Below are 223,481 nucleotides of genomic sequence, written 5' to 3'. Positions count from 1 at the left end.
TGGCGCTGCTCAAGGGCTCCAGCGCCCATAACCTGTTCCTCAAGAGCCTGTTGCGTGCGGGCTTGCAGTGGAAGGACGTGGACGTGGTGTACCTGTCGCCGTCCGATGGGCGTGCCGCCTTCGAGCAAGGCAAAGTCGACGCCTGGGTTGTGTGGGACCCGTACTACTCGGCCGCCGTGGTCGATGGCTCTGCGCGCGTGCTCGGCGATGGCCAGGGGCTCAACCCGGCGGGCACGTTCTTCGTCGCCAGCAGCGCCTTTATCAAACAACACCCGCAGGCCATCGCCAGCATTATCCAGACCCTCGCCAAGGCCCAACGCCTGTCCCTGGACCAGCCGGACGCGAGCATTGCGCTGATGGCCAAGACCCTGGGCCTGCAACCGGCGGTGGTCAAAAGCTACTTCGAACACCGCTCGTCCGTGCCGATCCGCCCGCTGCAAGCCGCCGACATCGCCACCCAGCAGCGTACCGCCGACCTGTTTTTTGCCAACGGCCTGATCCCGAAAAAGGTCGATGTGCAGCAGGTTGTGTTCAAACCCCAGTAACCGAACCTCGCACAAACACCTGTGGTGAGCGGGCCTTTATGTGGCGAGCGGGCTTGTCGAATCGTCGCACCGCCGCGTTGGGCTGCGAAGCAGCCCCAAAACCCGCCGGCACACCTCCAGCGCGGCGGTGCGACAAGCCCGCTCGCCACAAGTATCCATCCGACTTTAATCAGTGAGCAGACCATGCAACCGATCTACATCGACTTTCTCAACGGCCTCGACATCGACGAACTGGCCCTCAGCAACGATGAAATCCTCACCGCCATCGAAGCCAGCCTGGCGATCCAGGGCCGGGGCGAGGCGGTGATCGAACCACGCACCCACCTGATTCCCGGCGGTGATATCAACGGCCACTTCAACGTGCTGCGTGGCGTACTGGGCGGCGACATCGGTTACGCCGGGGTCAAGGTGGTGGGCGATTTTGTCGACAACTACCGCAAGGGCCTGCCGTCGGAACTGGCGATTCTCAACCTGCTGGACCCGGCCACCGGCATTCCAAAAGCCATCCTCGATGCCTCGGCGATCACGGACATGCGCACCGGCGCCATCACTGCCATCGGTGCCAAATACCTGGCCCGCCCCGACAGCAAAGTGCTCGCGCACATCGGCGCGCGCGGCACGGCGTACTGGAATGTACGGCTGCTGGACCATCTGTTCGACTTCGAGGAAATCCGCGTGCATTCGCGGCGCAGTGAAAGCCGCGAAGCCTTCGCCGAACGCCTGCGCCAGGACCTCGGCAAACCGGTGATTGTCACCGAAGATTGGGAATCCACCGTGCGCGGCGCCGATATCGTGGTCGAGGCCTCGCGCCTGGACCAGCCCGAACCGTTGCTGCGCACCGAGTGGATCAAACCCGGTGCCTTTGTGGTGCCCTACGGCACCATGAGTGCGGTGGAGTTGTCGCTCACCGACATCATGAGCAAGTCGGTGGTGGACGACTGGGGCCAGTGCAAAGGCGGCCTGTTTGGCGCATTGCGCGCCCATGTGGAGGCCGGGAAACTCAGTGCCGAGAGCCTGCACGCCGAGCTGGGGCAGATCGTCGCGGGGTTGAAACCCGGCCGCGAAACCCCCGAGGAAACCATCCTGTTCTGGCACCGTGGCCTCAGCCTCAGCGATATCGCCCTGGGGCACGCGCTGTTGGAAAAAGCCAAGCGCCTGGGGCTTGGCCAGCGGCTGCGCTGGGCATGATCCACCTTGATCCCGAAGGCCTGACACTGGCGGATTTGCTGACGATTGCCCGGCAAGAGGCGCCGGCGGATTTCACCGCCAAGGCCCGCCAACACATCGACGACGGCCACCGCCTGCTGCTGAAACTCGCGGCCGCAGGCACGCCGATCTATGGCGTGACCACCGGCCTCGGTGCGGCGGTGGATACGCCGGTGGCGCCGGTGCAAGCGAACATTCCTCTGGGGCGGGCAGTCGGGGTTGGGCGCCTGGCCAATCGCCAGGAATTGCGCGCGATCACCGCGGCGCGCCTGGCCGGGTTGGCTCAGGGCCGCTCGGGAATTTCACCGACGGCGGCAGACGCATTGCTGGCGTTGCTTAATAGTGGCGTGGAGCCCGAGGTGCCGCTACTGGGCTCGTTGGGTGCAAGCGACCTGGCGCCGCTGGCGCACCTGAGCCTGGCCCTGAACGTGCCGCTCACCGGCAAGGATGGCCTGGCGCTGGTGTCGGCGAATGCGGCGAGTGTCGGGCTGGGTGCGTTGCTGGTGTTCGAGGCACAGCAGGCACTGCACGCCATGCTGGCGGCGCTGGCCTTGTCGTGCGAGGGCTACCGCGCCAACCTCAGCCCGTTCCAGCCGTGGGCCTCACGCCTGCGGCCGGCGCCGGGGCAGGCCGAGCAATCGGCGGCCTTGTTGCAGTTGCTGGCGGGCGGTGAACTGGTGGATCACCCACGCCGCCTGCAAGACCCCTTGAGCTTTCGCTGTGCCGCGGTGGTACAGGGCGCGACGCAACAGGCGTTGGACCAAATGCAGGGGTTGATCGAGTTGGAGTTGCGCAGTGGCGCAGACAACCCGGCGCTGATCAGCGAAGCGGCAATGGTGCTGGCCACGGCCAATTTCGACAGCACGCACTTGGCGCTGGCCGCCGAAGGCTTGGGCCTGGCGCTGAATCGGCTGGCCGCGTGCAGTGCCGAACGCATGGCCAAATTGCTCTCGCCTGAGTCCAGTGACCTGCCGCGTTTTTTGATCACCCAACCGGGGCACGTGGGGATGGCTGCGTTGCAGCGCACCAGCGCGGCGTTGGTCGCGGAGATCGGCCACCTGGCCAACCCGCTGCCGGCGGTGAGCGTGCCGGTGGCCGATCGCGTCGAAGACTATGCCGGCCAAGCCCTGGCCGTGGTCGACAAGACCCGCCGCTTGACCGAGCGGGTGCTGTGGCTGGCCAGTATCGAACTGATCGTCGCCGCGCAAGCAGTGGACCTGCGTGGTGCGTTGCAACTGGGGCAGGGCACCGGGCAGATCCACGCCGCCGTGCGCAGCCAGGTGGCGTATCTGGATCAGGATCGCTCGGGGTCGGTGGATGTGTTGGCCTTGAGCGCTTTTATCTCAAGTCATGGATTCTCGGCCGCCAGCGCTGCAATCACCGCCTGCCGCTCGCCGATGCGTTGCTGAAACGCCTCCAGCGCTGGCCAGTCGTGCAGATCAATCGCGTGAAACGCCGCCCAGCGCAGCACCACAAACAGGTAGGCATCCGCCACCGAATACCCGGTGTCCAGCAGGTAGTCCTGGCGCTCCAGGGTTTGCACCAGCAGCGCAAACCGTTTGAACAGCTTGGCCAGGAACGAGGCTTTCAGCTCGCCCTGGATCGCGCTGTTGAAAAACACCGCCAGCCCGCCATGCACTTCGGTGGCGATAAAGTTCAGCCACTCCTGCAGGCGCACGCGCTCCCAGCTACCATTGGCCGGCGCCAGGTTTGCTGTGGGTTTCAGGTCGGCCAGGTATTGCAGGATCGCGCTGGATTCGGTCAGCACCTGGCCGTCGTCCAGTTGCAGCGCCGCTACATAGCCCTTGGGGTTGAGTGGCAGGAAATCTTCGCCATCGGCGGTGGTCTTGGTCTGGTTATCGACCCGCACCAACTCGAACGGCAGCGCCAATTCGCGCAGCACGATGTGGGGGGCGAGGGAGCAGGCGTGGGGGAAGTAATACAGTTTCATCAAGGGCGACTCCGTGGGATTTGCGCCAGTCTCACGGGCATGGCACCGTGGGTAAAATTAAACGTTCAGACCCCCGCCATAAGGACAGCTACTGTCATGATGAACCTGATGCACTGGCGCCTGCTGGTGGCCGTGGCCGATCACGGCAGCATCACCGCGGCCGCCGAGCGCGTGGGCATGACCCAATCCGCCGCCAGCCAAGCCATGGCCGGCATGGAGGCCACCTTGGGCGCGCAGTTGTTCACCCGTGAACCGCGTAAGACCTCTCCCACCGCCCTGGGGTTGAGTGTGATCGAGCAGGCGCGGGTAATGCTTGGGGCTTTACAGACAATTCGCAGCACTGTGGACGAAGCCCGCCCGATGCTGCGTGGGACGATTCGCATAGCCAGTTTCCCGATGGTGCTGGCGATGTTTCTGACGCCGGTGTTGCAGCGCTTCGCTCAGCTTTATCCGGGAATCGAAGTCACCACCCTGGATGTCACCGACAACGAAGTGCTCACCCTGCTCGACGCCGACCTGGTCGACCTGGGCGTAGTGCTCAACCCCAAGCCCGAGCGCATGGCCACGGTATTGGGCCGCGACCTGTGGCAGGCGGTGCTGCCGGTCGATCACCCGCTCGCGCAACGCGCGGCCGATGCCAGCGTGTCGCTGGGGGAATTGCTCGAGCAACCCTTCGTGCTCGCCACCGGTGGTTGCACCGCCAACGCCCGCAGCCTGGCGGCCGCTGCGGGGCTCACTTTGCGTGATATCCGCGTGGAAGTACGCGAGTGGAGCAGCGCCTACAGCCTGGTGCGTGAAGGTGTCGGCGTGGCGCTGGTGCCGCAATTGGCCTTGCCAGCGCAGCGCAAGGGCCTGCGCGTGATGCCGCTGACGGTGCCGCTGCACCGCGAATTTGCCTTGGTCGGCTCGCCCACTCGTGCGCCCTCTGCCGCCACCAGCGCATTGTTAAAAATGCTGGCTGACTAGTGGCCTTGCATAGCGTCTAGCCCTGTCTATGCTCACTCAGAACCGTTGATGACGCTTGGCATATAAAGCGATTCGGATGGTTATTTCCCCAAGAAGGTTTGCCAGCAGTATCCAACAACGGAATGGAATGCGCCTTCCAGGCGCCGGGAATCAAGGGTGATCTGACCATGTTCAATCTCCACCACAAATCCGACTTGCTTGAAATCCAGCGTTTCTCTTGTGCCCTCACCGAATCCAACGCCAAACTCGCCGCCATCAGCCGTTCCATGGCGATGATCGAGTTCGACCGCGACGGTGTGATCCTCAATGCCAACGACAACTTCTGCAAAGCCATGGGTTATACGCTCGAGGATATTTGCGGCAAACATCACCGTATTTTCTGCGACGAGGCCTACACCCATACCGACGCCTACGCCAAGCTCTGGCGCGACCTGGCACGCGGCGAAGCCCTGAGTGGCACCTTTATGCGCCTGAACAAGCATGGCCAGGAAGTGTGGCTTGAAGCCAGCTACATGCCGGTGCTGGACAGTGACAACCACGTGCAGAGCGTGATCAAAGTAGCGTCGGACATTTCCGCGCGGGTCCACCACGAACACGAAAACCAGAGCCTGATCGACGCCATCAGCCGCTCCATGGCGGTAATCGAGTTCACCCCCCAAGGGCAGATCCTCAACGCCAACGAAAACTTCCTGAAAACCGTGGGGTATTCGCTGGATGAAATCGTCGGCCAGCACCACAGCATGTTCTGCCACCGCAGCGAAGTGGAGTCGCCGGCCTACAAGGCGTTCTGGGCCTCGCTCAACCGTGGCGAATACCACTCGCACCGCTTTGAACGCAAAAACAAATACGGCAAGACGCTGTTCCTGGAGGCGTCCTACAACCCGATCTTCGACGCCAGTGGGCGTCTGTACAAAGTGGTGAAGTTCGCCAGCGACATTACCGACCAGGTCAGTACCCTGCGCACCGCTGCCGACTCGGCCCACGCCACCTCGGTACAAAACGACGCCTGCGCGCGAAAGGGCTCGGAGGTGGTGCAGCAAACCGTGCAGATCATCGAAGAAATTTCCCACGACCTGAACGCGGCGGCGGTGAGTATCGACGCGGTGAGCAAGCAGTCCGACATCATCGGCGCCATCGTGCAGACCATTCGCAGCATCGCCGAACAGACCAATATGCTCGCGCTCAACGCAGCGATTGAAGCGGCGCGGGCCGGTGAGCACGGGCGCGGGTTTGCCGTGGTGGCCGATGAGGTACGTAGCCTCGCCGCACGCACCAGCCAGGCGACGGTGGAAATTGTCGAAGTGGTGCGCAAGAACCACGACCTGTCCCTGAGTGCGGTATCCAGTATGCAGTCGAGCTTGAGCCGCACGGGGCTTGGGGTGGAGCTGGCGAATGAGGCGGGGCAGGTGATCCTGGAGATCCAGGAAGGGTCACGGCATGTGGTGGATGCGATCAGTCAGTTCAATTCGACGTTGCAGTTGCAATAACTGATCTACACCACACCGAAAATCCACTGTGAAAGAAGAGCAAATGTGGGAGGGGGCAAGTCGAACCGCCCCTCCCACAAAGTGATTCCCTGGTGTGGCTTAGATCGCTGCCAGGGTTTCTTTCACACTTTGAGCCGGGTCAGTGGCTTTCGCCGCTACCTGCTGCTCTTGCTGCTGCTTGATGCGATCAGCCACTTGCTTGGAAATGGCGTCCTGCTTTTCCTGCGACATGTTCTGTACATCCGCCTCGGTCAAACCCTGTTCCTTGAGCAATTGCTCACGGATGCGTTCGGCCGGGGATTTGCTCATGTAGTCAGTGAACTCCGACCGCGCGCCGGACGTGGACGTGGTGGCCGGCACCGAATCGGTCGACGGGGTAGCTGCCGCCGTTGAGGCCTGCAACTGTACGCGGGTCTTGGCGAAGGCTTCGTCGATGCGGTCGGCGGCCTTGTCCAGGTTCTTCTGCGCGGCCGGCACGGTCACGCTTTGCGCCGCCGCTTGCACGGCTCCGCTGTACAGCGCACTGGCGGCGGCGTTGGCGGGGTCCATGTCGGGGCGCTTGATGTGCTCAATGGTCGACACAGCTTGGACGTTGTTGTTAACCAGCATGATCGGTCACCTGGGGAAATGTACGGTGCCACAGCTGGAGCAATTAGCGTGCCGGGTGCCAGCCCCCCGGTTTTATTGGCGATTGCCGGGCCGCTGCGGCAAACATTGTCCCGCCGGCGGCCAGGCATTGCCGTCAGTGGGCGATATTTTCCAGGGCCAGGTTCCGCGTGCGTGGGCCGAACCAACTGATGGTGATCATCACGATCAACATGCTGCTGGCAATAAACGCCAACACCCCCGGCGTGCCCAGGTGTTCGAGGATAAAACCGATCAACAGGCTGCTGAACACCGTGGACAAACGGCTGAACGAATAACAGAAGCCCACCGCCCGCGCACGGATATTGGTCGGGAACAGTTCGCTCTGGTACGAGTGATAACTGAAGCTCAGCCACGCATTGCAGAAGGTGATCAACACGCCGCAGATCACCAGCCCCACCGCCGTGGTCTGCAGGGCGAACAGGCTGCCGAAGATCATCGCGCCCATGGCCGAGCCGACGATCTGCCATTTGTTTTCAAAGCGGTTGGCCACCTTCACGAACAGCAACGGCCCCAGCGGGTAGGCGAGGGTGATGATAAACGCGTAGAGCAGGCTGTGCGTCACGCTCACGCCCTGGCCCGAAAGCAGCGCTGGCAGCCAGTTGCCAAAGCCAAAGAACCCGATGGCCTGGAACACATGGAACACAATCAGCATCAACGCCCGGCGGCGGTACGGCGGTTGCCAGATATCGGCAAACCGGCCGCTGCCTTGCACGCTGACGGCTTCCGGTTCTGGCTCATCCAGCGGTTTGCCGTGATCCTTCTGGCAGCGTGCTTCGAGGCTGTCCATGATCTGCCCGGCTTCGTCAAAGCGGCCTTTTTGCGCGAGCCAGCGCGGTGATTCCGGCAGGCGTTTGCGCAATTGCCAGATAAACAGCGCAAACACTGCACTGCTCAACACCACCCAACGCCAGCCAGAGACCCCGAACGGCGCTTGGGGCACCAGCCACCATGACATCAAGGCCACCGCCGGCACCGACAGAAACTGGATAAAAAACGCAAAGGCAAACGCCGAACTGCGCATGCGCTTGGGCACCAGTTCCGAGAGGTAGGCGTCGATGGTCACCAGCTCGATCCCCAGGCCGATACCCACCAGAAAGCGCATGCAGATGATGCCTATCGCGGAGGTCTGGATGCCCATCAACACCGTGGCCACGGTGTACCAGATGAGCGCAAAGGTGAAGATCGCCCGGCGCCCGAAGCGGTCGGCAATCGGGCTGAGCAGGCTGGCGCCGAGGAACAGGCCGAGGAAGGTGGCCGAAGCGAACGCCGCTTGGTCCGAGAAGCCGAACACACCGTCTTTACCGGTGTGGAAAATCCCGTCGCTGATCAGGCCAGGGCTGATGTAGGCGGTCTGGAACAGGTCATACAGCTCGAAAAAACCACCGATCGAGAGCAACGCCACCAGCCGCCAGATAGTGGCAACGGCGGGCAGGCGGTCGATGCGCGCGCTGATGTGGGCGGCACGGATCGGGTCGATGCCATCAGTAGGGGAAAGTGCAGGCATGGCAGAGAAAACTCAGTAGGAAATCGGGATCTCGAAGGTCTGGAATGCATCATCTACCGGATGGTAACCCAACACTCGCGTGGTTTCGCTCAAGTCCAGGCGCTTGAAGCGGTTATTGGAAATGCCATGGGCGATCAGGTGCTTTACGCCTTCGGCCTCGACCGAACGTTGCAGCAGTTGCACGGCGTCACGCGGGCTGAGCCAGGCACTCAGGTCGCGGGCGTTGTTGAGGTCGTGGGTTTCGACGAATTCGAAGGCGCCGATGCGCAGGGCAATGGTCGACAGCGGTGTTTTCGCTGCGTAGTAGCTGCACAGCGCCTCGCCGTAGCATTTGCTCACGCCATACAGGTTGGCGGGCATTACCTGCATCCCGGCGGTGATCTGGCGGTCTACCGGGTAGCCTTCGATGGTTTGCGCGCTGCTGGCGAACACCAGGCGCGTTACCCCCGCCGCCACGGCGGCTTCGAACAGGTAGGTGGTGGCGAGGATATTGTTGGGCAGCAATTCGTCGAACGACGCGCTGGCGTGAGGGATGCCAGAGAGGTGCACGATCACGTCGATGCCGTCGAGCAGGGCGGCCAGGCCTGATGTGTCGCTGAGGTCGGCGTGCACGAAGCGGTGTTCGCCGAGGTCGAAGTCCGGCGTGATGCGGTCGGTGAGGGTGAAGCGGTAGCGGTCTTTCGAGGCTTCGAAAAACGTCTTGCCGATTCTGCCGCAGGCGCCGGTAAGCAGTACGTTGAGTCCTTTCACGGTGGAGTCCTTGGTTTAGTTGTGGCCGTCGAGGGCAAAGGTCTTGAAACCCTGCCGTTGGCTGAGGCGCTGGTAGTACGCGGCAATGGCGGGGTAGGGCGGATGCTCCATGGGGGTCATCTGCCAGCGGTGCACCGAGAGGCCGATGAGGATATCGGCCAGGGTGAATTCATTACCGGTTACGTAGGCAGCGGTTTTTGCCAACTGTTGTTCGAGCAGGCCCATCTTGTCGTTCCAGGCCTGCACACCAGCGGCCAGGCGTTGCGGGTCCTGGTGGTCGGGACTGTTGCGCACCAGCGCCTGGAAGGCGTAGCCCCAGGCGGGGTTGAGTTCGCTGGCCTGCCAGTCCACCCATTGCTCAACCCGCGCGCGCGGCGCCGGTTCGGCGGGGAGCAGGTCGTAGCGTTGGTAGAGGCCGATCAGGTAGCGGCAGATGGTGTTGGACTCCCACAGCACGCCGTGGTCGTCGATCAGCACCGGTATCTGGGCGTTGGGGTTCAAGGCAAGGAACTCGGCGGACTGGGTGGGCTTGAAGCCGATGCCCCAGTCTTCGCGGATGTAGTCGATGCCCAGTTCCTGGCATGTCCACAGCACCTTGCGCACGTTGATGGAGGACGTGCGACCCAAGATTTTCAGTGAGTGTCCCATGATGCTTCCCTGGCATTTGGAGAAGCATCAATCTAGCAGGTGCCAGCAACACGATGAAACGAATTCTCCATCGCAGCCCCTAAGCCTCTGTGCGCTCGCCATGGCTGATCATCCAGCGGAGCATGCTCGCCAAGGGGATTCGATGATGTTGCACCGAGCACCAGGCGCTGTGTTCATCGCCGTACAACTCCACGTAGCGGCTGAGGGTGACGTGACGGCCGTCCTCCTCCACCGACAGTTCGATTTCGCGGCAATGCAGCAACGCCGGGCTGGCCATGCGTGTTCTGCGGTGCAGCACCAGCGCTGGGTTTCTACTCGCCATCTTGCTCACCTTTGACACACACCGAGGGGTAGGCCACGACCCGGCCTGCCTTGCCTTCCAGTACGAAATCAGCCCGTCGCTGGGCGGTGGTGTCGCGCAGTGCCTGGTAATAATCCGGCTGTTGACGCAATTGCTCGGTAAACGGCAACGCCTCCGCGCGGCCATCGACGATGCCGCCAACGGTGCTGACGGTGCCCAGGGTCTCGACGGTATCGCTGTTGCTGCCCAAGGGGCTGATCGCAAAGCTCAACACTTTGCCGGTGGCATCACGCAGGTTGCCGGTGCCCAGCAACGGCAGTTCAACGATAGGTCCGTTGGCGATATTCCACACGCCAAATGTCTGGCCGAAGTCAGCCTTGTGCCGCTCTATGCCCATTTTGCCCGACACATCGATCAACCCGACGACCCCCACCGTGGTGTTGATCACGAAGCGGCCGAAGGTGGTGACGGAGCGCTCACCGTTGCCCTGCAGCAGGTCATTGATAAAGACCTTGGGTTCGCCGAAGTTGGCGACAAAGTTGTGCACGCCCGTTTGCACGAATCCAGGCAAATGCCGGTAACCGCGTGCCACCGGTGCCAGGGCGTAATCATCCACCGTTCGATTGAAGGCGAAGATGCCGCGGTTGACCGGTTCTGCCGGGTCATGAAGCGTATCGCCGAGGCGGTCACAGGGGGAAGGCAGTGGTTCAGGCGCGCTCGCGCAGCCACTGGCGAGTACAACAACAAAACCGATAATGGTGGAGCGTACAACAGGCGTGGCGCGTTTGATGGTTAGCATGCAGGGTCATCTCGGCAAGGATTGGTGGCGATCCTGCCTGGCTTTTTTTGCCTGAAGATTTCCGCTTTATTGCCTGCCTGTCGCTTTATTACCGAGTTGAAATATATGACGCCGCGCCAGGAATGATTTTAGATACGCACTTGCAAACCCTTTGCGCCAGCGAGACCGCCGTGAGCCATCTATTACTGGTCGATGACGATATTGAAGTCCTCGCCCTGCTGCAGAAGTTCCTTGAACAGCACGGCTACAGCGTGGAAGTCGCCACCGACGGCCCGTCGCTGTGGCGCGCGCTGGAGCGGCGATTACCGGACCTGATCATCCTCGACGTCATGCTTCCCGGCGACAGCGGCCTGGTGCTCTGCCAGCAGTTGCGTGCCAGGCATGGCATCGCCGTGATCATGCTCACGGCCATGGGGGAACTGAGCGACCGGGTGGTAGGCCTGGAGCTGGGCGCCGACGATTACCTGACCAAGCCTTTCGATGCACGGGAGTTATTGGCCCGGGTACGCGCAGTGCTCAGGCGTACCGCCGATATTGCCGCGCCCGCGCCGGACTCATCACGCACAATCCTTGAGTTCGCAGACTGGCAGTTGGATATCACCCGCCGTGAATTGCGTTCGCCGGAAAAAGTCATGATTCCCCTGTCTACGGGGGAATTCGAGTTGCTGCTGGTGTTCGCCGAACACCCGCGCCGCATCCTTACCCGCCAGCAGTTGCTTGATCTGGCCCGGGGTGAGTCTTACGACGCCTTTGATCGCAGCATTGATGTGCAAGTCAGCCGACTGCGCCGCAAGCTCGAAACCGACTTACACGCTGAGCCGATGATCCGGACCATCCGCAATGGCGGGTATCTGTTCAGCCCAAGTGTGATGAAACGATGAGCGTGTTATCCAGGCTACGCGCCCGATACCATCGCCCCCACGATACCGTGGCCCGCTGGATCGCCCTGACCACCATGGCGGCGATGTTGACGTCACTCGGGCTCTACAGCGTTTTCAGCCTGGTGGCCGGTGTTTGGGCACGGCCGCCCCTTCTCGAAATCGGCTTGATGGAACGGGTGGCGAGCATCACCCGGATGATCAACGCCGCCCCTGTTGATCAGCGTCACACGCTTACCCGGGCAGCCACCGACAAGGTCTTCAGCGTGCAGTGGTTGGCGCGCCGCGAAGATGCACATTTACCCGAGATCAACGACCCGGGTTTCAACGATGGCCAGCAATTGCTGCGCGATCTGCTGGAGATGCCTGCCGCGTCCATCGAAGCGTACGAGCCGGATGATTGGGCTGCCGAACACGTCGAGCGGCCTTATAGGTTGATGGTCCAGTTAATCGATGGGTCCTGGATGCAGTTTTCGGTAGCCAGTCGCAGATGGGGGCTGGACCCGTTCAAGCGCAATCTGATCGTGATCGTGCTGGCACTGTTGTCGACGGTCGTGGTGGCGCTTATCGCGACCCGCCATCTGGCGACTCCGCTTGAACGCTTTGCCCAAGGGGCGCGGCGCTTCGGCAAGGATTTCCGTGCGCCGCCCATTCCGGTAGTCGGCCCTCACGAAATTCGCCAGGCGATCCTTGCCTTCAATGCCATGCAGGCGCAGATCCAGCATTTTCTGAATGACCGCACGCAAATGCTTGCCGCCATCTCCCACGACTTGCGCGCACCGCTCACTCGCATGCGGCTGCGGGGTGAATTCATTGAGGACGCCGAACAGCAGACGCGATTATTCCGTGATGTCGATGAGATGCAGGCCATGGTCAACAGCGCGCTGGATTTCTTTCGGGATGACGCGAGGCTTGAACCGGCCACAGCATTCGACCTGGCAGAGTTGTTGCTGACGTTGGTCGATGACTTCAAGGATGCAGGCACCGAGGTGACCTACGAAGGCCCCTCCAGGCTGGTGTACGTCGGCCGCCCGATCGGCCTTAAACGTGCGCTGAGCAATCTGCTGGATAACGCCATCAAATACGGTAGCGAAGCGGGTGTTCGCTTGAAAACCGAAGGTGAATACGCCCACATTCAAGTCGTTGATCGCGGGCCGGGCATTGCCAGCGAGTATCAGGAGCAAGTGTTTGCGCCCTTCTTCCGTATCGAAGGGTCGCGCAATAAAAATACTGGCGGCGTGGGCTTGGGGCTCCCCAGTGCTCGGGCGGCGGTGCTTGAACATGGCGGGTCGCTGACGTTACACAACCGCGCCGCGGGTGGGCTGAAGGTTCGAGTGGTTTTGCCGATGAATTGAGCTGATCCGGCGCTCTGCCGAATAGGCGGAACACCGGACCCTTTGGTGCTGCGTCAGCAGCGCGGGGTGTGCTGGTCCATGGCTTTGCCTACCAGCAGCACACTCAGCTCGCTCAATTGATGAATGGCCAGGGCGACATCGCGGTGTTTACCGGTGAGGTCATCGGACAGGTCGAGCAATAAAGTGCTGACCGAACACACGGTTTCGTAGCTGTTGATCAGCAGGGTTTCGGTGGTGGTACCGGGGATGACGGTGAAAAGCGTGGTAGGCGGCGTATCGACTTCTTTGATCATTAACGTGCTCCTGATTTAGGAGGTCCGAAGAGGGGCTTCTAAACCCGATCACCAAGGAATTCAGCGACCGGTAAACCTTAGAGAGCCCACACCAGAAGCACAAGCCAGCGGATTCTGACGTAAACGTAGGCAACGGATTAAAGCGCTTGCCGCAATGTAAGTCGCTTCCTACGTACTCTCGCGCACCTGCAACTCAAACCCCATATCCACCACCGGCTTGGCGATTTTGTTGCCCGCCATGATCGTCAACAGATGCTCGGCTGCACGTCGGCCAATCGCCTCCCGTGGCGTGCTGATGCTACTCAGGCGCGGCACCATGAACGACGATGCCGGCAAGTCGTTAAAGCCCAGCACCGCCACGCGCTCCGGCACGTTGATGCCATGGCGCATGGCTTCGAGCAGCGCGCCTTGGGCCAGGTCGTCGTTGCCGAAGAAGATCGCGTCAACGTCCGGGTGGGCCGCCAACAGTTGCAGAAACAGTTCGCCACCCAAGCCAACGGAGGAGGGGCGCGGCGTCAGCAGTTCCAGCGCCGGGTCGTACCGGCCGGCTTGCTGCAGGGCGCGGCGGAAACCTTCGCCACGCAGCAGCGTGCGTTGGTCCAGTTGCGCGCCGATATAGGCCAGGCGTTTGTAACCACGGGACAGCAGGTGTGCCGCCGCCGTTTCACCCGCCGCCAGTTGCGAGAAACCCACGCAGTTCACCCCGGCGTTGGGGTCCAGATCCATCATGTACACGCAAGGCACATTGCTGGCCTCGACCATCCGTCGGGCGCTTTCGGTCCGATCAAACCCGGTCAGCAGCAAACCCCGTGGCTGGTAGGCCATGTAGTTACGCAGCAGGTTTTCTTCTTCATCGCGGGAATAGTGAAAGTTGCCGATCAACACTTCAAAGCCTTTGGGCCGCAGCACCTGGTGGATGGCTTCGAGGGTTTCGATAAACAGCAGATTGGACAGCGACGGCACCAGCACTACCACTGAATGGCTCTGGGCCGAGGCCAGTGCGCGGGCGGCGGGGTTGACCACGTAGTTGAGTTCGGCAGCGGCGTGTTGGACTTTTTCCACCAGCTCGGTGGCCACGGTGCTGATGCCACGCAAGGCGCGGGAGGCGGTGATCGGGCTGACGCCGGCCAGGCGGGCAACTTCATTCAGGGTGGGGCGACCGGTGGTGCGTAATTTTTTATCGTTCTTGGAGGTCATCAGGCGGCTTGCCAAACAAAAATCGAGGCACTAAGGTAGCGCTGTCTCCAAAAGGCTGCAAATTATTGAACTTAGGGTTGCCTGATCCGGTTCGAATGCTTGGAGCGGATGCACGCGTCACTCCATAAAAAAAGACAAGACGGCGCGGGAAAAGCCTGTTTTTGCACTAGCCTTACAGCGTGCAAAGGTAGCGCTATCTGCGTCCTGAGGTGTTCCATGAGTCAACCTGTTACCGCCCTGGTCATCATGGGTGTTTCCGGCTGTGGCAAGTCCAGCGTCAGCGAGGCCTTGTGCCGCCTGAACGGCGCCACCGCCATTGAAGGCGATAGCTTTCACCCTGCCGCCAACATCGAAAAGATGAGCGCCGGCCACCCCCTCAACGACGACGACCGCGCCGGCTGGCTCGACATCCTCTGCGATGAGCTGCGCCGCTCGCTTAAAGCGGGCGAGCATCCCGTGCTCACCTGTTCAGCCTTGAAGAAAAAATACCGCGACCACCTGCGCGAAGCCGCGCCCGGCCTGGGGTTTGTGTTTCTGGAGCTGACCCGTGCCGTGGCCGCCGACCGCGTGTCCCATCGCCCCGGCCATTTCATGCCGGCCAGCCTGATCGACAGCCAGTTCGCCACCCTCGAATCGCCCAAGGGCGAGCCCCTGACCCTGGCCCTCAACGCCAGCGAAGACAGCGTCGAGGACCTGGCCGAGCAGACCAACGCCTGGTGGCTGCAACACGGTTTTGAACCATCCAAATAATTTTTTGCCGGAAAAGATAGCGCTATCCCCGGCAGGAAGTTCAACACCCGCTTTAATAACAACAACAAACAGGAGAGACCCCCCATGTTTGGCATGTCCCACGAGTCCTACCTGCTGCTAGATGCAGTAGTCACTATCATCGGGTTGATCGTTCTGATCACCAAGTTCAAGGTGCACCCGTTCGTTGCACTGATCATCGCGGCCGGCTTCCTCGGCCTGACCTCGGGCATGCCCGTGGACAAGATCATCAAGGCGTTCCAGGACGGTTTCGGCGGGGTGCTCGGCTTTGTCGGCATCATCCTCGCGCTGGGTACGATGCTCGGCAAGATGATGGCCGAATCCGGCGGTGCCGATCAGATCGCCCAGACCCTGATCCGCGCCTTCGGCAAGGAAAAGGTCCAGTGGGCCATGATGTTCGCCGCGTTCCTGGTGGGCATCCCGCTGTTCTTCGAGATCGGCTTTGTGCTGCTGATCCCGCTGGTGTTTATCGTCGCGCGCCGTACCGGTGTGTCGCTGATCAAGATCGGCATCCCGCTGCTTGCCGGCCTGTCGGCGGTGCACGGCCTGGTGCCACCGCACCCGGGCCCGCTGCTGGCCATCGGCGTATTTGGCGCGGACATCGGCAAGACCATCCTGTATGGCCTGATCGTTGCGCTGCCGACTGCCATCATCGCCGGCCCGATCTTCGGTACGTTCATCGCCAAGTACATCCCGGGCAACCCGTCCCAGGAACTGGTCGATCAACTGGCCCGCGAGCCGGAGAATAAAAACCTGCCGAGCTTCAGCATCACCCTGATCACCGTGCTGCTGCCGGTGTTCCTGATGCTGCTGAAAACCTTCGCCGACATCGCGTTTGCCGAAGGCAACGTGGTGCGTAACTGGATGGACATGATCGGTCACCCGATCACGGCGCTGCTGCTGGCGCTGCTGTTGTCGCTGTACACCTTTGGTACTCGCCAAGGCATCCATTCCAAGCAGATCCTCAAGCTGCTCGACGCCAGCCTTGCGCCGACCGCCGCGATCATCCTGATCATCGGCGCCGGTGGTGGCTTCAAGCAGATGCTGGTGACCAGCGGCGTGGGCGACGTGATCGGCCATATGGCGGTGACCGCGCAGATCAACCCGATTTTGCTGGCGTGGCTGGTGGCGGCGGTGATTCGTGTGGCCACGGGTTCGGCCACCGTGGCGACCATTACCGGCGCGGGCATTGTGGTGCCGGTGGTGGGCATGATCCCGGGGGTCAACCGTGAGCTGCTGGTGCTGGCGACGGGGGCGGGTTCGTTGATCCTGTCGCACGTCAACGATGCGGGGTTCTGGCTGGTGAAGCAGTACTTCAACATGACCGTGGCCGAGACGTTCAAGACCTGGACGGCGATGGAAACCATCCTGTCCGTGGTGGCGTTGATCTTCATCATGTTGCTGTCGTTGGTGGTGTAACAGGTTCACCGCAAAACAAATGTGGGAACCCAATCAAATGTGGGAGGGGGCTTGCCCCCGATGGCAGTGGATCAGTCACCAGATGCAGTGACTGACACTCTGCTATCGGGGGCAAGCCCCCTCCCACATTTTTGATCGCATTCAGGCCGTCAGGCTTTCTGGACCAACCCATCCGCCCGGAACATCCCGCGAATCCCGCGCACGGCCTGGCGAATCCGGTCCTGGTTCTCGATCAGCGCAAAGCGCACATGATCGTCCCCATACTCGCCAAAGCCGATGCCCGGCGACACACACACCTTGGCCTCCAACAGCAACTTCTTGGCAAACTCCAGCGAGCCCATGGCGGCGTACTGCTCGGGGATTTTCGCCCAGACGTACATCGACGCCTTGGGGTTCTCGACCATCCAGCCCAACTCATGCAGGCCCTTGACCAGCACATTGCGGCGCTGGCGGTACTGCTCGGCGATGTCTTTCACGCACTGTTGGTCGCCTTCCAGCGCGGCAATCGCCGCCACCTGCAGCGGCGTGAAGGTGCCGTAGTCGTGGTAGCTCTTGATCCGCGCCAGGGCGTTGACCAGTTCCGGGTTGCCGACCATGAAACCGATGCGCCAGCCGGCCATGTTGTAGCTCTTGGACAGGGTGAAAAACTCCACCGCAATGTCCTTGGCGCCCGGCACCTGCATGATCGACGGGGCTTTCCAGCCGTCGTAGACGATATCGGCGTAGGCCAGGTCATGCACCACCAGCACGTCGTATTGCTTGGCCAGCGCGATTACCCGTTCGAAGAAATCCAGCTCCACGCATTGTGCGGTGGGGTTGGACGGGAAGCCGAGGATCATCATCTTCGGCTTGGGGATCGAACCACGAATCGCCCGTTCCAGCTCGTCGAAAAAGTCCACGCCCGGGATCAGCGGCACCGAGCGCACCTGGGCGCCGGCAATCACCGCGCCGTAGATGTGGATCGGGTAGCTGGGGTTCGGCACCAGTACGGTATCGCCCTGGTCCAGGGTGGCCAGCATCAAGTGCGCCAGGCCTTCCTTGGAACCGATGGTAACGATGGCTTCCGACTCGGGGTCGATGTCCACTTCATAGCGGTCCTTGTACCAGCGCGAAATCGCCCGGCGCAGACGTGGGATGCCTTTGGAAGTGGAGTAGCCGTGGGTGTCTTCACGCTGTGCGACGGTGACCATTTTCTCCACGATATGCGGAGGTGTGGCGCCGTCAGGGTTACCCATGCTCAAGTCGATGATGTCTTCGCCGCGCCGACGCGCAGCCATCTTCAGCTCGGCAGTGATATTGAACACGTAAGGGGGGAGTCGATCTATGCGCGCAAAGCGGCGCGGCGAACCTTGGTCGGCCATTGTTGCCTCGAGAGTACGTAAGCGCCCGGAACCGTCCGAGCGACGTCGGCCACTGCGGTGGCCTGCGGGGCAGACAATACGGTCGATGATGGCCAGTTGTCCAGATGTGTAGGAAAATTTTCTGCATGGAGTACAGCGTAGATATGCCCCTATACTCGATACGGGTTTGTTCCCTCATAAGAAGGAGACTGTTCGTATGGATCAGCAGACAAAACAACCGTTAGAGCCACGCATGGAAGCCGGTAAAGCCCTGGTGATCGCCGGGGTGCAAGGGCGTTATTCGAAGGCCACCGTGGGCGATATCCCCAAGCTGTGGGAGTTGTTCGATACCTGCATCAAAGACATCAAACGGCGCGTGGGCGGCGTGACCTATGGCGTGTGCCACAACCCCAAGCATGGCGAATTCGACTACATGGCCGGGGTCGAAGTCCCTACCAAAGGCGACGTGCCGAGCAACTTCGAGTCCATCGAAATTCCGCCGCTCAACTACGCCGTGTTCCCGCACTACGGGCCGGTGCAGGCGTTGGAGCAGACCTACGAGCGCATCATGTTCGAATGGTTGCCGCACTCGGGCTACAAGGTGATGGGCGCGGATTTCGAGCGCTACAGTGCGGACTTTGATGCGCGCAAGGGCACGGGGTCGGTGGAGATCTGGTTGCCGGTGGGCGAGAAGGGCTGACGACCTGGTGCCGCCAGGCGTTTTGTGGCGACCGCGCTTTTGTGGCAAATGTGCTTTTGTGGCGAGCGGGCTTGTCGAATCGTCGCACCGCCGCCTTGGGGCGCGAAGCGGCCCCCAATGGGGGCGGGGCGTCGCTCACTCGCCTAGTTCGAGCCGCAATCTGCGCTCATACCCAATCCGCCCCTTATACGCCTCCCCGCTGTCCACCCACCCAGCCCTCAGATACAACCCCATCGCGGCCAAATTATCCGCATCCACCGACAATTCCAGGCCCTTTATCTGCGGCCACGCATTCAGCGCCGCCGCCGGCAGGGCCTGCAAACACGCCTTGCCGAATCCGCGCCCTTGTTGATGCCGATCCACCTGCAGTGCGTGCAAGGTCGCGCTGTGTTCATCGGCCCAATGGGGGAGGCACGGTGGGCGCTTTAGCAGCAGGAAGGCCACCGGCAGGTCGTCGGCAAGCAGGGCGAAGCCTTTGATGGCGCCGGGTTTGGGGTTGACCAGCAGGCTGTTCAGCGCACAGTAGATATCACCGGAGTACGCCAGCTGCTCGGGATGCACCTGCAGGGCGTCGAGTTGCTGTTTCTGCACAAGGCTCAGCGTCTCATAGGGGACGAGGCGGGTTTCCATTGGCGGCGTATCCGAAATCCTACAAAGAGGCGTGGATTCTAGCGGGTTTGCCGGGGGCGAAATTATTTTTCAGCGGGCTGTCGATTGGCCGATGGGCCATTCGACTAAGGATGTCTTCCATGATTTTTCCTACCCCCGGAAGCACCCGAGGAGCATCGCCATGAGCACTGCCATCAACACCCTTATCGAACAATGGAAACACGCCGTCAGCGCCAAGGATGTGGCGAAGATTGTCAGCTTTTACGCCGACGATATTGTCGCGTTCGACGCCGTTAACGCCCTGCAATTCAAGGGCAAGGCCGCCTACCAGGCGCACTGGCAGGCGTGCATGGAGTTCTGCCCCGGCCCCGGCGTGTTTGACTTCCATGAACTGCATATCGTCGCCGCCGACAACAGCGCCTTCGCCCATTGGCTGGCGCACTGCGGGGGCACCGGGCCGGACGGCGTGCTCAAGACCTGCTGGATGCGCGTCACCGCCGGTTACCAGCGTATCGATGGCCAATGGAAGGTGGTGCATGAGCATTGGTCGGCGCCCTTCGACATGCAAACCGGCGCCGGTCTGTTCGACCTGAAACCTTGAGCGCCACGAACTATAGTCAGTCATCCGACAGCGGAGAGCACCATGAAATACCTGTGCCTGATCTACAGCAACGAGCAGGTGCTGCACACCTCGCCCGATAGCCCGGCAGACCCGGAATGCTTTGCCTACGCCCAGGCTGTACAGGCCAGCGGGCGCATGCTGGCCGCCGAACCGCTGGAGTCGGTGAGCACCGCCACCACCGTGCGCGTGCGCAACGGCAAGCTGTCGATCACCGACGGGCCGTTCGCTGAAACCAAGGAGCAACTCGCCGGGTTCTACCTGATCGAAGCCCGGGATTTGAACGAAGCGATCCAGGTGGCCGGTGGCATCCCGGCCGCCCGGGTCGGCAGTGTGGAAGTGCGCCCCGTGCGCGAGTTGAATCTCTGAATACAACAAGCATAAAACTCAGGAGGTTTACCCCATGTCTACGCAACCTGCCGAATTTGAACTGTCCATCAGCCGCGTGATTGACGCGCCGCGCAGCCGTGTATTCCGCGCGTGGACCGAGCCCGCCCTGCTGCAACAATGGTGGGGGCCCCACGGCATGACCACCCCCGAGTGCGAAATGAACCTGTGGGTCGGTGGCCTGTTTCGCACCCTGATGCGTGCGCCGGATGGCGCCGAATACCCGACCCAGGGCGTGTTCCTGGAAATCGTCGCGCCACGGCGGCTGGTGTTTACCGACGCCTTTTCACCGGGCTGGATTCCATCGGGCAAGCCGTTCATGACCGCCGAAGTGACCCTGCAGGAAGTCGACGGCAACAAGACCCTCTACACCGCCCGCGCCATGCACTGGAGCGCAGAAGACAAGCAGGCCCATGAAGCCATGGGGTTTCACGATGGCTGGGGCCAGAGCCTCGACCGCTTGGTGACGCTGGTGACCGAAGGCATGCGCGATTGACGCCTGCGGTCGAGGCCATTTACCGCAGTGAATCGCGGCGGGTGCTCGCCACGCTGATTCGCCTGCTGGGGGATTTCGACCTGGCGGAGGAGGCCTTGCACGAGGCGTTTTTCGTCGCGCTCGAGCGCTGGCCGCAGGACGGCGTGCCGCACAATCCGCGGGCGTGGCTGGTCTCCACTGGCCGCTTCAAAGCCATCGACCGTCTGCGCCGCCAGGCCCGTTTTACCCCGTTGCTGCTGGCCCAGGCCGAGGCGCTGGAAGCGCTGGAGTGGAGTGTCGAAGACGTGGAAGACGACCGCCTGCGCCTGATCTTCACCTGCTGCCACCCGGCGCTGGCGCCCGACGCTCAGGCGGCGCTGACCTTGCGTGAGATCTGCGACCTCACCACCGAGGAAATCGCCCGCGCCTTTCTGGCCACGCCCACCACCATTGCGCAGCGTATCGTGCGGGCCAAGGGCAAGATCCGCGAGGCGAAAATCCCTTATCAGGTGCCGTCCCTGGCCGAGTTGCCCGAGCGCCTCGACAGCGTGTTGCAGGTGGTTTACCTGGTGTTCAACGAGGGCTATTCGGCGTCCATGGGCACCGACCTCACGCGGGATGACTTGACCCGGGAAGCCATTCGCCTTGGCCGTTTGCTGATGGCCTTGCTGCCGGAGCCGGAAGTGCTCGGGTTGCTGGCGCTGATGCTGTTGCATGAAGCCCGCCGTGCGGCGCGGACTTCGGCTGGCGGCGAACTGGTGCTGTTGGATGAACAGGACCGTTCGCTGTGGGATGCGTCCTTGATTGCTGAAGGCTGCACGCTGGTGGAGCAGGCGCTGACCACCGGGCGTTTTGGCCCCTATTGCCTGCAGGCGGCGATTGCGGCGGTACACGCCGAAGCGCCCAGCGCGGGGGCGACGGATTGGGCGCAGATAGTCGGGCTCTACGAGGTGTTGCTCAGGCAAGTGCCATCGCCGGTGATCGAGTTGAACCGCGCCGTGGCGCTGGCCATGCGCGATGGGCCCTTGGCAGGGTTGCAACGGGTCGAGGAGATTCTGGCGCGGGGCGAGTTGCTGGACTACCACCTGGCGCATTCGGCACGGGGGGAGTTTTGCCGGCAGTTGGGGCGGGTGGAAGAAGCCCGTGAGGCCTACGAAAAAGCCCTGTCACTGACCCAGCAAGCCCCGGAAAAACGCTTCCTGGAGAAGCGACTGGCCCAACTCGATTAGGCCCTGGCTGTCGTGGCGAGCGGGCTTGCCCGCGTTGGGCTGCGAAGCAGCCCCAAAACCAGACGCTGAGTTCTTCCAGGAAAAAACTCGGTGCCTTTACTGGGGCTGCTGCGCAGCCCAACGCGGGCAAGCCCGCTCGCCACAGGTAATGTGCCAGTCGCTCTCCATTACGCATTTAAACGGTGTTAAGGCTGCTGCCGCGTCGCCGCCAACACGATCTCGCGAATACACACATGCTGTGGCTGCTGGTAGGCGTAGGCAATCGCCGAGGCCACGTCATCCGCGCTCAGCACCGTGCCGCCCATGTCTTGCTTCCAGGCCTGGTAACCGGTTTTGATCGCCTCGTCGGTGGTGTGGCTGAGCAGTTCAGTTTCCACCGCACCGGGGGCGATGGTGATGACGCGTACATTGCTTGGCGACAATTCCTCGCGCAGGTTTTCCGAAATCCCATGCACGGCGAACTTGGTGCCTACGTAGGCCACGTGATTGGGGAACGTCTTGCGCCCGGCCACCGAGCTGACGTTGATGATCGTACCGCCCCGGCGCGCGACCATGCTACCGGCCACTGCGTGGATACCATTGAGCAGGCCCTTCACGTTCACGTCGAGCATCTGCTCCCATTGCGCCGGGTCCTGCTCGCTGACGGCGCCCAGCAGCATCACACCGGCGTTGTTGATCAGTGCATCGGCGGGGCCAAATTGTGCTTCGGCTTCCTGTACGGCCGCGACCAGGGCAGCGCGGTCGGTGATGTCGACGCCACGGTTCAAGGTGTTCGGCAGTGCCAGGTCATTCAAGCGATCAATGCGTCGTGCCAGCAGCAACAACGGGTGGCCGGCGGCGGACAGCCGGCGGGCGGTGGTTTCGCCAATACCGGAACTGGCACCGGTGATGATGATCAATGGCTTGCTCATGCGGGAACTCCTGAAATAAGAAAAACCGATAACTCAATCGTGTCCGCAGTATATTTATCGCCGTATTGGCTGAAAAATGCCTTATTCCTCTATCTGCCATCGGATTAAGCTATGGATGTGCGTCACCTCAAGGCGTTTCTCGCGGTGTTTGAAGAGCGCAACATCACCGCCGCCGCGCAACGTTTGTTTATCAGCCAGCCGACCTTGTCGGTGACCATCAAGCAGCTGGAAGACGAACTCGGCGTGGCGCTGTTCGTGCGCCAGCCGCGCGGTGTGGACGTCAGCGACGAAGCGCGGGTGTTGTACCCCCACGCGCGGCGCATGGTGGCCGAGGCGGATGCCCTGAGCCGGCTGTTTCGCGGGCGCGAAAACCGCATTGCCCTGGAGCTGGGTGTGGAGGGCGATATTGCTGACAGCCAGATAGAAACCTTCCTACGCATGGCCCATGAAGGTTTACCCGGTTTGCTGCTGACCTTGCAGGAAGGCTGCGAGGGAGACGGGCGCCTGGCCGTGGAGGAAATGTGCTGCGAGGACGAACTCTTCCTGCCGCTTTGGGAAGAGTCCTACGTGATGGCCTTGCCCGCGGCGCATCCCATGGCGCTTGGCGCAAAGGAGCCGGCCTGGGCGCCGATTGAAGACTGGATTACCTGCCCGCAACACGATTCCCACCAACGCCTGATGGCGCTGTATGGCCGCTCGCCGCAAGCCGTCGCCGGGCATGCCGGGTCGTTGACCCAGGCCCTGCATATGGTGGCGGCCGGCGTGGGCGTGGCGATGTTGCCGCAGTCGCTGGCGGCCGAGCGCGCCGGGGTGGTGATTCGCGAATGGCACCTGCCGGCGCCAACGCGCCGGGTTGGTCTGTGCTTTGCCGCACAAGCCCTGGAGCTGCCCGCATTACGCGCCTTGCACGAGTACTTCCAAAACAACCGCCCGCCGCAGAGTGCGGTGACTTGATCACTCAAGCATCTGGCTCAACATCCAGCTCCCCGCCGGCCCCGGTGGGCGTTGGCGCGACCACAGTACATCCACCGCCACCGAGCGTGGCCAACTGAGCACGCTGAGTTCAACCAGCCCGGCGTTGCCAAAGCGTTCCACCAGCCAGCGCGGCAGTTCGGCCCAGCCGAAACCGAGCTGGGCCATTTCCATCAGCATCAAAAAGCTCGGCGCCGACCACACACGGCCCATGGGCCGTGTTTCATTCGGGTTGATGATGGTCGCCAAGCGCAGTTCGCGATGTTGCTGCAAGGTTTGCGTGTCGATGTGCTGCAGGTGCGCCAACGGATGGCTGGGGGCGACGAACAGCGCGATTTCCGTGCGTTCCTCCACGGGCGCACGGCTCAGGTCGGGCGGGTAAACGTTTTGGGCTTCGATAAACGCCATATGCGCGCGACCGCTTTGCACCAGGGCGATCAGGTCTTCGCACTCGGCGATCAACCACTCCAGCTCCAGGTCCGGGTAGCGCTGCTCAAAAGCTTTGAGGGCGAGTTCGAAACGCTCCGACTGGTAGGTATCGGACATGGCAATCGTGACTTTTGGCTCCAACCCTTGCGCCAACTGGCTCGCCGCCAGCTCCAGGCGGCTGCTGGCCTCCAGCACCTGCTCGGCGCGTTGCAGCAACACATGGCCTGCTGGAGTGAGTGTCGGCTTGCGGCTGCTGCGGTCAAACAGCACCACATCGAGATCAATCTCCAGGCTCGCAACAGCGGCGCTGACCGTGGATTGGCTTTTGCCCAACTTGCGCGCGGCCGCTGAAAACGAGCCTTGGGTAGCCGCCTGGACAAACGCCTGGAGCACTTCGTGAGAAGCCATGACTATCGCCTTGGTCGATGGTTATTAGTTATGAAGTATCGATCCGTAGGGTAATGATGGCAACCATCGTCACTCACGGAGCCGGTTCATGAACCCCACCAAGTCGATTACTGAACGCGTTTGCCAGGCCATTGGTTTCGAGGCGCTGGCGTTACTGATCTGTACCCCGTTGCTGGCGTGGATCATGGACAAACCGGCCCTGGAAATGGGCATGGTGACCCTGGCGCTGAGCCTGATGGCGCTGACCTGGAACGTGATTTTCAACGGCCTGTTCGACCGCCTCAAGGCGCGCCTGCAATTGGCCAACAACGCTTGGACGCGGGTGCTGCATGCGCTGATGTTCGAGGGCGGGCTGATTATTGTCGCCGTGCCGTTGATTGCTGCGTGGCTGAATATCAGCCTGGTGCAGGCGTTTATCCTCGATATCGGTGTACTGCTGTTTTTCCTGCCGTACACCTACGTGTATCACTGGGGGTATGACGTGCTGCGCGACAAATTCCTACAGAAACATGCCGCCCGAGGCCTCGATGCGTTGCCCGGTGATCCAGTTGCTGCCGTCGGCCAGCAATGTCGAAATAGCCCCGCCGATATCATCCGGTAAGCCGGCCCGGCCCAGGGCGGTGTTGTTGGCGACCATGCTGTTGAGGTTGGCATTGTCGCGCACGGCGCCGCCGCCGAAGTCAGTTTCAATCGCGCCGGGGGCGAGGATGTTGACGGTGATGCCGCGCCCACCTAGCTCTTTGGCCTGGTAGCGGGTCAGCACTTCCATCGCGCCTTTCATCGCTGCGTAGGCGGCGTAGCCAGGCAGGCTGAAGCGCGCCAGGCCGCTGGAAATATTGACGATGCGACCCCCGTCGCCGATCAGCGGCAACAGCTTCTGCGTCAGGAAGAATGGACCCTTGAATTGGATCGCCACCAGTTGGTCGAACTGTGCTTCGGTGGTTTCTTCGAAGCTGGCGTGCACGCCAATGCCGGCGTTATTGATTAGAAAGTTGAAGTGGTCCTGTGCGAAAACTTCCTTGAGCACACTGCCGACCTGGCTCACAAAGTCATTGAATGTCGCGCTCTGGCTCACATCCAACTGCAGCATGGCGGCGCGGCCACCCAGGGCTTCGACCTGCGCCACCACCGCTTGGGCTTCACCCGCTGCGCTGTGGTAAGTGCCAATGATATCGACGCCTTGCGCCGCCAGGTGCAGTGCGGCGCTTTTACCGAGGCCGCGGCTGGCGCCGGTGATGAGTGCGATTTTACGGGGCATGGTGCAGTCCTCTTCAGATGTGGTCGTGGGACTAAGTGTATTTGTCCGCTCATAACGTGATAAACACAGTGAAAGCGAAATCACTGGCCGGATAAGGCGAACAATCCCATGAACAAGCTGGAGCTGCTGCGCACCTTTGTGCGCGTCACCGAACTGTCGAGTTTCACCCAGGCCGGCGAGAGCCTGGGCCTGCCGCGCTCGACGGTGTCGGAGCATGTGCAGGCGCTGGAAGCGTTGCTGGGCGCGCGCCTGTTGCAGCGCACCACGCGCAAGGTGCAGGCGACCCAGGATGGCCGCGTGCTGTATGAGCGCAGCAAGGATCTGCTGGCGCACATGGAGGAGTTGGAAGGGCTGTTCCGCCAGGATGAAACCCAGTTGGCCGGGCGTATTCGAGTGGACATGCCGAACGTGATGGCGCGCGGCATGATCCTGCCGCACCTGCCGTCATTCATGGCGCGTCACCCGCTGATCGAGATGGAAATCAGCAGCTCGGACCGCCAGGTCGATCTGATCGCCGAAGGCTTCGATTGTGTGTTGCGCGTTGGCGCGCAGCCGGATCAAACCGTGGTAGCACGCAAAGTCTGCAGCATGCCGGTGGTCAACTGCGCGAGCCCGGCATACCTGCAACGTTATGGTGTGCCTCAGACCCTCGCCGACCTGGAGCAGCATCAACTGGTGCATTACGTGCGACCGCTGGGCGCGCGTTCATCCGGGTTCGAATACCTGCAAGGCAACAAGGTGCAGCGCGTGGCGATGGCCGGGCGCGTCACGGTCAACAGCACCGATGCGTATCAGGCGGCCTGCTTGGGTGGTTTCGGCATCACCCAAGTGCCATTGCTTGGCGTTCGCGACTTGTTGGGCCGCGGCGAACTGGTGGCGGTGCTGACGGATTTTCAGGCGCCCGCGCTGGACGTGTCCCTGCTCTACGCCGGGCAACGGCATCTGCCGCAGCGGGTGCGGGTGTTCATGGAGTGGCTGGCCGCGACGTTGCAGGCCCAGCTCTAACGCCGCGCCGACAACTGTTGCGGCGCCAGGAACGCATCGTGGAAGTAATCGCGCACCGCTTGCATCGCCGGGGTGAACGCGCGCTCGCGGTGCCAGGCCAGGCCGACACTCATGGGCGTTACCGGGTCGGTCACGGTCAATGTCTCGATGCGCTTGCCCTCCAGGGACCAGGGCCGGTGCACCAGGTCGGACAGGATCGCCACGCCGCTGCCATTGGCGACCATGCTGCGCACGGCCTCCACGGAACTGGTGCGCAGCCGCACCTGGGGCGTTTGCCCGGCCTGTTCCCAGTAACGCATGGCACTGTGTTCGGCCTCGTCCACGGTGAGCAGGATGTAGGGTTCTTGTGCCACGTCCGCCAGGCTCACGGCGCCGCGCTCGCACAATGGGTGATGGCTGGGCAGCCACAAGCGGCGTTCCGAGTTGAAGAGGATTTCGGAGACGATGTCCGGGTGGGTGAGGTTGGCGGTGAGCACCACGGCCATGTCGAACTGGCCGTCGAGCAGGCCCTGTTCGATGGCCTGGCGCTCCTGCTCGAACACCTCGATGGTCACGTCCGGGTGCCAGTGCTCCATGCGCTGTAAGTGGTGGGGCAGGAAATACCCCAACACCGTATAGCTGGCCGCCAGGCGCAACACGCCGCTGGCGCGGTAGTCGGGCAGCGGGCTGTTCAGCGCGTCGTCGACACTGCGCACGATCACATAGGCGCGGTTGAGAAAATGCCGCCCGGCGTCGGTCAGGTTCATGCCCTGGGCCGAGCGCACAAACAGTTGCACGCCGAGCATGGCTTCCAGTTCCTTGATCGCCGTGGTCACTGCCGACTGGGAGATATTCAGGTGGATCGCCGCCTGGGAGATCTGGCCGATTTCGGCGGTGGCGACGAAGTAGCGGACTTGGCGCAAGGTCAGGGACATGGCTTTATCTGTTTTTCAGAAGATGGGCTATCTGATAATAGATCTTCCCAAGGGGTCAAGCGGCAGCCTACTTTTCCAGCATCAACGTTGGCGGAGTGACCCCGATGCAGGCAGTGGATTTCAACTCGGACATGGGCGAAAGTTTCGGCCCCTGGACCATCGGCGATGGCGTCGACGCGGAACTGATGGCCTACATCAGCTCGGCCAATATCGCCACCGGCTTCCATGCCGGCGACCCCGGCACCATGCGCCGTACCGTGGAGCGCGCCAAGCAACTGGGCGTGGCCATCGGCGCGCATCCGGGCTTTCGTGACTTGGTGGGCTTCGGCCGTCGGCATATCAATGCGCCGGCCCAGGAGCTGGTGGACGACATCCTCTACCAGCTCGGCGCCCTGCGTGAAGTGGCCCGCGCCCAGGGCATGGCCTTGCAACATATCAAGCCCCACGGCGCGCTCTACATGCACCTGGCCCGCGACGAAGAGGCGGCGCGGTTGCTGGTGCAGAATCTGCAAATCATCGAACCGACGCTGTTGCTGTACTGCATGCCCAACTCGGTAATCTGGCGCGTGGCCAAAGAGCTGGGGCAACCGGTGGTGCGGGAGTTTTACGCCGACCGTGAGTACGATCTGAGCGGTTCCATCGTGTTTACCCGCAATGTACGTGCACTCGATCCTGCGACGGTTGCGGCCCGCGTCCTACGCGCGTGTCAGACCGGTTTGGTGCGCACCGTGGAAGGCGAAGACTTGTTTATCGAATTCGATTCGATCTGCCTGCACAGTGACACCCCCGGCGCCCTGGAACTGGTGGAGGCCACGCGCGAAGCCCTGGACCGCGCCGGTATCGACGTCAGAAACCCACAATAAGCACTGATCATCACTTTTTTGCCTGCCTTTCTATAACGATTCCAAGAGGAACAGACATGGCTGAAACGTCCCCCATCCGCTACAGCTTCGGCGGCGATGAACACCTGTTTGCCGAGGTCAGCGACAGCATGTCCCTGGAGGCCTTTTTCAAAGGCATGGCGGTGACCCGCGCGGTGGAACGCCTGGCCCTGGAGGGCGTGCTGGATGTGTGCCTGGCCAACGCGTCCTTCCAGATTCGCTTCGACCCCGACCGCATCGCGCCCTATGCGCTGCTCGATGCCGTGCAAAGCGCCGAAGCCCAGGCCGTGGCCGAACGCACGTTGCACACGCGCATTATCGAAATCCCGGTGCTCTACAACGACCCCTGGACCCACGAAACCCTGATGCGTTTTCGCGACCGCCACCAGGACCCCAGCGGCACTGACCTGGAGTACGCCGCGCGCATCAATGGCCTGGCCGACGTCGACGCGTTTATCGCCGCCCACAGTGGCGCGCCGTGGTTTGTGTCGATGGTCGGGTTTGTTGCGGGCTTGCCGTTCATGTTCCAGATGGTCGAGCGCGCGCGGCAGTTGCAGGTGCCCAAGTACCTGCGCCCGCGCACCGACACGCCGAAACTCACCCTCGGCCATGGCGGCTGTTTCGGTTGCATCTACTCGGTGCGCGGCGCAGGTGGTTACCAGATGTTTGGGGTAACCCCGGCACCGATCTACGACCCGGCGCAGCAGTTGGCGTACCTCAAGGAGCACATGGTGTTCTTCCGCCCCGGGGACATCGTGCAGTTCAAACCCATCGACCGAGAGGCTTACGACAGGGCTGTTGCCGACGTGGACGCAGGCCATTTTGACCTGCGCATCCGCCCGGTGGAATTTTCCCTCGACGCATTTCTCGCCGACCCCATCGGCTACCCGAAAACCCTGCAGGAGGCGCTGGCATGATCAAGGTCCTCAAACCCGGCCTCGCCACCTCCGTGCAGGACCTTGGCCGCGAAGGCTATTACCATTTGGGCATTCCACCCTCCGGTGCGCTGGACCAGTACGCCTTGAGTGCGGCCAACCATCTGGTGGGCAACCCCATCGATGCGGCCGGCCTGGAATGCACCTTGATCGGGCCGGAGTTGCAGTTTCAACAGGACGCCTTGGTCGCCCTCAGCGGCGCGTTGATGGCGCCGCGCCTGGACGGTGAGGTGGTGCATCAGGACACCGCTTTCCAGGTGCGCGCGGGGCAAACACTGCGCTTTGAATTTCCCCAGGCGGGTGCGCGTACTTACCTCGCGGTTGCCGGGGGTATTGATGTGCCAGTGGTGCTCGGCAGCCGTTCCACCTACACCCTCGGTGCACTCGGTGGGTTCCACGGGCGGCGTTTGCAGGAGGGTGATGAATTGCCCATTGGCGCGGCCAGTGGGTTGGGGCGTGCGGGCAATAGTTTGCCGATGGCGCTGCGTCGCTCCGTCGGCGGCGACGTGACCCTGCGGGTCGTGCCAGGGCTGTATTACGAGCGCCTGACGGAGGCGGCCAAAAGCAGTTTTTTTGCCCAACCCTGGACGGTGGGCTCCGAGGCGGACCGTATCGGCTATCGCTTCAAGGGCGGCAGCGCATTGAGCTTCCAGCCACGCGAGCAGCCGTTCGGCGCGGGGTCGGACCCATCGAATATCGTCGACAGTTGCTACCCCATCGGTTCGATCCAGGTACCGGCCGGGTTGGAGCCGATCGTGCTGCATCGCGACGCGGTGTCGGGGGGAGGGTACGCGATGATTGGCACGGTGATCAGCGCGGACCTGGATTTGATCGGGCAGATGCAGCCGAACCAGCGGGCGGGGTTTGTGGCGGTGACGCTGGAAGAGGCGCTGGAGGCGCGGCGGGTTTACAAGAAGCGCCTGAAGGCCATGGCCGGACTCTTCAACCACTGAAGAAATAAAAAGCAAATGTGGGAGGGGGCTTGCCCCCGATGGCAGTAGATCAGTCAGCTCATCTGTAGCTGACCCACTGTCATCGGGGGCAAGCCCCTCCCACATTTTTTACAGTTGTGTGTCAGAAGAGTTGGGTGAACAGCCAGTAGAGGCTGCCCGACAGCACAATCGCCGCCGGCAACGTCAACACCCACGCCATCGCCAGATTCCGGATGGTGCGCATCTGCAAACCCCCGCCATTGGCCACCATCGTCCCCGCCACACCGGACGACAGCACATGCGTGGTCGACACCGGCAAGCCATACATATCCGCCGCGCCGATGGTCAGCATCGCCACCATTTCGGCCGACGCGCCCTGGGCGTAAGTCAGGTGGGTCTTGCCGATCTTCTCGCCCACGGTCACCACGATGCGCTTCCAGCCGACCATGGTGCCCAGCCCCAGGGCGATGGCCACGGCGATCTTGACCCACAGCGGGATAAAGCGCGTGGAGGCGTCGATCTGGTCCTTGAACAGTGTCAGCTTGCCTTGGGTGTCGGCGTCAAAATTGCCGACCTTGCCCTTGTCCATCAGGCGGATGGTTTCGCTGGTCAGGTACATGTCGTTACGCACGTTGCCTACCGCTTCCACGGGGACTTTGGCCAGGGAGCCGTAGCCTTTTACTTCGTCACCAATGTGCCCGGCCAGGGCGGCGAGGGCCGGCACCAGTTCCGGGGTGGCTTCCTTGGTGCGCACGTAAGTCGAAAGGATCGGGCGCGGGTCGCCTGCCAGCGGCTGCGGCGCGCTTTTCACCAGCGCCACCTGGGTCACTTCGGCCACGGCGGCGAACTGTAGCGATTGCTCTGCGGGCATGGTGCGGTTCAGCGCGTAGGCCATCGGCAGGGTGCCGACCAGGATCAGCATGATCAGGCCCATGCCTTTCTGGCCATCGTTGGAACCGTGGGCGAAAGACACGCCGGTGCAGGTGGCGATCAGCATGCCGCGAATCCACCACGGCGGCGGGGTGTCGCCCTTTGGCGCCTTGTACAGCGCGCGGTTTTTCACAAAGGCGCGCAGGGCCAGCAACAGCAGGGCGGCAAAGGCGAAGCCGATCAGCGGCGACAGCAGCAGCGCGTAACCGATTTTGGTCGCCTGGCTCCAATCCACCCCGCTGGTGCCGTCACGCCCGTGCATCAAGGCATTCGCCACGCCCACGCCGATGATCGAGCCGATCAACGTATGGGAAGACGACGCCGGCAAGCCCAGCCACCAGGTGCCAAGGTTCCACAGGATGGCGGCGATCAGCAGGGCGAAGATCATGGCGAACCCGGCTGATGAGCCAACCTGCAAAATCAACTCCACCGGCAGCAGCGCGATGATGCCGAACGCCACGGCGCCGCTGGACAGCAGCACACCGAGGAAGTTGAAAAAGCCTGACCACACCACCGCAAAATGCGGCGGCAGCGAGTTGGTGTAGATCACCGTCGCCACCGCGTTGGCAGTGTCGTGGAAGCCGTTGACGAACTCGAAGCCCAGAGCGATAAGCAGCGCCACACCCAGCAGCAGGAATGGTGTCCAGGTGGTCACCACGGTGCCCAGTTCGTGCATGTCGTGCATCAGGCTGTAGGCGGTAAACAACAGGCCCATGGCGAGCACGGCGAAGAAAATGATCACCGTCACCAGGCCGGGTTTCTTGTCCAGCCGGGGTTTGGGGTCCGCGGGTGATGCGTGGGAGGAGGCAGTCAGGGAAGGGGTGGCCATGCCGGAGCATCCAGTGTGGGGAGGATGTCGTTCATGATCATTGCAAGATGTTACAGAGATGCTGCTGTAGGTCAGTGTTTATTGGAATCGGGTCTGCCGCTGGTCCGTAATACACCGCCGAACCAATGTGGGAGGGGCGGTTCGACGATTCGACTTGCCCCCGATTGCAGTGGGTCAGCTAGAACATAAGCTGACTGGTACACCGCCATCGGGGGAAAGCCCCCTCCCACAGTAGATTGCATTCCAAGGCTAGTAATCCTTGCGCTTTCTGAACGCCCAACGCCCGGCAATCAAGGTAAACGTCGCCACCAACGCCACCAGAATCCAGAAGCCCTCCGGGTCTTGGGAAAGCGGCACGCCGCCTACGTTCATGCCAAAAAAACCGGCGATGATGTTGATCGGCAGCGCCAACACCGTGACCACGGTGAGGGTGAACAGCGTGCGGTTGCTTTGTTCGTTGAGGTTGGCGGCGATCTCTTCCTGCAACAACTTTATGCGTTCACCCAGGGCCGTCAGGTCGTTGATGATCAGCGCAAACTCCTCGGTGGATTTGCGCAACTCCTTTACGTCTTCCTTCTGCAGCCATTGCGGCGGGCGGTTGAGCAGGCGCAGCAGCGAGCCCGGCTCCAGCGCGAGCAGGCGTTGCAGGCGCACCAGCACCCGGCGTGCGGCGCCCAGCTCGGCGCGGTTGGTGGACAGGCGCGATGACAGCAACTGGTCTTCGATGTGGTCGACGCTGATGCTGGTTTTGCGCACGATCTGGGTCAGCACTTCGCCCTGGTCACGCAGCAGGTGCACCAGCAGTTCCAGTGGTGAGCGGAAGTGTTCACCGGCCTTTACCGACGAACGCAATTTATCCACCGAGTGCAAAGGTTGCAGGCGCGCACTGATCAACAACCGGCTGCGCGCGCATACCCACAGCGTGGAAATATCCGACGAGACCATGCTGCTGAAGTTGAACACCACGTCGTTGACCACCGCCAGCAAGGCCGAGTCGACATGTTCGATACGGGTGGAGCGCGAGCCTTCGTGCAGGGCTTCGAAGAACTCTTCGGGCAGGTCCAGGTTCGCCTGCATCCAACGCTCGCAGGCCGCGTGGGCCAGGTTCAGGTGCAGCCACAGAAACTCTTCCGGGTCGGCCGGTTGTTGCAATGCCCGCAGGGCCGTGGCCGAGTCGATCTGCTCAGCCTTTTCACCGGGGCGAAAACGAAAACCGTAAAGCAAGCCAAACAGGTCGGAATCCTGGTGGCTGTGGTCGATGCTGTGGTTCATGGAGGCTCGCAGAGAAAGCGCCTGTAGGACGTTTCACAGGTTCGCGTGAGCGATCATTGCAAGGAAATTTGACAGTTTTATGACGATTTTTAAAATATTTCGTTGGTGTGACATTTTATTGACCGCCTGTCAGGAACCGTTCAAGAAGCCTCTAGCACGGCCGATTCAGGGCATTAAGAACCGCTGTGGATGGGCGGTGCTTTTGAAGACAGGGAAGTTACCGCGTGCCTGCACGAATTCCCTGTATCGAGGCTTTTCCCCGATGAATGTTTTGCGAACCTCCTTGAGAGCACAAATCCTGTCGCTGCTCGGTGGCAGCCTGCTGGCGATGTTGTTGATCGCCCTGGCGTGTTTCAACTTCCTCTCCAACGGGGTGCAGAGTTATCGCAGTTTGATTGACGGGCCGTTGCTCACCTCGCAGTTGATCGACGAGGCCAACTTGCAGTTCAAGGTGCAGGTGCAGGAATGGAAGAACGTATTGTTGCGCGGCAAACAGCCCCAGGACATGGAGAAATACTGGGGCCAGTTCCAGGATCGGCAACGCGATGTGCAAGGTATCCTCGTGCGCCTGGTCACCCAGACCAGCAGCGACCCGGCCTTGAGCCGACGCATCGATACGCTGCGCCAGGAACACTTGCAACTGGGCGCGGCCTACCAGCGCGGTCGTGATGCCTACGTGGCTGCGGACGGCGATCCTACGGCTGGCGACACCGCCGTAAAGGGCGTGGACCGTGCCACCAGTGAGCAGATGAGCGCCCTGGTCAGCGACCTGCGTGAACAAGGTAGCCAGAAATCCGCGGCCATCAGTGCCTATGCCGAGCGCACCGTGCTGGTGGGCCTGGCGATCATGCTGCTGTCCGGCGCGCTGATCGGCTTGTTCAGCCTATGGTTGATCAACCGCAATTTGATCCTGCCGATCCGTGGCCTGATCGACTACGTGACACAACTGAGCCATGGCCGGTTTGCCCAACGCGTGACCAGCCATCGCCAGGATGAACTGGGCCAGTTGGCGGCCGCGGCCAATACCCTGCGTGACTTCCTGGCCGAGACCTTCAACCGTCTGCAACGCAGCGCCACCGACCTGGTGAGCGCCAGCGGCGAGTTGAACTCGATTGCCGGTCAGATGGCCACCGGCACCCATGAACAATTCAACCGCACCGACCAGGTGGCCACGGCCATGACCGAAATGTCGGCCACCGCCCAGGAAGTCGCGCGTCACGCCGCCAGTGCTTCGCGCGCCGCCGATGAAGCGGACCATTCGGCCCGCGAGGGCGGTGAAGTGATGAAAGTCACCATCGCCACCATCGGCCAGATGCGCAATGAAATCCTCAACACCGGCACCATCATCCGCCGCCTGGAAACCGACAGCGTACGCATCGGCAAAGTGCTCGAAGTGATTCGCGGCATCGCCGAGCAGACGAACCTGTTGGCGCTCAACGCTGCCATCGAGGCCGCACGTGCGGGCGAGGCGGGCCGTGGTTTTGCCGTGGTAGCCGATGAAGTACGCAGCCTGGCGCAACGCACGGCGGCGTCGATCATCGAGATCAACCAGATCATCCAGGCGGTGCAGACCGGTGCAGTGGATGCGGCCGAGGCCATCGTCAGCGGCCAATCATGCAGCGATGACAGTGTGGAAAAGGTCACCCAGGCCGGCGCCATGCTTGCGCACATCACCCAGGCGGTGGAGGCGATCCGCGACATGAACCGCCAGATCGCCACGGCAGCCGAGGAGCAGACGTCGGTGGCCGAGGATATTTCGCGCAACATCACGCAGATCACCGAAGTGGCCACCGCCAACCTCGACAACGTGCAGCGCACCGAAGCGGCGAGCCACAACCTGCGTGGGTTGTCGGGTGAGTTGAATGAGGTGACGGCGCGATTGGGCGCCTGACGGGCACAAAAAAAGCCACCCTTGGGTGGCTTTGTTTTGCGCGATGAATCAAGTGTCTTGCTTGTCTTCCAGCACGGCGCCGGTCTTGGCGTCGAGCTTCACTTCAAACTTCTTGCCAGCGGTGTCGGTCAGGTCGACTTCGTACACCAGCACGCCGTTTTTGTGGTCCAGCTCGGTGTCGTTGATAGTGGCGCCGGCGTGTTTGGCGATGGCGGCGGCGTTGAGTTTTTCGAAAGGCATTACCGCACCGGACTTGAGCAGGCCTTCGATGTGGTCTGGGCGGACGTCAGCTTGGGCCAGGCCGGCAGTAAGGGTCAGGGCAGCGGCGGCGAACAGAGTGGTCAAGGTTTTCATGGTGTGTTTCCTTTTTCGGTGAGCTGTTTAAGTGGGCTCAGGTTATTCATTGCAACTTAATTCATGCTTAATTAGTTCAAGCAGTTGCGCAGTTCGTTCAATCCGCCGGGTACGAAAGTTTTCATGCTGGGGCCTCACCTAAAGGGAGACTCGGATGAAACGCTTTGTGAGTTGGATCTATGCGCCTGCATTTCTGCTGGGGTTTATCGGCTGTGGCCTGTGGCAGCCGACCTGGCTGTTACTGGTGTTTGCGGTGGCGGTCGCGGTGTCGTTCCTCGCGGAGCAATGGCTGCCCTATGAGCCGCAGTGGAATCAAAGCCTGGGCGACCGCCGACGCGACACCCTCCACGCGCTGGTCAACGAAAGCCTTAATGCGTTGGGCCTGCTGATACTGCCAGGGCTGACCGCGCTGTTGGCGTTCGAGGGCATCTGGCCCCGGGGCTGGCCGTTGTGGCAGCAATTGCTGCTGGCCATCGTGCTCGCCGACGCGGGCATTACCCTGATGCATTACGCCAGCCACCGCAGCGCGCCCCTCTGGCGTTTGCACGCGGTGCATCACAGTGTGCAGCGGCTCTATGGGTTCAACGGTTTGATGAAGCACCCGTTGCACCAGATGCTGGAAGCCACGGTCGGCCTGCTGCCGCTGATCCTGCTGGGCATACCGCTGGATGTGGCAGAGCTGCTGGCGCTGGCCATCGCCCTGCAGTTGCTGTTGCAGCATTCCAATGTGGATATGCGCCTGGGGCCGCTGCGTTGGGTGTTCGCCTGGGCGCCGGTGCATCGCTTTCATCATATGAAGTACGGGCGCGCCGGGGACGTGAATTTCGGGCTGTTTTTCAACCTGTGGGATTGGCTGCTGGGAACGGCGTTCTACCGTGCGGGCTATCGCATGGGGCCAGGGGATCTGGGGATTGGCAGCCGGCCGGATTTTCCGCTGGGGTATGCGGCGCAGTTGCGCGATCCGTTTATGCCCGCGCAGCTGGGCAAAGAACCGCGCGTGCCGGATGAGCTACGTTAGGCACTGCACATCCAGCTGGCGCAACGACGCCCCGGCAGTGACACCGAACAGCTGCTTCATGGTCCGTGAAAAATGCGCCGAGTCGGCAAAGCCCGCGCCATGGGCGGCCTCGGTCAAGGTGTTGCCGGCCAGGGCCAATTGCACGGCTACGCGCAACCGGCGCCACAGCACCAGGCGGCGCACGGGCATGCCGAGTTGATGGGTGAACAGGCGCTCCAGCTGGCTCAATGACAGGTGGGCCGCCTCGGCCAGGGCCTGGGCTGACACCTTGCCACTGAGGTGGTGGTCGAGGGTGGTCAGCGCGCGTTCGAGGCGCGGGTCGTCGAGGCGCCGGCGTGGCAGGTGTTGGAGGGTAGCCAGGGATAACTCGTCGTTAGCCAGCAAGGCCTGCAAAGGCTCGGCAGCAAAGACGATCGGTTCGGCATACAGCACCCACACGTCACCTTCGGCATCGAGAATGGCGTGGGGCTGTCGCGAAGGGATAAACAGGCGATGGGCCGTGATCACACGGCCATCGAGGCTGACCGTGACCGGCCCGCCCGGGGCGAACAGCAACTGATGGGCGTAGTGCGCATGGGGCGCGGTACGCCCCAGCTCGCCGTGGATCAGGCCGTAGTCACGGCCCAGCCACAGGCGCCCGGACCACTCAGTACTTATGGTCGTTCAGCAGGTCTTGCACGCTGGACGACGGCCAGCGCTTGTAGAACTTCAGCAGTTCGGCAGCGCGGTTGGTGAAGATACCGTCGACGCCGGCTTTCATCACCTTGTCGAAATCCACCGGCTCGTCCACGGTGTAGACGTGCACCAGCAGGCCTTTGTCGTGGGTCAGCTGGTTCATTTCAGGCTTCACCAGGTCGGTGTAGCTCTGGTCGCCGTGGTCGGTCAGCTCAGCCGATGGGCCGGTGCCGATGGCGCCGAGGCTCTTGGCTTCGTCCACCCATTTTTCGAACTCGGCGGCGTCTTTCGGCTCTTGCTTGGCGTAGTAGGCGGCCTTGGTCGGTTCGCCGGATTCGGCGAAAGTCTGCGTGGATTTAGGTTCGATGCTGCCTGCACCCACCCACAGCAAGAGGATTTTCGGCGTGTTCGGCATTTCTTTCTGCAGCTCTTTCAAGCTCGCAGTCTCGAAGGTTTGCAGCACCACGCGGCCCTTGCCTTGGCCGACGCCGGTGTTGCTCTTGCCCAGCTTGGAGCCGGCAGAACTCAGCCAGCCTTTATCCAACAGCTTGTTTTTCAGGTCGGCTTCGATGCCCGGGAATTGCTTGGGTTCTTTGGTTTCGATGTACAGGCCGGGTTTATGCTGGGGGTTGCCTTCGGCGATCTTGATGATGTCGTCCAGGCTCTGGATTTTCAGGCCCACGAAACCTGGTCGCGCACGGTCCGGGTAGGCGGCGTTGAACCAGCTGCCGGCGTCGAGGGTTTGCAGTTCTTTCCAGGTGAACTCGTTGGCCGGCGCATCTTTGCGCTCAGGGAACTTGGTGGCCACGTCGGTGGTGCGCTGCAGGTTGTTATCGTGCAGGGCAAAGAGCACGCCGTCCTTGCTGCGCTGCAGGTCCATTTCCAGGTAGTCGGCGCCCAGGTCGCGTGCAACCTTGTAGGCCGCGGCGGTGGACTCGGGCGCATCGTAGGAAGCACCACGGTGCGCGATCACGGCAGGGTAGGGGATGCCTTCGTTTGTTGCCAATTCAGCCGGGCTGATCGGGTCGGCAGCCTGCGCCTGGCCGAGGCCGAGCATCAGGGCCAGCAGCAAGGCGCTCTTGGTAAACGTGACAGGCATATGCGAAGTCCTTTCGTGGAGGTAGCTTTGAGAAGGCCTCCTTTTTAACAATTGATTGCGAAAGGCGCTATCACCAAACCGACATTAACGTGCGCGCGGGCCAATTTTCTCGGTTTTTTTTCGGTGCATTGCAGTACTCTTGGCCGAAGCTGCCCCGTTAGAGGACAGTACTTTCTGCCACGCGTGTAAACCATCTTTCCAGTCCCTGTAGGACTTTTCAGTGAGGTTTACCATGCGCATCACTTCCGAACTTATCTGCCAGGCCGCCGACCAGCTCCACGGCTTTGTTGGCCTGAACCGCAAGACCGGCCAGTACATCGTGCGTTTCAGCGAAGACTCGTTCGGCATGGACGTGGCCGATGACGGCATCATCCCCACTGCCGAATTCGTCTGGCTGCCGGCCCCCGAGCAAACCATGACCCTGTCGCGTGAGCGAATCCAGTTGCTGCTCGACCAGAATATCGACGAACGCATCAACATCACCGAGCCGCTGCGCGCGTATATGCGGCGGGTAGAGATCCCGCAGATCAGTGCGTTGCGTAGTTTGGTGAGCTAGTAAGTGCTGCGAGCAGGCTTGTTGTGGTGAGCGGGCCTGTTGTGGGGAGCGGGCTTTCGGTGGCAAGCAGGCTTCGGTGACAAGCAGGCTTTCTGTGGCGAGCGGGCTTGCCCGCGTTGGGGTGCGAAGCGCCCCCCATTCACACCCCTCGGTATTTCAGATACACCGCGAGCGCTGGTTTTGGGGCTGCTTCGCACCCCAACGCGGGCAAGCCCGCTCGCCACAACAAGCCTGCTTGCCACAACAAGTCTGCTTGCCACATACCCTGCTTGCCACAGAAAGCCTGGTGCCACATACCCTGCTTGCTACAGAAAGCCTGGTGCCACAACGAGCCTGCTCGAAACACATGCAGGGTTACTCGCTCGCGAAAGCGTATGCCCGCTCCACTTTGCACACCCGCGTCTGAAACGCCGAGTACCAGGTGGCGCGTCCTTGCTCGCGCACCGCACGGTGTTCGGCCTGCTGCTTCCAGGCCAGGATCGCCGCCTCGCTTTCCCAGTACGACACGGTAATGCCCAGGCCATCCTCGCGCGCCGATTCCACGCCAAGAAACCCCGGTTGTTGCCGCGCCAGTTCGAGCATGCGGGTGGCGGCTTGGCCGTAGCCTTGGTCACCGTCGGTGCGCAGGGAGGTGAAAATCACGGCGTAGTAGGGCGGGGTGGGTGTGTTGGCGATCATATCGACTGCGCCTGGCAGGCCTTGAGCAGGGCAATCACCAGCGGTGGCGTGATGCCCTTGAGCGCGGCGCGTTCGGGTTGGAACAAGGTGGTGACGAAAAACGGATGGTCCAGCAATTCCGCCGCGCGCAGCTCGCCCGCCGCGTCGTGGCCGCTGGGGATCAAGTCACCCGCCAGCAACGCGTCGAGGAATTGCGGGTTTACCCCGTAGCTGCAGCGATAACCTTCATGCAGGTCCAAGGTGCCGTAGGCGTCGGCGATACGTGTGTAGGGCATTAAACGTAGGGTGCCGGTCGCTTCCACCAAGGCGCAACTCAGGGGGGTGATGATTGCGCGCTTGGCCTGCGGGGCAAGCTCGCCATGTTCGGCATCGGCCCAGCCCAATACGTTGCGGGCATATTCCAACATCGCGTGCTGAAACCCGCCGCAGGTACCGAGGAAGGGGCGCTGTTGCTCGCGGGCAAAACGGATCGCGCGCAGGGCGCCCTCGGTGTCGCGGTAGGGGCTGGCGGGCACGCACCAGAAACCGTCGAAGCCGTGCAATTCAGTGGCGGGTGTGAGGGTGTCGGTGTCGAGCCAGTGCAGGTGAACCGTCAGGCCAAGGTGGTCGGCGGCCTGCTGCACGGCGATGGGAATCGCTTGGTGTGCGGTCACATCGGGGTTGTAGTCGCCGATCAGGGCGAGGCGCAGAGCAGTGGCGTTCATCAAAGGCGTCCCATGACTTGTTGTGTCCTGGCGGCCACTATAGATTGGCGTTCACGCAATCAATATTGGCGTTTACCCACATGCTCAATGCAGCCACGCACTATCAAATTGACTATCCTGACCTGTCGCTGATCCTCGCGCTGGTGCGGGGTGGCACCCTGGCGCGGGCGGCGGCGCTGTTGCGGGTGGACGTGTCCACGGTGTTCCGTGCGGTCCGGCGCCTGGAGGCGGCATTGGGCCAGACGTTGTTTGAAAAAAGCCGTGCCGGCTACTTGCCCACCGGTTTAGCCAGCACCCTGGCGCAGCAGGCCGAACAGGCGGAGCAAGCCCTGGAAGCCGCGCGGGTGGGGGTGGAGCAGGGCGGTGAGGTGATCAGCGGCACGGTGCGCCTCACCTGCACCGACTCGGTGTTGCAAGGCCTGCTGTTGCCGGCCCTGGCGCACTTCATGCCGGATTACCCGGCGTTGACCCTGGAACTGAGCACGTCGAATGATTTCGCCAACCTCAGCCGGCGCGATGCCGACATCGCCCTGCGCCTGACCAAGACCCCTCCGGAGCATCTCGTAGGACGCTGCCTTGGCACTGTGTCGTACCAAGTCTGCGCCAGTGGTGAGTATGTTCGCCGCCACCCGGGCGTTGAGCTGGCCGACCTGGCCTGGATCGCGCCGGATGACTTCCTGCCCGACCACCCCACGGTCGTCTGGCGCCGCGAGCACTTGCCGGGCGTGCGCCCCAGTTATCGCTGTAACAGCATGTTGTCGGTGACCGAATTGGTGCGGGCAGGGCTGGGGGTGGCGGCGCTACCGGATTTTCTGTTGGACGACATGCTGCAACCGCTGGGCCCTGCGTTGGCAGGGCACGACACGGCGCTATGGTTGTTGACGCGTCCCGATTGCCGAGCGTTGCGCTCGGTAGTCACTTTGTTTGAGGAACTGGGCCGGCAGATCCGGTTGCCTTGATTGGCACTTGTGGCGAGCGGGCTTGCCCGCGTTGGGCTGCGAAGCGGCCCCAAGCCAGCCATCACACCACAGCAACCTGAAGGGGGTGCTTCGCACCCCAACGCGGGCAAGCCCGCTCGCCACAGAGGAGCTTTCTTGGGAGTGTTAGCGCTTCAGGTTTTTCGCACGTAATGCTCATGCATTTCGCACGTCAGGGTTTCGATGTGTTCTGTCAGCTGCTTGGTCATTTCCGTGAGCCGGGTGTTCTGTTCCAGCAGTTCCAGCAACTGTTTGGTGGTTTGCGCCGCCTGGGCCTGGCGCTCGGTATTCGCCACGGCCAGGGCTTCGCGGTGCTGTGCATCGGCGTCCGACTGGGCTTTGTCACGCGCGGCCTGGCGCGTCTGGGCCAGCAGGATCAAGGGCGCGGCGTAGGCCGATTGCAAGCTGAAGGCCAGGTTGAGCAGGATGAACGGGTACACGTCGAAATGAGTGATACCGGTCATGTTCAACACCACCCACAAAATCACGATCGCGGTTTGCGCGCCGAGAAAGGTCGGTGTACCGAAGAAGCGGGCGAAGGCTTCGGCCTTGAGGGCGAAGGTGTCGTTGCCGAAGGTCGGCGCCAGGTGGGCGTGGCCGCGGTGGAAACGCAGGTGGTCGACGGGGGCGGCTTCAGGTTTGTCTGGGGTCATGGTGGGCTCGGGTCATCAACGTTAAGACAGTGACTCACTATAGTCCTGAGGACCTGTCTTACACATGAATAACCCGGGCCCTGCTTAGCGGCCGGCACGCTCGCTGGCAAACGCACTCACCGCCTGTACCGCCTCGCTGGCGCCTTCGCGAATTTGCACGATGACCGTACCGGCGCGGTTAGCCAGTTCGACGCCTTGGGCGGCGCGGTCGCGGGTGCCGTCCATGCTGTCGATGGCCTGGCGGGTTTCGTCCTGGATCATCGCGATCATGCCGGAAATTTCCGCCGTCGAGCCGCTGGTGCGTGCGGCCAGTTGCCGAACTTCATCGGCCACCACGGCAAACCCACGCCCTTGTTCGCCTGCGCGCGCGGCTTCGATGGCCGCATTCAGGGCCAGCAAGTTGGTCTGGTCGGCGATGCCGCGAATGGTGTTGACGATGGTGGTGATCTGCTGCGAACGCTCGCCCAGCTTGGCGATCAGTTGTGAGGAGCCGTCGATATCGGCGGCAATTTCGCGCATGCCGATGGCGCTTTGCTGGATCACATCGGCGCCTTTTTCGGCGATGTCCCGGGTATTCAGGGAGATGTGATACGCCTGGGCAGCGCTCGCTGCGTCGGTTGCATGCTGTTGCACCTGTGCGGTGACATCCGAGGCGAACTTGACCACTTTGCACAGGCGCCCGCTGGCGTCGTACACCGGGTTGTAGTTGGCTTCGAGCCAGACGGCCTGGCCGTTTTTATCCACGCGCTCGAATTGGCCGCTGAACAGCTCGCCCTGGTTCAGGCGCCGCCAGAAATCACTGTAGGCCGTGCTCTTGGCCAGTTCTGCGGTACAGAACAGACGGTGATGCTTGCCCTGGATCTGCGCCAGGCTGTAGCCCATGCGCTGCAGAAAGTTTGCGTTCGCCGTGATGATGGTGCCGTCGAGGTTGAACTCGATCACCGCCATTGCCCGGCCGATGGCTTCCAACTTCGCGTTGGCCTCGCTTTCGGCCTGCAGGCGCGGGGTCACGTCCATGGCGTACTTCACCACTTTGATCACCTGGCCTGCGTCATCGCGCACAGGGTTATAGCTGGCTTCCAGCCACACCGACTGACCGTCACCGGCCACGCGCTCAAAGGTACCTGATTGGAACTGGCCATTGCGCAGGTTCGACCACAACTGGTTGTACTCGCTGCTGCGGGCGAAAGCGGGCGTGCAGAACATCCGATGAGGCTGGCCCACAACCTGATCGGCGCGGTAATGCAGGGTCTTGAGGAAGTTGTCATTGGCCCGCAGCACGTTGCCTTGCAGGTCGAATTCGATCACTGCCATGGAGCGCTCGATGGCGTCCAGCAGGCTGGTCTGTTGCGCCAGGGTATGTTGCAAGGTGCTGATGGTTTTTTTGTGGGCGTTGAATAGCATGTTCGGGGGCTCGGGCAAGCAAGCGGCTGGGAGTATCCATGTATATGCGCCTGCCCCCGTACGGCATTGGCCATACGGTTGACGTGCTCATTGTCAGCCTCCATGTGCTGACAGCGGGGTGGAACAACGGGTTAAGAGTGATCAGCCTGAGCAGAAGTTCGCCTGGGGGGCAGGACCTTTTCTGGGTAGGTGACGAGTGGTGGCATTATGATGCTGCTTAGGCCGCGACGCGGAAAAATCAGACAAGGTGTCGTAGGACAACTTCAGGCGGAATGGGCGACCCTCTGGTCGCTGGTAGTCACCCGGTTACGCCCGGTGTCTTTGGCGGCATATAGCGCGCGGTCCGCTGCATTCAGCCACATGGCGGCATCCGTGAAGAACGGCTGGAAATCCGCCAGGCCGATGCTCAGGCTTACCCGCAGCTCCGGGATTTGCGGGTTGCGGTAATTGCTGAAGGTTACGCGCATGCGCTCCATGACCTGCGCGGCCTGCCCCAGGGGCATTTTCGGCAGAATCACACAGAACTCATCGCCACCGTAACGCCCGGCCAGGTCGTTTTCCCGCAGGTTGCGCCGCAGTTCCAGGCTCAGTTGTCGCAGCACGGCGTCACCGACGATGTGGCCGTGAGAATCATTGATCTGCTTGAAGTGATCGATATCGATCAACGCGATGGTGGCGTGGCTTTGCTGTTGCTGGCATTTGTGGAACTTGAGGTGCAGCAGGTCTTTCCAGGAACCGTGATTGAGCAGGCCGGTAAGGCTGTCGATGCGGCTCAGGGCACTGAGAGCCCGTTTGTGTTCCGACAGTTTGATCGCCAATTGATAGCAGACCATGCCGATGGCCATCGGGTAGAGGGTCAGCATCGGCAGGCAGGCGTAGACCTGCACCAGGCTGACACTAGGGTTGAACCGCAGCCCGAACAGCAACCCCGCCAGGGCCACGCCGACTACCTGGGCCAGGGCGCCGCGTATCAACATGCGTTTGCCGCCGGCGGCGACATTGTTCATGGCGACCATCGACAGCAAGGTCACGGTGGTCAGGGGAGTGAACTGCAGCGTCGCGGCCCAGAAGCCGCTGAACAGGGCGTCATACACCAGGTTGCGCTGTTCGGCGTCGTAGGGGAATTTGGCACGGGTTGCCAGCTGATACGCCAGGTGCGGCCAGACAAAACCATTGACCAGCAGCAACGCCCAGATCCAGCCAGGCATGGCCAGCGGGTACAGGGCCACAATCACACTCAGCGAGCACATGGCTGTGCCAATGATCCTTGGCCTGTAGATACGCTTGGCAAATGAAAGCCCTTTGCCTTGTCTGTTTTCCATAAATTCCTGGTTCAGCTGCTTTTTTACAGATACGGCGGTGCGTATTCGCTGGATTAACCGTTGATCGGATAATGCCGGTGAATATTGTCAGTTATTCGAGTGGGAATAATCAGTGTCCTTCCAGGCCATTTGCGCAAAACAGAGGGCGAATGCGTCAAAAACGACTAGGAATGTCGCTCACACAACCGCGCCTTAGGGCTGGCGCGCGGCGGTGACTTCATAGCCGGCCAGGAATAGATCGATGGCCGACTCGATCACGCGGGCTTGGTGGTCGGCGTCGAGGATGGGTTGGCCGAGGGTGATCTGAGGCCAGAAGGCAAAGGCCTTGAGCAGGCTTTGTATCTGGTGAGCGGCAAATACCGGGTCGCTGCAGCAGAGCCGGCCGTCTGCCTGGGCGGCGCGTACCCATTGGGTAAAACCTTCTTCGCGTTGGCTCAGGCGGGTGACCATGTCCTGGGCGCGCTCAGGCGAGTGGATAGTGGCGGCGATGGCGACACGGGCCAGGTCGAGGAAGTTGGCGTCCGCCATCATCTTCATCTTTGCTTCCAGCAACCCGCGCAACTGTTCGCGTAGCGGGCGGTCACTGGTGTAGCTGACATCGAGTTGTGCGACGGTGCTGGCCCAGAGCTGGTGGAGAATTTCGGCGAACAACTCTTCCTTGCTGGGGAAATGGTTGTACACCGTGCGCTTGGAAACGCCCGCGGTGGCGGCGATCTTGTCCATGCTGGTGACCTCGAAACCGTTCGCACGAAACTCGGCGATAGCCGCGGCCACGATGGCTTCGCGTTTACGGTCGGTGAGGCGTTGAGGTGCAGTCATGGGCGGCATTCGGCTCTTCAGGGAAAATTACACTATGTAGTTTACTTGTTCCGGATTTTGTTGCAATCTTGAAACTACACTGTGCAGTGTAATTTATGAGCGGACCGTAGGAGTCACTCTGCAATGGCCACCATTTCATCCCGTCTCAAGCCCTCGCCTGCGTCGCTCAAGCCTGCCGAACAGGACCAGGGGCATTTCAGCAATGACGCCCCGGTGCAGCACGGCGGCTTCGGCAAGACCTTGCGTATCTTCTGGAATATGTTGTTCAACAAGCCGCGCAGTACGCGGCCGGTGGGCAACATTCCCGTGCAACCGCTGACCCGTGAGCAGCTGTTGGCCGCTCCCGATCACAGCGTGTTCCGCCTCGGGCATTCCACCGTTTTGCTGAAAATGCGTGGCAAGTTCTGGGTCACTGACCCGGTGTTTGCCGAGCGCGCTTCGCCATTCAGTTGGGCCGGCCCCAAGCGTTTCCACCAGCCGCCCATCAGCCTTGAAGAGCTGCCGCCCCTGGAGGCGGTGATTCTTTCCCACAACCACTACGACCATCTTGATCACAACGCTGTGATCCAATTGGCCGCCAAGACCCGCTACTTTCTTGCGCCGCTGGGTGTGGGCGACCTGTTGATCAAGTGGGGTGTGGCTGCCGACAAAGTACGCCAACTGGATTGGTGGCAAGGCACCGAGGTGGATGGCATCCGTTTTGTCGCCACGCCTGCGCAGCATTTTTCCGGGCGCGGCCTGTTTGATGCGAACCAGACGCTGTGGTGTTCCTGGGTGATGATCGACGGCGCGCGACGAATCTTTTTCAGCGGTGATACCGGTTATTTCGACGGCTTCAAACGCATTGGCGAACAGTACGGTCCCTTCGACCTGACGCTGATGGAAACCGGTGCCTACAACGTCGACTGGCCCCACGTGCACATGCAGCCCGAACAAACCTTGCAAGCACATATCGACCTCAAGGGCCGCTGGTTACTGCCGATTCATAACGGCACGTTCGACCTGGCGTTTCATGCCTGGCACGAACCGTTTGACCGCATCATGGCCTTGGCCTGGGAGCGCAATGTGGCGATTACCACGCCACCGATGGGGCAGGCATTCAGTTTGAACCAGCCTGAGCGCGGGTCTGCATGGTGGCTGGAAGTGGAAACCCAGGGTGCACAAGAGCGCCTTTTGAGCTGATGGCAGAGGCCTTGGAAAAAGGAAGTTTCAGGCTGTTTCAGGGCTGGGACAGGCAATAGTCAAGGGTGCGATGATCCGCGAAACTTCATGTTTCGGGGAAGTACCGATGGACGACAAATGTAAGAAAACATGGCGCGTGGGTGTGCGATGTTCGACGGGGCATGCGCTGGCTGCGCTGCCGGAATCGGAAGCCCCGACGCCTGCCCCGCGTTCTTCCAGCGATCATGCGGGCCCGCGCGGTATCGAGTTTGGAGTCGATGCTCGCGCTTATGCGCACCTCGCCGCAGGCGTGACGATTCCTGGCTATGATGCGCCAGCTCTGCCGCTCAAGCCTGTGCGTGATCCGTCACTGTCATTGGTCGCCTTGAGTGGGATCGACCCGTCAGGTTCGGTGATGGTGGAGGTGCCCTTGGTGCAGAACAACACCACCTTCACCGCTGCCCAGGCATTGGCCGGTCGGCGTGTGGGGTTCGCTGAGCACTTTGTGCTGGGCCATGGTCACGCGCCGATCCAACACCGTACGGCGTTTCTGAACGCGTTGGACACCCTGCGCCGCGCCGGCGCGCAACTGGTGCCAGTGCCTGCACAGCGGGTCGATGCCAGCTTGCAGTTCAACCTGCATACCCGCAATGAAATCGACGCGCATATGAGCGAGTACCGGCTGGACGCCCTGGTGTCCGACAGCCGCACCGCTGCGTTTCATGCGGCCTGCTGGAGCGGCTACCCAGGCCTCGGCGAGCCCCTTGAAGAGGGGGCAACGCTGTGGTTCTACGGCGCGCGCTGGTCCAAGGAATCGCTGGCGGCGCTGGTACGGGAATACCGTAACGTTCTGCGCCAGAGCCATTATGCAACTGCAAACGATGGCTCCCAGCGCTTGAATAGCCTACCGCTGTAAGCGGTTTGCGCCGGGCAGCGCACAAGTGGAGAAACGCCATGGCCTGCAGAATTCACATCCTCGGCGCGGCAGGTGCAGGCACCACAACCTTGGGCATGGCCTTGGCCGAACGCCTGAACATCGCTTATTTCGACTCCGATGACTTCTACTGGCAGCAGACCGAGGCCCCTTTCACCGTTGCCCGGCCCAAGCAAGAACGCATCCGCCTTCTGCAAGAGCAGACCGCCGGCCTTGAAGGCTGGGTGCTGTCCGGCTCACTGTGTGGTTGGGGCGACCCGATGATCGCGCACTTCACCCACGTGGTGTTCCTGCGCCTGGCCCCCGACATCCGCCTGCACCGCCTGCGCCTGCGCGAGGTGCAACGCTACGGTGAGCAAATACTCGAAGGTGGCAGCCGCCATGCAAACAGCGTTGCCTTCCTGGCTTGGGCCGCGCGTTACGACGATGGCAACCACAGCCTACGCAGCCTGCGCCGTCATGAAAGCTGGCTCAAGGCGCCGACGTGCCCGGTGATTCGGCTGGACGCTACGCCCCATTCGGTTGAGGCGTTGATGAATCAATTGATGCCGCTGTTGAGCCCATCAGCCGCGAGATAATAGAAGGGGCGGCAGGTTCGGTGGGTAGGGTGCCAAACCTGCGCGCACTCATCCCCCATCCCGGTGCAAACCCCGGGAAGAACACCAGCCCCTCAGCCTCCAGCCGAAACGCCAAGGCCAGTCGGGTTTCATCCCCAACGTCACCGTGGCTTTCAAACTGTTGCAGGGCCTCCACCGTCACGCCAGCCTGGCGGGCCAGCTCTTCACGGCCCCAGCCCAGCATCGCGCGGGCCTGTACGCTGTGTTTGGCGGTGAATTGATGCAGGACGATCTGCTGGTCTACAAAAGAGTGCATTGCCAGAGAGGACATGGGGTTTCTCCAGGATTCGACGGGGGAAGGCAAACTATACTGTGTTTTTGTACAGTTGTTTTGACCGTTCATCAACTGGATTCTTTGCGGGCTTTTCAACCCACCGCTACTCGACTCCCGGCGCCTCCCGAATAATCAGGTGGTCGAGGTTCTCGATATTCGCGCTGAACACCCCAAAAGTCTGCTCGGGGTTTTTCTTGCTGGGCACCTGTTTCAACGCTGGCGTCACGCCATAGAAGAAGCAGTACAACGCCCGTTCACTGTCCACTGCGGCCTTGATCTGCTCCAGGAATGCCTTGCGCTTGCGGTAGTTCTCGATGAGTTTTTTACTCAGGTAGACATTTACCGAGTAGGGCTTTTTGTCGAGCCATACCTTCTTTTCGAAGTCGATGCGAAAGCTGCTGGTGTAGTCCTTGATCGCTTTGATCTTGCCCCAGTAGATCAGGCCCTGGTTGTCTTGCAGGTATTCGATCTTCTTGAAAAACGTCCAGTAGGTCGCAGTGTGGTCGCCGATCTTCAGCGGCATGCCCTTGAGCTTGTCCTTGTCGTCGATATTCGACACATAGCACTCCACCGGGTGGGCAAACACGCTGGTTTTGTCCGGGGTGGTCTCGCTGTGGTTGTGGGGTTTGGACGTCGGGTTCGAAGGCGCTTTCGCTGAATCTTGTAGGGCGTTTCCATCGGTGCCCGCGTGGGCTGTTTTGGCGGGGTACTGACGACGTGTGAGTACAAACTCCGAGGGGAAATTGTCCTCGCGCTCGTCGTCACTTTCACCAGACGCTGTCTTTTGCGTGCTGGCATAGCGGCAACCGTCGACATGCCGGGTGCTGGTCTTGTTCTTGAAATGCGGGGTGCGTTGGTAGTTGACGTTTTTTGCGTTAAAGGTGCTCAGCGCATTGCCTGGGTCGAACGCCGCGCGGCATTCGTCGTTGGGGCACAGGAAACTGTCCTCGTCGGAATCGTAGGCGGCGGTTTCGTCGAAATTCAGGTCTCGTACGTCGTAGATCGACAGCTTGTCATCGAGACTCAGGCTGTAGGCCGTGTCGAATTTCATGGGGCTCGGGTCCGTGAGAAGTTTCGCTATTAATAGCGGGAACCTGCACAAATATCAGCAAGAACCTGCAACCCGTCGCCCACTCAGGAAGCATAAGTTGCTGCCTCTTGCCCGAAATGCACATCCTAAGCCGCCGCTGACGAACATCCATTCGAACGCGTCCATCGGATGATTGCTATAGAGCTATGCAATAGAGCAGTCGCGAACTATCTTCTTCCCTGTCTTCACCCGCCCAGAGAGGTGTTCCTAATGTCTACGGGAACGATTTTCACCAATAACCGCACGCAAAATATCCGCATCCCTGCTGACATGCGTTTTCCTGCTGGTGTGAAAACTGTTGAGGTGCGTGCCGTGGGTCGCGAGCTGATCATTTCGCCAGTTGAAAACACTTGGGACAGCTTTTTCCTTGCAAGCGAATCGGTATCTGATGACTTTATGGAGGAACGTGCCGATCAAAATCAGCAAGAGCGAGAGTCCTTTGATGATTAAGTACATGCTTGATACCAACATCGTGATCTACATCATCAAGCGTCGGCCTATCGAAATACTGGAAAAATTCAATGCGAACGTAGGGCGAATGGTGATCTCTTCAATCACCCTCGCAGAGCTCTTGCATGGAGCAGAAAAGAGCCAATCTGTTGAGAAAAATACCCGAGCCGTAGAGGATTTCACCTCCCGCCTTGACGTCATCCATTACGATGACAAGGCCGCTTTTCACTGCGGCTCAATCCGTTCTGATCTCGAGAAGAAGGGCACGCCAATTGGCGTAAACGACCTGCACATTGCAGGGCATGCCAGAAGCTCAGGATTAGTCCTGGTCACTAACAACGAAGGGGAGTTCAAGCGAGTGAATGGCTTGATTGTGGAGAACTGGATTGCTGCTTAGTACCAGCGAGATGATCAGCCTCACACGGTGAAGCGTGGAAGCTGTCGAGTCTGAGCGAGGCTCCGCTCATCGCCCCTAGCACTCCACGCGAGTGCGCGCTCCAGCGGGGCACTGATCAAACTGTGGGAGCTGTCGAGCCCCAGCGAGGCTGCGAAGGGATCGCCTCGGTCTACCCGCCAACCCCACCCACCCGCATCACCGCTGCAACCGAGCCCGCTTTTTCTTCGCATGAAAATGCCGAAAATGCGCATCCTGCGCCGCCGCCAGCAACTCCCGATCCCCGCGCGTATCGCCCCAAGCCCGCAGCCGATACTCGCCCAAATCCCCATACACCGCCTCAAGCCGCAGTACTTTATTCTCACAGCGGCAGTTGTTCCCGGTGAGCTTACCGGTCAACACCCCGTCGACCACCTCAAGCTCAGTGCCAATCAACTTGATCCCCAGCCGATCCGCAAACGGCTGCAACACCAACGCCGGCGACGCCGAACATAGTGTCACCACCGCGCCCGAGCCCAACTCCTGCTCCACCGACAACACCCCCGCCGGGCGCATCAACCGCGCCCAATTGCGCTGGCAATACTCCTCGGCCTTCTGCTGCACCCACGCCTTCTCCACCCCGGTCATAAAGGTGCGGATCAACTGCGCCTTCAACTCATCCCGGCTGATCTGCTGCAGCAAAAAGCGCAGCCCAGGCACCGCCAACTTGACCATCCGGCCGTAGAACTCAGCGGGGCCAAAGGCAAACTTGAGGAAGGGCACGAAACTGTCGTGATGGGTCAGGGTGCCGTCGAAGTCAAAGACGGAGAGTACTTTGGCGTCGATGGGGCCGGCTTCGAGCATGTCTGGGTTCACGGGTTGGCCTCGGTCCTATCTAGTATTTTTTTGAGCGTGCATCAGGTGTGACCGCAGGAGTTCACTCTTGTATCAATCGGCTGATTTTCGAGTAAAGCCCAGCGGTGAATTCGTCCCGATCACTCGACCGGTGACAACGCTGATGGCAATTGGGGCACAAGGCTACAGCATTGGTGATGCGATCCGAACCCTTCTGGGCGAGGTGCTTGACGTGATGTACTTCAAGAAATGGCTGGCCGTTGTCTAGGTTGAATGGCGCGCGTAGGCTGCAACCCTCACAAATACCTGCCGCCTGCTGACGTACCCAAGCGCGCACTTCCGGATCGCGTACGTAGGATGTGCTTGTGGTACTGACCTGCTGCGGTGCGGCGATGCCTTCGGGTTTGGTCTTGATGGGTTTGCTTTGAAGCTTTGCTGCTCGCCGCTCCAGTAACTCGTCATCAAACGTGGGGGCATTGTCTTGAGATGCAACGATGCCTCGCTGTGCCAGCATCCGGCTGATACGAGAGACGACTCCCGAACCGACATTCTTTGCGGCTGTGTAACCAGCAATCGGTGTTTGATTCAGTATTTCAAACACAGCAGAAATATTACGCATGCGGTAATCAACCGACGCTAAGGATCGAGTGCTTAAAGCGCCTTCGCGTAGAACCTCGTGTTCGGCTTTCTTGTTAAGGGACTGGCCGAGACTTACCAGCTTCAACATTTTCAGGTAGCCATCGACGGACGCTTCAAGCTCCTGATCGCTCCATCCGGTATTACTTTTTTTCGTATCCATACAGCCGCCGAGGGTAGAAAACCCTCGGACGATACTGAGTAGCCATTATTGCGTCTACGAAATTTCCTACGACTAGGTGGGATTTGCCGTTCGTTCTTGTTAGTACATTCGCTGCTTCATTCGGAAGGGTTGGGTGAGCTTTCGCCACCACCGAGTCTTTGCTGATTCTCTCCGCCAGGTCCGATTAACCAGTAAATAAGGCATGTCCCGAAGCCGTATCCAGCCTTCATCTTGCCAATGCAGCAAGTTCAACGACATTTCCGGCCAATCCAGCATGCTCAGCAACGGTCGCTCCACCGATCTTGGCTGACGCTCGTCCCGCAACGTTGGTACCACTTCATGAGTCAGCCAACTTCGCAGCAGACGATTCCCCGGCGTGTAGTGATAGACCAGCAATGCGTATGCACCGGACTCGCTGATCATCAGCATTTCTTCCGGTTGACCGTGGAATAACAGCTTTACAGTTCTTCGTTGGTCCTCATCGAGCTCGCGAGTGGTTCGCTCGCCCAAATACCACCCCATCAAACGCCCAAGGTCACGCGCACAGAACCACACTTGGTTTTCTAGAAGGAGGGTATGTAACTGAAGATTATGGCGGGTGAAAACGACGGCAATAGAAGCCTCGGGTGTGATCGCACTCTTGGCGCGAGCTAAGTTGAGCAAATATTGGCTAGACATTTCCTTTGACCTCTACGTGATTGACGAAAGGGCGCAAACCCAACGTAGAGAGCGGATTTAAGAAACTCCAACTTACTTAGCCTCGATACAGCGTTCATTCCGCATGATAGATCATGTGGGTTTTCGGCTGTGTGAGTGAGACTAGCTGCTACGTTGGGCGTTTCTTAGGCACCGGTTGGCGACACTATTCGGCGTCGAAATTCGTATCAACCACTCTGTGGATGATCTTGGTGTAAGACAAATCTTATACAGATCAAGGGGCATAAAAAAGCCCTGAACAAGTCAGGGCTTCTCAATGTTGCTTGGCTTAGGAATCAATCCCAGCTCAACGCCCCACCAGTCTGATACTCGATCACACGGGTTTCGAAGAAGTTTTTCTCTTTCTTCAAGTCCATGATCTCGCTCATCCAAGGGAACGGGTTAGTCGTCCCTGGATACTCTTCCTTCAACCCAATCTGCGACAAACGACGGTTCGCGATGAACTTGAGGTAATCCTCCATCATCGCCGCATTCATGCCCAACACGCCGCGCGGCATGGTATCGCGCGCATATTCAATCTCCAGCTGAGTCCCTTGCAGGATCATCTGGGTCGCTTCTTCCTTCATCTCGGCATCCCACAAGTGTGGGTTTTCGATTTTGATCTGGTTGATCACGTCGATACCGAAGTTCAGGTGCATCGACTCATCGCGCAGGATGTACTGGAACTGCTCGGCCACGCCGGTCATTTTGTTGCGGCGGCCCATGGAGAGGATCTGGGTGAAGCCGCAGTAGAAGAAGATGCCTTCGAGGACGCAGTAGTAGGCGACCAGGTTGCGCAGCAGCTCTTTATCAGTCTCGACGGTGCCGGTTTCGAACTTTGGATCGGAGATCGAGCGGGTGTATTTGAGGCCCCAGGCGGCCTTTTTGGCGACTGATGGAATCTCGTGGTACATGTTGAAGATTTCGCCTTCATCCATGGCCAGCGATTCGATGCAGTACTGGTAGGCGTGGGTGTGGATCGCTTCTTCGAAGGCCTGGCGCAGGATGTACTGGCGGCACTCCGGGTTGGTGATCAGGCGGTACACGGCCAGGACCAGGTTGTTCGCGACCAACGAATCCGCAGTGGAGAAGAAGCCCAGGTTACGCATGACGATGCGGCGTTCGTCGTCGGTGAGGCCTTCGGGGTTTTTCCACAGGGCGATGTCGGCGGTCATGTTGACCTCTTGCGGCATCCAGTGGTTGGCGCAGCCGTCGAGGTACTTTTGCCAGGCCCAGTCGTACTTGAAGGGTACGAGTTGGTTGAGGTCGGCGCGGCAGTTGATCATGCGCTTTTCGTCAACGGCGACACGGGCGGCGGAGCCTTCGAGTTCGGCGAGGCCTTCGGCGACGTCGAGTTTGTCCAGCGCAGCCTTGGCACGCACGATGGCGGCGGAGTCACTGGCGGTGACGGCGCGGGCTTCGATGGCGGCGGCAGCGCCGGCACCGTCGAGGCGGTCCATGTTGGCTTCGGTGGCGTGGCCGGCGTTGGCGCCTTTAGCGGCTACTTCGCCTTCTTCTTCTTTGTCGAATTCGTCCCAGCTCAGCATGACGTGTCGTCTCCTGCGTGAGGGCTCAAAGGTGCCCGTGTGAAACCGGATGGTTGGGGGTTCACACGGCCCCAAGGCCGCGGTGGATCTTAAGGAATCGTTTGTTGCAGCTAGCGCACGCATTAAACGGAATAGGGTTACGGGTGCTCTGCGTGAGGCTTGAGGGGCGGAGCAGTAGGTGCTTGCTCCAGCGGAGGCCTCAGGTCTGGCTCTTCATCCCCGTGTAAAGGGATATTGCAGGCCCGATTTACCCGCGCATTATAGGGAAAAATTCGGCTTTGTGTTGCGGCGGATGGTCTCGGATCAGAGACAAAAAGCCTGCTATTTACGCCAGAGTGAGGGTTTACAGGGGTTTGATGGGGTAGGAAATTTTTGACGGGCGGTGGGCTATTTATTGCGGGGGGTGGGGAAGGGCTTTTTGGGGGGAGGAGACGAGGGGGGGGAGGGCTTGGGGATGGCGGAGGCCGTCTTCGCGAGCAAGCCCGCTCCCACATTTGGATTGGGGTGTGTCAGACGCTGGCTCTTTGCCGCAAGAACGATTTCTTGCGGCGAATAAGAATCCTACAGAGGTGGTTATTACCCGTTAGAGCAACCGTTACCCATTACATGGTAATTAAGAATATGCCGCTGACCTTGGGAGTCTTCATATTCCATCTTTACCGGTACAACTTCGCAAACTTCCGGGATGTTGCTCATGGACAATACTTTGGCAACGTCCAAGTGGGTGCTATAGGTGTAGTCCTCAACAATCGGGGCATTCTGGCCGGCCAGCTCGGTCGGGGCCTCGTCGGCCAGGGCGGCGGTGGCGCACAAGCTGCTGAGGGCCATAACTACGAGAGCTTTCATTTGTTTACTTACCTTCTTCAGGGCGAAAGGGGTCACGGGGCCCTTGTGAGGCCGCGTGTGTAACTTAAGAGTTGGGAAGTTCGGATTAACGATGCCTTCGTGGGGGCTGTTGCGTTGTTAATCACAGTGCCTTGTTGGCGGAGTTGATTTTAGGCCCGCGAGTTATATTCATATACCCGTGCTTTTGATAAACACTATTGGCGGTTTTTGTAACAATCCCGTGGTAAAGGTTTTTTCACCAAGCCGCAAAGCGCCACGGGGCGCGGGCCAGAGCGGCACACGCGGATAGCAGGGCAATTTGTAGGGGCTTGTTACTACCATCGTCGAATGGTTCTATGGGGCAGCCCCGGCTACAACAGGGCATACAAAAACAACTATTGTCACCGAGGTAAGAAAGATGAGTGCGGCTTCCCTGTACCCCGTTCGCCCCGAAGTAGCAGCCAACACGCTGACCGACGAGGCGACCTACAAGGCCATGTACCAGCAGTCGGTGGTCAACCCCGACGGTTTCTGGCGCGAGCAAGCCAAGCGCCTTGACTGGGTCAAGCCTTTCACCGCGGTGAAGCAGACCTCGTTCGACGACCACCATGTCGATATCAAATGGTTTGCCGATGGCACCCTGAACGTTTCCTACAACTGCCTGGACCGTCATCTCGCCGAGCGTGGCGACCAGGCGGCGATCATCTGGGAAGGCGATGACCCTTCCGAAAGCCGCACCATCACCTACCGCGAGCTGCATGAAGAAGTCTGCAAGTTCGCCAACGCCCTGCGTGGCCAGGATGTGCACCGCGGCGACGTGGTGACCATCTATATGCCAATGATCCCCGAAGCCGTGGTCGCCATGCTGGCGTGTACCCGCATCGGTGCGATTCACTCCGTAGTGTTCGGCGGTTTTTCGCCGGAGGCCCTGGCCGGTCGTATCATCGACTGTAAGTCGAAGGTGGTGATCACCGCTGACGAAGGCATTCGCGCCGGTAAGAAAATTCCGCTGAAGGCCAACGTCGATGACGCGCTGACCAACCCGGAAACCAACAGCATCCAGAAAGTCATCGTGTGCAAGCGCACCAATGGCGCGATCAAGTGGAACCAGCATCGCGACATCTGGTACGAAGACCTGATGAAAGTGGCCGGCGCCGTGTGTGCGCCAAAAGAGATGGGCGCCGAAGAAGCGCTGTTCATCCTTTATACCTCCGGTTCCACCGGCAAGCCGAAAGGCGTGCAGCACACCACCGGCGGCTACCTGCTGTATGCAGCCCTGACCCACGAGCGCGTGTTCGACTACCGCCCAGGTGAGATCTACTGGTGCACCGCCGACGTCGGCTGGGTCACTGGCCACACCTATATCGTCTACGGCCCGTTGGCCAATGGCGCGACCACGCTGCTGTTCGAAGGCGTGCCGAACTACCCGGATATCACGCGGGTGGCGAAGATCGTCGACAAGCACAAGGTCAATATCCTCTACACCGCCCCGACCGCGATCCGCGCAATGATGGCTTCCGGCACCGCTGCTGTAGAAGGCGCCGATGGCAGCAGCCTGCGCTTGCTCGGTTCGGTGGGCGAGCCAATCAACCCGGAAGCCTGGGACTGGTACTACAAGAACGTCGGCCAATCCCGTTGCCCGATCGTCGACACCTGGTGGCAGACCGAAACCGGCGGCAACATGATGAGCCCGCTGCCGGGCGCGCATGCGCTCAAGCCGGGTTCGGCGGCACGCCCGTTCTTTGGCGTGGTGCCGGCGCTGGTGGATAACCTCGGTAACCTGATCGAGGGCGCCGCCGAAGGCAACCTGGTGATCCTCGACTCATGGCCAGGGCAGGCGCGCACGCTTTACGGCGACCATGACCGTTTCGTCGACACCTACTTCAAGACCTTCCGTGGCATGTACTTCACCGGTGACGGCGCGCGCCGTGACGAGGATGGCTACTACTGGATCACCGGCCGTGTGGACGACGTGTTGAACGTGTCCGGCCACCGCATGGGCACCGCCGAGATCGAGAGCGCGATGGTGGCTCACCCTAAAGTCGCGGAAGCGGCGGTGGTCGGCGTGCCGCATGACATCAAGGGGCAGGGCATTTATGTGTATGTCACGCTCAAGAATGGCGAAGAGCCGAACGAAGCGCTGCGCCTGGAGCTGAAAAACTGGGTGCGCAAGGAAATCGGACCGATTGCCTCGCCGGACGTGATCCAGTGGGCACCGGGCTTGCCGAAAACGCGCTCGGGGAAAATCATGCGGCGGATTCTGCGCAAGATTGCCACGGCGGAATATGACGGGTTGGGGGATATCTCCACCCTGGCGGACCCGGGTGTGGTGGCGCATTTGATTGAGACGCACAAGACGATGAACGTGGCGTAAGCGCGGGATAGTCAGACAAAGCCCCATTCGGTGTAGGCCGGGTGGGGCTTTTTTGTGAAGTCTTGAAACCAATGGAGATCAAATGTGGGAGGGGCGGTGCGACGATTCGACTTGCCCCCGATTGCAATGTGTCAGCCAGCTCATCTGTTACTGATACACCGCCATCGGGGGCAAGCCCCCTCCCACATTTGGATTGCATTTCAGGTTGGGCAGAAAGGGTGGTCTGACAGCCCTGCATAACCCCCAGCCCAATAAATATCGGTTTCTTCAGTAGGAAGTTTCTGAATGTTACCGCTCAGCATAAATGTGTAACCCCACGCCCAAACCTGAGGCAAAGTGCTACGCCTTTGCTCCTTAAAGCCGCATTCCAGACACCCCAACCAATAAGATTAAACGCCAGACTTGCCGTGCTAGAAGGGTTTGCGAATAATAGGCCCGCAATTTGCAGCATCAACAGGTTTAATATCTTTTGTCTCTGCATAAAATTCAGAGGCTGTCAATGTGCTGAAACCGCTTTCTCGGTGCTTCTGTAAATAGTTGTCGCATTGAGGAAATATCGGCTTCCGGCCTGTCGTTAGAATGCCGATCACTCGCTCGTCGTCTCCAGTGTTGCACTGGCGTAGGACGCAGCACCGCAATTCGGTTCCTTTACGTCGCATCGTGGGCCATGGCTCATACTGCTGTTTTGCCCTATACCGATGGAGTCCCAAGATGAAGAAACTCGTGCTGTTGGGCGCCCTGGCGCTGTCCGTGCTGTCCATGCAGGCTTTCGCTGAAGGCAAGCCACTGAAAATTGGTATCGAAGCAGCCTACCCTCCGTTTGCCTCGAAGGCGCCGGATGGCAGCATCGTCGGTTTTGACTACGACATCGGCAACGCCTTGTGTGCAGAGATGAAGGTCAAGTGCACCTGGGTCGAGCAAGAGTTCGACGGCCTGATCCCTGCGCTTAAAGTGCGCAAGATCGACGCGATCCTGTCGTCCATGTCCATTACTGAAGACCGCAAGAAGTCCGTGGACTTCACCAACCGCTACTACCTGAGCCCAGCGCAGCTGGTGATGAAGGAAGGCACCACCGTCAGCGACAGCCTGGATGAATTGAAAGGCAAGAAGATCGGTGTGCAGCGCGGTTCGATCCACGACCGTTTTGCCAAGGAAGTCCTGGCCCCTAAAGGCGCCACCGTGGTTCCTTACAGCTCGCAGAACGAAATCTACCTGGACGTGGAAGCTGGCCGCCTCGATGGCACCGTGGCTGACGCCACCCTGCTGCAGGACGGTTTCCTGAAAACCCCGGCCGGTAAAGGCTACGCGTTCGTGGGCCCACAGTTCACCGATGCCAAGTACTTCGGTGACGGCATCGGCATCGCTGTACGTAAAGGCGACAAGGAAAACCTGGACCGCATCAACGCAGCCATTGCCGCGATCCGTGCCAACGGCGAATACAAGAAAATCCAGGACAAGTACTTCGACTTCGATATTTACGGCGCTGACTCTAAGTAACTCGTCGTAGCTGTCTGTCCTAAATGGCGCAAGCAACAGAATTCCTGCGGTTTGCGCCATTTTTTCATCCCCCTTTTCGAGGACCTGAATCATGTTGAAAGGCTACGGGGCCGTCATCCTCGATGGCGCATGGTTGACGCTTCAGCTCGCCTTGTCGTCCATGGCCTTGGCCATTGTTCTGGGTCTGATCGGGGTAGCGTTACGCCTGTCGCCGGTGCGCTGGTTGGCCTGGCTGGGTGACTTGTACTCCACGGTGATCCGCGGGATCCCCGACCTGGTGCTGATCCTGCTGATTTTCTACGGCGGTCAGGACTTGCTCAACCGCGTCGCGCCGATGCTCGGCTATGACGACTATATCGACTTGAACCCCTTGGCCGCCGGTATCGGCACCTTGGGTTTCATCTTTGGCGCCTACCTGTCGGAAACCTTCCGCGGCGCCTTCATGGCCATTCCCAAGGGTCAGGCCGAAGCCGGCCTGGCGTATGGCATGAGTAGCTTCCAGGTGTTTTTCCGGGTGATGGTGCCGCAGATGATCCGGTTGGCGATCCCCGGCTTTACCAACAACTGGCTGGTCCTCACCAAGGCCACCGCGCTGATTTCGGTGGTGGGCCTGCAAGACATGATGTTCAAGGCCAAGCAGGCGGCAGACGCCACCCGTGAGCCTTTTACCTTCTTCCTCGCAGTGGCGGCGATGTACCTGGTGATCACCAGCGTGTCGTTGCTGGCCCTGCGCTATCTTGAGAAGCGCTACTCGGTAGGCGTAAGGGCGGCTGATCTATGATCTTCGACTACAACGTCATCTGGGAGGCCATGCCGCTGTACCTTGGCGGCTTGCTGACCACCCTGAAACTGCTGGCCATTTCGCTGTTCTTCGGCCTGCTTGCCGCCTTGCCCCTGGGCTTGATGCGGGTGTCCAAGCAGCCGATTGTCAACGGCGCGGCCTGGCTCTACACCTACGTGATCCGCGGCACGCCGATGCTGGTGCAGCTGTTCCTGATCTACTACGGTCTGGCGCAATTCGAGGCGGTACGCGAAAGCTTCCTGTGGCCGCTGCTGTCCAGCGCTACCTTCTGCGCGTGCCTGGCCTTTGCGATCAACACCAGCGCCTACACCGCAGAAATCATTGCCGGCAGCCTCAAGGCCACGCCGAACGGCGAGATTGAAGCAGCCAAGGCCATGGGCATGTCGCGCTACAAGCTGTACCGCCGCATCCTGTTGCCGTCGGCCCTGCGCCGCGCGCTGCCGCAGTACAGCAACGAAGTGATCATGATGTTGCAGACCACCAGCCTGGCGTCCATCGTCACCCTGATCGACATCACCGGCGCCGCGCGCACGGTCAATGCGCAGTTCTACCTGCCGTTCGAAGCCTATATCACCGCCGGCGTGTTCTACCTGTGCCTGACCTTCATCCTGGTGCGCCTGTTCAAGTTGGCCGAGCGCCGCTGGCTGAGCTACCTGGCTCCACGGAAGCACTGATATGGAGCGTATCGACCATCTGTTGCCCTGGGGTCACCTGGGCTGCGAGCGCCAGCTGAGCGTATTCCGTTTCGGCAGTGGCGAGCGCAAGGCCTATATCCAGGCCAGCCTGCACGCCGACGAATTGCCGGGGATGCGCGCCGCGTGGGAGCTGAAAAAGCGCCTCACCGAACTGGAACAGCAAGGCGCCCTCAACGGCGTGATCGAGCTGGTGCCGGTGGCCAACCCGATGGGCCTGGGCCAGTTGCTGCAAGGCAGCCACCAGGGCCGTTTCGAGGTCGGCAGCGGCAAGAATTTCAATCGTGATTTTGTCGAGTTGAGCGAACCGGTTGCCGAGTTGCTTAAAGGCAAGCTGGGCGATGACCCCCACGCCAACGTGCGCCTGATTCGCCAGGCCATGAGCGATGCGCTCAGCGCATTGCCCGAGCCCGCCAGCCAGCTGCAAGGCATGCAGCGCATTCTGCTCAGCCACGCCTGCAGCGCTGACGTGGTGCTCGACCTGCATTGCGATGCCGAGGCCGCGCTGCATATGTACGCGCTGCCCCAGCACTGGCCGCAATGGCGTTCGTTGTCGGCGCACCTGAATGTAAAAGTCGGCCTGCTCGCGGAAGACTCCGGCGGCAGTTCGTTTGACGAAGCCTGTTCGTTGCCGTGGCTGCGCCTGGCCCGGGCATTCCCCGAGGCACAGATACCGTTGGCCTGCCTGGCGACGACCCTGGAGTTGGGCGGCCAGGCCGACACCGGCCGTGACGAAGCGATCTTCCACGCCGAAGGCATCCTCGCGTTCCTTGCCGAGCAGGGCCTGATCACCGGCGAATGGCCGGCGCCGCAGCACGAACCGTGCGAAGGCGTGCCGTTCGAAGGCACCGAGTTGCTGTTTGCACCCCACGCCGGGGTGATCAGTTACCTGCGTAAAGCCGGTGACTGGGTGGAAACCGGCGAGCCGATTTTTGAAGTGATTGACCCCCTGGAAGACCGCGTAAGCACCATTTGCGCGGGCACCTCGGGGGTGTTGTTTGCCGTTGAACGGCTACGTTATGCCCAAGCGGGTTTCTGGCTGGCCAAGGTGGCGGGGCGCGAAGCGCTGCGTCACGGGCGCTTGCTCAACGACTGACCACCTGTTTTTGTGAGAACCGACCGCATGTACAAACTTGAAGTCCAAGACCTGCATAAACGCTATGGCAGTCATGAAGTGCTCAAAGGCGTATCCCTGGCCGCCGCGGCCGGTGATGTGATCAGCATCATCGGTTCCAGTGGTTCGGGCAAAAGTACCTTTTTGCGCTGCATCAACCTGCTGGAGCAACCCCACGCCGGCAAGATCCTGCTCAATAACGAAGAGCTGAAACTGGTGGCCAACAAGGACGGCGCCATGAAGGCTGCCGACCCTAAACAGCTGCAGCGCATGCGTTCGCGCCTGTCCATGGTGTTCCAGCATTTCAACCTGTGGTCGCACATGACCGCGCTGGAAAACGTGATGGAAGCCCCGGTGCACGTGCTGGGCATGTCGAAAAAAGACGCGCGTGAAAAGGCCGAGCACTACCTGGCCAAGGTGGGCGTAGGCCATCGTAAGGATGCGTTCCCTGGCCACATGTCCGGTGGCGAGCAGCAGCGCGTGGCGATCGCCCGTGCCCTGGCGATGGAGCCGGAGGTGATGCTGTTTGACGAACCCACCTCGGCGCTCGACCCGGAACTGGTCGGCGAAGTACTCAAGGTGATGCAGGACCTGGCCCAGGAAGGCCGCACCATGGTGGTAGTCACCCACGAAATGGGCTTTGCCCGTGAAGTGTCCAACCAGCTGGTGTTTTTGCACAAAGGCATCGTCGAAGAACGTGGCAACCCGCGTGAAGTGCTGGTGAACCCGCAGTCTGAGCGGTTGCAGCAGTTCCTGTCGGGCAGCTTGAAGTAATCAGGACTGCTTTTGTGCACTGATTTAGTGCATGCTTGGCAGTCTCACGACAAGCCCCAATCCCCTGTGGGAGCGGGCTTGCTCGCGAAAGCGTCAGATCAGTTGGTTGATGTGGAACAGGCCCACCGCATTCGCGAGCAAGCCCGCTCCCACATTTGGATCTTCATCAGCTTTTGAGATTTGTGTGGGTTTACCGGCTAGCATTGGCCTTTATCTTCATCACCGTTCTTCGCTTCGGATAGCACTCCATGACCGCCCATAAAATTGGTTTCCTGATTTGGCCCAGCACAAAAGCACTCACGCTTGCGCTGGCTGAGGAGGCCTTGCGCGTTGCCCAGCGGGTGCATCCGGACGTGGTCTACGAGCTGTCGTTCCTGCAAGCGGAACCGGCTACCGAAGGCGCCTGGCAGTTGCCCGGCGAGCCGTGGGCCGGCAAGTTGGAAGGCTTCCAGAAACTGTTCCTGCTGGCGGATGAACCGCCGACCGTGATCGCCTCGCAACTGAGCACGGCGCTCAAGCAGCTGGTGCGCGCCGGGTGTGTGATTGGCGGCTTGTCGGCCGGTGTGTACCCGTTGGCCCAGCTTGGCCTGCTCGACGGCTACCGCGCCGCCGTGCACTGGCGCTGGCAGGACGATTTTGCCGAGCGCTTCCCCAAGGTCATCGCCACCAGCCATCTGTTCGACTGGGACCGTGACCGCCTGACCGCCTGTGGTGGCATGTCGGTACTCGACCTGCTGCTAGCGGTACTGGCCCGCGATCACGGCGCCGAGCTGGCCGGTGCCGTGTCCGAAGAATTGGTGGTAGAACGCATCCGCGAAGGTGGCGAACGCCAACGCATCCCGCTGCAAAACCGCCTGGGCTCCAGCCACCCTAAGCTGACCCAGGCCGTGCTGTTGATGGAAGCGAATATCGAAGAGCCGCTGACCACCGACGAAATCGCCCAGCACGTGTGCGTGTCGCGACGACAACTCGAACGCATCTTCAAGCAATACCTCAATCGTGTCCCCAGCCAGTATTACCTGGAGCTGCGCCTTAACAAGGCGCGCCAGATGTTGATGCAAACCAGCAAGTCGATCATCCAGATCGGCCTGTCGTGCGGCTTCTCCTCGGGGCCGCACTTCTCCAGCGCCTACCGCAACTTCTTCGGCGCCACCCCCCGCGAAGACCGCAACCAACGGCGCAGCAGCAGCCCGTTTGAATTGTCGTCGGTGCCATCCGAGCGCGGTTAGTCTTCCAGCTCAATTGGCAGCCCGGGCGGAATATCGATATCTGCCAGGCGTCGGGTGAGGTCGATACCGGTCTTGATGGAAAACCGCTGAATCTGCCAGCGCCCTTCGGCGGAAAACGGGTTGCCGGATAAAAACATTCGGTTGCTGAAGCTCGACGGTATTTCGTAGAAATCCGGCGGGATGCTGGTCAGCCGGTTGTTGCGCAGGTCCACCAGTTCCAATCCGGTTCGGGTCAGCAAGCCATTCGGCAGTTCGGTCAGACCGCAGCGGCTCAAGGCCAGCAGTGCTAGATCAGGCATTTGGCTGACGTCGGGAGCAATGCTCAGTAGCGGGTTGTTACGCAAGTCGAGATAGACCAGGGCGTCCATGCCGGCCAGGGATCTGGCGCCAGCATCGCTGCGCCTGAGGTCGCAGTGCGCCAGGCTTAATATGCGCAATCGCTGCATTCTGAACACTGCCTTGGGGATACCGCCCAACTTCGCCTTGTAGACACGCAGCTCACTCAATTTGGGGAAGCTATTGAGGAATGCGTCGACGCTGGTGGTGATGTTGTCGCACTTGAGCTTTATCACCGAGACGTGATCGAAATTGGCCCGCAGGGTCGGGAGTTCACCGAGTATCGCCAGGTTGAACATCAGTTCGTGGGTGATGTGCGGGCCAGTGTCCAGCATGTTTACGTCGGTTTCGCGGCGCCAGGCCTGCTCCAGTAATTGCTTGAGTTGCCCACGCTTGAACTGCTCTGTGGCGGCTTCCTGCACATCCAGGGGGACGCCGAGTATGGGGTGTTCGGTCGGCTGCGCAACGACCCAGGCATCGAGGTCGCTTTGCAGTGTCTGATATTCCTGTTGCAATCGCGCCAAGGTCTTTTGGCCTGCGTCGAGATCCCCCGGCAAACCCATGATAAAACGCGAGGCCTCCTCGGTTTCGAAGGTCGGGTAGAGCGAGCGCACGCTGGCAATGTCGGGTTGCGGGGCCTGCACCGAAAGGTCTTCTCCCGTGCGCTGGTAGTAGGTTTTGACCTTGTTCAAGGTGGCGCGCGACAGCGGGTTGCCGGAGAAATCGAAGGCTTGGGTGGTATTCGCCGGTAGCTCGAACAGCGCCTCCGGCAGTTCGCCGATGCGGTTGCCCCGCAGGATCGCGGTGTCCAGTTTCGGTGCCGTCAGCAGGCCTTGGGGCAAGGTGCTGATGCCCGTCTCGGCCAGGTCCAGGAACAGCAACTCCGGCAGCCCCTCTACCGTGGGCACCAACCCGAGGGGGTTGGCGAAGAGGTCGAGCACTTGCAGGCGGCTCATGCCGGCCAGGGCAGCGTGGTCAGTGGCACTCAGGGTCAACTTGCAGTTGCTGAGTACCAGTTGGGTCAGGTACGGCATCTCGAAGATGGCTTTAGGCAGCTCATTCAGCGGGATGTCGCGCAACGCCAGGTGGTGCAGGTTCGTGAAGCGTTGCAGGAATGTCGCGATACCTTCGGTGCTGCTGTCGCCTTTGAGTTCCAGGAAGGTGACGTGCGGCATGTGCAGGTTCAGGGTCGGTAGCGTGCCGGGGAGCGGGTCTTTGAATTGCAGTTTGTAGCCGATTTGCGCGCCGATTTCGGGCTGGTGCACAGCGCTTTCCAGGCGCCAGCAGCGCTTGAGTTGTTGGGCCCATTGCTGGCGCCCTTGGCGGGCAATCGCGTAGTCCTGGCGGCTGAGGCGAACCTCGGTGCCAGGGTACAACCTTGGGGTGTCGGCTTCCCACAGGGAAAGGTCGTGTTCCAGCTGCTGGTACTCGGCTTGCAATGTGATCAGTGCGCTCTGTGCGCCACCGGGGTAGCGCGCCAGGCCTGCGACTATCGCCTCAATCTGTGCCGGTTGCACCGCCGGAAACAGCTCGCGGGTGCGGTCTTCCAGGGTGCGCCCGGCAGCGCCCGAGGTGGGGGCATAGCCGTCCATTCCGCCGGGCAGGCGCATGGTGGCGGGGTCGTAGGCCGGTTTGACCAACGGGTGCTGAAGCAGGATCGGGCGCAACGTATCGCGGGGCAGGGGGTTGTCGCGCAGGTTTTGCCGCAGCTTGGCGCCTTCACCGATATTCAGGCCCAGGGCGCTACGCTCGGCGTCCGGCAGGGCTTGCAGGATGGCGTTGTAGCAATCAGTGGGCGCAGAGAGTTCCGAGCCTGTATGGTCATAGGCCTGGTACTCGCCGTCTGGGTGCATCACCAGCACCTTGCGGATGACGGCGGTCAGCTTGCCGATGCTGTCGTGCAAGGCGCCCTCGAAGGCCAATTGCTTGACCTCGATGCGCACGTCGTTCGACCAGCCGGGCAGGTGTTCGAGGGAATGCAGGGCCAGCAGGGCGGCATCCGGCGTATCGCTTGAGTCCATGAACAAGCCTTCATAGGCGCGGGTCAGGCGCACTTCTTGTTGGGCCCAGCGTGCCAGGGTCTTCAGGCGGTCCGGCACTTTGCCCAGGCTTAACTGCTGCAACTCCTTCTGGTTGGCGCCGCGCAACAGCTCTTGCGCGATGCTGCTGGGCAGGCCTGGCTGGGAGTCGACCAGCGCCTGGACCCTGGGGTCGTTGGTCACTTCAAGGCCTCGGTAGCGCGAGTCAAACAGCGACGCGCGTTTTTCATCGGCCAGTGCGGCGAGCTTTTTGCGCAGCCGTGCAGTGCGCACCGGGAGCGCCTCAGGCTGGCCGATCAAAGGCTCGCCCAGCAGGTTTCTGATTTCTGTTTCATTCAGGGTTTGCAACACGATGCTGAGCAAATCGCCCCGGGCCAGCTGCGCCTCGTGGATCTGCACCACCGGGTAGCGGGTCTTGGGTACGTATTGCCAGGAGGTTTCGCCGCTGGTGTTTAGAAAGCGCAAGGCCTTGGTCTCTGGCCAAAGACCGTAGCTGGTGAGAAGTTGCAGTTGGGTTTGCGGGTCGGCCTTGGCGTGTACTGCCGGATCGTCGCTGTGCATTTGGTCAATAAAGCGTTGCAGGTCGCGGTCGATTCGCCAGCGTTTGATCTGGTCTACCAGCTGCGGCGGCAGCGGTTCGCTGTTGACGTGCACTTTGCGCAGGGCGTTGTAGTCGATGTCGCCTTGGCTGCCCAGGCGCTTGAGAGTGTCCAGGGGCACGTCTTCCAGCGTATGGCCCAGGCGCCGCAGCAACTGGTCATCGCTCCAGCTCAGTGGGGTGTCCAGTTCCGTGCGCCAGGCGCCGGCGCCGTTATGCCAGGCGCGAGGCTGGTAGGCGTTGGTCCGGCGGGGGTGTCGGAGGGTGGCTACACCTGCGTCGGACATCGACTGGATGCCAAGGCGCCCCTCGGGCAGTTGCAGGCTGGCGGTTTTACCGTGGTAGTGAAGGCCTTGGGCATCGGGTGTAGTGGTAGCGAAGGGGGTGGAGGCTTGTTGATACGGTTTCAGGTCCGGATGCCACAGGCGTGACTGGCCGTCGGGCAGCGTCACCGGTTTGAGCTTATCGATGAAGCTCCACAGTTCCTGCGGCAATACTTTACGCAGTACGTCCTCGGCAATCGGTACGCCGGTCGCAAACATGCCGAGCTGTACCAGGGTTTCCAGCAACGTGAAGAAGTGGCCGAGTGCCTGGTGGGTGCGGCCTTGGGCCCAGTCGATGATCGACTCGAAGGTCTCATCCAGCACCTGATACAGCGTATAGCCAATCATCAGCGCCCCCAGGGGCGGAAAAAACGGCGCGGCTACGAATGCGACGATCTCCAGCAACGTCGTGGCGATGTTTTGCAGGGCGTCCCAACGCTCCCAGCGGGCCTTGCGGTCGGCGCTGGCGGTGGAGACAGCGGTGACGGCGGCGTCATTGATGATCTTGTTGAGTTTTTGTTGGTATAGATGCGGCAGCACGTCGCCGTTGATGGTTTTCAAGGCGAATTGCAGGTTGGGCTTGCTCACCGGCGTTTCGCGCCAAGTGGGCATCGGATCGGTAATGACATGCTGATGCCAGGTCACGCGGCTCAGACGCTGGTTCAGGTCGGCGAAGAAATACCCGCGGTCTTCCTGGGCCACGAACCGGCTGAAAAACCGTTGATAGGCGCGCGCGCGCAGTTTGCGCGTCAGGTCCAGCATCAGTGCGGCGGATGAGGTGTACTGCTTGATCGGCGATTCGGGGTCGTCGGGGATATAGGCGACCACGGGGACCGTGTCCAGGTAGCGCTCAAGATTCGGGGCAAACACCACGATACCGCTCAACTGGGCCGACATCATGCTCAAGTCGTGGGCTTGCCACAGCTTGCCGTCCAGCCGCATGCCCTGCAGGCCGTCGACGATGCCCTCGATCAGGCGTCGCACAGTGCTGTCGAGGTCTTGCTTCATTACCGCCATCTGCAGCGCCGCCTTGAGCATGGCGTCCTGGGCAGTGTTGACTTGCGCTTGCAGCGTCGCTGAGGCCACCGGTTGCAAAAAATTCTCGGCCAGATAGGCCTGGTATTGGCCGCCGATATCCAGGCTGCGGCACAGTTGGATAAACGCCTGGATCCCCATACGCGCCTTGACCGCCGTGAGGAGTTCGAATTGATCGGCGGTTGCCGTCTGCTGCAGGTAGGACGATGCGTGTTCATGGGCATCGGCGTGTGTTTCAGCGGTTTCGAAGTTATGCAGGGCGGCTTCCAGCAATGACACGGTCCAGGTGCGGGCGCCGCCGGAGCGCAGTGGGAACCAGGGAATCGTCGCGGGAATATAAAGCCGGATCAGGGTCTTCTCGACGTCCAGTTCCAGTGCGAACTGCTCCCTGAGGGCCTTTTGCAGCTTGGGGCGCGCGAAATCATGGATGCCCAGCACGTTGCTCAGGGCCTGGTCCACCGGGTTTTGTGCGGTCCAGGCGGCCGCGTTGAGAGTTTTGAGGGTGTGGTGCTCGGCGTTCGAGGCAAGGCTGTACCAGGCCGGGAGGGCCAGGGTGGTGCGTTTGAGCTGCTGGCGCCGGTGGGCAGTGGCGTTGCCGAGCCACGTCGGCACGGTTTTGATCAACCGTTGGTAGTGAGGGCTGGTGGTGTGATCGTTCAAGGTGACGCTTTCCAAAGAAATAAAAGCCCATGGAAGCAAAACCTGCCCGATGGCGAGCGGTGCATAGATGAGTTCGCCCGGGCCGCAGACAAATCCGCTTGCCGATGCCGCAAACCCCCCGCCAGCGTTTAAACTGCGCCATTGCGACGCTATTTGTCGCATTGGCGTAAACCCGCGAAAATCACGGGTTGGCGCTATAAGAAGTTGTCGCTTGGCGGCAAGGCCGCACTGAAAACTGTCCTTACAATCCCTGCATCGCCCGCCAGTTCCAGGCAGGCGTTCCTCTTCAGGAGACTCCGATGTCCGTTGAGCAAGCCCCGGTGCAACGTGCCGATTTCGACCAGGTGATGGTGCCCAACTATGCACCTGCCGCCTTTATTCCTGTGCGTGGCGAAGGTTCGCGCGTTTGGGACCAGGCGGGTCGTGAGCTGATCGACTTTGCCGGCGGCATCGCGGTCAACGTGTTGGGCCACGCCCACCCCTCGCTGGTCGGCGCACTGACCGAACAGGCCAACAAGCTGTGGCATGTGTCCAACGTCTTCACCAATGAGCCGGCCCTGCGCCTGGCCCATAAGCTGATCGACGCCACCTTTGCCGAGCGTGTGTTCTTCTGCAACTCCGGCGCCGAAGCCAACGAGGCCGCGTTCAAGCTGGCCCGTCGCGTCGCGTTCGACCGTTTTGGTACTGAGAAGTACGAGATCATCGCCGCCCTCAACAGCTTCCACGGCCGCACCCTGTTCACGGTGAACGTCGGTGGCCAGTCGAAGTACTCCGATGGTTTCGGGCCTAAAATCACTGGCATCACCCACGTCCCTTATAACGACCTGGATGCGCTGAAAGCCGCCGTGTCGGACAAGACCTGTGCCGTGGTGCTCGAGCCGATCCAGGGCGAAGGCGGCGTACTGCCGGCTGAACTGGCCTACCTGCAAGGTGCCCGCGAACTGTGCGACGCCAACAACGCGTTGCTGGTATTCGACGAAGTGCAGACCGGCATGGGCCGCAGCGGCCACCTGTTCGCCTACCAGCATTACGGCGTGGTGCCGGACATCCTCACCAGCGCCAAGAGCCTGGGCGGCGGTTTCCCCATCGCGGCGATGCTCACCACTGAAGCGCTCGCCAAGCACCTGGTGGTCGGCACCCACGGCACCACCTACGGCGGCAACCCGCTGGCGTGCGCGGTGGCCGAAGCGGTGATCGACGTGATCAACACCCCAGAAGTGCTGGCTGGCGTGAATGCCAAGCACGACCTGTTCAAGGCGCGCCTGGAGCAGATCGGCGAGAAGTACGGCATCTTCACCGAAGTGCGCGGCATGGGCCTGCTGATTGGTTGCGTACTGAGCGATGCCTTCAAAGGCAAGGCCAAGGACGTGTTCAACGCGGCCGAAAAAGAGAATTTGATGATCCTGCAAGCCGGCCCGGACGTGGTGCGTTTTGCCCCGAGCCTGGTGGTGGAAGAGGCGGACATCAACGAAGGCCTGGACCGTTTTGAGCGTGCTGTGAAGACGCTGACGCAAGCCTGATAGACCGTTCGGCGCCCGAATGATCGGGCGCCGAGCACAAATTTTGTATGCCGGACCCTTTGGTTGGAGCTGTGAAGTTCAAATGTGGGAGCGGGCTTGCTCGCGAAAGCGGTGTATCAGTCACCAGATTTATAAACTGACACACCGTATTCGCGAGCAAGCCCGCTCCCACATTTGACCGCACTGGTTTTAAGCTCGTGTCCGGTATTTTTTCCTGTGAGTTTTTCGAGTTAAGGAGTGACACCATGCTGGTGATGCGCCCCGCGCAAATGGCTGATCTGGGCGAGGTACAGCGTCTGGCTGCGGACAGCCCGATTGGTGTCACCTCCTTGCCGGATGATGTCGAACGCCTGAGCGACAAGATCGCCGCCAGCGAAGCGTCCTTCGCGGCCGAGGTCAGTTTCAACGGTGAAGAAAGCTATTTCTTCGTGCTCGAAGACACCGAGACCGGCGAGCTTGCCGGCTGCTCGGCCATCGTCGCCTCGGCGGGTTACTCGGAGCCGTTCTACAGCTTCCGTAACGAAACCTTCGTGCACGCTTCCCGCGAGCTGAAGATCCACAACAAGATCCACGTGCTTTCCCAGTGCCACGACCTCACCGGCAACAGCCTGCTCACCAGTTTCTACGTGAAGCCTGCGCTGGTCGGTTCGCCGTGGTCGGAACTCAATTCCCGTGGCCGCCTGCTGTTTGTCGCCGGCCACCCCGAGCGCTTTGCCGACTCGGTGGTGACCGAGATCGTCGGCTACAGCGACGAGAACGGTGATTCGCCGTTCTGGGACGCCATCGGGCGCAATTTCTTCGACCTCAATTACGCCGCCGCCGAGCGCTTGTGCGGGCTGAAAAGCCGCACCTTCCTCGCCGAGCTGATGCCGCATTACCCGATCTACGTGCCGTTGCTGCCGGATGAAGCCCAGGAAGCCATGGGCCAAGTGCACCCGCGTGCGCAGATCACCTTCGACATCCTGATGCGCGAAGGCTTCGAGACCGACCACTACATCGACATCTTCGACGGCGGCCCGACGCTGCACGCGCGGGTGTCGGGTATTCGCTCGATTGCCCAGAGCCGCGTAGTGCCGGTGAAGATCGGCGAGATGCTCAAGGGGGTAGGGCGCCAGTACCTGGTCAGCAATGGCCAGTTGCAGGATTACCGCGCGGTGATGCTGGAACTGGACTACGCGCCGGGTAAACCGGTGACCCTCGACCTGGCAGCCGCCGAGGCCCTGGGCGTTGGCGAAGGCGCGAGCGTGCGTCTGGTAGCGGTTTGAATACTGCGCTTAAAAGAGAGTTTCGCGGGTGGCTGCAAGGCGGCCCGTCTGAGGAGATAGCATGATCGTTCGTCCCGTACGCAGCAGCGATTTACCGGCCCTGATTGATCTGGCGCGCAGCACCGGCACCGGCCTCACCACCTTGCCGGCCAACGAAGAGCGCCTGACCCACCGGGTTGGCTGGGCCGAAAAAACTTTCCGCGGCGACGCCGGGCGCGGGGATGCCGACTACCTGTTCGTGCTCGAAAACGACGAAGGCCGCGTGGTGGGCATTTCCGCCATCGCCGGCGCCGTTGGCCTGCGCGAGCCCTGGTACAACTTCCGGGTGGGGCTGACGGTCAGCGCCTCCCAGGAGCTGAATATCTACCGCGAGATTCCGACGCTGTTCTTGGCCAACGACCTCACCGGCAATTCCGAGCTGTGCTCGTTGTTTTTGCACGCCGATTACCGCACCGGCCTCAACGGCCGCATGCTGGCCAAGGCGCGCATGCTGTTTATCGCCGAGTTCCCGCAGTTGTTCGGCAACAAGATCATTGCCGAGATGCGCGGTGTGTCCAACGAGGCCGGGCGCTCGCCGTTCTGGGAAAGCCTGGGCCGGCACTTCTTCAAGATGGAATTCAGCCAGGCCGACTACCTCACCGGTGTGGGCAACAAGGCGTTTATCGCGGAGCTGATGCCGAAATTTCCGTTGTACAGCTGCTTTCTGTCTGAGGACGCGCGCAACGTCATCGGCAAGGTTCACCCCGACACCGAGCCCGCGCTGAGCATGCTCAAGAGCGAAGGCTTCAGCTACCAGGGCTACGTCGATATTTTTGACGCAGGCCCGGCGGTGGAGTGTGAAACCAGCAAAATCCGTGCGGTGCGCGACAGCCAGTCGCTGGTGTTGGCCATCGGCACACCGGGGGACGATGCTACGCCGTTCCTGATCCATAACCGCAAGCGCGAAGAATGCCGCATCACTGCCGCCCCGGCCCGTCTGGCGGCAGGCACCCTGGTGGTCGATCCACAGACCGCCAAGCGCCTGCAACTGGTGGTGGGTGATCAAGTGCGCGCCGTACCGTTGTCTGCTGCTCGGGAGTCGAAGTAATGAATTCGCTGTATATCGCAGGTAGCTGGCTGGCAGGCCAGGGTGAACTGTTTGAATCGCGCAACCCGGTGACCCAGCAGGTGCTGTGGGCCGGTAATGGCGCCACCGCCGAGCAGGTCGAGTCTGCCGTGCAGGCTGCACGTCAGGCGTTCCCGGCCTGGGCCAGGCGCCCGCTGGAAGAGCGCATCGGCGTGCTGGAAACCTTTGCGGCCACCCTCAAAGCCCGCGCCGACGAAATCGCCCGCTGCATTGGTGAGGAAACCGGCAAACCGCTGTGGGAATCGGCTACTGAAGTCACCAGCATGGCCAACAAGATCGCCATTTCGGTACAAAGCTACCGCGAGCGCACCGGCGAGAAGAGCGGCCCGCTGGGCGACGCCACCGCGGTATTGCGCCACAAGCCCCACGGTGTGGTGGCGGTGTTCGGCCCTTACAACTTCCCGGGGCACTTGCCCAACGGGCATATCGTGCCCGCGTTGTTGGCCGGTAATACCGTGCTGTTCAAGCCGAGCGAGCTGACCCCCAAAGTCGCCGAGCTGACCGTGCAATGCTGGGTCGAAGCCGGTTTGCCGGCGGGCGTGTTGAACCTGCTGCAAGGCGCGCGGGAAACCGGTATCGCGCTGGCGTCCAACCCGGGTATCGACGGCTTGTTCTTTACCGGCTCCAGCCGCACCGGCAATCACTTGCACCAGCAATTCTCGGGGCGCCCGGACAAGATCCTGGCCCTGGAAATGGGCGGCAACAACCCGCTGGTGGTGGACGAAGTGGCCGACGTGGATGCGGCGGTCTACACCATTATCCAATCGGCGTTTATTTCGGCCGGCCAGCGTTGCACCTGTGCCCGCCGCCTGCTGGTGCCGGAAGGCGCCTGGGGCGATGCGTTGCTCGCGCGCCTGGTGGCAGTGAGTTCGACGATTGAAGTGGGCGCATTCGACCAACAGCCGGCGCCGTTCATGGGCTCGGTGATTTCCCTGGCGGCCGCCAAAGCCTTGATGGACGCCCAGGAACTGATGCTGGCCAATGGCGCAGTGGCGCTGCTGGAAATGACTCAACCCCAGGATCAGGCCGCCTTGCTGACCCCGGGCATTATTGACGTGACCGGCGTGACCGAGCGCGAAGACGAAGAACTGTTCGGCCCGCTGCTGCAAGTGATCCGCTACGCTGATTTTGCCGGCGCGATTGCCGAGGCCAACAACACCCAATACGGCCTGGCTGCCGGCTTGTTGTCGGACTCCGAAGCGCGTTACCAGCAGTTCTGGCTGGAAAGTCGCGCCGGGATCGTCAACTGGAACAAACAACTGACCGGCGCTGCGAGCACCGCACCATTCGGTGGGGTAGGGGCCTCGGGCAACCATCGCGCCAGTGCCTATTACGCGGCGGATTATTGTGCGTACCCGGTGGCCTCGCTGGAAACCCCGAGCCTGGTGGTTCCGGCCACACTGACGCCCGGTATTACGCTGAAGTGAAGGTGACAGTGATCTAATGTGGGAGGGGGCTTGCCCCCGATGCAAGCCTCCTCCCACATTGGATTTGTGGTGTGTTGCAGACTTTTGATGCCTATAAAAACAGATGTTCGTGGAGCCTCGCCGATGAAATCCTATGAAGTCAATTTTGACGGTCTAGTGGGGCCGACCCATAACTACGGCGGTTTGTCCTTCGGCAACGTCGCATCCCAGAGCAACAGCCAGCAGCATTCCAACCCCAAGGAAGCGGCGTTGCAGGGTCTGCAGAAAATGAAAGCCCTGATGGACATGGGTTTTGTGCAAGGCGTGCTGGCTCCACAGGAACGCCCGGACGTGGCCGCCTTGCGCAGCCTCGGTTTCAGCGGCAGCGACGCCCAGGTGATTGAACAGGCGGCCAAACAGGCCATGCCGTTGCTGGTCGCCAGCTGCTCGGCATCAAGCATGTGGGTGGCCAACGCCGCCACCGTCAGCCCGAGTGCCGATACCGCGGATGGTCGCGTGCATTTCACCGCCGCCAACCTCAATTGCAAATACCACCGCAGCATCGAACACCCGACCACCAGCCGCGTGCTGGGGGCGATGTTCGCCGACGGTAAACACTTCGCCCACCACGCCGCGTTGCCGGCGGTGGCGCAGTTCGGCGACGAAGGCGCGGCCAACCACACGCGTTTCTGCCGCGAATACGGTGAGGCGGGCGTGGAGTTTTTCGTGTTCGGCCGCAGTGCGTTCGACCCCCGTTACCCGGCCCCGCAGAAATACCCGGCGCGCCAGACCCTTGAAGCGTCCCAGGCCGTCGCACGCCTGCACGGTTTGAAGGAGGGCGGTGTGGTCTACGCTCAGCAGAACCCGGCGGTGATCGACGCCGGCGTATTCCACAATGACGTGATCGCGGTGGGCAACGGCGAGGTGCTGTTCTACCACGAGGACGCGTTCCTCAATACCGAGCAGATGCTCGGCGAACTGCAGGCCAAGCTGGGCAAGCTGGGTGGTAACTTCCAGTCGGTGTGCGTGCCCCGCGCCCAGGTCAGTGTCGAGGACGCGGTACGGTCCTACCTGTTCAACAGCCAGTTGCTGACACGCCCTGACGGCTCGATGCTGCTGATCGTGCCAGAAGAGTGCCGTGCCAATGAACGCGTATGGCACTACCTGCAAAACCTCACCGCAGCCGGTGGGCTGATCCGCGAAGTCAAAGTCTTCGACCTCAAGCAAAGCATGCAGAACGGCGGCGGCCCAGCCTGCCTGCGCTTGCGTGTGGCCTTGAACGAAACCGAGCTGGCTGCGGTAAACCCAGGCGTTATCATGACTGCGCCGTTGTACGACACCCTGACCCAATGGGTCCACAAGCACTACCGCGACAGCCTGCGCGAAACCGACCTGGCTGACCCGCAATTGTTGCTGGAGTGCCGGACGGCATTGGATGAATTGACGCAAATCCTTAAACTGGGCTCGGTTTACCCTTTCCAGATCAATTAACGCACCCTCTTTTACGCCCTATGGCCGAGAACTCTTTATGACCACCGACACCCTGAAACTGATTCTTGAAGACACCGACGGCACCCAGCTGGAAACTTCCTGCACCCGCGTCGCCGTGGTCTGGCAGGGCAAGGAAATCTGGATCCAGCACGACGGCCGTGGCCAACTGCTGATCGGCGTGGACGTGGAAGAAGGCGACGCCGAGTACGCCAACTTGCTGATGCGCCCATTGGCCACCAACCTGATGAGCCTGCAACTGGAAATGGAACCGGCCGACGTTGAAGGTGATGACGACGATCACGTCCACGGTCCTGGCTGCAACCACTAAGGAAGCTGCTTATGCTCGCCCTTGGCAAACTGCTTGAACTGACCCTCGCCGGTCGTGAACCGGCGCAAAAAATTCAACTGACTGTCGACGGCGTGCAGATGCGCTGGCTCAGCGAGGGCGCGCTTGAAGTGCGCCCGCCGCAGGCCTTGGACAGCGGCGCCGACCTGCTGCTGTCGTCCGGCATCCATGGCAACGAAACCGCGCCGATCGAACTGCTCGACCGCCTGTTGCATGGCATCGCCCGTGGGGAGATCAAGCCCCGCACCCGTATTCTGTTCCTGTTCGGGAACCCCGAGGCCATGCGCCGCGGCGAGCGTTACCTCGAGCTGGACGTCAACCGGCTGTTCAATGGCCGGCATGAACAAAACATCGGCCCCGAAGCCATGCGCGCCGCCGAGCTTGAGCAACTGGCACGCAGCTTCTTCAGCCTGCCGGGCCGTTCGCGCCTGCATTACGACCTGCACACCGCCATTCGCGGCTCGAAGATCGAGCAGTTTGCCCTCTATCCGTGGAAGGAAGGGCGCCAGCACTCACGCCACGAGCTGGCGCGCCTGAACGCCGCCGGCATGCAGGCGGTGCTGCTGCAGAACAAAACCTCGATCACCTTCACCGCGTTTACCTACGAGCAGCTGCACGCCGAAGCCTTCACCTTGGAACTGGGCAAGGCGCGGCCGTTCGGGCAGAACCAGGGCGTGGACGTGTCCCGCCTGGAAACCCGCCTCAAGCAGATCATCGAGGGCAACGAGCCGGTGACCGAGAGCCTGGACGGCCTGCAACTGTTTGCCGTGTCCCGGGAAGTCATCAAGCACAGCGATGCCTTCCTGATGCACCTGCCGGCGGACGTGGAAAACTTTTCGCCGTTGGCGCCGGGCTATCTGTTGGCCGAAGACGTGGCCATGACCCGCTGGGTGATCGAGGAGGAGGGCGCGCGCATCATCTTCCCCAACCCGAAGGTCAAGAATGGCTTGCGGGCAGGGATATTGATTGTGCCGACCACGGATGCCGGGTTGGCCTAGATCCCTAGATTCACTCGGTCAAATGTGGGAGGGGGCTTGCCCCCGATAGCAGTGTGTCAGCCAGCTTATATTTAGCTGATGCACCGCCATCGGGGGCAAGCCCCCTCCCACATTGGTTTTGCAGTGTTGCTTAGGCCGCTACAGCATGAGCAGGGATATTGAGTATGCCGACTATGGATGCCGGGTTGGTCTAGATCTCAAGGCTTAACCGGATCCAAATGTGGGAGGGGGCTTGCCCCTGATAGCAGTGTGTCAGCCAGCTCACCTGTAGCTGATACACCGCCATCGGGAGCAAGCCCCCTCCCACATTGGTTTTGCAGTGTTGCTTGGGCCGCTACAGCGCGAGCAGGGATATTGAGTGTGCCGCCGGGTTGGCCTAGATCCCGAAATTCACTCGGCCAAATGTGGGAGGGGGCTTGCCCCCGATAGCAGTGTGTCAGCCAGCTTATATTTAGCTGATGCACCGCCATCGGGAGCAAGCCCCCTCCCACAATGGTTTTGCAGTGTTGCTTAGGCCGCTACAGCACGAGCAAGGATATTGAGTGTGCCGACTATGGATGCCGGGTTGGCCTAGATCTCAAGGCTTAACCGGATCCAAATGTGGGAGGGGGCTTGCCCCCGATAGCAGTGTGTCAGCCAGCTCACCTGTAGCTGATGCACCGCCATCGGGGGCAAGCCCCCTCCCACATATATTTTGCAGTGTTGCTTAGGCCGCTACAGCACGAGCAGGGATATTGAGTGTGCCGACTATGGATGCCGGGTTGGCCTAGATCTCAAGGCTTAACCGGATCCAAATGTGGGAGGGGGCTTGCCCCCGATAGCAGTGTGTCAGCCAGCTCACCTGTAGCTGATGCACCGCCATCGGGGGCAAGCCCCCTCCCACATTGGTTTTGCGGTGTTGCTTAGGCCGCTACAGCACGAGCAGGGATATTGAGTGTGCCCGACTCTAGATCCCGAGATTCACTCGGCCAAATGTGGGAGGGGGCTTGCCCCCGATAGCAGTGTGTCAGCCAGCTCACCTGTAGCTGATGCACCGCCATCGGGAGCAAGCCCCCTCCCACATTGGTTTTGCAGTGTTGCTTAGACCGCTACAGCACGCGGCTCGCTGCGACGGATCGCGCGGACCTTGTGCAGGGTGTCGGCGCAGGTCTTCGCAGCTTCCTGGCCCTTGTGCACGAAGTGATCGTGGAAGAACGCGTGGTGCTCGCTGCCGGCGTGGAAGTGGTGCGGGGTCAGGGACACCGAGAACACTGGCACTTCAGTTTCCAGCTGCACTTGCATCAGGCCGCTGACCACCGACTGGGCGACGAATTCGTGGCGGTAGATGCCGCCGTCCACCACCAGCGCAGCGGCAACGATACCGGCGTAGCGGCCGGTCTTGGCCAGCAGCTTGGCGTGCAGGGGCATTTCAAAGGCGCCGCCGACTTCAAAGAAATCGATGTCCGATTCCTGGTAGCCCTGGGCGATCATTTCGGCGAGGAAGCCTTTGCGCGATTGGTCGACAATATCCTTGTGCCAGCAGGCCTGGATAAACGCGACGCGCTCGCCGTGATGGTTTTTGCTTTTGCTGTCGATTGCGGTGGGTTGCATGTTCTGACTCCTGTTTAAGAAAAAAACAGGGCGTTATGAATCGAATGGGATTTAAGGGTACGCAAACACAATGGGTGTGCGGCCCTTAGGTGCCAATCCCGTTCTCTCTTCATCCGGACTATGACCGTCGGCCCCGGGATCACACCGGGTCTGCTGACCTTGCCGCCGTCCTGCGTGAGCAGTTCGAGGCGCCAAGCGCTCGCGGGCTATACACATTGCGTGTAATTACCGCCGGTGGGGAATTACACCCCGCCCTGAGAACGTTGCCGCCAGAACCCTGGCGGCGGAGAGTTTTTAACATGGTTTTTCAAAAACTGCACGATCGCCGTATCGATAACCTATATCGGTTAGTTTGGTTGGTATTCGATTGAATGCAGCTGGGGCTTGATATTCCGTGGCGTTGCCCGCAGTAATCGTTACTAGAACAATACGTCCCCACCCGTCAGAGGCCTGTTTGATGACCGTGATTGACCTGCGCAGCGACACCGTGACCCAGCCCACCCCAGGCATGCTCGACGCCATGGCCACCGCCGTCAGCGGCGATGACGTGTATGGCGAAGACCCCAGCGTCAACCACCTGGAGGCCGAGCTGGCCAAGCGCCTGGGGTTCGCCGCCGCGTTGTTCGTGCCCACCGGCACCATGAGCAACCTGCTGGCGTTGATGGCCCATTGTGAGCGGGGCGAGGAATACATCGTCGGCCAGCAGGCCCACACCTACAAATACGAAGGCGGCGGCGCGGCGGTACTCGGCTCGATCCAGCCGCAGCCGCTGGAAGTGCAGGCCGACGGCTCTCTCGACCTGGCCCAGGTGCTGGAAGCGATCAAGCCGGATGACTTCCACTTCGCCCGCACCCGCTTGCTGGCGTTGGAAAACACCATGCAGGGCAAGGTGCTGCCGTTGGAGTACCTGGCCAAGGCGCGCGCATTTACCCGTGAACATGGCCTGGCCCTGCACTTGGATGGCGCGCGGCTCTACAACGCAGCGGTCAAGCTGGGGGTGGATGCGCGGGAGATTGCACAGCATTTCGATTCGGTGTCGGTGTGCCTGTCCAAGGGCCTCGGCGCGCCGATCGGCTCGGTGCTGTGCGGTTCCACGGCGTTGATCGCCAAGGCGCGGCGTTTGCGCAAGATGGTCGGTGGCGGCATGCGCCAGGCCGGTTCGTTGGCGGCGGCGGGGCTGTATGCGCTGGATCACCAGGTGCAGCGCCTGGCCGACGACCACGCCAACGCCCAATGGCTGGGCGATGAATTGCGCAAGGTCGGCTACAGCGTGGAGCCGGTGCAGACCAACATGGTCTACGTGCAGATCGGCGACCAGGCCCCGGCCTTGAAGGCCTTTGCCGCCGAGCGCGGGATCAAGTTGAGCGCCGCGCCGCGCTTGCGCATGGTCACTCATTTGGATGTGAGCCGCGCGCAGATCGAGCAGGTGCTGCAGGCATTCGTCGAATTTTCACGCAAATGATCGTGCAGACCGTCTAATTGAACCGCTCTATCGCATAAACACGCTGTACCACCGGCAAAGGGCCGATATAATGCGGCCCTTTGCCGTCGCTCCGTCTGATGATGTTGCGCACTGGCCTTTGGCCGCAGCCTCCGTGGAAGAACCTAATGAAAAGCGCAGAAATCCGTGAAGCCTTCCTTCGCTTCTTCGAGGAGCAAGGACACACCCGTGTCGCCTCCAGCTCCTTGATCCCAGGCAATGACCCCACCCTGCTGTTCACTAACGCGGGGATGAACCAGTTCAAGGACTGCTTCCTGGGCCAGGAAAAGCGCGCGTACACCCGCGCCACCAGCAGCCAGAAGTGCGTACGCGCCGGCGGTAAGAACAGCGACCTGGAAAACGTCGGTTACACCGCACGCCACCACACCTTCTTCGAAATGCTGGGTAACTTCAGCTTCGGTGACTATTTCAAGAAAGACGCGATTACCTTCGCCTGGACCTTCCTGACCGGCGTGCTGAAGCTGCCGAAGGAAAAACTCTGGGTCACCGTCTACGCGACGGACGACGAAGCGTATGACATCTGGACCCAGGAAATCGGCGTGCCCGCTGAGCGCATGATCCGCATCGGCGACAACAAAGGCGCGCCGTACGCGTCCGACAACTTCTGGACCATGGGCGATACCGGCCCGTGCGGCCCTTGCACCGAGATCTTCTACGACCACGGCGCCGACATCTGGGGCGGCCCACCGGGCTCGCCGGAAGAGGATGGCGACCGTTACATCGAGATCTGGAACAACGTGTTCATGCAGTTCAACCGCACCGCCGACGGCGTGTTGCATCCGCTGCCGGCGCCGTCGGTGGATACCGGCATGGGCCTGGAGCGGATCAGTGCGGTCATGCAGCACGTGCACTCCAACTATGAAATCGACCTGTTCACCAACCTGCTGAGCGCGTCGGCGGCGGCCATTGGCTGCGCCAATGAAAACCAGTCTTCGCTCAAAGTGGTGTCGGACCACATCCGTTCCTGCGGCTTCCTGATTGCCGACGGTGTACTGCCGTCCAACGAAGGCCGTGGCTATGTGCTGCGTCGCATCATCCGTCGCGCTTGCCGCCACGGTAACAAGCTGGGCGCCACTGGCAGCTTCTTCTACAAAATCGTTGCCGCACTGGTTGCCGAGATGGGCGAAGCCTTCCCGGAACTCAAGCAGCAGCAGGGCAACATCGAGCGCGTGCTCAAGGCCGAGGAGGAGCAATTCTCCAAGACCCTGGAACACGGCCTGAAGATTCTGGAGCAGGACCTGGCCGAGCTTAAAGGCACCGTGGTGCCGGGCGACGTGGTGTTCAAGCTGTATGACACCTACGGTTTCCCGATGGACCTGACCGCCGACATCGCCCGTGAGCGTGAGCTGACCATCGATGAGGCCGGTTTCGAGCGTGAGATGGAGGCCCAGCGCGTGCGCGCGCGTTCCGCCAGCTCCTTTGGCCTGGACTACAACACCCTCGTCAAGGTTGACGTACCGACCGAATTCACTGGCTACAGCGCCACCGTTGGCTCGGCCAAGATCGTTGCCCTCTATAAAGACGGCAAGTCGGTCGACGTGTTGAACGAAGGCGACGAGGCGGTCGTGGTCCTGGACCAGACCCCGTTCTACGCCGAGTCCGGTGGCCAGGTAGGCGACTGTGGCTTCCTGAGCTCGACCTCCGGCCGCTTTGAAGTGCGCGACACCACCAAGACCGGCGGTGCGTTCCTGCATCACGGTGTGCTGGTGCTGGGCAACCTGACGGTGGGCGCGCCGGTCGACACCCAGGTCGATGCCGACGTACGCCATGCCACCGCGCTGAACCACTCGGCCACGCACTTGCTGCACGCCGCGTTGCGCCAGGTGTTGGGCGAGCACGTCCAGCAGAAGGGTTCGTTGGTCGATAGCCAGCGCCTGCGCTTCGACTTCAGCCACTTTGAAGCGATCAAGCCGGAGCAGATCAAGGCGCTGGAAGATATCGTCAACGCCCAGGTGCGCCAGAATACCCCGGTCGAAACTGAAGAAACCGACATCGAAACCGCCAAGGCCAAGGGCGCCATGGCGCTGTTCGGCGAGAAGTACGGCGACAACGTGCGCGTACTGAGCATGGGCGGCGACTTCTCGGTGGAGCTGTGCGGCGGTATCCACGCCAACCGTACCGGTGACATCGGCCTGCTGAAAATCATCAGCGAAGGCGGTGTGGCTTCCGGTGTACGTCGTATTGAAGCGGTGACTGGCGCTGCGGCCCTGGCCTACCTGAATGCGGCTGAAGAACAACTCAAGGAAGCGGCCAGCCTGGTCAAGGGCAGCCGCGACAACCTGATCGACAAACTGTCCGCCGTGCTGGAGCGCAACCGTGCGCTGGAGAAACAGCTGGAGCAGTTGCAAGCCAAGGCAGCCAGTGCGGCGGGCGACGATCTGTCGGCTGCTGCGGTGGACGTCAAGGACGTGAAAGTCCTGGCTGCGCGCCTGGACGGTCAGGATGGCAAGGCGCTGTTGGCCCTGGTCGATCAGTTGAAGAACAAGCTCGGCCGCGCAGTGATCCTGCTCGGCAGTGTCCATGAGGATAAGGTCGTTCTGGTTGCCGGTGTAACCAAGGACCTGACTGGCCAACTCAAGGCCGGTGATTTGATGAAGCAAGCCGCCGCGACAGTGGGCGGGAAGGGCGGTGGTCGTCCGGACATGGCGCAAGGCGGTGGTGTAGACGCTGGTGCCCTGGACGCGGCCCTGGCCCTGACCGTGCCGTTTGTCGAGGCGGGTATTTAAGGCGCTGTGGATGAGCCCATGGTCTAGTCATGGGCTCGCCTGGTTGCTTGAAGATTGGTTTATTGGGCGCCCCTTTACGGGCTGAGGCGGCTTAGAAATGGCTTTGATCGTACAGAAATTTGGAGGCACCTCGGTCGGCTCTGTCGAAAGAATCGAGCAGGTGGCCGACAAGGTTAAGAAATTCCGCGATGCCGGCGACGACCTGGTGGTGGTGCTGTCGGCCATGAGCGGTGAGACCAATCGCCTGATCGATCTGGCCAAGGCAATCAGTGGCGACCAGCAACCGCTGCCGCGCGAGCTGGATGTGATTGTGTCCACCGGCGAGCAGGTGACCATTGCCCTGTTGGCCATGGCCCTGAACAAGCGTGGCGTGCCGGCCGTGTCTTACACTGGCAGCCAGGTGCGCATTCTGACTGACAGTGCGCATACCAAGGCGCGCATCCTGCAGATCGATGATCAGAAAATCCGCACAGACCTGAAAGCCGGGCGTGTGGTAGTTGTAGCAGGGTTCCAGGGTGTGGACGAGCAGGGCAACATCACCACCCTCGGGCGTGGCGGTTCGGACACCACCGGTGTGGCGTTGGCAGCGGCCCTCAAGGCTGATGAATGCCAGATCTATACCGATGTGGACGGTGTGTATACCACCGACCCGCGTGTGGTGTCCGTGGCCCAGCGCCTGGACAAGATCACCTTTGAAGAGATGCTGGAAATGGCCAGCCTCGGTTCCAAGGTGTTGCAGATTCGTGCGGTGGAGTTCGCCGGCAAGTACAACGTTCCGCTGCGCGTATTGCACAGCTTCAAAGAGGGGCCGGGCACCCTCATTACTATTGATGAAGAGGAATCCATGGAACAGCCGATCATTTCCGGCATCGCTTTCAACCGCGATGAAGCCAAGCTGACGATCCGTGGCGTGCCAGACACCCCGGGCGTAGCGTTCAAGATCCTCGGCCCTATCAGTGGCGCGAACATTGAAGTCGACATGATCGTGCAGAACGTTTCGCACGATAACACCACCGATTTCACCTTCACCGTGCACCGCAACGAGTACGATGCAGCCGAGCGTATCCTGCAGAACACCGCGAGCGAGATTGGCGCCCGTGAAGTGGTCGGCGATACCAAGATTGCCAAGGTGTCGATCGTGGGCGTGGGTATGCGTTCCCATGCCGGCGTTGCCAGCCGCATGTTCGAGGCCCTGGCCAAGGAAAGCATCAACATCCAGATGATCTCCACGTCGGAAATCAAAGTCTCGGTGGTGATCGAAGAGAAGTACCTGGAACTGGCTGTACGCGCGCTGCACACCGCGTTTGAGCTGGACGCTCCGGCCCGACAGGGCGAGTGATAGCAATGCCAGGAAGGCGCGGTTTACCGCGCCTTTCATTTTTTTGTAGGGCGCATGGTCTTTTGTGTGCGCTCGACAATACTTAGGCCGTTAGGGCAGTGGCCGTCAGGTCGTGGCTCGAGCGCCTTTTTTTTGCAGACTGTTGTTCCTGAACTGAAATGCGTGAGGAGAAAGGTATGCTGATTCTGACTCGTCGTTGCGCAGAAAGCCTGATTATCGGTGATGGCGAAATCACCGTGACCGTGCTCGGCGTCAAAGGCAATCAAGTACGTATCGGGGTTAACGCTCCGAAAGAGGTAGCGGTCCACCGCGAGGAAATCTACCTGCGGATCAAGAAAGAGAAGGACGAAGAACCAAGCCTTTAATTTTTATCGTTTTTTATGTTTGCAAACGGGGATGAACGTGGTTAATATACGCCCCGTGTTGCGGAGAGCTGGCCGAGTGGCCGAAGGCGCTCCCCTGCTAAGGGAGTACACCTCAAAAGGGTGTCGGGGGTTCGAATCCCCCGTTCTCCGCCATTATTTGCTTAGTACGTTGCAATCTGGTTTTTTCGCTAAGTTGTTGAAATTAAACGAAAAAATAGCTTTACATAGAGATTGAACGGCCTATAATGCGCGGCAACAAATGCACTCGTAGCTCAGCTGGATAGAGTACTCGGCTACGAACCGAGCGGTCACAGGTTCGAATCCTGTCGAGTGCACCATTTAAGAGTCAGTTGCAGCAATGCAGGTGACTTGGCTCCAACCAGTTGTGATCTGGTCTAAAAACACAATCTGCACTCGTAGCTCAGCTGGATAGAGTACTCGGCTACGAACCGAGCGGTCACAGGTTCGAATCCTGTCGAGTGCACCATACAAACAAAAAGCCCGCCTAGTGCGGGCTTTTTGCCGTCTGGGGTTTGTGTAGGATTTCGTGTTTTTCTTCTGTGTCATGTGTTTTCCCTTCGCGCGGCGTCGTCGCAGTTCATAGATGCAGCCAATGCTCAGCTTTGGCTCGCAAGCGCTTGTTCTTTCCAGTTTTTTGACGTTAAAAGTTGGCGCACGGTGTATCATTGCGCCCGTCAGCCCCGCCGGGGCTTGTGGAATACCTCCATGGACTTACCCAGTAGTTACTCAGTACCCCGCTTTACCAATCATGAATTGACTGATTGATCCTTCCGGCGTGCCCCGCTGCTGGGAGTGGAGTTCGCCTATGACCGAAGTAGAAGTAAAGAAAACACAAGAAAGCCTGCAGGATCGCCTCGCTCAAGTTATCGAGCTGCTGCAGCGCCAGCGTGTGGTCGAAGACCTCACGCATCGCCAGGAAGGTCCGAACAACGACCGCGTTGAAAACCTGGTTCACCGGCAAAACCTCGTCGAGCTGCAACGCAAGCTCGATGACCTGCACTCCGCCGACGTCGCCTATATTCTCGAAGCCTTGCCGCTGGATGATCGACTGACCCTCTGGCAGTTGGTCAAGGCCGACCGCGACGGCGACATCCTGCTGGAAGTGTCCGACTCGGTCCGTGAAACCCTGATCGCCGACATGGACGATCACGAGCTCCTGGCTGCGGCCAGGGAGATGGACGCTGACGAGCTGGCTGACCTGGCCCCTGAGCTGCCCCGTGATGTTGTCCATGAGCTGATGGAGGCCCTCGACGGCCAGCAGCGTGAGCGCGTGCGCTCCGCGTTGTCCTATGACGAGGACCAGGTCGGCGCCCTGATGGACTTCGAGATGGTCACCATCCGCGAAGACGTCAGCCTGGAAGTGGTATTGCGTTACCTGCGCCGCCTCAAAGAGCTGCCCGGCCATACCGACAAACTGTTTGTGGTCGACTACGAAGGCATCCTTAAGGGCGTGCTGCCGATCAAGCGCCTGCTGGTGAATGATCCGGACAAGAAAGTTGCGGATTTGATGGCCAGCGACACCGTGAGTTTCCACCCGGACGAGGACGCCTACGAGGCGGCCCAGGCGTTTGAGCGTTACGACTTGATCTCGGCCCCGGTTGTCGACAAGAACGGCAAGCTGATTGGCCGTCTGACCATCGATGAAATGGTCGACCTGATTCGTGAAGAGAGTGAGACCGAAGTCCTCAACATGGCGGGTTTGCGTGAAGAGGAGGATATCTTTGCCTCGGTCTGGCGCTCCCTGCATAACCGCTGGGCCTGGCTGGCGGTCAACCTGATCACGGCGTTTATCGCCTCGCGTGTGATCGGCTTGTTCGAAGGCTCCATCGAGAAGCTGGTAGCCCTCGCGGCGCTGATGCCGATTGTGGCGGGTATCGGCGGTAACTCCGGTAACCAGACGATCACCATGATCGTGCGCGCCATGGCGTTGGACCAGGTAAGTACTGCCAATTCCTCGCGCCTGCTGCGCAAAGAGCTGGCCGTGGGCCTGATCAACGGTTTGGTGTGGGGTGGGGTGATCGGCGTAGTTGCCTACTTGCTGTATGGCAGCTGGTCGCTGGGGGTGGTGATGACTGCCGCCATGACCCTCAACCTGCTGCTGGCGGCGCTGATGGGGGTGCTTATCCCCATGACCCTGGCGCGCCTGGGGCGCGATCCTGCCATGGGTGCCAGCGTGATGATCACGGCCATGACCGACAGTGGAGGCTTCTTCATCTTCCTGGGCCTGGCGACGATCTTCCTGCTGTAATGCCTTCCTGCGGGGACAGCCCTGTCCCCGCTTTGCCAAATCCCACGCAAAAAAAAGCCAGCACATGGCTGGCTTCGGCTTTCAGTTTTTAAATCAATTGGCTTCTGCGGCCGCTTCCACGTCGTGCGCAATAAGCGAGACGAGAGCATTTTGCTGGCGGTGGGAGAGCTGACGAAAACGCTGCAGCAGTTCGCGTTCGTGCAGCGACAGCTCGGGGCTGTCCAGGCGCATGCTCAACTCGTCGCCCAGCGCACCTTCCTGAATAAGGCTCTGTTCCAGGCGCGCGATGATTTCGGAGTTCATGCTGCGGTGATGATTGCGAGCCACCTCGGCAATGCGTTCCCGCATTCCGTCTGGCAGACGTACGACGAACTTGTCAGCCGTACGGCTGGAATAAATTGCCTGTTTCAATGGGCGCATATATTTAACCGGTTAGTTCAGGGGAGCGGTTTTTGGAATTGGCCGCAAGATGAGTGTTAAGACAAGGCTCACGACTAAAGTTCAACCCTAATTGCAAAGAGGCCGCATCATGCCTCAGATTTGACAGTTCCTTGGCGTCAATTCTGTGACAAATATTGAACTGCCTAAAGGCTTTATGCCAGCACTCATTTACATTTTTGCGGACTGGTTGGAAAACTTTTCAACCCGTGAACCCGCAACGGAACTTCCTGTAAGCACAAGCCGCCCTCGGGCTTGAGGCCGCACATGCTATAGCAAAGTGGCCTTTTGCCCTTATTTTTAAGACTAGTGGCAATTTGCCGATTTACTAGGACGGGGCGACATAAGGTAGGGCGGGGGGGGAGAGGGGCTCAGCGTAAAACCGGGTCGAATTTGAATCTGCGCCCTACGATCAGGGTCAGCACCAGCAGGCTTGCAAACGCGCCGGTTGCGACCAGTGCGAGGGTTTGCCCCTCTGGCGCGTCGGCATTCAGGCCGAGGATGCCGGTGATAACGGTCAGGCAAAGAAACAGCCAGGCGAATTTGCTCATGCGCGGTTTCCTCAGAAAACCCAATGTTCAGATACGGGGGCGGCCTGGGTGTCCTGGGTCAGGCGCACCGGCGATTGTGCGCCGGGTGTCATCACTGCCAGTTGCGGGCGCTGTTGCAGGTGGTGCGGTACCGCCTGGGTGATCTGCGCAGGGTCGCTGCTACCAGCCGATTGGAAATGGAAGGTCACCAGGGCAGCCAAGGCTACGGTGTTGAGGGCTAACAGAAGGGCACTGTTCATGGTCATGTTCTCCGCTTAACGCCGTAGCTGGATGGCTTGGGTAGGGTTCTGATAGGAGAAGTATTGCAGGTCTTGTGCCAATCTTTTATTTCAATAAAATCAATGGCTTGAGTCTACTTTAAAGCGCGCAGAGGTTGCAATTTGCAATGCTGGCATTTTGGGGGAGTGCATTTTGCACGATGACAGCAAGCGCCCGTGTTTGCTGGGGGAAAATGCAACCGCCAGCACAAGCATCGGCCTACACTCAAAAAGCCAACGGACGACATGACAAAACTGACCTCGGCCGTTAACATGCACGCCGTCCGTCGCGGTGCCCCTGGCCCGATGGCTGTCATTAGTCCCAGTAGCTCAATTGGATAGAGCATCCCCCTCCTAAGGGGAAGGTTGGCCGTTCGAACCGGCCCTGGGACACCAGATTCTCGGCACCTAAAGCTGCCCGTATAAAAGCCCCGCACAGCACCTCCTGGCGGGGCTTTTTTGTGTGCGTGGGTTCTTTTCGAACACCGGTCGAACCTTGCCGCCGATCGAGGTTCACAGCAGGTGCCGGCGGGTATTTTCCATAACGGTGTACCTTGCACGCCCCCCGGCAGCGTCTGAGCTGTTAAGCAAAATAATCCCCGGAATCAGTGCCTTTTGCCTGTCCGGACCCGGCAACCCGGGACTATCATGCCGATAGCCCTGTCTCTCACTGCAAGGAGCCGCTCGGAACGCCGATGCGCCAGATCTGGAAACCTTTTCGAGCCCTTTATTTCGCTTCCTTGATGATGCTGATCGGCTCCGGCCTGCTCAGTACCTACCTGGCCCTGCGCCTGGCCGCCGATCATGTCGACAGCCTGTGGGTAGGTGCGCTGATGGCGGCCAACTATTTTGGCCTGGTGCTGGGTGGCAAGATCGGGCATCGCCTGATTGGCCGTGTCGGGCACATCCGGGCTTACGCTACCTGTGCCGGGATCGTCGGTGCGGCGGTGTTGGGCCACGGCCTGATCAACTGGCTGCCGGCCTGGATCGTGCTGCGGATGATCGTGGGCCTGGGGATGATGTGCCAGTACATGGTCATCGAAAGCTGGCTCAATGAGCAGGCGGACGCCAAGCAGCGTGGCGCGGTGTTCAGCGGCTATATGATCGCGTCCTACCTGGGGCTGGTGCTGGGTCAGTTGATTCTGGTGATGCACCCCCAGCTCGGCCTCGAATTGCTGATGCTCGTGGCGCTGTGTTTTGCCCTGTGCCTGGTGCCGGTGGCCATGACCCGGCGTATTCACCCGGCGCCCTTGCACCCTGCACCGATGGAGCCGCGCTTCTTTATCAAGCGTGTGCCGCAGTCGCTGAGTACGGTGCTGGGTGCTGGGTTGATCGTGGGGTCGTTCTACGGTCTGGCGCCGCTCTACGCCTCCCAGCAAGGCCTGACCACCGAGCAGGTGGGTCTGTTTATGGGTAGCTGTATTTTTGCCGGCTTGGTGGTGCAGTGGCCATTGGGCTGGTTGTCGGACCGCTATGACCGCGCTCTACTGATTCGCTGCTTTGCCCTGTGCCTGGCGGTGGCGGCACTGCCGTTGGCGGTGCTGACTAAAGTGCCGCTGGAAGTTTTGTTCGTGGCGGGCTTCTTGTGTTCGCTGGTGCAGTTCTGCCTGTATCCGTTGGCGGTGGCGTTTTCCAATGACCATGTGGAAGGTGACCGCCGCGTGTCGCTCACGGCCATGTTGTTGGTGACCTACGGGGTGGGCGCCAGCATCGGGCCGTTGCTCGCCGGTGTGGTGATGAAAATGTTCGGCAGCCACATGCTTTATGCGTTTTTCAGCCTGTGTGCGTTGATCCTGGTGTGGCGCATCCGCCCGAAAGCGGTGACCAACCTGCATCAGGTCGACGACGCGCCGTTGCACCATGTGGCAATGCCCGACAGCATGTCCAGCTCGCCGCTGGTGGCCTGCCTCGATCCGCGGGTGGATGAGGCGGTGGTGCAGGAACAGATGCAAACCACCGCCCCTGAGCCTGAAACCGAGCCCGAAGCACCTGCAGATGAGCCGGTCGCCGAAGCGCCGACTGACCCACTGGACCCGGACGAACATCCCCACGACTTGAGCAGGGCGCGCCCCTGAAAGCAAAAACGGGCAGATCCCATCAGGATCTGCCCGTTTTTTGTCGCGATCTTTAATGCTTAAAAATCGTCGTCTTTGTCGAAGCGCCGGGCTTCGCGTTGCAGCTGGTACACGAACCGCTCGACCTGGCGCTGCACCAACCCACTCATGTTGTGGAAGCGCACGCCGGCGAAGGTGGTGTTGATCTTCTCTTCGAAGTGCAGGTAACGCAGTTCGACCGAGGTGGTCATGCTGCCAAAGGGCAGGGCGGCGATAAAGCGGTCATAGACCTGGCCCAGTTGCAGGCGCTCGGAGATGTCGCCTTCAAAGCGCAATTTGCAGCCGGTGGCGGAAATATCCAGCAGTTTGCCGCTGACCGGTGCCTTAAGCTTCTCGCCACCCAGTTCGATGTTGACCAGTTGAGCCAGCTTCAAGGCGGCGCGGAAGGCATTGCGGCGCTGATGGTAGACCACCTCGTCAGGCAGGCCGCCGGTGTAGATACGGTGGCCGTCCTTTTCGCTGATAGTCAGGCTGCCGTTGCTTTCCCACGCCACGCGTACGCCGTCGTGGAAGCCTTCAATGCGGAAAGGCTCGCCATTTTCCAGGTAACGTTCGCCGTCACGCGGGATCATTTCGTCCAGGGCCAGGGTGTTGCTGTCCCGGTCGACGTCCACCAGGTAGCTCTGGAAGCGCTGGCTGCGTTCATGGAAGGTGATGATCAGCGGATCATGGCTGTCTTGCAGCATCCGCAAGGTGCTGGCGATTTCCAGAGGCGTGGTGAGCACCTTGGGTGGCTGCGGTGCATCTTCCGCATTAAGGGCGTTGAACACGGTTCTTCCATCTCCAGACAAAATACGACTACACGCAAGAACAGGCATTTTGCCAGTATGTGGCGCGCCTTGGATAGGCCGGGCCGTAAACCGGCATCAGGCTTGGCTGCGGGTGCTTGGCTTGACCAGGCGCGAGGTGGAACCTTGGGCGTTGTAAAGCGCCGGAGGCTCTCCGCCGTGAAGTATACGCAACTGGTTGGCGGTCGTAGCTTGCTGAAGCTGGATCGACTGACCGTTGAGCAGGTTGGCTTCCTGGCACTGGGCGAGCAATTGATTGAGTTCTTTGCTCTGGGCCAGTAGTTGATCGCCCACCGAGGAATGGCTGGCCAATTGCGCCAGGCCATCGTGGTCTGCCGGCAGACCGAGGCTGATGAGGATCTGGCTGCGTTTTTTGCCGTGCTGTTCCAGCAGGACAATCAACGACTGCTTGCGCGCGAGAATTTCTTCGAGCAAGGGCATGTCCCGGCCGTAGAGGGCCAGGGATTCTTCCTTGAGCAGCTCGAGCAACTGTTGCGTCGGCGCTTGATCATCAATGATCAGTTGAAGCAAATGTTCGTCGTGATGCATGGCTGGCCTTGGGGTTTAAGCGTCCAAAAGCCCGGCGCAGGCCTTTGCCTAGCGCTCGGCTTCGAAATTAAGCAGCTTGCTGGCTACACGGTTGCTGTCGACTTTATAGCTGCCATCGGCGATTGCCTGTTTCAATTCGGCCACACGGGCTTTATTGACTTCCGGTTGATCGCGCAGCGAGTCAGTGACCTTCTGCAACTGTTGAGCCTCATTGCTCAGGTGTACGGATTCCCCGCTCTGGCTGGCGCTGGCCTGTTCTGCCTTGGCGGGCAGTGGCTGGGCCTTGGCTTCTACGCTGTCCTTGGCACCCGTGGTGCGCGTAGTGCCCGACGTGGCCGGGGTGTTATTTAAACGACTGAAATCGATGACCATGATAAAAAAACCTCTGGGTATTTGGACGCTTGCCATGTTTTCGGCCATACCCGGACAAACTTTAGGCGCAATTGACAATAAACTGCACAGGCCGGCGCCCAGTCGACAGTGTAGGAAAAGCCGGCGTCTGATACCAGTGGTCTATAAGGCCACCTCCACTTGGCCAGGCGCTGTGACCCGCGCCTTGATCACGCGATTGGAGTTGAGGTTCTTGACCCGGATCTGTTCGCTCATGCCGCCGTTGGAAAGCGCTTCACCCGGCATCTTTACGTTCAGCGCGCCGCTGCTGGCGGAAATCACCACCTGGTCGCCCTTGCGAATCACTTCGGCCTGCTCAAGATGCACCAAGGTGATGACCTGGTCTGTGACCACTGGTCGGGTTAATTTCTGCCCAACGGCCTGGTCGAGGGACGTCAGGTAGCCCTGGCTGATCATGCTGATGTCGCGTTCGCGCAGTACAACATCCTCGAAACCGATGATGCCGGTGCGTTTCAGCGGGCGCGCAACCACCACTACGTCGCGAAACAGTTTGACCTGCGCCGGCACGAACACCGTCCAGGGCGAGGCGCCATCACAGCGTACCTTTACGGTCACGCGGCCGATCGGCTGGGCCGGGCTTTCCAGGGTGGCTGTCAATTCCTTGTCGCACATGGGCATGCGCAAGCGAGGGTCCAACTGGCTGACCTGGATTTCATAACGCCCAGGCGTCTGGGTGGTCGCCAGATAATCTTCTACAGTGAACTCAAGAAAGCCTTGGGTGACGCCGATAAGTAGATCAGGCAAGGTGACGTTGTCTGCGCGGGCCGCGGCTCCCAGGCTTGCAGCCAGCAGCGCCACGCAGGCGCAGAGCAATCTGCGGTACTGTGGGAATCGTAGGCGTCGGGAAACTGTCGTTTTAATGTCCATGATCGGTAAATTGCAAAGCTCGTGCCGTTTAGTGTTGGGTGCGCGTCTGCCCTATAGGTAATAGGCCAAAGGTTTTAGCGTAGGAGTAAAGGCATGGCAGGTGTAATGGATTCAGTAAACCAGCGCACACAGCTGGTAGGGCAGAATCGCCTGGAGTTGTTGCTTTTTCGCCTGGATGGCAAGCAGCTGTATGGCATCAACGTGTTCAAGGTGCGGGAAGTGCTGCAATGCCCCAAGCTGACGATCATGCCCAAGTCCAGCCCGGTGGTGTGTGGCGTTGCCAGCATCCGTGGTGCGACCATCCCGATTCTCGACCTGGCCCTGGCCACCGGTTCGGCTCCGTTGCAGGACCGTGAGAACCCGTTTGTCATCATTACCGAATACAACACCAAGACCCAGGGTTTCCTGGTGCGCTCGGTGGAACGCATCGTCAACATGAACTGGGAAGAGATCCATCCGCCGCCCAAGGGCACCGGCCGTGATCACTACCTCACGGCGGTGACGCGAGTGGATAACCAGTTGGTGGAAATCATCGACGTAGAGAAGATCCTCGCCGAAGTGGCGCCCACCTCGGAATCGATTTCCGTGGGTGTGGTGGATGCCGAAACGGCGCACAAGGCGATCTCCCTGCGGGTGCTGACCGTGGATGACTCCTCGGTGGCGCGCAAGCAGGTGACCCGTTGCCTGCAAACCGTCGGTGTGGAAGTGGTGGCCCTCAATGATGGCCGCCAGGCGTTGGATTACCTGCGCAAGCTGGTGGATGACGGCAAGAAGCCGGAAGAAGAATTCTTGATGATGATCTCCGACATCGAGATGCCGGAAATGGATGGCTACACCCTCACGGCCGAGATACGCAACGACCCACGCATGCAAAAATTGCATATCATCCTGCATACTTCATTGTCGGGTGTATTCAATCAGGCGATGGTCAAGAAAGTCGGTGCCGATGACTTTCTGGCCAAATTCCGTCCTGATGACCTGGCAAACCGGGTAGTCGACCGGATCAAGGCAGCAGATCACGGCTAAGGGGTTTTCCCTGGCGGTCACACGATTTAAGAGGCGGTATCATTGTCTACGGGTAATTTGGATTTCGAACAGTTCCGGGTCTTCCTGGAAAAAGCCTGTGGCATATTGCTCGGTGAAAACAAGCAGTACCTGGTATCCAGCCGTCTCAACAAACTGATGGAACAGCAGGGCATCAAGTCCTTGGGCGAGCTGGTCCAGCGTATTCAGGGCCAGCCGCGCAGTGGGCTCAAGGAAATGGTGGTCGATGCCATGACCACCAACGAAACCCTGTGGTTTCGTGACACCTACCCGTTTGAAGTGCTCAAGAGCAAGGTGCTGCCGGAAGCCATCAAGGCCAGCCCGGGCCAGCGCCTGCGAATCTGGTCGGCGGCGTGTTCCTCGGGGCAGGAGCCGTATTCGATCTCGATGTCCATCGATGAGTTCGAGCGGACCAACATGGGCCAGCTCAAGGCCGGCGCGCAAATCGTTGCCACCGACCTGTCCGGCACCATGCTCACCAACTGCAAGACCGGCGAGTACGACAGCCTGGCCTTGGGCCGTGGTTTGTCCCAGGAGCGCCTGCAACGTTACTTCGATCCGAAAGGGGCGGGGCGTTGGGCGGTCAAGGCGCCGATCAAGAGCCGTGTGGAGTTTCGCTCGTTCAACCTGCTCGACAGCTACGCCAGCCTGGGCAAGTTCGACATGGTGTTCTGCCGCAACGTGCTGATCTACTTCTCGGCCGAGGTGAAGAAGGACATCCTGCTGCGCATCCATGGCACGCTCAAGCGCGGTGGCTACCTGTTCCTCGGTGCTTCCGAAGCGCTGAACGGCTTGCCGGATCACTACCAGATGGTGCAGTGCAGCCCGGGGATTATTTACCAGGCGAAATAAGCCGTACTCGGTCAACAATGTGGGAGGGGGCTTGCCCCCTCCCACATTTTTTTCTGCGGCAAATTTCAACAGAGCGGCAATGCCCATTGCCGCTTTACTGGCGCCACGCGGAAACCGCTTGCCGCTTTTCTGGCATTGCCGCCGGCAAATATCCCGCAAACCCTTGAAATACGGGCCTCGCGAAAACTGGCATGCGCCTTGCTATGACCTTGTTACGAAAAGCAGGTCAGCCTAAAGGTTTCCGCCATGAGCATCAGCTTCGATAAAGCGCTCGGTATCCACGAACAAGCCCTGGGCTTCCGCGCCCAGCGCGCTGAAGTCCTGGCCAACAACATTGCCAACGCCGACACCCCGAACTACAAGGCTCGGGACCTGGACTTCTCCGCCGTGCTAGCCGCACAGCAGGACAAAACCAAGAACGGCACCTTCGCCTTGAACATGACCAACAGCCGTCATATTGAAGCGCAAGGCCTGAGCAGTGGTGATGAGTCGCTGCTGTATCGCACCCCGATGCAGCCGTCGATCGACCAGAACACCGTGGACGCCCAGCTGGAGCAATCGGCCTATGCCGAGAACTCGGTGAACTTCCAGGCCAGCTTTACCCTGCTCAACAGCAAATTCAAAGGGCTGATGTCAGCCCTGCGTGGAGAATAAGCCATGTCCCTAGCCAGTGTTTTTAATATTGCCGGCAGTGGCATGAGCGCGCAGACCACGCGCTTGAACACCGTCGCCAGTAACATCGCCAACGCCGAGACCGTGTCTTCGAGCATTGACCAGACCTACCGTGCCCGCCACCCGGTGTTCGCCACCATGTTTCAGGAAGGCCAGGCGGGTCAAAGCGGCAGCGGCAGTTCGCTGTTCCAGAACCAGGATGCGGCAGGCCAAGGCGTGCAGGTACTCGGCGTAGTTGAGGACCAGAGCAATCTGGAAGCCCGCTACGAGCCGAACCATCCGGCGGCGAACGAAAAAGGCTACGTGTACTACCCGAACGTCAACGTGGTCGAGGAAATGGCTGACATGATCTCCGCCAGCCGCTCGTTCCAGACCAACGCGGAAATGATGAACACCGCCAAAACCATGATGCAGAAGGTCCTGACCCTGGGTCAGTGATAAGGGGCGCCAAATAATGGCCATCGTTGATACTTCTACCAACACGGCAGTCCAGGACCTTTTCAACACTAAGGTCAAGACCGCGACAGATAACGTGTCCAGCGTTTCCACGGCTGCCACCGGCAATCAGTCGCTGGGCAAAGATGCGTTCCTGCAACTGCTGGTCACCCAGCTGAAGAACCAGGACCCACTGTCGCCTCAGGACAACGGTGCGTTCGTGGCCCAGCTGGCGCAGTTCAGTAGCCTGGAAGGCATCAACACCCTGAATGACTCGGTGAATGCCATCTCCAGCAACTTCAGCTCTTCGCAAGCGTTGCAGGCGTCGTCGCTGGTAGGCCGTTCGATCATCACCCAGACCGACAAGGCCCTGGTGGACACGAGCAAGAGCATGACCGGTTCGGTGGCGGTAACGGCTGCGACCGGCAACGTCACGGTAAAGATCACCGACGCGAACGGCAATGTAGTACGCACCCTCGACCTGGGTGCCCAAAGCGCCGGTACTTCCGACTTCATCTGGGATGGCAAGAACGACGCGGGTGAGGTTGCCCCAGCCGGCACCTATACCTTCGCGGCCACCACCAAGAATGACAAAGGCGACGCCGTGGCCCTGGCAACTTCGCTGCCAGCCACGGTGACCAGCGTGACATTGAGCAAGACCGGCGGCGAAATGGTGCTGAACCTCGCGGGCGGCATGGGCAGCGTCAAGCTGTCGCAAATTCAGACTATCGGTACATAGAGCCGGCTAAATACGGCAGAAGGAGAGAAACATGTCTTTTAATATCGGCCTTAGCGGTCTCTATGCGGCCAACAAACAACTGGACGTGACCGGCAACAACATCGCCAACGTCGCGACCACAGGCTTTAAATCGTCGCGTGCGGAATTTGCCGACATCTACGCCGCGTCCAAGCTGGGTACCGGCCAGAACAGCATCGGTAACGGTGTGAACCTGGCGGCGGTGTCCCAGCAGTTCACCCAAGGTGACGTCAATGGCAGCGGCGGCATTCTGGACATGGCGATCCAGGGCGGTGGCTTCTTCGTACAGAAAGGCAGCGACGGTTCGCTGGAGTACACCCGCAGCGGTGCTTTCCGTGCGGATAAAGACGGCTACATCACCAACAACACCGGTACTTCGCGCCTGCAAGGCTACGCCGCGGACGACGACGGCAAGATCATCAAGGGTGGGCTGGTTGACCTGCAACTGAACCTGGCGAACCTGCCACCCAAGGCGTCCACCAAAGTCGACTCCACCAGCAACCTGAACTCCTCGGAGCTGGTGATCGATCAGACCACCAAAGCGTTCAACCCGTCTGATACCAGTACCTTCACCACCCAGTACAGCACCACGCTGTATGACGACCAGGGCAACTCGCACTCCATGGTGCAGTACATGGTGAAAAGCGACGCCAACGAGTGGAAGTCGTACACCTTGATCGATGGCCGCAACCTTGACGGCTCGCTGCCTACTACCGGTGGGCTGGCCACGGATCCACCTGCAGTGACCTTGACCTTTGATGGCGCGGGCAAGCTCAAGACCGTCGTCGGCGCCGACGTGACCGACACGACCCTGACGCTCAAGGACTGGGTGCCAGGTTCGGTCACCAACGGCGTTTGGACCGCAAACAATGCGACCGCGCCGGACATCGCCGTCAACATGGGCAACGTTACCCAGTACAACTCGGCCAGCTACCGCAACCCGCCGGTCACCGATGGCTACGCCACCGGCCAGATCACCGGCCTGAAAATCGATGGCAACGGCGTACTGTTCGCCACCTTCAGCAACCAGCAGAGCAAGGCCATCGGCCAGATCTCCCTGGCCAGCTTCAACAACGAACAGGGCCTGCAGCCAGCGGGCGGTACCACCTGGAGAGAGACTTTCGCCTCGGGTCAGCCGGGCTACGACACTCCGCAGAGCGGTACCCTGGGTTCGATCGTGGCCAACTCCCTGGAGAACTCCAACGTCAACCTGACCAACGAGCTGGTGGACCTGATCAAGGCCCAGAGCAACTACCAGGCGAACGCCAAGACCATCTCCACCCAGAGCACCATCATGCAGACCATCATTCAGATGACCTGATGCGGTAGCGCTGCACAAGAAGCCCCTCGAGAGAGGGGCTTTTTTGTGGGCGTCTTTTAATCCCAGGACCTTTCCCACTTCTGGCCAGAGCAGGAGACCACAGACGATTGTTGGAACTGACCACAGTTTTATTTCCACTTATCAGGCCGAGAACCAGCGGAAATTTCAGGGTGAGTTGGTATGTGGAATTCGTCGATGTCCGGCCATGAGGCTGGGGTAGGTCGGTATGACGTGGGTGGGGCAGGGCAGCACCTTTGGGGCGTAACCCGCTCAGACGGCCCCAAGGATGATCTGAGTGCTGATAAAGACGTGGTTCGAAAGCTGATCGGTGCGCTGGATGAGGCCGAGAAAACCTTCAAGAACCAGACGGTTCAAGATCTGCGGGACAAGCTCAATGAGCAGAGAAAGGAACTGGGCGACGCCAAATTCAAGGAAATCCTTGAACAACTGAAGATGGAGGTGGCTGAGAGTTGGCTGGCGCTGTTCAGGCGGCTGTTTCCGGATCTTTTTCCAGAGGATGGGCCGGCTCCTTCGCCTTCTCCGAGACCCTCGCCAGGTGGCGACGACGGCCGTGTTGGCAGAGTTAACCCAAGGGATTTTGGCTCCGTAGAGTCCATGAGCAACAAACCCTTTACCGAGGGAGCCAACCACTATCACTACAGGGTCGACAACAGTAACCCCGGGGCAAAACCGGGTACGGGCCGGGAGCAGGGCAATATCTGGTCTGGTTTCAGGCAGGGGCCGGACGGAAACTGCGTCACGGTTTCAGCCATAAAAAGCGCAATGATGAAGTTTGGCCAAAAGCCGACGGACGTTTTCCGCGATGTGAGGGCATCGGGTGATGGTTTCGACGTGCAAATGCGCGATGGCTTCCAGCTGCATTTAAGCCAGGACAACCTGAGGGAGGCGGCGCAGCAGGCGCGCTTCAAGGGTGATGACCCGGCGATGATCACCGATGCCAACTTCCTGTTTGCTGCCAGTGCCATGCGCGCTCATAGGGAAGGTAACAACGGGTTCGGGCATGGTAACGACCACAATGCCAGGCGCAGTTATACCGACGCGTTGGTCAGCCTGAACGACGGCGAGCATGCGAGTGAAGGGTTGGATCGCTTGGGGCTCAAAGGCCTGTACCGGCAGACGACCAGCGATGAGCTTGCCGCTGGCGCGCTGGGCGTAGTCAATTACGGCGGCCATTCAATGGCGGTGATTGGCGGCCAGGTAGAGTTGTGGGGCGGGAGAGGTGGCCGGCCCAAGAGGGAAGATCCGGGTGAAGCGTACGCATTTGTATAGCGTGAAAGGCAACCAGTAGAAATGAAAAAAGCCCGTTAACCCAAGGGTTAACGGGCTTTCAGTACCCACTCAGCTTATTGGCAAGCTTCGCAATCCGGCTCGTCAATCGCGCAAGCCTTTGGCACTGGCGCCGGGCCGGCTGGAGCAGCCAGAACCGAGTCATCACCGTGGTTGCCGCTGGAAACAGCGTTCAGCTTACCGGTGTTGATGGTCGACTTCTCGGTGCTGGTCGCGGCCAGGGCACGGAGGTAGTAAGTGGTTTTCAGGCCACGGTACCAGGCCATGCGGTAGGTCACGTCGAGTTTCTTGCCCGATGCGCCAGCGATGTACAGGTTCAGCGATTGGGCCTGGTCGATCCACTTCTGACGACGGCTGGCGGCGTCAACGATCCACTTGGTGTCCACTTCGAAGGCAGTCGCGTAGAGCTCTTTGAGTTCTTGCGGGATGCGTTCGATCTGCTGCACGGAACCGTCGTAGTACTTCAGGTCGTTGATCATCACCGAATCCCACAGGCCGCGGGCTTTCAGGTCGCGAACCAGGTACGGGTTGATCACGGTGAATTCGCCCGACAGGTTCGATTTCACATACAGGTTCTGGTAGGTCGGTTCGATCGACTGCGATACGCCGGTGATGTTGGCGATGGTCGCGGTCGGTGCGATGGCCATGATGTTGGAGTTACGAATGCCTTTCTGCACACGGGCACGTACTGGCGCCCAGTCCAGGGATTCGTTCAGGTCAACGTCGATGTACTTCTGGCCACGGGCTTCGATCAGGATCTGTTGCGAATCCAGCGGCAGGATGCCTTTGGACCACAGCGAACCCTGGAACGTCTCGTAGGCGCCGCGCTCATCGGCCAGGTCGCAGGAAGCCTGGATCGCGTAGTAGCTGACCGCTTCCATGGACTTGTCGGCGAACTCGACTGCAGCGTCCGAACCGTAAGGAATGTGCTGCAGGTACAACGCATCCTGGAAACCCATGATGCCCAGGCCGACTGGACGGTGCTTGAAGTTGGAGTTCTGCGCCTGTGGCACCGAGTAGTAGTTGATGTCGATCACGTTGTCGAGCATGCGAACTGCGGTGTTGACGGTGCGTTCCAGCTTGGCGGTGTCCAGCTTGCCGTTGACGATGTGGTTCGGCAGGTTGATCGAGCCCAGGTTGCAAACGGCGATCTCGTCCTTGTTGGTGTTCAAGGTGATCTCGGTGCACAGGTTCGAGCTGTGGACCACGCCTACGTGCTGCTGAGGGCTGCGCAGGTTGCATGGGTCCTTGAAGGTCAACCATGGGTGGCCGGTTTCGAACAGCATGGACAGCATCTTGCGCCACAGGTCTTTGGCCTGGATGGTCTTGAACAGCTTGATCTTGCCCGGGTACTGGGACAGTGCTTCGTAGTACTCGTAGCGCTCTTCGAAGGCCTTGCCGGTCAGGTCGTGCAGGTCCGGCACTTCGGATGGCGAGAACAGGGTCCACGGGCCGTCATCGAAGACGCGCTTCATGAACAGGTCCGGGATCCAGTTGGCAGTGTTCATGTCGTGGGTACGACGACGATCATCACCGGTGTTCTTGCGCAGCTCGATGAACTCTTCAATGTCCATGTGCCAGGTTTCCAGGTAGGCACACACAGCGCCTTTGCGCTTGCCGCCCTGGTTGACCGCTACGGCGGTGTCGTTCACCACTTTCAGGAACGGTACAACGCCCTGGGACTTGCCGTTGGTGCCCTTGATGTACGAACCCAATGCACGCACAGGGGTCCAATCGTTGCCCAGGCCGCCGGCGAATTTGGACAACATGGCGTTGTCGTGGATCGCGTGGTAGATGCCCGACAGGTCATCCGGCACGGTGGTTAGGTAGCAGCTGGACAGCTGTGGACGCAGGGTGCCGGCGTTGAACAGCGTCGGGGTCGACGACATGTAGTCGAAGGACGACAGCAGGTTGTAGAACTCGATGGCACGGTCTTCTTTGTGCTTCTCTTCAATCGCCAGGCCCATGGCCACGCGCATGAAGAACACTTGCGGCAGTTCGAAGCGGATACCGTCCTTGTGGATGAAGTAACGGTCGTACAGGGTTTGCAGGCCCAGGTAGGTGAACTGCTGGTCGCGCTCGTGGTTGATCGCCTTGCCGAGTTTTTCCAGGTCGAAGGTGGCCAGGACCGGGTTCAGCAATTCGAATTCGATACCCTTGGCGATGTAGGCCGGCAGGGCCTTGGCGTACAGGTCGGCCATCTCGTGGTGGGTGGCGCTGTCGGCCACGCCCAGGAAGCCCAGGCCTTCGGCACGCAGGGTGTCCATCAACAGGCGGGCGGTCACGAACGAGTAGTTCGGCTCGCGCTCAACCAGGGTACGGGCGGTCATCACCAAGGCGGTGTTGACGTCGGTTAGGGCCACGCCGTCGTACAGGTTCTTCAGGGTTTCGCGCTGGATCAGGTCACCGTCGACTTCTTCCAGGCCTTCGCAGGCCTCGGTGATGATGGTGTTCAGGCGGCCCAGGTCCAGCGGTGCAAACGAACCGTCGGCCAGGGTGATGCGGATCGACGGGTGAGCTTGCACGGCGGCTTCTTCGGCCGGGGAGCGCACGGCACGTTCCTTGGAACGGGCGTCGCGGTAGATCACATAGTCGCGGGCGACTTTCTGCTCGCCGGCACGCATCAGGGCCAGTTCTACCTGGTCCTGGATTTCTTCGATGTGGATGGTGCCACCCGACGGCATGCGACGCTTGAAGGTCGCGGTGACTTGTTCGGTCAGGCGGGCAACGGTGTCGTGGATGCGCGACGAAGCGGCAGCGGTGCCGCCTTCAACTGCAAGAAACGCTTTGGTGATGGCGACGGTGATTTTGTCATCGGTGTAAGGAACGACAGTGCCGTTACGCTTGATCACGCGCAATTGGCCAGGTGCGGTGGCGGACAGATCCAGGTTCGAATCAGCGGCCTGCGGCACGGAGCCCTGCGGGTTCTCGCGAGTTGTGTCGGTTTGCATGGGGGGTTGTCTCCACATTCTATATTTATTTGGGCACCATCACGGTGCCCACCGTTCCGTCCTGAAGCACTTACAACAGGCCTGGGCCTGGCATAACAACTTCGGGACAGGAGGAAGGGAGCTGATCGCGCCGCTTCCATGCCGAAGTCTTCGGTTCGGGGCGCAAAAGCCCTTGGCCGTATTCCTGCTGGGTGACAGTTGCCCACTTTAAGCACTGCAACACCCGTACCGTTTTCCGCTGTTGGAGCGTGAAAACGGCTGCCATCCGCGTGCGCGGTTTGGGCTTTCAAAAAATGCTTGGATCAGGCCAAACAGAAGCAAGAAAGGACTTGAGTTTCTTGTCTGATTTGTGTTTGGTCTTTTCGCCGAAAACCCTACATGTAGGGTTTTTTTCGCTCAGAGCTACAAGATAATGCGTTTTGGGGGGCTTAGCAACGCACTACCTGTGGATAACGCTGTGGGTAAAATGTGTATGAATCGTGGAACACCCGTGTAGGCCGCAGTACTGCTGGATTCGGCCGTTTGTCACTGAATATTCCAAGCTATAAACAGCAGATTGGATTTTTGAGGGCGCGAACCCTATCACAAAAAAATGCGATCACCGAATGGATTTCCCGGCTTGTGTTTGAGGGTTGGCCCATGGCTACAATCGGCTTTTTTATGCCCTGCGAACATTACAAACAAGGTAGCGCGGCTGTAGATCAAAATGTGGGAGGGGGCTTGCCCCCGATAGCGGTGTGTCAGTGATAGATTTATCAACTGAACCACCGCTATCGGGGGCAAGCCCCCTCCCACATTTGATCGCATTCTCATGACGACCTTCTTCAAATAACAACGAGGATCACGCATGGAGCAAGAAGCCTGGCAGGTATTGATTGTCGAGGACGACCAGCGGCTGGCCGAGTTGACCCGCGACTATCTGGAGAGCAATGGCCTGCGGGTGTCGGTGGAAGGCGATGGGGCCCTGGCAGCAGCGCGGATCATCGCCGAGCAGCCGGACCTGGTGATCCTCGACCTGATGCTACCCGGCGAAGACGGCCTGAGCATCTGCCGCAAAGTGCGCGAGCGCTACGATGGCGTGATCCTGATGCTCACCGCCCGCACCGATGACATGGACCAGGTGTTGGGCCTGGACATGGGCGCCGACGACTACGTGTGCAAGCCGGTGCGTCCGCGCCTGCTGTTGGCGCGCATCCAGGCCCTGCTGCGGCGTAGCGAGGCGGCGGAACCGGCGATTGTGCAAGCCCAGCGCCGCCTGCAATTTGGCCCGTTGGTGGTCGACAACGCTCTGCGTGAAGCCTGGCTGCATGACGGCAGCATCGAGCTGACCAGCGCCGAATTCGACCTGCTGTGGCTGTTGGTGGCGAATGCCGGGCGCATCCTGTCCCGCGAAGAAATCTTTATCGCCCTGCGCGGCATTGGCTATGACGGCCAGGACCGCTCCATCGATGTGCGCATCTCGCGCATCCGCCCGAAAATCGGCGACGACCCGATCCACCCGCGGCTGATCAAGACCATCCGCAGCAAAGGCTACTTGTTCGTGCCTGAAGCTGCTGCCGATATGCCGCTGTGAACTCGATCTTCCTGCGTATCTATGGCGGCATGTGCGCGGCGCTGATCCTGGTGGCGTTGCTTGGCGTGCTGGCCTTGCACCTGCTCAACGAGGTGCGCAGCGGCCAATACCGCGAACGCCTGGCCCACGGCACCTTTGCGTTGATGGGTGACAACCTGCAACCCATGAGCAGCATCGAGCGCCAGCGCGCCCTCGCGGTGTGGGAGCGTCTGTTGGGCATTCCCCTGGAACTGCGCCCGCTGGCCGAGGCGCAATTGGACCTCAGCCAGCGCAACCGCCTGCAACGCGGCCAGGTGCTGGTGGAGCAGACCGGGCCCCACGCGGCGCGGGTGTTGCGCCTGGTCAGCGAGCAGTCGCAGCTGGTGCTTGTGGGCGAAGTGCAGCAGATCAGCGAACAACTGGCCCGCGCCACTATTTATTTGCTGGCCGACGAACTGGTGCGCTTTCCGGTGGCCGAACAGCCGCAGCGCCTGGCCGATATAAAAGAAGCCAAGGGCTTTGGCTTCGAGATGCACCTGATGACCCTCGACCAGGCTGATATGGACGAGGACCAGCGCCGCCGCGTGTCAGAAGGCGATACCGTGATGGCCCTGGGCAAGGGCGGTGATTCGATCCGCGTGTTCGCCGGCATGGTCGGTACGCCGTGGGTGCTGGAAATCGGCCCGCTGTTTCAGATGAACCCTTACCCGGCGCAATGGCTGATCCTCATCACCCTGATCGGCCTGACCCTGATCGGCCTGATCGTCTATCTATTGGTGCGCCAGCTTGAGCGCCGTCTCAAAGGCCTGGAAGCCGCCGCCACGCGTATCGCCAAAGGCAACCTGGAAGTCCGCGTGCCGGCCCGTGGCGCCGACTCCATAGGGCGTTTGGCAGCCGCGTTCAATGGCATGGCCGAGCACTTGCAGCAATTGCTGGCGATCCAGCGCGAACTGGTGCGCGCGGTGTCCCACGAACTACGCACACCGGTGGCGCGCCTGCGCTTTGGCCTGGAGATGCTCGGCGATGCCGCTACCCCGCAAGCCCGGCGCAAATACCTGGAAGGCATGGACAGCGATATCCAGGACCTCGATGGCCTGGTGGATGAAATGCTCACCTATGCGCGCCTGGAGCAAGGCTCGCCAGAGCTGAATTTCCAGCGGGTCGACCTGAATGCGCTGCTCGATCAGGTGATCGGCGAATTATCGCCACTGCGCCCGCAGGTCACGGTGGCCCGGGGTATTTGCCTGTCCTCGGCGCATTGGGACGATGCCTGGGTGGACGCCGAGCCGCGTTACCTGCACCGCGCCCTGCAGAATCTGGTCAGCAATGCGATGCGTCACGCCCAGGGCCGGGTGTTGATCAGTTACCAGGTCGGCCAGGTGCGTTGCCGTATCGATGTGGAAGACGACGGCCCGGGTGTGCCAGAAAGTGCCTGGGAGCGCATCTTCACGCCGTTCCTGCGCCTGGACGACAGCCGCACCCGTGCTTCGGGCGGGCATGGCCTGGGGTTGTCGATTGTGCGGCGCATCATTTATTGGCACGGCGGGCGGGCGTTGATCAGCAAGAGCAACAATCTGGGTGGGGCGTGTTTTAGCTTGAGTTGGCCCAGGGATCAGGACAAGCCCTGAGACAGCTATCGGGGGCAAGTCGAATCGTCGCACCGCCCCTCCCACATTGGAATGCATTCCAACGTTGGAACTCAGTCAAATGTGGGAGGGGCGGTGCGACGATTCGACTTGCCCCCGATAGCTGTAGATCAGGCGCTGATAGCCACCAGACTCAACAACTGTCCGCCATCCACCGCAAACTGCCCAACCAGCTCCTTGCCATGGCACCACTCATCCGATAGGTCGGTGAGCAACCGCAGACGCACCGAGCCGTCTTCGGCCCACTCCACCACCTCAGCATGCTCAAAGTAAAAGCGCTTCTGCACAATCGGATACAGCGCCTTGAACAGGCTCTCTTTGACCGAAAACGTCAACGTCACCAGCAACGCAACCTGCTCACGCGGCACCAAGGCCATGCGCTGCAGCTCATCGGCAGTCAGAATTTCCCCCGCCAGGCGTTCCGCCCGTTCCAGCGTCAGCAGGTTTTCCAGGTCCATGCCCAGCCCACGCCACTGTGCCTTGTGCCCGACAATCGCGGCGGCATGCCCGGTGCTGTGGGTGATCGAGCCGCTGATATGCGCGGGCCACACCGGTGCGCGGTCTTCGCCGATGGCCGGGATGCAGTCGAGTTGATCAAGCTGTTGCAGGGCCGCACGGGCACACAGCCGGCCGGCGAGGAACTCGGCCTGGCGCTTGGCCACCGAGCGCTGGATGCTGGGCGGTGGCGGCACGGCGCTGCGCTGGAAGTCGCCCGCGTCCAGCCGGGTGGGGTCAAAGCGCGTGCTCAGAAACACCGTGCCCGGCAGGGGTTCGGGCAGCGGCCATTGGGCGTCGAGTGGGGTGCAGCAAGCGGGTAAGGGGGTCATGGGCGGTATTTTGCCGAGTTGCAGCGCGTCAGCATAGCCCGCCGTGGTTCAGCGGAGGTTCAGAGCCTGTTCAGGGGGAGTTCAGGGGCGCTTGCGTAGGCTGGGGCCAACACACAACAGCCCCGCGCGTATGAGGTAACACCATGACTGCGATCAAAAAGCTGATGTTGGCGTTAACCATGCTCAGTGCCACTGCCGGGGTCCAGGCCTCCGATGGCGCCTTTGCCGGATTTGGTCGTGAGAAAACCAAAAAAACCAGCACGCTGATCCAGCGGGTCAGTTTCGAAGACGCGGGTAGCCAGCCCACGCCTTGGGGCCAATCCCTGGGCCTGACAACCCCGCAGCCGAACTACCGCGCCGGCTATGAACACCAAGTCGGCCAATTCAATGGCATTAAACTGCGCCCGCAAGACCTGCAGGGCCGCTATGATATCCCTCTGTCGGACAGTTGATTTGCTTTGGAGAGCCTTATGAAATTGCTGGTGGTGGAAGACGAGGCGCTGCTGCGTCATCACCTGTTTACCCGCCTGACCGACAGCGGGCATGTGGTCGAGGCCGTGGCCAATGCCGAAGAGGCCCTGTACCAGACCGGCCAATTCAACCATGACCTGGCGATCATTGACCTGGGCCTGCCTGGCATGGGCGGCCTGGACCTGATCCGCAAATTGCGCACCGAGGCCAAGACCTTCCCGATCCTGATCCTCACCGCGCGCGGCAACTGGCAGGACAAGGTCGAAGGCCTGGCGGCCGGTGCCGACGACTATGTGGTCAAGCCGTTCCAGTTCGAAGAGCTGGAGGCGCGCATGAACGCCTTGCTGCGCCGCTCCAGCGGCTTTACCCAGTCGACCATCGTCGCCGGGCCCTTGCTGCTGGACCTCAATCGCAAACAGGCGTCCCTCGACGAACAGCCCCTGGCGCTCACCGCCTACGAATACCGGATCCTCGAATACCTGATGCGCCATCACCAGCAAGTGGTGGCCAAGGACCGCTTGATGGAGCAGCTCTATCCCGATGACGACGAGCGCGACCCGAACGTCATCGAAGTGCTGGTCGGCCGCCTGCGCCGCAAACTGGAAGGCCCGGCGGGGTTCAAGCCGATCGACACCGTGCGCGGCCTGGGCTACCTGTTCAATGAGCGCTGCCGTTGATTCGCTCGCTACGCGTGCGCTTGATGCTGGCGGCCGCCACCCTGGCCGTGCTGTTTATGCTCGGCCTGTTGCCGGCCATGCAGGGCGCGTTCAGCCTGGCCTTGCAGGACTCCATCGAACAGCGCCTGGCGTCGGACGTGACGACGTTGATTTCCGCCGCACGGGTGGAAAACAACCGCCTGCTGATGCCGGCGCAGTTGCCCGACGAACGCTTCAACCTTACCGATAGCCGGCTGCTGGGCTATATCTATGATCGCGAGGGCCACCTGGTATGGCGTTCGCGCGCGACCAAGGAAGAAAACATCAACTACAAACCGCGCTATGACGGGCGCGGGAATGAATTCGCACGGATTCGCGAGGCCAATGGCCAGGAATTCTTCGTGTATGACGTGGAGGTCAAGCTGCTCGGCGGCAAGAGCGCGGCGTTCAGTATTGTCGCCCTGCAACCGGTGCGCGAGTATCAGCTGACCCTCGAAGGCCTGCGGGAGAACCTCTACCTGGGCTTCGGCGCCGCCTTGCTGGTGTTGCTGACCTTGCTCTGGCTGGGCCTGACCTGGGGCCTGCAAGCCCTGCGGCGCCTGAGCCAGGAACTCGACCAGATCGAAGGCGGCACCCGCGAGAGCCTCACCGAAGAACACCCCCGTGAACTGCTGCGCCTCACCGGCTCCCTCAACCGCTTGCTGCACAGCGAGCGCGAGCAGCGCGCGCGTTATCGCGACTCTCTCGATGATTTGGCCCACAGCCTGAAAACCCCGTTGGCAGTGCTGCAGGGCGTGAGCGAAGACATGGCCCAGCGTCCGGAAGATCGCGACCAGGCCTGGGTGCTGCAATCCCAGATCGAACGCATGAGCCAGCAGATCAGCTACCAGTTGCAGCGCGCCAGCCTGCGCAAAAGCGGCCTGGTGCGCCATCAGGTCCGCCTGGAGCCGGTGCTGCAAAGTTTGTGCGACACGTTGGATAAGGTCTATCGCGACAAACGCGTCACCGTGTCCTACGACCTGCCGCCGGAATGCGACGTGCCCATCGAGAAGGGCGCCTTGCTGGAAATGCTCGGCAACCTGTTGGAAAACGCTTACCGGCTGTGCCTGAGTGAAGTGCGCATCAGCCTGGCGGAAAACCTCGAGGGCACTGAACTGTGTATTGAAGATGATGGGCCGGGTGTGCCGCCGGACCAGCGTGCGCGCATCCTGCAACGGGGTGAACGGCTGGACCGCCAGCATCCGGGGCAGGGGATTGGTTTGGCAGTGGTCAAGGATATTATTGAAAGCTATGGCGCGCGGCTGACCCTTGGGGATTCACCGTTGGGTGGGGCGGCGTTCAAGATTCATTTTCCGGCAGTCTGATCTTTAGTGGCTTGACTTGCCCCCGATGAGGCCCTCCCAGACAACACCTCTCTAACCCTCCTGCGCCCGATAAGCCCCCGGCGTCAGCCCCGTCCACTTCTTGAACGCCCGATGAAACGCCGAAGGTTCGGAAAACCCCAACTGCTCGGCGATCTCCTGCAATGACAAATCCGCCCGTCCCAAATGATAGATGGCGATGTCCCGCCGCAGCTCATCCTTGAGTGCCTGAAAGCTGGTGCCTTCTTCACGCAGATGGCGGCGCAGGGTTTGCGGGCTGATGTGCAGGTGCTGGGCGACCGCTTCCAGGTCCGGCCAAGGCGTGCGGTCGCGGCTCAGCAGGCGGCGCAACTGGCTGCTCAGGCTGTCGCCTTCATCCGGGCGGGACAACAGGTCGGCAGGGGAGCGCTCGAGAAAATGCTTGAGGGTGCGTTCGTCCTGCAACAACGGCAGGCTCAAGTAGCGGCTGGGGAACACCAGGCTGCTGTTCGGTGCGCCGAACACCTGGGTGCAGGGAAACAACAGGTCATATTCACCGGCGTGGGCCGGCATCGGGTAGCTGAAGGTGGCTTGGTGCAACCGGATGCGCTGGCCGATCAGCCAACTGCCCAGCCGATGCCAGATCACCAGCAGGCATTCGCTGAGGAAGTGATCCGGGTCCCACAATTGCGAGTCATCCAGGCTCAGCCGGGCCATGTCGCCTTCCCGTGTCAGCTGCCAGCGCGGACCTTGTGGGAACAGGCTATAAAATAATAAGCCGCGTTCCAGGGCCTTCTCCAGAGTGCGGCAGTGGATCAGCGCGTGGCACATCATGGCAAAGGTGCCGCGTTTGCTCGGGCCGTCGGCGAACCCCAGGTATTCATCGTCCAGGCCCTGCCAGAGCATTTGCAGCAACCGGGTAAATTGCTCCGGCGCGATGCGGGCGCGGGGTTCGCTCAGCAGCTCGGGGGTAATGCCCACCTGCAGCAGCAGGCCAGAGTAGTCGTAGCCGGCCCGACGCGCACCGCCGAGGGCTGCCCGGGCGTAGTGACTGGCGATGGTACGTTCACGCATGCGAAGGCCTCGTCCATGGAGTGGCGGATGGTAGCCACGCCTGTCGAGGGCGACAAGGCGGATATCCGCCAAATTGTAGGACGGGATTGGGTGAGTGGGCGGAAATCCGCCACCTATTCGATCGCCGCAGAGGAGGCCTGAAAAGCCCGAGCCCTGATGTCTAAAGGCCTGCAGGGTTTTTCAGAGAAGTGGCACGCCGTTTGCGATACAGACGATAGCGCAGGCTCGATTCTATAGGCCTCGCAAACAACAAATCCCTCCAGTGCAGGAGGGTTCGCAATTCAAGTGTCGTGGGCAACGGCGGATCTTTGCCACACGGGACGATTGAGGAACTTTGCAATGACGACTCGTCAGCCAATCTACAAATCCCTGTATTTCCAGGTGATCGTTGCAATCGTTATCGGTATTTTGCTCGGTCACTTCTACCCCGAGACCGGCGTGGCCCTCAAGCCACTGGGTGACGGCTTTATCAAGCTGATCAAAATGGTCATCGCCCCGATCATCTTCTGCACCGTTGTCAGCGGCATCGCTGGCATGCAAAGCATGAAATCGGTCGGCAAAACCGGCGGCTACGCGCTGCTGTACTTCGAAATCGTTTCCACCGTTGCCCTGCTGATCGGCCTGATCGTGGTGAACGTTGTGCAACCGGGCGCCGGCATGCACATCGACGTCGCGACCCTGGACGCTTCGAAAGTGGCGGCCTACGTCACTGCCGGTAAAGACCAGAGCATCGTTGGCTTTATCCTCAACGTGATCCCGAACACCATCGTCGGTGCGTTCGCCAACGGTGACATCCTGCAAGTGCTGATGTTCTCGGTGATCTTCGGTTTCGCCCTGCATCGCCTGGGTGCCTACGGCAAGCCGGTACTGGACTTCATCGATCGCTTCGCACATGTGATGTTCAACATCATCAACATGATCATGAAGCTCGCGCCAATCGGTGCCCTGGGCGCCATGGCGTTCACCATCGGTGCCTACGGTGTCGGCTCGCTGGTGCAGTTGGGCCAGTTGATGATCTGCTTCTACATCACCTGCCTGCTGTTCGTACTGATCGTACTGGGTGGCATCTGCCGCGCTCACGGTTTCAGCGTGATCAAGCTGATCCGCTACATCCGTGAAGAGCTGTTGATCGTTCTGGGTACTTCCTCCTCCGAATCCGCACTGCCACGCATGCTGATCAAGATGGAGCGTCTGGGCGCGAAGAAATCCGTAGTAGGCCTGGTGATCCCGACTGGCTACTCGTTCAACCTCGACGGTACTTCGATCTACCTGACCATGGCTGCCGTGTTCATCGCCCAGGCGACTGACACCCACATGGACATCACCCACCAGATCACCCTGCTGCTGGTGCTGCTGCTGTCCTCCAAAGGCGCTGCAGGCGTGACCGGTTCGGGCTTCATCGTACTGGCTGCAACCCTGTCGGCCGTAGGCCACCTGCCGGTTGCCGGCCTGGCGCTGATCCTGGGTATCGACCGCTTCATGTCCGAAGCCCGCGCATTGACCAACCTGGTCGGTAACGCCGTTGCCACCATCGTTGTGGCCAAGTGGGTCAAGGAACTGGACACCGACAAGCTGCAAAGCGAGCTGGCATCCGGCGGTACCGGTATCTCGGAAACCCGCGAAATCGACGACCTGGGCGTGGCCGAAGGCCCTGCACCTGTCGTCAAGTAAGCCGCTGATGGCGTAAGCACGCGCCGACAGCTACTCACAAACGCCCCGACCTGTTCGGGGCGTTTGCGTTTCTGCGCGGTCACTTTTGCAAGGTTTTGATTTACAGTAAGTGAGTACTTCACCAATAACGCTGGCGGGAGGTTTGATGGACAGTGTGGATCTGAATGTCCTGCGTAGCGTGCTGGAATGGCGCCGCGCCGGGCAGAAAGTGGTGTTGTACAGCGTGGTCCAGACCTGGGGCAGTGCCCCGCGCCCGCCGGGGGCGATGTTGGCCTTGCGTGGCGATGGCGTGGTGATCGGCTCGGTGTCCGGTGGCTGCATCGAGGACGACCTGATCGCACGTTTGCAGGATGGCCGCCTCGCTGCTGACGGGCCGCCCGTGCAGTTGGTGACCTACGGCGTGACCCGCGATGAGGCGGCGCGTTTTGGCCTGCCATGCGGCGGCACCTTGCGCCTGACCGAAGAGCGCGTGGATGACTGGGCGTGGGTCTCGGAACTGCTGGCGCGCTGTGAGGATCATCAGGTGGTGGCCCGTGAACTGGACCTGGCCACCGGTCAGGTGACCCTGGGCAGTGCGAGCAAGACCGATGTAGTGACCTTTGACGGCGAACGCCTGCGCGCTATCTATGGCCCGCGTTGGCGCCTGCTGCTGATCGGTGCCGGGCAGCTGTCGCGGTACGTGGCGGAAATGGCGCGGTTGCTGGATTTCGAAGTGCTGATCTGTGATCCGCGCGAAGAGTTCGTCTATGGCTGGGAGGAGCAGCACGGCCGCTTCGTGCCAGGCATGCCCGACGAGGCGGTGCTGAATATCCAGACCGATGAGCGCACCGCTATTGTGTGCCTGACCCATGACCCGCGCCTGGACGATATGGCCTTGCTCACGGCGTTGAATTCCAGCGCGTTCTACATCGGCGCGCTAGGGTCGCGGGTGAATACCCAGAAACGTCGGGAAACCCTGGCAGCGTTGGGTTTGTCGGCGCAGGCCATTGCACGCCTGCATGGGCCGATCGGTTTACACATCGGCAGCCACACGCCGGCGGAAATCGCCTTGTCGCTGATGGCGGAAATTGTCGCAATCAAGAACGGCGTAGCGCCGACACAGAAAAAGCCGTTGCCGGTGGTGGCGCAGTGACAGTGACTGCGATTGTGCTGGCGGCGGGGCAGGGCAGCCGGTTTCGCGCCGAGACAGGCCAGGACAAGTTGCTGGCCCCGTGTACCGGCCTGGATGGCGTGACGCGGCCGGTGATCGAGCAGGTGCTGGTGAATTTGTCGGCATGTGTGGTGGACCGCTGGGTGGTGACCGCGCCAGAGCGTACGGAGGTTATCCGCTTGGCCGAGGCTTATGGCTGCAAGGTCGTGCTGCTGCAATCTGCGGGTATGGGCGACAGCATCGCGGCGGCGGTTGCGGCCAGTGCGTCGGCCGAGGGCTGGCTGGTAGTGCTGGGGGACATGCCGTTTATTCAGCCGTCGAGTATCGAGCGGGTGGTGGGGGCACTGGTAGAGGGTGGTATCAGTGTGCCGGTGCAGGCTGGTGAATACGGGCACCCTGTGGCGTTTGCGCGTGAGTTTGGACCGGCCTTGATGGCGTTGACGGGGGATCGGGGCGCCAAGCCGTTATTCGCCCGTGCGAGCGTACATGAGGTGCAGGTGAGCGATCCTGGGGTGCTGTGGGATGTCGATCTGCCACAACTGTTGGACTTTAAACCTCTCTAAAGGTGGGAGCGGGCTTGCTCGCGAATGCGGTGCGCCAGTCACCCAAAATATTGACTGAACCACCGCGTTCGCGAGCAAGCCCGCTCCCACATTGAATTGCATTTCACCGGCAAGACTGCATAAAAAAGCCCCGCCTGATCACTCAGGCGGGGCTTTTTAGTCACGGGTGGAATCAGGCGAGAGGTTTGGACTCGTGCTCTGTTTCCTGTGCAGCAGCGGCAGCGGCTGCGGCAGCCTCAGCTTCCTTGCGACGGCGACGCACTTCACGTGGGTCGTTCGGCGCACGGCCGTTTTCGGTCAAGGCGCTGGCCGGTGCGGCTTCAATCACCGGGGCGGCGACTTCGGCAACCACTGGCGCGGCCTCAACGACCGGTGCTGGCTCAACGACTGGAGCCGGCTCGGCAGCCACGGCTTCGAAAACCACGGCTTCGACAACCGGTGCTGGCGCTTCTTCTACCACGGGGGCAGGTGCTGGCGCTTCAACCGGTGCGGCTGGCTCGGCAGACCACTGGAAGGCGGTTTGTTCTTCGCGAACTTCACGCGCTTGCGGGGCGGCTTCGACAACCGGCGCTTCAACGATGGCTTCAACCACTGGCTGAGGCTCGACGACCGGTGCAGGCTCGACAGCGGCCACTTCCACTTCTGGCTGGGCTTCTTGAGCCGGGGCAACTTCCACTTCCGGAGCGGCTGGCGCTTCGATCGGGGTAGTGGCTTCGACCACTGGCGCTTCGACCACGGCGGCCTCAACAACCGGCGCTTCGACGACGGTGGCTTCAGCGGCTGGCGCTTCTACTACTGGCGTCTCGGCAACCGGCGCTTCGACAGCAGCGGTTTCTTCGACAGCAGCGGTAGCACGTTCAGCCTGTTCGTGAGCCTGGGCTTCAGCAGGTGCGCTGATGACCGAGCTGGCAACGGCAGCGGTAACGGCCAGGCCGGCAGCCAGTTCGGCGCCAGTTGGTTGGTTGTTCGCGGCTTCTGCATTCTCGCCGGCTTCTTCCGAGCCTTCGATCACGTTGCCGTTGGCATCACGCTGACGCTCACGACGGTTGCTGCGGCGACGCTGGCCACGGGAGCGGCGGCGTGGACGATCGCCTTCGGCGTTGTCCTGGCCATCTTCCTGTTGCTCTTCAGCGGTCAGTACTTCTTCTTCGCTGGCGGCAGCGGCTTGCTCGGCGCGTGGTTGACGCTCTTCACGCGGTGGGCGCGGCTGGCGCTCTTCACGTGGGGCGCGTTCCTCACGCGGCTGGCGAGTCGGGCGCTCTTCGCTGCTGGCTTCGGCAGCAACGGCGCCGGCGACGGCCGGGGCGGCGTCCAGTGGCTCACGCAGTTCGCGCACACGTTCTTCACGCTCGCCACGCGGCTTGCGATCTTCACGCGGAGCGCGTGGGGTACGTGGTGCGCGCTCTTCGCGCGGTGCACGTTCTTCACGGGCTACGGCCGGGGTTTCTTCACGGGCTTCGCGTGGCGCACGCTCTTCACGTGGTGCGCGTTCTTCACGCGGTGCACGTTCTTCGCGAGGCTTGCGCTCTTCGTCACGGCGACCGTTGCGGTTACGGCTCTGCTGGCGACCGTTACGACGTTCTTCGTTACGGGCCGGGCGCTCGGAGGCAGGTTTTTCAACCACAACCGGGGCTGCAGGCTCTTCTTTGGTAGCGAACAGGCTGACCAGCGACTTCACCAGGCCTTTGAACAGGCTTGGCTCAGGCAGGGCGGCCGGCGCGGCAACCGGTGCAGCGACTTCAGCCGGAACCGGTGCGTTGGCACGGGCTGGGGCGGTCTTCACGGCAGCTTCCTGGCGAACCAGGGTGCGGGTCGCGGCGGCGGGTTGTACTTCTTCTACTTCGGCTGCAGCGGCAGCGATCTCGTAGCTGGACTGGCCGCTGTGGGCTTCCGGGCTGTCGTCACGCAGGCGCTGCACTTCGAAGTGCGGCGTCTCGAGGTGATCGTTCGGCAGGATCACGATGCGGGCACGGGTGCGCAGTTCGATCTTGGTGATCGAGTTGCGTTTTTCGTTGAGCAGGAAGGCTGCAACCGGGATCGGCACTTGCGCGCGGACTTCGGCGGTGCGGTCTTTCAGGGCTTCTTCTTCGATCAGGCGCAGGATCGCCAGGGACAGCGATTCCACGTCACGGATGATGCCGGTGCCGTTGCAACGCGGGCAGACAATGCCGCTGCTCTCGCCCAGGGATGGACGCAGGCGCTGACGGGACATTTCCAGCAGGCCGAAGCGCGAGATACGGCCGACTTGCACGCGGGCACGGTCAGCTTCCAGGCATTCGCGGACTTTCTCTTCCACGGCGCGCTGGTTCTTGGCGGGGGTCATGTCGATGAAGTCGATCACGATCAGGCCGCCGATATCACGCAGGCGCAGCTGGCGGGCGATTTCTTCAGCCGCTTCCAGGTTGGTCTGCAGGGCGGTTTCTTCGATGTCGCTGCCTTTCGTGGCGCGCGCCGAGTTGATGTCGATGGACACCAGGGCTTCGGTCGGGTCGATCACGATGGAGCCGCCGGAAGGCAGTTCGACCACGCGCTGGAAAGCGGTCTCGATCTGGCTTTCGATCTGGAAACGGTTGAACAGCGGCACGCTGTCTTCGTACAGCTTGATCTTGCTGGCGTACTGCGGCATCACCTGGCGGATGAAGGTCAGGGCTTCGTCCTGGGCTTCAACGCTGTCGATCAGCACTTCGCCGATGTCCTGGCGCAGGTAATCGCGGATGGCGCGGATGATCACGTTGCTTTCCTGGTAGATCAGGAATGGCGCGGAGCGATCCAGCGAGGCTTCTTTGATGGCGGTCCAGAGTTGCAGCAGGTAGTCGAGGTCCCACTGCATTTCTTCGCTGCTGCGGCCCAGGCCGGCAGTGCGCACGATCAGGCCCATGTCAGCCGGTGCGATCAGGCCGTTCAGCGCTTCACGCAGTTCGTTGCGCTCTTCGCCTTCGATGCGACGGGAAATACCGCCGGCACGTGGGTTGTTCGGCATCAGGACCAGGTAACGGCCAGCCAGGCTGATGAAGGTGGTCAGGGCTGCGCCCTTGTTGCCACGTTCTTCTTTTTCGACCTGAACGATGACTTCCTGGCCTTCGCTCAGGACGTCCTTGATGTTCACGCGGCCTTCAGGGGCTTTCTTGAAGTATTCGCGGGAGATTTCTTTGAGGGGCAGGAAGCCGTGGCGCTCGGAGCCGAAATCGACAAAGGCAGCCTCAAGGCTTGGTTCGATGCGAGTAATACGGCCTTTATAGATGTTGGCCTTCTTTTGCTCGCGTGCACCGGATTCGATGTCCAGGTCGTAGAGGCGTTGGCCATCTACCAGTGCAACACGCAACTCTTCGGGTTGAGTTGCGTTAATCAGCATTCTTTTCATGTTGTACCGTCGGTTTCCGGGCTGCCGGAAACGGCGTTCGGCACACACGACTTCTCACGGTCGGTGTCAGGTGCGTCAAGAGTGGTTGGCCACTCCAGTGTCCAGCAATAATCAGCCAATTGGGCCGGTATCGCGACGGACGCGTCCTGCTTGTTAGCGGTGGTGACAAAGGCACCACTTCAACAAAAGCTAAGGTCAGGAGGAGGAATCAACCGGCGACTGTGGACGAGATGAAGCGTCTAAATATAAGCCTAGTGCTACACGGTCCGACGGTTGTGCATCTCCACCCTACACGTATCCCTGATAATTCGGGTGCTGCCGCGCGCAGAATCCGCAGCGGGTTGGCATTTACCGTGTGCTCCAATGGGGAGTCCACGCTCATGGCTAAACAAGACTGGGTGTGGGCGACTGCGCTCTCACTCAGCTCTTAACAGGCGTTGTTTCCGAAGCATTCGCCATGGTCTGGCTCAAGACTGACTGCACTTTGTGAACTGGCCGTAAATATCGGCGCAGAACGCGAGTATTCACTCTGCTTTCTGCACTCGCTTCAGGCCTCATGTCACCTGCGCTTGTTACAATCTTGAGCCTTCCAAGGTGGCGAAAGCCCCGTAGGACGGCCTCGCGTCCTGATGAATTGCGATGGTCAGGGCCGGCAGTTTGCCGCAAGTCCTCTGTCCAGGCCGCTTTTGGCGGCGTTCGCGACTATAGCAGCAATGATTAAGTGCTTCAATTCCATAAAAAATTGTTATCATCGCCGCCATGACGACTACCGCCCCCCAGACCCCCAGCGTCCAGCTGCTCGAGGTCTCGCCGGAATATGCCGGCCAACGCATCGACAATTTTCTCCTGGCCAGGCTCAAAGGCGTGCCCAAGACCTTGATTTACCGCATTTTGCGTAAAGGCGAAGTGCGCGTGAACAAGGGTCGGATCAAGCCTGAGTACAAGCTGCAGGCGGGCGATATTGTCCGCGTGCCGCCGGTTCGCGTGCCTGAACGTGACGAGCCCGTACCGCTGGCCCAAGGCCTGCTGCAGCGCCTTGAAGCCTCGATTGTGTTCGAAGACAACAAGCTGATCGTGATCAACAAGCCCTGCGGCATTGCGGTTCACGGCGGCAGCGGCCTGAATTTCGGCGTGATCGAAGCCTTTCGTCAGTTGCGTCCGGATGCCAAGGAGCTGGAACTGGTCCACCGCCTGGATCGCGACACCTCCGGCCTGTTGATGATCGCCAAGAAGCGCAGCATGTTGCGCCACCTGCACACCGCCTTGCGTGGTGATGGCGTCGACAAGCGCTACATGGCGCTGGTGCGTGGCAACTGGGCCAGCTCGATCAAAAGCGTCCGCGCGCCGTTGCAGAAGAGCAACCTGCGCTCTGGCGAACGCATGGTCGAAGTGGACGAGGAGGGCAAAGAGGCGCTGACCCTGTTCAAGGTGCTGCGCCGCTTCGGCGACTTCGCCACCATGGTCGAGGCCAAGCCGGTGACCGGGCGTACCCACCAGATTCGCGTGCATACCCTGCATGCGGGCCATTGCATCGCCGGTGATACCAAATACGGCGACGAGGATTTCTCCAAGGAAATTCGCGACCTGGGCGGCAAGCGCCTGTTCCTGCACGCCTACATGCTCACTGTGCCGCTGCCCGATGGTGGCGAATTGAAGTTGCAGGCGCCGGTCGATGAAATGTGGGCCAAGACCGTGGAGCGTTTGAGTGTCGCACCTTGATTACAAACTGCTGATTTTCGATTGGGACGGTACTTTGGCCAACTCCATTGGCCGGATCGTTGAATCGATGCACGCGGCGTCGGCGCGTTCGGGCTTTGAGTTGTGCAGCGATTTCGCGGTCAAGGGCATTATCGGCTTGGGCTTGCCTGAGGCGATTCGCACCCTGTACCCGCACATCAGCGACGCTGAGCTGGTTGCGTTCCGCGACCACTACGCCGACCACTACATCGCCCTGGAGGCCACGCCTTCGCCGCTGTTTGAAGGTGTTGTGCAGTCCCTGGACGCGTTTCGCGCCGAGGGTTACCACCTGGCCGTCGCCACCGGCAAGGCCCGTCGCGGGCTGGACCGAGTGCTCAAGGCGCATGGTTGGGAAGATTATTTCGACATCACCCGTGCCGCGGATGAAACCGCCAGCAAACCTCACCCTCTGATGCTGGAGCAGATCCTGGCTCATTGTGGTGTGTCGCCGCGCCAGGCGTTGATGGTGGGCGATGCCTCCTTCGACCTGATGATGGCGCGCAATGCTGGCATGGACAGCGTGGCGGTCAGTTATGGCGCCCAGGCTGCCGAGGCCTTGCAGCAATACGAGCCCAGGCTGACGATCGATCATTTTTCCGAATTGCAGGCTTGGCTAAGCCGGGCCTAATAAGTCTTTGCTGGGGTTAATGGCATGAGTGACGAGTGGAAAGCGCCCGAAAAGGCAGAGAACGGTGATGACAAGAGCTGGAAGCTGCTGGAGAAAACCCTCCTGGCCAGTGTCCAGGAGCAGCGCCGCGCACGGCGTTGGGGGATTTTCTTCAAGCTGCTGACCTTTACCTACCTGATCGCCATGCTGGTGCTGTTCAGCCCGCTGATGGACATGGAGAAAAGCGCGACCCGTGGCGCCAACTACACCGCGCTGATCGAAGTGCGCGGAGTGATTGCCGACAAGGAGTCCGCCAGCGCCGACAATATCGTCAGCAGCCTGCGTGCCGCGTTTGAAGACCCCAAGGTCAAGGGCGTGATCCTGCGTATCAACAGCCCGGGCGGCAGCCCTGTGCAGTCCGGCTATGTGTATGACGAGATCCGTCGCCTGCGTGGCCTGCACCCGGATATCAAGCTGTATGCGGTGATTTCCGACCTGGGCGCCTCGGGTGCCTATTACATCGCCAGCGCCGCTGACCAGATCTATGCCGACAAGGCCAGCCTGGTGGGTTCCATTGGTGTGACGGCGGCCGGTTACGGGTTTGTCGGCGCCATGGAGAAGCTGGGTGTGGAGCGTCGCACCTACACCTCGGGTGAGCATAAGTCGTTCCTGGACCCGTTCCAGCCACAAAAAGCCGATGAAACCGAGTTCTGGCAGGGCGTACTCGATACGACCCATCGCCAGTTCATCGCCAGCGTAAAGCAGGGCCGTGGGGATCGTCTGAAGGATAAAGACCATCCGGAGCTGTTTTCGGGGTTGGTGTGGTCGGGTGAGCAGGCGTTGCCGTTGGGCCTGATCGATGGGCTCGGCAGCGCCAGCCTGGTAGCGCGCGATGTGATCGGCGAGAAGGAGTTGGTGGATTTCACCGTTCAGGAATCGCCGTTTGATCGCTTCTCCAAGAAGCTCGGTGCCAGCGTGGCCGAGAAGCTGGCGTTGTACATGGGCTTCCAAGGCCCGACGCTGCGCTGAGATCAGCTTTGTCGTTGCTTTAAATGTGGGAGCGGGCTTGCTCGCGAACGCGGTGGGTCAGTGACAGATATGTTGGCTGACACTCTGCATTCGCGAGCAAGCCCGCTCCCACATTGGTTTTGTGGTGGGTTTAAGGGGTTTGCACGCCTTCAGCCAGCAGCATGTCCACCAGCCGAATCAGTGGTAAGCCGATCAGGCTGGTCGCATCCGGCCCTTCAGTACTCTGAAACAAGCTCACACCCAACCCCTCGGCCTTGAAGCTGCCCGCGCAGTCATAGGGCTGCTCAATCCGCAGGTAGCGTTCGATGCGCTCCACGCTCAGCTCGCGCATGTGCACGGTAAAAGGTACACAGTCGACCTGGCAGTGCCCTGTCTCGCTGTTCAGCAGTGCCAGCCCGGTGAGGAAGCTCACGCGCTTGCCGCTGGCTGCCAGCAGTTGCTCGCGGGCATTCTCGAAGGTGTGGGGCTTGCCGATGATCCGCCCCTCCAGCGCGGCCACCTGGTCGGAGCCGATAATCAAATGCCCCGGATGGCTGGCGGCGAGGGCGCGGGCTTTCTCTTCGGCCAGGCGTTTGACCAACTCAATGGCAGGCTCATTTGCACGATGGCTTTCGTCGATATCCGGCGAGCTGCAGGTGAATGGCAGGTGCAGGCGGCTGAGCAATTCCCGGCGATAAACCGAGCTGGATGCAAGTAATAAAGGCAGCATGGGCGTCTCCTCAAGGCAGCCGCCGATTCTAGCGACGTGACCGGCTGACGCACAGGGCTGAATTTCCTTTGACATGGCTGGGTGCATCCCTATAATGCTGCGCCTATGTTGAATGACCCGATTCCACCTCACGTTGACCCGCGCAAATTGGCTGATCGTGGCACTTCCCTTCAAGGTGAATTGCTGCTGGCCGATTTGGAGAGACTCTGCGACCCGCTTTCCGACACTGTCGGTACGGTGCAGGCCAAATTCGTTTTTGAACGAGATGAACGTAAATCTGTGGTAATTCACAGCTTTATCGACACCGAGGTCAAAATGGTTTGCCAGCGTTGTCTTGAGCTGGTCACCCTGCCGATTCACAGCGAATGCAGTTACGCTGTGGTGAAGGAGGGTGCGAATACCCAGTCGTTGCCGAAAGGTTATGACGTGCTGGAACTGGGCGAAGATCCTTTGGATCTGCATGCACTGATCGAGGAAGAGCTTCTGCTCGCCTTGCCCATTGTGCCTGCTCATCATCCGGAAGAATGCCAGCAGCCGGAGGGCCTTGATGATGAGGTCGAGCCGAGCGAGGACGAGGTAACGCGGTCCAACCCGTTCAGTGTATTGGCGCAGTTAAAGCGTGACCCAAACGTTTAGGAGTTAATCAATTATGGCTGTTCAGCAGAACAAAAAATCCCGTTCCGCCCGTGACATGCGTCGTTCGCACGATGCCCTGACGGCGAGCACTCTGTCTGTAGAAAAAACCACCGGTGAAATTCACCTGCGTCACCACGTATCGCCAGAAGGCGTATACCGTGGTCGTAAAGTGATCGACAAGGGCGCTGACGAGTAATCACTTGTCTGCTCTAGTCATCGCGATAGACGCAATGGGCGGGGACTTCGGTCCCCGCAGCATTGTTCAGGCCTGCATTGCCAGCCTGTCTGCCACACCCTCGCTGCACCTGACCCTTGTCGGTCAACCCTCCCTTCTTGAAGAATTGATTGCCAGCCATCCGGCGGTGGATCGCGCGCGCCTGACGATTACGCCAGCCAGCGAAACCATCAGCATGGATGACAAGCCGGCGGCTGCCCTGCGTGGCAAACCTGACTCTTCAATGCGGGTGGCCCTTGAGTTGTTGCGTGATGGCAAGGTGCAAGCCTGTGTCAGTGCCGGCAATACCGGGGCCTTGATGGCGTTGTCGCGGCATGTGCTCAAGACGCTGCCGGGGATTGACCGGCCGGCGATGGTCGCGGCGATTCCGACGCAGAAAGGCTATTGCCAGTTGCTGGACCTGGGCGCGAATGTGGACTGCAGTGCCGAGCACCTGCTGCAGTTTGCCGTGATGGGCTCGGTGGCCGCCGAAGCGCTGGGTGTGGCCCGGCCGCGCGTGGCCTTGCTGAATATCGGCACCGAAGACATCAAGGGCAACCAGCAGGTCAAGCTTGCCGCCACCTTGTTACAGGGCGCGCGGGGCTTGAACTACGTCGGTTTCGTCGAGGGTGACGGTTTGTACCGTGGCGAAGCGGATGTGGTGGTGTGTGACGGTTTTGTCGGCAATATCCTGCTTAAATCCAGCGAAGGCCTGGCGACCATGATCGCCACGCGCATCGAGGCGTTGTTCAAGCGCAACGTGGCGTCGCGTCTGGTAGGCGCCCTGGCGCTGCCGTTGATGCGCCGGTTGCAGGCTGACCTGGCGCCGGCCAGGCATAACGGCGCAAGTTTTCTGGGTTTGCAGGGTATCGTGGTGAAAAGCCACGGTTCAGCTGGCGTGGAGGGCTTCCAGAGTGCGATTGCGCGGGCCGTGATCGAGATCCAGGAAAACCTCCCGCAGCGCTTGCACGGCCGTCTTGAGGATCTGTTGCCTTAGGCGAATCGGCCCGGGAATGCTTAAATGTGACCGGCCAGTTCAATTGACCATCCAATCTGTCAGTTTCGTGCGCTCCCAGCTTCATTTTAAGACCGGGGGCGCCCATTTCCGACGACCAGATCATTAGGGGCTTGTTACATGTCTACATCCCTCGCATTCGTCTTTCCAGGGCAGGGTTCGCAGTCCCTCGGCATGTTGGCCGAGCTGGGCGCGCAATACCCGCTGATCCTGGACACTTTCAAGGAAGCTTCCGACGCCCTGGGTTACGACCTGTGGGCACTGACCCAGCAAGGGCCGGAAGAGCAACTCAATCAAACCGATAAAACCCAGCCGGCCATCCTGACCGCTTCGATCGCCCTGTGGCGTTTGTGGCTGGCGGAAGGCGGCGCGCGCCCGGCTTACGTGGCCGGTCACAGCCTGGGCGAATACAGCGCCCTGGTTGCGGCGGGCAGCCTGACCCTGGGTGAGGCGGTCAAGCTGGTTGAGCGTCGTGGCCAACTGATGCAAGAAGCCGTTCCGGCCGGGCAGGGCGGCATGGCCGCGATCCTGGGCCTGGACGATGCCGTGGTGATCGAAGCCTGCGCCGAAGCGGCCCAGGGCGAAGTGGTCAGCGCGGTAAACTTCAACTCCCCTGGCCAGGTGGTGATCGCCGGTGCCAAGGCAGCTGTTGAGCGTGCCATCGAAGGCTGCAAGGCCCGTGGCGCCAAGCGCGCCTTGCCGTTGCCGGTAAGCGTGCCGTCCCACTGCGAACTGATGCGCCCGGCGGCCGAACGCTTTGCCGAGTCGATCGCTGCCATTAATTGGCAGGCACCGCAGATTCCGCTGGTGCAGAACGTCAGCGCGGCTGTTGCCGCCGACCTCGACACCCTCAAGCGCGACCTGCTGGAGCAGCTCTACAAGCCAGTACGCTGGGTTGAATCGGTCCAGACCCTGGCGGCCAATGGCGCCACCGAGCTGGTCGAGTGCGGCCCGGGCAAAGTCCTGGCCGGCCTGAACAAGCGCTGCGCCGATGGCGTATCGACCGCTAACCTCAATACCCCGGATGCCTTCGCTGCCGCTCGCGCGGCGCTGGCCTGATCCCTGAATCCTGAACTAAGGAGAAGCCTGCATGAGTCTGCAAGGTAAAGTTGCACTGGTTACCGGCGCCAGCCGTGGCATTGGCCAGGCGATCGCCCTGGAACTGGGCCGTCAGGGCGCCGTTGTGATCGGCACCGCCACTTCCGCTTCGGGCGCCGAGCGTATCGCCGCGACCCTGAAGGAAAACGGCGTTCAAGGCACCGGCCTGGAACTGAATGTAACCAGCGATGAGTCCGTGGCTGCCGTACTGGCCGAGATCACCGCACAGTTCGGCGCGCCGGCGATTCTGGTGAATAACGCCGGTATCACCCGTGACAACCTGATGATGCGCATGAAAGACGACGAGTGGTACGACGTGGTCGACACCAACTTGAACAGTCTGTTTCGCCTGTCCAAGGGCGTTTTGCGCGGCATGACCAAGGCGCGTTGGGGCCGAATTATCAATATTGGCTCCGTAGTGGGTGCCATGGGCAACGCAGGCCAAGTAAACTATGCAGCCGCCAAGGCCGGTCTGGAAGGTTTCAGCCGTGCACTGGCGCGTGAAGTCGGCTCGCGGTCGATTACGGTCAACTCGGTGGCCCCAGGGTTCATCGATACCGATATGACCCGCGAACTGCCGGAAGCACAGCGTGAAGCGTTGCTGACGCAGATTCCGCTGGGTCGTCTGGGCCAGGCTCAAGAGATCGCGAATGTGGTCACTTTCCTGGCATCTGACGGTGCGGCATACGTGACTGGGGCTACAATCCCGGTGAACGGCGGGATGTACATGAGTTAAATTGTGACGGATCGCTTCAAAAAAATGTCATACGAGCTGTCTAAAATCCGTTATAAAGCTGCAACTTAATTTATAGGCAGGTGGCCGACCGGGTACAGGGTGAAGCTTTCAGTTGAAAAGCTGAAAAGGCTTTCTATACACTTACCCACTGGCCAGCTGCCTGAATTTGTCCATTAGGAGTTAAACAAGGTATGAGCACCATCGAAGAGCGCGTCAAGAAAATCGTTGCCGAGCAACTGGGCGTTAAAGAAGAAGAAGTGACCAACAGCGCTTCCTTCGTAGAAGACCTGGGTGCCGATTCCCTTGACACCGTTGAGCTGGTGATGGCTCTGGAAGAGGAATTCGAGACCGAAATCCCGGACGAAGAAGCTGAAAAAATCACTACTGTTCAAGCTGCTATCGACTACGTTACTGCCCACCAGGCGTAATAGTTTGTAGTCGTCGCTTGCTGTTAGGGAAAAACCGCACTGCTGTAACGGCGTGCGGTTTTTTCTTTAGCTCTGATGCAAAGTGTCGTCATCAAGAAAAAGGAGAGTGCTGTGTCGCGTAGACGCGTCGTAGTCACCGGTATGGGTATGTTGTCGCCACTGGGTACGGATGTGCCGAGCAGTTGGGAGGGCATTCTGGCTGGCCGCAGTGGTATTGGTCTGATCGAACACACGGACCTTTCTGCCTATTCCACCCGTTTTGGCGGCTCGGTAAAGGGTTTCAATGTCGAGGAATACCTCTCGCTCAAAGAATCCCGCAAGCTCGACCTGTTCATTCAATACGGCCTGGCAGCCGGTTTTCAGGCGGTGCGTAATGCCGGCCTGGAAGTCACCGACGCCAACCGTGAGCGCATCGGCGTGGCCATGGGGTCGGGTATTGGCGGTTTGACCAATATCGAAGACACCAGCCGCACGTTGCACGATTCCGGCCCTCGTCGAATTTCACCGTTCTTCGTACCGGGCTCGATCATCAATATGATTTCCGGTTTCCTGTCCATCCACCTGGGTGCACAGGGGCCTAACTACGCGATTGCCACGGCGTGCACCACCGGCACGCACTGCATCGGCATGGCGGCGCGCAACATCGCCTATGACGAAGCCGACGTGATGATCGCCGGCGGCGCCGAAATGGCGGCTTGCGGCCTCGGTATGGGCGGCTTTGGTGCCTCCCGTGCGCTGTCGACCCGCAATGACGAGCCGACCCGTGCCAGCCGGCCGTGGGACAAGGGCCGTGACGGTTTCGTACTGTCCGACGGCGCTGGTGCCCTGGTGCTGGAAGAGTTGGAACACGCCAAGGCGCGCGGTGCCACCATCTACGCCGAGCTGATCGGCTTTGGCATGAGCGGCGACGCCTACCACATGACTTCGCCACCGTCCGACGGTGCCGGTGCCGCGCGTTGCATTACCAATGCCCTGCGTGATGCCAAGGTCAATGCGACCCAGGTGCAGTACATCAACGCCCATGGCACCTCGACCCCGACCGGCGACCTGGCGGAAGCCGAAGCCATCAAGTCGGTGTTCGGTGAGCATGCCTACAACCTGGCGGTCAGCTCCACCAAGTCCATGACCGGCCACCTGCTGGGTGCGGCGGGCGCGGTCGAGGCGATCTTCAGCGTCATGGCGATCAAGGATCAGGTCGCTCCGCCGACCATCAACCTGGATGAGCCGGACGAAGGCTGCGACCTGAACTTCGTGCCCCACGAAGCGCAGCCGATGCCGATCGACGTGGCGATCTCCAACTCGTTCGGCTTTGGTGGCACCAACGGTTCCCTGGTGTTCCGCCGGTTCGCCGAGTGATGCACAGCTGGGTCGACGGTCAGCCAGCGGACACTGTGCCCCTGAAAGATCGCGGCCTGGCGTATGGCGATGGGCTGTTCGAGACCGTCGCCGTCAAGGCCGGGCAGCCCGTGCTGCTCGACCGCCACCTGCAGCGCCTCGAAGAGGGTTGCAGGCGCCTCGCCTTGGCTGCGGACCCGCAATTGATCCGCAGCGAAGTGCTGGCCTATGCCGCCGCTCTTGGCGACGGTGTGCTCAAACTGATCCTCACCCGCGGCGACAGCCTGCGCGGTTATGGCAGCAACCCCGGTGCGCCAGTGCGCCGAATCTTGCAGGGCAGTGCGCCCGCTACCTATTCCCCAGCCCATGGAACCGACGGCATCCGCCTGTTTCCCTGTGCCACCCGCTTGGCCGAGCAGCCGTTGCTTGCCGGCCTCAAGCACCTCAACCGCCTGGAACAGGTGATCGCCCGTGCCGAGTGGCAAGATGCCGAGCATGCCGAAGGTTTGATGCTGGATATGTCCGGGCGTGTCATCGAAGGCGTGTTCAGCAACCTGTTCCTGGTGTGCAATGGCTTGTTACTAACCGCCGATCTGAAGCGTTGCGGCGTTGCGGGGGTCATGCGCGCCGAGATTCTGGCCCAGGCGCAAGCGCTGGGCGTCCCGCTGGCCGTGGCCGACATCAGTCTCGAGCAGTTGCAGCAGGCTGACGAAGTGTTCGTGTGCAACAGCGTTTATGGCATTTGGCCGGTGCGTGGCTGCGCTGCGATGAGCTGGCCGGTTGGGCCGCTCACCCGTAAACTGCAGGGCATTGTTCGCGCGCTATTGGATATTTGAGTTGATACGAAAACTGCTTGTACTGCTGCTGATCGGCCTGTTCTCGGCGGCTTTGCTGTTGGGCGTTGCTGCCTGGAAATACGACGCTGCCCTGAAGCAGCCTTTGAAGCTCACCGAGGAGCAATTGCTTGATGTGCCAGCCGGAGCGACCCCGACGGGCACTTTCAACCGCCTCGAAGCCGACGGCGTGCTCGACGGTGCGTTCTGGCTGCGCCTGTATTGGCGTTTTAATCTCGACGGCCAGCCGTTGCACAGCGGTGAGTACCGCATGACCCCCGGCATGACCGCCCAAGGCCTGATCGGTGTGTGGCAGCGTGGCGAGGTGGTGCAATACAGCCTCACGCTGGTGGAGGGCTGGAATTTCCGCCAAGTGCGTTTGGCCCTGGCCAAGCACGAAAAGATCGTGCAGACCCTCGCCGGCCTGAGTGACAGCGAAGTGATGGACAAGCTCGGCCACCCGGGCGTGTTCCCCGAAGGTCGGTTCTTCCCGGATACCTACCGTTTCGTACGCGGCATGACCGACGTCGAATTCCTCAAAAAAGCCTACAACCGCCTGGATGACGTACTCGCCCAGGAGTGGAGCAAGCGCGCCGCCGATGTGCCCTACACCGATCCGTACCAAGCGCTGATCATGGCTTCCCTGGTGGAAAAAGAGACCGGTGTACCTGAGGAGCGTGGGCAGATCGCCGGGGTATTCGTGCGCCGCATGAAGATCGGCATGCTGTTGCAGACCGACCCCACCGTGATCTACGGCCTGGGCGAGCGCTACAACGGCAAGTTGACCCGCGCCCACCTCAAGGAAGCCAACCCCTACAACACCTACATGATTGCCGGGCTGCCACCGACGCCCATCGCCATGGTTGGTCGCGAGGCGATCCACGCCGCGCTGAACCCGGTGCCCGGCAGCAGCCTGTATTTCGTTGCGCGGGGGGATGGTAGCCATATTTTCTCGGACAACCTCGATGCGCATAATGCCGCGGTGCGTGAGTTCCAGCTCAAGCGTCGCGCCGATTACCGCTCCAGCCCGGCGCCGGCGGCAAAGCCTGCCGAAGAGGCAACTGCGCCGGCTGCTGATGCCCCCGCCGAGCCTGCGCCGGACACTGCCGCACCGCAAAGCCCGCAATGACTCTGACTAAGGACTGCCTGTGACTGGCTTGTTTATTACCCTGGAAGGCCCTGAAGGCGCCGGCAAAAGCACCAACCGCGATTACCTGGCCGAGCGCTTGCGCGCCGAAGGTATTGAGGTGGTGTTGACCCGTGAGCCCGGCGGTACGCCGCTGGCCGAGCGCATTCGCGAAGTGCTGCTGGCCCCAGGCGAGGAGCCGATGAATCCGGACACCGAACTGCTGCTGGTGTTTGCCGCCCGTGCCCAGCACCTGGCCGAGGTGATTCGCCCGGCCTTGGCACGCGGTGCCGTGGTGATCTGCGACCGGTTCACCGATTCCACCTACGCCTACCAGGGCGGTGGCCGGGGTTTGTCCCTGGAGCGTATCGCCAGCCTGGAAACCTTCGTGCAGGGCGCTTTGCGTCCCGATTTGACCCTGCTGTTCGACTTGCCGGTGGAAGTGGGCATGGCCCGTGCCAGTGCCCGTGGCCGTCTCGACCGCTTTGAACTGGAAGGCCAGGCGTTCTTCGATGCCGTGCGCAGCGCATTCCTCACGCGCGCCAAGGCCGAGCCGGCGCGTTACTCCCTGCTGGACGCGGCGCAGCCGTTGGCCCAGGTGCAACAGGCCATTGACGCCCTGTTGCCGACACTGCTGGAGCGCGCCCGTGGCTGAAGCCTACCCGTGGCAGGACAGCCTCTGGCAACAGTTGGCCGGCCGCGCCCAGCACGCCCATGCCTACCTGTTGCACGGGCCGGTGGGGATCGGTAAGCGGGACTTGGCCGAGCGCCTCATGGCCAGCCTGCTGTGCCAGCGCCCGGTCAAGCTGGAGGCGTGCGGCGAATGTAAATCCTGCCTGCTGCTCAAGGCCGGCAGCCACCCGGACAACTACGTGCTCGAACCCGAGGAAGCCGACAAGGCGATCAAGGTCGACCAGGTGCGCGACCTCGTCAGCTTCGTGGTGCAAACCGCGCAGATGGGCGGGCGCAAGGTGGTGTTGATCGAACCGGTGGAAGCGATGAACATCAACGCGGCCAACGCCTTGCTCAAGAGCCTGGAAGAACCCTCCGGCGACACCGTGCTGTTGCTGGTCAGTCACCAGTCCAGCCGCTTGCTGCCGACCATTCGTAGCCGTTGCGTGCAGCAGGCTTGCCCGTTGCCGAGCGAAGCCATGAGCCTGGAATGGCTGGCGCAGGCGCTGCCGGAGTGCTCCGCAGACGAGCGGGGCGAGTTGTTGACCCTGGCCGCCGGCTCACCGCTGGCCGCCGTGAAGCTGCACGCCCAAGGTGTGCGCGAGCAGCGCGCGCTGGTGGTGGATGGGGTGAAGAAGCTGATCAAGCAGGAAGTGTCTGCCACGCAGTTGGCCGAAGGTGCCTGGAAGGACATTCCCTTGCTGCTGTTGTTCGACTGGTTCTGCGACTGGTCGAGCCTGATCCTGCGCTACCAGCTGACCCAGGATGAAAACGGCCTGGGCCTGCCGGACATGCGCAAGGTGGTGCAATACCTCGCGCAGAAGAGCCCCCAGGACAAGGTGCTGAGCATTCAGGACTGGATCCTCGCCCAGCGCCAGAAGGTCCTCGGCAAGGCCAACCTCAACCGGGTGCTGTTGCTCGAAGCGCTGCTGGTGCAGTGGGTCGGCCTGCTCGGCCGGCGTTAATTTCCGTGGCCAGCGGGTGTATCGTTGGCCAGACATTTTCCGTGAACAAAGTTGTAACTTCCTATGCTCGTAGACTCCCATTGCCACCTGGATCGCCTCGACCTTGCCCAGCACGGCGGCTCCCTTGACGCTGCCCTCGACGCCGCACGCCAGCGCGGGGTAGGGCACTTCCTGTGTATCGGCGTCAGCGCTGAAAACGCCGCCGACGTCAAAGCCCTGGCTGATCGGTATGCCGATGTGGATTGCTCGGTGGGTATCCACCCGCTGGACCTCAAGCCCGGCGAAGCGCCGGCCCTTGATTGGCTGTTGGGCGAACTCAACCACCCGCGCGTGGTGGCCATCGGCGAAACCGGCCTGGATTACCACTACGAGCCTGAAGCCGCCGAGTTGCAGCAGGCCTCCTTCCGCCTGCACCTGCACGCCGCCCAGCACACCGGCAAACCGGTGATCGTGCATACCCGGGGCGCCCGCGCCGACACCCTGACCTTGCTGCGCGAAGCTGCGCTGCCCCAGGCCGGCGTGCTGCATTGCTTCACCGAAGACTGGGACATGGCCAAGGCGGCCCTGGACCTGGGCTTCTATATCTCGCTGTCGGGTATTGTCACCTTCCGCAACGCCGACGCCCTGCGTGACGTGGCGCGGCAGGTGCCGGCAGATCGCCTGCTGGTGGAAACCGACTCGCCGTACCTGGCGCCCATCCCGCATCGCGGCAAGCCGAACCTGCCGGAGTATGTGCGGGATGTGGCGGATTACCTGGCGATGCTGCGAGGTGAATCCTACGAACGCTTTGCCGAACAGACTACGCAGAACTTCAAGCGCCTGTTCCCGCTGGCCCATGTAGCCGGCTGACGCGAGCAAATCGCGGGCAAAAAAAACCCGGGTTCTGGGGGGGGGAATCCGGGTTAAGACCATTAGGAGTAAACAAGGGCACACAGTCCGTCGGTACCCAGGTCGACGCGTCACTTGGGGGAGATGCCGCGCCGACAGTTCAAGTATTGATCAGTATCCGATTCAGTCCAGTCGCGACTGGTCGTTTTTTAAACAGATTTGGAATACGCGCGCTTCGCTTGAGTTCTCATTGGCGCGGTGTACAGCTGTAGTTGTTGCGTATTATTTCTGACTGCTAGGCATGCAATCGTTGGCGTGCTGAAAGTAAAGTGCGTAACGGGTTCACATAGGCGTTGCCCAACGACCGTTCAGTCGGGATAATCCCTCGCACTGGGTAAATCGTATCGCCATGTATTCGTGGCACTGCGCAACCCTCCCCATTCCGACCTTTGCAGACCTCTTCCTCATGCACAAAGAACCCCGTAAGGTCCGTGAGTTTCGCCGCCGTGAGCAGGAAATTCTCGACACCGCACTGAAGTTGTTCCTCGAACAGGGTGAAGACAGCGTCACCGTCGAGATGATTGCGGATGCCGTGGGTATCGGCAAAGGCACGATCTACAAACACTTCAAGTCCAAGGCCGAGATTTACCTGCGGCTGATGCTCGACTACGAGCGCGACTTGAACGAGTTGCTGCATTCGGCCGATGTCGACAAGGACAAGGAAGCGCTGTCCCGCGCCTACTTCGAGTTCCGCATGCGTGACCCGCAGCGCTATCGCCTGTTCGACCGCCTGGAAGAGAAGGTGGTCAAGGGCCACCAGGTGCCGGAAATGGTCGAGGAACTGCATAAGATCCGCGCCTCTAACTTCGAGCGCCTGACCCTGCTGATCAAGGGCCGCATCAGCGAAGGCAAGCTGGAAGACGTACCGCCGTATTTCCACTACTGCGCCGCATGGGCCCTGGTGCACGGCGCCGTGGCGTTGTACCACTCGCCGTTCTGGAGCAATGTGCTGGAAGATCAGGAAGGCTTCTTCCAGTTCCTGATGGACATCGGCGTGCGCATGGGCAACAAGCGCAAGCACAGCACCGAGCTGCCACAAGCGCCTGCTGAAACGCCTGCCAGCTGATTATTTACAGCCAGGCGCAGTACCCCAGGAATATACTCAGGCAAGGATCTTGCTAAAAGCTGATTTATAGGTCAGTTTTTAGCGCGCCCGAATCATCCTCTGCCGGAGTGATCCATGATCGTTGATCGTCAAGGCAGGCGTTTTCGCAATTTGCGGATCAGCCTGACCTCAGCCTGCAATTACGCGTGTACCTACTGCGTGCCTAACGGCAAACGGCTGGTGGCTGCCCAGGACGAACTCTCGGCCGAGGCCATGGCGCGCGGCGTGGAGTACCTGATCGAAGCGGCGGGCATCGACCGCCTGCGCATCACCGGCGGCGAACCGCTGGTCAGCCCCAAGCTCGAAGCCTTCATGGGCGCCGTGGGGCAGATGGGCCTGAGTGACATCAGCCTGACCACCAACGGCCAACTGCTGGCGCGCAAACTGCCGCTGCTGGTGGACGCCGGCATTCGCCGTATCAACGTCTCCCTCGACACCCTGGATGCTGGCGCCTTCCGCAGTATCGCCCGTGGCGGCGACCTGGCCACCGTGCTCGATGGCATGGACCAGGCCCGCGCCGCCGGCATCAAGATCAAGGTCAATATGGTGCCCTTGCGCGGCCAGAACCTCGACCAGGTGATGCCGCTGCTCGACTACTGCCTGGAACGTGGCTACGAGCTGCGCTTTATCGAACTGATGCGCATGGGCCACCTGGCCAAGGATTCGAATGCATTCCTGCAGCAGTTCGTCAGCTTGCAGCAGCTGCTCAGCCTGATCGGCGAACACCACGAATACCTGCAAGCCAATGCCCCGGTGGATGCTACGGCGGTGCGTTATGAAGTGCCGGGCAAAGGCTTCTTTGGTGTGATCGCCAACGAAAGCGTACCGTTCTGCCGCACGTGCTCGCGGCTGCGGTTGTCGTCTACCGGCTGGCTGCATGGCTGCCTGTCGTCGAGTAATCGCCACTATGTTGGCGACCTGCTGGACAAGCCGCGCCACCAAGCGCTGCCAGCCCTGCAAGGGCTGCTGATGAAGGCGTTGGGTGACAAACAGGAAGTGGCGTTCTCCGGCGGCGCCACCATCATGAAAATCATCGGCGGCTGAGAATACACATCTTCCAATGTGGGAGGGGGCTTGCCCCCGATTGCGGTGTATCAGTCAACTCATCTGTGGCTGACCCACTGCGATCGGGGGCAAGCCCCCTCCCACATTTGAATTGAGGCGCTGCTGAATGGCGCGGATTCTGCATCTAGTGCCCATTCGCCGGTTTTCCGTCACCGGCCTCTGGAGGATTAGGATGCGTAGTCTGGTTTTGTTGCTGGCGTCGTTGACGCTGAGTGGTTGCATGACCGTCAGCGATATGGCCGAAGGCACCCGCTATCAGATGAGCGACGCCGGGTTGCTCGACCACAGCGATACCCGCCGTACCGCCTCGGTTCGCATACAGCCGGACTCCTTTGTGTTTATCGCCCAAGGTACGTTCGTGCCACCCGGTAGCGCCTACCCGCGCCCCAACGTAGTGGCCGAGGAAGCCTTCAACGGTTTCGTCGAATACTTCCCCATGGTGCGCCGCGCCCGTCAGCCTGAAGGGCTCGAGCAGGCGATGGCCGAAGCCCGTGCGGCGGGTGCTCACTACCTGTTGTACTGCCGCTTCGCCAAGGCCGATGACCGAATCGGCAACGCCGATGAGTGGGCTGACCAAGAGGCATTGGACCGGGTTGGCCTGGACAACGGCGTTATCCAGATCATGTTAATCGAGACCAGCACCCAGTATTTGATTGATACTGCACGCATTCGCAGTCGTGGCGGTTTACTGACGTTCCACGACAACAAGCCAGAAGACCTGGTCGCCCGCCCCCTGGCGCAGTACGCTCGCAGCCTGCTCGGCATGGGTGATCAGTAACGCAAAGGGAGAGCCCCATGACCGATTCCGCCAAGGCCAATGATCTGTTGGCTCAACTGCCCAAGGGCAAGGGGCCGGCGCCGGTGCATTTGTGGAACCCGGATTTCTGCGGCCATATCGACATGCGCATCGCCCGCGACGGCACTTGGTTCTACCAGGGCACGCCAATCGGGCGTAAGCCGATGGTCAAGTTGTTCTCCAACATCATCCGCCGCGATGGCGATGATTACTTCCTGATCACGCCCGTGGAAAAAGTCGGCATCAGCGTCGAAGATGCGCCATTTGTTGCCATAACGCTGGAGGTGCAAGGGCAGGGTGAGAGCCAGGTATTGCGCTTTACCACCAATGTCGACGAAGAAGTCGACGCCGGCCTCGAGCACCCGTTGCGGGTGGTCATCGACCCCGTTACCCAGGAACCCTCACCTTACCTGCGGGTGCGCACCAACCTCGAAGCCCTCGTACATCGCAACGTGTTCTACCAATTGGTCGAGCTGGCGGTGAGCCGTCCGATCAACGGTCAGAACTGGCTTGGCGTCTGGAGCGCAGGGGAGTTTTTCCGTATTGGCCTGGAGCCCTGAGGCCGGTTTTTTCATCTCGCTGAAATAATTCGCTTGCCGCAAACGGGCGCTTTCGGTTATCAATTTGTACATGATTAGACATGTCCGATTTGATAAGAAAAAACGCGTCGTCGACGAGCTCATCCGCCGTATCGAGGGTGGGGTGATGGCCGACGGTTTCCTGCTGCCAGGCGAGCATCAACTGGCCGAAGAGTTTGCGGTCAGCCGAGGCACTCTGCGCGAGGCCCTTGCTGAGCTTAAGCGGCGCAACTACATCGCCACGCAAAGCGGCGTCGGTTCCATCGTCACCTTTGACGGCATGGTGCTTGACCAGCACAGCGGCTGGGCTCAGGCCCTGGCCGACACGGGGGCATTGGTGACCACCGATGTCCTGCGCCTGGAGGCGGTGACCCGGCCTGATCTGTTCAGCCGCTTCGGCAGCGACCAATTCATTGCTCTCGACCGGCGCCGGCGCACCACTGATGGCACTGCGGTGTCCCTGGAGCGCTCACTGATGCCGGCGTCTGCGGGCCTGGAAGGCCTGCCCCGGGTCGGCCTGATCGACAATTCCCTGACCATCACTTTGGCCGCCTACGGCTTTGTGGGCGCCGAAGGCGACCAATGGATCGGCGCCGAGCCCCTCAGCGACGAAGACGCCGAGCTGCTTGGCCGCCCGGCAGGCACGGTGTTTCTCAAGGCCTCGCGTACCACCTACGACCGGCGCGAGCGTTTCATGGAGTATGTCGAAAGCTTGCTCGACCCTCTGCATTTTCGCCTGCACCTGCAGTTTGGATCTTCGAAATGACTCCGAATACTCGCGCCCTCGGCGCTTTCTATGGCCTGGCCCTTGGCGATGCCCTGGGGATGCCCACCCAGTCCCTTAGCCGTGAGCAAGTGCAACGGCGCTTCGGTGCCATCACTGCACTGGAAGATGCCGACGCCGACCAACCCATCGCGCCAAACATGCCCGCCGGCTCGATTACCGATGACACCGAACAGGCGATCCTGGTCGGTGAGTTGCTGATCGAAGGCCAGGGCCTCATCGAGCCCACCGTGCTCGCCCAGCGCCTGATCGACTGGGAAGCGGTGATGCGCGCCAAGGGCTCCCAGGACCTGCTCGGCCCGTCCACCAAACGGGCGATCGACATGATCCTGGCTGGCCACACCCCGGAAGAATCCGGGCGCTACGGCACCACCAATGGCGCCGCCATGCGTATCACCCCGGTGGGGATCGCCGCCGATGTCAGCGACCCGGCGCGGTTTATCCAGGCGGTGATCCAGGCGTGCCAGGTAACCCATAACACCACGCTGGGCATTTCCAGCGCGGCGGCGGTGGCGGCGGTGGTGTCGGCCGGCATCAACGGCGTGGACCTGGGCGAAGCCTTGAATATCGGTACGCAGATCGCCCAACAGGCCGAAAGCCATGGCCATTGGATTGCCGGTGGGCGAATTTCCACGCGCATCAGTTGGGCGCGCACCTTGAGTGTCGGCAGTGGCGACAAAGCCCTGTTTGCCGACCTGTTGTACGAACTGATCGGCACCTCCGTCGCCTCCCAGGAATCGGTGGTGGTGTCGTTCGCCCTGGCCCAGCAAGTGGCGGTGGGTGACATGAGCGCTTTCGAAGCCCTGTGCCTGGCTGCCAGCCTGGGCGGTGACACCGACACCATCGCTGCGATCCTCGGCGCCATGTTGGGCGCTTGCCTGGGTATGCAGTGCTGGCCTGAAGCGATGATTGAACAGGTCAAACAGGTCAATGGCCTGGATTTGCAGCCGTTGGTTCAAGGGCTGCTGAAAATGCGCTAAGCGCCGCAGGCAAACATGTGGGAGGGGGCTTGCCCCCGATGGCGGTTTTCCAGTCACTGATTTGCTGGCTGACCAACCGCCATCGCAGGCAAGCCCCTCCCACATCGATCGCATTGAGTCAGGACGACCGGTTAAAGCTTTGATTATCTGCCACAACCACAACAATACAGGCACCAGGAGCACCCCCTCATGAGCAGCACCTCTTCCGGCCAAAGCGCCGGGCAATTGGAAACACGTGGTATCGAACCGGTCCCGGAAGGCGAGTGCAACGGCCATCCGCTGCAACTGTTCTGGGTGTGGTTCGCGGCGAATATCAGCATCCTCGGTTTGCCGTTGGGCGCGACGCTGGTGGCGTTTCGCGGCCTGGCGATCTGGCAGGCGATCATCGTGGCGATCCTCGGCGCCGCCGGCTCCTTCGCGGTCGTCGGCATTATCTCGATTGCCGGCCGGCGCGGCCGCGCTCCGAGCCTGACCCTGTCCCGCGCCATCTTCGGCGTGCGCGGCAATATCGGCCCCACCCTGGTGTCGCTGATGTCGCGCCTGGGCTGGGAAACCGTCAACACCACCACGGCGGCGTTTGTGTTGCTGTCGTTGTGTTCGATCCTGTTCGGCTCGCCTGTCGAGGCCAAAAGCGCGCCGGTACTCACCCTGATCTTCATCGCCATTTTCGTGTTGCTGACCCTGTCCGTCTCCGGCCTGGGCCATGCCACCTTGCTGGTGATCCAGAAGTGGGCGACCTACGTGTTCGGCGCCTTGAATATCCTGGTCGGCGGCTTCCTCTGCGCCACCATCGACTGGAGCGCGGTGTTCAACGCCACCCCGGCACCCCTGAGCGCGATGATCATCGGCGTCGGCACCATGGCCGCCGGTACCGGCATCGGCTGGGCCAACGCCGGTGCGGATATGTCGCGCTACCAGCACCGCAGCGTCAAGGCTGTGCGCCTGGTGGCGTCGGCCGCGTTTGGCGCGGGGATTCCGCTGGTGCTGTTGATCACCCTCGGCGGGCTGCTGTCGGTGGGCAACAATGACCTGGCGTCGGCCACCGACCCGATCATCGCGATCCGCGACATGCTGCCCACCTGGATGGCGGTGCCGTACCTGATCACCGCGTTCGGCGGGCTGTTGCTGTCCAACAACCTCTCGGTGTACTCGGCCGGTCTCACCACGTTGACCCTGGGCCTCAAGGTCAAACGCGTGCATGCGGTGATTGTCGATATCGTGGCGATCTTTGCCGGTTCGATTTACTTCATGCTGATCGCCGACAGTTTCTACGGCCCGTTCATTACTTTCATCTCGTTGCTGGCGGTGCCGATCACCGCGTGGGTCGGGATCTTTGTAGTCGACCTGATCCATCGCCATTACTACAGCCCCAAGGATCTGCTGGATGTGAGCCCAAGCAGCGCCTACTGGTATCGCGGCGGTGTGGAGTGGCGTGCCTTCGGCGCCTGGGCCGTGGCGATCGTGTTGGGTTTCAGCTTCACCACCATCGGCACCACCGCCGAAAATATCTGGTTCGCCGGGCCGTTGTCCGACTCCTGGCTGGGCCACAACGGCCTGGGCTGGATCGTCACCTTCCTGGTGGCCGGCGGGATTTATGCCGTACTGGGCGGCGCGGCTGACCGTCGTCCGGCGTTAGTTGAGAGCCCCAATGTCTAGATTGCTGCACACCGGCCAGGTCATCGTCGACCTGGTCATGGCCCTGGATACCTTGCCCGCGACCGGCGGCGATGTGCTGGCGCAGTCCGCCAGCTTCGAAGCGGGCGGAGGCTTCAACGTGATGGCCGCCGCGCGGCGCAATGGCTTGCCGGTGGTCTACCTGGGTCGCCACGGCAACGGGCGCTTCGGCGACCTGGCGCGCGCAGCGATGCAGGCCGAGGGCATCGAGATGGCCCTGGCGGCCAGCAGCGGCAAGGACACCGGTTTATGCGTGTCGCTGACCGAGGCCACCACCGAGCGTACCTTTATCTCCCACATCGGCGCCGAGGGTGAGCTGAGTGCCGAGGACCTGGCTGGCGTGGCGCCGCAGCTTGACGACTACGTGTACGTCAGCGGCTACAGCCTGCTCCTGGAGGGTAAGGCGCAGCCGCTGATCGACTGGCTGCTGGCATTGCCACGGCAGGTCGTGGTGGTGTTCGACCCAGGCCCGCTGGTCAAGGCACCGGATTCGGCGTTGATGCGCGCGCTGTTGCCGCGCATCGACATCTGGACCAGCAATGGCCCCGAAGCCCTGGCGTTTACCGGCACGGCGGATATTGCTGGCGCGTTGCCCGAGCTGAACCGTCACCTGCGCGCTGAAACATTGTTGGTGGTACGCGATGGGCCGAATGGCTGCTGGGTAGGGCGTGTGGGCGAGATCGAGCATGTGCCCGGCTTCAAGGTGCAGGCCGTGGACAGCAATGGCGCCGGGGATGCGCATGCGGGGGTGTTTATTGCCGGGTTGGCCAACGGGTTGACGCCGGCTGTGGCGGCGCGCCGAGCGAATGCCGCGGCGGCGTTGGCGGTGACGCGTTGGGGGCCGGCGACCTCGCCCGGCCCAGATGAAGTTGACGCCATACTCTCAAAATAAATGGAGGTCAAAAAGTGGGAGGGGGCTTGCCCCCGATAGCGGTGGGTCAGAGAAAAATCAGCTGACTGACACACCGCTATCGGGGGCAAGCCCCCTCCCACATTGTATTGCGGCGTGTCTCGGGCTTACTGGCTTGTCTCCCCTTCCAATTTGCGCGCCTCATCCACTCCAGACGCGGTCAGCTTGATCGGCAGGTTCAACGAATATTCACCGGCGGCGTCGGTGGTCACATGCCCATCCTTGATAAACCCGCGGTCCTGCAGAAACGCCAAGACACTGGCGACCACCTTTTCACCGCGGTAGTTATCCAGCACCTCCTTGCCCAACCCGTTGGGGTGGGCGTGCAGCAGGCGGGTGAGGACTTCTTTTTCAAGGTTTCTATCGACGTTCATGTGTACCTCTTCACTGGGAAATGATCGGGTGTTCGTCCTATCGATGCCTTAAGGCGCCGGCTGTTTTGGCGCGCCAGGCACGTTCGAGTCATCGCCCTTGTTGATGTTGGGCTGATTGATCGACGGGCCCATTTTGCCGTTACCGACGGCAGCCGGTGCCTGGCGTTGAGTGTCGTTACCCTGGGTGCGCGGGTCGGCGCCCGGTTGGATAATCGCGCCGCCATTGGTGTCGAGGCCGGTGCCCATGGATTTCTGCGACTCGGTGGTGGCGTCAGGCGTTGGATCGGTAGGCCCGGTGGTCGAGCTGGCGGCAAAGGCGCTCAGCGACGCAGCAGACAACAGGCCGGTGAGGGCGAGGGCGGCAAACTTGGAATTCTTCATGAGGGTGTCTCCATATGATTAATGTCCTTACCCTCTATTGGTCAGCCCCGCTTTCGGGTTCGTGCCTTGATGGCGACGAACGGTATCAGCGCACCTGTAAGATTTTGTGTGTTAAAAACCGGCGCTCCAGCAAACGTGCCACGCTGATCAGCCAATTCAACGCGGCGATGGCCAGTACGCTCAGCATGAGTGCCGACAGGCCGTAGTCGACGATGATCCTGCCCGCCAACCAAGGAAACCCGAACACCCCGACAAAGTAGGCCAGGCTGAACAGCAACAGCGCCTGAGGCGTCGTGCCGGGCGGCGCTTCATTGGCCACCAGCCCGTTGATCACGGAATACGTCAGGCCATAACCGAGCCCCAGCGTGGCAGCCGCCAGCAGGTAACTCAGGTTGCCGGTCACGCCAAAGGCAAACAGGGCGATGGCTCCGAGCATGGTCCCCGACAACACGCAGGCCGCCCAGTAGGCATCGCGCCTGACCACAAAACCGGCGATCAACAGGCGGCTGCTGATCGCGGCGCTCAGGAAGCCTGCAAAGAACAGCGAATAATCCAAGCCACGCGCGGCGGCATAGCTGGTCTGGAATGATGACAGCCCGCCAAATACACAGCCGCCCAGGCCGACCATCAGGATCGCGAACGCGGCTTTGGACGACAGCACGCGGCGGCTGGTGGCCCAGGAAATCCTCGAGGTAGGCGCGTTTGCGTGATGCTTGAGTTGTGCGCCGATCCGCCAGAACAGCAGCACCCCGGCCAGGCTGGCCACGGCCGCGATATAGAACGCGGTCGTCAGGGGCAGCGCCAGCGCGCTCGCGGCGCGCCCGAGCAACGGGCCGGAACCGATGCCGCTCAACATGCTGCCCGACAGCAGGGCGAAATACCTGGCCCGTTGCTTGGGCTCCACCAGCATGGTCACGATGATCGGGCCCAAGGTATAGAACACGCCCCAGCCCAACCCCAGGGCCAAGCCGAACAGCATCAAACCTTGGCCAAACCCCGGCGTCAGGGCAAAACCCAGGCACGCCACTACCAGCAACAGACCCATGCCCGCGATGGCCCGCGCCGCGCCCAATGCATCGGCCAGGTGCCCGGAGAGCACCACCGCCACGAAGGTGCTGAGCATCGCGGTGGAAATCACGCTGCCAGCATCATGCTCGTTGCCGCCTCGTGAATGAATCAGCAGCGACAGCAGAAATGTTGAGCCATAGGACAGCGACAACAAGAAGCTGGCCAGGCAAAACAAGGCGAACAGCTTGGTATTCACGGCGGGTGTGGAATGCATGGGATAGCCTGGAAGTCATTGGAGTTATGCCCGACTGTTTACCACGCACGCCCGCAGGATTTGTTCTGTGGTTGCTGGTGCTTGCATTACGCCAGGCCGGAGTAATCAAATTGCACTGCAATCCGTCACGAAACCCCCTTAGTATGTGGCCTTTGAAATTGCCCAAGGCCCGCCCATGTCCATCGAGATTCGCCCCGCCGTGCCCAGCGATGCTGCGCAAATCCTGGCTTTTATCACCGAGCTTGCCGAGTACGAAAAGGCCCGGCATGAAGTGATCGCCAGCGTGGTGGACATCGAGCGCAGCCTGTTCAGCGAGGGCGCCACGGCACATGGCCTGATCTGCTCTCGCGATGGTTTGCCGATTGGCTTTGCGGTGTTCTTTTTCAGCTACTCGACATGGCTGGGCAGCAACTGCCTGTACCTCGAAGACCTGTACATCAACCCCGAACAACGCGGCGGCGGGGCGGGCAAGAAGCTGCTGCGTCATCTGGCCAAGATCGCCTGCGATAACGGTTGCGGCCGTTTCGAGTGGAGCGTGTTGGACTGGAATGAACCGGCGATTGCCTTCTACAAATCCATCGGCGCCCAGCCGCAGGAGGAGTGGGTGCGCTACCGCATGGAAGGCGACGCGCTGCGCGACTTTGCCCTCGGTTAAACCCATCTTCCGAAAACACTGAAGATCAAATGTGGGAGGGGGCTTGCCCCCGATGGCAGTGTGTCAGTCAGCAATTGTTTAGCTGACCCACCGCTATCGGGGGCAAGCCCCCTCCCACATTTTTTTTTGCGCATCTCTCAATATATGGGATGCAAATTTATATATTGAGATATTTTAAGCGATGGGTTTATAGTCGGCTGCATCAGCACTCACTACCAAAAATAAAACAGGTGAAGCGATGCAGCCCCAACCGTTGTCGTTACCCGCTGTACCCGAGCCCACCTATGGCGAGCGGCTGAAGAACAAAGTGGTGATCATCACCGGCGCCGCCCAGGGCATTGGCGAGGCGATCGTCGCCTGTTTCCAGGCCCAGCAGGCGCGCCTGGTGATTGCCGATATCCAGGGCGACAAGGTCGAGAAAGTTGCCGCCCACTGGCGCGAGCGCGGCGCCGAGATCATTGCGCAACCCGTCGATATCACTTCCAAGGAGCAATGGCAGGCGCTGGTCAACGTGGCCATCGAGCGCTTTGGTCGCGTGGATGTGCTGGTCAATTGCGCTGGGGTCAATGTGTTCCGTGACCCACTGGAAATGACCGACGAAGACTGGCGCCGCTGCTTCGCCATCGACCTTGACGGCGCCTGGTACGGTTGCCGCGCGGTGCTGCCGCATATGATCGAGCAGGGCATCGGCAACATCATCAATATCGCCTCCACCCATTCCAGCCACATCATCCCCGGTTGCTTCCCGTACCCGGTCGCCAAACATGGCCTGCTCGGCCTCACCCGCGCCCTGGGCATCGAGTACGCGCCCAAGGGCATCCGCGTGAATGCCATCGCGCCGGGTTATATCGAAACCCAGCTCAACGCCGATTACTGGAACGGTTTCCCCGACCCCCACGCCGAGCGCCAGCGCGCCTTCGATTTGCACCCGCCCAAGCGCATCGGCCAGCCGATCGAGGTGGCGATGAGTGCGCTGTTTTTGGCGACTGACGAGGCGCCCTTTATCAATGCGACCTGCCTGATGATCGATGGTGGGCGTTCGGTGATGTACCACGACTAAAGCATTTTCTAATAAGAAGAAGGAGGTGGTTCATGTTCAAGAAGACTCTAGGCGCTGTGGCGCTGGCGATGGCATTCAGCAGCGTGGCGCTGGCCGAGGAAGTCAAGATCGGCTTCCTGGTCAAGCAGGCCGAAGAACCCTGGTTCCAGACCGAATGGGCCTTCGCCGAAAAAGCCGGCAAGGACCAAGGCTTCACCGTGATCAAGATCGCCGTGCCCGACGGCGAAAAAACCCTCTCGGCCATCGACACCCTGGCCGCCAACGGCGCCAAGGGCTTTGTGATCTGCCCGCCGGACGTGTCCCTGGGCCCGGCGATCATGGCCAAGGCCAAGCTCAATAACCTTAAAGTGCTGGCGGTAGACGACCGTTTCGTCGACGCCAAGGGCAAGCCCATGGAAGACGTGCCCTACGTCGGCCTGGACGCCTACAAGATCGGCCAGAAACAGGGCGAGGCCATGGCCACCGAGGCGAAAAAACGCGGTTGGGATTGGAAAGAAACCTACGCCGTGATCAACACCTTCGACGAGCTGGAAACCGGCAAGAAACGCACCGACGGTTCGGTAGAAGGCCTCAAGGCCGCCGGCCTGCCGGCTGACCATATCCTGTTCAGCGCGCAGAAAACCCTCGACGTCCCCGGCAGCATGGATTCCACCAACTCAGCCCTGGTGAAACTGCCCGGCACCGCGAAAAACCTGCTGATCGGCGGCATGAACGACAGCACCGTACTCGGAGGCGTGCGCGCCACTGAAAGCGCCGGCTTCAAGGCGGCCAACGTGATTGGCGTGGGTATCAACGGCACCGACGCCATTGAGGAGCTTAAGAAGTCAGATACCGGTTTCTACGGCTCGATGCTGCTGAGCCCGGACGCGTCCGGCTACAAAACCGCCAGCGCGATGTTCGAGTGGGTCACCAAAGGCACCGAGCCGGCCAAGTTCACCGCGCTGGATAACGTCACCCTGATTACCCGCGCCAACTTCAAGGAAGAGTTGAGCAAAATCGGGCTGTGGAAATGACCGGCGCGGCCCTGCGTTTCAACGGCATCGGCAAGGAGTTTCCCGGTGTCAAAGCCCTGGCGCAGATCAGCTTTGAAGCGCGGCCGCGTGAGGTGCATGCGCTGATGGGCGAGAACGGCGCGGGCAAGTCGACACTGCTGAAAATCCTCGGCGGCGCCTACCTGCCGAGCAGCGGCACGCTGCAGATCGGCGAGCAGACCATGGACTTCAAGAGTGCTGCCGACAGCATTGCCAGCGGCGTGGCGGTGATCCACCAGGAACTGCACCTGGTGCCGGAAATGAGCGTGGCCGAGAACCTCTTCCTCGGGCATTTGCCGACGCGTTTTGGTGTGGTCAATCGCAGCCTGCTGCGCAAGCAGGCGTTGGCGTGCCTTAAAGGCCTGGCCGATGAAATCGACCCGGACGAGAAGCTCGGGCGCCTGTCCCTTGGTCAGCGCCAACTGGTGGAAATCGCCAAGGCGCTGTCGCGTGGTGCCCATGTGATTGCCTTCGATGAGCCCACCAGCAGCCTGTCCGCGCGGGAAATCGACCGGCTGATGGCAATCATCACGCGCCTGCGCGATGAGGGCAAAGTGGTGTTGTACGTGTCACATCGCATGGAAGAAGTGTTCCGCATCTGCAACGCGGTCACGGTGTTCAAGGACGGCCGGTACGTGCGCACCTTTGACGACATGAGCACGCTGAGCCACGACCAGTTGGTGACCTGCATGGTCGGCCGCGATATCCAGGATATCTATGACTACCGCCCGCGTGAGCACGGCGAGGTGGCACTTAAAGTCCAGGGCTTGCTCGGCCCAGGCTTGCGCGAGGCGGTCAGCCTGCAGGTGCACAAGGGCGAGATTCTTGGCCTGTTCGGGCTGGTGGGGGCCGGGCGTACGGAGCTGTTCCGCTTGCTCAGTGGTTTGCAGCGCGCCAGTGCCGGCAGCCTGCAACTGTGCGGTGAAAACCTGCACCTGCGCTCGCCCCGTGATGCCATCGCCGCCGGCGTGCTGCTGTGCCCGGAAGACCGCAAAAAGGAAGGCATCATCCCGCTGTCCAGCGTCGCCGAAAACATCAATATCAGTGCGCGTGGTGCGCATTCGACCTTTGGCTGGCTGTTGCGTGAGGGCTGGGAAAAAGGCAACGCCGACCAGCAGATCAAGGCGATGAAAGTCAAAACGCCGAATGCTGAACAGAAAATCATGTACCTGTCCGGCGGCAATCAGCAGAAAGCCATTCTCGGCCGCTGGCTGTCGATGCCGATGAAAGTCTTGCTGCTGGACGAACCGACCCGTGGCATCGATATCGGCGCCAAGTCGGAGATCTACCAGATCATCCACAACCTGGCCGCCAGCGGCATTGCGGTGATCGTGGTGTCCAGCGATTTGATGGAAGTGATGGGCATCTCCGACCGCATCCTGGTGATGAGCGAAGGCGCCCTGACCGGCGAACTGACCCGCGACCAGGCAGATGAAGCACGCCTGCTGCAACTGGCACTCCCGCGTTCGCGGGCTTGAAGAATAAGAGGGTTTGGGTATGTCTGAAGTTAAAACTGCAAAGGGCTTCTGGCCGGGCTTCAACCAGCGCAAGTTCCTCGATGACTGGGTGATGCTGCTGGCGGCGTTGAGTATTTTTGTGCTCAGCGCGGTGTTTATCGACAACTTCCTCTCGCCGCTGAACATGCGTGGCCTGGGCCTGGCGATTTCGACCGTGGGCATCGCCGCGTGCACCATGCTGTTCTGCCTGGCGTCGGGGCACTTCGACTTGTCGGTGGGTTCGGTGATCGCCTGCGCGGGGGTGGTGGCCGGGATTGTGATCCGCGACACCGACAGCGTGGTGCTTGGCGTGTCGGCGGCCCTGGCCATGGGCCTGGTGGTGGGGCTGATCAACGGCATCGTGATTGCCAAGCTGCGTATCAATGCGTTGATCGCGACGCTGGCGACCATGCAGATCGTGCGCGGCCTGGCCTATATCTTCTCCAACGGCAAGGCCGTGGGTGTAATGGATGAAGGCTTCTTCGTGTTCGGCAACGGCCAACTGATGGGCGTGCCGGTGCCGATCATCATCACCATCGTGTGCTTTGTGTTCTTCGGCTGGCTGCTCAACTACACCACCTACGGGCGCAACACCATGGCCATCGGCGGCAACCAGGAAGCGGCGCTGCTGGCGGGCGTGAATGTCGACCGCACCAAGATCATCATCTTTGCCGTGCACGGGCTGGTCGGCGCACTGGCCGGGGTGATCCTTGCCTCGCGCATGACCTCGGGCCAGCCGATGATCGGCCAGGGTTTTGAGCTGACGGTGATTTCGGCCTGCGTCCTCGGCGGGGTATCGTTGAGCGGCGGCATCGGCATGATCCGCCATGTGATCGCCGGGGTGCTGATTCTGGCGATCATCGAGAATGCGATGAACCTGAAGAACATCGACACCTTTTACCAGTATGTGATCCGGGGTTCGATCCTGTTGCTGGCGGTCATTATCGACCGTATGAAACAGCGCTAGGCGCAGTTTTCAACAACACAGAGGTTCCAATGTGGGAGGGGCGGTGCGACGATTCGACTTGCCCCCGAATGCGGTGTGTCAGTCAACACATCGGTAGCTGACCCACCGTCATCGGGGGCAAGCCGAGTCGTCGCACCGCCCCTCCCACATTGGATCTCCAATGTATTGAAGGTTGGTATTTGCCATAATGCCCGCGCTTTCACACTTATAGGCCCGATATGCAGGAAACCGTCCAACCCCCCGTCAAAGACGCCGCGCCCACCGGCACCCAGACCCTGCTGCGTGGCCTGGGCGTGGTGCAAGCCGTGGCGGCTGGTGCGCGGGATCTCAAAGAGATCGCCCGGCGCATCGGCACCACCCGCAGCACCACGCACCGCCTGGCCAGTTGCCTGGTGGACGAGCGTTATCTGCGCGTGGTGCCGCAAGTCGGCTACCTGCTGGGGCCAAAATTGATCGAGCTGGGGTTTCAGGCGCGCGAAGAACTGCCGTTGGTGACCTTGGCCATACCGTATCTGGATGAGTTGTCGGCGCTGACCGGCGACACCATCCACCTGGCTATTCGCGAATATGACGACGTGCTCTACCTGCACAAGAACCCCGGCCGCAACGGCCCGGAAATGCGCTCGCGGGTTGGCCATCGCATGCCGTTGGCGCGCACGGGGATCGGCAAGGCGTTGTTGCTGGATGACACGGTGGAGGAGTGGCAGCGCCTGTACGAAGTCAGCCAGCCAGCGGGTGGGAAAAACCTGCAATGGCCGCAGCACCCGGAGCAGTCCTGGGCGCAGTTCGAGCAGCGCATGCGTGAGTATGTGGTGGGCGGTTACGCGTTCGACCTGGAAGACAACGAACCGTCGATCCGTTGTGTCGCAGCACCGGTGCGCGATGCCAGCCGGCGTATCGTCGCCGGCATCAGCATCGCCAGTACCGTGCCCTACATGCCGCTGGAAAAAATGGCCGAGCTGATCCCTGTGATCAAACAGGTTGCAGCGCGGCTGTCAGCGGAGTTGGGCGCGAAGGCCTGATCAGGCCTTCAGGGTCGCCATGTCGATGACAAAGCGGTACTTCACATCGCCGGCGATCATGCGGGCGTAGGCCTCGTTGATCTGGCGGATGTCGAGCATTTCGATGTCGCAGGTAATGTCATGCTCGGCGCAGAAATCCAGGACTTCCTGGGTTTCGGCAATGCCGCCGATCAACGAACCGGCCAGCACGCGGCGGCTCATTACCAACTTGCCGGCATGTACCGGTGGGTCTACAGGCTCGATCAGGCCGACCAGGATATGCACGCCGTCAAAGCGCAGGGTATCCAGGTAGGGGTTCAGGTCGTGCTGCACCGGGATGGTGTCCAGCAGGAAGTCGAAGCTGCCGGCAGCGGCTTTCATCTGCTCGGCATCGGTGGACACGATCACGTGATCGGCGCCTTGGCGACGGCCTTCCTCAGCCTTGCTCGCGGAGCGGGTGAACAGCGTGACTTCAGCACCCATCGCCTTGGCGAACTTGATGCCCATGTGGCCGAGGCCGCCCATGCCCAGAATGCCGACTTTATCGCCAGCCTTCACGCCGTAGTGCTTGAGCGGCGAGTAGGTGGTGATGCCTGCACACAGGATCGGCGCGGCACTGGCCAGGTCGAGCTTGGCCGGAATCTTCACCACAAAGTGCTCGCTGACCACGATGCTGTCGGAGTAGCCGCCCATGGTGTTGCTGCCGTCTACGCGGTCCGGGGTGGCGTAGGTCATGGTTGGGCCTTCGAGGCAGTATTGCTCCAGGTCCGACTTGCACGCGTCGCAGTGACGGCACGAATCGACCATGCAGCCCACGCCGACCAGGTCGCCGACTTTATGCGCGGTGACGCTGGCGCCGACGGCAGTGACTTTACCGACGATCTCGTGGCCCGGCATCAGCGGGTACACGGCGATGCCCCACTCGTTGCGTGCCTGGTGGATATCGGAGTGGCACACGCCGCAGTACAGGATTTCGATGGCCACGTCATCGGCGCGCGGGCTGCGGCGTTCGAACGACATGGGGGCGAGGGGAGTGGTGGCCGACTGGGCGGCATAACCGATGGCGGTGTACATGGGGAAAACCTCGCAAAAGCAGTGACAGGTAAGGCGGGCCATTCTCCGCGCCACCCCCCGGTGCGGCCATGGCGATTGCTCCGAACCTCATGCCTATTCGTCCGGCAGTGCCCTGTGTTTGGATGCATGTGCCCTCAGACCTGCGATGATGCTCTCATGCCTTTTTCGCGAAGTTTTTTGCCATGTTGTTGACCCGCCATCTCGACGCCAACGCCACGCTGGTTTCCTTGATTGAGGGGCTCACGCCCTGTGACGGTTTTTCGCCAACCCACCTGCCGGGCGTGCAGGTGTTGCGCGCCAGTTGCGACGTTGCACGTGGGCCGCAGATCTACGAGCCGAGCCTGATGTTTGTGGCCCAGGGCAGCAAAGTTGCCTATCTGGGCCCGCGTACCCTGGAGTACGGCGCCGGGCATTACCTGATCCAGGCGATGCCGGTGCCGTTCGAGTGCGAGACGTTCGCCATGGCGTCCGATGTGCCGCTGTACGGCGTAACGGTAGGCATCGACCGCGTGGTGCTGGGCGAATTGGTGATGGCCATGGGCATGCAAGCCGGGCCGCCGCCGACGGCGCAGACCTTGGAATCGATGAGTTCGGTGGTGCTCGATGACGCCATGCGCGGCTGCGTGGAGCGGCTGTTGCAGTGCCTGCACGATCCGCTGGAAAGCCGGATCATGGGCCCGGCGCGAGTGCGTGAATTGTTGTTTACCGCGCTGCGCGGGCCACAGGCCGATGTGCTGCGCGCATTGGTGGAGCAGCAGGGGCAGTTTTCGCGGATCGCCACGTCGTTGAATCACCTGCATGCGCATTACGCCGAGCCGCTGAATATCGAGACCTTGGCCGGTTATGCGCACATGAGTGCGTCGACGTTTCATGAGCACTTCAAGCGCTGCACCTTGTTGTCGCCGGTGCAGTACCTCAAGCGATTACGGCTGCTGAAGGCCCAGCAGTTGCTGCTGGTAGACGGCATGGGCGTGGCGCAGGCGGCGCACAGCGTGGGGTACCAGAGTACGTCGCAGTTCAGTCGCGAATACAAGCGCTACTTTTTGCGTAACCCCGGTGAAGAGCGGGCTGCCTGAATATCCCTGACACAATCAGGTTAAAAATGTGGGAGGGGCGGTGCGACGATTCGACTTGCCCCCGATAGCGGTGGGTCAGCTACAGATAGGCTGACTGACACACTGCCATCGGGGGCAAGTCGAATCGTCGCACCGCCCCTCCCACATTTGACCGAGTTAATTTACATATTCGGGTAAGTCGGCCCGCCCGCGCCTTCCGGCGTGACCCACGTGATGTTCTGCGAAGGGTCCTTGATGTCACAGGTCTTGCAGTGCACGCAGTTCTGGGCGTTGATCTGGAAGCGCTTCTCGCCGTCTTCCTTGGTGATCACCTCATACACGCCGGCCGGGCAGTAGCGTTGCGCCGGTTCATCGTAGAGCGGCAGGTTGGTGCCGATCGGGATGCTTGGGTCTTTCAACTTCAAGTGGCACGGCTGCTCTTCTTCGTGGTTGGTACCGGAGATGAACACCGAGCTCAGCTTGTCGAAGCTCAGCTTGCCGTCGGGCTTTGGATAGTCGATTTTCTTGCTGTCTTTGGCCAGCTTGAGGCAGGCGTAGTCCGGCTTGGTGTCGTGCAGGGTGAACGGCATTTTGCCGCCGAGGATGTTCTGGTCGAACCAGTTGAAGCCGGCGCCGATGATCGGGCCGAACTTGTGCATCGCCGGGCCGAAGTTGCGGCTGGCGAACAGTTCTTCGTAGAGCCAGCTGGATTTGAAGCTGTCGACGTAGGCGGTCAGTTCATCACCGCCTTCGGATTCGGCGAACAGGCGATCAGCCACCGCGTCGGCGGCGAGCATGCCGGACTTCATCGCGGTGTGGCTGCCTTTGATCTTGGCGAAGTTCAGGGTGCCGAGGTCGCAACCGATCAGCGCGCCGCCCTTGAAGACCATCTTCGGCAGCGAGTTCAGGCCGCCTTTGCAGATGGCGCGGGCGCCGTAGCTGATGCGCTTGCCGCCTTCCAGGTATTGGGCCAGCACCGGGTGGTGCTTGAGGCGCTGGAATTCATCGAACGGCGACAGGAAGGTGTTGCTGTAGGACAGGTCCACGATCAGGCCCACGACCACCTGGTTGTTTTCCAGGTGATAAAGGAACGAGCCGCCGGTGTTCTCGGCGCTCATGATGTCCAGCGGCCAACCGGCGGTGTGCACCACCAGGCCTGGCTGGTGCTTGGCCGGGTCGATTTCCCAGATTTCTTTCAAGCCGATGCCGTAGTGCTGGGCGTCGGCGTCGCTGTCCAGGTTGAAGCGCTGGATCAGTTGCTTGCCGATATGCCCACGGCAGCCTTCGGCGAACAGCGTGTATTTGCCACGCAGCTCCATGCCTGGGGTGTACACGCCTTCTTTCGGGTTGCCTTCGCGGTCGACGCCGAGGTCGCCGGTGATGATCCCGCGTACCACGCCGTTTTCATCGAACAGCGCTTCCTGCGCGGCAAAGCCTGGGTAGACTTCCACGCCGAGGTTCTCGGCCTGCTGGGCCAGCCAGCGGCACAGGTTGCCCAGGGAGATGATGTAGTTGCCTTCGTTGTGCATGGTCTTGGGCACAAAGAAGTCAGGAACCTTGGTGGAGGCTTCGGGGCTGCGCAGTACATAGATGTCATCGCGCACCACCGGGGTGTTGAGCGGGGCGCCGAGTTCTTTCCAGTCCGGAAACAGTTCGTTCAGGGCGCGTGGTTCAAACACCGCACCGGAGAGGATGTGGGCGCCGACTTCGGAGCCTTTCTCGACCACGCAGACGCTGATTTCTTTACCGGCTTCGGCGGCCTTCTGCTTCAGTCGGCAGGCGGCGGACAGGCCCGCCGGGCCAGCGCCGACGATGACCACGTCGAATTCCATGTATTCGCGTTCCACAGGCTATCTCCTACTCAAGGCTCAACAGGCTTTTTTTCTAATGGGTGGAGGTTCGGTGTCGTCTTGCGGCAACGGCAAGACCCACCTTTCTCTCTAGGTGGCGCATTATATATAGACCACTGTCAGCGTCCAATACAAACGTTTGTTTGAATTGCCCGCAGGCTAGGTAAATCAAAGCAACGCGGCTTATGACTGACCATTTTGCCGTATTGACCAGAATAGGCGTTCCGGTCAATATACGGTCGGTTTTGCGCTTACCGTAGGCAGACAGCAGGTTTCAAGAGCACGTCCAAAAGCAAGACGGATGACGCGGGCCAAAACACTGGCGCGCAGTTTACACGCCGCGATAAAGAATGACCTCTCAGTCACCACTGACGAACGGTCATCATTTCCCGTGAGCAGGGTCACTCGCCGAGGTTTTTGGAGGTGCCCTTGTGTGCCGATGAGCATCAACCGCCAGGTTCGCCTAGGCGACTTTCTTTTCACCGGAGAGTAACGAGGAATCCATGAAGGTTCTTGTAGCTGTCAAACGCGTTGTCGATTACAACGTGAAAGTTCGCGTCAAGGCGGACAATTCCGGCGTCGACCTTGCTAACGTCAAGATGTCGATGAACCCATTCTGTGAAATCGCCGTGGAAGAAGCCGTACGCCTGAAAGAAAAAGGCGTGGCGACTGAAATCGTCGTGGTTTCCATCGGCCCTACCACTGCTCAAGAGCAGCTGCGTACCGCCCTGGCGCTGGGCGCCGACCGCGCCGTGCTGGTTGAGTCCGCTGAAGAGCTGACCTCCCTGGCCGTGGCCAAGTTGCTCAAGGCCGTTGTCGACAAGGAACAGCCTCAGCTGGTGATCCTCGGCAAACAAGCCATCGACAGCGACAACAACCAGACTGGCCAGATGCTGGCTGCGCTGACCGGTTACGGCCAGGGCACCTTCGCCTCGAAAGTCGAAGTGAGCGGCGACAGCGTTGCCGTCACCCGCGAAATCGACGGCGGCGCACAGACGGTTTCCCTGAAACTGCCGGCCATCGTCACCACCGACCTGCGTTTGAACGAGCCGCGCTACGCGTCCCTGCCAAACATCATGAAAGCCAAGAAGAAGCCTCTCGAAGTGCTGACTCCGGACGCTTTGGGCGTTTCCACCGCCTCCACCAACAAGACCGTCAAAGTCGAAGCGCCGGCTGCACGCAGCGCGGGCATCAAGGTCAAGTCGGTGGCTGAACTGGTCGAGAAACTGAAAAACGAAGCGAAGGTGATCTGATCATGGCTATCCTCGTAATCGCCGAACACGACAACAAGGCGCTGGCCCCGGCCACCCTGAACACCGTGGCTGCTGCCGCGAAAATCGGTGGCGACATTCACGTGCTGGTAGCCGGTCAAGGCGCTGGCGCCGTGGCTGAAGCCGCTGCGAAAATCGCTGGCGTGAGCAAAGTGCTGCTGGCCGACAACGCCGCGTACGCTCACCAGTTGCCGGAAAACGTTGCTCCTCTGGTCGCAGAGCTGGGCGCCGGCTACAGCCACATCCTGGCTGCCGCCACTTCCAACGGCAAAAACATCCTGCCACGCGTTGCCGCGCAGTTGGACGTTGACCAGATCTCCGAGATCGTTTCGGTAGAAAGCGCCGACACCTTCAAGCGCCCGATCTACGCCGGTAACGCCATTGCCACCGTGCAATCGACCGCCGCGATCAAAGTGATCACCGTGCGTGCCACCGGTTTCGACCCGGTTGCTGCTGAAGGTGGTTCGGCTGCCGTTGAAGCCGTCGCTGCTGCCCACGACGCTGGCACTTCCAGCTTTGTTGGCGAAGAGCTGGCCAAGTCGGACCGCCCTGAGCTGACCGCTGCCAAGATCGTCGTTTCCGGCGGCCGTGGCATGCAGAACGGTGACAACTTCAAACACCTGTACGCCCTGGCTGACAAGCTCGGCGCTGCGGTCGGCGCTTCCCGCGCGGCCGTCGACGCAGGTTTCGTACCCAACGACATGCAGGTCGGCCAGACCGGCAAAATCGTTGCGCCACAGCTGTACATCGCGGTCGGTATCTCCGGCGCGATCCAGCACTTGGCCGGTATGAAAGACTCCAAAGTGATCGTCGCGATCAACAAGGACGAAGAAGCACCGATCTTCCAGGTGGCTGATTACGGCCTGGTTGCGGACTTGTTCGAAGCCGTACCTGAGTTGGAGAAGCTGGTCTAATCCAGTCGCTTCACTTATAAAGAGCCCGGTCTTGTGACCGGGCTTTTTTATTTTTGGAGGCATCGCCATGCAATTGCGCCACTGGACCGTATTGCTCGGTCTTACGCTACTGCCGGGCCTGACGCTGGCCGCCGGCAAGTGTGACCGCCTGGTGATCACCGGCAGCCCGGACGCGCCGCCCTTGCTCTGGCGTGACCCTCAGGACCCCACGCACCTGATCGGCGCCACCGCCGATGTGTTGCAGCAAGTGGCCAAGGAGTTGGGCCTCAAAGTCGACCTGCTCTATGGCGGCAAGCGCTCCCTGGCTTTGGATGAAGTGCGCAGCGGGCGCATGGACATCCTCGCCGATGCGCCGCTGAACCTGGGCGAACTGGACAGCCTCGACTACATCCACCCGGCGTTGGTGCAAACCGACTACCTGGTGTGGACACGCAAGGATTCGGCCTTGGCCTACACCATTGCGGCCGACCTGCATGGGCACAAGGGCGCCGTGTCGGAGCGCGCACGCTTGAGCCGCGAATTCGAGACCTTCGCCGGCCAGCAACTCAGCCTGCAACGTCTGCCCAGCCTGACTCCCGCGTTCCAGAAGCTGCTGCTCGGGGAAGTCGATTACGTGTTGGCCGGGCGTTATTCCGGCATGGCCATGGCGCAGACATTGGGCATGAGTAACGACCTGGTCGCCCGTGATATTCCCATCGACCAGCCCGGTCTGTACCTGGCGATTTCCCACAACTCGGCCTGCAATGATCCGTGGTTGCGCGGACAGCTCGCCAAAAAGATGACAGAATTGCCCGCGTCCGGTGTGACGGAAGCCGCGCTGCAGCGCAACCTCGAGCGTTGGAAAGCGCAATTGCAACAACCCGTCGGCACCCCAACAAAGTAGGGATTTTCAGTGACTCTTCGACCTCTTTTCGCGGCCCTCGCCGTTGTCGCTCTGGCGGGATGTGCAGCCGATCCTGCGCCGAATGAACAAATACGCCTCACCCAGCAAGCCTTGGAACAAGCCAATGCCGTGGGTGCCAGTGCCGACGAATCACCCGAATTGAAGCTGGCCGAAGATAAATTCGCCCAGGCCAAGGCCGACATGGCCGACCAATCCTACAAAGACGCGCGCATGCAGGCCGAACAGGCCGAGCTGGATGCACGCTTGGCCGAAGCTCGCGTGCTGACCCGCAAGAGCCAGGAGCAACTCAACGTGCTCAACACCCGCATCACGCGCCTGCGCAAGCAATTGCAGTTGGGGGAAGCCCAATGAGCCGGCGTTTGCGTTGTGTTGTGCTGCTGGGGGCTGCGGTACTCGGCGGTTGCGCCAGCCACCCGAGTGGCGAGCAGGCCTTGCAGCAGGCCGGCAGCGACTTCCAGAAGGTCAAGGAAGACGCCAATGTGTTGCGCATCGCGCCCAAGGACGTGATTCGCGCCGGTGAATCCCTGGCGCGTGCCGATCGCTTGTCCAGCTATTGGGGCAGCGGTGCGGACGTGGTGCATTACGCCTACCTGAGCCAGCGCTACAGTGCGATTGCCCGCGAACACACCGAACAGGCGCTCAACGAAGAGCGCGGCGCCAAGCTCGAACTGGAACGTCAGCGCCTGCAACTGGCCCTGCGTGAAAACAAGCTGATCAGCGTGCAGCAACAGGGCAAATGGCTTGAGGAACAGATCGCCAGCCTGGCCACTACCCAGACTGATCGCGGCCTGGTGATGACCCTGGGCGATGTGCTGTTCGACACCGGTGACGCCGAACTGAAAAACTCGGCCAACCGCATCGTGCTGAAAATCGTGCAGTTCCTGCAACTGAACCCCAAGCGCGTGGTGCGCATCGAGGGTTACGCCGACAACACGGGCGGTGAGCAGGAAAACCTCAAGCTGTCCCGCGACCGTGCGCAAGCAGTGGCTGATGTGCTGGTGGACCTGGGCATCGACGAAAAACGCATCCAGGTCGAAGGTTATGGCGACCAGTACCCGGTGGAAGCGAATGCCTCCGAGCGGGGCAGGGCGCAGAATCGTCGCGTGGAGATCGTGTTCTCCGACGAAAAAGGCCAGTTAGGCGCCGCTCGCTAACAGCCTGGTGTAGATCAGAAATGTGGGAGGGGGCTTGCCCCCGATGGCGGCGGTCAGTCAACCTCTTTGGTGACTGAAACTCCCTCATCGGGGGCAGGCCCCTCCCACATTTGTTTCTGTGTCTATCTGAAAATTCAGTCAGCCACCCCTACAGTTTTTACTGTCACTCCCGCCAGCGCTCGACTATTGTGGTAACTGTCCCCGTACACTTCTAAACTGTGCTGGTATGTTTCACACAAAAATAAAATACCCGTGAAATCGAGTGCTGCGTCATGACCAATCTGTTGCTTTACCAACGTATCGCCCAGCAACTGGCTGAGGATATCCGGCGCGGTGTCTATCAACCGGGTGAGCGCGTGCCTTCGGTGCGCAAGATGAGTTCCCAGCTCAACGTCAGCCATGCCACGGTGTTGCAGGCCTACGCCAACCTGGAAGACCAGGGGCTGATCCGGGCGCGGCCGCAGTCCGGCTATTACGTGCACCAGACACCGGCGCTGACCGCGCCGACGCCGGACATCGCCCGGGTCGAGCGCCCGGGGTTGGTTACCCGCAGCAGCATTATTCAACAGGTATTGGGCGAGTCGCGCCGTGAAGGCGTATTCCCGTTGGGCGCCGCCGTGCCGAGCGTCGACTACTTGCCGGTGCGCGCACTGCACCAGCAACTGGCCAAGGTCACGCGCTTCCAGAGCCCGCGCGCCTTCAGCTACATGTTCAGCCCCGGTTTCGAACCACTGCGCCGCCAGGTGGCGATTCGCATGCGTGATGCCGGCGTGGTGGTGGACCCTTCCGAAGTGGTGATTACCCACGGTTGCGTGGATGCGTTGCAGATGTCGCTGCGGGTGCTGACACGCCCTGGTGACCTGATTGCCGCTGAATCACCGACCTATTATGGCTTGCTGCAGCTGGCCGATCTGCTGGGCCTGAAGGTTATCGAGATTCCCAGCGACCCCGCCACCGGCATGAGCCTGGAAGCCCTGCAGCTGGCGGCCAACCAATGGTCGATCAAGGCCTTGGTGCTGACTACCCGCCTGAGCAATCCCTTGGGCGGCACCATGCCCGAAGAGCGGCAGAAACAGTTGCTGCGCCTGGCCTCGGATTTCGATATCCAGATCGTCGAGGACGATATCTACGGCGAGCTGATGTTCGAAGTGGGCCGCACCAAGGCCCTGAAAGCCTACGACCGCCTTGACCGGGTCATCTATTGCTCAAGCTTTTCGAAAACGCTGTCCCCAGGCGTGCGCATCGGTTGGATGATCGCCGGCAAGTACCAGCAGGAAATCCAGCGCCTGCAGATGTTCAGCACGCATTCGGCGTGCAGCGTCACCCAGATGGGCGTCGCCGCCTACCTGGAGAACGGCGGCTACGACCGGCACTTGCGCTACATCCGCCAGGAATACCGCAAGAACCTGAGCGCGTTCCAGCTGGCGGTGCAGCAGTACTTCCCGGAAGGCACCCAGATGACCCGTCCGACCGGCGGTTTTATCCTGTGGGTCAGTTTGCCTGGGCGGGTCAATACCCAGGAACTGCACGTGCGTGCACTGCAACAGGGCATCAGCATTGCGCCGGGGCTGATCTTCAGCAATACCGAGCAGTTCAACCACTGTATCCGCCTCAACTGCGGCACGCCGTGGAACCGCGAGGCGGAGCGGGCGCTGATGACGTTGGGCATGCTGGCCAGCCAGTTATGCCAGGAAACTGCGGCCGGCCTGCTGTAGATGAGGCACACAATGGGGACAGCTCCGATAGCTGGCTAATCACCGCGCTTGTCATGCCGCGCACAACAAGCGAGCATATGGCCCTCTGCCGTTAATGCTGTTGGCGATATGACCTCGATTGTTCGTGCTGCTTTGGTGATTGGCCTGTTAAGCCTGTGTAACGTTGGCACGGTGCTGGCGGCAGCCCCCGTGACTGACAGCAAGCCCGCTGCCAGCACCCAGCAGAAGACTCCCGCGAAAAAACCGGCTGCCGCCCAAAAAGCGGCGGTGGCGAAGAAAAAAGCCGCCACGGTTAAAAAACGCGCAGCGTCCAAATCATCCCGTGAAGTGGCGCAAACCCAATTGCCACCGGCACAGTTGGATCTGTCCCTGCCTTCGGACATGGTCCGGCACCTGCAACCCCTGGGCACCGTGCCCAAGCCCAAAAGTGTGCCGCTGCTGCCACCGATGTTTGGCGAGAAGCCCACCGACAACAGCGCGTTCCAGATCAACGGCCGCCTGCTCAGCAATGAGATGAAGCTGCAACTGCGCAACGAAGAGCGCCGTGAAGTGGAAGGCGCCGCGTTGGAATTCGAGTTCAAGCAGTAAACTTTTCCCACAGACGTGACGTCGCCCCTCGACCATCTGTCGCAGACTGGTCAGTCACATTTGTTTTGTGCGAAAAACCCCTGTTAGACCATTTTAAAACGGCTGTTTAAGGGCGTACTCTAGCCCGGCCATCCACATTGAGTCGTCGAGGACCTGCTGGTCATGAATTGCCGTGAAGGCTGTGGCGCTTGCTGCATCGCCCCCTCCATCAGTTCGCCATTACCGGGAATGCCACAGGGCAAACCGGCGGGCGAACGCTGCCTGCACCTGTCGGTCGAACAGCTATGCCAGCTGTTCGGGCAGCCGGAACGCCCGGCGGTGTGCAGTGAGTTCAAGGCGGATATCGAAGTCTGTGGTACCGACCAGGCCGATGCGATCCGGTTGATCGGCTGGTGGGAGCAGATGACGGCGGCTTGATGGGCTTTACTATCTGAACTTCAACAATAAGGAATACAACAATGGGTTCGCTGAAACGAATGGCTGTGTTGTGCGGTTTTACAGTGTTGTTTGCCGCCACTGCCCAGGCTGAAGATTGGCAAGTCGCCAAGGATGAAGACGGTATCAAAGTGTCCCTAAGCGAAATCGCCGGCTCCAAGTACAAGGCGTATCGCGGTGTAACAGTTATCAAGGCGCCCGTCGCCAAGATCGTCGCTCTGCAGGAAGACGTGGCCGGTGCCTGTTCCTGGATCCATGAGTGCAAATCGCAGAAACTGGTGGACAAGAAAGGTGACGAGAGTTGGACCTACACCCAATTCAAGGCCCCGTTCCCGGTGACGGATCGTGATTCCTACCTGCATATCACCACCAGCAAGGCGGCCGACGGCACCCTGACCCGCAAGCTGGAAGGTGTTCCGACCTACAAGCCTGAAGAAAAAGGCTACGTGCGCGTCGCCAAAGTCGACGGGTTCTGGAAACTGGTGCCCAAAGGCGACAACCAGACCGAAGTCACCTACCAGGTGCACACCGAGCCAGGCGGTAGCGTGCCTTCGTGGCTGGCCAACAAGTTCGTGGTGGATGCGCCGTTCAACACCTTGAAAGCCCTCAAGGAACACGCTGAAAAGTAAGTGCAGCTGATCCGGTGCCTCCGGCCTTGAGTGGAACGTTTGGTTAACCCTCAAGGTCCAGATAGTTGTGAGCCCACACGCGGGCTTTATCGAGGAGGCACCGATGCAAACGTGGCAAATTACCTTCGTTGATGATCACGGCGTGCAGACCGTGGAGCAGTTCACCTGCGAGCAAAAGCCCAGCCTCGAAGATGCGGCGCACATGATCCGCAACAAGCTGGTGCCGGTGGCTGCAGAGCTGGACCTCAATGACCTGGAAGGGCGCAAACCCGAGCCTACGGTCAAGATCCTCAAAGACCAGAACAGTATCCAGATCCTCGACATCTCGCCTGCCGCCTGAACAATCCCTGTATGCCCATCACACACCTCTGGTGGAGGTGATAGCTTCGCGCTACTCTGCAAATGAGATCAGCGAATGAATCGCTAAGGTCTGGTCTTGTCAGCTACATGCTTGTTTTCCAGCGGTGTTGTATGTGCCGTAGCTCCCGCGCCAGTAGGGCGCGGGCTTCGGGAAGCACGGAAAGTCTATCCATCAATTCGAGGAGCACTTTTCATGAGCACAGCCTATCAAGAAGACATCAGCACCAACGTTCTGCGCCGCATGAAAGAAGGCGGCTTCGACTTCTCGCGTTTCCACCCCATCGAGTTCTACGCCATATTCCCGGATGAGGAACGGGCGCGCAGGGCTGCGGGTGAGTTTCGTGGGGAATCCCTGAATGCCCAGGTCAGCGCGCGCGACGATGGCGCCTGGTACCTGGAACTGAGCAAGATCATGTTCGCAACCTACGACGGCATAGGAGACTTCGAGCAGGACTTTGAGGCGGTGGTCGAGCCTCTGGGCGGCATCATCGAAGGATGGGGCGTCAAGCAGGAGGTGCGTGGGTTACCCATGTAAATTACGCTATTGATTCGCATGAAAACCGCAGCGTATCGGCTGACCTTTGGGTCGGCCGATTTTGTTTGTGCTGTGTGAAAACTACTCGGAACTTGTCATCACTTTTTCAGCACCAAAAAAAAGCCACCCAAAGCAGGGTGGCCTAAAGGGAAGAGCGGTGCGCTGAAGACTGTTCAGCAGATGATGGCAATTATCCGCAGGTGTGGCCGGGCAGTGAAATCAACTCTGACTATGCTGTTGATAGCCAAAGCCCGCATTGCGATGAAGCGCGCGGGGAGGCACCGGGCATTCTGCGCACCAGGACGGTGCGGCCAGAACCTGGTGGTAATTCAACTCACTGATTCTTAAGTGTTTATGCCGCTGGCACGGGCCTTGCGATAGTTCTTGCGTCCGGGTGACAAGGAGTTCGGCATGATCCGCACTTATTACGACGAAATGTACGACGGGGCAGGGCAGGTTCGCCCCCATTACCGCGAATTCGCCCGCTGGTTGGCTGAAACCCCGGCTGAACTGCTGGCCCAGCGCCGGCGCGAAGCCGATTTGCTGTTTCACCGCGCGGGTATCACCTTCACCTTGTACGGCGACGAGCAGGGCACCGAGCGCCTGATTCCCTTTGACACCATCCCGCGCAGCATCCCCGCCAGCGAATGGCGTATGGTCGAGCGCGGCTGTATCCAGCGGGTCAAGGCCCTGAACATGTTTCTGGCCGACCTTTACCGCGACCAGCGCATCATCAAGGCCGGGATTATCCCTGCCGAACAGGTACTGGCCAACGAGCAGTACCAGTTGGCAATGCAGGGGCTCAACCTGCACCGCGATCTGTATTCCCACATCTCCGGGGTCGACCTCGTACGCGATGGCGACGGCAGTTACTACGTGCTGGAAGACAACCTGCGTACCCCGAGCGGTGTCAGCTACATGCTCGAAGACCGCAAAATGATGATGCGCCTGTTCCCCGAACTGTTCGCCGCCCAGCGCATTGCTCCCATCGACCATTACCCCAACCTGTTGCTCGACACCCTGAAAAGCTCCAGCCCCCTGGATAACCCCAGCGTGGTGGTGCTGACCCCGGGGCGTTTCAACAGCGCGTTTTTTGAACATGCCTTTTTAGCCCGGGAAATGGGCGTGGAACTGGTAGAGGGCGCCGACCTGTTTGTGCGTGATGACCGCGTGTTCATGCGCACCACCGACGGCCCCAAGGCCGTGGATGTGATCTACCGTCGCCTCGACGATGCGTTCCTCGACCCGCTGGCGTTCAACCCGGACTCCATGCTCGGCGTGCCCGGCCTGCTGGCGGCTTATCGCTCGGGCAATGTGGTACTGGCGAATGCCATCGGCACCGGGGTGGCGGATGACAAGTCGGTGTACCCCTTCGTCACCGAGATGATCCGTTTTTACCTGGACGAAGAGCCGATCCTGCAGAACGTTCCTACCTTTCAATGCCGTAAGCCTGAGGAACTGTCCCACGTGCTGGCCAACTTGCCAGAGCTGGTGGTCAAGGAAACCCAAGGCTCCGGCGGCTACGGCATGCTTGTTGGGCCGGCCTCCACGGCAGCGGAAATCGAAGCCTTCCGCGCCCGCATCAAAGCCAAGCCCCACGCCTATATCGCACAACCGACGCTGTGTTTATCCACCTGCCCCACCTTTGTCGAAAACGGCATCGCGCCCCGGCATATCGACCTGCGCCCGTTCGTGTTATCGGGCAAGGAAACCCGCGTGGTGCCCGGCGGCTTGACCCGCGTGGCGTTGCGGGAGGGTTCGCTGGTGGTCAACTCGTCCCAGGGCGGTGGCACCAAAGACACCTGGGTGGTCGAGGATTGAAATATGTTGAGTAGAACTGCCTCGGATCTGTACTGGATGTCGCGCTACCTGGAGCGTGCGGAAAACCTCGCACGCATGCTCGATGTCAGTTATTCGCTGTCGCTGATGCCCCAGGATGGGCGCGGTGACGGCCTACATGAATTGGCCATGCCGCTGTTGATCACCGGCACTCTGGAGGACTATCTCGAGCGCCACGGTGAACTGCACGCCGAACGCCTGCTGCACTTCTTCGCGCTGGACGCGGCCAACCCGGCGAGCATCTACAGTTGCCTCGGTGCTGCGCGGGCCAGTGCCCATGCCGTGCGTGGGCGAATTACCGCAGACATGTGGGAAAACATCAACGCCACCTGGCTGGATATCCGCGATATCGCCCAACAGGGCTTGAGCCGCTACGGCATGAGCCGGTTCTGTGAATGGGTCAAGGAGCGTTCCCACCTGTTCCGGGGGGCCACCTACGGCACCATCATGCGTAACGACGCGTTCCGGTTTATTCGCCTGGGCACCTTTATCGAACGCGCCGACAACACCCTGCGCCTGCTGGATGCGCGCTATGAAATGGCCGGCGACCAAGCCAGCGCTGTCACCGATGGCACCGCCCACGCCTACTATCAATGGAGTGCCTTGCTGCGCGCATTGTCGTCGTTTGAGGCCTATACCGAGATTTACCGCGACGCGCCTGGTGCCCGCCAAGTCGCAGAGCTGTTGCTGTTGCGCGCCGACGTACCGCGCTCGCTGCGCGCGTGCAGTGAAGAGATCGACCAGATCCTCGCCAGCCTGCCTGGCCTCAATGGTCGTCCGGCGCAGCGCCTGGCCGCCGAGATGGACGCGCGCCTGCGCTTTACCGCCATCGATGAAATCCTCGAGGAAGGCCTGCACGCTTGGCTGACCGACTTTATCCCTCTGGTGCGCCAACTGGGCGACGCCATCTACAGTTCCTACCTGGAGGCCGCATGAGACTCTCCATCAGCCACGAAACCACCTACCACTACGAGGACCAGGTGCGCGCCAGCATCCAATACCTGCGCCTCACGCCCCACGACAGCGAGCGCCAGCATGTGCTCAGCTGGCAGCTGGACCTGCCACGCCCGGTGCGCGCCCAGGTCGACCCGTTCGGTAACATCCTGCATGTGCTGACCCTGGACGAACCCCACGACGCCATCATCATCGGCGCACGTGGCCAGGTGGACATCGACGAATTACGCGAGGCCGAGCATGAGAGCCAATCGGCCTTTCCGTTCCTGCGGTGCACGCGTCTGACCGAACCCGACGAGGCGTTGCGCGGTTTTGCTCAGCAGCACTGCCACCAGCGGCGTGATCGCAGCGCATTGATCGACTTGATGCACGCCCTCCACCAGGCAATGGCCTACACGCCAGGCGCCACCGAGGTCGACACCTGCGCCGCTGCAGCCTTCGCCGGGCAGGCAGGCGTGTGCCAGGACCACACCCACGCGTTTCTGGCCTGCGCGCGCAGCCTGGGGATTCCGGCGCGGTATGTGTCGGGGTATTTGTACACCGAGGACAGCACGCACCTGGCCAGCCATGCCTGGGCCGAAGCCTGGCTGGATGACGCCTGGTACAGCTTTGACGTAACCAACCAACTGGCCCGCCCGGAGCGGCATTTGAAACTGGCCGTGGGCCTGGACTACCTCGACGCCTGCCCCGTGCGCGGCATGCGCCGTGGCGGCGGGCATGAGCAGATGCATGCCAAGGTATTCGTGGCGCCGACGCCGGTGATCTCCGTGCAGCAACAATAGCGCAACGCGCTCGCCACAGGGAGGTGTGTTGACCTGATACAGAGAGGCACAACGGAACATCTTCTGTGGCGAGCGGGCTTGCCCGCGTTGGGCCGCGAAGCGGCCCCAAGACCTGCGCCTGAGGAGTCCTGACACAGCGCATTTACCTTTAGAGGGGCTGCTGCACAGCCCCACGCGGGCAAGCCCGCTCGCCACAAAGGCCTGCTCAGGCGCCTGCTTGGTGGTCGAATGTGGGAAGTGGCAAGCCCCTCCCACATCAGGACTTTTCGCAAACCTCAGGGCTGTTGTTTACGCCCCGCCATATGCTTCAAATACCCCACCAATAAATCCAGCTCTTTGTCCGGTAGCACGCTGGCCGCGAACGCCGGCATCTTCGCCTGCGGCCAATGCCTCAAGCTTTGCGGGTCACGGATGTAGCGCTTGAGGAAATCGCCGCCGAAATACTCGGTGGGGTTGTAGGGAATATTCAGGTCAGGCCCCACCTGCGCATCACCGGCGCCGTTGAGCCGGTGGCACGCCAGGCAGTTTTTCTGGAACAACGCAAAACCCTGGTTGACCGGGCTATTCGCCGCCAATTTCGAGTCAGGCAACAGTGCCGGGAAGCGCTCGGCCACGGTCTTCAACTGCTTGATCGCAGAGACTTGGAAGGGCCACTGTTCCGGGCTGATATGCCCGGCTTGCGGGTCGGTCCACACCAGGTAAAACGGCCCGGCACTGGGTTTGCCGTCTGCCAGCGCGGGCCACGGGTGGGCCGGGTCTTCCACCGCCAGCCAGGCACGGGCGCCACGTGTTTCCAGCAGGGGCGCGGCCGCGAGTTCGGCGGCGAAGCCATCCAGGGCGACGGCTTGCAGATGGCTCTCAGGCTGCAGGCCCGGTAGCAGCACCGCCAACGGCACTGCGCGATAGGTCATGTTGCGCTTGTAGGAAACGTCATCGACGATCTGCACCGTCTGCGCGTCCGGGTGCTGGAGCAGCTCGGCGGTCTGCCAGGTCTTGCGGGTATGGTCGAGTTCAATGGTCAGTTGCGCCGCCGTGGCCGGCAGGCTGATGAGCAGGGCGAGAACGGCGAGGATCGATTTCAAGGCAGAGGCCCGATGCAAAATGGCGAGGGGGTTCACGATAGCGGAAATCCGCACGTAAAAAGACAGCCCCTGCAACAGGACCGCTATGCGCAATGTCCCGGCAGGTGCTGCCAAAAGCTGCAGTCCTGGTGCTGTGTGTGCACGAAATGTGGGGTGTGAGGGGTCACCCAATAACCTTGGTTAAGTTGGGCAAGATCAGAATCAATGTGGTGGCGAAGAGAATAAGTCCCGCCTGACGTACTTTCGAATGTTTGAACATGGCTGACTGCCTTTTGTTGTTATTCCTGAGCGTCAAATGCGTGCCGGTAAAATCTACTATGCCGATGTGACGTGTCGCTTTTCTTACAGTTGCTCCAGCAAAACCCGGCAGCAACCTCCTACTGAGTGAACCTTAGAGCCCTCGTTCTGCGTGGCTTAGATCCATTTCATATCAGCTAATCAGCTTTTTCGCTAAAAACGTAATGAGGCCTATCGCCATCTTGGCGCCAATGCCTTGGCTAGACAGCTAAAACGATTAATCAAGCTATTACCGTTGCGTCCTACCGTTCGTCCGAGCGTGGTGGTCAAAAGCAATGAGCGCATCGGTCATTGAAACCGTGTCAATCGGGCCTAAGGTAGGGGCACACCTGCACAGCAGTTCGAGGATGTCATGACCCAAGCTTTGATCTTTGATGCGATACGCACGCCCCGGGGCAAAGGCAAGGCTGACGGCGCCTTGCACAGCGTCAAGCCGGTAAACCTGGTGGCCGGCCTGCTCACCGCGCTGGCCCAACGCAGCGACCTCGACACCCAGCAGGTGGATGACATCGTGCTCGGCTGCGTCACCCCGGTGGGCGATCAAGGGGCCGACATCGCCAAGACAGCAGCGTTGGTGGCGGACTGGGCCATCAGCGTCGCCGGCGTGCAGGTCAACCGTTTCTGCGCCTCGGGCCTGGAGGCCGTCAACCTGGGTGCGATGAAAGTGCGCTCTGGCTTTGAAGACCTGGTGGTAGTGGGCGGGGTCGAATCCATGTCCCGCGTGCCCATGGGCAGCGATGGTGGTGCCTGGGTACTCGACCCGCAAACCAACATGCACAGCCACTTCACCCCCCAGGGCATCGGCGCAGACCTGATCGCCACGCTTGAAGGCTTCACCCGCGAAGATGTCGACACCTTCGCCCTACACTCCCAGCAGAAAGCGGCCAGGGCCCGTGCAGACGGTTCCTTCAACAAGTCGCTGATTGCGGTGCAGGACCAAAACGGCATCGTGCTGCTCGACCATGACGAATTTATCCGTGGCGACTCTACCCTCGAAGGCCTCGGCAAACTCAAGCCCAGCTTCGAGATGATGGGCCAGATGGGCTTCGATGCCACGGCATTGCGGGTCTACAGCCACGTCGAGCGCATCAACCACGTACACACACCCGGCAACAGCTCCGGCATCGTCGACGGCGCAGCACTGATGTTGATCGGCTCCGAGGCCAAGGGCCGCGAACTGGGCTTGCAGCCGCGAGCGCGTATCGTGGCCACGGCGGTCACCAGCACCGACCCGACCATCATGCTCACCGGCCCGGCACCGGCCACGCGCAAAGCCCTGGCCAAGGCCGGGTTGCGCGTAGAAGACATCGACCTGTTCGAGGTCAACGAAGCCTTCGCCTCGGTGGTGCTCAAGTTCATCCAGGACATGCGCATCGACGCCGCGCGGGTCAACGTCAACGGCGGCTCCATCGCCATGGGCCACCCACTGGGCGCCACCGGCTGCGCGATCCTCGGCACCCTGCTCGACGAGCTGGAGGCGCGCCAACAGCGCTATGGCCTGGCCACCCTGTGTGTCGGCGGTGGCATGGGTATCGCCACCATTATCGAACGCCTCTGAGCCGAAGGAATCAGTCATGACCGAAGCCATTCGTTACGAAAAAGGCCAGGACCAGATCGTGGTGCTGACCCTGGATATGCCCGGCCAGAGCGCCAACACCATGAACGGCGTGTACCGCGAGGCGATGGCGGCCACCGTCGCACGCCTTGAAGCGGAAAAGGACGACATAGCCGGGGTGGTTATCACCTCGGCGAAGAAGACATTTTTTGCCGGCGGCGACCTCAATGAGTTGATCAAGGTCGACAAGGCCCACGCCAAGGAATTCTACGCCAGCGTGTGCGTGCTGAAAGCGCAACTGCGCCGCCTGGAAACCCTGGGTAAACCGGTGGCCGCCGCAATCAACGGCGCGGCCCTCGGCGGCGGCTGGGAGATTTGCCTGGCGTGCCATTACCGCGTCGCGCTCGACGACAAATCGGTGCAGTTGGGCCTGCCGGAAGTGACGCTGGGCCTGCTGCCGGGCGGCGGCGGGGTGGTGCGCATGGTGCGCATGCTCGGGTTGGAAAAGGCCTTGCCGTACTTGTTGGAAGGCAAAAAAGTCCGCCCACAACAGGCGCTGCAAGCCGGCTTGATCAATGAACTGGAGGCGGACCGCACTGAACTGCTGGCCAAGGCCCGCGCCTGGGTTCTCGCCAACCCGCAGGCCAAGCAGCCATGGGACAACAAGGCGTACCAGATCCCCGGCGGCACACCGTCGAACCCCAAGGTTGCGCAGATGCTGGCGATAGCGCCTTCGATCCTGCGCAGCAAAACCCATGGCTGCTTCCCGGCGCCGGAGAAAATCCTCTGCGCCGCCGTGGAAGGCGCCCAGGTGGATTTTGATACCGCGCACCTGATCGAAACCCGCTACTTCACCGAGCTGGTCACCGGGCAGGTGGCGAAAAACATGATCGGCACCTTCTGGTTCCAGCTCAATGAAATCAACGCCGGCAGCTCACGCCCACACGGTTTTGCGCCTTACGTCACGCGCAAGGTCGGTGTGCTTGGCGCCGGGATGATGGGCGCGGGTATTGCTTATGTCAGCGCCTGCGCCGGCATCGACGTAGTGCTCAAGGACGTCACGCTGGCGGCCGCCGACAAGGGCAAGGCGCACTCGGCTGCGTTGCTCGACAAGAAGGTCGGTCGTGGGCAACTGACCGCCGAGCAGCGTGAAAGCACCCTGGCGCGTATTCGTCCTACGGCCGCCGATGCCGAATTGGCTGGCTGTGACCTGATCATCGAAGCCGTGTTCGAAGACCGCGAACTCAAGGCCAAGGTGTCGGCGGCCGCGCACAGCGTGGTCGGCGTCGACGCGGTGATCGCCTCCAACACCTCCACCTTGCCCATCAGCGGCCTGGCCACGGCCGTACCCGACCCAGGCAAGTTTATCGGCCTGCATTTCTTCAGCCCGGTGGACAAGATGCCCCTGGTGGAAATCATCAAGGGCGCGCATACCTCGGACGAAACCCTGGCCCGAGGTTTCGATTTCGTACTGCAAATCAAGAAAACCCCGATTGTGGTCAACGACAGCCGCGGCTTTTTCACTTCGCGGGTATTCGGCACCTTCACCAACGAAGGCATCGCCATGCTCGGCGAAGGCGTGGCTGCGCCGATGATCGAGACCGAGGCGCGCAAGGCGGGCATGCCGGTGGGGCCGTTGGCGGTGTCGGACGAAGTGTCCCTCAGCCTGATGAGCCATATCCGACAACAAACCGCCAAGGATCTGCAGGCGGAAGGTAAGGCTGTGCCGACTCACCCGGCGACACAGGTGATCGAGCTGTTGGTGAATGAATACAAGCGCGCGGGCAAGGCGGCGGGAGGCGGTTTCTACGACTACCCGGCCGGTGGGCAGAAGCACCTGTGGCCCGAGTTGAAAACCCGGTTTGAACAGCCAGGCAAACAGATTTCGCCCCAGGATGTGCGCGACCGTTTGTTGTTTATCCAGGCTATCGAAACCGTGCGCTGCGTGGAGGAGGGCGTGTTGATGTCCACGGCCGACGCCAACGTGGGGTCGATCTTCGGCATTGGTTTTGCCGCCTGGAGCGGCGGCGCCCTGCAGTTTATCAACCAGTACGGGCTCAACGACTTCGTCGCCCGCGCGCGTTATCTGGCCGAGCAATACGGCGAACGCTTCTCACCGCCGGCACTATTGCTGGAAAAAGCTGCACAGGGTGAAGCCTTTCGGTGATCAGCAGGTGGGAAGCAACCGGGGCTTGCCTTGAAGGGGTGTTTCAAGGCAGGCTCTGGGGTGTGCATTATTCCCATCACCGTGTCAGGTATTTTTTATGTCGCTACGCGTCTGTATCCTGGAAACCGATATCCTGCGTCCAGGCTTGATCGATCAATACCAAGGGTACGGGCAGATGTTCAAGCGCCTGTTTTCCAAGCAGCCGATTGCCGCCGAGTTCGTGGTGTACAACGTGGTGCAGGGCGAATACCCGTCGGACGACGAAGTGTTTGACGCCTACCTGGTCACCGGCAGCAAGGCCGATTCCTTTGGTACCGACCCGTGGATCCAGACCCTCAAGACCTACCTGCTCGAACGCTATGAGCGCGGCGACAAGTTGCTGGGCATCTGCTTCGGCCACCAGTTGTTGGCGCTGCTGCTCGGCGGCAAGACCGAGCGCGCCAGCAAAGGCTGGGGCATGGGCATCCACGACTACAAACTCGACGCCAAGGCGCCATGGATGAGCCCTGAGGTGCCAGAGCTGACGCTATTGATCAGCCATCAGGACCAGGTCACCACCTTGCCGGAAAACGCTACGGTTATCGCCTCCAGCGATTTTTGCCCGTTCGCCGCGTACCACATCGGCGACCAGGTGCTGTGCTTCCAGGGCCACCCGGAATTTATCCACGACTATTCCCGCGAGCTGCTGGAGATTCTTCAGACAACCTTGGGCGAAACGGTCTACACCAACGGCGTGGCAAGCCTGGAGCGCGACCACCACGGCGCAACCGTGGCGGAATGGATGATGCGCTTTGTGGCCCACAAGCCAGAGGCGCGGGTTTAAAGCCAGCCCGAGCGTTTGAAGCTGGCCCACAAGCCAGTACAGCCCAACGCAATAAACCCGAGCACGGCAAAATAGCCGTAGTGCCATTGCAGCTCGGGCATGTTCTGGAAATTCATCCCATAAATCCCCGCCACCGCCGTGGGGAATGCCAGGATCGCCGCCCACGCGGCGAACTTGCGTTGCACCACGCTCTGGCGTGACGCCTCCAGCAACACCCCGATCTCAATGGTCTGGCTGGCGATATCGCGCAGGGTGGTGAGGTCTTCCATCTGCCGCGTCACGTGGATCTGCACGTCACGGAAGTACGGGCGCATGTTCTTGTCGATAAACGGGAAGCTCAGCTTCTGCAGCTCCTGGCTGATCTCCACCATCGGCGCCACATAACGCTTGAGCCGCAATACATCGCGGCGCAGGCCGTGGATCTTCTGGATATCGCGCTCGCTCAAGGAGCTGCACAGCACGTTATGCTCCAGCTCATCGATCTCGGCATGGATGGCTTCGCTCACCGGCTGGTAGTTTTCGGTGACGAAATCCAGCAGCGCATAGAGTACGAAATCTTCCCCATGCTCCAGCAACAACGGCCGCGCCTCACAGCGCTGGCGCACTAAGCCGTAGGATGCCGAGTGGCCGTTACGTGCGGTAATGATGTAGCCATTGCCGGCAAAAATATGCGTCTCAATGAATTCCAGCTTGCCGTTATCACGCACCGGCGAGTAGGTGACGATAAACAGTGCATCGCCGAAGGTTTCCAGCTTCGGTCGGCTGTGTTTTTCCAGGGCGTCTTCGATCGCCAGTTCATGCAGGTTGAACTGGCGTTGCAGGTTGGCCAGTTCCTGGGCGTTGGGTTCTTCCAGGCCGATCCACACAAAGTGGCCGGGTTTGGCGGCCCAGGCCGCGCCTTCGTCAAGGGTGATATCAGTAACTTTCTTTCCGTCGCTGTAAACGGCGGCCGCAACAACTCTACCCATGGTGCTGATCACTTCTTATTAGGAGGACAGATGTTGGGCAGCTTAGCTCGAATGGCGTTCCGTAGTAGCTTTGGCAGATGTTCTAGAAGTGAGCTTTTTGTGGCGAGCGAGCTTGCTCGCGTTGGCGTGCGAAGCACGCCCAACAGTACCTAAGCAGATTGCAACTCCCGATCCATCCCCGCAATGCACGCATCCATCTGCGCCTGACAGGCCTGCATCAACGCCGGAATGTCATCCGAAGTCAGCCCAGCCGTAGGAATCGGCGGCAGCGAGCGTATGAGCACATCACCCGCGTCCCAGCGATTGAGCTGCATATGGGTGACGTAATTGCTCACGCACTTTGGCAGATGTTCTAGAAGCGAGCTTTTTGTGGCGAGCGAGCTTGCTCGCGTTGGCGTGCGAAGCACGCCCAACAGTACCTAAGCAGAGTGCAACTCCCGATCCATCCCCGCAATGCACGCATCCATCTGCGCCTGACAGGCCTGCATCAACGCCGGAATGTCATCCGAAGTCAGCCCCGCCGTAGGAATCGGCGGCAGCGAGCGTATGAGCACATCACCCGCGTCCCAGCGATTGAGCTGCATATGAGTGACGTAATTGCTCACGCACACCTGCACGATGGGCACACCGGCCGCAATCGCCATATGGAACGCGCCTTTCTTGAACGGCAGCAGGCCCTTGCCCAGGTTGCGCGTACCTTCGGGGAACACCCAGATCGAGGTGTCTTCGTGCTGCAAGGTGTGGGTGGTGGTGAGCATCGCGCGGCGCGCTTTGTGTGCGTTGCCGCGGTCGATCAGCACATTGCCCGCCAGCCAGAACAACTGGCCGAACAGCGGCACCCATTTCAGGCTTTTCTTGGCGATACACACGGTGCGATGCGGCACCACGTTGCCGAACACAAACAGGTCATAGTTGGACTGGTGGTTGGCGATGATCACGCAGGTGCCGGGCTTGTTGCGCAGTGAGTCCACGTCGGTCTTCACCTTCAGCCGCAGGATCCACATGGCTGGCAAAGCATACAGTCGTGCGCATAGGCGGCTGTTGTCCGGGTTGAACGGCCGGCATATACCAATCAGCACGCCAAGCACACCGGCGAGCATAAAGTGCGGGCCCATCAACAACATACGCAACAGAAAAAGCATCGACACAGCCTATCGGGGGCAAAAGGTGGCGCAGTGTACGGTTGTGCACTGTCTTCGGCAATTACCCCTGTAGAGGGAGGAGATAGGCGATGTTTAAGTACATATTTCAACATCTGCCAGCACCGGCAGGCTAGAGCGGCCGAAGACGATTCGGATTTGAATGTAAGAAAAAGCCCGACTCAAGGTCGGGCTCTTGCGAGGCGTCAGCAGGAATTAACTCAGGATATGCCCCTGGTCCTGGATGATCGCATCGTCCAGGGCTTCCAACAGCGCCTTCCGCACCTTCAGCTTGGTGTGCTTGTGGGCGTTCATATTGAGCTTCTTCAACTGGCGTCCGGCTTCCAGCGCTGCCGCCTGTAACTCCTCCGGTGCCACTACCTTATCAAGGAAGCCGGCGCCCAAAGCGCCCTGCGGGTCGAACATCTCGGCATTGATCACCGAGCGATGAAACGCCGACTTGCGCAAGCGATCACGCGCCAACTCGATACCGGCGTGGTGCATGGTCATGCCAATCGCCACTTCATTCAGGCCAATGCTGAACGGGCCCTCCACCCCAATCCGATAATCCGCCGACAACAGCAGGAACGCGCCCTTGGCCACCGCATGCCCAGGGCACGCCACAATCACCGGGAACGGGTGCGACAACAAACGCCGCGCCAACGTCGAGCCCGACGTCACCAGCCCGATCGCCTCTTTAGGGCCGGCGGTCATCACCTTCAAATCATAACCACCCGACAGAATCCCCGGCGTGCCGGTAATGATCACCACCGCGCGGTCCTTCTCGGCCTGGTCCAGCGCTGTATTAAAGGCACTGACCACATCGGGAGAAATGGCGTTCACCTTGCCGTTGCTCAAGGTCAGGGTCGCGATACCGTCTTCGAGGTGGTAGGCAATCAACTCACTCATGACGCGGTTCCTTGTAGGGCTTGTTATAGGAGGCTGTAATAGAAATGCATGCACAGACGTTACCCACCACGCCCGCCCCGGTAAAGCGCCGTGACTGACTACCCAGTCAGACTTTTCCCTCAAGCGCGCTGGCAGACAGCCTAGGGCAGGGCACAGTAGCCGTCCCGGACGTGTGTTATGCCTGCCTGAGAATGGCAGAATCACCACCCCTTGCCGGACGCATTCCGGCATAGCCTGCTAACCGCATGAAAATTCTGAAAAAAACCTTTGCCATCAGAAAGGCTTTCGACTACATTAGCGCGCCTCGACAGACTGAACTGGTTTGACGAGATACGGTGAAGTGTCCGAGTGGCTTAAGGAGCACGCCTGGAAAGTGTGTATACAAGAAATTGTATCGAGAGTTCGAATCTCTCCTTCACCGCCAAATTCGATGTAAACAAAACCCCTGGTTTCGAGAGAAACCAGGGGTTTTGTGATTTCTGGGGTTTGAAAATTCAACCTTTATCAGTTCACGCGCTTGGCATATCCATGCGTCGCCCAATGACGTCCAGCAAGTCGCAGCCATCCCGCAGCGGTATTGAGCACAGCAACGCGAAGTCACTGAGCACAACCGCATCACTACTGATTTCACTACGCAGTGCGAGGTTCTCCAGGACTTGGGTGACGGCACGAAGCCGATAGCTCGCGGCGTCGAGGAGTATTTCCAGGGGGACGGTGGTGTCGACAAAAATTGCAGGGGTGGCGCTGTCGTTGCTGGTGAGGGCCATGTATTGGTTCATGCGTGACTCCATTTAGACAAAGAAAAAACAACGAAGCTTTCACGGGTCAGTGCCAAAAGCGGCAATCGCCTAGAAATAACGTCGTTCACATTCCGTCTTGTTTTCGAGTCGCCAAACCCGGCCACTCATCAGAGCGACCGGGCGACTATAGGTTTGGCAATTTATAAGCGGAAGGCCGACGCTTCCGAATTGGACGTAGGACGTTGCCAAAAAACCTTTTTACGGTGAGCCCACCCCTCAATGCCTATGCCGATGATGCACATCCGGAAAATGCGCATGGCTATGCCTCAGCACTTTGTGCGCATGCACATGACTATGCGGCACCTTGGGATCCCACTCAAACCCATGCTCATGCTGATGATGCTCATCATGCACATGCCGGTGCCCGTGTTCCGTAGCCTCATGCAGATGCTCATGCGCATGCCGCTCGGTCAGGTGCAGCCACACCCCCAAGGCCATCAGTGCCGACGCCAGCCAGAACGCCATTGTCACTGACTCACCCAGTACCAGCAGCGCAATCGCGGCCCCCAAGAACGGCGCGGTAGAGAAGTAAGCCCCCGTGCGTGCACTGCCCAGCCCGCGTAGCGCCAGCACAAACATGACCAGGCTGATGCCATACCCCAGAAACCCAACCAGCAGGATCGGCGCCAGTTGTGTTGCGGCTGGTAGCTGCGCACTGAGATACAGCGCCAATCCGCAATTCACCAGACCCGCAATCAACCCCTTGGCCCCTGCTATAAACAATGCGTCAGACGCAGACACCTTGCGCGTCAGGTTGTTATCAATCCCCCAGCACAGGCAGGCGACGGCGACGGCAAACGGGCCGGTCCAGTCGTGGCTGGTTCCGCCACCCTCGGACGATGACAGCACCAGGCCGCCCAGTACTATCGCGAGCATCCCGAAGATTATGCGGCGATCGGCGTTCTCCCTGAACACCACCCAGGCGATTACGGCGGTCAGTACCGATTCAAGGTTGAGCATCAGGGAGGCGGTGGCGCCGGCGGTGCGGGCCAGGCCGAACATCAAGGCGACGGGGCCGAGGATGCCGCCGAAAGCGATGGCGCCGATCAGCCAGGGCCATTCGGAGGGAGTCAGGCCAGTGGGTTTCCAGCCGCGATCACGGATAAGGCGCACAGCGGCGAGGCCGAAGCCGCTGCCGAGGTAAAGCAAGCCGGCGAGCAGTACGGGCGAGAGGCCCAGCCCGAGGTGTTTGGCAAGCGGGGTGCTGGCGCCGAACAGGGCGGCGGCCGCGAGGGCATAAACGATACTGAGGTTCATGGGCTGCCCTCGAGAGTTCAGCCCATGATACGTGGTAAATCCCGTGGATTTACTGCGCGGTTTTCAGCTTAACCACATCACCCGAGATCTTGGTGGTGTAGCCGCTCAATACCCATGCCCAGAACCATTTTTCCTGAACTTCGGTGTTGATCAGCGCGTCGCCGCCTTTGGCCTGGATGGCGGCGGTCTGGGCGCGGACGAAACGGCTGTTCTGGCCGATCGGGATGATACCGAACAGCATGATGCCGGTGGCGCTGGCTTCGCTGTGACCCAGCACGGTGTATTGGCTGCTGTCGTATTGCGGGGATTTGATGGCGGTGCCGGTGCAGCCTGCAAGGGCGAAACCGAGAACTGCTGCTGCAACCACTTTACTGACGTACTTCACTGGGAAACTCCATGGGCTAAAGCCCGAGATTCAATTCTCGGGGGCCGCACTTTAATCGCTCCCGTAACAAAATGAAAACAATCGCCCCTTAGGCCTGCACATACACCCACGCCGTCAGCCCTGACGCCAGTGCCACCGACACGCGTTTGTAGTCCGACACTTCATACGCATCCGCCGCGGCCAATTCCTGCTCGGTAATCTGAAACACCGTCCCCTCAACCCGCGCGCCGTGCTCGGTGGAGGGCCTGACAATAGGGTGATGAGTCTTGCCACTGCTGGCCAGCACCTGCGGGTCGGTGATTTCTACCCAACTTTGCGCATAGCCCAACATGGCGTCGTGCTGGCCGGACAGTTCGCGACCGAAGTTGGCCAGTTGCACGGCTTTGTCCTGCAATGTGCCGTAGGAAAACAACAGCACGGGGTGTTCGGTGGAGCGGTTCATTTGTAGTCCTTAACGGTCAAGCGAGTAAGTCTTCGTAGAAGGCGCCGTAGGGTTTGGTCGGATGGGCAATCTGGATTTCGAGGATCCACAACCCGGCATTCGGGTAGTGTTCAAAATCCCTCAGGTCGCCGCCGCGATGGATCGCGTGGGGGAAGTCGCTGACGCGGTGGCCCTTGATGTCGAGGTTCAGTTGCCAGCCCATGGCCTGGGCCTGTTCTTCGGCGTAGCGGTAGAGCTCGAGGCCGACGACCCGGTCGTTTTTCCAGCGCGTTTGCACGCGGTCGAACAGCTCTTTGGCGGCAGCGGCACAGGCGATCATTTCCGCGTCGTTGCCGGTGGCAAAGGTGGCGCCGGCGTCGCCTTCGTGGCCTTGCCACACGGCGCCCATGTCGATGAAGAAAATATCGTTGTCGCCCAGCACCGGGTCACCTTCGGAACGTTGGTTGAAGGCCTTGAGGGTGTTGGCGCCAAAGCGCACCAGCAGCGGGTGCCAGATGCGTTGCATGTCGAGGTCAGCGAGCACTTGCTTGCCCAGCTCGCGGGCTTGGGACTCGAGCATGCCCGGGCGGATGCGCTGGGCGAGCTGTTCGATGGCTTGCCAGGTCATGGCCTGGGCGTAGCGCATGGATTCGATACTGTAGGCGGCGCCCACGGCTTCTTTGGGTTGTGCGGACACCGGTGTCTCCTTGGGTAGCGTTATGCTATTTACTATATAGCGCTGAGGGCAGGGCGCCCAAGTAAAATTGCTAGAGATGCAGCCACGCCAGGCCACCCAATACCATCGCCACACCGCCCGCCGTGTAAGACATGCGTTTAAGCCACTCCTTGCGCGTCAGCAAGGTGATCGCGGCCAATGAAATCGCAATCTGAATCGCGGTCATCGCCTGGGCCCAGCGATGATGCTGGTGCAGCGCCTGTTCGGATTTTTCGTCCCATTCCCGCGAGGTGGCTTCGAGTTTCTCCGCCTGTTTGCGCACGTCTTCCTTCTGGCTTTTGTAGCGCTCGATCTCTTGCTTGTAATGCGCGGCATCCACCCCCGGAATGTGGGTGGCCAGTTCGGCCAGGTTTTGCCGGCTGGACTTGGCCTGGTAGTAGTTCCACTGGTTGGCGGCCTCGGTCTTGATGATGGCCGCGTTGTTTTTGTCCATCGCCGCTTCGCTTTCGGTGGAGCCGGCCTGGTAGCTGAGCATGGCGCCGAGGGTGGCCATCAGGGCGGTCATCACCGCGATGCGGCTGGCGAAATTGTCCCCGCGGCCGTGGGCATGTTCGGTGGTGTGTTCTAGGTGTTTTTCGTGGGGGCTGGGGACTTCGAAGGCTTCGGACATGGGGGCGTCTACGAACGGAATGAGGGAGACTGATTCTTCACCTCTTCAGCTGTCTCAACCCTGTACGTAACGCCGGATCAGCCGCCCATACACAACAATATTGATCAGCAGCACCACCGCCCCCAGCACCAGTTGAATACCTGGGGTCAGCCCGGCCGGATAGATCAGCGTGAGGATGTAGTGTTCGATAAACCCACCGCCATAACCGTCCTGCCCGGCCAGGTGGCGAAACAGGTTTTCCCAGCGGGTCAGCGGGCAGGGCAGGTGGAACACTTCCACCGCCACGCCCCAGGCCGCCGCCGGCAGGTGCAGCCAGATCACCGGCCGCCATTTCAGGGCCAGCAGCCCGCCGAACAATACGAACAGGATGAAACACAGGTGAAACAGCACCAGGCCGTCGGCCGCTGCGCGATAGAGCATGTTTGGGTTCGCTTTAAAGGTTGGCCGGGGTCGGGCGCTGGGTTCTTCTTTCAGGTTGATGCATTCATGCGCAAGCCGGGCGTGGGGATGCTGGGCGGCGCGGGTTACCGGAATAAAATTACAACTCCAGCTGGCTGGCGTTGATGCCAAACGCCTCAGCGATTTTCTCGCGTGTTGCCCGGCGAGGTTTGTTCACTGCTTCTTGCTGGGCGAAGGCCGATTGGGAGATGCCCAGGCGCTTGGCGACTTCTTCCTGGGTCAGGTTCAGGTGTTCGCGCCAGGCGCGGATGGGGGTTGCGCCATCCACCAGGCGGCTGACGACGGCGTGGGGGATAAGGTTGGGGTCGTTCTGTTGGGCCAGATAGCGTTCATAGGGGATCACCACGAAGGCTGGCTTGCCCTCCGTATTGTGGATGATCTGTATGGCAGTAGGTTCGTTCGTCACGTTTTTTGACCTCTTGAATACTGACCACATGGATGTCGCCGTCCCAGTCGAAAAGCACGCGGTAATGACCTACCCGTAAACGATAAGCGTGGGAGTAGTTAACCAGCGCCTTGACGTTGGTGGTATCGGGCATGCGTTCAAGAGCGAGGACGGCGTCGCGTACTTGATGCTGATGGTACGAATGCAACCGAAGCAATTGTTTGACGGCTTTTCGTGTCCAGTGGATTGAATTCATGGGAGGTTAATAAGTCTTTTATAAGGTTTGCAAGGGGTGTTTTCTGGTGGTCGGTGAACTGCCTCTACAAACCCTAGCTGGCCGCGCTGTAGGCCTGTGGGTAAAACTGTTACGCGCTATTAACCGCGCCGCGAAGGTTGCTTACTGGCAGCGTGCGCCGCTATTGTGCTGAATCCTTTTAGTCCTTCCCCCAGGGTTTTGTAGTGATGAATGCTCCGCGTACCGCAGTCGGTCCGATCAAGGCCGTGATTTTTGATATGGACGGATTGTTGCTGGATACGGAAGGTATCTACACCGAAGTTACGCAGATAATCGCCGAACGCTACGGCCGCACCTACGATTGGGGGATCAAGCAGCACATCATCGGCCGAGGGGCTCAGGACCTGGCGGACTATGTGGTAAAGGCGCTGGACTTGCCGATCACCCCGGCTGAGTTCCTGACGATTCGCGAACCGTTGATGAGCGAGCGTTTCCCCAAGGCCCTGGGCATGCCTGGCGCCGAGGAGCTGGTGCGGCACTTGAAAGCGCACAATATTCCGATTGCCGTGGGCACCAGTTCATCGCGCAATTCTTTTGGCCACAAGACCACGTTGCACCGTGAGTGGTTTGGCTTGTTCGACACCATTGTCACCGCGGACGACCCGGAAGTCGGTGCCGCCAAACCGGCGCCGGACATCTTCCTCACCGCCGCGCGCCGCCTGGGTGTAGCGCCCGAGGATTGCCTGGTGTTCGAGGATTCGCCATTCGGCGTCACCGCCGCCAAGGCCGCCCACATGACCGCCATCGCGGTGCCCGACGAGGCCATGGCCGACAGCAAGTACCACCACGCCGACCAGATCATCCGCAAACTCGCGGACTTCGACCTGGCGGCCTACGGCCTGCCGCCAATGTCCTGATTCAACCCGGTCAAAATGTGGGAGGGGGCTTGCCCCCGATAGCAGTGGATCAGTCACAAATAAACTGGCTGACCCACTGCCATCGGGGGCAAGCCCCCTCCCACATTTGGTTTTGCAGAGCTCCAGAAACGTCAGGCGCTGAAACCACCGTCGATGGTCAAGCTCGCACCAGTGATGTAACCCGCTTCCGGCCCCGCCAGATACGCCACAAAGCTGGCGATCTCTTCCACATGCCCGTAACGGCCCACCGCCATCAACCCAATCAGGCTTTCGGCAAAATCACTGTTCGCCGGGTTCATATCGGTGTCCACCGGCCCAGGCTGCACGTTGTTGATGGTGATGCCGCGTGGCCCCAGGTCCCGCGCCAGGCCCTTGGTCAAACCGACCAGCGCGGCCTTGCTCATTGCGTACGGCCCGCCACCGCCAAAGGGCATGCGCTCGGCATTGGTGCTGCCGATATTGATCACGCGACCCCCTTCACCCATATGCTTGGCGGCTTCCTGGGTGGCGATAAACACGCTGCGCACGTTGATGGCCAGGGTCTGGTCGAAGTCTTCGAGCTTGAAGTCTTCCAGCGGCGCGATGGCCAGCACGCCGGCGTTGTTCACCAGGATATCCAGGCGGCCGAAGGCTTCTACGGTGGCGTGCACGGCGTTGCGGATCGCCGTGGCGTCGGCGCTGTCGGCGTGAATCGCCAGGGCTTTGCCGCCTGCGCTGATCACGCTGTTCTGCAATTCTTCAGCCTTGGCGGCCGAGCTGACATAGGTAAAGGCCACGGCTGCACCCTGCGCCGCGAGGCGCTTGACGATGGCGGCGCCGATGCCGCGGGAACCGCCTTGAATCAAGGCGACTTTGCCGATGAGGTTCTGTGTGGTCATGTCGATCTCCTAGCTGTTCAAGGCGGGATGCCTTGTTGTTGGAGCCGAGTATCGACCTCACCCGCCCCTGCCGGTAGACCGTGATTGCTATAGTCTGTGTAAACCAAAAGTTTAGAGTGGGGCGATATGGAAAGCTTTGGCAGTATCGAATGCTTTGTACGCAGCGCCGAGGGCGGCAGTTTTGCCGAGGCCGCGCGACACCTGAGCCTGACCCCGGCGGCCGTCGGCAAAAGCGTCGCCAAGCTCGAAGCGCGCCTCGGTGTGCGGCTGTTTCAGCGCAGCACCCGGCGCCTGGCGCTGACCGAAGCCGGCAAACTGTTCCTGGAAGAAGTCAGCGGCAGCCTCACCACTATCCAGAATGCCGTGGCCAACCTGGCCAGCGCCGAGGGGCGGCCGGTGGGCACGCTCAAGGTCAGCATGGGCACGGTGTTCGGCAATCGCTATGTGGTGCCGCTGCTCGGGGAGTTTATGCGACGTTTCCCGGATATCAGCCCGGATTGGCATTTCGATAACCGTCAGGTCGACCTGATCGGCCAGGGCTTCGACGCCGCGATTGGCGGTGGTTTTGAGCTGCCTCAAGGGGTAGTGGCGCGCAAGCTGACTCCCGCGCACCGTGTGCTGGTCGCCGCGCCGGGCTACCTGGCGCAACGCCCGCCGGTGCGCGAGCCCGAAGACCTGGCGCGCTGCAGCGGCATCCTGATCCGCTCGCCGCAGACCGGCCGCGTGCGTTCCTGGCAGCTGACCAGCCTTGAGCGTGAACATCGCCCCTTGGTACTCAAGCCCGGCATGACCATGAGCGACTCCGAAGCCGCTTGTTGTGCCAGCGCCCAGGGCCTGGGGATTGCGCTGGTGAGCATGCCGATGGCGGTGCCGTTTTTACGCAGTGGCGAGGTGGTGCGCGTGCTGCCCGACTGGTATGTGGATGACGGCAATATTTCCATCTACTACGCCGAACACAAACTGCTGCCCGGCAAGACCCGGGCGTTTGTGGATTTCATCATTGAGCAGTTTGCCGAGCAGAAACTGGGACGGAGCTTCAGCGCGATTTAAAGCCAGGCATACATTTTTGATCTTCAGTGGCCAAACTTTCCCGGCCAGCCGATGATCTTCTTCGGCCGCGGCGTCGCATAAGTCCGAATCTTCGACGTCGACAGCCCCAGCCGCACCAGCGACTCGGCAATGGTCACCGCCGCTGTCACCCCATCCACCACCGGCACGCCGGTGCGTTGGCGAATCTGCTCGTCCAACCCGGCCATGCCGCCGCAACCCAGGCAGATCACCTCCGCCTTGTCCTCGCTGATCGCCAGTTCTGCCTGGCGCACGATGGCTTCCATGGCGGCCAGCGGGTTTTCTTCCAACTCCAGCACGGCCATGCCACTGGCCCGCACCGAGGCGCAGCGTTGGTACAGGCCGGCCAGTTTCAGGCGGTCTTCGATCAGCGGCACAGTGCGGTCCAGGGTGGTCACCACCGAATAGGCGTGGCCCAGGAACATCGCGGTGCTGGCGGCGGCTTCGGTGATGTCCACCACCGGCACGTTGAGCAACTCCTGCAAGCCTTCGCGACCATGTTCGCCGTAGCCGGCCTGGATCACCGCATCGAAGGGCTGGTCGTAGGCCATCACCCGGTCCATCACGGCGATGGCCGCCAGGTAACTTTCAAAATTGCCTTCCACCGATTCGGCGCCGAAGTAAGGCGTGAGCCCGACAATCTCGGTGCCCGGTGAGGCCACGGCCCGTGCCTGCTGGGCGATGGTGTCGGTGATGGAAGCGGTGGTGTTGACGTTGACCACGAGGATGCGCATGGAATGTCCTTGATTAATGACTGACGTTATCGACTGCAATGCTTTCGCCACTGACATCGGCGTAGTGCGGCTGGCGCTTGGCGATCAGCAGGTATAGCAACCCTGCAATACCGGCGCCAAACAACCAGGAAAACGGCGACACGCTGGCAAACCCTGGCAACAGCGCCAGCAGGATGGCGATCACGGCCGCAGGAATAAAGGCCGCCACCGCACGTAAGTTGACCCCACGGCTGTAGTAATAAACGCCATTCGGGTCTTCGCTATACAGCTGCGGCACGTCCACTTGGCTTTTACGGATCAGCCAGTAATCGACCATGATCACCCCATACAGCGGCCCCAGCAGTGCGCCCAGGCCAGACAGGAAATACACGATCACCAGCGGGCTGTTGTAGAGGTTCCACGGCAAAATCAGCACGGCCACGGTGGCGCTGATCAGGCCGGCGCGGCGAAAGTTCAGGTACTTGGGCGCCAGGTTGCTCAGCACAAAGGCCGGCGCAACGAAGTTGGCCATGATGTTCACCGCCACGGTCACGATCAGAAAGGCCAGGCAACCGAGCACGAGGAAGAAGGTATTGGGGATGGCCGCGATGATTTCAGTCGGGCTTTCGATCACCCGGCCATTGAGTTGGAATTGCCCACCGCAGAGCAGCACGGTGATGGCGGCAAACACCAGGATATTCACGGGCAGGCCCCAGAAGTTGCCGACCTGGATGGTCTTGCGGCACGGCGACGAGCGGGCGAAGTCGCAGAAATTGAGGATCAGCGTGCCGTAGATTGCCAGCCACAGCGCGCCACCGGCAAAGATATTGCGCCACATCTCAGCGCCGCTCAGCGGCTCGCGGATCGACCAGGCAATGTTGCCGCCCGCCTGGTAATACATCCAGCCGGCCAGGGAGGCCACGGTCAGCAGGATCACCGGCCCGGCGAAGCCTTCATAGCGCCGCACCATCTCCATGCCGTAGGCCAGGATCACCAGTTGCACGAACCAGATGGCTACGAAACAGGCCCAGCCCAAGGTCGACAGGCCCAGGATCGAGTTGTGGTCATAGTCGGCAAAGCCTGGATGAATGGCCGTCAGCAATACACGGAAAACCACCGAAGCCAGGTAGGTCTGGATACCGAACCAGGCAATTGCAATCACCGCGCGGATCAACGCTGGAATCTGCGCACCATGAATACCGAAGCTGATGCGGCTGATCACCGGGAACGGTACGCCGGTTTTCTGCCCCATGTACCCCGACAGGTTCATGAAGAAGTACACCAGCGCCGCGCCGATCCCCAGGGACAACAGGATCTGCCAGCCACCCAGGCCCAGCGCGTACAGGCCAATGGCGAACGAGTAGTTGGCAATGTTGTGCACGTCGTTGGTCCACAGCGCAAAGATGCTATAGCGCCCCCAGCGGCGACCCTCGACCTTGGTGGGCGCCAGGTCTTTGTTGTGCAGGCGCGGGCTGAGTACCAACGGGCCGGGGCTGGCGGCCTCGGGGTTCAGGGCGGAGGAGGGCAGATCCAGTGCAAGGTCATTCGAGAGGCTTGTACGCATTCCGGCAGGCTCCAGCACATCTGCAGCGAAGCCGCGGATGGCAAAGTGTATGTAGGTTTTGTATTTATTGTATACAAAGCGCTTTTCACCTTAAGCCATAGGCGTGCCAGTTTTCGATCTATGAAAACCGTGGGTAATTTCGTTTTTATAGGGGGCGCAAATAACTAACTGAATTCAAAGCGATATAAATTGACCGTTTGAACAGGTATTTATTTTTCTACTGCGAGAGTGCGATTCACCTGAGCAAACCGCGATTGAGGTTGGGTGTTACGTTATGGTGCGGGTGAATAAAAATTGCACACATAAATGGCACCAATGGTTACATGTATGTGTACAACTCAATTCCAACATTTTTACCTCAGCAACCTTCAAGCCTTGCTGATGATATTCCCCGCATGCAGCCCACATTCCTTCTGCGTGGCCTCTTCCCACCACCAGCGGCCTTCGCGCTCGTGCTGATTCGGCAACACCGGGCGGGTGCAGGGCTCGCAGCCAATGCTGATAAAGCCGCGCTCATGCAGGCTGTTGTACGGCAGCTCGAGCATGCGGATGTAACCCCAGACTTCCTCGCTGGTCATCTGCGCCAGCGGGTTGAACTTGTACAGGGTGCGTTCCGGGGTGGAGAAAGCGCTGTCGATTTCCAGCGCCGCCACCTGGCTGCGGGTACCGGGGCTCTGGTCGCGACGCTGACCGGTGGCCCACGCACTCACGGCGGAAAGCTTGCGGCGCAGCGGTTCAATCTTGCGTACACCGCAGCATTCGCCATGGCCGTCCTTATAGAAGCTGAACAGGCCCTTTTCCTTGACGAAGGGTTCGAGCTTGCTCTGGTCCGGCGAGATCAATTCGATATCGATCTTGTAGAAGTCGCGTACCTGCTCGATAAACCGGTAGGTCTCCGGGTGCAGGCGGCCGGTATCAAGGCTGAACACCTTGACGTTTTTGTTCAGCTTCCAGGCCATGTCCACCAGCACCACGTCCTCGGCGCCGCTGAAGGAAATCCACAGGTCATCGCCGAACTGGCTGAACGCCAGCTTGAGAATGTCCTGGGCGGATTTGTTGGCATAAGTCGCGGCGAGTTCAGCGACGTCGAAGGCTTGGTTCATCAGCACGGTTCCTACAGGTCAGTGGCGCTGAGCGCTCTATAGGGGAGCGATGGTATCAAAATCCGCTCTGCGTTGCGGCGGCGAGCGTGAATCGCTAGAGTTCGGCAGTCCTTTTGCTCGCTCAACTAACAACATCTAATGGAGTGTCTTGTGGAAATTGCCTGTCTCGACCTGGAAGGGGTGCTGGTTCCGGAAATCTGGATCGCCTTCGCCGAAAAAACCGGTATTGAATCCTTGCGGGCCACCACCCGGGACATTCCCGACTACGACGTGCTGATGAAGCAGCGCCTGCGCATCCTTGATGAGCACGGCCTGAAGCTCGCCGATATCCAGGAAGTGATCGCCACCCTCAAGCCGCTGGACGGTGCCATCGAGTTCGTCAACTGGCTGCGCGAGCGTTTCCAGGTGGTGATCCTGTCCGACACCTTCTACGAATTCTCCCAACCGCTGATGCGCCAGCTGGGCTTTCCGACCCTGCTGTGCCACCGCCTGATCACCGATGAAAACGACCGGGTGGTGAGTTACCAATTGCGCCAGAAAGATCCCAAGCGCCAGTCGGTGCTGGCGTTCAAGACCCTCTACTACCGCGTGATTGCCGCAGGCGACTCCTACAACGACACCACCATGCTCGGCGAGGCCGACCGTGGGATTCTGTTCCATGCACCGGAGAACGTGATTCGCGAGTTCCCGCAGTTCCCGGCGGTGCATACGTTTGAGGACTTGAAGAAAGAGTTCATCAAGGCGTCGAATCGGCCGTTGAGCCTGTAGGTCATTCAGTGATGCTGGCGGCCTCATCGGGGGCAAGCCCCCTCCCACACTCGAATGTATTCACAATTCAACATGTGGGAGGGGGCTTGCCCCCGATAGGGCCCGACCAGCCACCGCTTAGCCCTCTGCCAGCAACCGCTCGTAAGGAATGCTCAAACCCTCATGCAGGCGTTTGATCATCGACAGGCTCAGCTTGCGCTTGTGGTTCAGCACTTCTGAAACCCGCCCGCTGGTGCCGATAAAAGGCTCCAGATCGCGGGCACTCAGACCCATTTGCTCCATGCGAAATCTGATCGCTTCCACCGGATCGGAAGGGGGCATTGGAAAATGTTCGGCCTCGTACTTTTCAATGAGTACGGCGAGAATTTCCAGTTCATCACCTTCAGGTGAACCGATGCCCGCTCCCCATAGCTGTTCGACGCGTGCCAGGGCGGCGGTCAGGTCTTCCTGGGAGTGAATAGGTTTGATGTTCATCACACGGTCTCCGCGTTGATTTGGTCGTACTGCGCATGGGTTCCCACAAAGCGTATGAACCCGAGCTGCCGCTGATAGTCGATTGCCATGACTACCCGATACTTGTTACCGCCCACGTTGAAAACAACCCTGCCGCCTTTGAGAATGCTCGCCGTTCTGAGTTGTGCCTTGAGCGCCTGCGGCGTCGGGTAAGTTGCTTTCTCCATATGCCGATACAACTCGACCATGGGCGGTTTGGCATCGGTATGACCAGGGTGGCTGTCCCAGAATATTCGTAAGGTTGATAGCGCGATTATTCGCATCGTTCCAACCTCCCAATTTGGGAGATAATAGAAGCGGGTAGGCCGGGATGCAATCCCGGAAATAATTCCTGATGAGTCAGCAGTCGCATATGTGATCCTTCACAGACGGCCATTGGGCGGGTAGGAGCCGGACGCTATCGCCCAACTCACACTCCGTCCACAGTCGTTCTGATTCAGATTTTTTCTTCCAGAGGGTGCTGCCTCTCAAAGGCAGGGCTGACTTGGACCTACAGGCTCTCCAAGGTATGTAACAAAACCCGCACCTTGGTCAGCGACTCCTGATACTCCGCCTCCCACTGCGAATCCGCGACGATCCCGCCGCCGCCCCAGCAGCACACCTGACCATCCTTGACCAGCAAGCTGCGGATGGCGATGGAGCTGTCCATTTCGCCGCGCACGTCCAGGTACACCAGCGAGCCGCAGTACAGCCCGCGTCGGGTGGGTTCCAGCTCGTCGATGATCTGCATGGCGCGGATCTTCGGTGCGCCGGTGATGGAGCCGCCGGGGAAGCTGCCGGCGATCAGGTCGAGGGCGTCTTTGTCGTCGGCCAGTTCGCCGGTCACGCTACTGACCAGGTGGTGCACGTTGGGGTAGCTTTCCAGGCTGAACAACTCGGGCACCTTCACCGAACCGGTGCGGCAGGTACGGCCGAGGTCGTTGCGCAGCAGGTCGACGATCATCAGGTTTTCGGCGCGATCCTTGGGGCTGGCCAGCAGTTCGGCGGCGTTCGCGGCGTCTTCTTCTGGGGTCAGGCCACGGGGGCGGGTGCCTTTGATCGGGCGGGTTTCCACCTGGCGTTCACTGATGCGCACAAAGCGCTCCGGCGACAGGCTCAGCACCGCGCCGTCATCCGGCAGGCTCTGGAACCCGGAAAACGGCGTGGGGCAGGCTTCGCGCAAGGCGCAATAGGCGACCCAGGGATCGCCGCTGCACGGCGCGCGGAAACGCTGGGCAAAGTTGACCTGGTAGCAGTCGCCGGCCTGTATATAGGCGTGAATGCGCGCGATGGCCTGCTGATAGGCCTGGGCGGTCAGGTCCGGTGCCATCGGGCCCTGCAGTGTAAAGGTCGCGGGCGTGTCGGGAATGGCAGCGCTGAACAGCGTGATCAAGCGTTGCTGCTCGCCCTCGGCCAACGTCGGGTGAAATACCAATTGGCTGGCCTGCGCCTGGTGATCCGTGATCAGCGCCCAGGCGTAGAGGCCCAAGCGCGCGTCCGGCAGGTGTAAATCGTCTGTGGCCAGGTGCGGCATGTGTTCCAGGTGTCGGCCAAAGTCATAGCTCAGGTAGCCGATCAGGCCGCCGGCAAACGGCAGCTCTAAACCTTTGGGGATTGCCGCTTCACCCAGTTGGGTCAGGTTTTTCCGTAGGCGCTGCAGGAAATCACTGCCGCTTTCATCAGGCCCTACGGTCAACGTCGCCTGTGGCCAGGCGCTGAGCAGGTCATAACGCCCGCGCTCGGCCGCCGGCCGGCCGCTGTCGAGCAGCACCGCGCCAGGCGCATGGCGGATCGCCGCAAAATACTCGGCGGGGTTGGCCCGGTAGGGCAGCGGGTGTACGGAGCAGGTCGACATGCGGGGTGGATCAGCCGTTGGCGTGGGGGAGGCGATTGTAGTCTCCCTGAAGGGGTTGGTCCTAGAGCGAGGTTCAAATGTGGGAGCGGGCTTGCTCGCGAAGGCGGTGTATCAGTCCCGTGTGTGTTGAATGACACTCCGCCTTCGCGAGCAAGCCCGCTCCCACCTTTGGAGTGGCGTCAGCCCTCTACGGCGGGGATGTGCCCAAACATTTCCTGGACGAACTTCACCCGTTCTTCCGGGGTTTCGGTGACGCCGGCGGCTTTCAATTCTTCCAGCCGCGCCTCTACCGCATGGGTGCGCAGGGTCAGGCCGCAGTCGTTGGCGATCTGGATGTTCAGCCCCGGGCGCGCATTCAGCTCAAGAATCAGCGGACCTTTTTCCTGGTCCAGCACCATGTCCACGCCGATATAGCCGAGCCCGCACAGCTCATAGCAGCCGGCCGCGAGCTTCATGAAACCGTCCCAGTTGGGCAACTGCACGCCATCCACCGCGTTGGTGGTGTCGGGATGCTTGGTGATGATGTTGTTCAGCCAGGTGCCGCGCAGCGTCAGGCCGGTGGCGAGGTCGACGCCCACGCCGATCGCGCCCTGGTGCAGGTTGGCCTTGCCGCCGGACTGACGGGTCGGCAAGCGCAGCATGGCCATCACCGGGTAGCCCATCAGCACGATGATGCGGATATCCGGCACGCCTTCGTAGCTGATGCTTTTGAAGATCTGGTCGGGCACCACGCGGTATTCAATCAACGCGCGGTCGCGGTGGCCACCGAGGGAATACAGGCCGGTGAGGATGCTGGAAATCTGATGCTCGATCTCTTCATGGCTGATGATCTTGCCGGACACCGTGCGGTAGCGCCCTTCAAAGCGGTCGGCCACCACCAGGATGCCGTCACCGCCAGCGCCCTGGGCCGGCTTGATCACGAAGTCGCTACGCCCGCCAATGATCTCGTCTAGCTTGTCGATTTCCTTTTCGGTGGAAATGATCCCGTACATTTCCGGCACATGGATGCCGGCGGCAATCGCCCGTTCCTTGGTGATGATCTTGTCATCCACGATCGGGTACAGGCTGCGCTTGTTGTACTTGAGCACGTAGTCGGCGTTACGCCGGTTGATGCCCATGATCCCCCGCGCTTCCAGGGCCTTCCACGTCTTCCAGAAGCCGAACATTACGAGTCAGCCTTCAAGAACGCCTTGAAGCGCACCAGTTCGGTCAGGCGGTAGCCGCGATAACGCCCCATGGCCAGCATGAAGCCCACCAGGATCAACAGGACCGCCGGGAAGGTGAACACGAAGTACACCAGCTCCGGCACGCTCATGATCAGGTGCGCCAGGGACGCGGCGAACAGCGTGCCAATCGCCACTTTCAGCGCATGGTTGGCGCCGCGCTCTTCCCAGGTGATCGACAGGCGTTCGATGGTCATGGTCAGGATCACCATCGGGAACAGCGCCACCGACAGCCCGCGTTCCAGCCCGAGTTTATGGCTGAACAGGCTGATGGCCGCGATCAGCACCACCACGAAGGTGAGCACTACCGATAGCCTCGGCAGCATCTGCAGCTTCAAGTGTTCCAGGTACGACCTGAGCGACAGGCCCAGCGCCGTGATAATCGTAAACAGCACGATCCCGAAGCCCAGCTGCGTCTCGCGGAACGCCAGGGCGATCAGCACCGGGGTGAAGGTGCCCAGGGTCTGCAAGCCGATCAGGTTGCGCAGGATCAAAATCACCAACACGCCAATCGGGATCATCACCATGATCATGAAGGTCTGCTGGGTCTGCAGCGGCAGGCCGTACAGCGAGTATTCGAGGAAGTTGGCGTCGGTGTTCTCGTCGGTCAGCTTGGCCAGGCGAATCGCGTTCATTTCGCTGTTGTTGAGGCTGAAGGTGACCATGGCTTTCTTGCCGCCATCGACCGTGATCAGGTTTTCATCGCCGGTCCACCACAACAAGCGGTCGGCGGGCAGGCCCTGTTCGCCGGTTTCCGGGTTGAAGTACAGCCAGTCATTGCCATTGAAGCTGCGCAGCCACAGTTCCGGGGCTTGCGGCTGGTCGGCGACCAGGCGGATGGTGTGGACTTTTTCCACCGGCACATGGGCGATGGACAGCAGCAACTCGACGATCTTGGCCTTGTGCGGCGTCGACGGGTCGCCCGCCAGCAGCAGCTTCACATTGTCGTCATTGAGGTTGTTGGTGCGCTTGATCGCTTCGGTGATAAAGGTTTCGACGTCGGCCGAGTGCTGGCGGATCGGCGCCAGCAGGGCTTCGGCGGCGATTTTTTCCGGGCCTTCCACGGCGATGCTGTCACGGAAGGTCGGGCCCTTGACCTTGACCTTTTCACCGCTGTAACGCTTGGTCAGCACCAGGCGGTAATACAGGGTCTGGTTGCCCTTGGCGCGGCGTGCCGACCAAGTGACCTTGCGGTTGCCGTCGGTGCGGTTGACGCTCACGCCGTAATTATTCGAAATAAAACTCTCATTGAGGCTGACGAAGTCGCGGCTCAATGGCGGCACGAACATCTGGATCTTCACCGGGTCTTTCGGGTTGGCGACGAACTCGACCTTGGCGTCGATGTTCCACAAGTCGTCGGTGGCGTCTTCGGTGACGGGAATGCCGAGCACGAAGATCTGGTAGGCGGTGACCGAAATACCCAACACCACCAGGATGGCGATCAGGATTCTCAGGTGCAGGGTTAGAGAGCGCATTCGGTTTACTCGGCGGTATGAGCGTCGGCGGCGCAGGCGGGTTTGCCTGCTGCGTATTTAAGACTGGGGTCGACCAGCGCATCAAAGCGTTTCAGCGCTTCGGAGCCGATCAGCAGCGGGTATTGGAAGGCACTTCGGTCGGTCAAGTTCACTTCTATGCTGCGTAATGCGGTGCCCATGCAGATATCCAGGGCAATCACCGGACGGGCGGTGTAGTTCTTGTCCTCATCGGGGTCGTAGTCACCGGCGCGGCGCTTGATCTTGCTCACGCGGGCCAGGGGGCGTTCGATGGGGTGGGAGTGGGCGGTGTCGATGGCCAGGTAGAAGCGCACCCAGGATTCGCCGTTGCGCTTGAAACGCTTGATATCCCGGGCGCTGAGGGAGGCGGTCTTGGCGCCGGTGTCGAGTTTGGCGGCCACTTCAAGGTCGATGCCGGCCAATTGCGCATATTCGTTGAGGCCATACACGGTCTTCTCGGCGGCAGCGCCAAGGCTCGGTGCAAGCAGTAGGCATAACAGGGGGAAGGGCTTGAGTCTCATAGATCCTGAGGCGGTGCAGTGCGATGTTCAATTCAAGGCGACTGGCATTGCTGCGCAAACTCCCTCGTGCGCCGTTTCATCCAATGATGTCAGGCAAAAGCGGCGGGCATTCTAACATGATGCTTTTCTGACGCCAGCGCTGGCAGGCGGCCATGCCCTGATAGAGTGCAATCGCGGTTATTAGACGATTGTCGACAATATGGATTTATTCTTTGACTAAGTGGGGCTGATTGGCTAGTTTTTGCGGCATTGCTTTTAAAGGTGTCGACAATATGCTGGATCAACTGGAAACCCCAGTGGTGGCGCAAGACGATTCCCAGACCATGTCCGAGCACGTCTTCCGGCGTATCCAGGCCGCCATCGTCAAGGGCGAGATCGCCCCCGGCAGCAAGATCTCCGAGCCGGAGCTGGCCCGCACCTATGGCATCAGCCGTGGCCCGCTGCGGGAGGCGATCCATCGCCTGGAAGGCCAGCGCCTGCTGGTGCGCGTGCCGCATGTGGGCGCGCGAGTGGTGTCCTTGAGCCACGCCGAACTGATCGAGCTTTACGAAATCCGCGAGTCCCTTGAGGGCATGGCCTGCCGCCTGGCCGCCGAGCGCATGACCGATGCGGAAATCGAAGAGCTGCGCCAAGTGCTGCACACCCATGAGCGCGATGCCGCGTTCCAGGCCGGTGTCGGCTACTACCAGCAGGAAGGCGACTTCGATTTTCATTACCGGATAATTCAAGGCGCCGGTAACCGCACCCTCACCCAAATGCTCTGCGGCGAGCTGTACCAGTTGGTGCGCATGTACCGCATCCAGTTCTCCGCCACCCCCAATCGTCCACGCCAGGCTTTTGCCGAGCACCACCGTATTCTCGACGCGATTGCCGATCGCGACGGTGAACTGGCCGAATTGTTGATGCGCCGCCACATCGGCGCGTCCAAACGCAACATTGCCCGTCACTTCCCGGACGGTGCGCCCCAATCAAGAGGTGAGTCATGAGTTCCAATAATAAGAGCACACCCGGCCAGCGTTTCCGTGACGCCGTCGCCAGCGAACAGCCGTTGCAGGTGGTGGGCGCGATCAACGCCAACCACGCCCTGCTGGCCAAGCGCGCCGGCTTCAAGGCGATCTACCTGTCGGGTGGCGGTGTGGCTGCCGGCTCCCTGGGCGTGCCGGACTTAGGGATTACCGGCCTGGATGACGTGCTCACCGACGTGCGCCGCATCACCGACGTGTGCGACCTGCCGCTGCTGGTGGACGTGGATACCGGTTTCGGCTCGTCGGCGTTCAACGTGGCGCGTACCGTCAAGTCGATGATCAAGTTCGGCGCCGCCGCCATCCATATCGAAGACCAGGTTGGCGCCAAGCGCTGCGGTCATCGCCCGAACAAAGAAATCGTGTCCCAGCAGGAAATGGTCGACCGCATCAAGGCCGCCGTGGACGCGCGCACCGATGACAGCTTCGTGATCATGGCGCGTACCGATGCCCTGGCCGTCGAAGGCCTGGAGTCCGCCCTGGAGCGCGCCGCCGCCTGCATCGAGGCCGGCGCCGACATGGTGTTCCCCGAAGCCATCACTGAACTGGAGATGTACAAGCTGTTCGCCGCCCGGGTGAAGGCGCCGATCCTGGCCAATATCACCGAGTTCGGTTCGACCCCACTGTACACCACCGAACAGTTGAAATCTGCCGATGTTTCCCTGGTGTTGTACCCGCTCTCGGCCTTCCGCGCGATGAACAAGGCCGCCGAGAACGTTTACACCGCGATCCGTCGCGACGGCACCCAACAGAACGTGATCGACACCATGCAAACCCGCATGGAGCTTTACGATCGCATCGACTACCACACCTTCGAGCAGAAGCTCGACGCGCTGTTCGCCGCGAAGAAGTAATCACCACGGCTCCCTGAATAACTACAAAATTGGAGAACGAACATGGCTGAAGCAAAAGTATTGAGTGGCGCCGGCCTGCGTGGCCAGGTGGCCGGGCAGACCGCGCTGTCCACCGTCGGCCAGGCCGGTGCCGGCTTGACCTACCGTGGCTACGACGTGCGCGAACTGGCTGCCGACGCGCAGTTTGAAGAAGTTGCCTACCTGCTGTTGTACGGCGAACTGCCAACCAAAACCGAATTGGCTGACTACAGCAAAAAGCTCAGCCAACTGCGCGACCTGCCCCAGGCCCTGAAAGAAGTGCTGGAACGCATCCCCGCCGACGCCCACCCGATGGACGTGATGCGTACCGGTTGTTCGTTCCTGGGCAATATCGAGCCCGAGAAAGACTTCAGCGTGCAACGCGATGTCACCGACCGCCTGCTCGCCGCCTTCCCGGCGATCATGTGCTACTGGTACCGCTTCAGCCACGACGGCAAACGCATCGACTGCGTGACCGACGAGCCGACCATCGGCGGCCACTTCCTGCATCTGCTGCACGGTAAGAAGCCCAGCGAGTTGCACGAGAAGGTCATGAACGTGTCGCTGATTCTCTATGCCGAGCACGAATTCAACGCGTCGACGTTCACCGCCCGTGTCTGCGCGTCGACCTTGTCCGACCTGTATTCCTGCGTCACCGCCGCCATCGGCTCGTTGCGCGGCCCACTGCACGGCGGTGCCAACGAAGCCGCAATGGAAATGATCGAGCGCTTCTCGTCCGCTGAAGAAGCGGTGGAAGGCACCCTCGGCATGCTGGCGCGCAAGGACAAGATCATGGGCTTCGGCCATGCGATCTACAAAGACAGCGACCCGCGCAATGAAGTGATCAAGGGTTGGTCGAAAAAACTCGCTGACGAAGTGGGCGACAAGGTGCTGTTCCCGGTCTCGGAAGCCATCGACAAGACCATGTGGGAACAGAAGAAGCTGTTCCCCAACGCCGACTTCTACCATGCCTCGGCGTACCACTTCATGGGCATCCCGACAAAGCTGTTCACGCCTATTTTCGTGTGCTCGCGCCTGACTGGCTGGGCCGCGCACGTGTTCGAACAACGTGCCAACAACCGCATCATCCGTCCAAGCGCCGAGTACACCGGCGTTGAGCAGCGCAAGTTCGTGCCAATCGAACGTCGCTGAATGAGGAGACCGACGATCCGGGTTTGGTAATCGAATCAAATGTGGGAGCGGGCTTGCTCGCGAAAGCGGTGTATCAGTAACAGATGTGTTGATTGACAAACCGCATTCGCGAGCAAGCCCGCTCCCACACTGGCCCGTCGCAGTCTTCTCCTTTTGTAACTACCGTGACCGAGTCCTGACGATGAACACTGAATTCCGCAAACCGCTCCCCGGCAGCCGCCTGGATTACTTCGACGCCCGCGCGGCTGTCGAAGCCATCACCCCCGGCGCCTACGCCACGTTGCCCTACACCTCCCGCGTGCTCGCCGAAAACCTGGTGCGCCGTTGCGACCCGGCCACCCTCAACGCCTCCCTGAGCCAGTTGATCGAACGCAAACGCGACCTCGACTTTCCTTGGTTCCCGGCGCGCGTGGTGTGCCACGACATCCTCGGCCAGACCGCCCTGGTCGACCTCGCCGGCCTGCGCGACGCTATCGCCCTGCAAGGCGGCGACCCGGCGCAGGTCAACCCGGTGGTGCCGACCCAATTGATCGTCGACCATTCCCTGGCCGTCGAAGCCGGTGGTTTCGACCCGCAGGCATTCGAGAAAAACCGCGCCATCGAAGACCGTCGCAACGAAGACCGTTTCCACTTTATCGAGTGGACCAAAAAGGCCTTCAAGAACGTCGACGTGATCCCGCCGGGCAACGGCATCATGCACCAGATCAACCTGGAGAAAATGTCCCCGGTGATCCAGGTGCGTGATGGTGTGGCCTTCCCCGATACCTGCGTCGGCACCGACAGCCACACGCCGCACGTGGATGCCCTGGGCGTGATCGCTATCGGCGTCGGCGGCCTCGAAGCCGAGAGCGTGATGCTCGGCCGTGCGTCGTGGATGCGCCTGCCGGAAAGCGTCGGCGTGGAGCTGACGGGTAAATTGCTGCCGGGCATCACTGCCACCGACATGGTGCTGGCGCTGACCGAATTCCTGCGTAAACAGAAAGTGGTTGGCGCCTGGTTGGAGTTCTTCGGCGAGGGGGCCTCGGCCCTGACCCTGGGCGACCGCGCGACCATCTCCAACATGGCCCCGGAATACGGCGCCACGGCGGCGATGTTCTACATCGACCAGCAGACCATCGCCTACCTGAAACTCACTGGCCGCGAAGACGAGCAAGTCGCCTTGGTGGAGCAATACGCCCGCCATACCGGCCTGTGGGCCGATGACCTCAAAGGCGCGCAATATGAGCGCGGCCTCACCTTCGACCTGTCCAGCGTCGTGCGCAACATGGCCGGCCCGAGCAACCCGCATGCCCGCGTGGCGACCAGCGACCTGGCGTCCAAGGGCATCAGCGGCCAGTGGGACGACGTGCCGGGGCAAATGCCCGACGGCGCGGTGATCATCGCCGCCATCACCAGTTGCACCAATACCAGCAACCCGCGCAACGTGATCGCCGCTGGCCTGCTGGCGCGTAACGCCAACAAGCTCGGGTTGACGCGCAAGCCGTGGGTCAAGTCGTCCCTGGCACCGGGTTCGAAAACCGTGGCCATGTACCTCGAAGAAGCGGGCCTGGGCCATGAGCTGGAAAAACTCGGCTTCGGCGTGGTGGCATTTGCCTGCACCACCTGCAACGGCATGTCCGGCGCGCTCGACCCGGTGATCCAACAGGAAATCATCGACCGCGACCTGTACGCCACCGCCGTGCTCTCGGGCAACCGCAACTTCGACGGGCGTATTCACCCGTACGCCAAGCAAGCGTTCCTGGCCTCGCCGCCGTTGATAGTGGCCTACGCGATTGCCGGCACCATCCGTTTCGACATCGAAAAGGACGTGCTGGGCCTCGACGCCAACGGCAAGGAAATCCGCCTGCAAGACATCTGGCCGAGCGACGAAGAGATCGACGCCGTGGTCAAGGCCTCGGTGAAACCGGAGCAGTTCCGTGCGGTGTATATCCCGATGTTCGCGATTCACGAAGACACCGGCCCCAAGGTTACTCCGCTGTATGACTGGCGCCCGCAAAGCACCTACATCCGCCGCCCGCCGTACTGGGAAGGCGCGCTGGCCGGTGCGCGGCCGCTCAAGGGCATGCGCCCGCTGGCGGTGCTGCCGGACAACATCACCACTGACCACCTGTCGCCGTCCAACGCGATCATGCTCGACAGCGCCGCCGGCGAATACCTGGCGAAAATGGGCCTGCCGGAAGTCGACTTCAACTCCTACGCGACTCACCGGGGTGACCACTTGACCGCGCAACGCGCCACTTTCGCCAACCCGAAACTGTTCAACGAAATGGTGCTGGAAAACGGCAAGGTCAAGCAGGGTTCCCTGGCGCGGATCGAGCCGGAAGGCCAGGTCACGCGGATGTGGGAAGCCATCGAAACCTACATGGAACGCAAGCAGCCGTTGATCATCATCGCCGGCGCCGACTACGGCCAGGGTTCCTCCCGCGACTGGGCGGCCAAGGGCGTGCGCCTGGCCGGTGTGGAAGCGATTGCCGCCGAAGGTTTCGAGCGCATCCACCGCACCAACCTGGTGGGCATGGGCGTGTTGCCCCTGGAGTTTTTGCCCGGCACCGATCGCCACACCTTGCAGATCGACGGCAGCGAAACCTATGACGTGGTCGGCGAACGCACCCCGCGTGCGCAGTTGACCCTGGTGATCAACCGCAAGAATGGCGAACGTGTCGAAGTGCCGGTGACCTGCCGCCTCGACACTGCCGAAGAAGTGTCGATCTACGAGGCGGGCGGCGTGTTGCAACGTTTTGCCCAGGACTTCCTGGAATCGGCGGCGACCGCTTGAAGAGGACAACCATGGCACACGCACCGCAAATCAAGATCGCCGCCACTTACATGCGTGGCGGCACCAGCAAGGGCGTCTTTTTCAGCCTCCAGGACCTGCCCGCTGCGGCGCAGGTCCCGGGCGCCGCACGCGATGCCCTGTTGCTGCGGGTGATCGGCAGCCCCGACCCCTATGACAAACAGATCGACGGCATGGGCGGCGCGACGTCGAGCACCAGCAAAAGCGTGATTCTCGCCAAAAGCACCCGCGCCGATCACGACGTGGACTACTTGTTTGGCCAGGTTTCCATCGACAAGCCCTTTGTGGACTGGAGCGGCAATTGCGGCAACCTGTCGGCGGCGGTGGGTTCGTTCGCCGTCAGCGCAGGGCTGGTCGACCCGGCCCGCATACCCCACAACGGCGTGGCTGTGGTGCGGGTCTGGCAGGCCAATATCGGCAAGACCATCATCGCCCACGTGCCGATCACCGATGGGGCGGTGCAGGAAACCGGTGACTTCGAACTCGACGGCGTGACCTTTCCGGCCGCCGAAGTGCAGCTGGTATTCATCGACCCAGCGGCGGAAGAAGAGGGCGGCGGCGGGTCGATGTTTCCCACCGGCAATCTGGTCGACGACCTGGAATTGCCCGGCGTCGGCACCTTCAAGGCCACGCTGATCAACGCGGGCATCCCGACGATTTTTATCAACGCCGAAGACCTCGGCTACACCGGCACCGAGCTGCAAGGCGCGATCAACAGCGACCCGAAAGCCCTGGCCATGTTCGAAACCGTACGGGCGTATGGCGCGTTGCGCATGGGCCTGATCAAGCACCTGGACGAGGCCGCCCAGCGTCAGCACACACCGAAGGTCGCGTTTGTGGCCAAGCCCGCGGATTACGTGGCGTCCAGCGGCAAGGCGATCAAGGCTGCCGACGTCGACCTGCTGGTGCGCGCGCTGTCCATGGGCAAGCTGCACCACGCGATGATGGGCACGGCGGCGGTGGCGATCGGCACGGCGGCGGCGATTTCCGGAACTCTGGTCAATCTCGCGGCCGGTGGTGTGGAGCGTAACGCCGTGCGGTTCGGGCATCCCTCCGGGACCTTGCGTGTCGGCGCCGAAGCCACCCAGGTCAACGGCGAATGGGTGGTGAAAAAAGCCATCATGAGCCGCAGTGCGCGGGTGTTGATGGAAGGCTTCGTGCGCATCCCGGGCGACGCTTTCTAAGGTTCAACTCCGCACCAATGTGGGAGCGGGCTTGCTCGCGAATGCGGTGGGTCAGTGACATTTCAGTACCTGATACACCGCCTTCGCGAGCCAGCCCGCTCCCACAGGTGATCTTTATTCCAAGGCAGACACTCAAGATCTGCTTCCAGCAACCGTGATTCTGAGGACTAACCCAACCTTTTAGGAGTAACTGCCATGAGCGCCAACGTCGACCAGAACAACCGCCCCGAATACGACCAGGTTTTGCAGGACATCGCCGACTACGTCCTTAATTACCGCATCGATTCCCAGGCCGCATTGGACACCGCGCGCAACTGCCTGATGGACACCCTCGGTTGCGGTTTGCTGGCCCTGCGTTTCCCCGAGTGCACCAAGCACCTGGGGCCGCTGGTGGAGGGCACGGTGGTGCCGTTCGGTGCGCGCGTGCCGGGCACCTCCTTCCGGTTGGACCCGGTCAAGGCCGCCTGGGACATCGGCTGTATCGTGCGCTGGCTCGACTACAACGACACCTGGCTCGCCGCTGAATGGGGCCACCCCTCGGATAACCTCGGCGGCATCCTCGCCGTGGCCGATCACCTTTCGCAAAAACGCGTGGCCAATGGCGATGCGCCGCTGACCGTGCGCGCAGTGCTGGAAGCGATGATCATGGCCCATGAAATCCAGGGCGTAATCGCCCTGGAAAACTCCTTCAACCGTGTCGGCCTCGACCATGTGCTGCTGGTGAAAGTCGCCTCCACGGCGGTCACGGCCAAGCTGATGGGCGCCAACCGCGAACAGTTGCTGGCGGCGCTGTCTCACGCGTTTGTCGATGGCCAGGCCTTGCGCACCTATCGACATGCGCCGAACGCGGGCTCGCGCAAATCCTGGGCGGCGGGGGATGCGTCGAGCCGTGGCGTACGCCTGGCGGACATCGCCCTGCGTGGCGAGATGGGCATCCCCGGTGTGCTGAGTGCGCCGCAATGGGGCTTTTATGACGTGCTGTTCAGCCACACCAACAAGGACCTGGCCCTCAAGCCCGCAGACAAACGCGCGTTCAGCCTGTCACAGCCCTACGGCACCTATGTGATGGAAAACGTGCTGTTCAAGATCAGCTTTCCCGCCGAGTTTCACGCGCAAACCGCCTGCGAGGCGGCGGTGACCTTGCACCCGCTGGTGAAGCACCGCCTGGATGAGATCGAGCGCATCGTGATCACTACCCATGAGTCGGCGATCCGCATCATCTCCAAGGTCGGCCAACTGGCCAACGCTGCCGACCGCGATCATTGCCTGCAATACATGACTGCCGTACCCCTGGCTTTCGGCAACCTGGTGGCCGAGCACTACGAGGATGAATTCCACGCCGCCCACCCGATCATCGATCAGCTGCGCGACAAAATGGTGATTGTCGAAGACCCTCGCTACAGCCGCGAATACCTGGAAGCCGACAAGCGCTCCATCGCCAACGCGGTGCAGGTGTTCTTCAAGGACGGCACCCGCACCGAGCCGGTGGCGGTGGAATACCCGATTGGCCATCGTCGGCGCCGGGTGGACGGCATCCCGTTGCTGGAAGACAAGTTCAAGGCCAACCTGGCCACGCGGTTTACCGCCCAGCACAGCGCCGAGATATTTGCGTTGTGCAAGGATCAGGAGCGGCTTGAGGCCACACCCGTTAACCGTTTTGTGGACATGTTTGTAGTCTGACAAACACCCTCAGCTACTCGGATTTCTTGCAGCCTTGGAACTGATTTCCCACGCATGCCAATCAGGTGTCAGATGACTTGTAGTGGCAGGTCGTCTGACAAACCTTACATGCGATCCGAACGAGAAACGGGAAAGGTATTTTATGACGAGTGTCAACAATCAACCGTATGCGCCCCGATACGGCTACGAAAATCCACCAACGCCGCAGCCTGTTCGTTCAGGCGGCAACACCGATGCAAACGCCAACCCCAATACCTCGGCAAATTCAGCACCACCCCGCCCTCCAGTAGGGCCCGAACAGCGTGGTCAGTTTTCAAGACACAGCAACATCGTCAACCAGCACTCTCAGGGCGCTGACTCAAAGAGCGAGATAGTAGAACTGACTCAGAAAAATCAAAAACTCATCGCCAAATACAGCGCGTTGTCCGAGAAGTTTTCGATGAGGATCAACGAGCTCAATACGAAAATAGACGGCTTTATTGCGCGGCTCAGCACTCCAGGCAACAAGACTGAAGAGGCGCCCATGGCGCCGGATGCCAAGCCACAGGGCCGCCGCGCTGAAGGTCAGTCTGTATCGCCGCCAACGCCTCCTACACAGGGCTCTCACACCCAGGCTACCCAGGCTACCCAGGCTACCCAGGGGGCTCAGGACACTCCGGGAACCGAGCAAAACCAGCCTCAGGGGCTTGATAAATTGGCTACTGAACTCACCAAGATTCAAAGTGCGTTCAATCAATTAATCGAACAATTCAATGCTGAGATGAAAAAGCTGACGGAGAAATTGGATAAATTGGCTCAACTACTCGGCGAAGGTACTTCTCAACACTCGACACCCGCCGCGCAGTCGGACACAAAGACTGCTTCTTCAGACCGCAGCGCTTCCGAAACAACGGCCCCCACACAAAGTGAAAATTCGCCCCACGTCAATGATTCAACCGCGCCGGCTCCCGGCAGCGTTGAGTACCTCAAGCACAAAAACCATGAACTTGAGGCTCAAATCGAGCAAATGGAGCAGAACTTTGAGCAGACCACTTCAAAGCTTGAACAGCAGCTCGATACCTTGACCAAGCAAGCCCGCAAGCAAAAACAATAAAGCTCGACACCGGATTGGCTAGTGTTGGGTAACCCCCACACTAGCCCGCGTGAGTATCAATCGCTTACGCGAAGCGCAAAATCACCCGACGGTTATGCTTGCTCTTTTTCTCGATTTTCTCGCAAAACACCCGGCCGATCTCCTCGGTGTTCAGCACATGGGTGCCGCCGCACGGCTGGATATCGATCCCGCCAATTTCAATCACGCGTACCGAGCCTTGGATCACCGGCGGCGCAACCGCCTGGGTGCGGGTGATCTGCAGCAGGGTGGTGTATTCCGACGCGGGCATCGACAAGGTTTTTACCTCGTGGGCCTGTGCGATCAGCGCGTTGAGATCACGGGTGAGCGTGTCCTTGTCCAGGGTCATTTCCGGCAGGTCGAAATCCAGCCGGCCTTTATCGGCGCTGATGCTGCAACCGGTTACCGGTGCGTCGATGATCGAACACAGCAAGTGCAGGCAGGTGTGCATTTTCATGTGCTGGTAGCGGCGTGCCCAGTCAATGCCGGCCTCCAGTTGCACCCCCGCGGTTAACTGTTCAGGGCAGTGTTCCACCTGGTGCCAGATGATCGAACGCGACAGCGCGTCGCGCACCGTGCCAGTCACGTCTACCCGAGTACCGTCGGCCAGGGTGAAGTGGCCGGTGTCGCCCGGCTGGCCGCCGCCGGTGGGATAGAACAGCGTGTGCTCCAGGGCGATGCCGTGTTCGCTGACGGCAATCACCCGGGCGCTGAATGCATTTTGGTAGGGCGCGCTGTCGAACAGCGCCAGGGTTTCCATGGTATGCACAGACATGTTCAACCTCCGACGTTCATGGGGCTGGCTTGCAGCAGCGAACGCACCATTGCGCTCAAGCCAGGTGGGGAGAGCAGGGTGATTTCAAATTCCGGGCCGCAGACCTTGAGGTTCAGCGGCAAGCGCGGCAGATAGTTGCCCGGTTCGACGCGGTGCAGGCGAAATTGCAGGTGGTGACGTTCCTTTACCGTCGGCTCCAGCATCAAACCCGGCAGGGGGTGGAAGTCAGCGTCCAGCACGGTGACCTTGTGGCTGGCGTTGACCTCGCCGACCACATGCAAGCGCTCATCCAAGGCAAACGCGCCGAGGTAGTTGCTGTGGTCCGACTCATGATTTTTTTGCAGTTGGATCTGGTTCACCACCTTCACCTTGGTGCCGGCGGGCACATCCTGGGTGATCACGCAGGACGGGCTGATAAACACGTTGTCGCCAATCAGCACATAGCCCAGCACGCGGGCGCCGGAACCGACTTCGACATTGTTGCCCAGCCGCGGGTGGCGCTTGCCGTCGGGGTTGTTGGCGATGCCGCGGGCGCCGAGCGTCACGCCGCAGAGGATGTAGCAGTCGTTGCCGATCTCGCAGGTTTCGCCGATTACCGTGCCGTAGCCGTGGTCCAGCACAAAGCGCCGGCCGATGCGCGCCGCCGGGTGGATCTCGGCGCCGGAGAGCACCTTGCCCTGGTTGCTCAGCTTCAGGGCGATACGCGAAAACACACCGTTGACCCGATCCGGGAAATTCCACACCAGATGCGCCAGGCGGTAGAACAAGACGGCCTTAAACGAAGCGTAGGACTCCAGGATCAGCTCGCCGCGCCCGCGTGAGGCCGGGTCGCGATAGGTATAGGCGATCAAATCCTCGGCCACCGCCTGTGCGGCGTTCTGGATCAGCGGCGCCAGGTGCGGTTCCAGCTGTTTCATCTGCGCGGGCGTGAGGGTTTTGATGAGGTGGGTGAGCAACTCATCGTGCAGCTGTTGCATGTCGATAAAGCCCCCCATGGAGGCACCCCCGCATTCTGGATGGTTGGGAAACCGCCTATTCGAAACTGGGCAGGTAGCTGTCGGCATTGTCGTAAACCATGGTCAACACCACCGTTTCAGGCGGCAATTCGGGGGCGAGCTGGGCGATGGCCACCATGTTGGCGGCGGAGGACAGGCCCAGGCTGATGGCGTCGGTGCGCATGATGCGTTTCATCATGTCGATGCACGCCTGGCGCGAGACCTTGAGCATGCCGTCGATCACGTCCAGGTTGAGGATGCTCGGGATCAGGCCGATCGACAGGCCCTGGATATGGTGGGGCGCGTGCTGGTTTTTCAGCAGGTCGCATTCTTCCGGCTCCACGCCCATCACACGGATGGCCGGCCAGTTGGCCTTCAGGGTTTCGCCGATGCCGGTGATATGCCCGCCGGTGCCGATGCCGCTGACGAAGTAGTCCACGCGCAGATCCCCAAAGGCGCGGATGATTTCCGGCGCGGTAGTGTCGCGATGGGTTTGCGGGTTGGCGCCGTTGCGTTGCTGGTTGAGCATTACGTAGCTGGGGTTTTCCAGCTGCAGTTCCATGCACTTTTCACCGTGGGAATTGTTACCGAGGCGGCTGTCCGACAGCACCACCTTGGCGCCGTACAGGCGCAGCAGCTTCTGTTTCTCCGGGCTGTAGTTATCGGGGATTACCAGCACCACTTTGTAGCCCAGCACGTTGCCCGCCATCACCAGGCCGATGCCGGTATTGCCGCCGCTGGGTTCGATGATGGTTTGCCCGGAATCTCGGATCAACACGCCGCGGCGTTCGGCGTCGAGGATCATGCCCAAGGCGATGCGCGCCTTGTGGCTGCCGCCGGGGTTGAGGGATTCAAGCTTGGCGTAGACCTCGATGCCGAGGTCTTCGGAAAACTGTGCCAGGCGCACGATCGGCGTGTGGCCGATCACCTCGAGAATGGAGTTATGCAACATCATTCAGCCCTCGGCTCAATACAAAGGCATGTCGGGTTCGACGTCGCGAACCCAGTGTTTCATGCCGCCCTGCAGGACTTTGGTGTTGGCGAAGCCTGCTGCCAGCAAGGTGCTGGCGGCTTGCTCGGCGCGGGTGCCGGCATAGCAGATCAGGTAGTGGGTGTTATCCCGGCTGAGGCTGTCGAGCTGACCGTCGAGTTCGGCCAGGGGGATATGCACCACGCCTGGCAATTTGCACACTTCCAGTTCGCTGGCATCACGTACGTCCAGCAGCACGTCAGCGCTGCGCGGGTGGTCGAGCAATTGCTTGAGCACCCGCGGCTTGATGTAGCGCTCTTCGGCCAGCATCGGCCGGTTCGGCACGGCATCCGCGCAGGCGGCCGGGGCCAGGGTTTCGCTGTGGCGCAGCTCGGAGCAGCACGGGCAGTCGGCGCGGCGCTTGAAGCGGATTTCGCTGAACTTCATCGCCAGCGCATCGAAGCGCATCAAGCGCCCGGACAGGGGTTCACCGATGCCGATCAGCAATTTGATCGCCTCGGTGGCCTGGATCATCCCGACCACGCCGGGCAGCACGCCGATCACCCCGCCCGCGCTGCAATTGGGCGCCAGTTCCGCCGGTGGCGCGCTGGGGAACAGGCAGCGATAGCACGGCCCACCTTTATAGTTGAGCACGCTGATCTGCCCGTCGAAACGGTAGATGGCGCCGTACACCAGCGGTTTACCCAGCTGCACGCAGGCGTCGTTGACCTGGTAGCGGGTGTCGAAATTGTCGGTGCCGTCGATCACCAGGTCGTAGGCGCCCACCAGCTCCAAGGCGTTATCGGCATTCAAGGCGGTGTTGTGGGCGTTGATCTGGATATGCGCATTGAGGTCGTGCAGGCGCTGCTTGGCGGAGTCAACCTTGGGCATGCCGAGGGTGCTGTTGCCGTGGACGATCTGGCGTTGCAGGTTGCTGCTCTCTACCACATCGAAATCCACCAGGCCCAGGGTGCCGACACCAGCCGCCGCCAGGTACAGGCTGATCGGCGAGCCCAGGCCGCCGGTACCGATGATCAGCACCTTGGCTTTCTTGAGGTTCAACTGGCCCTCGCGACCGACGCCGGGCAGGGTGATGTGGCGTACGTAGCGTTGTATTTCTTCATTGCTCAGCGCATCGACATCCATGCCGCCGGAGGTGGCGAGCAGCACTTCGATCCGGGCTTTTTCCGGTAGCCGGTCGTCGGCGCTGATCAGCTCTTCCTCGGCGGTGAACAGGAAGTGTTCCTTGAGCTGGTTGTTGTTTTCATGAAACAGGTGCGGGCGTAACTGCGGATGGCTGCTGCAGAGGTTTTCAATGACTTCGCGCAATGTCGATCCAGTGCCCTCGAGGGTCGATTCCGGCAGCTTGGCCACGCGAACCAGAATGTCAGGGAAAGAGACAGCGTTCATGGACAACTCCGTGTGCAGGTCGTTGAAGGGTTGAAGGGCGAAATACTGGCCATCCCAGGCAAACAGCTTTGAGCCCAGGGCCTGGCCCTGGCGAACGTCTACCACCAGATAGCTGACGGGGTAGATCGGCTCGCCCATGAACAGCGCCTTGTCCTGGTCTTCTTCGCTGAAGTACGCGCCGACATCGGGGTGGGAGTGGTAGATCACCACCACCGGATTGTCGCTGCGCAACGCCTTGTTCATCAGCAGCGTGTCGGCCACCGAGAACGTGTAGCCGTTGGCGGCGGTGCGCGGGTACATCTCGGGGTTCTTGCGGTGCAACTCGTTCTGGATATTGCTGCCCAGGTACACACTGCCGTCGGCGAAGACAAAACCACAGCATTCCTCGGGGTAGCTGCGGCTGGCGTGGGCGTAGATCTGTTCCAGGGCGGTGGGGCGGAGGACGTCCATGTTTCTCTCGCATTGGTGTGAAGGGGTCAATTTTTCTTGGCCAGGAGTTTTTCAATCGGCAACTTGGTGATCGCAAAACCGGCCAGCAGGATGGCCGAATACAGCATCAGGTCGCGGGAAATCGCCACGCCTTCGTACCAGGCGCCGATGATCACCGCGAACACCGGGAAGATGATGAAGACAAATGAAAGGATGATCGGGCTCAAACGCTTGAGCAGCATGAAATACACGATAAACCCGCCCACCGAAGCCACCAGCCCCAGGTAAAACAGAGCGCTCCAGGACCGCAGGGTGATGTTTTCGAAGGTGGGTGTTTCAAACCACAGGCCGGCCACGAACAGCATCAACCCGGCAATGCCGATGGGCAGGGTGTTGTAGGTGATCACGCTGATAGCGCTGCCTTTTTGCTTGGTGATCACGTAGCACAAGGCGTGCATGATCGCGGCCGTCAGAATCGCCAGCACGCCGAAGAACTCAGCGTGATCCAGGTGCAGGCCCTGGCTGCGGATGATCATGTAGAGGCTGCCGAAACCGATACCGATGCCGACCACTTGGGAGAAGTAGATGCGCTCGCGCAGAAACAGCGCGGAAAAAATCAGGATAAACACCGGCATGCAGCTGAATAGCAGGGCGGTGAGGCCGGACGACACATGCATCTCGCCATAGTTGAGCAGGTAATACGGAACGCTGAAGTAAGACAGGGTCACGAACACGAAGAACCAGCGGCTCTCCCGTGGAAACACGATCGGCTCGCGGCGCACCAGGGCAAAACACAGGAACAGCGGGAAGGCGATCAGAAAGCGCAGGCCGGCGGACGTCAGTGGCGGCACGCTCTCCACGGCAATCTTGATACCCAGCCACGTGGTGCCCCAACTCAGGCACACGATCAGGAACATCACACTGGTGACCAGCCCGGCCAACCACTGTTTTTGGCTTTTTGTTTTGGCGGTGTTTTCGAGAACGGCGGACATTGGCATCGTTTATTACTTCCATGAGCCGAAATTGAACTCTATATTGAGCTTGTAATGAGTTGTAAAATTCGGCGATTGAACCCGTAAAAGCACACTATTAGGGCGAAAGATGGCTGTCAAAACAAATATTGACATGGTGTCAATTATGCGTGAGGGGTTGTCCAGCGGGCAGGGCGTTAAGTACAAGCGCCTGTCCGATGTCATGGAACGGGGCATCCTCGAAGGCTTGATTGAACCCGGAAGAAAACTGCCGCCCCATCGGGTGCTTTCCGACAATCTGGGCGTGACCATCGGCACCATCAGCCGGGCCTACGGCGAGCTGGAACGCCTGGGGTTGGTGGTGGCTCGGGTAGGTGACGGCACTTTCGTGCGCAAACGTGGGATGGAGCGCCAGCGCGACGAAGGTTTTCGCAATTTCAGCGAGGAGCCGCGCCAGTACTTCGACATGAGCCGCAACATGCATATCCCGGGGCAGGAAACCACTTTCCTGGCCCAGAGCTTCCAAACCCTGTCGACCAACGCCAAGTTCCTCCAGGACATCAGCGCCTACACCCCGGATGCCGGCTTGCCGCGCTACCGCGATGCGGGTGCGCAATGGCTGGTACAGCGGGACTTTCATCCGATCCCCGAGCAAGTCATTTGCGTGAATGGCGGCCAGCATGGCCTGCTTTGCGCGATGATGGCGTTGCTGCGCGCCGGCGATACGGTGGTCACCGAGCAACTGACTTACCCCGGGTTGATAACCGCCGCGCGCATGCTCGGTATACGCCTGATCGGCCTGGAGATGGACGAGGAAGGCGTACTGCCGGGTGCGCTGGATGAGGTTTGTCGCAATCACCGGGTGTCGGCGCTGTATTGCACGCCGACTATCCAGAACCCGACCACGGCGGTGTTATCGGTGGCGCGCCGTGAGGCCCTGGTGAAAGTGTGTCGGGAACATAATCTGCTGATTCTTGAGGACGAAGCCCACGGCGTATTGGTCGAAGACCGCCCGCCGCCCCTCAGCCATTTCGCCCCTGAGCGTACGATTTTGATCAGCAGCTTGAGCAAGGCGGTGTCCGCCGGGCTGCGTGTGGGCTACGTGCATGCGCCATCGGCATTGGTCAGCCGGATCTCGGCGGCGTTGCGCTCCACCTGTTGGATGGCCACACCGGTGACCTTGGAGTTGGCCACCCAGTGGATCGAAAACGGCACGGCGGAGTATCTGTTGCGCCAGCAGATCAACGAGATCAGCCGCCGCAAGGCCCTGGTGCAGGGCCTGCTGGCCGGCCTGGAATACCGCACCCACCTGAACAGCCCGCACTTTTGGATCGAAGTGCCGGAGCCGTGGCGCGCGTCGGAAATTGAGGCGGAACTCAAGCAGAGCAATTACCTGATCGCCACCGCCGAGGCTTTTGCCGTGGGGCAAACGGCGGTGCCGCAGTTTATCCGCGCGAGTATCTGCAATACGTCGGGGGATGATCAGCTGTTGCGGGCGGGGTTTGATGCGTTGGCGACGGCGCTGGGGCAGGGTGGGGGCAGGTTTCACCTTTAGATATGAATGTATACCGCTCTAAATGTGGGAGCGGGCTTGCTCGCGAATGCGGTGAATCAGCCAATGAATCTGTTGACTGACACACTGCCTTCGCGAGCAAGCTCGCTCCCACATTTTTGAGTTTCGGCGCTGTCGGGCAATCAGGGTTACTTGAAGCGACGCTCCACGCCTTTCTCCACCAGAATCTTCGCCGAGATCTCTTCCACCGAAAAATGCGTGGAATTGATGTGCGCAATATTCTCGCGCCGGAACAGATTTTCCACTTCGCGCACTTCGAACTCGCACTGGGCGTAGCTGGAATAGCGGCTGTTGGGCTTGCGTTCGTTGCGGATGGCGGTGAGGCGGTCCGGGTCGATGGTCAGGCCGAACAGCTTGTGGGAATGCGCACGCAGGGCGGCGGGCAGCGTCAGGTGCTCCATGTCGTCTTCGGTCAGCGGGTAGTTGGCCGCGCGGATGCCGAATTGCATGGCCATGTACAGGCAGGTGGGCGTTTTGCCGCAGCGCGACACGCCCACCAGAATCAGGTCGGCCTTGTCGTAGTAGTGCGTGCGGGCGCCGTCGTCGTTGTCGAGGGCGAAATTCACCGCCTCGATACGCTCCATGTAGTTGGAGTTATGCCCAATGGAATGGGACTTTCCTACCGAGTAGGAGGAGTGTTCACTCAACTCCTGCTCCAGCGGCGCGAGGAAGGTCGAGAAAATGTCGATCATGAAACCATTCGACGTCGCGAGAATCTCACGAATGTCTTGATTGACGATGGTGTCGAAAATGATCGGCCGAAAACCGTCTTTTTCAGCCGCCAGATTGATTTGTTGTACCATGGCCCGCGCTTTATCCACGCTGTCGATATAGGGCCGCGTGAATTTGGCGAAGGTAATGTTTTCGAACTGCGCGAGCAGGCTTTGGCCCAATGTTTCGGCTGTAATGCCGGTGCCGTCGGAGATAAAGAAAGCAGATCGTTTCATTTGAGCCCTGGGCCTTAAGCTGATGGCGAATCTTGGATATGATAGGCGCGATTTTGCCGTCCCGCAGTGGGCCGCATTCTCACTTATTTTCCAGGTCCAGGCCACAAGCGCGGGCGTTAGCTCCTATTGAGCTGCCGGCGTCCTGAGCTTTTCCAACACAGTTAGTGGAGAGATCACCTTGGTAGAGTACGTAGTTTCCCTCGATAAGCTCGGCGTCCATGATGTAGAGCACGTGGGGGGCAAGAACGCATCCCTCGGCGAGATGATCAGTAATCTTGCAGGCGCAGGTGTGTCGGTGCCCGGTGGTTTTGCCACCACGGCCCAGGCTTACCGCGATTTCCTCGAACTGAGCGGCCTCAACGCTCAGATCCACGCCGCGCTGGACGCCCTGGACGTCGATGACGTCAACGCACTGGCCAAGACCGGCAGCCAGATCCGCCAGTGGATCATGGAAGCCGAGTTCCCCGAGAAGCTCAACGAAGAAATCCGCACCGCTTTCGCCGCTCTGTCGGCCGGTAACCCGGACATGGCCGTTGCCGTGCGCTCCTCGGCCACCGCCGAAGACTTGCCGGACGCCTCCTTTGCCGGCCAGCAGGAAACCTTCCTGAACATTCGCGGCGTGGAAAACGTGATCCGCGCGGCCAAGGAAGTATTCGCCTCGCTCTTTAACGACCGCGCCATTTCCTACCGCGTGCATCAGGGTTTCGACCACAAGCTGGTGGCTTTGTCTGCCGGTGTGCAGCGCATGGTGCGCTCGGAAACCGGCACCGCCGGCGTCATGTTTACCCTGGACACCGAATCGGGCTTCCGTGACGTGGTGTTTATCACCGGCGCCTACGGCCTGGGCGAAACCGTCGTACAAGGCGCGGTGAACCCGGACGAATTCTACGTACACAAACACACCCTTGAAGCCGGCCGCCCGGCCATCCTGCGCCGCAACCTGGGCAGCAAGGCCATCAAGATGATCTACGGCGACGAGGCCAAGGCCGGTCGCTCGGTGAAAACCGTTGATGTAGACAAGGCCGAGCGTGCGCGTTTCTGCCTGACCGACGCTGAAGTCAGCGAATTGGCCAAACAAGCGATGATCATCGAAAAGCACTACAAGTGCCCGATGGACATCGAGTGGGCCAAGGACGGTGACGACGGCAAGCTGTACATCGTGCAAGCGCGCCCTGAGACCGTGAAGAGCCGCACCTCGGCGAATGTCATGGAACGCTACCTGCTGAAAGAAACCGGCACCGTGCTGGTGGAAGGCCGCGCCATCGGCCAGCGTATCGGCGCCGGCAAGGTGCGGATCATCAAGGACGTGTCCGAAATGGACAAGGTCCAGCCCGGTGACGTACTGGTTTCCGACATGACCGACCCGGACTGGGAACCGGTGATGAAGCGCGCCAGCGCGATTGTCACCAACCGCGGCGGGCGTACCTGCCACGCGGCGATCATCGCCCGTGAGCTGGGGATTCCTGCAGTCGTCGGTTGCGGCAACGCGACCCAACTGTTGAAAGACGGCCAGGGTGTGACCGTATCCTGCGCCGAAGGCGACACCGGTTTCATCTTCGAAGGCGAGCTGGGCTTCGATATCAAGCAAAACTCCATCGACGCGATGCCGGACCTGCCGTTCAAGATCATGATGAACGTCGGTAACCCGGACCGCGCTTTCGATTTCGCGCAGTTGCCGAACGCCGGTGTGGGCCTGGCTCGCCTGGAGTTCATCATCAACCGCATGATTGGCGTGCACCCCAAGGCCCTGTTGAACTACGACGGCCTGCCGCTGGAGATCAAGGAAAGCGTCGACAAGCGCATCGCCGGCTACAACGACCCGGTGGGCTTCTACGTCGAGAAGCTGGTGGAAGGCATCAGCACCCTGGCGGCGGCGTTCTACCCGAAAAAGGTTATCGTGCGCCTCTCGGACTTCAAGTCCAATGAATACGCCAACCTGATCGGCGGCAAGCTCTACGAGCCGGAAGAAGAAAACCCGATGCTGGGTTTCCGTGGCGCCTCGCGTTACATCAGCGAAGCGTTCCGCGACTGCTTCGAGCTCGAATGCCGCGCGCTGAAACGTGTGCGTAACGAGATGGGCCTGACCAACGTCGAAATCATGGTGCCGTTCGTGCGCACCCTGGGTGAGGCGAGCCAAGTGGTGGACCTGCTGGCCGAAAACGGCCTGTCCCGTGGCGAAAACGGCCTGCGCGTGATCATGATGTGCGAACTGCCATCCAACGCCATCCTGGCCGAAGAGTTCCTGGAATTCTTCGATGGCTTCTCCATCGGCTCCAACGACCTGACCCAGCTGACCCTGGGCCTGGACCGTGACTCGGGGATCATCGCGCACCTGTTTGATGAACGTAACCCTGCGGTCAAGAAGCTGCTGGCCAACGCCATCCAGGCCTGTAACAAGGCCGGCAAGTACATCGGCATCTGCGGCCAAGGCCCTTCCGACCACCCGGACCTGGCCAAATGGCTGATGGAACAGGGTATCGAAAGCGTCTCGCTGAACCCCGATTCCGTGCTGGAAACCTGGTTCTTCCTGGCGGAAGGCCAGGCGTCCGTCTAAGGTCGATACGTCAAAAGTGCCGGTCACCCGTTGCGGGTGACCGGCATTCTTATCTGTGCAGGGCGGGAATCCTTCCGGACGCCGCCCTTTTTTGTGCAAGAGCATTATGCAAAGCAGCAGCAATCTGTTTCCCGTCGCCCTGATCAGCGCTGAACGTCGTGGCGACCTGAGTGAAGACGTATACCGCCTCAAGCCCGGTAACAGCCCCGACGGTACCGTCGAGTTGGCGGTGACCCGTTTGGGCCTGGCCGATGTCCCGGAAAACCGGGGCATCCCGATAATTTTGTTACATGGCAGTTTTTCCAACCGGCGCTTCTGGTACTCGCCCAAGGGTATCGGCCTGGGCGCTTACCTGGCGCGCCAGGGGTTCGACGTGTGGGTCCCGGAAATGCGCGGCCATGGCCTGTCCAAGCGCAATCATGACTACGCGAAGAATCGGGTCGCCGACTACGCGCGCTACGATTTGCCGGCCATTGGCGCCTTTGTGCGTGAGCAGAGTGGGCAGGTTCCCCACTGGCTTGGCCATTCCCTGGGCGGTATTGCCCTGGCGGCGGCACTCGGCGGCCAGCATCTTGGCGCGCCGGCGGTGGCCTCGGTGGCACTGTTTGGTAGCCAGGTCAGCCGCACCCACTGGCCGTTGAAAATTCCCCCGGTGGAGTGGACCGGGCGTTTGCTTTTGAAGCGTTTTGGTGAGGTGTCCGGCTCGCGGCTCAAACGCGGCCCGGAGGACGAACCGGCGGGCGTGATGATCGAAGCCATGCGCTGGAACGGCCTGTTCGGCCGCTTCGGCGAGGGCAAAAACGACTGGTGGAAGGGCCTGGCGGAGGTCGATGTGCCGCTGCTGGCCGTCAGCGCCGCAGGGGACCAGCAAGACCCTGACTGGGCCTGCCGCAAGCTGTTCGAGCAAGTTGGCTCTGAGCACCGTCAATACCTGTGCCTGGGCCGCCAGCAAGGGTTTACCGGGGATTTCGGGCATGTGGAAATGCTCGTCAGCAAAGCCGCCCAGGTCGAAGTGTGGCCATTGGTTGCGCAGTGGCTGAAAGATCCGCTGACACCTTTGTTCGGCGCATCGCCCGCGGTGCTGGCCACGGTTTGACGGCACGCTCTACCAAGGGCGTTTCGCTCACGGGTGGTTGCGGCTAAGATATGACGCGTTAAACGCTTCTGGTCATATTCAGTCGCTTCGTCGCTCTTGCGTTGCGGCGACGCGAATGGGATGTTGCGCACCTGCATCGTTGGCGCTTCTTTCGAAAGACACTTCTTTGACGGAAAGGAATTTTTCAATGAACCATTACGTGACCCCCGACCTCTGCGACGCCTACCCGGACCTGGTGCAGGTGCTTGAGCCGATGTTCAGCAACTTCGGCGGCCGAGACTCCTTTGGCGGCGAGATTGTCACTATCAAATGCTTCGAGGATAACTCCCTGGTCAAGGAACAGGCCGACCAGCCGGGCGCCGGCAAGGTGTTGGTGGTTGACGGTGGTGGTTCCCTGCGTCGCGCCTTGCTGGGCGACATGATCGCCGAGAAAGCCGCGAAAAACGGCTGGGAAGGGCTGGTGATCTACGGCTGCATCCGCGATGTCGATGTGATCGCCCAGACCGATCTGGGCGTGCAGGCCCTGGCCAGCCACCCGATGAAGACCGACAAGCGCGGCATCGGCGACCTGAACGTGGTGGTGACGTTTGCTGGCGTTACATTCCGCCCGGGTGAATACGTGTATGCCGATAATAACGGCGTGATCGTATCGCCCAGCCCGCTGAAAATGCCTGAATAAACCGCAAGAACCGACAGGGGTGAGGATGTTCGAGGAAGAAAACGCGCAATGGGGGCTGGTACATGCCCTGGTGCTGGACGGTAAAGGCGGTGCGCGTTCGATTGCCCGGACTGAGCTCGACGATTTGCAACTGCAGCCTCAGGAAAGCCTGTGGCTGCACTGGGATCGCAGCCATCCGCAAACCCAGACCTGGCTGCGCAAATCCAGTGGCCTGAGCGAATTCGCCTGTGACCTGCTGCTGGAGGAAAACACCCGCCCGCGCTTGCTGCCGCTGCCGGACGCGGAACTGCTGCTGTTCCTGCGTGGGGTCAACCTCAACCCGGGGGCCGAGCCGGAAGACATGGTTTCGGTGCGTATTTTCGCCGCCGCCAGCCGTGTGATTTCCCTGCGTTTGCGCCCACTGCGCGCCACCGATGAGCTGCTGGTGCAGTTGGCAGACGGCAAAGGGCCGAAAACCGCATCGGAACTCATCCTTTATATGGCGCAGTACCTGACCAATAAAGTGCAGGATCTGGTCACGGACTTGTCGGAAGTCGTCGACGCAGAGGAAGAAAAACTGGATACCGACGAACGGTATACCCCGGAGCATGGCAGCGTTTTGCAGATCCGTCGCCGAGCGGCTGGGCTGAAGCGATTCCTTGCCCCGCAGCGGGATATTTTTGCCCAGCTCACCCGGATAAAATTGCCGTGGTTTTGTGATGACGATGCCGATTATTGGAACGAATTGAACAACAGCCTGACCCGCTACCTGGAAGAGCTCGAATTGACCCGGGAGCGCGTAGGGCTTGTGCTTGAGGCCGAAGATCGGCGCTTGAGCGTACGTATGAACCGCACCATGTACCGCTTCGGGATCATCACCGGGATCTTTCTGCCGATGAGTTTCCTGACCGGTTTGCTGGGCATCAATGTGGGCGGCATACCGTTCTCTGCCAGCCCCTACGGATTCGTGATTGCGTGCCTGTTAATGGTGTCGGTTGCACTCGGACAATGGTGGCTATTTCGACGATTGCGCTGGGTTTGAGCTGAATATGACCTGAACGTAAGCAGGGGGCATGTGACCCCTGGAATTTAACCCTCGTCTTTTAAAACACTTGCGAGAGGTCTTTATGCACGATCCGTTCGAACAGTCTTTGCGTGACATGCTCAATGCTTCGCCGTCCAACCGTGACGACGACGCCTGCTTGGGCCGCGTGTTGAAAACCGCCAACCGTCAGGTAGGGGCGGGTGACTTGTTCGGTCTGCTCGGCCGCTGGCTGCCGGCGTTGATGATGGCCCTGAACAATGGTTCGGCCCACGTATCGCCTGTTTCCCGTCGTAAACCTCTTGCTCGCACTGCTGATAAGGCTGATTGAATATGGAACTTGATCTCTGGACCCAGAGCCTGGTCACCGCGATGACCGCATTGTGGACCAAGGTGGCGAATTTCATTCCCAACCTGTTTGGTGCTCTGGTACTGGTGCTGCTGGGCTTTGTCGTGGCCAAGTTGCTCGATACCCTGCTGTCGAAATTGCTCGCCAAACTCGGCCTTGATCGCCTGATGGCTGGCACCGGCCTGACCAAACTGCTGGGGCGTGCGGGGCTGCAAGTGCCGATCTCGACACTGATCGGCAAGATCGTTTATTGGTTTGTTCTGCTGATTTTTCTGGTTTCTGCGGCTCAATCCCTTGGACTTGAGCGAGTTTCAGCTACGCTCGACATGCTGGCGTTGTATTTGCCGAAGGTTTTCGGTGGTGCGCTGGTACTGCTGGTAGGCGTTTTGCTGGCGCAACTGGCCAATGGCCTGGTGCGCGGCGCCGCAGAAGGCGTGGGGTTGGACTATGCTGCCGGCCTGGGGCGAATCGCCCAGGGGCTGGTGATCATCATCAGTATTTCGGTCGCGATCAGCCAGTTGGAGGTCAAAACTGACCTGCTCAACCATGTGATTGTGATTGTTTTGATTACCGTTGGTCTGGCCGTTGCGCTGGCCATGGGCTTGGGAAGCCGGGAAATTGCCGGGCAGATTCTTGCGGGAATCTATGTGCGTGAGTTGTATCAGGTAGGGCAACAGGTGCGTGTGGGCGAGGTCGAAGGGCAAATCGAAGAGATCGGCACGGTCAAGACGACGGTGCTGACCGATGACGGCGACCTGGTGTCGTTGTCCAATCGGATCCTCCTCGAGCAGCAGGTCAGTAGCCGCTAATCCGGTAAACCCTGCTAATGTACGCCGCCGCAAACCCGGCTTACCGGGTTGTAGTGGATATTGACCTGACTGTCGGCACGACTTGTTTTGAATAAAGCCCAAACGCTGTCCACGCGCTATGACCCCCGTGAGCTCTCTGATGAGGAGTTGGTCGCGCGCGCGCACACGGAGCTGTTTCACGTAACTCGCGCGTACGAAGAATTGATGCGCAGATATCAACGCACTCTGTTCAACGTTTGTTCAAGGTATTTAGGGAACGATAGAGATGCGGATGATGTCTGTCAGGAAGTGATGCTCAAGGTGCTGTACGGTTTGAAGAACTTTGAGGGCAAATCGAAGTTCAAAACCTGGCTATACAGCATCACGTACAATGAGTGCATCACGCAGTATCGGAAGGAACGGCGAAAGCGTCGCTTGATGGACGCTTTGAGTCTTGACCCCCTTGAGGAGGCGTCTGAAGAAAAGGCGCCGGCACCCGAGGAGAAGGGCGGGCTCGATCGCTGGCTGGTGTATGTGAACCCGATTGACCGCGAAATTCTGGTGCTACGATTTGTCGCAGAGCTGGAATTTCAGGAAATCGCTGACATCATGCACATGGGTTTGAGTGCTACAAAAATGCGTTACAAACGTGCTCTAGATAAATTACGTGAGAAATTTGCGGGCGAGACTGAAACTTAGTGCGTGGCAAATATCTCTTACGTGTAGGCAGGTTCTGTTAGACTTGCCACCGAGTTGTCCCCCGGTTTGTGGGACTGCTTTACAATCACCAGATGGGGATTTAACGGATGAAACTGAAAAACACCTTGGGCTTGGCCATTGGTTCTCTTATTGCCGCTACTTCTTTCGGCGTTCTGGCACAAGGCCAAGGCGCAGTTGAAGGCGAGCTGTTCTACAAGAAGCAGTACAACGATAGCGTCAAGCACATCGAAGACGGCTTCAACCCAGGCGCTCGCATTGGTTACTTCCTGACCGACGACCTGTCGTTGAACCTGTCCTACGACAAGACCAACCACACCCGTTCGAACGACGGTACTGGCAACCAGAAGATCAAAGGTGACACTGGCAGCCTGACTGCTCAGTACCACTTCGGTCAGGCTGGCGTTGACAGCCTGCGTCCATACGTTGAAGGCGGTTTCGGCCACCAGAGCCGTACCAACGTTCAGGCTGACGGCCACAGCGGTCGCGATCAGTCGACCCTGGCTATCGCTGGCGCTGGCGTGAAGTACTACTTCACCAACAACCTGTACGCTCGTGCTGGTGTTGAAGCTGACTACGCAATCGACAACGGCAAGTGGGACTACTCCGCACTGGTCGGCCTGGGCGTGAACTTCGGCGGCAACGCTGGCGCAGCTGCTCCAGCTCCTACCCCAGCACCAGCTCCAGAGCCAACTCCAGAGCCAGAAGCTCCAGTTGCTCAGGTTGTTCGTGTTGAGCTGGACGTTAAGTTCGACTTCGACAAGTCCGTTGTTAAGCCTAACAGCTACGGCGACGTGAAAAACCTGGCCGACTTCATGGCTCAGTACCCAGCTACCAACGTAGAAGTTGCTGGTCACACTGACTCCGTAGGTCCAGACGCTTACAACCAGAAGCTGTCCCAGCGTCGTGCTGACGCTGTTAAGCAAGTCCTGGTTAAAGACGGCGTGGCTCCTAGCCGTGTAACTGCAGTAGGTTACGGCGAATCCCGCCCAGTTGCTGACAACGCAACTGAAGCTGGTCGTGCTGTTAACCGTCGCGTAGAAGCGTCGGTTGAAGCTACTGCTCAGTAATTACTGAGTGGTATAAAAAAGCCCGGCTTAGGCCGGGCTTTTTTTTGCCTGCGATTTGTCTCAAGCGCTGGCAGCCGACGCGATGGAGGCGGCTTGTCCGCTGGCGGCAACGCTGCCGATCACCAGGATCGCCGGGCTTTTCAGTGCGAATGCCTGGGCATCCGCATACATCCGTGCAAGCTCACTGCGGCATTCGCGCTGCTGGGGCAGCGAGGCATTTTCGATCATCGCCACAGGCATATCCGCCGCCATCCCACCATCGAGCAACTGCTGGCGAATCTCCTCCAGCTTCGCCACGCCCATATACACCACCAGTGTTGTCCCGCCCTCCGCCAATGCGCGCCAGTTAAGGCGGCTGTCGTCCTGGGTATGTGCCGTAACCAGGGTGACCCCACGGCTGACACCGCGTAGGGTCAGCGGGATATCGCAATTCGTCGCACCGGCGAGCCCCGCCGTTATCCCGTTGACCAGCTCTACCTCGACCCCGCGTTCGCGCAGCCACATGGCCTCTTCGCCTGCGCGTCCGAAAATGCACGGGTCGCCACCCTTGAGCCGCACCACGCACTTGCCCTGGCGTGCATAACGCAGCATCAGGCGGTGGATAAAATCCTGTGGGGTTGATCGGCAGCCGCCGCGTTTACCGACGGTAATTACCCGTGCATCCAGGCAATGCTCCAATACCGCCGGGTTGACCAAGTCATCAATCAGCACCACATCGGCCTCGTTCATGGCCCGCACAGCCTTGAGGGTCAACAGCTCCGGGTCGCCGGGGCCTGCGCCCACCAGCCAGACTTTTGCATTCATGGGGTGTCCCTCGTGTAGAAATAGGTCAGCGGTGGAAGAATGAATAAAACAGCACCAGATTGATCAGCATCGAAATCAGCGCGACGGTGCGCCAGACCTTCAACGGCTCGCGCTCCAGCAATGGCCTGGGGCGGATGCTCAGTTCTCGCCGGTCAGCCTGTTCCAGCACCAGCAACCATTCCTCGGCAGTCTCAAAGCGTTGTGCAGGCTGGGCCGCCACGGCCCGCTCCAGGCTGAGCGGCAACCAGTCCGGCAGGTCGGGGCGGTAGCGGCTGGCACTGATGGGCTGGTTGAATCTAGGCCGTTGGAAGGCTTCGATTTCACCGTAGGGGTAATGCCCGGTCAGCAGGTAATACAGGGTCACGCCCACGCTGTATAAATCCTGCTGGGCTGTAGGGCGCTCACCACTGAATGCCTCGGGGGCAATGAAGCTTGGTGTGCCGGGCAGCACGTGCGCGCGGTCCTCCGAGAGGCCTGGGCAGTAAGCCAGGCCGAAATCCAGCACACGCAGTTCAGCGTCGTCTCCCAGCAGCAGGTTTTCCGGCTTGATGTCGCGGTGCAGGATCTGCCGTCGGTGCAGCATGCCCACCGCCCGCAGCAAGCGTTCGGCCACCGACTGCCATTGCGCCAGGGGCAATGGGCCTTGTTGCTGGAATAATTCGGCCAGGGTTTTCCCCGGGTATTCGCGCATCACGTAGTACAAATGCTGACGCCCGCTGGCGGCATGCACTTCAGGAAATGCCCGCCCGGCCACGCGCCGCAAAAACCATTCCTCGGACAACAGCGCCTGGCCTGCGTCGCTGTCATCATCGCGGCTCAGCGGCAGGGTTTTCAGCAGCCAGGGTTGCTGTTGGGCATCGCGTACCCGGTACAGCAATGACTGTCGACTGTGCGCCAGCACGCTTTCTACCTGCCAGCCTTCAAAGTGTTGCCCGGCTTTCAAGGGCGGCGGCAGCGGCCATTGCTGCAACTGCACCAGCGCATCACCGAGGGTGGCTGCGCCAAGTGTGTCGACGCGCACCAGCAGGGCGCTGGCATTGTCCTGGCTGCCCGCCAAGTGCGCGGCAGTCACCAGGGTGTTGACCGCCAGATCCAGGTCAACCTGCTCTCGCAGGATGGCGCTGATGCTGTGATCGCCCAGGGTCGCCCACACGCCATCACTGAGCAGCAGGAAACACTCGCCCTCGCGCAACTGGCCATCCAGAAAATCCAGCACCAGGTGTTGATCCAGCCCGAGTGCGCGCTTGAGCACATGCTGCATGCCCGGCTGTTCCCAAACGTGATCCTCGCTGATGCGCTGCAACTCACCGTCCAGCCAGCGGTAGGCCCGGCAATCGCCGACATGGGCGAGGGTGAAGCGCTGGCCGCGAAACACCAAGGCACTCAGGGTGGTCAGCAACGGCTGGCCACCGCCGTTGGCCTGCAGCCAGCGATTCTGCGCCAACAGCAAGCGTTCCAGGGCCTGGGCCACGCCCCAGGTTTGCGGCGTGGCGTAGTAGTCCAGTGCCAGCGCCTGCAAGGTCGAGCGTGCAGCCAGGCCGCCATCGGCGCATTGGCTCACGCCGTCGGCCATGGCGCACAGGTAGCCTTTGCTCGCCGCCAGTTCTGCCACGGGGGTGACCACCCGCAGGGCATCCTGGTTTTCCGCCCGTGGGCCGATGGCGCTGGCGTGGGCGACGCTTAGTTGCAGGCTCATCAGACGCGTGCGGCGGTCACAGCGGCCGAACCCCAAGTGGTTCTCCAGCGACGCTTGACGCCGTGCAGGCCGAACCAGGCCAATACGCCGAGGCTGGCGAACAACCACAAGGCCAACTGATAGCTGCCGGTGCTTTGCTTGATGGCGCCCATACCCGCCGCCAGGGCGAAGCCGCCGATACCGCCGGCCATGCCGATCAGGCCGGTCATCACGCCGATCTCGCGGCGGAAACGCTGGGGTACCAGCTGGAACACCGCGCCATTACCTGCGCCGAGACCGAGCATGGTGCAGACGAACAGTGCCAGTGCCGCGTAGGAGCTTGGCAGGTTGAAACCGACCGCCGCGATGCAGATCGCCGCCACGCTGTACATGCCCAGCAGTGTGCGGATCCCGCCGAAGCGGTCGGCCAGGGCGCCACCCAGCGGGCGCATCAGGCTGCCACCGAACACGCAGGCGGCGGTGTAGTAGCCAGCAGTCACCGGGCTCAGGCCGTACTGGTCGTTGAAGTAGCCTGGCAGGGCGCTGGCCAGGCCGATAAAACCGCCGAAAGTCACGCTGTAGAAAAACATGAACCACCAACTGTCACGGTCGCCCAAGGCCTTGAAGTAGTCGGCCATGGATTTGGCTTTCGGCCGCTCAGGAGCGTTACGCGCCAACCAGGCGAAAACGATCAGGGTCAGCACCAAGGGAATCAGGGCAAAACCGAACACATTGCTCCAGCCGAACGCGGCGGCCAGCACGGGCGCCAGCAACGCCGCGAACACCGTGCCCGAGTTGCCGGCACCGGCAATGCCCATGGCCTTGCCCTGGTGTTCGGCCGGGTACCACTGGGATGCCAGGGGCAGGGCCACCGCGAAGGACGCGCCGGCCATGCCGAGGAACATACCCAGCAGCAGGGCTTGCTCATAGCTGTGAATGCCCAGTTTCCAGGCACCGAACAAGGCCACGATCACAATCACCTGGCCAATCAGACCGGCGGTCTTGGGCGACAGTTTGTCGGCCAGCATGCCCATCAGGAAGCGCAGCACCGCGCCCGCCAGGATCGGCGTCGCCACCACCAGGCCGCGCTGCTGGGTGGTCAGGTGCAGGTCAGCGGCAATCTGTACCGCCAGTGGGCCCAGCAGGTACCAGACCATGAAGCTCAGGTCGAAATACAGGAACGCGGCAAACAGGGTCGGGGTGTGCCCGGATTTCCAGAAGCTTGATTTCATCACGCACCTCAACGGTTGGGAGTCTTGTAAGAAGGCCTGGTGATGGAACAGCCCGCCAGGGCCGCCCCACCGGCCCCGCGAAGGGGCCAAAACGAAAAAACGCCGCCACCGGGTTCGCGAGGGCAAACCGGGTGTGCGACGTCTTTGTCGTGGAGGGGCAACCGCCGTTGGCTACCTGTGATGATTCTTTAGCAAGAGCTGAGCCAAATCAGCCAAGCAACTCATTCATGGCGATAATCTGCTCCGCCACCTGGATCAGCTTCTGCTGCCGGCTCATGGCCTGGCGGCGCATCAGGGTGTAGGCCTCTTCCTCATTGCAGTCCTTCATTTTCATCAGCATGCCCTTGGCCAGCTCGATGCGCTTGCGCTCGGCCAACTGCTGGTCGCGGGCGTGGAGCTGCGCGCGCAAGGCCTGGTCGCTCTCGAATCGAGCCATGGCCACATCGAGAATGGGCTGCAGGCGCTGGGCCTGGATGCCTTCGACGATGTAGGCACTGACGCCGGACTTGATCGCCTGTCGCATCACATTGGGGTCGTGTTCGTCGGTAAACATCACAATTGGGCGGGGCTGGTCGCGGCTGACCAGCACCACTTGTTCCATCACATCGCGGCCCGGTGACTCGGTATCGATCAGGATCACATCCGGGCGCACCGTTTCGACGCGCGCGGGCAGGTCGATGGTCAGGCCCGACTCATCGATCACCTCAAAACCGGCCTCGATCAGCGCCGCCCTGAGGCGACCGACCTTGCGCGGGGTATCGTTGATCAACAGGATTCGCAGCATAAGGGGGCTCCTGTCAGCGCAAGGCTTGGCGATGGGTAGGGTCGGCCATGGCATGCAGGCGGAAGCTGCGCGCATAAGCGGCAGGGTCCGAGCCGTCCCAGATCTTGCCGTCGATCAGCTGGCTGCTACGCATGTCCCGGCCATTGTCGGTGATCCCCAGGGCGTCGGCGGCCTGGCGATAGAGCCGCAACTGTTGAACCTGGCGCGCAACGCCCAGGTAGTCGGGATCTTCGCGCAGCAAGCCCCAGCGCCGGAACTGGGTCATGAACCACATGCCATCGCAGAGGTAGGGCAGGTTCACTTCGCCATCCGCAAAGAACCGCAGCGCGTGGGGGTCTTGCCACTGGTTGCCGAGGCCATCCTCGTAGCTGCCCAGCAAGCGCGGTTCGATGCAGTCGAGCGGCGCGTCGAGGTAGTCGCGACCGCTGAGCAGTTGCGCGGTAGAGCGGCGGTTTTCGAGGTTCTGCTCGATAAAACGACTGGCCTCCAGCACCGCCATCACCAATACGCGAGCGGTGTTGGGGTACTGATCGACGAAGGCCTGGGTGCAGCCGAGCACTTTTTCCGGGTGGTTCGGCCAGATTGTCTGGGTGGTTGCCAGGGTAAACCCCTGGTTTTGCTTTACCGCGCTGGCACACCAGGGTTCGCCGACGCAAAAACCGTCGATCCGCCCGGCTTGCAGGTGCGCAACCATTTGCGGCGGGGGCACCACTACGCTGTCCACATCCTGCAAGGGATGGATGCCTTGGCTCGCCAGCCAATAATACAGCCACATGGCGTGGGTGCCGGTGGGAAAGGTCTGCGCAAAAGTCAGTTTTGTTCGGCTTTGGTGCACGTGGCGGTCCAGTGCTTCAGGAGTGATCACACCTTGCTCCTGCAAACCCCGGGACAGGTTGATGCTCTGGCCGTTCTGGTTCAGCCCCATCAGCACGGCCATGTCGGTGGCTGCCACGCCACCGATGCCCAGGTGCACGGCGTAGATCAGCCCGTACAGGCTATGGGCGGCATCCAGTTCGCCGCTGACCAGTTTGTCCCGCAGGTTGGCCCATGAGGGTTGGCGCTTGAGGTTCAGGGTCAGCCCATAGGGTTGCGCGAAGCCTTGGGTGGCGGCCACCACCAGTGAAGCGCAATCGCTCAGGGCCATGAAGCCCAGGTCGAGGCTGCTTTTTTCCGGGGCATCACTGCCGTTTACCCAGGCCAACGGGTCGTTCATCGGGCTGTTGCCTACCGAATCGTTCATCAAGACCTACCTTTTCTTTCAAAAAAAAGCGTCGTTCCCTCAGATGGCGATGTAAGCCATTGCAGGTAACGACGCCTTTGTCCGTAAGCTCGCTCCGCCGTTGGTGCGCGCTGTGATACAGAGTCCATAGCAAGGCACATGCCACGGGGCGACAGGCGCAGCCGGCCGTCAGCTTTCCATCAAGATTGAAAGCAGACGGCCTTTCAGTATGGCCACCTCTTTAACGCCAGGCTGCCCAGGAAACCCACGGTGTACGCTGAATTCCCCGCAACCATGCCCCGCCTCCGGCTTTGTCGCTGGCTGCTGTTTGCCGTGCTGATACTGAGCAATGCGATGGCCTGGGGCGAAAGCTACCTGGCGCAGGACGAAAGCCTGCATACCGTGTTGACTGCGTTGTCGGTGCCTTTGGGCGTGCCCATCGTGGTGAGCAGCGCAGTGGCGCGCAAACGCTTCAGCGGGATGCTGAATCTCGACGTTCCGCAGCAGACCCTGGAGGCGCTTGCGCTGCAACAGGCGCTGATCTGGTATAGCGACGGGCAAGTGCTCTACGTCTACGACGCCAGTGAAGCAAAAAGCTCGGCGGTTGCGTTGCGGCATATTTCCATCGACAGGCTGCGTGCCCTCATGCGCCGCTCGGGCCTCGATGAGTCACGCTACCCGTTGCGCGAAAGCGCCGGGAGCACGTTCTATGTGTCCGGCCCGCCTAACTATGTAGACCAGGTGCTTCGCCTGGCCCAATTGATGGACCGGCAACGCGCGGATCTACGCGTGGGCGCGCAGGCCTTTGCGGTGGTCCAGGTGCTCAACTCCGACGTTGCGGACCAGCAGTACGGCAGCAGTGACAGCCCGGTCAACGTGCCGGGCATGGCGTCGATGATCGAAACCCTGCTGGCCAGCGAGCGCAATGGCCCGCTGGCCGACAAAGACCTAGGCGTGATCGCCTACCCGGACACCAACAGCCTGTTGATCAAGGGCAAACCGGCGCAGGTACGTTTTATCCAGGCGCTGGTGGCGGAATTGGATGTGCCCAAGCGATCCATCGAGGTCTCCCTGTGGCTGGTGGACATGTACCGTGACGACCTGAAGAAACTCGGCCTGGACGGCGGCAGCGATGCCGAGGCGGCGACCACGCGAATCATGGAGCCTCTGGACGACAATCGTTTGATCACGCAAATCGAAGTGCTGGAACGCCGGCGGCGCGCGCGAGTGGTGACGTTGCCGGTGATTCTCACCCAAGAGAATGTGCCAGCGGTATTTCAGGATAACCACTCGTTCTATCTACCGGCGCCCGGAAGCGACGAGGCTGACTGGAAACCCGTGCGTTATCGCACTCAGGTCAGCGTAGTGCCGCGTTTTGCCGAGGCCAACCAGATCGAAATGCGCCTTGATGTCGAGGATGGCCGCCAGATCGTTGAGGTGGGGCGTCGCGGAGTGCCTGGCGCAGTTGGACGCATCAGCGTTGATAGCGTGGTCCGCGTGCCGCAGGGCAAGCGTTTATGGCTGGGAGCGTTTCGACGAGAAACCGCGGAGCAGGGGCGTGGCACGCTGCCAGGTCGTTCGGCCCCCGTGCGCCTGTTCGTCATTCAGGCGCGGGCCGTGGGCAATGAGCTGGGGGGTGTCGGGCCTCCGCCGTTGACTGCGAGCCAATACGAGCGTGTGCAACGGGCGTTCGTACGGCCGGATCGCGATATCTCTCCGTGAAAAAGGCGATACCCCATGCATCTGGAAATTTTGCTACAGGAACAATTGGTCAGCACCAGGCGCCTCGCAGCATTCGCGCCGGGAAAGGTACTGCCCTTGGCGCCCGAGGCTATTCATTGCGTGGAGGTACGGGTTGACGGCCGGTTGCTTGCCTTGGGTGAACTGGTGCAACTGGAAGATCGTTTGGGGGTTGAGTTGCTTGAGGTTTATCAGGTTCCAGTGTCTGGCGGGGCTGGATGAAGAAAAATCCTACGAGGTGGTTCTTAAAGTCGCCG

General features: G+C 60.7%; 216 protein-coding genes, 5 tRNA genes, 6 pseudogenes and 1 riboswitch (1 of these 228 only partly in view). Of the genes and pseudogenes, 139 read left to right on the top strand and 88 right to left on the bottom strand.

From position 1 onward, the window contains the following. The 3 genes from CXQ82_RS24365 to CXQ82_RS24355 all read left to right on the top strand — a co-directional run. Window positions 1–545, top strand: the 3' portion of a protein-coding gene (locus CXQ82_RS24365; protein WP_101272665.1) for an aliphatic sulfonate ABC transporter substrate-binding protein. It extends 382 nt beyond the left edge of the window; 545 of the gene's 927 nt are visible here — the last part of the coding sequence; its start codon lies beyond the left edge, outside the window; its stop codon occupies window positions 543–545. 183 nt (window positions 546–728) lie between these two features. Further along, window positions 729–1,733, top strand: a complete 1,005-nt coding sequence (locus tag CXQ82_RS24360; protein WP_101272664.1) for an ornithine cyclodeaminase family protein — start codon at window positions 729–731, stop codon at window positions 1,731–1,733. Beyond that, window positions 1,730–3,160 carry an aromatic amino acid lyase gene (locus tag CXQ82_RS24355; protein WP_101272663.1) on the top strand — a complete coding sequence of 477 codons (1,431 nt, stop codon included), beginning with the start codon at window positions 1,730–1,732 and terminating at the stop codon, window positions 3,158–3,160. The genes CXQ82_RS24360 and CXQ82_RS24355 overlap by 4 nt, the downstream gene beginning before the upstream one ends. Here CXQ82_RS24355 and gstA read toward each other — a convergent pair. Then, window positions 3,100–3,702, bottom strand: coding sequence for a glutathione transferase GstA (gstA, locus tag CXQ82_RS24350; RefSeq protein ID WP_101272662.1), 603 nt, complete (start codon window positions 3,700–3,702; stop codon window positions 3,100–3,102). The two genes, CXQ82_RS24355 and gstA, sit on opposite strands and share 61 nt — an antisense overlap. Before the next feature lie 96 nt (window positions 3,703–3,798). On the opposite strand from gstA, the gene CXQ82_RS24345 reads away from it, so the two are divergent. The 3 genes and pseudogenes from CXQ82_RS24345 (at window position 3,799) to CXQ82_RS32050 (ending at window position 6,155) form a co-directional block, all read left to right on the top strand. Continuing rightward, entirely contained in the window at window positions 3,799–4,668 is an 870-nt protein-coding gene (locus tag CXQ82_RS24345) for a LysR family transcriptional regulator (RefSeq protein WP_101272661.1), read from the top strand. A gap of 122 nt (window positions 4,669–4,790) precedes the next feature. Then, a pseudogene (locus CXQ82_RS32055) lies at window positions 4,791–5,606 on the top strand (PAS domain-containing protein); the annotation flags it as partial. Continuing rightward, window positions 5,583–6,155, top strand: a complete 573-nt coding sequence (locus CXQ82_RS32050) for a methyl-accepting chemotaxis protein (RefSeq protein WP_371917372.1) — start codon at window positions 5,583–5,585, stop codon at window positions 6,153–6,155. The pseudogene CXQ82_RS32055 and the gene CXQ82_RS32050, both read left to right, overlap by 24 nt. A 99-nt stretch (window positions 6,156–6,254) precedes the next feature. Here the strand turns inward: CXQ82_RS32050 and CXQ82_RS24335 are convergent, their stop codons facing one another. The 6 genes from CXQ82_RS24335 to CXQ82_RS24310 form a co-directional block, all read right to left on the bottom strand. Continuing rightward, the gene (locus CXQ82_RS24335) at window positions 6,255–6,764 is read right to left on the bottom strand and encodes a hypothetical protein (protein WP_101272660.1); all 510 of its coding nucleotides are present in this window, start codon (window positions 6,762–6,764) and stop codon (window positions 6,255–6,257) included. A 133-nt stretch (window positions 6,765–6,897) separates the two neighbouring features. Then, window positions 6,898–8,307 (bottom strand): MFS transporter, encoded by a 1,410-nt coding sequence (locus CXQ82_RS24330; RefSeq protein WP_101272659.1) that lies wholly within the window; start codon window positions 8,305–8,307, stop codon window positions 6,898–6,900. A gap of 12 nt (window positions 8,308–8,319) precedes the next feature. Next, entirely contained in the window at window positions 8,320–9,057 is a 738-nt protein-coding gene (locus CXQ82_RS24325) for an NAD(P)-dependent oxidoreductase (RefSeq protein WP_101272658.1), read from the bottom strand. Between the two features lie 15 nt (window positions 9,058–9,072). After that, on the bottom strand, window positions 9,073–9,705 hold the full coding sequence (locus tag CXQ82_RS24320) for a glutathione S-transferase family protein (protein WP_101272657.1): 633 nt from the start codon (window positions 9,703–9,705) through the stop codon (window positions 9,073–9,075). Between the two features lie 79 nt (window positions 9,706–9,784). Beyond that, complete coding sequence (locus CXQ82_RS24315) at window positions 9,785–10,027, bottom strand: hypothetical protein (protein WP_101272656.1); 243 nt, start codon at window positions 10,025–10,027, stop codon at window positions 9,785–9,787. After that, window positions 10,017–10,805: a VacJ family lipoprotein gene (locus tag CXQ82_RS24310; protein WP_101272655.1), complete on the bottom strand. Its 789-nt coding sequence runs from the start codon at window positions 10,803–10,805 to the stop codon at window positions 10,017–10,019. Before CXQ82_RS24310 ends, CXQ82_RS24315 begins: the two co-directional genes overlap by 11 nt. Window positions 10,806–10,975: 170 nt before the next feature. On the opposite strand from CXQ82_RS24310, the gene CXQ82_RS24305 reads away from it, so the two are divergent. Together CXQ82_RS24305 and CXQ82_RS24300 are read left to right on the top strand one after the other, a co-directional pair. Further along, on the top strand, window positions 10,976–11,686 hold the full coding sequence (locus tag CXQ82_RS24305) for a response regulator (RefSeq protein ID WP_101273861.1): 711 nt from the start codon (window positions 10,976–10,978) through the stop codon (window positions 11,684–11,686). After that, window positions 11,683–13,038 carry an ATP-binding protein gene (locus tag CXQ82_RS24300; RefSeq protein WP_101272654.1) on the top strand — a complete coding sequence of 452 codons (1,356 nt, stop codon included), beginning with the start codon at window positions 11,683–11,685 and terminating at the stop codon, window positions 13,036–13,038. The genes CXQ82_RS24305 and CXQ82_RS24300 overlap by 4 nt, the downstream gene beginning before the upstream one ends. 53 nt (window positions 13,039–13,091) lie before the next feature. Here CXQ82_RS24300 and CXQ82_RS24295 read toward each other — a convergent pair whose 3' ends face one another. After that, a complete protein-coding gene (locus CXQ82_RS24295) occupies window positions 13,092–13,331 on the bottom strand; it encodes a DUF6124 family protein (protein WP_101272653.1) in 240 nt (79 codons plus the stop codon). Window positions 13,332–13,499: 168 nt separating this feature from the next. Next, window positions 13,500–14,531, bottom strand: coding sequence for a LacI family DNA-binding transcriptional regulator (locus CXQ82_RS24290; protein WP_163034558.1), 1,032 nt, complete (start codon window positions 14,529–14,531; stop codon window positions 13,500–13,502). Between the two features lie 213 nt (window positions 14,532–14,744). On the opposite strand from CXQ82_RS24290, the gene CXQ82_RS24285 reads away from it, so the two are divergent. Further along, entirely contained in the window at window positions 14,745–15,278 is a 534-nt protein-coding gene (locus tag CXQ82_RS24285) for a gluconokinase (RefSeq protein WP_101272651.1), read from the top strand. Window positions 15,279–15,362: 84 nt separating this feature from the next. Beyond that, window positions 15,363–16,715 (top strand): GntP family permease, encoded by a 1,353-nt coding sequence (locus tag CXQ82_RS24280; RefSeq protein WP_101272650.1) that lies wholly within the window; start codon window positions 15,363–15,365, stop codon window positions 16,713–16,715. A gap of 149 nt (window positions 16,716–16,864) precedes the next feature. On the opposite strand, the gene alaC is transcribed toward CXQ82_RS24280, so the two are convergent. Continuing rightward, on the bottom strand, window positions 16,865–18,076 hold the full coding sequence (alaC, locus tag CXQ82_RS24275; RefSeq protein ID WP_101272649.1) for an alanine transaminase: 1,212 nt from the start codon (window positions 18,074–18,076) through the stop codon (window positions 16,865–16,867). Window positions 18,077–18,272: 196 nt separating this feature from the next. Here alaC and CXQ82_RS24270 point away from each other — a divergent pair, with 196 nt between their 5' ends. Continuing rightward, complete coding sequence (locus tag CXQ82_RS24270; protein ID WP_101272648.1) at window positions 18,273–18,755, top strand: GyrI-like domain-containing protein; 483 nt, start codon at window positions 18,273–18,275, stop codon at window positions 18,753–18,755. A gap of 135 nt (window positions 18,756–18,890) precedes the next feature. On the opposite strand, the gene CXQ82_RS24265 is transcribed toward CXQ82_RS24270, so the two are convergent. Then, a complete protein-coding gene (locus tag CXQ82_RS24265; protein ID WP_101272647.1) occupies window positions 18,891–19,385 on the bottom strand; it encodes an N-acetyltransferase in 495 nt (164 codons plus the stop codon). Between the two features lie 160 nt (window positions 19,386–19,545). Between CXQ82_RS24265 and CXQ82_RS24260 the strand changes: the two genes are divergently transcribed. Genes CXQ82_RS24260 through CXQ82_RS24245 form a run of 4 tightly spaced genes read left to right on the top strand, consistent with a single transcriptional unit; the run spans window position 19,546 to window position 22,074 of the window. Further along, window positions 19,546–19,965, top strand: coding sequence for a nuclear transport factor 2 family protein (locus CXQ82_RS24260; protein ID WP_101272646.1), 420 nt, complete (start codon window positions 19,546–19,548; stop codon window positions 19,963–19,965). A gap of 42 nt (window positions 19,966–20,007) precedes the next feature. Further along, window positions 20,008–20,352 carry a YciI family protein gene (locus CXQ82_RS24255; RefSeq protein WP_101272645.1) on the top strand — a complete coding sequence of 115 codons (345 nt, stop codon included), beginning with the start codon at window positions 20,008–20,010 and terminating at the stop codon, window positions 20,350–20,352. Window positions 20,353–20,386: 34 nt separating this feature from the next. Next, window positions 20,387–20,866 carry an SRPBCC family protein gene (locus CXQ82_RS24250; RefSeq protein WP_101272644.1) on the top strand — a complete coding sequence of 160 codons (480 nt, stop codon included), beginning with the start codon at window positions 20,387–20,389 and terminating at the stop codon, window positions 20,864–20,866. After that, complete coding sequence (locus tag CXQ82_RS24245; RefSeq protein ID WP_101272643.1) at window positions 20,863–22,074, top strand: RNA polymerase sigma factor; 1,212 nt, start codon at window positions 20,863–20,865, stop codon at window positions 22,072–22,074. The genes CXQ82_RS24250 and CXQ82_RS24245 overlap by 4 nt, the downstream gene beginning before the upstream one ends. 185 nt (window positions 22,075–22,259) lie before the next feature. Here the strand turns inward: CXQ82_RS24245 and CXQ82_RS24240 are convergent, their stop codons facing one another. Next, window positions 22,260–22,985 carry an SDR family oxidoreductase gene (locus CXQ82_RS24240; RefSeq protein WP_101272642.1) on the bottom strand — a complete coding sequence of 242 codons (726 nt, stop codon included), beginning with the start codon at window positions 22,983–22,985 and terminating at the stop codon, window positions 22,260–22,262. A 111-nt stretch (window positions 22,986–23,096) separates the two neighbouring features. On the opposite strand from CXQ82_RS24240, the gene CXQ82_RS24235 reads away from it, so the two are divergent. Next, window positions 23,097–23,939, top strand: coding sequence for a LysR family transcriptional regulator (locus CXQ82_RS24235; protein ID WP_101272641.1), 843 nt, complete (start codon window positions 23,097–23,099; stop codon window positions 23,937–23,939). On the opposite strand, the gene CXQ82_RS24230 is transcribed toward CXQ82_RS24235, so the two are convergent. Then, the gene (locus CXQ82_RS24230) at window positions 23,940–24,794 is read right to left on the bottom strand and encodes a LysR family transcriptional regulator (RefSeq protein ID WP_101272640.1); all 855 of its coding nucleotides are present in this window, start codon (window positions 24,792–24,794) and stop codon (window positions 23,940–23,942) included. Between the two features lie 88 nt (window positions 24,795–24,882). Here CXQ82_RS24230 and CXQ82_RS24225 point away from each other — a divergent pair, with 88 nt between their 5' ends. Next, a complete protein-coding gene (locus CXQ82_RS24225) occupies window positions 24,883–25,395 on the top strand; it encodes a multidrug/biocide efflux PACE transporter (RefSeq protein ID WP_101272639.1) in 513 nt (170 codons plus the stop codon). Here CXQ82_RS24225 and CXQ82_RS24220 read toward each other — a convergent pair. Continuing rightward, window positions 25,294–26,052, bottom strand: coding sequence for an SDR family NAD(P)-dependent oxidoreductase (locus CXQ82_RS24220; protein ID WP_101272638.1), 759 nt, complete (start codon window positions 26,050–26,052; stop codon window positions 25,294–25,296). The genes CXQ82_RS24225 and CXQ82_RS24220 overlap by 102 nt on opposite strands. A 108-nt stretch (window positions 26,053–26,160) precedes the next feature. On the opposite strand from CXQ82_RS24220, the gene CXQ82_RS24215 reads away from it, so the two are divergent. Then, window positions 26,161–27,057 carry a LysR family transcriptional regulator gene (locus CXQ82_RS24215; protein WP_101272637.1) on the top strand — a complete coding sequence of 299 codons (897 nt, stop codon included), beginning with the start codon at window positions 26,161–26,163 and terminating at the stop codon, window positions 27,055–27,057. Here the strand turns inward: CXQ82_RS24215 and CXQ82_RS24210 are convergent. Then, window positions 27,054–27,971: a LysR family transcriptional regulator gene (locus CXQ82_RS24210; RefSeq protein WP_101272636.1), complete on the bottom strand. Its 918-nt coding sequence runs from the start codon at window positions 27,969–27,971 to the stop codon at window positions 27,054–27,056. The two genes, CXQ82_RS24215 and CXQ82_RS24210, sit on opposite strands and share 4 nt — an antisense overlap. A 104-nt stretch (window positions 27,972–28,075) precedes the next feature. Between CXQ82_RS24210 and CXQ82_RS24205 the strand changes: the two genes are divergently transcribed. The 3 genes from CXQ82_RS24205 to CXQ82_RS24195 are packed head-to-tail and all read left to right on the top strand — an operon-like array spanning window position 28,076 to window position 30,740. After that, window positions 28,076–28,834, top strand: a complete 759-nt coding sequence (locus tag CXQ82_RS24205) for a 5-oxoprolinase subunit PxpA (protein ID WP_101272635.1) — start codon at window positions 28,076–28,078, stop codon at window positions 28,832–28,834. 56 nt (window positions 28,835–28,890) lie between these two features. Continuing rightward, window positions 28,891–29,769: an allophanate hydrolase subunit 1 gene (locus CXQ82_RS24200; protein WP_101272634.1), complete on the top strand. Its 879-nt coding sequence runs from the start codon at window positions 28,891–28,893 to the stop codon at window positions 29,767–29,769. Further along, complete coding sequence (locus CXQ82_RS24195; RefSeq protein ID WP_101272633.1) at window positions 29,766–30,740, top strand: biotin-dependent carboxyltransferase family protein; 975 nt, start codon at window positions 29,766–29,768, stop codon at window positions 30,738–30,740. The genes CXQ82_RS24200 and CXQ82_RS24195 overlap by 4 nt, the downstream gene beginning before the upstream one ends. 121 nt (window positions 30,741–30,861) lie before the next feature. On the opposite strand, the gene CXQ82_RS24190 is transcribed toward CXQ82_RS24195, so the two are convergent. Both CXQ82_RS24190 and CXQ82_RS24185 read right to left on the bottom strand, forming a co-directional pair. After that, window positions 30,862–32,478, bottom strand: a complete 1,617-nt coding sequence (locus CXQ82_RS24190) for an inorganic phosphate transporter (protein WP_101272632.1) — start codon at window positions 32,476–32,478, stop codon at window positions 30,862–30,864. Between the two features lie 249 nt (window positions 32,479–32,727). Further along, a complete protein-coding gene (locus CXQ82_RS24185; protein ID WP_101272631.1) occupies window positions 32,728–33,750 on the bottom strand; it encodes a transporter in 1,023 nt (340 codons plus the stop codon). 79 nt (window positions 33,751–33,829) lie between these two features. On the opposite strand from CXQ82_RS24185, the pseudogene CXQ82_RS32045 reads away from it, so the two are divergent. Both CXQ82_RS32045 and CXQ82_RS32040 read left to right on the top strand, forming a co-directional pair. Continuing rightward, window positions 33,830–34,708, top strand: a pseudogene (locus tag CXQ82_RS32045) (hypothetical protein); the annotation flags it as partial. Between the two features lie 165 nt (window positions 34,709–34,873). Beyond that, the gene (locus tag CXQ82_RS32040) at window positions 34,874–35,641 is read left to right on the top strand and encodes a methyl-accepting chemotaxis protein (RefSeq protein ID WP_371917371.1); all 768 of its coding nucleotides are present in this window, start codon (window positions 34,874–34,876) and stop codon (window positions 35,639–35,641) included. 48 nt (window positions 35,642–35,689) lie between these two features. Here the strand turns inward: CXQ82_RS32040 and CXQ82_RS24175 are convergent, their stop codons facing one another. Next, complete coding sequence (locus tag CXQ82_RS24175) at window positions 35,690–35,995, bottom strand: PepSY domain-containing protein (protein ID WP_101272629.1); 306 nt, start codon at window positions 35,993–35,995, stop codon at window positions 35,690–35,692. Window positions 35,996–36,149: 154 nt separating this feature from the next. Between CXQ82_RS24175 and CXQ82_RS24170 the strand changes: the two genes are divergently transcribed. After that, a complete protein-coding gene (locus CXQ82_RS24170; protein ID WP_101272628.1) occupies window positions 36,150–37,013 on the top strand; it encodes a sterol desaturase family protein in 864 nt (287 codons plus the stop codon). On the opposite strand, the gene CXQ82_RS24165 is transcribed toward CXQ82_RS24170, so the two are convergent. Further along, window positions 37,005–37,670: an AraC family transcriptional regulator gene (locus CXQ82_RS24165; RefSeq protein WP_101272627.1), complete on the bottom strand. Its 666-nt coding sequence runs from the start codon at window positions 37,668–37,670 to the stop codon at window positions 37,005–37,007. The two genes, CXQ82_RS24170 and CXQ82_RS24165, sit on opposite strands and share 9 nt — an antisense overlap. Continuing rightward, window positions 37,660–38,787, bottom strand: a complete 1,128-nt coding sequence (locus tag CXQ82_RS24160; protein ID WP_101272626.1) for a glycerophosphodiester phosphodiesterase family protein — start codon at window positions 38,785–38,787, stop codon at window positions 37,660–37,662. Before CXQ82_RS24160 ends, CXQ82_RS24165 begins: the two co-directional genes overlap by 11 nt. A gap of 232 nt (window positions 38,788–39,019) precedes the next feature. Here CXQ82_RS24160 and CXQ82_RS24155 point away from each other — a divergent pair, with 232 nt between their 5' ends. Continuing rightward, window positions 39,020–39,343, top strand: a complete 324-nt coding sequence (locus CXQ82_RS24155) for a DUF2025 family protein (RefSeq protein WP_101272625.1) — start codon at window positions 39,020–39,022, stop codon at window positions 39,341–39,343. Window positions 39,344–39,697: 354 nt separating this feature from the next. Here the strand turns inward: CXQ82_RS24155 and CXQ82_RS24150 are convergent, their stop codons facing one another. Together CXQ82_RS24150 and CXQ82_RS24145 are read right to left on the bottom strand one after the other, a co-directional pair. Further along, window positions 39,698–40,021 carry an antibiotic biosynthesis monooxygenase gene (locus CXQ82_RS24150; protein ID WP_101272624.1) on the bottom strand — a complete coding sequence of 108 codons (324 nt, stop codon included), beginning with the start codon at window positions 40,019–40,021 and terminating at the stop codon, window positions 39,698–39,700. Beyond that, window positions 40,018–40,725 carry a CTP synthase gene (locus CXQ82_RS24145; RefSeq protein ID WP_101272623.1) on the bottom strand — a complete coding sequence of 236 codons (708 nt, stop codon included), beginning with the start codon at window positions 40,723–40,725 and terminating at the stop codon, window positions 40,018–40,020. Before CXQ82_RS24145 ends, CXQ82_RS24150 begins: the two co-directional genes overlap by 4 nt. An 80-nt stretch (window positions 40,726–40,805) precedes the next feature. Between CXQ82_RS24145 and CXQ82_RS24140 the strand changes: the two genes are divergently transcribed. Then, a complete protein-coding gene (locus CXQ82_RS24140; protein WP_101272622.1) occupies window positions 40,806–41,684 on the top strand; it encodes a LysR family transcriptional regulator in 879 nt (292 codons plus the stop codon). 152 nt (window positions 41,685–41,836) lie between these two features. Here the strand turns inward: CXQ82_RS24140 and CXQ82_RS24135 are convergent, their stop codons facing one another. The 5 genes and pseudogenes from CXQ82_RS24135 to CXQ82_RS24115 form a co-directional block, all read right to left on the bottom strand. After that, window positions 41,837–42,355, bottom strand: a complete 519-nt coding sequence (locus CXQ82_RS24135) for a DUF1003 domain-containing protein (RefSeq protein WP_101272621.1) — start codon at window positions 42,353–42,355, stop codon at window positions 41,837–41,839. Between the two features lie 84 nt (window positions 42,356–42,439). Further along, window positions 42,440–42,874: pseudogene (locus tag CXQ82_RS32035) on the bottom strand (methyl-accepting chemotaxis protein); the annotation flags it as partial. Window positions 42,875–42,991: 117 nt separating this feature from the next. After that, window positions 42,992–43,759, bottom strand: a pseudogene (locus CXQ82_RS32030) (PAS domain-containing protein); the annotation flags it as partial. Between the two features lie 263 nt (window positions 43,760–44,022). Next, entirely contained in the window at window positions 44,023–45,081 is a 1,059-nt protein-coding gene (locus CXQ82_RS24120) for a diguanylate cyclase (RefSeq protein WP_101272618.1), read from the bottom strand. 192 nt (window positions 45,082–45,273) lie between these two features. Beyond that, a complete protein-coding gene (locus CXQ82_RS24115; RefSeq protein ID WP_101273860.1) occupies window positions 45,274–45,900 on the bottom strand; it encodes a TetR/AcrR family transcriptional regulator in 627 nt (208 codons plus the stop codon). Window positions 45,901–46,023: 123 nt separating this feature from the next. Here CXQ82_RS24115 and CXQ82_RS24110 point away from each other — a divergent pair, with 123 nt between their 5' ends. From CXQ82_RS24110 to CXQ82_RS24100, 3 genes are all read left to right on the top strand, one after another. Beyond that, window positions 46,024–47,082, top strand: coding sequence for an MBL fold metallo-hydrolase (locus CXQ82_RS24110; protein ID WP_101272617.1), 1,059 nt, complete (start codon window positions 46,024–46,026; stop codon window positions 47,080–47,082). Window positions 47,083–47,188: 106 nt separating this feature from the next. Beyond that, complete coding sequence (locus tag CXQ82_RS24105; RefSeq protein ID WP_101272616.1) at window positions 47,189–47,977, top strand: amidase family protein; 789 nt, start codon at window positions 47,189–47,191, stop codon at window positions 47,975–47,977. Window positions 47,978–48,015: 38 nt separating this feature from the next. After that, window positions 48,016–48,573, top strand: coding sequence for an AAA family ATPase (locus tag CXQ82_RS24100; protein ID WP_101272615.1), 558 nt, complete (start codon window positions 48,016–48,018; stop codon window positions 48,571–48,573). Here CXQ82_RS24100 and CXQ82_RS24095 read toward each other — a convergent pair. Together CXQ82_RS24095 and CXQ82_RS24090 are read right to left on the bottom strand one after the other, a co-directional pair. Next, window positions 48,503–48,883 carry a helix-turn-helix transcriptional regulator gene (locus CXQ82_RS24095; RefSeq protein ID WP_101272614.1) on the bottom strand — a complete coding sequence of 127 codons (381 nt, stop codon included), beginning with the start codon at window positions 48,881–48,883 and terminating at the stop codon, window positions 48,503–48,505. The two genes, CXQ82_RS24100 and CXQ82_RS24095, sit on opposite strands and share 71 nt — an antisense overlap. 106 nt (window positions 48,884–48,989) lie before the next feature. Further along, window positions 48,990–49,937 (bottom strand): hypothetical protein, encoded by a 948-nt coding sequence (locus CXQ82_RS24090; protein WP_101272613.1) that lies wholly within the window; start codon window positions 49,935–49,937, stop codon window positions 48,990–48,992. 249 nt (window positions 49,938–50,186) lie between these two features. Here CXQ82_RS24090 and vapB point away from each other — a divergent pair, with 249 nt between their 5' ends. Continuing rightward, window positions 50,187–50,426 carry a type II toxin-antitoxin system VapB family antitoxin gene (gene vapB / locus CXQ82_RS24085; protein ID WP_101272612.1) on the top strand — a complete coding sequence of 80 codons (240 nt, stop codon included), beginning with the start codon at window positions 50,187–50,189 and terminating at the stop codon, window positions 50,424–50,426. Next, on the top strand, window positions 50,419–50,823 hold the full coding sequence (locus CXQ82_RS24080) for a type II toxin-antitoxin system VapC family toxin (protein ID WP_101272611.1): 405 nt from the start codon (window positions 50,419–50,421) through the stop codon (window positions 50,821–50,823). The genes vapB and CXQ82_RS24080 overlap by 8 nt, the downstream gene beginning before the upstream one ends. Before the next feature lie 195 nt (window positions 50,824–51,018). Here the strand turns inward: CXQ82_RS24080 and CXQ82_RS24075 are convergent, their stop codons facing one another. From CXQ82_RS24075 to CXQ82_RS24055, 5 genes are all read right to left on the bottom strand, one after another. Continuing rightward, a complete protein-coding gene (locus tag CXQ82_RS24075; RefSeq protein WP_101272610.1) occupies window positions 51,019–51,663 on the bottom strand; it encodes an HAD-IB family hydrolase in 645 nt (214 codons plus the stop codon). A gap of 73 nt (window positions 51,664–51,736) precedes the next feature. Further along, window positions 51,737–52,453 carry an HNH endonuclease gene (locus CXQ82_RS24070; RefSeq protein WP_101272609.1) on the bottom strand — a complete coding sequence of 239 codons (717 nt, stop codon included), beginning with the start codon at window positions 52,451–52,453 and terminating at the stop codon, window positions 51,737–51,739. Between the two features lie 99 nt (window positions 52,454–52,552). Continuing rightward, window positions 52,553–53,131 (bottom strand): Bro-N domain-containing protein, encoded by a 579-nt coding sequence (locus CXQ82_RS24065; protein ID WP_101272608.1) that lies wholly within the window; start codon window positions 53,129–53,131, stop codon window positions 52,553–52,555. A gap of 314 nt (window positions 53,132–53,445) precedes the next feature. Next, window positions 53,446–54,696 carry a ribonucleotide-diphosphate reductase subunit beta gene (locus tag CXQ82_RS24060; protein WP_032879817.1) on the bottom strand — a complete coding sequence of 417 codons (1,251 nt, stop codon included), beginning with the start codon at window positions 54,694–54,696 and terminating at the stop codon, window positions 53,446–53,448. Between the two features lie 576 nt (window positions 54,697–55,272). Beyond that, window positions 55,273–55,542 (bottom strand): DUF2790 domain-containing protein, encoded by a 270-nt coding sequence (locus tag CXQ82_RS24055; RefSeq protein WP_101272607.1) that lies wholly within the window; start codon window positions 55,540–55,542, stop codon window positions 55,273–55,275. 397 nt (window positions 55,543–55,939) lie between these two features. Here CXQ82_RS24055 and acs point away from each other — a divergent pair, with 397 nt between their 5' ends. The 7 genes from acs to CXQ82_RS24020 all read left to right on the top strand — a co-directional run bounded on the left by acs (window position 55,940) and on the right by CXQ82_RS24020 (window position 64,003). After that, complete coding sequence (acs, locus tag CXQ82_RS24050; RefSeq protein WP_101272606.1) at window positions 55,940–57,895, top strand: acetate--CoA ligase; 1,956 nt, start codon at window positions 55,940–55,942, stop codon at window positions 57,893–57,895. A 711-nt stretch (window positions 57,896–58,606) separates the two neighbouring features. Further along, complete coding sequence (locus CXQ82_RS24045) at window positions 58,607–59,392, top strand: ABC transporter substrate-binding protein (protein WP_101272605.1); 786 nt, start codon at window positions 58,607–58,609, stop codon at window positions 59,390–59,392. A gap of 91 nt (window positions 59,393–59,483) precedes the next feature. Continuing rightward, window positions 59,484–60,173, top strand: coding sequence for an ABC transporter permease (locus CXQ82_RS24040; RefSeq protein ID WP_032886746.1), 690 nt, complete (start codon window positions 59,484–59,486; stop codon window positions 60,171–60,173). Beyond that, window positions 60,170–60,868, top strand: a complete 699-nt coding sequence (locus CXQ82_RS24035; protein ID WP_010208307.1) for an ABC transporter permease — start codon at window positions 60,170–60,172, stop codon at window positions 60,866–60,868. The genes CXQ82_RS24040 and CXQ82_RS24035 overlap by 4 nt, the downstream gene beginning before the upstream one ends. Window position 60,869: 1 nt before the next feature. Beyond that, entirely contained in the window at window positions 60,870–61,982 is a 1,113-nt protein-coding gene (locus CXQ82_RS24030) for a succinylglutamate desuccinylase/aspartoacylase family protein (RefSeq protein ID WP_101272604.1), read from the top strand. A 27-nt stretch (window positions 61,983–62,009) separates the two neighbouring features. Next, on the top strand, window positions 62,010–62,774 hold the full coding sequence (locus CXQ82_RS24025) for an ABC transporter ATP-binding protein (RefSeq protein WP_003214336.1): 765 nt from the start codon (window positions 62,010–62,012) through the stop codon (window positions 62,772–62,774). A gap of 248 nt (window positions 62,775–63,022) precedes the next feature. Beyond that, window positions 63,023–64,003 carry a GlxA family transcriptional regulator gene (locus tag CXQ82_RS24020; RefSeq protein WP_016979802.1) on the top strand — a complete coding sequence of 327 codons (981 nt, stop codon included), beginning with the start codon at window positions 63,023–63,025 and terminating at the stop codon, window positions 64,001–64,003. Here CXQ82_RS24020 and CXQ82_RS24015 read toward each other — a convergent pair. Continuing rightward, window positions 64,000–68,994 (bottom strand): dermonecrotic toxin domain-containing protein, encoded by a 4,995-nt coding sequence (locus CXQ82_RS24015; RefSeq protein WP_101272603.1) that lies wholly within the window; start codon window positions 68,992–68,994, stop codon window positions 64,000–64,002. The two genes, CXQ82_RS24020 and CXQ82_RS24015, sit on opposite strands and share 4 nt — an antisense overlap. A gap of 299 nt (window positions 68,995–69,293) precedes the next feature. Between CXQ82_RS24015 and CXQ82_RS24010 the strand changes: the two genes are divergently transcribed. The 7 genes from CXQ82_RS24010 (at window position 69,294) to astE (ending at window position 77,146) form a co-directional block, all read left to right on the top strand. Beyond that, the gene (locus tag CXQ82_RS24010) at window positions 69,294–70,514 is read left to right on the top strand and encodes an aspartate aminotransferase family protein (protein WP_101272602.1); all 1,221 of its coding nucleotides are present in this window, start codon (window positions 69,294–69,296) and stop codon (window positions 70,512–70,514) included. Window positions 70,515–70,759: 245 nt separating this feature from the next. After that, a complete protein-coding gene (gene aruF, locus CXQ82_RS24005; RefSeq protein ID WP_101272601.1) occupies window positions 70,760–71,779 on the top strand; it encodes an arginine/ornithine succinyltransferase subunit alpha in 1,020 nt (339 codons plus the stop codon). Between the two features lie 61 nt (window positions 71,780–71,840). After that, window positions 71,841–72,866, top strand: a complete 1,026-nt coding sequence (gene astA / locus CXQ82_RS24000) for an arginine N-succinyltransferase (protein WP_101272600.1) — start codon at window positions 71,841–71,843, stop codon at window positions 72,864–72,866. Beyond that, window positions 72,866–74,332, top strand: a complete 1,467-nt coding sequence (gene astD / locus CXQ82_RS23995; RefSeq protein ID WP_101272599.1) for a succinylglutamate-semialdehyde dehydrogenase — start codon at window positions 72,866–72,868, stop codon at window positions 74,330–74,332. The genes astA and astD overlap by 1 nt, the downstream gene beginning before the upstream one ends. A 123-nt stretch (window positions 74,333–74,455) precedes the next feature. Continuing rightward, window positions 74,456–75,802: an N-succinylarginine dihydrolase gene (gene astB, locus CXQ82_RS23990; protein WP_101272598.1), complete on the top strand. Its 1,347-nt coding sequence runs from the start codon at window positions 74,456–74,458 to the stop codon at window positions 75,800–75,802. A 37-nt stretch (window positions 75,803–75,839) separates the two neighbouring features. Beyond that, a complete protein-coding gene (locus tag CXQ82_RS23985; RefSeq protein ID WP_003214319.1) occupies window positions 75,840–76,130 on the top strand; it encodes a hypothetical protein in 291 nt (96 codons plus the stop codon). A gap of 11 nt (window positions 76,131–76,141) precedes the next feature. Beyond that, window positions 76,142–77,146 (top strand): succinylglutamate desuccinylase, encoded by a 1,005-nt coding sequence (gene astE, locus CXQ82_RS23980; protein ID WP_101272597.1) that lies wholly within the window; start codon window positions 76,142–76,144, stop codon window positions 77,144–77,146. Between the two features lie 1,080 nt (window positions 77,147–78,226). On the opposite strand, the gene CXQ82_RS23970 is transcribed toward astE, so the two are convergent. Next, on the bottom strand, window positions 78,227–78,736 hold the full coding sequence (locus tag CXQ82_RS23970; RefSeq protein ID WP_101272595.1) for a 6,7-dimethyl-8-ribityllumazine synthase: 510 nt from the start codon (window positions 78,734–78,736) through the stop codon (window positions 78,227–78,229). Window positions 78,737–78,832: 96 nt separating this feature from the next. Then, window positions 78,833–79,002, bottom strand: a riboswitch (FMN riboswitch). A gap of 191 nt (window positions 79,003–79,193) precedes the next feature. On the opposite strand from CXQ82_RS23970, the gene ltaE reads away from it, so the two are divergent. The 8 genes from ltaE to mgtE all read left to right on the top strand — a co-directional run bounded on the left by ltaE (window position 79,194) and on the right by mgtE (window position 86,936). After that, window positions 79,194–80,198 (top strand): low-specificity L-threonine aldolase, encoded by a 1,005-nt coding sequence (ltaE, locus tag CXQ82_RS23965; RefSeq protein WP_101272594.1) that lies wholly within the window; start codon window positions 79,194–79,196, stop codon window positions 80,196–80,198. 146 nt (window positions 80,199–80,344) lie between these two features. Further along, the gene (gene alaS, locus CXQ82_RS23960) at window positions 80,345–82,963 is read left to right on the top strand and encodes an alanine--tRNA ligase (protein ID WP_101272593.1); all 2,619 of its coding nucleotides are present in this window, start codon (window positions 80,345–80,347) and stop codon (window positions 82,961–82,963) included. 97 nt (window positions 82,964–83,060) lie between these two features. Then, a complete protein-coding gene (locus CXQ82_RS23955; protein WP_056861669.1) occupies window positions 83,061–84,302 on the top strand; it encodes an aspartate kinase in 1,242 nt (413 codons plus the stop codon). A 176-nt stretch (window positions 84,303–84,478) separates the two neighbouring features. Then, entirely contained in the window at window positions 84,479–84,667 is a 189-nt protein-coding gene (gene csrA / locus CXQ82_RS23950; RefSeq protein WP_003175645.1) for a carbon storage regulator CsrA, read from the top strand. 62 nt (window positions 84,668–84,729) lie between these two features. After that, window positions 84,730–84,820 (top strand) — tRNA-Ser (locus CXQ82_RS23945). 108 nt (window positions 84,821–84,928) lie between these two features. Further along, window positions 84,929–85,005 (top strand) — tRNA-Arg (locus tag CXQ82_RS23940). A 72-nt stretch (window positions 85,006–85,077) separates the two neighbouring features. Next, window positions 85,078–85,154: transfer RNA gene (locus tag CXQ82_RS23935), tRNA-Arg, on the top strand. A gap of 339 nt (window positions 85,155–85,493) precedes the next feature. Then, window positions 85,494–86,936 (top strand): magnesium transporter, encoded by a 1,443-nt coding sequence (gene mgtE, locus CXQ82_RS23930; RefSeq protein WP_101272592.1) that lies wholly within the window; start codon window positions 85,494–85,496, stop codon window positions 86,934–86,936. Between the two features lie 93 nt (window positions 86,937–87,029). Here mgtE and CXQ82_RS23925 read toward each other — a convergent pair whose 3' ends face one another. The 3 genes from CXQ82_RS23925 to CXQ82_RS23915 form a co-directional block, all read right to left on the bottom strand. After that, entirely contained in the window at window positions 87,030–87,356 is a 327-nt protein-coding gene (locus CXQ82_RS23925) for an Arc family DNA-binding protein (RefSeq protein ID WP_003175643.1), read from the bottom strand. A gap of 389 nt (window positions 87,357–87,745) precedes the next feature. Beyond that, the gene (locus CXQ82_RS23920; protein WP_101272591.1) at window positions 87,746–87,925 is read right to left on the bottom strand and encodes a PA3371 family protein; all 180 of its coding nucleotides are present in this window, start codon (window positions 87,923–87,925) and stop codon (window positions 87,746–87,748) included. A gap of 11 nt (window positions 87,926–87,936) precedes the next feature. Beyond that, window positions 87,937–88,164, bottom strand: coding sequence for a hypothetical protein (locus tag CXQ82_RS23915; protein ID WP_101273859.1), 228 nt, complete (start codon window positions 88,162–88,164; stop codon window positions 87,937–87,939). Between the two features lie 337 nt (window positions 88,165–88,501). Between CXQ82_RS23915 and CXQ82_RS23910 the strand changes: the two genes are divergently transcribed. Both CXQ82_RS23910 and CXQ82_RS23905 read left to right on the top strand, forming a co-directional pair. Then, window positions 88,502–88,578 (top strand) — tRNA-Arg (locus CXQ82_RS23910). A 299-nt stretch (window positions 88,579–88,877) separates the two neighbouring features. Then, window positions 88,878–90,257 (top strand): MFS transporter, encoded by a 1,380-nt coding sequence (locus CXQ82_RS23905; protein ID WP_101272590.1) that lies wholly within the window; start codon window positions 88,878–88,880, stop codon window positions 90,255–90,257. 59 nt (window positions 90,258–90,316) lie between these two features. Here CXQ82_RS23905 and CXQ82_RS23900 read toward each other — a convergent pair whose 3' ends face one another. The 4 genes from CXQ82_RS23900 to flgA form a co-directional block, all read right to left on the bottom strand. Continuing rightward, a complete protein-coding gene (locus tag CXQ82_RS23900) occupies window positions 90,317–91,066 on the bottom strand; it encodes a flagellar brake protein (protein WP_101272589.1) in 750 nt (249 codons plus the stop codon). Window positions 91,067–91,162: 96 nt separating this feature from the next. Beyond that, window positions 91,163–91,633: a flagella synthesis protein FlgN gene (locus tag CXQ82_RS23895; RefSeq protein WP_101272588.1), complete on the bottom strand. Its 471-nt coding sequence runs from the start codon at window positions 91,631–91,633 to the stop codon at window positions 91,163–91,165. A gap of 48 nt (window positions 91,634–91,681) precedes the next feature. Continuing rightward, on the bottom strand, window positions 91,682–92,005 hold the full coding sequence (flgM, locus tag CXQ82_RS23890; RefSeq protein WP_101272587.1) for a flagellar biosynthesis anti-sigma factor FlgM: 324 nt from the start codon (window positions 92,003–92,005) through the stop codon (window positions 91,682–91,684). Between the two features lie 141 nt (window positions 92,006–92,146). Continuing rightward, window positions 92,147–92,911, bottom strand: coding sequence for a flagellar basal body P-ring formation chaperone FlgA (flgA, locus tag CXQ82_RS23885; RefSeq protein ID WP_101272586.1), 765 nt, complete (start codon window positions 92,909–92,911; stop codon window positions 92,147–92,149). A 93-nt stretch (window positions 92,912–93,004) separates the two neighbouring features. On the opposite strand from flgA, the gene CXQ82_RS23880 reads away from it, so the two are divergent. The 7 genes from CXQ82_RS23880 to CXQ82_RS23850 all read left to right on the top strand — a co-directional run bounded on the left by CXQ82_RS23880 (window position 93,005) and on the right by CXQ82_RS23850 (window position 99,282). Then, window positions 93,005–93,937: a chemotaxis protein CheV gene (locus CXQ82_RS23880; RefSeq protein WP_101272585.1), complete on the top strand. Its 933-nt coding sequence runs from the start codon at window positions 93,005–93,007 to the stop codon at window positions 93,935–93,937. Window positions 93,938–93,979: 42 nt separating this feature from the next. Then, entirely contained in the window at window positions 93,980–94,807 is an 828-nt protein-coding gene (gene cheR / locus CXQ82_RS23875) for a protein-glutamate O-methyltransferase CheR (RefSeq protein WP_016979774.1), read from the top strand. A gap of 246 nt (window positions 94,808–95,053) precedes the next feature. Beyond that, window positions 95,054–95,461 (top strand): flagellar basal body rod protein FlgB, encoded by a 408-nt coding sequence (gene flgB, locus CXQ82_RS23870; protein WP_003175633.1) that lies wholly within the window; start codon window positions 95,054–95,056, stop codon window positions 95,459–95,461. Between the two features lie 3 nt (window positions 95,462–95,464). Further along, the gene (flgC, locus tag CXQ82_RS23865; RefSeq protein ID WP_101272584.1) at window positions 95,465–95,917 is read left to right on the top strand and encodes a flagellar basal body rod protein FlgC; all 453 of its coding nucleotides are present in this window, start codon (window positions 95,465–95,467) and stop codon (window positions 95,915–95,917) included. Window positions 95,918–95,933: 16 nt separating this feature from the next. Continuing rightward, window positions 95,934–96,653, top strand: a complete 720-nt coding sequence (gene flgD, locus CXQ82_RS23860; protein WP_101272583.1) for a flagellar hook assembly protein FlgD — start codon at window positions 95,934–95,936, stop codon at window positions 96,651–96,653. A gap of 31 nt (window positions 96,654–96,684) precedes the next feature. Next, the gene (flgE, locus tag CXQ82_RS23855) at window positions 96,685–97,992 is read left to right on the top strand and encodes a flagellar hook protein FlgE (RefSeq protein WP_101272582.1); all 1,308 of its coding nucleotides are present in this window, start codon (window positions 96,685–96,687) and stop codon (window positions 97,990–97,992) included. Window positions 97,993–98,172: 180 nt separating this feature from the next. Next, window positions 98,173–99,282, top strand: a complete 1,110-nt coding sequence (locus CXQ82_RS23850) for a hypothetical protein (RefSeq protein WP_101272581.1) — start codon at window positions 98,173–98,175, stop codon at window positions 99,280–99,282. 74 nt (window positions 99,283–99,356) lie between these two features. On the opposite strand, the gene CXQ82_RS23845 is transcribed toward CXQ82_RS23850, so the two are convergent. Then, window positions 99,357–102,251: a ribonucleoside-diphosphate reductase subunit alpha gene (locus tag CXQ82_RS23845; protein ID WP_101272580.1), complete on the bottom strand. Its 2,895-nt coding sequence runs from the start codon at window positions 102,249–102,251 to the stop codon at window positions 99,357–99,359. An 847-nt stretch (window positions 102,252–103,098) separates the two neighbouring features. On the opposite strand from CXQ82_RS23845, the gene CXQ82_RS23840 reads away from it, so the two are divergent. Both CXQ82_RS23840 and CXQ82_RS23835 read left to right on the top strand, forming a co-directional pair. Continuing rightward, on the top strand, window positions 103,099–103,824 hold the full coding sequence (locus tag CXQ82_RS23840; protein WP_101272579.1) for a response regulator: 726 nt from the start codon (window positions 103,099–103,101) through the stop codon (window positions 103,822–103,824). Then, window positions 103,821–105,431: an ATP-binding protein gene (locus tag CXQ82_RS23835; protein WP_101272578.1), complete on the top strand. Its 1,611-nt coding sequence runs from the start codon at window positions 103,821–103,823 to the stop codon at window positions 105,429–105,431. The genes CXQ82_RS23840 and CXQ82_RS23835 overlap by 4 nt, the downstream gene beginning before the upstream one ends. Before the next feature lie 128 nt (window positions 105,432–105,559). Here the strand turns inward: CXQ82_RS23835 and CXQ82_RS23830 are convergent, their stop codons facing one another. Beyond that, window positions 105,560–106,276, bottom strand: coding sequence for a 4'-phosphopantetheinyl transferase (locus tag CXQ82_RS23830; protein WP_101272577.1), 717 nt, complete (start codon window positions 106,274–106,276; stop codon window positions 105,560–105,562). 143 nt (window positions 106,277–106,419) lie between these two features. Here CXQ82_RS23830 and CXQ82_RS23825 point away from each other — a divergent pair, with 143 nt between their 5' ends. The 3 genes from CXQ82_RS23825 to CXQ82_RS23815 are packed head-to-tail and all read left to right on the top strand — an operon-like array spanning window position 106,420 to window position 108,767. Next, entirely contained in the window at window positions 106,420–106,728 is a 309-nt protein-coding gene (locus CXQ82_RS23825) for a hypothetical protein (protein WP_101272576.1), read from the top strand. Window positions 106,729–106,746: 18 nt separating this feature from the next. Continuing rightward, window positions 106,747–107,424 (top strand): response regulator, encoded by a 678-nt coding sequence (locus CXQ82_RS23820; protein ID WP_101272575.1) that lies wholly within the window; start codon window positions 106,747–106,749, stop codon window positions 107,422–107,424. Next, entirely contained in the window at window positions 107,421–108,767 is a 1,347-nt protein-coding gene (locus tag CXQ82_RS23815; protein ID WP_101272574.1) for an ATP-binding protein, read from the top strand. Before CXQ82_RS23820 ends, CXQ82_RS23815 begins: the two co-directional genes overlap by 4 nt. Before the next feature lie 51 nt (window positions 108,768–108,818). Here the strand turns inward: CXQ82_RS23815 and CXQ82_RS23810 are convergent, their stop codons facing one another. Further along, window positions 108,819–109,817 carry an AraC family transcriptional regulator gene (locus tag CXQ82_RS23810; protein ID WP_101272573.1) on the bottom strand — a complete coding sequence of 333 codons (999 nt, stop codon included), beginning with the start codon at window positions 109,815–109,817 and terminating at the stop codon, window positions 108,819–108,821. A 339-nt stretch (window positions 109,818–110,156) separates the two neighbouring features. On the opposite strand from CXQ82_RS23810, the gene CXQ82_RS23805 reads away from it, so the two are divergent. The 3 genes from CXQ82_RS23805 (at window position 110,157) to CXQ82_RS23795 (ending at window position 113,201) form a co-directional block, all read left to right on the top strand. Next, the gene (locus CXQ82_RS23805; protein ID WP_101272572.1) at window positions 110,157–111,488 is read left to right on the top strand and encodes a dicarboxylate/amino acid:cation symporter; all 1,332 of its coding nucleotides are present in this window, start codon (window positions 110,157–110,159) and stop codon (window positions 111,486–111,488) included. Between the two features lie 145 nt (window positions 111,489–111,633). Beyond that, window positions 111,634–112,620 (top strand): XdhC family protein, encoded by a 987-nt coding sequence (locus CXQ82_RS23800; RefSeq protein WP_101272571.1) that lies wholly within the window; start codon window positions 111,634–111,636, stop codon window positions 112,618–112,620. After that, window positions 112,617–113,201 carry an NTP transferase domain-containing protein gene (locus tag CXQ82_RS23795; protein ID WP_101272570.1) on the top strand — a complete coding sequence of 195 codons (585 nt, stop codon included), beginning with the start codon at window positions 112,617–112,619 and terminating at the stop codon, window positions 113,199–113,201. Before CXQ82_RS23800 ends, CXQ82_RS23795 begins: the two co-directional genes overlap by 4 nt. 172 nt (window positions 113,202–113,373) lie before the next feature. Here CXQ82_RS23795 and rne read toward each other — a convergent pair whose 3' ends face one another. Beyond that, window positions 113,374–116,562, bottom strand: coding sequence for a ribonuclease E (gene rne, locus CXQ82_RS23790; RefSeq protein WP_218274438.1), 3,189 nt, complete (start codon window positions 116,560–116,562; stop codon window positions 113,374–113,376). Window positions 116,563–117,321: 759 nt separating this feature from the next. On the opposite strand from rne, the gene rluC reads away from it, so the two are divergent. The 3 genes from rluC to CXQ82_RS23770 are packed head-to-tail and all read left to right on the top strand — an operon-like array spanning window position 117,322 to window position 119,935. After that, complete coding sequence (gene rluC / locus CXQ82_RS23780; RefSeq protein WP_033901273.1) at window positions 117,322–118,281, top strand: 23S rRNA pseudouridine(955/2504/2580) synthase RluC; 960 nt, start codon at window positions 117,322–117,324, stop codon at window positions 118,279–118,281. Continuing rightward, entirely contained in the window at window positions 118,268–118,927 is a 660-nt protein-coding gene (locus CXQ82_RS23775; protein WP_101272567.1) for an HAD-IA family hydrolase, read from the top strand. The genes rluC and CXQ82_RS23775 overlap by 14 nt, the downstream gene beginning before the upstream one ends. Before the next feature lie 24 nt (window positions 118,928–118,951). After that, a complete protein-coding gene (locus CXQ82_RS23770; protein WP_101272566.1) occupies window positions 118,952–119,935 on the top strand; it encodes a S49 family peptidase in 984 nt (327 codons plus the stop codon). 130 nt (window positions 119,936–120,065) lie between these two features. On the opposite strand, the gene CXQ82_RS23765 is transcribed toward CXQ82_RS23770, so the two are convergent. After that, window positions 120,066–120,644, bottom strand: coding sequence for a nucleoside triphosphate pyrophosphatase (locus CXQ82_RS23765; protein WP_101272565.1), 579 nt, complete (start codon window positions 120,642–120,644; stop codon window positions 120,066–120,068). Between the two features lie 105 nt (window positions 120,645–120,749). On the opposite strand from CXQ82_RS23765, the gene CXQ82_RS23760 reads away from it, so the two are divergent. The 20 genes from CXQ82_RS23760 to CXQ82_RS23665 all read left to right on the top strand — a co-directional run bounded on the left by CXQ82_RS23760 (window position 120,750) and on the right by CXQ82_RS23665 (window position 138,464). Continuing rightward, complete coding sequence (locus CXQ82_RS23760) at window positions 120,750–121,280, top strand: YceD family protein (protein WP_101272564.1); 531 nt, start codon at window positions 120,750–120,752, stop codon at window positions 121,278–121,280. A 13-nt stretch (window positions 121,281–121,293) separates the two neighbouring features. Beyond that, window positions 121,294–121,476: a 50S ribosomal protein L32 gene (gene rpmF / locus CXQ82_RS23755; protein WP_008152339.1), complete on the top strand. Its 183-nt coding sequence runs from the start codon at window positions 121,294–121,296 to the stop codon at window positions 121,474–121,476. A gap of 4 nt (window positions 121,477–121,480) precedes the next feature. After that, a complete protein-coding gene (gene plsX, locus CXQ82_RS23750) occupies window positions 121,481–122,491 on the top strand; it encodes a phosphate acyltransferase PlsX (protein WP_101272563.1) in 1,011 nt (336 codons plus the stop codon). Between the two features lie 138 nt (window positions 122,492–122,629). Then, entirely contained in the window at window positions 122,630–123,568 is a 939-nt protein-coding gene (gene fabD / locus CXQ82_RS23745) for an ACP S-malonyltransferase (protein WP_101272562.1), read from the top strand. Window positions 123,569–123,599: 31 nt separating this feature from the next. Beyond that, window positions 123,600–124,343, top strand: a complete 744-nt coding sequence (gene fabG / locus CXQ82_RS23740; protein WP_015885432.1) for a 3-oxoacyl-ACP reductase FabG — start codon at window positions 123,600–123,602, stop codon at window positions 124,341–124,343. A 191-nt stretch (window positions 124,344–124,534) separates the two neighbouring features. Beyond that, window positions 124,535–124,771 carry an acyl carrier protein gene (acpP, locus tag CXQ82_RS23735; RefSeq protein WP_016973676.1) on the top strand — a complete coding sequence of 79 codons (237 nt, stop codon included), beginning with the start codon at window positions 124,535–124,537 and terminating at the stop codon, window positions 124,769–124,771. 111 nt (window positions 124,772–124,882) lie between these two features. Further along, entirely contained in the window at window positions 124,883–126,127 is a 1,245-nt protein-coding gene (fabF, locus tag CXQ82_RS23730) for a beta-ketoacyl-ACP synthase II (RefSeq protein ID WP_101272561.1), read from the top strand. Further along, window positions 126,127–126,942, top strand: coding sequence for an aminodeoxychorismate lyase (gene pabC, locus CXQ82_RS23725; protein WP_101272560.1), 816 nt, complete (start codon window positions 126,127–126,129; stop codon window positions 126,940–126,942). The genes fabF and pabC overlap by 1 nt, the downstream gene beginning before the upstream one ends. Before the next feature lies 1 nt (window position 126,943). After that, the gene (gene mltG, locus CXQ82_RS23720; RefSeq protein WP_101272559.1) at window positions 126,944–128,068 is read left to right on the top strand and encodes an endolytic transglycosylase MltG; all 1,125 of its coding nucleotides are present in this window, start codon (window positions 126,944–126,946) and stop codon (window positions 128,066–128,068) included. Window positions 128,069–128,087: 19 nt separating this feature from the next. After that, window positions 128,088–128,720 (top strand): dTMP kinase, encoded by a 633-nt coding sequence (gene tmk / locus CXQ82_RS23715; protein WP_101272558.1) that lies wholly within the window; start codon window positions 128,088–128,090, stop codon window positions 128,718–128,720. Beyond that, window positions 128,713–129,702, top strand: a complete 990-nt coding sequence (locus tag CXQ82_RS23710) for a DNA polymerase III subunit delta' (protein ID WP_101272557.1) — start codon at window positions 128,713–128,715, stop codon at window positions 129,700–129,702. The genes tmk and CXQ82_RS23710 overlap by 8 nt, the downstream gene beginning before the upstream one ends. A gap of 63 nt (window positions 129,703–129,765) precedes the next feature. Next, window positions 129,766–130,551 (top strand): TatD family hydrolase, encoded by a 786-nt coding sequence (locus CXQ82_RS23705; protein WP_101272556.1) that lies wholly within the window; start codon window positions 129,766–129,768, stop codon window positions 130,549–130,551. 445 nt (window positions 130,552–130,996) lie between these two features. Continuing rightward, window positions 130,997–131,656, top strand: a complete 660-nt coding sequence (locus tag CXQ82_RS23700) for a TetR/AcrR family transcriptional regulator (protein ID WP_101272555.1) — start codon at window positions 130,997–130,999, stop codon at window positions 131,654–131,656. 114 nt (window positions 131,657–131,770) lie between these two features. Next, complete coding sequence (locus tag CXQ82_RS23695; protein WP_101272554.1) at window positions 131,771–132,739, top strand: GTP 3',8-cyclase MoaA; 969 nt, start codon at window positions 131,771–131,773, stop codon at window positions 132,737–132,739. A gap of 193 nt (window positions 132,740–132,932) precedes the next feature. Continuing rightward, the gene (locus CXQ82_RS23690; protein ID WP_101272553.1) at window positions 132,933–133,538 is read left to right on the top strand and encodes a DUF4823 domain-containing protein; all 606 of its coding nucleotides are present in this window, start codon (window positions 132,933–132,935) and stop codon (window positions 133,536–133,538) included. Window positions 133,539–133,555: 17 nt separating this feature from the next. Beyond that, the gene (locus tag CXQ82_RS23685; protein WP_101272552.1) at window positions 133,556–134,116 is read left to right on the top strand and encodes a DUF1285 domain-containing protein; all 561 of its coding nucleotides are present in this window, start codon (window positions 133,556–133,558) and stop codon (window positions 134,114–134,116) included. Between the two features lie 70 nt (window positions 134,117–134,186). Then, on the top strand, window positions 134,187–134,900 hold the full coding sequence (locus tag CXQ82_RS23680) for a GntR family transcriptional regulator (protein ID WP_101272551.1): 714 nt from the start codon (window positions 134,187–134,189) through the stop codon (window positions 134,898–134,900). Further along, window positions 134,897–135,898, top strand: a complete 1,002-nt coding sequence (locus CXQ82_RS23675; protein ID WP_101272550.1) for an ADP-ribosylglycohydrolase family protein — start codon at window positions 134,897–134,899, stop codon at window positions 135,896–135,898. The genes CXQ82_RS23680 and CXQ82_RS23675 overlap by 4 nt, the downstream gene beginning before the upstream one ends. A gap of 189 nt (window positions 135,899–136,087) precedes the next feature. Further along, window positions 136,088–137,554, top strand: a complete 1,467-nt coding sequence (locus CXQ82_RS23670) for a cytosine permease (RefSeq protein WP_101272549.1) — start codon at window positions 136,088–136,090, stop codon at window positions 137,552–137,554. After that, a complete protein-coding gene (locus CXQ82_RS23665) occupies window positions 137,547–138,464 on the top strand; it encodes a PfkB family carbohydrate kinase (RefSeq protein ID WP_101272548.1) in 918 nt (305 codons plus the stop codon). The genes CXQ82_RS23670 and CXQ82_RS23665 overlap by 8 nt, the downstream gene beginning before the upstream one ends. 125 nt (window positions 138,465–138,589) lie before the next feature. On the opposite strand, the gene CXQ82_RS23660 is transcribed toward CXQ82_RS23665, so the two are convergent. The 3 genes from CXQ82_RS23660 to CXQ82_RS23650 all read right to left on the bottom strand — a co-directional run bounded on the left by CXQ82_RS23660 (window position 138,590) and on the right by CXQ82_RS23650 (window position 140,519). After that, window positions 138,590–138,856, bottom strand: coding sequence for a hypothetical protein (locus tag CXQ82_RS23660; RefSeq protein WP_101272547.1), 267 nt, complete (start codon window positions 138,854–138,856; stop codon window positions 138,590–138,592). A gap of 48 nt (window positions 138,857–138,904) precedes the next feature. Beyond that, window positions 138,905–139,237: a hypothetical protein gene (locus tag CXQ82_RS23655; RefSeq protein WP_101272546.1), complete on the bottom strand. Its 333-nt coding sequence runs from the start codon at window positions 139,235–139,237 to the stop codon at window positions 138,905–138,907. A gap of 85 nt (window positions 139,238–139,322) precedes the next feature. Further along, window positions 139,323–140,519, bottom strand: coding sequence for an MFS transporter (locus CXQ82_RS23650; protein ID WP_101272545.1), 1,197 nt, complete (start codon window positions 140,517–140,519; stop codon window positions 139,323–139,325). Between the two features lie 175 nt (window positions 140,520–140,694). Here CXQ82_RS23650 and CXQ82_RS23645 point away from each other — a divergent pair, with 175 nt between their 5' ends. From CXQ82_RS23645 to CXQ82_RS23620, 6 genes are all read left to right on the top strand, one after another. After that, window positions 140,695–141,174 (top strand): GNAT family N-acetyltransferase, encoded by a 480-nt coding sequence (locus tag CXQ82_RS23645; protein WP_101272544.1) that lies wholly within the window; start codon window positions 140,695–140,697, stop codon window positions 141,172–141,174. A 238-nt stretch (window positions 141,175–141,412) separates the two neighbouring features. Beyond that, a complete protein-coding gene (locus tag CXQ82_RS23640; protein WP_101272543.1) occupies window positions 141,413–142,234 on the top strand; it encodes an SDR family oxidoreductase in 822 nt (273 codons plus the stop codon). A gap of 32 nt (window positions 142,235–142,266) precedes the next feature. Beyond that, window positions 142,267–143,247 (top strand): substrate-binding domain-containing protein, encoded by a 981-nt coding sequence (locus CXQ82_RS23635; protein ID WP_101272542.1) that lies wholly within the window; start codon window positions 142,267–142,269, stop codon window positions 143,245–143,247. Continuing rightward, window positions 143,244–144,743 carry an L-arabinose ABC transporter ATP-binding protein AraG gene (gene araG, locus CXQ82_RS23630; RefSeq protein ID WP_101272541.1) on the top strand — a complete coding sequence of 500 codons (1,500 nt, stop codon included), beginning with the start codon at window positions 143,244–143,246 and terminating at the stop codon, window positions 144,741–144,743. Before CXQ82_RS23635 ends, araG begins: the two co-directional genes overlap by 4 nt. Before the next feature lie 19 nt (window positions 144,744–144,762). Then, window positions 144,763–145,728 carry an L-arabinose ABC transporter permease AraH gene (gene araH / locus CXQ82_RS23625; RefSeq protein WP_101272540.1) on the top strand — a complete coding sequence of 322 codons (966 nt, stop codon included), beginning with the start codon at window positions 144,763–144,765 and terminating at the stop codon, window positions 145,726–145,728. 218 nt (window positions 145,729–145,946) lie between these two features. After that, window positions 145,947–146,750: an IclR family transcriptional regulator gene (locus tag CXQ82_RS23620; protein ID WP_101272539.1), complete on the top strand. Its 804-nt coding sequence runs from the start codon at window positions 145,947–145,949 to the stop codon at window positions 146,748–146,750. On the opposite strand, the gene CXQ82_RS23615 is transcribed toward CXQ82_RS23620, so the two are convergent. Next, on the bottom strand, window positions 146,751–147,803 hold the full coding sequence (locus CXQ82_RS23615; protein ID WP_101272538.1) for an NAD(P)-dependent alcohol dehydrogenase: 1,053 nt from the start codon (window positions 147,801–147,803) through the stop codon (window positions 146,751–146,753). A 182-nt stretch (window positions 147,804–147,985) separates the two neighbouring features. On the opposite strand from CXQ82_RS23615, the gene CXQ82_RS23610 reads away from it, so the two are divergent. After that, window positions 147,986–148,879 carry an AraC family transcriptional regulator gene (locus tag CXQ82_RS23610; RefSeq protein ID WP_101272537.1) on the top strand — a complete coding sequence of 298 codons (894 nt, stop codon included), beginning with the start codon at window positions 147,986–147,988 and terminating at the stop codon, window positions 148,877–148,879. 161 nt (window positions 148,880–149,040) lie between these two features. Here CXQ82_RS23610 and CXQ82_RS23605 read toward each other — a convergent pair whose 3' ends face one another. Then, window positions 149,041–150,705: an electron transfer flavoprotein-ubiquinone oxidoreductase gene (locus CXQ82_RS23605; RefSeq protein ID WP_010208416.1), complete on the bottom strand. Its 1,665-nt coding sequence runs from the start codon at window positions 150,703–150,705 to the stop codon at window positions 149,041–149,043. A gap of 506 nt (window positions 150,706–151,211) precedes the next feature. On the opposite strand from CXQ82_RS23605, the gene CXQ82_RS23600 reads away from it, so the two are divergent. The 14 genes from CXQ82_RS23600 to CXQ82_RS23535 all read left to right on the top strand — a co-directional run bounded on the left by CXQ82_RS23600 (window position 151,212) and on the right by CXQ82_RS23535 (window position 162,788). After that, entirely contained in the window at window positions 151,212–151,961 is a 750-nt protein-coding gene (locus CXQ82_RS23600) for an electron transfer flavoprotein subunit beta/FixA family protein (RefSeq protein ID WP_084378987.1), read from the top strand. A 2-nt stretch (window positions 151,962–151,963) separates the two neighbouring features. Continuing rightward, on the top strand, window positions 151,964–152,893 hold the full coding sequence (locus CXQ82_RS23595; RefSeq protein ID WP_101272536.1) for an electron transfer flavoprotein subunit alpha/FixB family protein: 930 nt from the start codon (window positions 151,964–151,966) through the stop codon (window positions 152,891–152,893). 67 nt (window positions 152,894–152,960) lie between these two features. Next, on the top strand, window positions 152,961–153,776 hold the full coding sequence (locus tag CXQ82_RS23590) for an ABC transporter substrate-binding protein (RefSeq protein ID WP_101272535.1): 816 nt from the start codon (window positions 152,961–152,963) through the stop codon (window positions 153,774–153,776). 9 nt (window positions 153,777–153,785) lie between these two features. Further along, window positions 153,786–154,148 carry a DUF4398 domain-containing protein gene (locus CXQ82_RS23585; RefSeq protein WP_101272534.1) on the top strand — a complete coding sequence of 121 codons (363 nt, stop codon included), beginning with the start codon at window positions 153,786–153,788 and terminating at the stop codon, window positions 154,146–154,148. Further along, entirely contained in the window at window positions 154,145–154,951 is an 807-nt protein-coding gene (locus CXQ82_RS23580; protein WP_101272533.1) for an OmpA family protein, read from the top strand. The genes CXQ82_RS23585 and CXQ82_RS23580 overlap by 4 nt, the downstream gene beginning before the upstream one ends. A gap of 272 nt (window positions 154,952–155,223) precedes the next feature. Further along, the gene (locus tag CXQ82_RS23575; protein WP_101272532.1) at window positions 155,224–156,666 is read left to right on the top strand and encodes a PLP-dependent aminotransferase family protein; all 1,443 of its coding nucleotides are present in this window, start codon (window positions 155,224–155,226) and stop codon (window positions 156,664–156,666) included. A gap of 108 nt (window positions 156,667–156,774) precedes the next feature. Then, window positions 156,775–157,254 carry a translation initiation factor 2 gene (locus CXQ82_RS23570; RefSeq protein WP_101272531.1) on the top strand — a complete coding sequence of 160 codons (480 nt, stop codon included), beginning with the start codon at window positions 156,775–156,777 and terminating at the stop codon, window positions 157,252–157,254. Between the two features lie 162 nt (window positions 157,255–157,416). Next, entirely contained in the window at window positions 157,417–157,671 is a 255-nt protein-coding gene (locus CXQ82_RS23565; RefSeq protein WP_049711955.1) for a YkgJ family cysteine cluster protein, read from the top strand. A gap of 41 nt (window positions 157,672–157,712) precedes the next feature. Continuing rightward, window positions 157,713–158,318, top strand: coding sequence for an START domain-containing protein (locus tag CXQ82_RS23560; protein ID WP_101272530.1), 606 nt, complete (start codon window positions 157,713–157,715; stop codon window positions 158,316–158,318). 103 nt (window positions 158,319–158,421) lie between these two features. Further along, window positions 158,422–158,658, top strand: coding sequence for a hypothetical protein (locus tag CXQ82_RS23555; protein ID WP_101272529.1), 237 nt, complete (start codon window positions 158,422–158,424; stop codon window positions 158,656–158,658). A 213-nt stretch (window positions 158,659–158,871) separates the two neighbouring features. Beyond that, window positions 158,872–159,213 carry a ribonuclease E inhibitor RraB gene (locus tag CXQ82_RS23550; protein WP_015885395.1) on the top strand — a complete coding sequence of 114 codons (342 nt, stop codon included), beginning with the start codon at window positions 158,872–158,874 and terminating at the stop codon, window positions 159,211–159,213. Window positions 159,214–159,624: 411 nt separating this feature from the next. Next, window positions 159,625–161,034, top strand: coding sequence for a circularly permuted type 2 ATP-grasp protein (locus CXQ82_RS23545; RefSeq protein WP_101272528.1), 1,410 nt, complete (start codon window positions 159,625–159,627; stop codon window positions 161,032–161,034). Between the two features lie 3 nt (window positions 161,035–161,037). Continuing rightward, window positions 161,038–161,988 carry an alpha-E domain-containing protein gene (locus CXQ82_RS23540; protein ID WP_101272527.1) on the top strand — a complete coding sequence of 317 codons (951 nt, stop codon included), beginning with the start codon at window positions 161,038–161,040 and terminating at the stop codon, window positions 161,986–161,988. Beyond that, on the top strand, window positions 161,985–162,788 hold the full coding sequence (locus tag CXQ82_RS23535; protein WP_101272526.1) for a transglutaminase family protein: 804 nt from the start codon (window positions 161,985–161,987) through the stop codon (window positions 162,786–162,788). Before CXQ82_RS23540 ends, CXQ82_RS23535 begins: the two co-directional genes overlap by 4 nt. Before the next feature lie 275 nt (window positions 162,789–163,063). Here CXQ82_RS23535 and CXQ82_RS23530 read toward each other — a convergent pair whose 3' ends face one another. Beyond that, window positions 163,064–163,870 (bottom strand): cytochrome c, encoded by an 807-nt coding sequence (locus tag CXQ82_RS23530; protein ID WP_101273858.1) that lies wholly within the window; start codon window positions 163,868–163,870, stop codon window positions 163,064–163,066. A gap of 649 nt (window positions 163,871–164,519) precedes the next feature. On the opposite strand from CXQ82_RS23530, the gene CXQ82_RS23525 reads away from it, so the two are divergent. From CXQ82_RS23525 to CXQ82_RS23515, 3 genes are all read left to right on the top strand, one after another. Beyond that, complete coding sequence (locus CXQ82_RS23525) at window positions 164,520–165,725, top strand: acetyl-CoA C-acetyltransferase (RefSeq protein ID WP_101272525.1); 1,206 nt, start codon at window positions 164,520–164,522, stop codon at window positions 165,723–165,725. Window positions 165,726–165,741: 16 nt separating this feature from the next. Next, window positions 165,742–167,889: a 3-hydroxyacyl-CoA dehydrogenase NAD-binding domain-containing protein gene (locus CXQ82_RS23520; RefSeq protein ID WP_101272524.1), complete on the top strand. Its 2,148-nt coding sequence runs from the start codon at window positions 165,742–165,744 to the stop codon at window positions 167,887–167,889. A gap of 97 nt (window positions 167,890–167,986) precedes the next feature. Further along, on the top strand, window positions 167,987–168,712 hold the full coding sequence (locus CXQ82_RS23515) for an amidotransferase (RefSeq protein WP_101272523.1): 726 nt from the start codon (window positions 167,987–167,989) through the stop codon (window positions 168,710–168,712). Here CXQ82_RS23515 and CXQ82_RS23510 read toward each other — a convergent pair. The 4 genes and pseudogenes from CXQ82_RS23510 to CXQ82_RS23495 all read right to left on the bottom strand — a co-directional run bounded on the left by CXQ82_RS23510 (window position 168,709) and on the right by CXQ82_RS23495 (window position 171,728). After that, entirely contained in the window at window positions 168,709–169,680 is a 972-nt protein-coding gene (locus tag CXQ82_RS23510) for a magnesium and cobalt transport protein CorA (RefSeq protein ID WP_101272522.1), read from the bottom strand. The genes CXQ82_RS23515 and CXQ82_RS23510 overlap by 4 nt on opposite strands. 149 nt (window positions 169,681–169,829) lie before the next feature. Next, window positions 169,830–170,018: pseudogene (locus CXQ82_RS23505) on the bottom strand (1-acyl-sn-glycerol-3-phosphate acyltransferase); the annotation flags it as partial. 81 nt (window positions 170,019–170,099) lie between these two features. Then, window positions 170,100–170,822: a 1-acyl-sn-glycerol-3-phosphate acyltransferase gene (locus CXQ82_RS23500; RefSeq protein WP_101272521.1), complete on the bottom strand. Its 723-nt coding sequence runs from the start codon at window positions 170,820–170,822 to the stop codon at window positions 170,100–170,102. A gap of 213 nt (window positions 170,823–171,035) precedes the next feature. Next, window positions 171,036–171,728, bottom strand: a complete 693-nt coding sequence (locus tag CXQ82_RS23495) for a crotonase/enoyl-CoA hydratase family protein (RefSeq protein ID WP_101272520.1) — start codon at window positions 171,726–171,728, stop codon at window positions 171,036–171,038. A gap of 334 nt (window positions 171,729–172,062) precedes the next feature. Between CXQ82_RS23495 and CXQ82_RS23490 the strand changes: the two genes are divergently transcribed. Further along, window positions 172,063–172,152 (top strand) — tRNA-Ser (locus CXQ82_RS23490). Between the two features lie 85 nt (window positions 172,153–172,237). On the opposite strand, the gene CXQ82_RS23485 is transcribed toward CXQ82_RS23490, so the two are convergent. From CXQ82_RS23485 to CXQ82_RS23445, 9 genes and pseudogenes are all read right to left on the bottom strand, one after another. Continuing rightward, window positions 172,238–172,507: a short-chain dehydrogenase gene (locus CXQ82_RS23485; RefSeq protein ID WP_101272519.1), complete on the bottom strand. Its 270-nt coding sequence runs from the start codon at window positions 172,505–172,507 to the stop codon at window positions 172,238–172,240. A gap of 237 nt (window positions 172,508–172,744) precedes the next feature. After that, the gene (locus CXQ82_RS23480; protein ID WP_101272518.1) at window positions 172,745–173,785 is read right to left on the bottom strand and encodes a DMT family transporter; all 1,041 of its coding nucleotides are present in this window, start codon (window positions 173,783–173,785) and stop codon (window positions 172,745–172,747) included. A 49-nt stretch (window positions 173,786–173,834) separates the two neighbouring features. After that, window positions 173,835–174,170, bottom strand: coding sequence for a hypothetical protein (locus CXQ82_RS23475; protein ID WP_101272517.1), 336 nt, complete (start codon window positions 174,168–174,170; stop codon window positions 173,835–173,837). 88 nt (window positions 174,171–174,258) lie between these two features. Continuing rightward, window positions 174,259–174,612, bottom strand: a complete 354-nt coding sequence (locus CXQ82_RS23470) for a gamma-glutamylcyclotransferase family protein (protein WP_101272516.1) — start codon at window positions 174,610–174,612, stop codon at window positions 174,259–174,261. A gap of 16 nt (window positions 174,613–174,628) precedes the next feature. After that, window positions 174,629–175,288: a M24 family metallopeptidase gene (locus CXQ82_RS23465; RefSeq protein WP_101272515.1), complete on the bottom strand. Its 660-nt coding sequence runs from the start codon at window positions 175,286–175,288 to the stop codon at window positions 174,629–174,631. Between the two features lie 70 nt (window positions 175,289–175,358). After that, the gene (locus CXQ82_RS23460) at window positions 175,359–175,937 is read right to left on the bottom strand and encodes a DUF4337 domain-containing protein (RefSeq protein WP_101272514.1); all 579 of its coding nucleotides are present in this window, start codon (window positions 175,935–175,937) and stop codon (window positions 175,359–175,361) included. A 54-nt stretch (window positions 175,938–175,991) separates the two neighbouring features. Then, a complete protein-coding gene (locus CXQ82_RS23455) occupies window positions 175,992–176,357 on the bottom strand; it encodes a DUF2784 domain-containing protein (RefSeq protein ID WP_101272513.1) in 366 nt (121 codons plus the stop codon). Between the two features lie 118 nt (window positions 176,358–176,475). Further along, complete coding sequence (locus CXQ82_RS23450) at window positions 176,476–176,832, bottom strand: helix-turn-helix domain-containing protein (RefSeq protein WP_101272512.1); 357 nt, start codon at window positions 176,830–176,832, stop codon at window positions 176,476–176,478. Then, window positions 176,786–177,037 (bottom strand): annotated as a pseudogene (locus CXQ82_RS23445) (type II toxin-antitoxin system RelE/ParE family toxin); the annotation flags it as partial. The gene CXQ82_RS23450 and the pseudogene CXQ82_RS23445, both read right to left, overlap by 47 nt. A 206-nt stretch (window positions 177,038–177,243) precedes the next feature. On the opposite strand from CXQ82_RS23445, the gene CXQ82_RS23440 reads away from it, so the two are divergent. Further along, window positions 177,244–177,933: an HAD-IA family hydrolase gene (locus CXQ82_RS23440; protein ID WP_101272510.1), complete on the top strand. Its 690-nt coding sequence runs from the start codon at window positions 177,244–177,246 to the stop codon at window positions 177,931–177,933. A gap of 131 nt (window positions 177,934–178,064) precedes the next feature. Here the strand turns inward: CXQ82_RS23440 and CXQ82_RS23435 are convergent, their stop codons facing one another. Continuing rightward, window positions 178,065–178,811, bottom strand: a complete 747-nt coding sequence (locus tag CXQ82_RS23435; RefSeq protein WP_101272509.1) for a 3-oxoacyl-ACP reductase family protein — start codon at window positions 178,809–178,811, stop codon at window positions 178,065–178,067. Window positions 178,812–178,937: 126 nt separating this feature from the next. Between CXQ82_RS23435 and CXQ82_RS23430 the strand changes: the two genes are divergently transcribed. Continuing rightward, a complete protein-coding gene (locus CXQ82_RS23430) occupies window positions 178,938–179,861 on the top strand; it encodes a LysR family transcriptional regulator (protein ID WP_101272508.1) in 924 nt (307 codons plus the stop codon). Between the two features lie 23 nt (window positions 179,862–179,884). Here CXQ82_RS23430 and CXQ82_RS23425 read toward each other — a convergent pair whose 3' ends face one another. From CXQ82_RS23425 to CXQ82_RS23415, 3 genes are all read right to left on the bottom strand, one after another. Continuing rightward, the gene (locus CXQ82_RS23425) at window positions 179,885–180,613 is read right to left on the bottom strand and encodes an aspartate/glutamate racemase family protein (protein ID WP_101272507.1); all 729 of its coding nucleotides are present in this window, start codon (window positions 180,611–180,613) and stop codon (window positions 179,885–179,887) included. Window positions 180,614–180,626: 13 nt separating this feature from the next. After that, entirely contained in the window at window positions 180,627–182,156 is a 1,530-nt protein-coding gene (locus CXQ82_RS23420) for an NCS1 family nucleobase:cation symporter-1 (RefSeq protein WP_101272506.1), read from the bottom strand. A gap of 368 nt (window positions 182,157–182,524) precedes the next feature. Then, complete coding sequence (locus CXQ82_RS23415; protein WP_101272505.1) at window positions 182,525–183,259, bottom strand: phosphoadenylyl-sulfate reductase; 735 nt, start codon at window positions 183,257–183,259, stop codon at window positions 182,525–182,527. Between the two features lie 150 nt (window positions 183,260–183,409). Here CXQ82_RS23415 and thrH point away from each other — a divergent pair, with 150 nt between their 5' ends. Then, complete coding sequence (gene thrH, locus CXQ82_RS23410) at window positions 183,410–184,027, top strand: bifunctional phosphoserine phosphatase/homoserine phosphotransferase ThrH (protein WP_027603662.1); 618 nt, start codon at window positions 183,410–183,412, stop codon at window positions 184,025–184,027. Between the two features lie 117 nt (window positions 184,028–184,144). Here the strand turns inward: thrH and CXQ82_RS23405 are convergent, their stop codons facing one another. The 6 genes from CXQ82_RS23405 to CXQ82_RS23380 all read right to left on the bottom strand — a co-directional run bounded on the left by CXQ82_RS23405 (window position 184,145) and on the right by CXQ82_RS23380 (window position 189,611). Continuing rightward, window positions 184,145–184,501, bottom strand: coding sequence for a type II toxin-antitoxin system HigA family antitoxin (locus CXQ82_RS23405; protein ID WP_101272504.1), 357 nt, complete (start codon window positions 184,499–184,501; stop codon window positions 184,145–184,147). Then, on the bottom strand, window positions 184,501–184,803 hold the full coding sequence (locus CXQ82_RS23400) for a type II toxin-antitoxin system HigB family toxin (RefSeq protein WP_101272503.1): 303 nt from the start codon (window positions 184,801–184,803) through the stop codon (window positions 184,501–184,503). Before CXQ82_RS23400 ends, CXQ82_RS23405 begins: the two co-directional genes overlap by 1 nt. Window positions 184,804–185,030: 227 nt before the next feature. Further along, window positions 185,031–186,374 carry an aminodeoxychorismate synthase component I gene (gene pabB / locus CXQ82_RS23395; protein WP_101272502.1) on the bottom strand — a complete coding sequence of 448 codons (1,344 nt, stop codon included), beginning with the start codon at window positions 186,372–186,374 and terminating at the stop codon, window positions 185,031–185,033. Between the two features lie 179 nt (window positions 186,375–186,553). Next, on the bottom strand, window positions 186,554–187,540 hold the full coding sequence (locus CXQ82_RS23390; RefSeq protein ID WP_101272501.1) for an alpha-L-glutamate ligase-like protein: 987 nt from the start codon (window positions 187,538–187,540) through the stop codon (window positions 186,554–186,556). Beyond that, the gene (locus CXQ82_RS23385; protein WP_101272500.1) at window positions 187,540–189,072 is read right to left on the bottom strand and encodes an inactive transglutaminase family protein; all 1,533 of its coding nucleotides are present in this window, start codon (window positions 189,070–189,072) and stop codon (window positions 187,540–187,542) included. The genes CXQ82_RS23390 and CXQ82_RS23385 overlap by 1 nt, the downstream gene beginning before the upstream one ends. Window positions 189,073–189,077: 5 nt before the next feature. Continuing rightward, window positions 189,078–189,611 carry an ATP-dependent zinc protease gene (locus tag CXQ82_RS23380; protein ID WP_101272499.1) on the bottom strand — a complete coding sequence of 178 codons (534 nt, stop codon included), beginning with the start codon at window positions 189,609–189,611 and terminating at the stop codon, window positions 189,078–189,080. A gap of 272 nt (window positions 189,612–189,883) precedes the next feature. On the opposite strand from CXQ82_RS23380, the gene CXQ82_RS23375 reads away from it, so the two are divergent. The 7 genes from CXQ82_RS23375 to CXQ82_RS23345 all read left to right on the top strand — a co-directional run bounded on the left by CXQ82_RS23375 (window position 189,884) and on the right by CXQ82_RS23345 (window position 199,408). Continuing rightward, window positions 189,884–190,597, top strand: a complete 714-nt coding sequence (locus tag CXQ82_RS23375) for a GntR family transcriptional regulator (protein WP_101272498.1) — start codon at window positions 189,884–189,886, stop codon at window positions 190,595–190,597. Further along, on the top strand, window positions 190,594–191,487 hold the full coding sequence (gene prpB / locus CXQ82_RS23370; protein WP_099582716.1) for a methylisocitrate lyase: 894 nt from the start codon (window positions 190,594–190,596) through the stop codon (window positions 191,485–191,487). Before CXQ82_RS23375 ends, prpB begins: the two co-directional genes overlap by 4 nt. Before the next feature lie 42 nt (window positions 191,488–191,529). Continuing rightward, window positions 191,530–192,657: a 2-methylcitrate synthase gene (gene prpC, locus CXQ82_RS23365; RefSeq protein ID WP_101272497.1), complete on the top strand. Its 1,128-nt coding sequence runs from the start codon at window positions 191,530–191,532 to the stop codon at window positions 192,655–192,657. Window positions 192,658–192,838: 181 nt separating this feature from the next. Next, window positions 192,839–195,433, top strand: coding sequence for a Fe/S-dependent 2-methylisocitrate dehydratase AcnD (gene acnD, locus CXQ82_RS23360; RefSeq protein WP_101272496.1), 2,595 nt, complete (start codon window positions 192,839–192,841; stop codon window positions 195,431–195,433). A gap of 11 nt (window positions 195,434–195,444) precedes the next feature. Continuing rightward, the gene (prpF, locus tag CXQ82_RS23355) at window positions 195,445–196,635 is read left to right on the top strand and encodes a 2-methylaconitate cis-trans isomerase PrpF (RefSeq protein ID WP_101272495.1); all 1,191 of its coding nucleotides are present in this window, start codon (window positions 195,445–195,447) and stop codon (window positions 196,633–196,635) included. A 195-nt stretch (window positions 196,636–196,830) separates the two neighbouring features. After that, window positions 196,831–198,315, top strand: a complete 1,485-nt coding sequence (gene prpD, locus CXQ82_RS23350) for a 2-methylcitrate dehydratase (protein WP_101272494.1) — start codon at window positions 196,831–196,833, stop codon at window positions 198,313–198,315. Between the two features lie 142 nt (window positions 198,316–198,457). Next, entirely contained in the window at window positions 198,458–199,408 is a 951-nt protein-coding gene (locus CXQ82_RS23345) for a hypothetical protein (protein ID WP_157832192.1), read from the top strand. Between the two features lie 64 nt (window positions 199,409–199,472). Here the strand turns inward: CXQ82_RS23345 and CXQ82_RS23340 are convergent, their stop codons facing one another. Genes CXQ82_RS23340 through CXQ82_RS23320 form a run of 5 tightly spaced genes read right to left on the bottom strand, consistent with a single transcriptional unit; the run spans window position 199,473 to window position 204,946 of the window. After that, entirely contained in the window at window positions 199,473–200,201 is a 729-nt protein-coding gene (locus CXQ82_RS23340) for an alanyl-tRNA editing protein (protein ID WP_101272492.1), read from the bottom strand. Between the two features lie 2 nt (window positions 200,202–200,203). Continuing rightward, the gene (locus tag CXQ82_RS23335; protein ID WP_101272491.1) at window positions 200,204–201,196 is read right to left on the bottom strand and encodes a serine O-acetyltransferase; all 993 of its coding nucleotides are present in this window, start codon (window positions 201,194–201,196) and stop codon (window positions 200,204–200,206) included. Between the two features lie 37 nt (window positions 201,197–201,233). Further along, window positions 201,234–202,148 carry a PLP-dependent cysteine synthase family protein gene (locus CXQ82_RS23330; protein WP_101273857.1) on the bottom strand — a complete coding sequence of 305 codons (915 nt, stop codon included), beginning with the start codon at window positions 202,146–202,148 and terminating at the stop codon, window positions 201,234–201,236. A 15-nt stretch (window positions 202,149–202,163) separates the two neighbouring features. Beyond that, window positions 202,164–204,026 carry a molybdopterin-synthase adenylyltransferase MoeB gene (gene moeB / locus CXQ82_RS23325; RefSeq protein WP_101272490.1) on the bottom strand — a complete coding sequence of 621 codons (1,863 nt, stop codon included), beginning with the start codon at window positions 204,024–204,026 and terminating at the stop codon, window positions 202,164–202,166. 26 nt (window positions 204,027–204,052) lie between these two features. Then, window positions 204,053–204,946 carry a DMT family transporter gene (locus tag CXQ82_RS23320; RefSeq protein WP_164444857.1) on the bottom strand — a complete coding sequence of 298 codons (894 nt, stop codon included), beginning with the start codon at window positions 204,944–204,946 and terminating at the stop codon, window positions 204,053–204,055. A 160-nt stretch (window positions 204,947–205,106) separates the two neighbouring features. Between CXQ82_RS23320 and CXQ82_RS23315 the strand changes: the two genes are divergently transcribed. Further along, window positions 205,107–206,531 (top strand): PLP-dependent aminotransferase family protein, encoded by a 1,425-nt coding sequence (locus CXQ82_RS23315; RefSeq protein ID WP_101272488.1) that lies wholly within the window; start codon window positions 205,107–205,109, stop codon window positions 206,529–206,531. Between the two features lie 146 nt (window positions 206,532–206,677). Here the strand turns inward: CXQ82_RS23315 and CXQ82_RS23305 are convergent, their stop codons facing one another. Beyond that, window positions 206,678–207,496, bottom strand: a complete 819-nt coding sequence (locus CXQ82_RS23305; RefSeq protein ID WP_003193298.1) for a pyruvate, water dikinase regulatory protein — start codon at window positions 207,494–207,496, stop codon at window positions 206,678–206,680. 178 nt (window positions 207,497–207,674) lie between these two features. On the opposite strand from CXQ82_RS23305, the gene ppsA reads away from it, so the two are divergent. From ppsA to CXQ82_RS23265, 8 genes are all read left to right on the top strand, one after another. Next, window positions 207,675–210,050 carry a phosphoenolpyruvate synthase gene (gene ppsA, locus CXQ82_RS23300; protein ID WP_101272486.1) on the top strand — a complete coding sequence of 792 codons (2,376 nt, stop codon included), beginning with the start codon at window positions 207,675–207,677 and terminating at the stop codon, window positions 210,048–210,050. Window positions 210,051–210,156: 106 nt separating this feature from the next. Further along, entirely contained in the window at window positions 210,157–211,146 is a 990-nt protein-coding gene (locus tag CXQ82_RS23295) for an alpha/beta fold hydrolase (RefSeq protein WP_101272485.1), read from the top strand. 187 nt (window positions 211,147–211,333) lie between these two features. Continuing rightward, window positions 211,334–211,825, top strand: a complete 492-nt coding sequence (gene rraA / locus CXQ82_RS23290) for a ribonuclease E activity regulator RraA (RefSeq protein ID WP_049711998.1) — start codon at window positions 211,334–211,336, stop codon at window positions 211,823–211,825. Window positions 211,826–211,850: 25 nt separating this feature from the next. After that, a complete protein-coding gene (locus tag CXQ82_RS23285; RefSeq protein WP_101272484.1) occupies window positions 211,851–212,846 on the top strand; it encodes a zinc transporter ZntB in 996 nt (331 codons plus the stop codon). A gap of 85 nt (window positions 212,847–212,931) precedes the next feature. Then, window positions 212,932–213,177, top strand: a complete 246-nt coding sequence (locus CXQ82_RS23280; RefSeq protein ID WP_005790375.1) for a hypothetical protein — start codon at window positions 212,932–212,934, stop codon at window positions 213,175–213,177. A gap of 2 nt (window positions 213,178–213,179) precedes the next feature. Continuing rightward, window positions 213,180–214,004: a mechanosensitive ion channel domain-containing protein gene (locus CXQ82_RS23275; protein WP_003175519.1), complete on the top strand. Its 825-nt coding sequence runs from the start codon at window positions 213,180–213,182 to the stop codon at window positions 214,002–214,004. Window positions 214,005–214,091: 87 nt separating this feature from the next. Beyond that, window positions 214,092–214,682 carry an RNA polymerase sigma factor SigX gene (gene sigX, locus CXQ82_RS23270; protein ID WP_003175518.1) on the top strand — a complete coding sequence of 197 codons (591 nt, stop codon included), beginning with the start codon at window positions 214,092–214,094 and terminating at the stop codon, window positions 214,680–214,682. A 107-nt stretch (window positions 214,683–214,789) separates the two neighbouring features. Next, window positions 214,790–215,770 (top strand): OmpA family protein, encoded by a 981-nt coding sequence (locus CXQ82_RS23265; RefSeq protein ID WP_101272483.1) that lies wholly within the window; start codon window positions 214,790–214,792, stop codon window positions 215,768–215,770. 60 nt (window positions 215,771–215,830) lie between these two features. Here CXQ82_RS23265 and cobA read toward each other — a convergent pair whose 3' ends face one another. The 5 genes from cobA to CXQ82_RS23240 form a co-directional block, all read right to left on the bottom strand. Beyond that, complete coding sequence (cobA, locus tag CXQ82_RS23260; protein WP_101272482.1) at window positions 215,831–216,574, bottom strand: uroporphyrinogen-III C-methyltransferase; 744 nt, start codon at window positions 216,572–216,574, stop codon at window positions 215,831–215,833. 25 nt (window positions 216,575–216,599) lie between these two features. Then, window positions 216,600–218,270: a bifunctional protein-serine/threonine kinase/phosphatase gene (locus tag CXQ82_RS23255; RefSeq protein WP_101273856.1), complete on the bottom strand. Its 1,671-nt coding sequence runs from the start codon at window positions 218,268–218,270 to the stop codon at window positions 216,600–216,602. Continuing rightward, window positions 218,270–219,481: a NarK/NasA family nitrate transporter gene (locus CXQ82_RS23250; RefSeq protein ID WP_101272481.1), complete on the bottom strand. Its 1,212-nt coding sequence runs from the start codon at window positions 219,479–219,481 to the stop codon at window positions 218,270–218,272. The genes CXQ82_RS23255 and CXQ82_RS23250 overlap by 1 nt, the downstream gene beginning before the upstream one ends. Before the next feature lie 208 nt (window positions 219,482–219,689). Beyond that, window positions 219,690–220,265, bottom strand: a complete 576-nt coding sequence (locus CXQ82_RS23245) for an ANTAR domain-containing response regulator (RefSeq protein WP_101272480.1) — start codon at window positions 220,263–220,265, stop codon at window positions 219,690–219,692. A 13-nt stretch (window positions 220,266–220,278) separates the two neighbouring features. Beyond that, window positions 220,279–221,505 (bottom strand): CmpA/NrtA family ABC transporter substrate-binding protein, encoded by a 1,227-nt coding sequence (locus CXQ82_RS23240; RefSeq protein WP_101272479.1) that lies wholly within the window; start codon window positions 221,503–221,505, stop codon window positions 220,279–220,281. Between the two features lie 273 nt (window positions 221,506–221,778). On the opposite strand from CXQ82_RS23240, the gene sctC reads away from it, so the two are divergent. Both sctC and CXQ82_RS23230 read left to right on the top strand, forming a co-directional pair. After that, complete coding sequence (gene sctC / locus CXQ82_RS23235) at window positions 221,779–223,206, top strand: type III secretion system outer membrane ring subunit SctC (RefSeq protein ID WP_101272478.1); 1,428 nt, start codon at window positions 221,779–221,781, stop codon at window positions 223,204–223,206. A gap of 15 nt (window positions 223,207–223,221) precedes the next feature. Next, a complete protein-coding gene (locus CXQ82_RS23230) occupies window positions 223,222–223,446 on the top strand; it encodes a FliM/FliN family flagellar motor switch protein (protein ID WP_101272477.1) in 225 nt (74 codons plus the stop codon). Window positions 223,447–223,481: the final 35 nt, after the last annotated feature.

The sequence above is a fragment of the Pseudomonas sp. S09G 359 genome (assembly GCF_002843605.1).
GTDB lineage: Bacteria > Pseudomonadota > Gammaproteobacteria > Pseudomonadales > Pseudomonadaceae > Aquipseudomonas.
Note: the sequence above shows the minus strand (reverse complement) of the source record. Positions and strands in the feature narration are given on the sequence as shown.

Excerpts from the sequence above, each read along its gene's own strand:
- CXQ82_RS24135 (WP_101272621.1), bottom strand. The coding sequence starts at position 42,355 with ATGACCCCAGACAAACCTGAAGCCGCCCCCGTCGACCACCTGCGTTTC.
- CXQ82_RS23810 (WP_101272573.1), bottom strand. The coding sequence starts at position 109,817 with ATGCGTGAACGTACCATCGCCAGTCACTACGCCCGGGCAGCCCTCGGC.
- CXQ82_RS24075 (WP_101272610.1), bottom strand. The coding sequence starts at position 51,663 with ATGCTCGAAGCCGGCCCCATCGACGCCAAAGTACTCTCCGTCTTTGAC.
- CXQ82_RS23610 (WP_101272537.1), top strand. The coding sequence starts at position 147,986 with ATGTTGTTGACCCGCCATCTCGACGCCAACGCCACGCTGGTTTCCTTG.
- CXQ82_RS23560 (WP_101272530.1), top strand. The coding sequence starts at position 157,713 with ATGGGTTCGCTGAAACGAATGGCTGTGTTGTGCGGTTTTACAGTGTTG.
- CXQ82_RS23840 (WP_101272579.1), top strand. The coding sequence starts at position 103,099 with ATGGAGCAAGAAGCCTGGCAGGTATTGATTGTCGAGGACGACCAGCGG.
- CXQ82_RS24110 (WP_101272617.1), top strand. The coding sequence starts at position 46,024 with ATGGCCACCATTTCATCCCGTCTCAAGCCCTCGCCTGCGTCGCTCAAG.
- CXQ82_RS24185 (WP_101272631.1), bottom strand. The coding sequence starts at position 33,750 with ATGAACCACAGCATCGACCACAGCCACCAGGATTCCGACCTGTTTGGC.
- flgM (WP_101272587.1), bottom strand. The coding sequence starts at position 92,005 with ATGGTCATCGATTTCAGTCGTTTAAATAACACCCCGGCCACGTCGGGC.
- rpmF (WP_008152339.1), top strand. The coding sequence starts at position 121,294 with ATGGCTGTTCAGCAGAACAAAAAATCCCGTTCCGCCCGTGACATGCGT.
- prpB (WP_099582716.1), top strand. The coding sequence starts at position 190,594 with ATGAGTTCCAATAATAAGAGCACACCCGGCCAGCGTTTCCGTGACGCC.
- aruF (WP_101272601.1), top strand. The coding sequence starts at position 70,760 with ATGCTGGTGATGCGCCCCGCGCAAATGGCTGATCTGGGCGAGGTACAG.
- CXQ82_RS24200 (WP_101272634.1), top strand. The coding sequence starts at position 28,891 with ATGGCTGAAACGTCCCCCATCCGCTACAGCTTCGGCGGCGATGAACAC.
- CXQ82_RS24120 (WP_101272618.1), bottom strand. The coding sequence starts at position 45,081 with ATGGAAAACAGACAAGGCAAAGGGCTTTCATTTGCCAAGCGTATCTAC.
- rluC (WP_033901273.1), top strand. The coding sequence starts at position 117,322 with ATGACGACTACCGCCCCCCAGACCCCCAGCGTCCAGCTGCTCGAGGTC.
- CXQ82_RS23250 (WP_101272481.1), bottom strand. The coding sequence starts at position 219,481 with ATGAAATCAAGCTTCTGGAAATCCGGGCACACCCCGACCCTGTTTGCC.
- CXQ82_RS23280 (WP_005790375.1), top strand. The coding sequence starts at position 212,932 with ATGCACGATCCGTTCGAACAGTCTTTGCGTGACATGCTCAATGCTTCG.
- CXQ82_RS23440 (WP_101272510.1), top strand. The coding sequence starts at position 177,244 with ATGAATGCTCCGCGTACCGCAGTCGGTCCGATCAAGGCCGTGATTTTT.
- CXQ82_RS23390 (WP_101272501.1), bottom strand. The coding sequence starts at position 187,540 with ATGTTCGGCTTCTGGAAGACGTGGAAGGCCCTGGAAGCGCGGGGGATC.
- CXQ82_RS23830 (WP_101272577.1), bottom strand. The coding sequence starts at position 106,276 with ATGACCCCCTTACCCGCTTGCTGCACCCCACTCGACGCCCAATGGCCG.
- CXQ82_RS23485 (WP_101272519.1), bottom strand. The coding sequence starts at position 172,507 with ATGAACCAATACATGGCCCTCACCAGCAACGACAGCGCCACCCCTGCA.
- CXQ82_RS23570 (WP_101272531.1), top strand. The coding sequence starts at position 156,775 with ATGACCTCGATTGTTCGTGCTGCTTTGGTGATTGGCCTGTTAAGCCTG.
- CXQ82_RS23545 (WP_101272528.1), top strand. The coding sequence starts at position 159,625 with ATGATCCGCACTTATTACGACGAAATGTACGACGGGGCAGGGCAGGTT.
- CXQ82_RS23955 (WP_056861669.1), top strand. The coding sequence starts at position 83,061 with ATGGCTTTGATCGTACAGAAATTTGGAGGCACCTCGGTCGGCTCTGTC.
- acpP (WP_016973676.1), top strand. The coding sequence starts at position 124,535 with ATGAGCACCATCGAAGAGCGCGTCAAGAAAATCGTTGCCGAGCAACTG.
- CXQ82_RS23800 (WP_101272571.1), top strand. The coding sequence starts at position 111,634 with ATGGACAGTGTGGATCTGAATGTCCTGCGTAGCGTGCTGGAATGGCGC.
- CXQ82_RS23705 (WP_101272556.1), top strand. The coding sequence starts at position 129,766 with ATGCTCGTAGACTCCCATTGCCACCTGGATCGCCTCGACCTTGCCCAG.
- CXQ82_RS24220 (WP_101272638.1), bottom strand. The coding sequence starts at position 26,052 with ATGCCCCGTAAAATCGCACTCATCACCGGCGCCAGCCGCGGCCTCGGT.
- CXQ82_RS24240 (WP_101272642.1), bottom strand. The coding sequence starts at position 22,985 with ATGAGCAAGCCATTGATCATCATCACCGGTGCCAGTTCCGGTATTGGC.
- flgB (WP_003175633.1), top strand. The coding sequence starts at position 95,054 with ATGAGCATCAGCTTCGATAAAGCGCTCGGTATCCACGAACAAGCCCTG.
- CXQ82_RS23510 (WP_101272522.1), bottom strand. The coding sequence starts at position 169,680 with ATGGGTAGAGTTGTTGCGGCCGCCGTTTACAGCGACGGAAAGAAAGTT.
- CXQ82_RS23690 (WP_101272553.1), top strand. The coding sequence starts at position 132,933 with ATGCGTAGTCTGGTTTTGTTGCTGGCGTCGTTGACGCTGAGTGGTTGC.
- CXQ82_RS23820 (WP_101272575.1), top strand. The coding sequence starts at position 106,747 with ATGAAATTGCTGGTGGTGGAAGACGAGGCGCTGCTGCGTCATCACCTG.
- CXQ82_RS23905 (WP_101272590.1), top strand. The coding sequence starts at position 88,878 with ATGCGCCAGATCTGGAAACCTTTTCGAGCCCTTTATTTCGCTTCCTTG.
- CXQ82_RS23580 (WP_101272533.1), top strand. The coding sequence starts at position 154,145 with ATGAGCCGGCGTTTGCGTTGTGTTGTGCTGCTGGGGGCTGCGGTACTC.
- CXQ82_RS24070 (WP_101272609.1), bottom strand. The coding sequence starts at position 52,453 with ATGGATACGAAAAAAAGTAATACCGGATGGAGCGATCAGGAGCTTGAA.
- flgE (WP_101272582.1), top strand. The coding sequence starts at position 96,685 with ATGTCTTTTAATATCGGCCTTAGCGGTCTCTATGCGGCCAACAAACAA.
- CXQ82_RS23650 (WP_101272545.1), bottom strand. The coding sequence starts at position 140,519 with ATGCATTCCACACCCGCCGTGAATACCAAGCTGTTCGCCTTGTTTTGC.
- CXQ82_RS24270 (WP_101272648.1), top strand. The coding sequence starts at position 18,273 with ATGGATCAGCAGACAAAACAACCGTTAGAGCCACGCATGGAAGCCGGT.
- CXQ82_RS23255 (WP_101273856.1), bottom strand. The coding sequence starts at position 218,270 with ATGAGCCTGCAACTAAGCGTCGCCCACGCCAGCGCCATCGGCCCACGG.
- CXQ82_RS24285 (WP_101272651.1), top strand. The coding sequence starts at position 14,745 with ATGAGTCAACCTGTTACCGCCCTGGTCATCATGGGTGTTTCCGGCTGT.
- CXQ82_RS24140 (WP_101272622.1), top strand. The coding sequence starts at position 40,806 with ATGCTCAATGCAGCCACGCACTATCAAATTGACTATCCTGACCTGTCG.
- CXQ82_RS24025 (WP_003214336.1), top strand. The coding sequence starts at position 62,010 with ATGTACAAACTTGAAGTCCAAGACCTGCATAAACGCTATGGCAGTCAT.
- CXQ82_RS23685 (WP_101272552.1), top strand. The coding sequence starts at position 133,556 with ATGACCGATTCCGCCAAGGCCAATGATCTGTTGGCTCAACTGCCCAAG.
- CXQ82_RS23295 (WP_101272485.1), top strand. The coding sequence starts at position 210,157 with ATGCAAAGCAGCAGCAATCTGTTTCCCGTCGCCCTGATCAGCGCTGAA.
- CXQ82_RS24195 (WP_101272633.1), top strand. The coding sequence starts at position 29,766 with ATGATCAAGGTCCTCAAACCCGGCCTCGCCACCTCCGTGCAGGACCTT.
- CXQ82_RS23380 (WP_101272499.1), bottom strand. The coding sequence starts at position 189,611 with ATGAGACTCAAGCCCTTCCCCCTGTTATGCCTACTGCTTGCACCGAGC.
- CXQ82_RS24280 (WP_101272650.1), top strand. The coding sequence starts at position 15,363 with ATGTTTGGCATGTCCCACGAGTCCTACCTGCTGCTAGATGCAGTAGTC.
- CXQ82_RS23880 (WP_101272585.1), top strand. The coding sequence starts at position 93,005 with ATGGCAGGTGTAATGGATTCAGTAAACCAGCGCACACAGCTGGTAGGG.
- CXQ82_RS23850 (WP_101272581.1), top strand. The coding sequence starts at position 98,173 with ATGTGGAATTCGTCGATGTCCGGCCATGAGGCTGGGGTAGGTCGGTAT.
- CXQ82_RS23660 (WP_101272547.1), bottom strand. The coding sequence starts at position 138,856 with ATGAACGTCGATAGAAACCTTGAAAAAGAAGTCCTCACCCGCCTGCTG.
- CXQ82_RS24300 (WP_101272654.1), top strand. The coding sequence starts at position 11,683 with ATGAGCGTGTTATCCAGGCTACGCGCCCGATACCATCGCCCCCACGAT.
- CXQ82_RS24190 (WP_101272632.1), bottom strand. The coding sequence starts at position 32,478 with ATGGCCACCCCTTCCCTGACTGCCTCCTCCCACGCATCACCCGCGGAC.
- CXQ82_RS24095 (WP_101272614.1), bottom strand. The coding sequence starts at position 48,883 with ATGTCCTCTCTGGCAATGCACTCTTTTGTAGACCAGCAGATCGTCCTG.
- CXQ82_RS24065 (WP_101272608.1), bottom strand. The coding sequence starts at position 53,131 with ATGTCTAGCCAATATTTGCTCAACTTAGCTCGCGCCAAGAGTGCGATC.
- CXQ82_RS23925 (WP_003175643.1), bottom strand. The coding sequence starts at position 87,356 with ATGCGCCCATTGAAACAGGCAATTTATTCCAGCCGTACGGCTGACAAG.
- CXQ82_RS23825 (WP_101272576.1), top strand. The coding sequence starts at position 106,420 with ATGACTGCGATCAAAAAGCTGATGTTGGCGTTAACCATGCTCAGTGCC.
- CXQ82_RS24345 (WP_101272661.1), top strand. The coding sequence starts at position 3,799 with ATGATGAACCTGATGCACTGGCGCCTGCTGGTGGCCGTGGCCGATCAC.
- CXQ82_RS23700 (WP_101272555.1), top strand. The coding sequence starts at position 130,997 with ATGCACAAAGAACCCCGTAAGGTCCGTGAGTTTCGCCGCCGTGAGCAG.
- CXQ82_RS24215 (WP_101272637.1), top strand. The coding sequence starts at position 26,161 with ATGAACAAGCTGGAGCTGCTGCGCACCTTTGTGCGCGTCACCGAACTG.
- CXQ82_RS23460 (WP_101272514.1), bottom strand. The coding sequence starts at position 175,937 with ATGTCCGAAGCCTTCGAAGTCCCCAGCCCCCACGAAAAACACCTAGAA.
- CXQ82_RS23920 (WP_101272591.1), bottom strand. The coding sequence starts at position 87,925 with ATGAGCAAATTCGCCTGGCTGTTTCTTTGCCTGACCGTTATCACCGGC.
- CXQ82_RS23430 (WP_101272508.1), top strand. The coding sequence starts at position 178,938 with ATGGAAAGCTTTGGCAGTATCGAATGCTTTGTACGCAGCGCCGAGGGC.
- CXQ82_RS24260 (WP_101272646.1), top strand. The coding sequence starts at position 19,546 with ATGAGCACTGCCATCAACACCCTTATCGAACAATGGAAACACGCCGTC.
- rne (WP_218274438.1), bottom strand. The coding sequence starts at position 116,562 with ATGAAAAGAATGCTGATTAACGCAACTCAACCCGAAGAGTTGCGTGTT.
- CXQ82_RS24090 (WP_101272613.1), bottom strand. The coding sequence starts at position 49,937 with ATGAAATTCGACACGGCCTACAGCCTGAGTCTCGATGACAAGCTGTCG.
- CXQ82_RS23805 (WP_101272572.1), top strand. The coding sequence starts at position 110,157 with ATGACGACTCGTCAGCCAATCTACAAATCCCTGTATTTCCAGGTGATC.
- CXQ82_RS24175 (WP_101272629.1), bottom strand. The coding sequence starts at position 35,995 with ATGAAAACCTTGACCACTCTGTTCGCCGCCGCTGCCCTGACCCTTACT.
- CXQ82_RS23665 (WP_101272548.1), top strand. The coding sequence starts at position 137,547 with ATGTCTAGATTGCTGCACACCGGCCAGGTCATCGTCGACCTGGTCATG.
- astE (WP_101272597.1), top strand. The coding sequence starts at position 76,142 with ATGCTCGCCCTTGGCAAACTGCTTGAACTGACCCTCGCCGGTCGTGAA.
- CXQ82_RS23330 (WP_101273857.1), bottom strand. The coding sequence starts at position 202,148 with ATGTTGCATAACTCCATTCTCGAGGTGATCGGCCACACGCCGATCGTG.
- CXQ82_RS24315 (WP_101272656.1), bottom strand. The coding sequence starts at position 10,027 with ATGGCGAGTAGAAACCCAGCGCTGGTGCTGCACCGCAGAACACGCATG.
- CXQ82_RS23265 (WP_101272483.1), top strand. The coding sequence starts at position 214,790 with ATGAAACTGAAAAACACCTTGGGCTTGGCCATTGGTTCTCTTATTGCC.
- acs (WP_101272606.1), top strand. The coding sequence starts at position 55,940 with ATGAGTGCGGCTTCCCTGTACCCCGTTCGCCCCGAAGTAGCAGCCAAC.
- CXQ82_RS24115 (WP_101273860.1), bottom strand. The coding sequence starts at position 45,900 with ATGACTGCACCTCAACGCCTCACCGACCGTAAACGCGAAGCCATCGTG.
- CXQ82_RS24105 (WP_101272616.1), top strand. The coding sequence starts at position 47,189 with ATGGACGACAAATGTAAGAAAACATGGCGCGTGGGTGTGCGATGTTCG.
- CXQ82_RS24040 (WP_032886746.1), top strand. The coding sequence starts at position 59,484 with ATGTTGAAAGGCTACGGGGCCGTCATCCTCGATGGCGCATGGTTGACG.
- CXQ82_RS24045 (WP_101272605.1), top strand. The coding sequence starts at position 58,607 with ATGAAGAAACTCGTGCTGTTGGGCGCCCTGGCGCTGTCCGTGCTGTCC.
- CXQ82_RS23285 (WP_101272484.1), top strand. The coding sequence starts at position 211,851 with ATGTTCGAGGAAGAAAACGCGCAATGGGGGCTGGTACATGCCCTGGTG.
- CXQ82_RS23345 (WP_157832192.1), top strand. The coding sequence starts at position 198,458 with ATGACGAGTGTCAACAATCAACCGTATGCGCCCCGATACGGCTACGAA.
- CXQ82_RS23525 (WP_101272525.1), top strand. The coding sequence starts at position 164,520 with ATGACCCAAGCTTTGATCTTTGATGCGATACGCACGCCCCGGGGCAAA.
- CXQ82_RS23575 (WP_101272532.1), top strand. The coding sequence starts at position 155,224 with ATGACCAATCTGTTGCTTTACCAACGTATCGCCCAGCAACTGGCTGAG.
- CXQ82_RS23675 (WP_101272550.1), top strand. The coding sequence starts at position 134,897 with ATGACTCCGAATACTCGCGCCCTCGGCGCTTTCTATGGCCTGGCCCTT.
- prpC (WP_101272497.1), top strand. The coding sequence starts at position 191,530 with ATGGCTGAAGCAAAAGTATTGAGTGGCGCCGGCCTGCGTGGCCAGGTG.
- CXQ82_RS23635 (WP_101272542.1), top strand. The coding sequence starts at position 142,267 with ATGTTCAAGAAGACTCTAGGCGCTGTGGCGCTGGCGATGGCATTCAGC.
- CXQ82_RS23645 (WP_101272544.1), top strand. The coding sequence starts at position 140,695 with ATGTCCATCGAGATTCGCCCCGCCGTGCCCAGCGATGCTGCGCAAATC.
- CXQ82_RS23245 (WP_101272480.1), bottom strand. The coding sequence starts at position 220,265 with ATGCTGCGAATCCTGTTGATCAACGATACCCCGCGCAAGGTCGGTCGC.
- flgD (WP_101272583.1), top strand. The coding sequence starts at position 95,934 with ATGGCCATCGTTGATACTTCTACCAACACGGCAGTCCAGGACCTTTTC.
- CXQ82_RS23435 (WP_101272509.1), bottom strand. The coding sequence starts at position 178,811 with ATGACCACACAGAACCTCATCGGCAAAGTCGCCTTGATTCAAGGCGGT.
- flgC (WP_101272584.1), top strand. The coding sequence starts at position 95,465 with ATGTCCCTAGCCAGTGTTTTTAATATTGCCGGCAGTGGCATGAGCGCG.
- CXQ82_RS24210 (WP_101272636.1), bottom strand. The coding sequence starts at position 27,971 with ATGTCCCTGACCTTGCGCCAAGTCCGCTACTTCGTCGCCACCGCCGAA.
- CXQ82_RS23400 (WP_101272503.1), bottom strand. The coding sequence starts at position 184,803 with ATGCGAATAATCGCGCTATCAACCTTACGAATATTCTGGGACAGCCAC.
- CXQ82_RS23895 (WP_101272588.1), bottom strand. The coding sequence starts at position 91,633 with ATGCATCACGACGAACATTTGCTTCAACTGATCATTGATGATCAAGCG.
- CXQ82_RS23495 (WP_101272520.1), bottom strand. The coding sequence starts at position 171,728 with ATGAGTGAGTTGATTGCCTACCACCTCGAAGACGGTATCGCGACCCTG.
- CXQ82_RS24360 (WP_101272664.1), top strand. The coding sequence starts at position 729 with ATGCAACCGATCTACATCGACTTTCTCAACGGCCTCGACATCGACGAA.
- CXQ82_RS24335 (WP_101272660.1), bottom strand. The coding sequence starts at position 6,764 with ATGCTGGTTAACAACAACGTCCAAGCTGTGTCGACCATTGAGCACATC.
- CXQ82_RS23425 (WP_101272507.1), bottom strand. The coding sequence starts at position 180,613 with ATGCGCATCCTCGTGGTCAACGTCAACACCACCGCTTCCATCACCGAC.
- CXQ82_RS23470 (WP_101272516.1), bottom strand. The coding sequence starts at position 174,612 with ATGAACCGCTCCACCGAACACCCCGTGCTGTTGTTTTCCTACGGCACA.
- CXQ82_RS24355 (WP_101272663.1), top strand. The coding sequence starts at position 1,730 with ATGATCCACCTTGATCCCGAAGGCCTGACACTGGCGGATTTGCTGACG.
- CXQ82_RS23480 (WP_101272518.1), bottom strand. The coding sequence starts at position 173,785 with ATGAACCTCAGTATCGTTTATGCCCTCGCGGCCGCCGCCCTGTTCGGC.
- fabD (WP_101272562.1), top strand. The coding sequence starts at position 122,630 with ATGTCTACATCCCTCGCATTCGTCTTTCCAGGGCAGGGTTCGCAGTCC.
- CXQ82_RS24250 (WP_101272644.1), top strand. The coding sequence starts at position 20,387 with ATGTCTACGCAACCTGCCGAATTTGAACTGTCCATCAGCCGCGTGATT.
- CXQ82_RS23420 (WP_101272506.1), bottom strand. The coding sequence starts at position 182,156 with ATGCGTACAAGCCTCTCGAATGACCTTGCACTGGATCTGCCCTCCTCC.
- pabC (WP_101272560.1), top strand. The coding sequence starts at position 126,127 with ATGCACAGCTGGGTCGACGGTCAGCCAGCGGACACTGTGCCCCTGAAA.
- CXQ82_RS23335 (WP_101272491.1), bottom strand. The coding sequence starts at position 201,196 with ATGGGGGGCTTTATCGACATGCAACAGCTGCACGATGAGTTGCTCACC.
- CXQ82_RS23540 (WP_101272527.1), top strand. The coding sequence starts at position 161,038 with ATGTTGAGTAGAACTGCCTCGGATCTGTACTGGATGTCGCGCTACCTG.
- CXQ82_RS24145 (WP_101272623.1), bottom strand. The coding sequence starts at position 40,725 with ATGAACGCCACTGCTCTGCGCCTCGCCCTGATCGGCGACTACAACCCC.
- CXQ82_RS24310 (WP_101272655.1), bottom strand. The coding sequence starts at position 10,805 with ATGCTAACCATCAAACGCGCCACGCCTGTTGTACGCTCCACCATTATC.
- fabG (WP_015885432.1), top strand. The coding sequence starts at position 123,600 with ATGAGTCTGCAAGGTAAAGTTGCACTGGTTACCGGCGCCAGCCGTGGC.
- CXQ82_RS23595 (WP_101272536.1), top strand. The coding sequence starts at position 151,964 with ATGGCTATCCTCGTAATCGCCGAACACGACAACAAGGCGCTGGCCCCG.
- alaC (WP_101272649.1), bottom strand. The coding sequence starts at position 18,076 with ATGGCCGACCAAGGTTCGCCGCGCCGCTTTGCGCGCATAGATCGACTC.
- astD (WP_101272599.1), top strand. The coding sequence starts at position 72,866 with ATGAATTCGCTGTATATCGCAGGTAGCTGGCTGGCAGGCCAGGGTGAA.
- araG (WP_101272541.1), top strand. The coding sequence starts at position 143,244 with ATGACCGGCGCGGCCCTGCGTTTCAACGGCATCGGCAAGGAGTTTCCC.
- flgA (WP_101272586.1), bottom strand. The coding sequence starts at position 92,911 with ATGGACATTAAAACGACAGTTTCCCGACGCCTACGATTCCCACAGTAC.
- CXQ82_RS24035 (WP_010208307.1), top strand. The coding sequence starts at position 60,170 with ATGATCTTCGACTACAACGTCATCTGGGAGGCCATGCCGCTGTACCTT.
- CXQ82_RS23230 (WP_101272477.1), top strand. The coding sequence starts at position 223,222 with ATGCATCTGGAAATTTTGCTACAGGAACAATTGGTCAGCACCAGGCGC.
- CXQ82_RS23520 (WP_101272524.1), top strand. The coding sequence starts at position 165,742 with ATGACCGAAGCCATTCGTTACGAAAAAGGCCAGGACCAGATCGTGGTG.
- CXQ82_RS23405 (WP_101272504.1), bottom strand. The coding sequence starts at position 184,501 with ATGAACATCAAACCTATTCACTCCCAGGAAGACCTGACCGCCGCCCTG.
- pabB (WP_101272502.1), bottom strand. The coding sequence starts at position 186,374 with ATGTCGACCTGCTCCGTACACCCGCTGCCCTACCGGGCCAACCCCGCC.
- CXQ82_RS24265 (WP_101272647.1), bottom strand. The coding sequence starts at position 19,385 with ATGGAAACCCGCCTCGTCCCCTATGAGACGCTGAGCCTTGTGCAGAAA.
- CXQ82_RS24295 (WP_101272653.1), bottom strand. The coding sequence starts at position 13,331 with ATGATCAAAGAAGTCGATACGCCGCCTACCACGCTTTTCACCGTCATC.
- sctC (WP_101272478.1), top strand. The coding sequence starts at position 221,779 with ATGCCCCGCCTCCGGCTTTGTCGCTGGCTGCTGTTTGCCGTGCTGATA.
- CXQ82_RS23415 (WP_101272505.1), bottom strand. The coding sequence starts at position 183,259 with ATGAACCAAGCCTTCGACGTCGCTGAACTCGCCGCGACTTATGCCAAC.
- CXQ82_RS24030 (WP_101272604.1), top strand. The coding sequence starts at position 60,870 with ATGGAGCGTATCGACCATCTGTTGCCCTGGGGTCACCTGGGCTGCGAG.
- cobA (WP_101272482.1), bottom strand. The coding sequence starts at position 216,574 with ATGAATGCAAAAGTCTGGCTGGTGGGCGCAGGCCCCGGCGACCCGGAG.
- CXQ82_RS23565 (WP_049711955.1), top strand. The coding sequence starts at position 157,417 with ATGAATTGCCGTGAAGGCTGTGGCGCTTGCTGCATCGCCCCCTCCATC.
- CXQ82_RS23760 (WP_101272564.1), top strand. The coding sequence starts at position 120,750 with ATGTTGAATGACCCGATTCCACCTCACGTTGACCCGCGCAAATTGGCT.
- CXQ82_RS24230 (WP_101272640.1), bottom strand. The coding sequence starts at position 24,794 with ATGGCTTCTCACGAAGTGCTCCAGGCGTTTGTCCAGGCGGCTACCCAA.
- CXQ82_RS23770 (WP_101272566.1), top strand. The coding sequence starts at position 118,952 with ATGAGTGACGAGTGGAAAGCGCCCGAAAAGGCAGAGAACGGTGATGAC.
- CXQ82_RS24205 (WP_101272635.1), top strand. The coding sequence starts at position 28,076 with ATGCAGGCAGTGGATTTCAACTCGGACATGGGCGAAAGTTTCGGCCCC.
- CXQ82_RS24060 (WP_032879817.1), bottom strand. The coding sequence starts at position 54,696 with ATGCTGAGCTGGGACGAATTCGACAAAGAAGAAGAAGGCGAAGTAGCC.
- CXQ82_RS24235 (WP_101272641.1), top strand. The coding sequence starts at position 23,097 with ATGGATGTGCGTCACCTCAAGGCGTTTCTCGCGGTGTTTGAAGAGCGC.
- CXQ82_RS23600 (WP_084378987.1), top strand. The coding sequence starts at position 151,212 with ATGAAGGTTCTTGTAGCTGTCAAACGCGTTGTCGATTACAACGTGAAA.
- mgtE (WP_101272592.1), top strand. The coding sequence starts at position 85,494 with ATGACCGAAGTAGAAGTAAAGAAAACACAAGAAAGCCTGCAGGATCGC.
- CXQ82_RS23640 (WP_101272543.1), top strand. The coding sequence starts at position 141,413 with ATGCAGCCCCAACCGTTGTCGTTACCCGCTGTACCCGAGCCCACCTAT.
- CXQ82_RS24080 (WP_101272611.1), top strand. The coding sequence starts at position 50,419 with ATGATTAAGTACATGCTTGATACCAACATCGTGATCTACATCATCAAG.
- CXQ82_RS24010 (WP_101272602.1), top strand. The coding sequence starts at position 69,294 with ATGTCCGTTGAGCAAGCCCCGGTGCAACGTGCCGATTTCGACCAGGTG.
- CXQ82_RS23315 (WP_101272488.1), top strand. The coding sequence starts at position 205,107 with ATGGCTGTCAAAACAAATATTGACATGGTGTCAATTATGCGTGAGGGG.
- prpF (WP_101272495.1), top strand. The coding sequence starts at position 195,445 with ATGGCACACGCACCGCAAATCAAGATCGCCGCCACTTACATGCGTGGC.
- araH (WP_101272540.1), top strand. The coding sequence starts at position 144,763 with ATGTCTGAAGTTAAAACTGCAAAGGGCTTCTGGCCGGGCTTCAACCAG.
- rraA (WP_049711998.1), top strand. The coding sequence starts at position 211,334 with ATGAACCATTACGTGACCCCCGACCTCTGCGACGCCTACCCGGACCTG.
- CXQ82_RS23680 (WP_101272551.1), top strand. The coding sequence starts at position 134,187 with ATGATTAGACATGTCCGATTTGATAAGAAAAAACGCGTCGTCGACGAG.
- CXQ82_RS24330 (WP_101272659.1), bottom strand. The coding sequence starts at position 8,307 with ATGCCTGCACTTTCCCCTACTGATGGCATCGACCCGATCCGTGCCGCC.
- acnD (WP_101272496.1), top strand. The coding sequence starts at position 192,839 with ATGAACACTGAATTCCGCAAACCGCTCCCCGGCAGCCGCCTGGATTAC.
- CXQ82_RS23590 (WP_101272535.1), top strand. The coding sequence starts at position 152,961 with ATGCAATTGCGCCACTGGACCGTATTGCTCGGTCTTACGCTACTGCCG.
- CXQ82_RS23240 (WP_101272479.1), bottom strand. The coding sequence starts at position 221,505 with ATGAACGATTCGGTAGGCAACAGCCCGATGAACGACCCGTTGGCCTGG.
- CXQ82_RS23695 (WP_101272554.1), top strand. The coding sequence starts at position 131,771 with ATGATCGTTGATCGTCAAGGCAGGCGTTTTCGCAATTTGCGGATCAGC.
- CXQ82_RS23655 (WP_101272546.1), bottom strand. The coding sequence starts at position 139,237 with ATGAAGAATTCCAAGTTTGCCGCCCTCGCCCTCACCGGCCTGTTGTCT.
- CXQ82_RS23500 (WP_101272521.1), bottom strand. The coding sequence starts at position 170,822 with ATGCTTTTTCTGTTGCGTATGTTGTTGATGGGCCCGCACTTTATGCTC.
- gstA (WP_101272662.1), bottom strand. The coding sequence starts at position 3,702 with ATGAAACTGTATTACTTCCCCCACGCCTGCTCCCTCGCCCCCCACATC.
- CXQ82_RS24055 (WP_101272607.1), bottom strand. The coding sequence starts at position 55,542 with ATGAAAGCTCTCGTAGTTATGGCCCTCAGCAGCTTGTGCGCCACCGCC.
- csrA (WP_003175645.1), top strand. The coding sequence starts at position 84,479 with ATGCTGATTCTGACTCGTCGTTGCGCAGAAAGCCTGATTATCGGTGAT.
- CXQ82_RS23305 (WP_003193298.1), bottom strand. The coding sequence starts at position 207,496 with ATGAAACGATCTGCTTTCTTTATCTCCGACGGCACCGGCATTACAGCC.
- CXQ82_RS24225 (WP_101272639.1), top strand. The coding sequence starts at position 24,883 with ATGAACCCCACCAAGTCGATTACTGAACGCGTTTGCCAGGCCATTGGT.
- CXQ82_RS23985 (WP_003214319.1), top strand. The coding sequence starts at position 75,840 with ATGACCACCGACACCCTGAAACTGATTCTTGAAGACACCGACGGCACC.
- CXQ82_RS23915 (WP_101273859.1), bottom strand. The coding sequence starts at position 88,164 with ATGAACAGTGCCCTTCTGTTAGCCCTCAACACCGTAGCCTTGGCTGCC.
- CXQ82_RS24100 (WP_101272615.1), top strand. The coding sequence starts at position 48,016 with ATGGCCTGCAGAATTCACATCCTCGGCGCGGCAGGTGCAGGCACCACA.
- CXQ82_RS23535 (WP_101272526.1), top strand. The coding sequence starts at position 161,985 with ATGAGACTCTCCATCAGCCACGAAACCACCTACCACTACGAGGACCAG.
- astA (WP_101272600.1), top strand. The coding sequence starts at position 71,841 with ATGATCGTTCGTCCCGTACGCAGCAGCGATTTACCGGCCCTGATTGAT.
- CXQ82_RS23275 (WP_003175519.1), top strand. The coding sequence starts at position 213,180 with ATGGAACTTGATCTCTGGACCCAGAGCCTGGTCACCGCGATGACCGCA.
- alaS (WP_101272593.1), top strand. The coding sequence starts at position 80,345 with ATGAAAAGCGCAGAAATCCGTGAAGCCTTCCTTCGCTTCTTCGAGGAG.
- ltaE (WP_101272594.1), top strand. The coding sequence starts at position 79,194 with ATGACCGTGATTGACCTGCGCAGCGACACCGTGACCCAGCCCACCCCA.
- CXQ82_RS23515 (WP_101272523.1), top strand. The coding sequence starts at position 167,987 with ATGTCGCTACGCGTCTGTATCCTGGAAACCGATATCCTGCGTCCAGGC.
- CXQ82_RS24320 (WP_101272657.1), bottom strand. The coding sequence starts at position 9,705 with ATGGGACACTCACTGAAAATCTTGGGTCGCACGTCCTCCATCAACGTG.
- CXQ82_RS23340 (WP_101272492.1), bottom strand. The coding sequence starts at position 200,201 with ATGTCTGTGCATACCATGGAAACCCTGGCGCTGTTCGACAGCGCGCCC.
- prpD (WP_101272494.1), top strand. The coding sequence starts at position 196,831 with ATGAGCGCCAACGTCGACCAGAACAACCGCCCCGAATACGACCAGGTT.
- CXQ82_RS23615 (WP_101272538.1), bottom strand. The coding sequence starts at position 147,803 with ATGTACACCGCCATCGGTTATGCCGCCCAGTCGGCCACCACTCCCCTC.
- CXQ82_RS23845 (WP_101272580.1), bottom strand. The coding sequence starts at position 102,251 with ATGCAAACCGACACAACTCGCGAGAACCCGCAGGGCTCCGTGCCGCAG.
- CXQ82_RS23970 (WP_101272595.1), bottom strand. The coding sequence starts at position 78,736 with ATGCAACCCACCGCAATCGACAGCAAAAGCAAAAACCATCACGGCGAG.
- CXQ82_RS32040 (WP_371917371.1), top strand. The coding sequence starts at position 34,874 with ATGGCCACCGGCACCCATGAACAATTCAACCGCACCGACCAGGTGGCC.
- CXQ82_RS23385 (WP_101272500.1), bottom strand. The coding sequence starts at position 189,072 with ATGCGCTCTCTAACCCTGCACCTGAGAATCCTGATCGCCATCCTGGTG.
- CXQ82_RS23670 (WP_101272549.1), top strand. The coding sequence starts at position 136,088 with ATGAGCAGCACCTCTTCCGGCCAAAGCGCCGGGCAATTGGAAACACGT.
- CXQ82_RS24150 (WP_101272624.1), bottom strand. The coding sequence starts at position 40,021 with ATGATCGCCAACACACCCACCCCGCCCTACTACGCCGTGATTTTCACC.
- CXQ82_RS23455 (WP_101272513.1), bottom strand. The coding sequence starts at position 176,357 with ATGCTCTATCGCGCAGCGGCCGACGGCCTGGTGCTGTTTCACCTGTGT.
- vapB (WP_101272612.1), top strand. The coding sequence starts at position 50,187 with ATGTCTACGGGAACGATTTTCACCAATAACCGCACGCAAAATATCCGC.
- CXQ82_RS23620 (WP_101272539.1), top strand. The coding sequence starts at position 145,947 with ATGCAGGAAACCGTCCAACCCCCCGTCAAAGACGCCGCGCCCACCGGC.
- CXQ82_RS23550 (WP_015885395.1), top strand. The coding sequence starts at position 158,872 with ATGAGCACAGCCTATCAAGAAGACATCAGCACCAACGTTCTGCGCCGC.
- CXQ82_RS24160 (WP_101272626.1), bottom strand. The coding sequence starts at position 38,787 with ATGCCTGTCACGTTTACCAAGAGCGCCTTGCTGCTGGCCCTGATGCTC.
- CXQ82_RS23765 (WP_101272565.1), bottom strand. The coding sequence starts at position 120,644 with ATGCTGCCTTTATTACTTGCATCCAGCTCGGTTTATCGCCGGGAATTG.
- CXQ82_RS23555 (WP_101272529.1), top strand. The coding sequence starts at position 158,422 with ATGCAAACGTGGCAAATTACCTTCGTTGATGATCACGGCGTGCAGACC.
- CXQ82_RS24020 (WP_016979802.1), top strand. The coding sequence starts at position 63,023 with ATGACCGCCCATAAAATTGGTTTCCTGATTTGGCCCAGCACAAAAGCA.
- CXQ82_RS23450 (WP_101272512.1), bottom strand. The coding sequence starts at position 176,832 with ATGTGGTCAGTATTCAAGAGGTCAAAAAACGTGACGAACGAACCTACT.
- CXQ82_RS23375 (WP_101272498.1), top strand. The coding sequence starts at position 189,884 with ATGCTGGATCAACTGGAAACCCCAGTGGTGGCGCAAGACGATTCCCAG.
- CXQ82_RS24155 (WP_101272625.1), top strand. The coding sequence starts at position 39,020 with ATGCGCATCACTTCCGAACTTATCTGCCAGGCCGCCGACCAGCTCCAC.
- astB (WP_101272598.1), top strand. The coding sequence starts at position 74,456 with ATGAAATCCTATGAAGTCAATTTTGACGGTCTAGTGGGGCCGACCCAT.
- CXQ82_RS24170 (WP_101272628.1), top strand. The coding sequence starts at position 36,150 with ATGAAACGCTTTGTGAGTTGGATCTATGCGCCTGCATTTCTGCTGGGG.
- CXQ82_RS24255 (WP_101272645.1), top strand. The coding sequence starts at position 20,008 with ATGAAATACCTGTGCCTGATCTACAGCAACGAGCAGGTGCTGCACACC.
- moeB (WP_101272490.1), bottom strand. The coding sequence starts at position 204,026 with ATGGACGTCCTCCGCCCCACCGCCCTGGAACAGATCTACGCCCACGCC.